Origin of the sequence: Candidatus Methylopumilus planktonicus (genome assembly GCF_006364715.1) — a bacterium.
Taxonomy (GTDB): Bacteria; Pseudomonadota; Gammaproteobacteria; order Burkholderiales; family Methylophilaceae; genus Methylopumilus; species Methylopumilus planktonicus_A.
Map to the genome: position 1 here is coordinate 1 of NZ_CP040984.1, position 230686 is coordinate 230686.

At 37.3% G+C, this 230686-nt stretch carries 252 protein-coding genes, 9 tRNA genes, 1 pseudogene and 2 riboswitches (1 of these 264 cut by a window edge); of the genes and pseudogenes, 168 read left to right on the forward strand and 94 right to left on the reverse strand.

Annotated elements, in window-relative coordinates:
- From dnaA to FIT63_RS00020, 4 genes are all read left to right on the forward strand, one after another.
- A complete protein-coding gene (gene dnaA / locus FIT63_RS00005; RefSeq protein WP_140006044.1) occupies window positions 1-1392 on the forward strand; it encodes a chromosomal replication initiator protein DnaA in 1392 nt (463 codons plus the stop codon).
- Between the two features lie 229 nt (window positions 1393-1621).
- On the forward strand, window positions 1622-2722 hold the full coding sequence (dnaN, locus tag FIT63_RS00010) for a DNA polymerase III subunit beta (RefSeq protein ID WP_140006045.1): 1101 nt from the start codon (window positions 1622-1624) through the stop codon (window positions 2720-2722).
- Between the two features lie 25 nt (window positions 2723-2747).
- Window positions 2748-5165 carry a DNA topoisomerase (ATP-hydrolyzing) subunit B gene (gene gyrB, locus FIT63_RS00015; RefSeq protein ID WP_140006046.1) on the forward strand — a complete coding sequence of 806 codons (2418 nt, stop codon included), beginning with the start codon at window positions 2748-2750 and terminating at the stop codon, window positions 5163-5165.
- A 13-nt stretch (window positions 5166-5178) separates the two neighbouring features.
- Window positions 5179-6078, forward strand: coding sequence for a LysR substrate-binding domain-containing protein (locus FIT63_RS00020; RefSeq protein ID WP_140006047.1), 900 nt, complete (start codon window positions 5179-5181; stop codon window positions 6076-6078).
- A gap of 43 nt (window positions 6079-6121) precedes the next feature.
- Here FIT63_RS00020 and FIT63_RS00025 read toward each other — a convergent pair whose 3' ends face one another.
- The 7 genes from FIT63_RS00025 to dsbD form a co-directional block, all read right to left on the reverse strand.
- On the reverse strand, window positions 6122-6439 hold the full coding sequence (locus FIT63_RS00025) for a YgaP family membrane protein (RefSeq protein WP_140006048.1): 318 nt from the start codon (window positions 6437-6439) through the stop codon (window positions 6122-6124).
- A 51-nt stretch (window positions 6440-6490) separates the two neighbouring features.
- Complete coding sequence (gene prmA / locus FIT63_RS00030; protein ID WP_140006049.1) at window positions 6491-7390, reverse strand: 50S ribosomal protein L11 methyltransferase; 900 nt, start codon at window positions 7388-7390, stop codon at window positions 6491-6493.
- Complete coding sequence (accC, locus tag FIT63_RS00035) at window positions 7391-8740, reverse strand: acetyl-CoA carboxylase biotin carboxylase subunit (RefSeq protein WP_140006050.1); 1350 nt, start codon at window positions 8738-8740, stop codon at window positions 7391-7393. It abuts the gene before it with no gap.
- An 8-nt stretch (window positions 8741-8748) separates the two neighbouring features.
- Complete coding sequence (gene accB, locus FIT63_RS00040) at window positions 8749-9219, reverse strand: acetyl-CoA carboxylase biotin carboxyl carrier protein (protein WP_140006051.1); 471 nt, start codon at window positions 9217-9219, stop codon at window positions 8749-8751.
- 20 nt (window positions 9220-9239) lie between these two features.
- Window positions 9240-9677 carry a type II 3-dehydroquinate dehydratase gene (aroQ, locus tag FIT63_RS00045; protein WP_140006052.1) on the reverse strand — a complete coding sequence of 146 codons (438 nt, stop codon included), beginning with the start codon at window positions 9675-9677 and terminating at the stop codon, window positions 9240-9242.
- A gap of 85 nt (window positions 9678-9762) precedes the next feature.
- A complete protein-coding gene (locus FIT63_RS00050) occupies window positions 9763-10311 on the reverse strand; it encodes a TlpA family protein disulfide reductase (protein ID WP_140006053.1) in 549 nt (182 codons plus the stop codon).
- Window positions 10298-12091 carry a protein-disulfide reductase DsbD gene (dsbD, locus tag FIT63_RS00055; RefSeq protein ID WP_140006054.1) on the reverse strand — a complete coding sequence of 598 codons (1794 nt, stop codon included), beginning with the start codon at window positions 12089-12091 and terminating at the stop codon, window positions 10298-10300. The genes FIT63_RS00050 and dsbD overlap by 14 nt, the downstream gene beginning before the upstream one ends.
- Before the next feature lie 144 nt (window positions 12092-12235).
- On the opposite strand from dsbD, the gene FIT63_RS00060 reads away from it, so the two are divergent.
- The gene (locus FIT63_RS00060; RefSeq protein WP_140006055.1) at window positions 12236-12631 is read left to right on the forward strand and encodes an FxsA family protein; all 396 of its coding nucleotides are present in this window, start codon (window positions 12236-12238) and stop codon (window positions 12629-12631) included.
- Window positions 12631-13653 carry a CDP-6-deoxy-delta-3,4-glucoseen reductase gene (locus FIT63_RS00065; RefSeq protein ID WP_140006056.1) on the forward strand — a complete coding sequence of 341 codons (1023 nt, stop codon included), beginning with the start codon at window positions 12631-12633 and terminating at the stop codon, window positions 13651-13653. The genes FIT63_RS00060 and FIT63_RS00065 overlap by 1 nt, the downstream gene beginning before the upstream one ends.
- A gap of 55 nt (window positions 13654-13708) precedes the next feature.
- Here FIT63_RS00065 and FIT63_RS00070 read toward each other — a convergent pair whose 3' ends face one another.
- The 3 genes from FIT63_RS00070 to hemC all read right to left on the reverse strand — a co-directional run bounded on the left by FIT63_RS00070 (window position 13709) and on the right by hemC (window position 15873).
- Entirely contained in the window at window positions 13709-13903 is a 195-nt protein-coding gene (locus FIT63_RS00070; protein WP_140006057.1) for a hypothetical protein, read from the reverse strand.
- A gap of 270 nt (window positions 13904-14173) precedes the next feature.
- Entirely contained in the window at window positions 14174-14947 is a 774-nt protein-coding gene (locus FIT63_RS00075; protein ID WP_140006058.1) for a uroporphyrinogen-III synthase, read from the reverse strand.
- Window positions 14944-15873: a hydroxymethylbilane synthase gene (gene hemC, locus FIT63_RS00080; protein ID WP_140006059.1), complete on the reverse strand. Its 930-nt coding sequence runs from the start codon at window positions 15871-15873 to the stop codon at window positions 14944-14946. Before hemC ends, FIT63_RS00075 begins: the two co-directional genes overlap by 4 nt.
- Window positions 15874-15961: 88 nt before the next feature.
- Between hemC and argH the strand changes: the two genes are divergently transcribed.
- On the forward strand, window positions 15962-17356 hold the full coding sequence (gene argH, locus FIT63_RS00085; RefSeq protein WP_140006060.1) for an argininosuccinate lyase: 1395 nt from the start codon (window positions 15962-15964) through the stop codon (window positions 17354-17356).
- 5 nt (window positions 17357-17361) lie between these two features.
- On the opposite strand, the gene FIT63_RS00090 is transcribed toward argH, so the two are convergent.
- From FIT63_RS00090 to FIT63_RS00105, 4 genes are all read right to left on the reverse strand, one after another.
- On the reverse strand, window positions 17362-18786 hold the full coding sequence (locus FIT63_RS00090) for an efflux transporter outer membrane subunit (RefSeq protein ID WP_223259914.1): 1425 nt from the start codon (window positions 18784-18786) through the stop codon (window positions 17362-17364).
- The gene (locus FIT63_RS00095; protein WP_140006061.1) at window positions 18770-21880 is read right to left on the reverse strand and encodes an efflux RND transporter permease subunit; all 3111 of its coding nucleotides are present in this window, start codon (window positions 21878-21880) and stop codon (window positions 18770-18772) included. Before FIT63_RS00095 ends, FIT63_RS00090 begins: the two co-directional genes overlap by 17 nt.
- Window positions 21880-23004, reverse strand: a complete 1125-nt coding sequence (locus FIT63_RS00100) for an efflux RND transporter periplasmic adaptor subunit (RefSeq protein ID WP_223259915.1) — start codon at window positions 23002-23004, stop codon at window positions 21880-21882. Before FIT63_RS00100 ends, FIT63_RS00095 begins: the two co-directional genes overlap by 1 nt.
- A gap of 105 nt (window positions 23005-23109) precedes the next feature.
- Complete coding sequence (locus FIT63_RS00105; RefSeq protein WP_140006062.1) at window positions 23110-23814, reverse strand: VIT1/CCC1 transporter family protein; 705 nt, start codon at window positions 23812-23814, stop codon at window positions 23110-23112.
- 96 nt (window positions 23815-23910) lie between these two features.
- Here FIT63_RS00105 and FIT63_RS00110 point away from each other — a divergent pair, with 96 nt between their 5' ends.
- A complete protein-coding gene (locus FIT63_RS00110; protein WP_140006063.1) occupies window positions 23911-24159 on the forward strand; it encodes a hypothetical protein in 249 nt (82 codons plus the stop codon).
- On the opposite strand, the gene FIT63_RS06795 is transcribed toward FIT63_RS00110, so the two are convergent.
- Genes FIT63_RS06795 through rph form a run of 8 tightly spaced genes read right to left on the reverse strand, consistent with a single transcriptional unit; the run spans window position 24160 to window position 28942 of the window.
- The gene (locus FIT63_RS06795) at window positions 24160-24300 is read right to left on the reverse strand and encodes a hypothetical protein (RefSeq protein WP_189340914.1); all 141 of its coding nucleotides are present in this window, start codon (window positions 24298-24300) and stop codon (window positions 24160-24162) included.
- Between the two features lie 6 nt (window positions 24301-24306).
- Complete coding sequence (locus FIT63_RS00115) at window positions 24307-24924, reverse strand: MarC family protein (RefSeq protein WP_223259242.1); 618 nt, start codon at window positions 24922-24924, stop codon at window positions 24307-24309.
- Between the two features lie 23 nt (window positions 24925-24947).
- The gene (locus tag FIT63_RS00120; RefSeq protein ID WP_140006064.1) at window positions 24948-25799 is read right to left on the reverse strand and encodes a radical SAM protein; all 852 of its coding nucleotides are present in this window, start codon (window positions 25797-25799) and stop codon (window positions 24948-24950) included.
- Between the two features lie 2 nt (window positions 25800-25801).
- Window positions 25802-26221 carry a protein tyrosine phosphatase family protein gene (locus tag FIT63_RS00125; protein WP_140006065.1) on the reverse strand — a complete coding sequence of 140 codons (420 nt, stop codon included), beginning with the start codon at window positions 26219-26221 and terminating at the stop codon, window positions 25802-25804.
- 9 nt (window positions 26222-26230) lie between these two features.
- Entirely contained in the window at window positions 26231-27400 is a 1170-nt protein-coding gene (gene hemW, locus FIT63_RS00130) for a radical SAM family heme chaperone HemW (protein WP_140006066.1), read from the reverse strand.
- Window positions 27401-27407: 7 nt separating this feature from the next.
- Window positions 27408-27635 (reverse strand): hypothetical protein, encoded by a 228-nt coding sequence (locus FIT63_RS00135; RefSeq protein WP_140006067.1) that lies wholly within the window; start codon window positions 27633-27635, stop codon window positions 27408-27410.
- Window positions 27628-28224, reverse strand: a complete 597-nt coding sequence (gene rdgB, locus FIT63_RS00140) for an RdgB/HAM1 family non-canonical purine NTP pyrophosphatase (protein ID WP_140006068.1) — start codon at window positions 28222-28224, stop codon at window positions 27628-27630. Before rdgB ends, FIT63_RS00135 begins: the two co-directional genes overlap by 8 nt.
- A gap of 4 nt (window positions 28225-28228) precedes the next feature.
- Window positions 28229-28942, reverse strand: a complete 714-nt coding sequence (rph, locus tag FIT63_RS00145; protein ID WP_140006069.1) for a ribonuclease PH — start codon at window positions 28940-28942, stop codon at window positions 28229-28231.
- Window positions 28943-29075: 133 nt separating this feature from the next.
- Between rph and FIT63_RS00150 the strand changes: the two genes are divergently transcribed.
- The 18 genes from FIT63_RS00150 to erpA all read left to right on the forward strand — a co-directional run bounded on the left by FIT63_RS00150 (window position 29076) and on the right by erpA (window position 52314).
- A complete protein-coding gene (locus FIT63_RS00150) occupies window positions 29076-29942 on the forward strand; it encodes a YicC/YloC family endoribonuclease (protein WP_140006070.1) in 867 nt (288 codons plus the stop codon).
- 19 nt (window positions 29943-29961) lie between these two features.
- Window positions 29962-30573: a guanylate kinase gene (gene gmk, locus FIT63_RS00155; RefSeq protein WP_140006071.1), complete on the forward strand. Its 612-nt coding sequence runs from the start codon at window positions 29962-29964 to the stop codon at window positions 30571-30573.
- A gap of 16 nt (window positions 30574-30589) precedes the next feature.
- A complete protein-coding gene (rpoZ, locus tag FIT63_RS00160) occupies window positions 30590-30805 on the forward strand; it encodes a DNA-directed RNA polymerase subunit omega (RefSeq protein WP_046486627.1) in 216 nt (71 codons plus the stop codon).
- Window positions 30806-30847: 42 nt separating this feature from the next.
- Complete coding sequence (locus FIT63_RS00165) at window positions 30848-33049, forward strand: RelA/SpoT family protein (RefSeq protein WP_140006072.1); 2202 nt, start codon at window positions 30848-30850, stop codon at window positions 33047-33049.
- Between the two features lie 31 nt (window positions 33050-33080).
- Entirely contained in the window at window positions 33081-33458 is a 378-nt protein-coding gene (locus tag FIT63_RS00170) for a RidA family protein (protein WP_140006073.1), read from the forward strand.
- A gap of 19 nt (window positions 33459-33477) precedes the next feature.
- Window positions 33478-35541 (forward strand): ATP-dependent DNA helicase RecG, encoded by a 2064-nt coding sequence (recG, locus tag FIT63_RS00175; RefSeq protein ID WP_140006074.1) that lies wholly within the window; start codon window positions 33478-33480, stop codon window positions 35539-35541.
- Window positions 35542-35543: 2 nt separating this feature from the next.
- Window positions 35544-36005, forward strand: a complete 462-nt coding sequence (locus FIT63_RS00180) for a chorismate--pyruvate lyase family protein (protein ID WP_140006075.1) — start codon at window positions 35544-35546, stop codon at window positions 36003-36005.
- Between the two features lie 88 nt (window positions 36006-36093).
- Window positions 36094-37818 carry a ShlB/FhaC/HecB family hemolysin secretion/activation protein gene (locus FIT63_RS00185; RefSeq protein ID WP_140006076.1) on the forward strand — a complete coding sequence of 575 codons (1725 nt, stop codon included), beginning with the start codon at window positions 36094-36096 and terminating at the stop codon, window positions 37816-37818.
- Between the two features lie 34 nt (window positions 37819-37852).
- Window positions 37853-38482, forward strand: coding sequence for a TetR/AcrR family transcriptional regulator (locus FIT63_RS00190; RefSeq protein ID WP_140006077.1), 630 nt, complete (start codon window positions 37853-37855; stop codon window positions 38480-38482).
- A 161-nt stretch (window positions 38483-38643) separates the two neighbouring features.
- Window positions 38644-47514: an autotransporter-associated beta strand repeat-containing protein gene (locus FIT63_RS06880; protein ID WP_140017556.1), complete on the forward strand. Its 8871-nt coding sequence runs from the start codon at window positions 38644-38646 to the stop codon at window positions 47512-47514.
- Window positions 47515-47529: 15 nt separating this feature from the next.
- Entirely contained in the window at window positions 47530-48180 is a 651-nt protein-coding gene (tolA, locus tag FIT63_RS00200; RefSeq protein ID WP_140006079.1) for a cell envelope integrity protein TolA, read from the forward strand.
- 32 nt (window positions 48181-48212) lie between these two features.
- Entirely contained in the window at window positions 48213-49070 is an 858-nt protein-coding gene (ubiA, locus tag FIT63_RS00205) for a 4-hydroxybenzoate octaprenyltransferase (protein ID WP_140006080.1), read from the forward strand.
- Between the two features lie 86 nt (window positions 49071-49156).
- Window positions 49157-49585, forward strand: a complete 429-nt coding sequence (gene rplM, locus FIT63_RS00210) for a 50S ribosomal protein L13 (protein ID WP_140004809.1) — start codon at window positions 49157-49159, stop codon at window positions 49583-49585.
- A 13-nt stretch (window positions 49586-49598) separates the two neighbouring features.
- Entirely contained in the window at window positions 49599-49991 is a 393-nt protein-coding gene (rpsI, locus tag FIT63_RS00215) for a 30S ribosomal protein S9 (protein ID WP_140006081.1), read from the forward strand.
- Between the two features lie 135 nt (window positions 49992-50126).
- Entirely contained in the window at window positions 50127-51161 is a 1035-nt protein-coding gene (gene argC / locus FIT63_RS00220) for an N-acetyl-gamma-glutamyl-phosphate reductase (RefSeq protein WP_140007130.1), read from the forward strand.
- A 12-nt stretch (window positions 51162-51173) separates the two neighbouring features.
- Window positions 51174-51539 (forward strand): hypothetical protein, encoded by a 366-nt coding sequence (locus FIT63_RS00225; protein ID WP_140006082.1) that lies wholly within the window; start codon window positions 51174-51176, stop codon window positions 51537-51539.
- A 10-nt stretch (window positions 51540-51549) separates the two neighbouring features.
- Entirely contained in the window at window positions 51550-51933 is a 384-nt protein-coding gene (locus FIT63_RS00230; protein WP_140006083.1) for a bactofilin family protein, read from the forward strand.
- A 15-nt stretch (window positions 51934-51948) separates the two neighbouring features.
- On the forward strand, window positions 51949-52314 hold the full coding sequence (gene erpA, locus FIT63_RS00235; protein ID WP_046486655.1) for an iron-sulfur cluster insertion protein ErpA: 366 nt from the start codon (window positions 51949-51951) through the stop codon (window positions 52312-52314).
- Window positions 52315-52316: 2 nt separating this feature from the next.
- On the opposite strand, the gene gltA is transcribed toward erpA, so the two are convergent.
- Entirely contained in the window at window positions 52317-53603 is a 1287-nt protein-coding gene (gltA, locus tag FIT63_RS00240) for a citrate synthase (protein ID WP_140006084.1), read from the reverse strand.
- Between the two features lie 67 nt (window positions 53604-53670).
- Window positions 53671-54807 (reverse strand): anhydro-N-acetylmuramic acid kinase, encoded by a 1137-nt coding sequence (locus tag FIT63_RS00245; RefSeq protein WP_223259917.1) that lies wholly within the window; start codon window positions 54805-54807, stop codon window positions 53671-53673.
- 68 nt (window positions 54808-54875) lie between these two features.
- On the opposite strand from FIT63_RS00245, the gene tyrS reads away from it, so the two are divergent.
- The 8 genes from tyrS (at window position 54876) to pnp (ending at window position 64594) form a co-directional block, all read left to right on the forward strand.
- Complete coding sequence (gene tyrS / locus FIT63_RS00250) at window positions 54876-56075, forward strand: tyrosine--tRNA ligase (RefSeq protein WP_140006085.1); 1200 nt, start codon at window positions 54876-54878, stop codon at window positions 56073-56075.
- Between the two features lie 146 nt (window positions 56076-56221).
- Window positions 56222-56662: a ribosome maturation factor RimP gene (rimP, locus tag FIT63_RS00255; protein ID WP_140006086.1), complete on the forward strand. Its 441-nt coding sequence runs from the start codon at window positions 56222-56224 to the stop codon at window positions 56660-56662.
- A 21-nt stretch (window positions 56663-56683) separates the two neighbouring features.
- Window positions 56684-58150 carry a transcription termination factor NusA gene (nusA, locus tag FIT63_RS00260; RefSeq protein ID WP_140004815.1) on the forward strand — a complete coding sequence of 489 codons (1467 nt, stop codon included), beginning with the start codon at window positions 56684-56686 and terminating at the stop codon, window positions 58148-58150.
- Window positions 58151-58189: 39 nt separating this feature from the next.
- Window positions 58190-60688 (forward strand): translation initiation factor IF-2, encoded by a 2499-nt coding sequence (infB, locus tag FIT63_RS00265; RefSeq protein ID WP_140006087.1) that lies wholly within the window; start codon window positions 58190-58192, stop codon window positions 60686-60688.
- A 2-nt stretch (window positions 60689-60690) separates the two neighbouring features.
- Window positions 60691-61038, forward strand: a complete 348-nt coding sequence (gene rbfA, locus FIT63_RS00270) for a 30S ribosome-binding factor RbfA (protein ID WP_317615392.1) — start codon at window positions 60691-60693, stop codon at window positions 61036-61038.
- A 9-nt stretch (window positions 61039-61047) separates the two neighbouring features.
- A complete protein-coding gene (gene truB, locus FIT63_RS00275) occupies window positions 61048-61950 on the forward strand; it encodes a tRNA pseudouridine(55) synthase TruB (protein ID WP_140006088.1) in 903 nt (300 codons plus the stop codon).
- Between the two features lie 67 nt (window positions 61951-62017).
- Window positions 62018-62287 (forward strand): 30S ribosomal protein S15, encoded by a 270-nt coding sequence (gene rpsO / locus FIT63_RS00280; protein ID WP_046486665.1) that lies wholly within the window; start codon window positions 62018-62020, stop codon window positions 62285-62287.
- Between the two features lie 177 nt (window positions 62288-62464).
- Window positions 62465-64594, forward strand: coding sequence for a polyribonucleotide nucleotidyltransferase (pnp, locus tag FIT63_RS00285; protein ID WP_140006089.1), 2130 nt, complete (start codon window positions 62465-62467; stop codon window positions 64592-64594).
- 69 nt (window positions 64595-64663) lie between these two features.
- On the opposite strand, the gene dksA is transcribed toward pnp, so the two are convergent.
- From dksA to folD, 3 genes and pseudogenes are all read right to left on the reverse strand, one after another.
- A complete protein-coding gene (dksA, locus tag FIT63_RS06900; RefSeq protein WP_046489132.1) occupies window positions 64664-65026 on the reverse strand; it encodes an RNA polymerase-binding protein DksA in 363 nt (120 codons plus the stop codon).
- Between the two features lie 96 nt (window positions 65027-65122).
- Window positions 65123-65410: pseudogene (locus tag FIT63_RS06905) on the reverse strand (hypothetical protein); the annotation flags it as partial.
- A 96-nt stretch (window positions 65411-65506) separates the two neighbouring features.
- Window positions 65507-66361, reverse strand: coding sequence for a bifunctional methylenetetrahydrofolate dehydrogenase/methenyltetrahydrofolate cyclohydrolase FolD (folD, locus tag FIT63_RS00295; protein WP_140006090.1), 855 nt, complete (start codon window positions 66359-66361; stop codon window positions 65507-65509).
- Window positions 66362-66499: 138 nt separating this feature from the next.
- On the opposite strand from folD, the gene FIT63_RS00300 reads away from it, so the two are divergent.
- From FIT63_RS00300 to FIT63_RS00315, 4 genes are all read left to right on the forward strand, one after another.
- Window positions 66500-66799 carry an EF-hand domain-containing protein gene (locus FIT63_RS00300; protein WP_189340915.1) on the forward strand — a complete coding sequence of 100 codons (300 nt, stop codon included), beginning with the start codon at window positions 66500-66502 and terminating at the stop codon, window positions 66797-66799.
- Window positions 66800-66873: 74 nt separating this feature from the next.
- A tRNA-Pro gene (locus FIT63_RS00305) sits at window positions 66874-66950 on the forward strand.
- Window positions 66951-67013: 63 nt separating this feature from the next.
- Window positions 67014-67090, forward strand: a tRNA-Arg gene (locus tag FIT63_RS00310).
- A gap of 15 nt (window positions 67091-67105) precedes the next feature.
- Window positions 67106-67181, forward strand: a tRNA-His gene (locus tag FIT63_RS00315).
- A gap of 12 nt (window positions 67182-67193) precedes the next feature.
- Here FIT63_RS00315 and FIT63_RS00320 read toward each other — a convergent pair.
- Window positions 67194-67808, reverse strand: a complete 615-nt coding sequence (locus FIT63_RS00320; protein ID WP_140006092.1) for a TetR/AcrR family transcriptional regulator — start codon at window positions 67806-67808, stop codon at window positions 67194-67196.
- A 73-nt stretch (window positions 67809-67881) separates the two neighbouring features.
- On the opposite strand from FIT63_RS00320, the gene FIT63_RS00325 reads away from it, so the two are divergent.
- The 3 genes from FIT63_RS00325 (at window position 67882) to FIT63_RS00335 (ending at window position 72314) form a co-directional block, all read left to right on the forward strand.
- Window positions 67882-68355, forward strand: coding sequence for a DUF2269 family protein (locus tag FIT63_RS00325; RefSeq protein ID WP_140006093.1), 474 nt, complete (start codon window positions 67882-67884; stop codon window positions 68353-68355).
- A gap of 320 nt (window positions 68356-68675) precedes the next feature.
- Entirely contained in the window at window positions 68676-69422 is a 747-nt protein-coding gene (locus tag FIT63_RS00330; protein WP_140007132.1) for a HesA/MoeB/ThiF family protein, read from the forward strand.
- A 90-nt stretch (window positions 69423-69512) separates the two neighbouring features.
- Window positions 69513-72314: a valine--tRNA ligase gene (locus FIT63_RS00335; protein WP_140006094.1), complete on the forward strand. Its 2802-nt coding sequence runs from the start codon at window positions 69513-69515 to the stop codon at window positions 72312-72314.
- Here FIT63_RS00335 and FIT63_RS00340 read toward each other — a convergent pair.
- The 6 genes from FIT63_RS00340 to FIT63_RS00365 all read right to left on the reverse strand — a co-directional run bounded on the left by FIT63_RS00340 (window position 72306) and on the right by FIT63_RS00365 (window position 75636).
- Window positions 72306-72542, reverse strand: coding sequence for a sulfurtransferase TusA family protein (locus FIT63_RS00340; RefSeq protein WP_140007133.1), 237 nt, complete (start codon window positions 72540-72542; stop codon window positions 72306-72308). The two genes, FIT63_RS00335 and FIT63_RS00340, sit on opposite strands and share 9 nt — an antisense overlap.
- Before the next feature lies 1 nt (window position 72543).
- Window positions 72544-72867, reverse strand: a complete 324-nt coding sequence (locus FIT63_RS00345) for a rhodanese-like domain-containing protein (protein ID WP_140006095.1) — start codon at window positions 72865-72867, stop codon at window positions 72544-72546.
- A 19-nt stretch (window positions 72868-72886) separates the two neighbouring features.
- Entirely contained in the window at window positions 72887-73285 is a 399-nt protein-coding gene (locus FIT63_RS00350; protein WP_140006096.1) for an MAPEG family protein, read from the reverse strand.
- A 69-nt stretch (window positions 73286-73354) separates the two neighbouring features.
- Window positions 73355-74080: a lysophospholipid acyltransferase family protein gene (locus FIT63_RS00355; RefSeq protein WP_140006097.1), complete on the reverse strand. Its 726-nt coding sequence runs from the start codon at window positions 74078-74080 to the stop codon at window positions 73355-73357.
- 6 nt (window positions 74081-74086) lie between these two features.
- Window positions 74087-74434 (reverse strand): DUF3147 family protein, encoded by a 348-nt coding sequence (locus FIT63_RS00360; RefSeq protein ID WP_140006098.1) that lies wholly within the window; start codon window positions 74432-74434, stop codon window positions 74087-74089.
- Window positions 74434-75636: a GNAT family N-acetyltransferase gene (locus FIT63_RS00365; protein WP_140006099.1), complete on the reverse strand. Its 1203-nt coding sequence runs from the start codon at window positions 75634-75636 to the stop codon at window positions 74434-74436. The genes FIT63_RS00360 and FIT63_RS00365 overlap by 1 nt, the downstream gene beginning before the upstream one ends.
- A gap of 39 nt (window positions 75637-75675) precedes the next feature.
- Between FIT63_RS00365 and FIT63_RS00370 the strand changes: the two genes are divergently transcribed.
- Together FIT63_RS00370 and FIT63_RS06800 are read left to right on the forward strand one after the other, a co-directional pair.
- On the forward strand, window positions 75676-75975 hold the full coding sequence (locus tag FIT63_RS00370) for an HNH endonuclease signature motif containing protein (RefSeq protein WP_223259919.1): 300 nt from the start codon (window positions 75676-75678) through the stop codon (window positions 75973-75975).
- 42 nt (window positions 75976-76017) lie between these two features.
- Window positions 76018-76191 carry a hypothetical protein gene (locus FIT63_RS06800; RefSeq protein WP_156157758.1) on the forward strand — a complete coding sequence of 58 codons (174 nt, stop codon included), beginning with the start codon at window positions 76018-76020 and terminating at the stop codon, window positions 76189-76191.
- On the opposite strand, the gene FIT63_RS00375 is transcribed toward FIT63_RS06800, so the two are convergent.
- Complete coding sequence (locus tag FIT63_RS00375) at window positions 76181-77083, reverse strand: ROK family protein (RefSeq protein ID WP_140006100.1); 903 nt, start codon at window positions 77081-77083, stop codon at window positions 76181-76183. The two genes, FIT63_RS06800 and FIT63_RS00375, sit on opposite strands and share 11 nt — an antisense overlap.
- Window positions 77084-77695, reverse strand: coding sequence for a DedA family protein (locus tag FIT63_RS00380; protein WP_140006101.1), 612 nt, complete (start codon window positions 77693-77695; stop codon window positions 77084-77086).
- An 82-nt stretch (window positions 77696-77777) separates the two neighbouring features.
- Here FIT63_RS00380 and FIT63_RS00385 point away from each other — a divergent pair, with 82 nt between their 5' ends.
- Both FIT63_RS00385 and FIT63_RS00390 read left to right on the forward strand, forming a co-directional pair.
- Complete coding sequence (locus FIT63_RS00385; RefSeq protein ID WP_140006102.1) at window positions 77778-78032, forward strand: hypothetical protein; 255 nt, start codon at window positions 77778-77780, stop codon at window positions 78030-78032.
- A gap of 38 nt (window positions 78033-78070) precedes the next feature.
- Complete coding sequence (locus FIT63_RS00390) at window positions 78071-79534, forward strand: protein adenylyltransferase SelO (RefSeq protein ID WP_140006103.1); 1464 nt, start codon at window positions 78071-78073, stop codon at window positions 79532-79534.
- Between the two features lie 44 nt (window positions 79535-79578).
- On the opposite strand, the gene FIT63_RS00395 is transcribed toward FIT63_RS00390, so the two are convergent.
- The 4 genes from FIT63_RS00395 to FIT63_RS00410 all read right to left on the reverse strand — a co-directional run bounded on the left by FIT63_RS00395 (window position 79579) and on the right by FIT63_RS00410 (window position 81030).
- Window positions 79579-79905: a hypothetical protein gene (locus FIT63_RS00395; RefSeq protein ID WP_140006104.1), complete on the reverse strand. Its 327-nt coding sequence runs from the start codon at window positions 79903-79905 to the stop codon at window positions 79579-79581.
- A 167-nt stretch (window positions 79906-80072) separates the two neighbouring features.
- Complete coding sequence (locus FIT63_RS00400; RefSeq protein ID WP_140006105.1) at window positions 80073-80381, reverse strand: hypothetical protein; 309 nt, start codon at window positions 80379-80381, stop codon at window positions 80073-80075.
- Window positions 80382-80615: 234 nt separating this feature from the next.
- Window positions 80616-80918: a hypothetical protein gene (locus FIT63_RS00405; protein WP_140006106.1), complete on the reverse strand. Its 303-nt coding sequence runs from the start codon at window positions 80916-80918 to the stop codon at window positions 80616-80618.
- A 36-nt stretch (window positions 80919-80954) separates the two neighbouring features.
- Window positions 80955-81030, reverse strand: a tRNA-Phe gene (locus FIT63_RS00410).
- Window positions 81031-81252: 222 nt separating this feature from the next.
- Here FIT63_RS00410 and panB point away from each other — a divergent pair.
- A complete protein-coding gene (gene panB, locus FIT63_RS00415) occupies window positions 81253-82071 on the forward strand; it encodes a 3-methyl-2-oxobutanoate hydroxymethyltransferase (RefSeq protein WP_140006107.1) in 819 nt (272 codons plus the stop codon).
- Between the two features lie 55 nt (window positions 82072-82126).
- Here the strand turns inward: panB and FIT63_RS00420 are convergent, their stop codons facing one another.
- Window positions 82127-82693 (reverse strand): 5-formyltetrahydrofolate cyclo-ligase, encoded by a 567-nt coding sequence (locus FIT63_RS00420; RefSeq protein ID WP_140006108.1) that lies wholly within the window; start codon window positions 82691-82693, stop codon window positions 82127-82129.
- A gap of 191 nt (window positions 82694-82884) precedes the next feature.
- Here FIT63_RS00420 and FIT63_RS00425 point away from each other — a divergent pair, with 191 nt between their 5' ends.
- Together FIT63_RS00425 and FIT63_RS00430 are read left to right on the forward strand one after the other, a co-directional pair.
- A complete protein-coding gene (locus FIT63_RS00425; protein ID WP_140006109.1) occupies window positions 82885-83373 on the forward strand; it encodes an arsenate reductase ArsC in 489 nt (162 codons plus the stop codon).
- Window positions 83363-84001 (forward strand): aquaporin, encoded by a 639-nt coding sequence (locus FIT63_RS00430; RefSeq protein ID WP_140006110.1) that lies wholly within the window; start codon window positions 83363-83365, stop codon window positions 83999-84001. Before FIT63_RS00425 ends, FIT63_RS00430 begins: the two co-directional genes overlap by 11 nt.
- 54 nt (window positions 84002-84055) lie before the next feature.
- Here the strand turns inward: FIT63_RS00430 and FIT63_RS00435 are convergent, their stop codons facing one another.
- The 3 genes from FIT63_RS00435 to FIT63_RS00445 form a co-directional block, all read right to left on the reverse strand.
- Entirely contained in the window at window positions 84056-84349 is a 294-nt protein-coding gene (locus FIT63_RS00435; RefSeq protein WP_140006111.1) for a hypothetical protein, read from the reverse strand.
- A 101-nt stretch (window positions 84350-84450) separates the two neighbouring features.
- Window positions 84451-85014, reverse strand: coding sequence for a hypothetical protein (locus tag FIT63_RS00440; RefSeq protein ID WP_140006112.1), 564 nt, complete (start codon window positions 85012-85014; stop codon window positions 84451-84453).
- 36 nt (window positions 85015-85050) lie between these two features.
- Entirely contained in the window at window positions 85051-86928 is a 1878-nt protein-coding gene (locus FIT63_RS00445; protein ID WP_140006113.1) for a TonB-dependent receptor domain-containing protein, read from the reverse strand.
- Between the two features lie 110 nt (window positions 86929-87038).
- Window positions 87039-87251, reverse strand: a riboswitch (cobalamin riboswitch).
- Window positions 87252-87328: 77 nt separating this feature from the next.
- Here FIT63_RS00445 and FIT63_RS00450 point away from each other — a divergent pair.
- Entirely contained in the window at window positions 87329-87601 is a 273-nt protein-coding gene (locus FIT63_RS00450; protein ID WP_046486708.1) for an oxidative damage protection protein, read from the forward strand.
- 59 nt (window positions 87602-87660) lie between these two features.
- Here FIT63_RS00450 and phoU read toward each other — a convergent pair whose 3' ends face one another.
- Both phoU and rpiA read right to left on the reverse strand, forming a co-directional pair.
- Window positions 87661-88365 carry a phosphate signaling complex protein PhoU gene (gene phoU, locus FIT63_RS00455; RefSeq protein ID WP_140006114.1) on the reverse strand — a complete coding sequence of 235 codons (705 nt, stop codon included), beginning with the start codon at window positions 88363-88365 and terminating at the stop codon, window positions 87661-87663.
- An 81-nt stretch (window positions 88366-88446) separates the two neighbouring features.
- Entirely contained in the window at window positions 88447-89106 is a 660-nt protein-coding gene (rpiA, locus tag FIT63_RS00460) for a ribose-5-phosphate isomerase RpiA (RefSeq protein ID WP_140006115.1), read from the reverse strand.
- An 83-nt stretch (window positions 89107-89189) separates the two neighbouring features.
- On the opposite strand from rpiA, the gene ilvA reads away from it, so the two are divergent.
- Together ilvA and FIT63_RS00470 are read left to right on the forward strand one after the other, a co-directional pair.
- Window positions 89190-90701, forward strand: coding sequence for a threonine ammonia-lyase, biosynthetic (ilvA, locus tag FIT63_RS00465; protein ID WP_140006116.1), 1512 nt, complete (start codon window positions 89190-89192; stop codon window positions 90699-90701).
- A 98-nt stretch (window positions 90702-90799) separates the two neighbouring features.
- A complete protein-coding gene (locus tag FIT63_RS00470; RefSeq protein ID WP_140006117.1) occupies window positions 90800-91843 on the forward strand; it encodes a beta-propeller fold lactonase family protein in 1044 nt (347 codons plus the stop codon).
- A gap of 47 nt (window positions 91844-91890) precedes the next feature.
- Here the strand turns inward: FIT63_RS00470 and FIT63_RS00475 are convergent, their stop codons facing one another.
- From FIT63_RS00475 to FIT63_RS00500, 6 genes are all read right to left on the reverse strand, one after another.
- Complete coding sequence (locus FIT63_RS00475; protein WP_140006118.1) at window positions 91891-92349, reverse strand: EVE domain-containing protein; 459 nt, start codon at window positions 92347-92349, stop codon at window positions 91891-91893.
- Between the two features lie 286 nt (window positions 92350-92635).
- The gene (locus FIT63_RS00480) at window positions 92636-92929 is read right to left on the reverse strand and encodes a cell division protein ZapA (RefSeq protein ID WP_046486720.1); all 294 of its coding nucleotides are present in this window, start codon (window positions 92927-92929) and stop codon (window positions 92636-92638) included.
- Window positions 92926-93126, reverse strand: a complete 201-nt coding sequence (locus tag FIT63_RS00485) for a hypothetical protein (protein WP_140006119.1) — start codon at window positions 93124-93126, stop codon at window positions 92926-92928. The genes FIT63_RS00480 and FIT63_RS00485 overlap by 4 nt, the downstream gene beginning before the upstream one ends.
- A 63-nt stretch (window positions 93127-93189) precedes the next feature.
- Window positions 93190-94080, reverse strand: coding sequence for a tyrosine recombinase XerC (gene xerC, locus FIT63_RS00490; RefSeq protein WP_140006120.1), 891 nt, complete (start codon window positions 94078-94080; stop codon window positions 93190-93192).
- A gap of 5 nt (window positions 94081-94085) precedes the next feature.
- Window positions 94086-94931 (reverse strand): diaminopimelate epimerase, encoded by an 846-nt coding sequence (gene dapF / locus FIT63_RS00495; RefSeq protein ID WP_140006121.1) that lies wholly within the window; start codon window positions 94929-94931, stop codon window positions 94086-94088.
- Between the two features lie 14 nt (window positions 94932-94945).
- Window positions 94946-95785, reverse strand: a complete 840-nt coding sequence (locus tag FIT63_RS00500) for a lysophospholipid acyltransferase family protein (RefSeq protein ID WP_140006122.1) — start codon at window positions 95783-95785, stop codon at window positions 94946-94948.
- A gap of 67 nt (window positions 95786-95852) precedes the next feature.
- On the opposite strand from FIT63_RS00500, the gene metK reads away from it, so the two are divergent.
- The 3 genes from metK to metF all read left to right on the forward strand — a co-directional run bounded on the left by metK (window position 95853) and on the right by metF (window position 99486).
- On the forward strand, window positions 95853-97010 hold the full coding sequence (gene metK, locus FIT63_RS00505; protein WP_140006123.1) for a methionine adenosyltransferase: 1158 nt from the start codon (window positions 95853-95855) through the stop codon (window positions 97008-97010).
- A gap of 54 nt (window positions 97011-97064) precedes the next feature.
- Window positions 97065-97146, forward strand: a riboswitch (S-adenosyl-L-homocysteine riboswitch).
- A gap of 79 nt (window positions 97147-97225) precedes the next feature.
- The gene (gene ahcY, locus FIT63_RS00510) at window positions 97226-98647 is read left to right on the forward strand and encodes an adenosylhomocysteinase (RefSeq protein WP_140006124.1); all 1422 of its coding nucleotides are present in this window, start codon (window positions 97226-97228) and stop codon (window positions 98645-98647) included.
- A 2-nt stretch (window positions 98648-98649) separates the two neighbouring features.
- On the forward strand, window positions 98650-99486 hold the full coding sequence (metF, locus tag FIT63_RS00515; RefSeq protein WP_140006125.1) for a methylenetetrahydrofolate reductase [NAD(P)H]: 837 nt from the start codon (window positions 98650-98652) through the stop codon (window positions 99484-99486).
- Here the strand turns inward: metF and FIT63_RS00520 are convergent.
- Complete coding sequence (locus tag FIT63_RS00520; RefSeq protein WP_046486734.1) at window positions 99483-99944, reverse strand: Smg family protein; 462 nt, start codon at window positions 99942-99944, stop codon at window positions 99483-99485. The genes metF and FIT63_RS00520 overlap by 4 nt on opposite strands.
- A gap of 177 nt (window positions 99945-100121) precedes the next feature.
- Here FIT63_RS00520 and def point away from each other — a divergent pair, with 177 nt between their 5' ends.
- The 6 genes from def to FIT63_RS00550 all read left to right on the forward strand — a co-directional run bounded on the left by def (window position 100122) and on the right by FIT63_RS00550 (window position 106860).
- On the forward strand, window positions 100122-100634 hold the full coding sequence (gene def, locus FIT63_RS00525; protein ID WP_140006126.1) for a peptide deformylase: 513 nt from the start codon (window positions 100122-100124) through the stop codon (window positions 100632-100634).
- A gap of 18 nt (window positions 100635-100652) precedes the next feature.
- Window positions 100653-101597, forward strand: a complete 945-nt coding sequence (fmt, locus tag FIT63_RS00530; RefSeq protein ID WP_140006127.1) for a methionyl-tRNA formyltransferase — start codon at window positions 100653-100655, stop codon at window positions 101595-101597.
- A 5-nt stretch (window positions 101598-101602) separates the two neighbouring features.
- Complete coding sequence (rsmB, locus tag FIT63_RS00535) at window positions 101603-102883, forward strand: 16S rRNA (cytosine(967)-C(5))-methyltransferase RsmB (RefSeq protein WP_140006128.1); 1281 nt, start codon at window positions 101603-101605, stop codon at window positions 102881-102883.
- A gap of 70 nt (window positions 102884-102953) precedes the next feature.
- Entirely contained in the window at window positions 102954-103439 is a 486-nt protein-coding gene (locus FIT63_RS00540; RefSeq protein WP_189340916.1) for a DUF4390 domain-containing protein, read from the forward strand.
- Window positions 103436-105571, forward strand: a complete 2136-nt coding sequence (locus FIT63_RS00545; RefSeq protein ID WP_140006129.1) for a sensor histidine kinase — start codon at window positions 103436-103438, stop codon at window positions 105569-105571. The genes FIT63_RS00540 and FIT63_RS00545 overlap by 4 nt, the downstream gene beginning before the upstream one ends.
- Window positions 105572-105573: 2 nt before the next feature.
- The gene (locus FIT63_RS00550; protein WP_140006130.1) at window positions 105574-106860 is read left to right on the forward strand and encodes a sigma-54-dependent transcriptional regulator; all 1287 of its coding nucleotides are present in this window, start codon (window positions 105574-105576) and stop codon (window positions 106858-106860) included.
- A 1-nt stretch (window position 106861) separates the two neighbouring features.
- Here FIT63_RS00550 and xth read toward each other — a convergent pair whose 3' ends face one another.
- From xth to FIT63_RS00620, 14 genes are read right to left on the reverse strand one after another with little or no spacing between them, the layout of a single operon-like run.
- Window positions 106862-107635: an exodeoxyribonuclease III gene (gene xth / locus FIT63_RS00555; protein WP_140006131.1), complete on the reverse strand. Its 774-nt coding sequence runs from the start codon at window positions 107633-107635 to the stop codon at window positions 106862-106864.
- 5 nt (window positions 107636-107640) lie between these two features.
- The gene (locus FIT63_RS00560) at window positions 107641-109665 is read right to left on the reverse strand and encodes a M3 family metallopeptidase (RefSeq protein WP_189342346.1); all 2025 of its coding nucleotides are present in this window, start codon (window positions 109663-109665) and stop codon (window positions 107641-107643) included.
- A 21-nt stretch (window positions 109666-109686) separates the two neighbouring features.
- Window positions 109687-111420, reverse strand: coding sequence for a phosphoenolpyruvate--protein phosphotransferase (ptsP, locus tag FIT63_RS00565; protein ID WP_140004854.1), 1734 nt, complete (start codon window positions 111418-111420; stop codon window positions 109687-109689).
- A 6-nt stretch (window positions 111421-111426) separates the two neighbouring features.
- Window positions 111427-111696, reverse strand: coding sequence for an HPr family phosphocarrier protein (locus FIT63_RS00570; RefSeq protein ID WP_140006132.1), 270 nt, complete (start codon window positions 111694-111696; stop codon window positions 111427-111429).
- Window positions 111690-112088, reverse strand: coding sequence for a PTS sugar transporter subunit IIA (locus tag FIT63_RS00575; protein ID WP_140006133.1), 399 nt, complete (start codon window positions 112086-112088; stop codon window positions 111690-111692). The genes FIT63_RS00570 and FIT63_RS00575 overlap by 7 nt, the downstream gene beginning before the upstream one ends.
- 8 nt (window positions 112089-112096) lie before the next feature.
- Window positions 112097-112936: an RNase adapter RapZ gene (gene rapZ, locus FIT63_RS00580; protein WP_140006134.1), complete on the reverse strand. Its 840-nt coding sequence runs from the start codon at window positions 112934-112936 to the stop codon at window positions 112097-112099.
- A 2-nt stretch (window positions 112937-112938) separates the two neighbouring features.
- Entirely contained in the window at window positions 112939-113520 is a 582-nt protein-coding gene (locus FIT63_RS00585; RefSeq protein WP_140006135.1) for a hypothetical protein, read from the reverse strand.
- Window positions 113520-113846 (reverse strand): ribosome hibernation-promoting factor, HPF/YfiA family, encoded by a 327-nt coding sequence (gene hpf / locus FIT63_RS00590; protein ID WP_140006136.1) that lies wholly within the window; start codon window positions 113844-113846, stop codon window positions 113520-113522. The genes FIT63_RS00585 and hpf overlap by 1 nt, the downstream gene beginning before the upstream one ends.
- A gap of 21 nt (window positions 113847-113867) precedes the next feature.
- Window positions 113868-115277: an RNA polymerase factor sigma-54 gene (gene rpoN / locus FIT63_RS00595; protein ID WP_140006137.1), complete on the reverse strand. Its 1410-nt coding sequence runs from the start codon at window positions 115275-115277 to the stop codon at window positions 113868-113870.
- Between the two features lie 26 nt (window positions 115278-115303).
- Window positions 115304-116026, reverse strand: a complete 723-nt coding sequence (gene lptB / locus FIT63_RS00600; RefSeq protein WP_140006138.1) for an LPS export ABC transporter ATP-binding protein — start codon at window positions 116024-116026, stop codon at window positions 115304-115306.
- A gap of 9 nt (window positions 116027-116035) precedes the next feature.
- Window positions 116036-116590 (reverse strand): lipopolysaccharide transport periplasmic protein LptA, encoded by a 555-nt coding sequence (gene lptA / locus FIT63_RS00605; RefSeq protein WP_140006139.1) that lies wholly within the window; start codon window positions 116588-116590, stop codon window positions 116036-116038.
- Window positions 116590-117219 carry an LPS export ABC transporter periplasmic protein LptC gene (gene lptC / locus FIT63_RS00610; protein WP_140006140.1) on the reverse strand — a complete coding sequence of 210 codons (630 nt, stop codon included), beginning with the start codon at window positions 117217-117219 and terminating at the stop codon, window positions 116590-116592. Before lptC ends, lptA begins: the two co-directional genes overlap by 1 nt.
- A complete protein-coding gene (locus FIT63_RS00615) occupies window positions 117216-117743 on the reverse strand; it encodes a KdsC family phosphatase (protein WP_046486768.1) in 528 nt (175 codons plus the stop codon). Before FIT63_RS00615 ends, lptC begins: the two co-directional genes overlap by 4 nt.
- Window positions 117743-118723, reverse strand: a complete 981-nt coding sequence (locus FIT63_RS00620; RefSeq protein ID WP_140006141.1) for a KpsF/GutQ family sugar-phosphate isomerase — start codon at window positions 118721-118723, stop codon at window positions 117743-117745. The genes FIT63_RS00615 and FIT63_RS00620 overlap by 1 nt, the downstream gene beginning before the upstream one ends.
- Window positions 118724-118813: 90 nt before the next feature.
- Between FIT63_RS00620 and FIT63_RS00625 the strand changes: the two genes are divergently transcribed.
- Genes FIT63_RS00625 through FIT63_RS00635 form a run of 3 tightly spaced genes read left to right on the forward strand, consistent with a single transcriptional unit; the run spans window position 118814 to window position 122424 of the window.
- Entirely contained in the window at window positions 118814-120787 is a 1974-nt protein-coding gene (locus FIT63_RS00625; RefSeq protein ID WP_140006142.1) for a cation:proton antiporter, read from the forward strand.
- Between the two features lie 3 nt (window positions 120788-120790).
- Window positions 120791-121804, forward strand: a complete 1014-nt coding sequence (locus tag FIT63_RS00630) for an NAD(P)/FAD-dependent oxidoreductase (protein ID WP_140006143.1) — start codon at window positions 120791-120793, stop codon at window positions 121802-121804.
- A 59-nt stretch (window positions 121805-121863) separates the two neighbouring features.
- The gene (locus tag FIT63_RS00635; protein WP_140006144.1) at window positions 121864-122424 is read left to right on the forward strand and encodes an SOUL family heme-binding protein; all 561 of its coding nucleotides are present in this window, start codon (window positions 121864-121866) and stop codon (window positions 122422-122424) included.
- Window positions 122425-122453: 29 nt separating this feature from the next.
- Here the strand turns inward: FIT63_RS00635 and moaC are convergent, their stop codons facing one another.
- Window positions 122454-122969: a cyclic pyranopterin monophosphate synthase MoaC gene (gene moaC / locus FIT63_RS00640; RefSeq protein WP_140006145.1), complete on the reverse strand. Its 516-nt coding sequence runs from the start codon at window positions 122967-122969 to the stop codon at window positions 122454-122456.
- 64 nt (window positions 122970-123033) lie between these two features.
- On the opposite strand from moaC, the gene FIT63_RS00645 reads away from it, so the two are divergent.
- The 3 genes from FIT63_RS00645 (at window position 123034) to ahpF (ending at window position 126803) form a co-directional block, all read left to right on the forward strand.
- Entirely contained in the window at window positions 123034-124470 is a 1437-nt protein-coding gene (locus FIT63_RS00645; protein ID WP_140006146.1) for a beta-barrel assembly-enhancing protease, read from the forward strand.
- A gap of 148 nt (window positions 124471-124618) precedes the next feature.
- Window positions 124619-125185, forward strand: coding sequence for an alkyl hydroperoxide reductase subunit C (gene ahpC, locus FIT63_RS00650; RefSeq protein WP_046486793.1), 567 nt, complete (start codon window positions 124619-124621; stop codon window positions 125183-125185).
- A gap of 64 nt (window positions 125186-125249) precedes the next feature.
- A complete protein-coding gene (gene ahpF, locus FIT63_RS00655; protein WP_140006147.1) occupies window positions 125250-126803 on the forward strand; it encodes an alkyl hydroperoxide reductase subunit F in 1554 nt (517 codons plus the stop codon).
- A 2-nt stretch (window positions 126804-126805) separates the two neighbouring features.
- Here the strand turns inward: ahpF and FIT63_RS00660 are convergent, their stop codons facing one another.
- Complete coding sequence (locus FIT63_RS00660) at window positions 126806-127408, reverse strand: HdaA/DnaA family protein (RefSeq protein WP_140006148.1); 603 nt, start codon at window positions 127406-127408, stop codon at window positions 126806-126808.
- A gap of 122 nt (window positions 127409-127530) precedes the next feature.
- On the opposite strand from FIT63_RS00660, the gene purM reads away from it, so the two are divergent.
- The 4 genes from purM to FIT63_RS00680 are packed head-to-tail and all read left to right on the forward strand — an operon-like array spanning window position 127531 to window position 131584.
- A complete protein-coding gene (purM, locus tag FIT63_RS00665; RefSeq protein ID WP_140006149.1) occupies window positions 127531-128586 on the forward strand; it encodes a phosphoribosylformylglycinamidine cyclo-ligase in 1056 nt (351 codons plus the stop codon).
- 7 nt (window positions 128587-128593) lie between these two features.
- Window positions 128594-129322, forward strand: coding sequence for a DUF3108 domain-containing protein (locus FIT63_RS00670; protein ID WP_140006150.1), 729 nt, complete (start codon window positions 128594-128596; stop codon window positions 129320-129322).
- Window positions 129312-130325, forward strand: a complete 1014-nt coding sequence (locus FIT63_RS00675) for a DUF3108 domain-containing protein (protein ID WP_140006151.1) — start codon at window positions 129312-129314, stop codon at window positions 130323-130325. The genes FIT63_RS00670 and FIT63_RS00675 overlap by 11 nt, the downstream gene beginning before the upstream one ends.
- Window positions 130326-130327: 2 nt before the next feature.
- Complete coding sequence (locus FIT63_RS00680; protein ID WP_140006152.1) at window positions 130328-131584, forward strand: RsmB/NOP family class I SAM-dependent RNA methyltransferase; 1257 nt, start codon at window positions 130328-130330, stop codon at window positions 131582-131584.
- Between the two features lie 4 nt (window positions 131585-131588).
- On the opposite strand, the gene ampD is transcribed toward FIT63_RS00680, so the two are convergent.
- On the reverse strand, window positions 131589-132155 hold the full coding sequence (ampD, locus tag FIT63_RS00685; protein ID WP_140006153.1) for a 1,6-anhydro-N-acetylmuramyl-L-alanine amidase AmpD: 567 nt from the start codon (window positions 132153-132155) through the stop codon (window positions 131589-131591).
- Between the two features lie 37 nt (window positions 132156-132192).
- Here ampD and FIT63_RS00690 point away from each other — a divergent pair, with 37 nt between their 5' ends.
- Complete coding sequence (locus FIT63_RS00690) at window positions 132193-133194, forward strand: sodium:calcium antiporter (RefSeq protein WP_140006154.1); 1002 nt, start codon at window positions 132193-132195, stop codon at window positions 133192-133194.
- A 19-nt stretch (window positions 133195-133213) separates the two neighbouring features.
- Entirely contained in the window at window positions 133214-133660 is a 447-nt protein-coding gene (locus tag FIT63_RS00695) for an RDD family protein (RefSeq protein ID WP_140006155.1), read from the forward strand.
- Here the strand turns inward: FIT63_RS00695 and lptG are convergent.
- Together lptG and lptF are read right to left on the reverse strand one after the other, a co-directional pair.
- Window positions 133608-134621, reverse strand: coding sequence for an LPS export ABC transporter permease LptG (gene lptG, locus FIT63_RS00700; protein WP_262982092.1), 1014 nt, complete (start codon window positions 134619-134621; stop codon window positions 133608-133610). The two genes, FIT63_RS00695 and lptG, sit on opposite strands and share 53 nt — an antisense overlap.
- A 53-nt stretch (window positions 134622-134674) precedes the next feature.
- Window positions 134675-135769, reverse strand: a complete 1095-nt coding sequence (gene lptF, locus FIT63_RS00705; RefSeq protein ID WP_140006157.1) for an LPS export ABC transporter permease LptF — start codon at window positions 135767-135769, stop codon at window positions 134675-134677.
- A gap of 45 nt (window positions 135770-135814) precedes the next feature.
- Here lptF and FIT63_RS00710 point away from each other — a divergent pair, with 45 nt between their 5' ends.
- Together FIT63_RS00710 and FIT63_RS00715 are read left to right on the forward strand one after the other, a co-directional pair.
- Window positions 135815-137296 carry a leucyl aminopeptidase gene (locus FIT63_RS00710; protein WP_140006158.1) on the forward strand — a complete coding sequence of 494 codons (1482 nt, stop codon included), beginning with the start codon at window positions 135815-135817 and terminating at the stop codon, window positions 137294-137296.
- A gap of 6 nt (window positions 137297-137302) precedes the next feature.
- Window positions 137303-137719 carry a DNA polymerase III subunit chi gene (locus tag FIT63_RS00715; protein WP_140006159.1) on the forward strand — a complete coding sequence of 139 codons (417 nt, stop codon included), beginning with the start codon at window positions 137303-137305 and terminating at the stop codon, window positions 137717-137719.
- On the opposite strand, the gene gcvH is transcribed toward FIT63_RS00715, so the two are convergent.
- Window positions 137720-138100, reverse strand: coding sequence for a glycine cleavage system protein GcvH (gene gcvH / locus FIT63_RS00720; RefSeq protein WP_140006160.1), 381 nt, complete (start codon window positions 138098-138100; stop codon window positions 137720-137722).
- A gap of 107 nt (window positions 138101-138207) precedes the next feature.
- Between gcvH and FIT63_RS00725 the strand changes: the two genes are divergently transcribed.
- Complete coding sequence (locus FIT63_RS00725) at window positions 138208-139128, forward strand: serine hydrolase (protein WP_140006161.1); 921 nt, start codon at window positions 138208-138210, stop codon at window positions 139126-139128.
- Here FIT63_RS00725 and topA read toward each other — a convergent pair.
- From topA to FIT63_RS00740, 3 genes are all read right to left on the reverse strand, one after another.
- Entirely contained in the window at window positions 139125-141686 is a 2562-nt protein-coding gene (gene topA, locus FIT63_RS00730; protein WP_140006162.1) for a type I DNA topoisomerase, read from the reverse strand. The two genes, FIT63_RS00725 and topA, sit on opposite strands and share 4 nt — an antisense overlap.
- Window positions 141687-141801: 115 nt before the next feature.
- A complete protein-coding gene (ttcA, locus tag FIT63_RS00735) occupies window positions 141802-142704 on the reverse strand; it encodes a tRNA 2-thiocytidine(32) synthetase TtcA (protein WP_140006163.1) in 903 nt (300 codons plus the stop codon).
- Window positions 142701-143447, reverse strand: coding sequence for a pteridine reductase (locus FIT63_RS00740; RefSeq protein WP_140006164.1), 747 nt, complete (start codon window positions 143445-143447; stop codon window positions 142701-142703). Before FIT63_RS00740 ends, ttcA begins: the two co-directional genes overlap by 4 nt.
- 14 nt (window positions 143448-143461) lie before the next feature.
- On the opposite strand from FIT63_RS00740, the gene FIT63_RS00745 reads away from it, so the two are divergent.
- Together FIT63_RS00745 and trmB are read left to right on the forward strand one after the other, a co-directional pair.
- Window positions 143462-144640 (forward strand): class I SAM-dependent methyltransferase, encoded by a 1179-nt coding sequence (locus FIT63_RS00745; protein ID WP_140006165.1) that lies wholly within the window; start codon window positions 143462-143464, stop codon window positions 144638-144640.
- The gene (gene trmB, locus FIT63_RS00750) at window positions 144637-145332 is read left to right on the forward strand and encodes a tRNA (guanosine(46)-N7)-methyltransferase TrmB (RefSeq protein WP_140006166.1); all 696 of its coding nucleotides are present in this window, start codon (window positions 144637-144639) and stop codon (window positions 145330-145332) included. The genes FIT63_RS00745 and trmB overlap by 4 nt, the downstream gene beginning before the upstream one ends.
- Here the strand turns inward: trmB and yihA are convergent.
- On the reverse strand, window positions 145291-145929 hold the full coding sequence (gene yihA, locus FIT63_RS00755) for a ribosome biogenesis GTP-binding protein YihA/YsxC (RefSeq protein WP_140006167.1): 639 nt from the start codon (window positions 145927-145929) through the stop codon (window positions 145291-145293). The genes trmB and yihA overlap by 42 nt on opposite strands.
- 89 nt (window positions 145930-146018) lie before the next feature.
- Between yihA and FIT63_RS00760 the strand changes: the two genes are divergently transcribed.
- The 78 genes from FIT63_RS00760 (at window position 146019) to rplQ (ending at window position 200353) form a co-directional block, all read left to right on the forward strand.
- On the forward strand, window positions 146019-146648 hold the full coding sequence (locus FIT63_RS00760) for a c-type cytochrome (protein ID WP_223259921.1): 630 nt from the start codon (window positions 146019-146021) through the stop codon (window positions 146646-146648).
- 133 nt (window positions 146649-146781) lie between these two features.
- Window positions 146782-148668, forward strand: coding sequence for a cytochrome c biogenesis protein ResB (locus FIT63_RS00765; protein ID WP_140006168.1), 1887 nt, complete (start codon window positions 146782-146784; stop codon window positions 148666-148668).
- Between the two features lie 10 nt (window positions 148669-148678).
- Window positions 148679-149812, forward strand: coding sequence for a c-type cytochrome biogenesis protein CcsB (ccsB, locus tag FIT63_RS00770; protein WP_140006169.1), 1134 nt, complete (start codon window positions 148679-148681; stop codon window positions 149810-149812).
- A gap of 40 nt (window positions 149813-149852) precedes the next feature.
- Entirely contained in the window at window positions 149853-150662 is an 810-nt protein-coding gene (locus FIT63_RS00775) for an ABC transporter ATP-binding protein (protein WP_140006170.1), read from the forward strand.
- On the forward strand, window positions 150659-151447 hold the full coding sequence (gene mlaE, locus FIT63_RS00780) for a lipid asymmetry maintenance ABC transporter permease subunit MlaE (protein WP_140006171.1): 789 nt from the start codon (window positions 150659-150661) through the stop codon (window positions 151445-151447). The genes FIT63_RS00775 and mlaE overlap by 4 nt, the downstream gene beginning before the upstream one ends.
- A gap of 18 nt (window positions 151448-151465) precedes the next feature.
- Entirely contained in the window at window positions 151466-151933 is a 468-nt protein-coding gene (gene mlaD / locus FIT63_RS00785) for an outer membrane lipid asymmetry maintenance protein MlaD (protein ID WP_140004892.1), read from the forward strand.
- 27 nt (window positions 151934-151960) lie between these two features.
- Window positions 151961-152572, forward strand: a complete 612-nt coding sequence (locus FIT63_RS00790; RefSeq protein WP_140006172.1) for an MlaC/ttg2D family ABC transporter substrate-binding protein — start codon at window positions 151961-151963, stop codon at window positions 152570-152572.
- Window positions 152569-152853, forward strand: coding sequence for an STAS domain-containing protein (locus FIT63_RS00795; RefSeq protein WP_140006173.1), 285 nt, complete (start codon window positions 152569-152571; stop codon window positions 152851-152853). Before FIT63_RS00790 ends, FIT63_RS00795 begins: the two co-directional genes overlap by 4 nt.
- 48 nt (window positions 152854-152901) lie before the next feature.
- Complete coding sequence (locus FIT63_RS00800; protein WP_140006174.1) at window positions 152902-153813, forward strand: ABC transporter ATP-binding protein; 912 nt, start codon at window positions 152902-152904, stop codon at window positions 153811-153813.
- Window positions 153810-154586, forward strand: a complete 777-nt coding sequence (locus FIT63_RS00805) for an ABC transporter permease (RefSeq protein WP_140006175.1) — start codon at window positions 153810-153812, stop codon at window positions 154584-154586. Before FIT63_RS00800 ends, FIT63_RS00805 begins: the two co-directional genes overlap by 4 nt.
- 3 nt (window positions 154587-154589) lie before the next feature.
- Window positions 154590-154832 carry a BolA family protein gene (locus FIT63_RS00810; protein WP_140006176.1) on the forward strand — a complete coding sequence of 81 codons (243 nt, stop codon included), beginning with the start codon at window positions 154590-154592 and terminating at the stop codon, window positions 154830-154832.
- 16 nt (window positions 154833-154848) lie between these two features.
- A complete protein-coding gene (grxD, locus tag FIT63_RS00815) occupies window positions 154849-155160 on the forward strand; it encodes a Grx4 family monothiol glutaredoxin (RefSeq protein ID WP_140006177.1) in 312 nt (103 codons plus the stop codon).
- A 1-nt stretch (window position 155161) separates the two neighbouring features.
- On the forward strand, window positions 155162-156427 hold the full coding sequence (murA, locus tag FIT63_RS00820) for a UDP-N-acetylglucosamine 1-carboxyvinyltransferase (protein WP_140006178.1): 1266 nt from the start codon (window positions 155162-155164) through the stop codon (window positions 156425-156427).
- A gap of 1 nt (window position 156428) precedes the next feature.
- Window positions 156429-157070, forward strand: coding sequence for an ATP phosphoribosyltransferase (gene hisG / locus FIT63_RS00825; protein WP_140006179.1), 642 nt, complete (start codon window positions 156429-156431; stop codon window positions 157068-157070).
- 8 nt (window positions 157071-157078) lie between these two features.
- Complete coding sequence (gene hisD / locus FIT63_RS00830) at window positions 157079-158383, forward strand: histidinol dehydrogenase (protein WP_420886439.1); 1305 nt, start codon at window positions 157079-157081, stop codon at window positions 158381-158383.
- Window positions 158376-159440 carry a histidinol-phosphate transaminase gene (gene hisC / locus FIT63_RS00835; RefSeq protein ID WP_140006180.1) on the forward strand — a complete coding sequence of 355 codons (1065 nt, stop codon included), beginning with the start codon at window positions 158376-158378 and terminating at the stop codon, window positions 159438-159440. Before hisD ends, hisC begins: the two co-directional genes overlap by 8 nt.
- A gap of 64 nt (window positions 159441-159504) precedes the next feature.
- Entirely contained in the window at window positions 159505-160095 is a 591-nt protein-coding gene (gene hisB / locus FIT63_RS00840; protein ID WP_140006181.1) for an imidazoleglycerol-phosphate dehydratase HisB, read from the forward strand.
- A 22-nt stretch (window positions 160096-160117) separates the two neighbouring features.
- Window positions 160118-160750 (forward strand): imidazole glycerol phosphate synthase subunit HisH, encoded by a 633-nt coding sequence (gene hisH / locus FIT63_RS00845; RefSeq protein WP_140006182.1) that lies wholly within the window; start codon window positions 160118-160120, stop codon window positions 160748-160750.
- A gap of 11 nt (window positions 160751-160761) precedes the next feature.
- Window positions 160762-161502, forward strand: a complete 741-nt coding sequence (gene hisA, locus FIT63_RS00850; protein WP_046486895.1) for a 1-(5-phosphoribosyl)-5-[(5-phosphoribosylamino)methylideneamino]imidazole-4-carboxamide isomerase — start codon at window positions 160762-160764, stop codon at window positions 161500-161502.
- Window positions 161503-162273: an imidazole glycerol phosphate synthase subunit HisF gene (hisF, locus tag FIT63_RS00855; RefSeq protein ID WP_140006183.1), complete on the forward strand. Its 771-nt coding sequence runs from the start codon at window positions 161503-161505 to the stop codon at window positions 162271-162273. It abuts the gene before it with no gap.
- Window positions 162270-162656, forward strand: a complete 387-nt coding sequence (hisI, locus tag FIT63_RS00860; protein ID WP_140006184.1) for a phosphoribosyl-AMP cyclohydrolase — start codon at window positions 162270-162272, stop codon at window positions 162654-162656. The genes hisF and hisI overlap by 4 nt, the downstream gene beginning before the upstream one ends.
- Window positions 162657-162660: 4 nt before the next feature.
- Window positions 162661-162987, forward strand: coding sequence for a phosphoribosyl-ATP diphosphatase (locus FIT63_RS00865; RefSeq protein ID WP_140006185.1), 327 nt, complete (start codon window positions 162661-162663; stop codon window positions 162985-162987).
- A 1-nt stretch (window position 162988) separates the two neighbouring features.
- The gene (locus FIT63_RS00870; RefSeq protein WP_140006186.1) at window positions 162989-163321 is read left to right on the forward strand and encodes a histidine triad nucleotide-binding protein; all 333 of its coding nucleotides are present in this window, start codon (window positions 162989-162991) and stop codon (window positions 163319-163321) included.
- Between the two features lie 13 nt (window positions 163322-163334).
- A complete protein-coding gene (gene tatA, locus FIT63_RS00875) occupies window positions 163335-163532 on the forward strand; it encodes a Sec-independent protein translocase subunit TatA (RefSeq protein WP_140006187.1) in 198 nt (65 codons plus the stop codon).
- A gap of 5 nt (window positions 163533-163537) precedes the next feature.
- Window positions 163538-163762: a Sec-independent protein translocase protein TatB gene (tatB, locus tag FIT63_RS00880; RefSeq protein ID WP_140006188.1), complete on the forward strand. Its 225-nt coding sequence runs from the start codon at window positions 163538-163540 to the stop codon at window positions 163760-163762.
- Entirely contained in the window at window positions 163759-164475 is a 717-nt protein-coding gene (gene tatC / locus FIT63_RS00885) for a twin-arginine translocase subunit TatC (protein WP_140006189.1), read from the forward strand. The genes tatB and tatC overlap by 4 nt, the downstream gene beginning before the upstream one ends.
- 126 nt (window positions 164476-164601) lie before the next feature.
- Complete coding sequence (petA, locus tag FIT63_RS00890) at window positions 164602-165201, forward strand: ubiquinol-cytochrome c reductase iron-sulfur subunit (RefSeq protein WP_140006190.1); 600 nt, start codon at window positions 164602-164604, stop codon at window positions 165199-165201.
- A 16-nt stretch (window positions 165202-165217) separates the two neighbouring features.
- Window positions 165218-166519 carry a cytochrome b gene (locus FIT63_RS00895; RefSeq protein ID WP_140006191.1) on the forward strand — a complete coding sequence of 434 codons (1302 nt, stop codon included), beginning with the start codon at window positions 165218-165220 and terminating at the stop codon, window positions 166517-166519.
- Window positions 166519-167220, forward strand: a complete 702-nt coding sequence (locus FIT63_RS00900; protein WP_140006192.1) for a cytochrome c1 — start codon at window positions 166519-166521, stop codon at window positions 167218-167220. Before FIT63_RS00895 ends, FIT63_RS00900 begins: the two co-directional genes overlap by 1 nt.
- Window positions 167221-167222: 2 nt before the next feature.
- Window positions 167223-167822 carry a glutathione S-transferase N-terminal domain-containing protein gene (locus FIT63_RS00905; RefSeq protein ID WP_139866844.1) on the forward strand — a complete coding sequence of 200 codons (600 nt, stop codon included), beginning with the start codon at window positions 167223-167225 and terminating at the stop codon, window positions 167820-167822.
- A 10-nt stretch (window positions 167823-167832) separates the two neighbouring features.
- Window positions 167833-168219, forward strand: a complete 387-nt coding sequence (locus FIT63_RS00910; RefSeq protein WP_140006193.1) for a ClpXP protease specificity-enhancing factor — start codon at window positions 167833-167835, stop codon at window positions 168217-168219.
- Between the two features lie 50 nt (window positions 168220-168269).
- Window positions 168270-168345: transfer RNA gene (locus tag FIT63_RS00915), tRNA-Thr, on the forward strand.
- 86 nt (window positions 168346-168431) lie between these two features.
- Window positions 168432-168516: transfer RNA gene (locus FIT63_RS00920), tRNA-Tyr, on the forward strand.
- Between the two features lie 50 nt (window positions 168517-168566).
- A tRNA-Gly gene (locus FIT63_RS00925) sits at window positions 168567-168642 on the forward strand.
- A 22-nt stretch (window positions 168643-168664) separates the two neighbouring features.
- Window positions 168665-168739 (forward strand) — tRNA-Thr (locus tag FIT63_RS00930).
- Window positions 168740-168782: 43 nt separating this feature from the next.
- On the forward strand, window positions 168783-169973 hold the full coding sequence (gene tuf / locus FIT63_RS00935) for an elongation factor Tu (RefSeq protein ID WP_140006194.1): 1191 nt from the start codon (window positions 168783-168785) through the stop codon (window positions 169971-169973).
- 22 nt (window positions 169974-169995) lie between these two features.
- A tRNA-Trp gene (locus FIT63_RS00940) sits at window positions 169996-170071 on the forward strand.
- A 19-nt stretch (window positions 170072-170090) separates the two neighbouring features.
- Window positions 170091-170435, forward strand: a complete 345-nt coding sequence (secE, locus tag FIT63_RS00945; protein WP_140006195.1) for a preprotein translocase subunit SecE — start codon at window positions 170091-170093, stop codon at window positions 170433-170435.
- A 2-nt stretch (window positions 170436-170437) separates the two neighbouring features.
- Complete coding sequence (gene nusG / locus FIT63_RS00950) at window positions 170438-170974, forward strand: transcription termination/antitermination protein NusG (RefSeq protein WP_140004912.1); 537 nt, start codon at window positions 170438-170440, stop codon at window positions 170972-170974.
- 71 nt (window positions 170975-171045) lie between these two features.
- Window positions 171046-171477 carry a 50S ribosomal protein L11 gene (gene rplK / locus FIT63_RS00955; RefSeq protein ID WP_046486936.1) on the forward strand — a complete coding sequence of 144 codons (432 nt, stop codon included), beginning with the start codon at window positions 171046-171048 and terminating at the stop codon, window positions 171475-171477.
- Window position 171478: 1 nt separating this feature from the next.
- Window positions 171479-172168 carry a 50S ribosomal protein L1 gene (rplA, locus tag FIT63_RS00960; RefSeq protein WP_140004913.1) on the forward strand — a complete coding sequence of 230 codons (690 nt, stop codon included), beginning with the start codon at window positions 171479-171481 and terminating at the stop codon, window positions 172166-172168.
- Window positions 172169-172396: 228 nt separating this feature from the next.
- Complete coding sequence (rplJ, locus tag FIT63_RS00965) at window positions 172397-172918, forward strand: 50S ribosomal protein L10 (protein WP_046486941.1); 522 nt, start codon at window positions 172397-172399, stop codon at window positions 172916-172918.
- 39 nt (window positions 172919-172957) lie between these two features.
- Window positions 172958-173338, forward strand: coding sequence for a 50S ribosomal protein L7/L12 (rplL, locus tag FIT63_RS00970; RefSeq protein WP_046486942.1), 381 nt, complete (start codon window positions 172958-172960; stop codon window positions 173336-173338).
- A 147-nt stretch (window positions 173339-173485) separates the two neighbouring features.
- Entirely contained in the window at window positions 173486-177655 is a 4170-nt protein-coding gene (gene rpoB / locus FIT63_RS00975; RefSeq protein WP_140006196.1) for a DNA-directed RNA polymerase subunit beta, read from the forward strand.
- Window positions 177656-177666: 11 nt separating this feature from the next.
- Window positions 177667-181914 carry a DNA-directed RNA polymerase subunit beta' gene (gene rpoC, locus FIT63_RS00980; protein WP_140006197.1) on the forward strand — a complete coding sequence of 1416 codons (4248 nt, stop codon included), beginning with the start codon at window positions 177667-177669 and terminating at the stop codon, window positions 181912-181914.
- Between the two features lie 118 nt (window positions 181915-182032).
- Window positions 182033-182410, forward strand: a complete 378-nt coding sequence (gene rpsL, locus FIT63_RS00985; RefSeq protein WP_046486949.1) for a 30S ribosomal protein S12 — start codon at window positions 182033-182035, stop codon at window positions 182408-182410.
- Between the two features lie 33 nt (window positions 182411-182443).
- Window positions 182444-182914: a 30S ribosomal protein S7 gene (gene rpsG, locus FIT63_RS00990; protein WP_046486951.1), complete on the forward strand. Its 471-nt coding sequence runs from the start codon at window positions 182444-182446 to the stop codon at window positions 182912-182914.
- A 28-nt stretch (window positions 182915-182942) separates the two neighbouring features.
- Window positions 182943-185033 carry an elongation factor G gene (gene fusA / locus FIT63_RS00995; protein ID WP_140004916.1) on the forward strand — a complete coding sequence of 697 codons (2091 nt, stop codon included), beginning with the start codon at window positions 182943-182945 and terminating at the stop codon, window positions 185031-185033.
- Between the two features lie 23 nt (window positions 185034-185056).
- Window positions 185057-186247 carry an elongation factor Tu gene (gene tuf, locus FIT63_RS01000; RefSeq protein WP_140006194.1) on the forward strand — a complete coding sequence of 397 codons (1191 nt, stop codon included), beginning with the start codon at window positions 185057-185059 and terminating at the stop codon, window positions 186245-186247.
- A 52-nt stretch (window positions 186248-186299) separates the two neighbouring features.
- Complete coding sequence (gene rpsJ, locus FIT63_RS01005; RefSeq protein ID WP_140006198.1) at window positions 186300-186608, forward strand: 30S ribosomal protein S10; 309 nt, start codon at window positions 186300-186302, stop codon at window positions 186606-186608.
- Window positions 186609-186702: 94 nt separating this feature from the next.
- The gene (gene rplC / locus FIT63_RS01010; RefSeq protein WP_140006199.1) at window positions 186703-187347 is read left to right on the forward strand and encodes a 50S ribosomal protein L3; all 645 of its coding nucleotides are present in this window, start codon (window positions 186703-186705) and stop codon (window positions 187345-187347) included.
- On the forward strand, window positions 187347-187973 hold the full coding sequence (gene rplD / locus FIT63_RS01015; protein WP_046486959.1) for a 50S ribosomal protein L4: 627 nt from the start codon (window positions 187347-187349) through the stop codon (window positions 187971-187973). The genes rplC and rplD overlap by 1 nt, the downstream gene beginning before the upstream one ends.
- On the forward strand, window positions 187970-188281 hold the full coding sequence (gene rplW, locus FIT63_RS01020; RefSeq protein ID WP_139866876.1) for a 50S ribosomal protein L23: 312 nt from the start codon (window positions 187970-187972) through the stop codon (window positions 188279-188281). The genes rplD and rplW overlap by 4 nt, the downstream gene beginning before the upstream one ends.
- A 9-nt stretch (window positions 188282-188290) precedes the next feature.
- The gene (rplB, locus tag FIT63_RS01025; RefSeq protein WP_046486966.1) at window positions 188291-189124 is read left to right on the forward strand and encodes a 50S ribosomal protein L2; all 834 of its coding nucleotides are present in this window, start codon (window positions 188291-188293) and stop codon (window positions 189122-189124) included.
- A gap of 5 nt (window positions 189125-189129) precedes the next feature.
- Window positions 189130-189405, forward strand: a complete 276-nt coding sequence (rpsS, locus tag FIT63_RS01030; protein ID WP_140006200.1) for a 30S ribosomal protein S19 — start codon at window positions 189130-189132, stop codon at window positions 189403-189405.
- Window position 189406: 1 nt separating this feature from the next.
- Window positions 189407-189742, forward strand: coding sequence for a 50S ribosomal protein L22 (gene rplV, locus FIT63_RS01035; RefSeq protein ID WP_046486970.1), 336 nt, complete (start codon window positions 189407-189409; stop codon window positions 189740-189742).
- Window positions 189743-189753: 11 nt separating this feature from the next.
- A complete protein-coding gene (gene rpsC / locus FIT63_RS01040; protein WP_140006201.1) occupies window positions 189754-190551 on the forward strand; it encodes a 30S ribosomal protein S3 in 798 nt (265 codons plus the stop codon).
- Window positions 190535-190951 (forward strand): 50S ribosomal protein L16, encoded by a 417-nt coding sequence (gene rplP, locus FIT63_RS01045; protein ID WP_046486979.1) that lies wholly within the window; start codon window positions 190535-190537, stop codon window positions 190949-190951. Before rpsC ends, rplP begins: the two co-directional genes overlap by 17 nt.
- Before the next feature lies 1 nt (window position 190952).
- A complete protein-coding gene (gene rpmC / locus FIT63_RS01050) occupies window positions 190953-191147 on the forward strand; it encodes a 50S ribosomal protein L29 (RefSeq protein WP_046486982.1) in 195 nt (64 codons plus the stop codon).
- A 2-nt stretch (window positions 191148-191149) separates the two neighbouring features.
- The gene (rpsQ, locus tag FIT63_RS01055) at window positions 191150-191416 is read left to right on the forward strand and encodes a 30S ribosomal protein S17 (RefSeq protein WP_046486984.1); all 267 of its coding nucleotides are present in this window, start codon (window positions 191150-191152) and stop codon (window positions 191414-191416) included.
- 163 nt (window positions 191417-191579) lie between these two features.
- Window positions 191580-191948: a 50S ribosomal protein L14 gene (gene rplN / locus FIT63_RS01060; protein ID WP_046486987.1), complete on the forward strand. Its 369-nt coding sequence runs from the start codon at window positions 191580-191582 to the stop codon at window positions 191946-191948.
- Window positions 191949-191958: 10 nt separating this feature from the next.
- A complete protein-coding gene (gene rplX / locus FIT63_RS01065) occupies window positions 191959-192276 on the forward strand; it encodes a 50S ribosomal protein L24 (RefSeq protein ID WP_046486990.1) in 318 nt (105 codons plus the stop codon).
- An 8-nt stretch (window positions 192277-192284) separates the two neighbouring features.
- Window positions 192285-192824, forward strand: a complete 540-nt coding sequence (gene rplE, locus FIT63_RS01070; protein ID WP_046486993.1) for a 50S ribosomal protein L5 — start codon at window positions 192285-192287, stop codon at window positions 192822-192824.
- Window positions 192825-192833: 9 nt separating this feature from the next.
- On the forward strand, window positions 192834-193139 hold the full coding sequence (rpsN, locus tag FIT63_RS01075; RefSeq protein WP_046486995.1) for a 30S ribosomal protein S14: 306 nt from the start codon (window positions 192834-192836) through the stop codon (window positions 193137-193139).
- Window positions 193140-193154: 15 nt separating this feature from the next.
- A complete protein-coding gene (rpsH, locus tag FIT63_RS01080; protein WP_046486996.1) occupies window positions 193155-193550 on the forward strand; it encodes a 30S ribosomal protein S8 in 396 nt (131 codons plus the stop codon).
- A gap of 11 nt (window positions 193551-193561) precedes the next feature.
- Window positions 193562-194095 (forward strand): 50S ribosomal protein L6, encoded by a 534-nt coding sequence (gene rplF / locus FIT63_RS01085; protein WP_140004918.1) that lies wholly within the window; start codon window positions 193562-193564, stop codon window positions 194093-194095.
- Between the two features lie 10 nt (window positions 194096-194105).
- Window positions 194106-194459 carry a 50S ribosomal protein L18 gene (rplR, locus tag FIT63_RS01090; RefSeq protein ID WP_139866898.1) on the forward strand — a complete coding sequence of 118 codons (354 nt, stop codon included), beginning with the start codon at window positions 194106-194108 and terminating at the stop codon, window positions 194457-194459.
- Window positions 194460-194485: 26 nt separating this feature from the next.
- Window positions 194486-194998, forward strand: coding sequence for a 30S ribosomal protein S5 (gene rpsE, locus FIT63_RS01095; protein ID WP_139866900.1), 513 nt, complete (start codon window positions 194486-194488; stop codon window positions 194996-194998).
- A 4-nt stretch (window positions 194999-195002) separates the two neighbouring features.
- Window positions 195003-195206: a 50S ribosomal protein L30 gene (rpmD, locus tag FIT63_RS01100; protein WP_139866902.1), complete on the forward strand. Its 204-nt coding sequence runs from the start codon at window positions 195003-195005 to the stop codon at window positions 195204-195206.
- Between the two features lie 9 nt (window positions 195207-195215).
- Window positions 195216-195653, forward strand: coding sequence for a 50S ribosomal protein L15 (gene rplO / locus FIT63_RS01105; RefSeq protein WP_139866904.1), 438 nt, complete (start codon window positions 195216-195218; stop codon window positions 195651-195653).
- Between the two features lie 10 nt (window positions 195654-195663).
- On the forward strand, window positions 195664-196986 hold the full coding sequence (gene secY, locus FIT63_RS01110) for a preprotein translocase subunit SecY (protein WP_046487007.1): 1323 nt from the start codon (window positions 195664-195666) through the stop codon (window positions 196984-196986).
- A 10-nt stretch (window positions 196987-196996) separates the two neighbouring features.
- Window positions 196997-197215: a translation initiation factor IF-1 gene (gene infA, locus FIT63_RS01115; RefSeq protein WP_139866908.1), complete on the forward strand. Its 219-nt coding sequence runs from the start codon at window positions 196997-196999 to the stop codon at window positions 197213-197215.
- A gap of 33 nt (window positions 197216-197248) precedes the next feature.
- Entirely contained in the window at window positions 197249-197362 is a 114-nt protein-coding gene (gene rpmJ / locus FIT63_RS01120; protein WP_082092808.1) for a 50S ribosomal protein L36, read from the forward strand.
- An 86-nt stretch (window positions 197363-197448) separates the two neighbouring features.
- A complete protein-coding gene (gene rpsM, locus FIT63_RS01125) occupies window positions 197449-197811 on the forward strand; it encodes a 30S ribosomal protein S13 (RefSeq protein WP_046487011.1) in 363 nt (120 codons plus the stop codon).
- Between the two features lie 20 nt (window positions 197812-197831).
- On the forward strand, window positions 197832-198224 hold the full coding sequence (gene rpsK / locus FIT63_RS01130) for a 30S ribosomal protein S11 (RefSeq protein ID WP_046487015.1): 393 nt from the start codon (window positions 197832-197834) through the stop codon (window positions 198222-198224).
- A gap of 42 nt (window positions 198225-198266) precedes the next feature.
- Window positions 198267-198896: a 30S ribosomal protein S4 gene (gene rpsD / locus FIT63_RS01135; RefSeq protein WP_140006202.1), complete on the forward strand. Its 630-nt coding sequence runs from the start codon at window positions 198267-198269 to the stop codon at window positions 198894-198896.
- Between the two features lie 30 nt (window positions 198897-198926).
- A complete protein-coding gene (locus FIT63_RS01140) occupies window positions 198927-199913 on the forward strand; it encodes a DNA-directed RNA polymerase subunit alpha (protein ID WP_140004919.1) in 987 nt (328 codons plus the stop codon).
- Between the two features lie 32 nt (window positions 199914-199945).
- Window positions 199946-200353 carry a 50S ribosomal protein L17 gene (rplQ, locus tag FIT63_RS01145; protein ID WP_046487020.1) on the forward strand — a complete coding sequence of 136 codons (408 nt, stop codon included), beginning with the start codon at window positions 199946-199948 and terminating at the stop codon, window positions 200351-200353.
- Window positions 200354-200424: 71 nt separating this feature from the next.
- Here rplQ and rpmG read toward each other — a convergent pair whose 3' ends face one another.
- The 4 genes from rpmG to coaBC form a co-directional block, all read right to left on the reverse strand.
- Entirely contained in the window at window positions 200425-200580 is a 156-nt protein-coding gene (gene rpmG, locus FIT63_RS01150; protein ID WP_139866914.1) for a 50S ribosomal protein L33, read from the reverse strand.
- A gap of 9 nt (window positions 200581-200589) precedes the next feature.
- A complete protein-coding gene (gene rpmB / locus FIT63_RS01155; protein WP_046487024.1) occupies window positions 200590-200826 on the reverse strand; it encodes a 50S ribosomal protein L28 in 237 nt (78 codons plus the stop codon).
- A gap of 84 nt (window positions 200827-200910) precedes the next feature.
- Entirely contained in the window at window positions 200911-201363 is a 453-nt protein-coding gene (dut, locus tag FIT63_RS01160) for a dUTP diphosphatase (RefSeq protein ID WP_140006203.1), read from the reverse strand.
- Window position 201364: 1 nt separating this feature from the next.
- Window positions 201365-202546: a bifunctional phosphopantothenoylcysteine decarboxylase/phosphopantothenate--cysteine ligase CoaBC gene (gene coaBC, locus FIT63_RS01165; RefSeq protein ID WP_223259923.1), complete on the reverse strand. Its 1182-nt coding sequence runs from the start codon at window positions 202544-202546 to the stop codon at window positions 201365-201367.
- A 142-nt stretch (window positions 202547-202688) separates the two neighbouring features.
- Between coaBC and FIT63_RS01170 the strand changes: the two genes are divergently transcribed.
- Both FIT63_RS01170 and FIT63_RS06910 read left to right on the forward strand, forming a co-directional pair.
- The gene (locus tag FIT63_RS01170; RefSeq protein ID WP_140007138.1) at window positions 202689-204686 is read left to right on the forward strand and encodes a carbon starvation CstA family protein; all 1998 of its coding nucleotides are present in this window, start codon (window positions 202689-202691) and stop codon (window positions 204684-204686) included.
- A gap of 6 nt (window positions 204687-204692) precedes the next feature.
- Window positions 204693-204872, forward strand: coding sequence for a CstA-like transporter-associated (seleno)protein (locus FIT63_RS06910; RefSeq protein ID WP_140006205.1), 180 nt, complete (start codon window positions 204693-204695; stop codon window positions 204870-204872).
- Here FIT63_RS06910 and lgt read toward each other — a convergent pair.
- Window positions 204869-205636 carry a prolipoprotein diacylglyceryl transferase gene (gene lgt / locus FIT63_RS01180; RefSeq protein WP_140006206.1) on the reverse strand — a complete coding sequence of 256 codons (768 nt, stop codon included), beginning with the start codon at window positions 205634-205636 and terminating at the stop codon, window positions 204869-204871. The genes FIT63_RS06910 and lgt overlap by 4 nt on opposite strands.
- A gap of 63 nt (window positions 205637-205699) precedes the next feature.
- Between lgt and ilvD the strand changes: the two genes are divergently transcribed.
- From ilvD to FIT63_RS01195, 3 genes are all read left to right on the forward strand, one after another.
- Window positions 205700-207553, forward strand: coding sequence for a dihydroxy-acid dehydratase (ilvD, locus tag FIT63_RS01185; RefSeq protein ID WP_140006207.1), 1854 nt, complete (start codon window positions 205700-205702; stop codon window positions 207551-207553).
- 8 nt (window positions 207554-207561) lie between these two features.
- Window positions 207562-208461, forward strand: coding sequence for a D-hexose-6-phosphate mutarotase (locus tag FIT63_RS01190; RefSeq protein WP_140006208.1), 900 nt, complete (start codon window positions 207562-207564; stop codon window positions 208459-208461).
- Window positions 208462-208549: 88 nt separating this feature from the next.
- Entirely contained in the window at window positions 208550-208870 is a 321-nt protein-coding gene (locus FIT63_RS01195) for a c-type cytochrome (RefSeq protein ID WP_140006209.1), read from the forward strand.
- A 30-nt stretch (window positions 208871-208900) separates the two neighbouring features.
- Here FIT63_RS01195 and FIT63_RS01200 read toward each other — a convergent pair whose 3' ends face one another.
- From FIT63_RS01200 to polA, 9 genes are all read right to left on the reverse strand, one after another.
- Complete coding sequence (locus FIT63_RS01200) at window positions 208901-210316, reverse strand: amino acid permease (RefSeq protein WP_140006210.1); 1416 nt, start codon at window positions 210314-210316, stop codon at window positions 208901-208903.
- Complete coding sequence (gene hemF, locus FIT63_RS01205; protein ID WP_140006211.1) at window positions 210309-211217, reverse strand: oxygen-dependent coproporphyrinogen oxidase; 909 nt, start codon at window positions 211215-211217, stop codon at window positions 210309-210311. The genes FIT63_RS01200 and hemF overlap by 8 nt, the downstream gene beginning before the upstream one ends.
- A 1-nt stretch (window position 211218) precedes the next feature.
- Entirely contained in the window at window positions 211219-211761 is a 543-nt protein-coding gene (gene tsaC, locus FIT63_RS01210) for an L-threonylcarbamoyladenylate synthase type 1 TsaC (protein ID WP_189342306.1), read from the reverse strand.
- A 1-nt stretch (window position 211762) separates the two neighbouring features.
- Complete coding sequence (purD, locus tag FIT63_RS01215; protein WP_140006213.1) at window positions 211763-213034, reverse strand: phosphoribosylamine--glycine ligase; 1272 nt, start codon at window positions 213032-213034, stop codon at window positions 211763-211765.
- A gap of 3 nt (window positions 213035-213037) precedes the next feature.
- Entirely contained in the window at window positions 213038-214597 is a 1560-nt protein-coding gene (gene purH / locus FIT63_RS01220) for a bifunctional phosphoribosylaminoimidazolecarboxamide formyltransferase/IMP cyclohydrolase (RefSeq protein ID WP_140006214.1), read from the reverse strand.
- 2 nt (window positions 214598-214599) lie between these two features.
- Complete coding sequence (locus FIT63_RS01225; protein ID WP_140006215.1) at window positions 214600-214839, reverse strand: helix-turn-helix domain-containing protein; 240 nt, start codon at window positions 214837-214839, stop codon at window positions 214600-214602.
- Window positions 214839-215849, reverse strand: a complete 1011-nt coding sequence (gene dusB / locus FIT63_RS01230; protein ID WP_140006216.1) for a tRNA dihydrouridine synthase DusB — start codon at window positions 215847-215849, stop codon at window positions 214839-214841. Before dusB ends, FIT63_RS01225 begins: the two co-directional genes overlap by 1 nt.
- 73 nt (window positions 215850-215922) lie before the next feature.
- Entirely contained in the window at window positions 215923-216657 is a 735-nt protein-coding gene (locus FIT63_RS01235; protein WP_140006217.1) for a competence/damage-inducible protein A, read from the reverse strand.
- 1 nt (window position 216658) lies between these two features.
- Complete coding sequence (polA, locus tag FIT63_RS01240) at window positions 216659-219388, reverse strand: DNA polymerase I (protein ID WP_140006218.1); 2730 nt, start codon at window positions 219386-219388, stop codon at window positions 216659-216661.
- 21 nt (window positions 219389-219409) lie between these two features.
- Here polA and FIT63_RS01245 point away from each other — a divergent pair, with 21 nt between their 5' ends.
- Genes FIT63_RS01245 through FIT63_RS01260 form a run of 4 tightly spaced genes read left to right on the forward strand, consistent with a single transcriptional unit; the run spans window position 219410 to window position 222276 of the window.
- Window positions 219410-220138: an LOG family protein gene (locus tag FIT63_RS01245; RefSeq protein ID WP_140006219.1), complete on the forward strand. Its 729-nt coding sequence runs from the start codon at window positions 219410-219412 to the stop codon at window positions 220136-220138.
- Window positions 220139-220188: 50 nt separating this feature from the next.
- Entirely contained in the window at window positions 220189-220533 is a 345-nt protein-coding gene (locus FIT63_RS01250) for a DUF2782 domain-containing protein (RefSeq protein ID WP_420886406.1), read from the forward strand.
- A 33-nt stretch (window positions 220534-220566) separates the two neighbouring features.
- Window positions 220567-221487, forward strand: coding sequence for a homoserine kinase (locus FIT63_RS01255; RefSeq protein WP_140006220.1), 921 nt, complete (start codon window positions 220567-220569; stop codon window positions 221485-221487).
- Between the two features lie 18 nt (window positions 221488-221505).
- On the forward strand, window positions 221506-222276 hold the full coding sequence (locus FIT63_RS01260) for a BPSS1780 family membrane protein (protein ID WP_140006221.1): 771 nt from the start codon (window positions 221506-221508) through the stop codon (window positions 222274-222276).
- Here FIT63_RS01260 and FIT63_RS01265 read toward each other — a convergent pair.
- The 3 genes from FIT63_RS01265 to FIT63_RS01275 all read right to left on the reverse strand — a co-directional run bounded on the left by FIT63_RS01265 (window position 222273) and on the right by FIT63_RS01275 (window position 226503).
- Window positions 222273-224429, reverse strand: a complete 2157-nt coding sequence (locus tag FIT63_RS01265; protein WP_140006222.1) for a UvrD-helicase domain-containing protein — start codon at window positions 224427-224429, stop codon at window positions 222273-222275. The genes FIT63_RS01260 and FIT63_RS01265 overlap by 4 nt on opposite strands.
- Before the next feature lie 91 nt (window positions 224430-224520).
- Window positions 224521-226173: a chaperonin GroEL gene (gene groL / locus FIT63_RS01270; protein WP_139866953.1), complete on the reverse strand. Its 1653-nt coding sequence runs from the start codon at window positions 226171-226173 to the stop codon at window positions 224521-224523.
- A 42-nt stretch (window positions 226174-226215) separates the two neighbouring features.
- Window positions 226216-226503, reverse strand: a complete 288-nt coding sequence (locus FIT63_RS01275) for a co-chaperone GroES (protein WP_046487076.1) — start codon at window positions 226501-226503, stop codon at window positions 226216-226218.
- A gap of 156 nt (window positions 226504-226659) precedes the next feature.
- Here FIT63_RS01275 and FIT63_RS01280 point away from each other — a divergent pair, with 156 nt between their 5' ends.
- The 4 genes in view from FIT63_RS01280 to FIT63_RS01295 are tightly spaced (at most 34 nt apart) and all read left to right on the forward strand, a layout consistent with a single transcriptional unit that may run on beyond the window.
- Window positions 226660-227736, forward strand: a complete 1077-nt coding sequence (locus FIT63_RS01280) for an aldo/keto reductase (protein ID WP_140006223.1) — start codon at window positions 226660-226662, stop codon at window positions 227734-227736.
- 3 nt (window positions 227737-227739) lie between these two features.
- Window positions 227740-229044 (forward strand): adenosylmethionine--8-amino-7-oxononanoate transaminase, encoded by a 1305-nt coding sequence (gene bioA, locus FIT63_RS01285; RefSeq protein ID WP_140006224.1) that lies wholly within the window; start codon window positions 227740-227742, stop codon window positions 229042-229044.
- Window positions 229045-229078: 34 nt separating this feature from the next.
- The gene (gene dacB / locus FIT63_RS01290; RefSeq protein WP_189342307.1) at window positions 229079-230443 is read left to right on the forward strand and encodes a D-alanyl-D-alanine carboxypeptidase/D-alanyl-D-alanine endopeptidase; all 1365 of its coding nucleotides are present in this window, start codon (window positions 229079-229081) and stop codon (window positions 230441-230443) included.
- 26 nt (window positions 230444-230469) lie between these two features.
- Window positions 230470-230686, forward strand: partial view of an FKBP-type peptidyl-prolyl cis-trans isomerase gene (locus FIT63_RS01295; protein ID WP_140007140.1) — the 5' portion only. Its footprint extends 239 nt past the window's final position; the window shows 217 of its 456 coding nt (coding positions 1-217); the start codon lies at window positions 230470-230472; its stop codon lies off the right edge, out of view.

Below are 230686 nucleotides of genomic sequence, written 5' to 3' on the forward strand. Positions count from 1 at the left end.
ATGGAAAATTTTTGGACTCACTGTCTCGAACGCTTTAAAAAAGAGCTCTCCGCTCAGCAATTTAATACCTGGATTAAGCCGCTTAGGTTCGAACACGACCAAAATAAAATTAAGATATTAGCCCCCAATAAGTTTGTGCAGCAGTGGGTAAAAGATCGCTTTGCACAAAAAATTGAATTGCTAGCCAAAGAACTGCTCCCCGATGTCACCAAAGTAGAATTTGCCATACGCGCGATTAAAGAATCCATATTGCCTAAAAAAGAGGCAGTTTTATCAAAGGCTTTAGCCATATCTCCACCAAACAACGTGGCCGAAGCACCTAGTCAAGAAACAATCAAAAAAAGTGCAGGCGGCACACTTAAAGAAGTCAAAGCATCTGGCCTCAACCCTCAATTTACATTTGAAAGCTTTGTGACTGGCAAAGCCAATCAATTAGCTTGCGCTGCAGCTATGCAGGTAGCTGAAAACCCAGGTAAAGCATATAACCCACTTTTTATATACGGCGGCGTGGGCTTAGGTAAGACTCACTTAATTCACGCAATTGGCAATCACCTAAAACAAATTCAGCCTGACGCAAAGATAAAGTATCTTCACGCCGAGCGCTACGTATCGGATGTAGTTAAAGCTTATGAAAATAAAGCTTTTGATGCTTTCAAAAAAAATTATCATTCATTAGATTTGCTCTTGATTGATGACATTCAATTTTTTTCTAAGAAAAATCGCACACAAGAAGAATTCTTTTATGCATTCAATGCGCTCATTGAAAATAAAAAACAAATTATTATTACCTGCGATAGCTATCCAAAAGAAATTGAAGGCGTTGATGAGCGCTTGAGAACTCGATTTAGTTGGGGGCTTACTGTAGCTATTGAACCGCCCGAGCTTGAAATGCGCGTAGCTATTCTTCTAAAAAAAGCCGAAGAAAATAAAATGAAAATCTCTGAAGAAGTTGCATTTTTCATTGCAAAACAAATTCGATCTAATGTACGTGAATTAGAAGGCGCACTAAATAGAATATTAGCAATGTCTAACTTTACAAAATCAGCTATTGATATTCATTTAGCTAAAGATGCACTGAAAGATTTAATTGCTGTGCGCGGACGACAAGTTAGCGTTGAGAATATCCAAAAAACAGTGGCAGAATATTTTAAAATTAAAATATCTGACATGTTAAGCAAGAAACGTTCACGCAATTATTCAAAACCAAGACAGCTTGCTATGGCTTTAACAAGAGAGCTCACTAATTTGAGCTTTCCTGAAATTGGTGAGGCTTATGGTGGCCGACACCATACAACTGTTATGCATGCATGTGAAGAGATTGAACAATTGCGTTTAAGTAATCAATCGGTTGCACAAGACTTAGGAATACTTAAACAAGTACTTAAGGGTTAATTAAACCCTGTGGAATGGCTGTGGATGAATTGTGGGTAAGTAGTGTTTTATTAAAACATGCACTTTTTGTCCACAATTCATCCACAGGAAATTACAATAGAAATGCATAGTTATTCACAAGATAACTATCTGTTTATATAAAGGTTTATAAGGTTATCCATAGAAAACCTCATCATTATTACTATTATTAGATTTATATATTAAAAAACATTAAATAAAGAAGAATGATATGAATATAAAAATTAATCGAGAGGCATTACTTAAACCCCTAGCTAATGTTGCAAGTATTGTAGAGCGTAAGCATGCACTTCCCATTCTTTCAAATATCTTAATTCAAGGAAAAGATGGTCAAGTACAACTCACTGCGACAGACTTAGAAATGCAAGTATCCTTAAGTTTTAAAGCAGACTTAAAAGAAGAGATTGCTACAACCATATCTGCAAGAAAATTTTTTGATATCACAAGATCATTACCTGACGATTGTGTAATTGATATTACAATTAAAGATAGTCGCGTTGCAGTGAAAGCTAATAAGAGTCGTTTCGCCATTCAAACATTACCTGCAAAAGATTATCCAGTTATGACAAAGGCCTCAAGCGAAGCTGTAGTTATTACAATCTCTCAAATTCAACTTAAACGTTTATTAAAGCAAGTTGAGTTTGCAATGGCACAACAAGACATTCGTTATTATTTAAATGGTTTGTTATTTGAAGTTAATGGCAATCAACTTAATATTGTAGGCACTGATGGACACCGCTTAAGTTTTACATCGATTCATTTAGATCAAAATTACAATAAAACAGAAGTGATTCTTCCCAGAAAAACAGTGATTGAATTAATTAAACTTCTTAACGAAACAGAAGAGTTAGTATCGGTTGAGCTTTATAAGGGCCAAGCCAGTTTTAATTTTAATGACATACAACTCATTTCTAAAGTTATTGATGGTAAGTTCCCAGATTACACACGCGTTATTCCTGAGGGACATAATAACCAATTCACAATTGATCGATCACAGTTTTTAACTTCTTTGCAGCGCGCATCGATTTTATCAAACGAAAAATATCGCGGCATCCGCTTGATGATTGCAGATAATAATTTAAAGTTGATTAGCACAAACACAGAGCAAGAAGAAGCAGAAGAGGAATTAGAAATCCAATACCAACAAGATCCTATTGATATTGGTTTTAATGTGACATACTTAATTGATGTACTTACAAACATTCAAGAAGATAAAGTCACACTCGCATTCTTGGATACGAACAGCAGCTGCTTATTTACAATACCGAACAACAACTACTACAAGTATGTAGTCATGCCAATGCGCATTTAGTCCAATTTAAGATAAAGAGAAACTCATGGCTCAAAAGATAGACAATCAAGAATACAACTCAGACAGCATTAAAATCTTAAAGGGATTAGATGCAGTAAGAAAAAGACCAGGCATGTATATTGGTGACACATCTGATGGAAGCGGACTCCACCACATGGTCTTCGAGGTACTTGATAATGCGATTGATGAGTCATTAGCCGGTCATTGCGACGACATTAAAATAATTATACATCCAGACAATTCCGTGAGCGTTTCAGATAATGGGCGCGGCATTCCAACAGACATTAAAGAAGACGACGAGTTTAAAAGGTCGGCAGCTGAAATTGTAATGACAGAATTACACGCTGGTGGAAAGTTTGATCAAAACTCTTATAAAGTATCTGGCGGGCTTCATGGTGTGGGCGTCTCTGTAGTAAACGCACTATCTGAATGGTTGCGCTTAAAAGTTTGTCGTAATGGTAAGGTGTATCAAATGGAATTTAAACGTGGCGAACGTGTGGCTGCGTTAGCTGAAATGGGCACCACGGATCGTCGCGGGACAGAAGTTCATTTCTACCCTTCAGCTGAAACATTTACTAATATAGATTTTCATTATGAAATCTTAGCTAAACGCATTCGCGAACTATCATTTCTTAATAATGGCGTCAAAATGGAATTGATAGATCAAAGAAATAACAAGTCAGAAAACTTCGCATATTCCGGTGGCGTTCAAGGTTTTGTGGAATACATGAATCGATCTAAATCCGTGCTTCATAAAAAACCATTTCATGCGATTGGTGAAAAAGAAGGCATCATCGTTGAAGTGTCGATGCAATGGAATGATTCATATGGGGAAAATGTTCAATGCTTTACAAATAACATTCCTCAAAGAGATGGGGGCACGCACTTAACAGGTCTTCGCACCGCGATGACAAGAACACTCAATAATTTTATTGAACAAAACGACCTCGCTAAAAAAGCAAAAGTAGAAACAACTGGTGACGACATGCGAGAAGGCCTCACTTGTATTCTTTCAGTGAAAGTGCCAGAACCTAAATTTTCTTCACAAACAAAAGATAAATTAGTTTCAAGCGAAGTACAGCCCGTAGTATCTGATGTGGTTGCTTCAAAGCTCGCTGACTTCTTGGCAGAAAACCCTGCGGACGCAAAAGTTATTTGCAATAAAATTATTGATGCAGCGCGCGCCAGAGAGGCAGCCCGTAAAGCACGAGATATGACAAGACGCAAAGGCGTTATGGATTCGATGGGCCTTCCAGGCAAATTGGCAGATTGCCAAGAAAAAGATCCATCGTTGTGCGAAATTTACTTGGTTGAGGGTGATTCTGCGGGAGGCTCAGCAAAGCAAGGCCGTGATCGAAAAAATCAAGCGATCCTACCTTTAAAAGGAAAAATTCTAAATGTGGAGAAAGCGCGTTTTGATAAATTATTATCTTCACAAGAAATTGCAACTTTAATTACTGCCTTAGGGACTGGAATTGGCAAGGATGATTTTAATGTTGAAAAGCTCCGCTACCATCGCATTATTATTATGACTGATGCTGACGTTGACGGCGCCCATATTCGTACTCTGCTATTAACATTCTTTTATCGTCAAATGCCGGAGCTTGTAGAGCGAGGACATATTTATATAGCACAGCCCCCTCTTTTTAAAGTGAAACAAGGTAAGCACGAGCAATATCTCAAAGACGAACAAGAGCTTGATCAATACTTACTTGAATCAGCCATTAAAGATGCAACCTTGCTTACTAAAAAAGGTGGTAGTAGTCTTACTGGCGATTCGTTAGGGGAAATTGCAAGACAAATGGTATTAACTGAAGCGGTCATTCGTCGTATTGCACCTCATTATGACGAAGCGGTATTGCGCGCAATTCTTCATGTAGGCGCTATAGACTTAACAAGCGAGACTAAGGTTGAAAACGTTGCAAAAGCGATAAGAGAGCGTCTCATTAATAAGAGCACAGAAAAATCAGAAGTGATTGTGTCGCTTGATGAAGAAACTAAAACTTATAAGCTAGCCGTTCATAAATTTGTTCATGGCAATTTAGAAAGCTGTGTTATTGACGCATTATTCTTGTCGAGTGGCGATTACCAACAAATATTAAAAACATCACAAATGCTAGACGGTCTTGTAGGCACGGGTGCTGAAATTCAGCGCGGAGAAAAATCAGAATCTGTTTCTAATTTTAAAGAAGCACTTGACTGGTTGTTGGGAGAAGCAAAACACAATTTAAATATACAGCGCTATAAAGGTTTGGGTGAAATGAATCCAGAACAGCTTTGGGAAACAACGATGGATCCTAGCGTGCGCCGATTACTTAAAGTACAAATTGATGATGCTATTTCAGCTGATGAAATATTCTCAACGCTCATGGGAGACCAGGTAGAGCCGAGACGTGCATTTATTGAAAATAATGCATTAGGAGCAAGCAATCTCGATATTTAGTTTTGATTAATTTATGACGCTAAGCGAATTAAGATTTGTGGTGGCCGTGGCTAAAGAGAAAAATTTTCGACGTGCCGCAAATAAATGTTTTGTGAGTCAGCCCGCTTTAAGTTTAGCAATTAAAAAACTAGAAGAAGAACTGAATGTTTCTTTATTCGAGAGAAATCGCACCGAAGTTACTATTACTGAAATTGGCGAAAAAATTGTTGAGCAAGCCAATATTATTCTAGAGCAAGTTGAAAAGATAAAATTATTTGCCAGATCTGGCGGTGACCCCTTAGACGGACTAATTAAAGTTGGCATGATTCATTCAGTCGGCCCTTACTTGTTGCCACAAATTATTCCTATTTTGAGAAAAATCGCTCCAAAAATGCCGCTAGAGGTTGAGGAAAATATTACCGCGAGTCTCGAGCTACAATTGAAAAATGGACAAATTGACGCAGCGATTGTGGCATTGCCATTTAATATTCCAGGTGTGCATGTTCTGCCGCTTTATAAAGAAGAATTTGTTGTGGCTGTTCCGAATAACCATCCTTGGGCAACACGTAAAAATATTCATCCAAAAGAATTAAGCGACGAAAAAGTATTACTTTTAAATAGTGGACATTGCTTTAGTTTGCAAGTGATTGACTCATGCCCAGATTTATCTAAAAAAGGTGAGGTGCTCCAAGGTAATTCACTTGAAACGATTCGTAATATGGTGGCATCGAACTTAGGGATTACTGTGTTGCCAAAAAGTGCAACATCAGATCGCTATCAAAACCATTTAATAAAAGTAATTCCTTTTATTAAGCCTGTTCCTTCGAGAACGATTGCAATTGCTTATCGAAAAAGTTTTGTACGAATGAACGCAGTAGAAAAAATCTCAGAGGCAGTACGATTGATTAAAACAGATACGATTGAAATGATATAAGAAGCGTTATTTATAGGTAACGCTTCTTAATATGGATAAGCGATTAACGAGCCGCGCGTCTTCTTTTTGGAGCCGCTTTACGTTTAGCTGGTTTTTTTGCAGCAACTTTACGAGCTGGTTTACGTCTAGCAGCTGGTTTTTTTGCAGCAGGTGATCTTGCGGGAGCTTTCTTAGAACCAAGACCTAAAACAGATTTGATTGGACATGAAGCTAAAACACCAGTGCCTAATAACACAACACCAACGACTTCATCAACAATACCATATTCAAAAACAGAGTAACCACCAATTGCTTGACCTAATATAGCAGCGCCAAGAGCAATACGAACTACTCTTTCTAAACCTTTAACATTCGTTTTCATTTACTATCCTTTTTATTAAGAGGAGTTTGCATCATAAACGAATTAAAAAATTTAGGAAATACTTTTTTTAGTGCCTGACAGCAAAATCCAGCCTTCGCGCTCAATAGGTTTGTTTAAATTAAACCATGCGCTATATATTTCAGTCAGCATCTCGATTTGTTCTTTCAATATGCCAGATAATGCAATTTTTCCATGAGGCTTACAAGCCTTTGCTATGAGTGGTGCCAGGACGGACAGCGCGCTTGATAAAATATTTGCAACCACTATATCGGCATCAAAAGTGAGTGGTAATTCCGAATTATAAAACTGAACATCGACATGATTTTCTTTTGCATTATGTATGCTTGCAATAATGGCTTGTGGATCAATATCAACACCTATTACTTCTGTTGCACCACATTTTTTTGCTGCAATAGACAAAATACCTGACCCACATCCGTAATCTAAAACGCGATCATTAATATTCACTTCTTTAATAAGCCACTCTAAACATAAATGTGTTGTAGGGTGACTTCCTGTCCCAAATGCTAGTCCAGGGTCTAAAATAATATTGATGGCATCAGGATTGGGTGAAGTATGCCAGCTTGGAACGATCCAAAGCCTGTCAAAAATGTTGATGGGTTCAAATTGTGATTGAGTCAAAGCAACCCAATTTTGTTCTTCGACAGAATCAAGCGTGTAATCAATATGAGATAACCCGGTAATAGTTTTCAGTTCATTGATGATGGTGTCGATAGATACGGTCGACTCAAAAAGAGATTCAACTGTATTGTGTTGCCATATTGTATTGCTTGGAATATTGGGCTCACCAAAAAGCGCTTCTTCATTTTCGCTATTAAGATAAGAGTCTTCGATAGCGCAGGAAAGTGCGCCGAGCTCGATTAAAGCATCACTCATGATATGTGCATAGTCTGCACTTGCTCGGATTTTAAGATTAATCCAAGCGGCCATTTATTTTTTTTGTATGCCGAGTTTTTTTTCTAAATAATGAATGCTGACACCACCATTATTAAATGCAAGATCAGCCATGAGGTCTTTGTGTAATGGAATATTTGTTTTAATGCCTTCGACTACCATTTCAGATAAAGCAACGCGCATTCGCGCAATAGCTTGATCGCGTGTATCGCCATAAGTAATTAACTTACCAATCATGGAGTCATAATTCGAAGGGACGGTGTAACCAGCGTAGGTATGAGTATCTACTCGAACGCCCGGGCCTCCAGGCATATGAAATGTAGTGACTTTTCCAGGCGACGGTAAAAAGGTATAAGGATCTTCCGCATTAATTCGACATTCAATTGCATGCCCTTTAAAGATAATATCTTTTTGTTTAAAAGGTAATTTTTCACCGCAAGCAATCTTGATTTGTTGTTGAACAATATCAATACCAGTTATAAATTCTGTAACCGGATGTTCAACTTGTAATCGTGTGTTCATTTCAATGAAATAAAATTCATTGTTTTCATATAAGAACTCGAAAGTACCAGCACCTCGATAATTAATTTTCCGGCATGCTTCCGCGCAACGCTCACCAATTTTTTCACGAATTTTTTGTGATAAACCAGGTGCCGGCGCTTCCTCAATAATTTTTTGATGACGACGCTGAAGTGAGCAATCGCGCTCACCGAGATATACAGCATTACCATGCTCATCAGAAAGTATCTGAAATTCAACATGGCGAGGTTTTTCTAAATACTTTTCCATATATACAACGGGGTTGCCAAAAGCGGATTGTGCTTCCTGTTTGGTCATATTGACTGAAGTAATTAAAGCAGCCTCAGTGTGGACTACGCGCATGCCTCTCCCACCACCACCTCCAGCAGCCTTAATAATAATGGGGTAACCAATTTTTTTAGCAATGGCAATGATTTCTTTGGGCTCATCAGGAAGCGCACCTTCAGATCCGGGAACACAAGGTACCCCCGCTTCTTTCATGGCGTGTTTTGCGCTAACTTTGTCGCCCATGAGGCGAATCGTTTCTGGACGGGGGCCTATAAATACAAAACCACTCTGTTGAACGCGCTCAGCAAAGTCTGCATTCTCAGACAAAAAGCCATATCCGGGGTGAATGGCCTCTGAATCAGTAACTTCCGCAGCGCTAATGACAGCTGGGATATTTAAATAACTTTGTGTGGAAGGCGCCGGGCCAATACATACTGACTCATCAGACAATTTGACGTATTTTGCATCTCGGTCTGCTTCGGAATGAATAGTAACTGTTTTGATGCCAAGCTCGCGACATGCGCGCAAAATTCTAAGTGCTATTTCGCCACGATTGGCGATCAGTATTTTTTCAAACATAAAATAAGTTAGCCAATAATAAAGAGAGTTTCACCGTATTCAACGGGCTGGCCACTTTCAACCAAGATCTTCTTAATCGTGCCAGTAGCGTCAGCTTCAATTTCATTCAGTAATTTCATGGCTTCAATAATACAAAGAGTGTCACCTTTAGTGACTTTGGAGCCTACATCGACAAAAGGTTTGGCATCAGGCGAAGGTGAACGATAGAAGGTTCCCACCATAGGAGAATTTACTGCATGGCCATCTATTTTTTCTGCAATAGGCTTAGTTTCTGAAGTTACCCCCCCGTCTGACGGAGCAGCCATTTGAGGCTGATGCCCCATTTGCTGAGGTGCTTGTATATAGTGAGTCATAGGCGCAGCTTGATTCATAAGTTGCCGGCTGATTTTTACTTTTTCTTCACCTTCGGTGAGTTCAAGTTCGGCGATACCAGACTCTTCTACTAAATCGATTAATTTTTTAAGTTTGCGTAAATCCATAATGACCTCTTTTTAAAACTTCAAGCGTTAATTGCAAAATTAAGGGCTGCTATGTAACCATCCGCACCTAGGCCGCTAATCACCGCGACTGCGATATCAGAAAAATAGGAGTGATGCCTAAAAGGCTCCCTTGCATATACATTTGATAAATGAACTTCAATAAATGGCACTTTGACGGCCGAGAGCGCGTCACGCATTGCAACAGATGTGTGGGTATAAGCTGCCGGATTAATAATTAGGAAATCAATTTTGTCATTACTAAGCGACTGGATTTTGTTTACCAAGTCTCCTTCACTATTGCTTTGCATGGTTTCAAGCTTAATAGACTTCGCTGATGCTATGGTTTTTAAAGCTTGATCGATGTCTTCTAGGGTCTGTTTACCATAGTGCTGTGGCTCACGCTCACCAAGAAGGTTTAGGTTAGGCCCGTGCAAAACTAAGATTGATTTTGTTGCCATGTGGTACGTTTTTCTTGAATCTATGGAAGTTAATTTTGCCGAAAATAACGTTTTTTGTCTACAAATTAGACGAAATTAAGGAAAATTAAAGGCTTTTAGAGGGTTGCAATAAAGGCTTGAGTATGGCATCCAATTGGTCTTTATGTACGCGACCGAGAATCGTTTTTTGGATGTTACCGTCTGAACTGATGATTACAGTATAAGGCAAAATACCCTCATTGTTCCCTAAATTTTTACTCAAAATCACCCCCTTATCTTCATCTACAAATATAGGGTACGCTACCTTTGTTTTTTTAAGATAAGATTTCACGGCCTTTTCCTCATCAATCGCAATGCCAACTACTACAAGGTTTTTAGATTTATTCTCAGCATAGACTTGGGATAATTCAGGCATTTCTTCACGACAAGGCTCGCACCAAGTTGCCCAAAAATTAAGCACAATAGTTTTATCCTGAAATTGTTTGAGGCTTTGAGGCTTGCCCTCAGGGTCATTAATTATGGATGAATATAGGGGGGCAGTCGAAGGAGCGTTTTTCTCAGACGGCATTAAAAAAATGCGAGAAAAAGAAAAACCTAAAAAAATAATAGCAACCAAATAGATGGCTAAATGAAGCTTGGTTTTATTGATTTTCATGTTGGAGCGTTTTAAGGTGGTCTAGCATTTGAGATGCGTTCTTATAACCTACAATTCTATAAGTACGTATTTCGCTATGCTGCTTATCAAAAAATAAGATGGCTGGCGGCCCGTAAAGATTGAAATGTTTTAAGAGGGCTTTATGGTTAGCATTATTTTTAGTGACGTCAACTTGAAGCAAGCTATATTCTTTGAGACGCTCTTTGACTTTTGAATTACTAAAAGTAAGTTTTTCGTATTCTTTACAAGATACACACCAGTCCGCATAAAAATCGAGCATGATCATTTTGTTATCGTGCTGATTAAGTTCGCGAGATAAATCATCGAGACTTTGAATTTGCTTAAAAGGTAAAACAGAAACGTGATTAGGCTTTGAAATGTTAGAAACATTTTCATTATCAGTGACATTTATTTTTTGAAGAGTTAGGCCAAAAAGTAAAATGGAAGCAATGAGCGTTACAAAAGCTAACACATGAACCCAAGACATCGCTTTATATTTGAAGCGACGAGCTGCAAAAAATAAATATATAGAGAGTGCGAGTAATAAAGCACTGTAAGCAATCTGATCAAAATGTTCAGGGAATAGTGGACTCATAATAAAAAGGCCCATGGCAATTAAGATAAAGCCAATCAGCTCTTTAACAATAATCATCCAATGGCCGCGCTTTGGTAGCCATTGATCAGAAAAAATACCAATGAGAAGAAGCGGTATGCTCATGCCAATAGAAAGTGTAAATAAAGCTAAGCCACCTAAGATAAAATCTTGTGATTGATTGATATAAATGATTGCTCCTGCAAGGGGAGGCGCGATGCAAGGACTTAATACAAGAGATGAAATCATACCGATAATAAAAACATTAAGATATCTACCCCCCTCTACGCGAAGGATAGATGTTGCAATGAAATTTTCAACGAAGTGAGGTAATTTGAGAGCATATAAATCAAACATAGAAAGAGCTAAAAGAATAAAAACAATGCCGAGGATAATCATGAGCAAGGGACTTTGAATGCTTGACGTAATTAAATTACCTGATAATCCTGCAAAAATACCTATCAAGGTGTAAGTAAAAGAAACGCCACCCACATAACTCAAGGACAGAAAAAAATCTTTTAAGCGTGTTTGATGAGAGGGGCGCTTATGTGATGCAAAAATAATACTTGATAAAATAGGAATCATGGGAAGCACACAGGGCGTTAAAGAAAGCAAAAGCCCTGCAAAAAAGAATCCCAATAAGATAAGACCAATGTGTTGTGACTGAAGTAAAAATTGCATCGTATCAACTTCAGAATTAGAGCTGACCGCGTTTAAGTTTTTATTTTGAATGTTATCGAATTTAAATGTTTTTGTAATAGGAGCATAACAAAGACCTTTTTGGCTGCATCCTTGATAAGTCAGATTTATCTCTTTTGGTGGATGAGTTGGGTCATATGGAATAGATATATCCAGAGTGTCATGATAAATTTCTGTTTTTCCGAAATGTGGGTCTGTTTTAATTTCAGCTGTCGGCAAAAGCATTTGTTTTTGAACAATATGATCAAATTCAACTCTCAATTTATAACGATAAAGGTAATAGTCTTTAGCAATAAAGAAGGCCGCCTCGATAGATTGAGGATTTTTCTTAATTGTTAATTGAAAGGCTTCGTCAGGCGGTAAGAATGCATTTTTATCTTTTAAGAATAAAGAGTCATTAGCATTTGCGCTATTGATGAGTAAGCCGATAAAAAATAAACCAAATAAGATTGTTATTTTTTTTGATAAAGAAAAAATACGGCTAAACATGAATAACGGCCTTTGATTAATAAGAAATAAGTAGGTTGGAGTTAATTTGTCACAAAATCGTTCCTTAAGTATTATTCAAAAAAGCTCTTAAGCACAACGATCATTTATTACATATAATTCTAACTAGATTCATAGAATAACCCAATGCGATTACTTTTTACTATTCTTTTATTGTCCTTCCCAGTCATTGAGATATGGGGTATTTTTAAACTAAGCGCCCTTTATGGGTGGTGGTTTTTTCTCTATATGGTTTTAGTCAGTTATCTTGGTTGGCGATTAATTAAAGAAGAAAAACAATTAGTTTTTGCAAAGTTTATGGGAGCAATGAGCCAAGGTGGTAACCCAATTAAAGTCATGATTGGAAGTGCTCGTAATCTATTTGTAGGTCTCTTATTTATTATTCCCGGCGTAATTACAGATCTCTTTGCAGTCATATTGTTGCTTATTCCTATTAAAAATAACGCTTCTCAAGATATTAATCCTTCAGAAGAAGATGTGATCGAAGGTGAGTATCGTCGCGATGATGAGCTTTTAAAATAATGAGTTACACCATAAAACTTTTACCAAGTGGCCATGTCTTTCAAGCTAAAGGAAGTCAAACCATTGTAGAGGCCGCTATAGATGCAGGTGTTCATCTACCTTATGGTTGTCGTAATGGAGCATGCGGCGCATGCAAAGGTAAAGTGGTTGAAGGAAAAGTACATTTAGAAGATTATCAATCATCAGTTATTTCAGAAGATGAAATTAAAAATGGCATGACATTATTTTGTAGAGCCATCGCTTTAGAAAATTTAACCATCGAAATAAAGGAATTAGCGATTACTAATAATATTAGACCTAAAATTTTTCCGGTACGTGTTGAATCATTAGAGGCTCTTACGCATGATGTGATGCTTATGAAGTTAAAGCTACCGAGTACAGATAAGCTTCAATTTGTGGCGGGCCAATATTTAGAATTTTTACTCAAAGATGGAAAAAGACGCGCTTTTTCTATTGCGAGTCCTTCTCACGAGTCTTCCTTGCTTGAAATTCACCTAAGACTGATTCCAGGTGGCGAATTTACAGAATATGTATTTAAAGAAATGAAAGAAAAATCTATTCTTCGTGTAGAAGGACCTTTCGGGAATTTTTACTTACGCGAAGATTCTAAAAAAACTATTATTTTTGTAGCTGGCGGAACGGGCTTTGCACCGATTAAGGGCATGATCGAAGAGTCTATTCAAAAAGGCATGCAGAGACCTATCAAGCTTTATCGTGGTGCTCGCGTACTGGAAGATTTATATATGGATTCATTATGCAAAAAATGGGCAAATGAATTTTCGCATATTGAATACATTCCTGTATTGTCTGAATCGCTTCAAGAAGATGCTTGGCATGGGCGCAATGGATTAGTGCATGAAGCTGTATTAAAGGATTTTGTAAATTTTAATGACTACCAATTGTATTGTTGTGGCGCTCCTCAGATGGTAGAAGTTGCACATAAGGCATTTATTAAAGCAGGGCTACCGGAGGATGAGTTTTATTCGGATGCTTTTACGTTTGCAGCGCCCGTAAAAAAATAAACAGGCATAAAAAAAGGCGCTAAAAGCGCCTTTTTCTTCAGTACTGATAAGCAAATTACTTAGCAGCTTTAGCATCAGCAGCTGGTTTAGCAGCTTTAGCATCAGCAGCTGGAGCAGCTTTAGCATCAGCAGCTGGTTTAGCAGCTGGAGCAGCTTTAGCATCAGCAGCTGGTTTAGCAGCGTCAGCAGCAAATGCATTTAATGAAAGCGCGAATAAACCTGCAACTAATGAAGCGAATAACTTTGACATGTAATTTCCTTAAATATTAAATTAAATAAAATGTGTATCAAACTGTAACAATCGTGACACACATGAATCGTGCATAAATCACGATTTGCGCGAATTATACATGAGCTATAATTTTTATCTACCAAAAGTATAACTCAGTAATAGTGACTTAACTTTTCAGGAAAAGTTCCTTGAAGCCGAAAGGACTTGCGAATTAAGTAATGTTTAATTAAAACGACTTTGTAATAGTGAAAAAACAAAATCTTAAAAGAGCACGCGAGAAATCTAAAATTAGTGATCGATTGTCTCTAAGAGCTTTTTCATCATAGATTGATCAGAAGGCTCGTCCGATGAAAAAGTCATAAAAGACTCCCTCTCAAGAACATTTACCATTCTCGGATGATTGACTATAAAAAGTACGTCCTTTAAAAAACTCATATCTTTTAAGCGATTTAAACGAATAAACTCCTTACATGCCTCAGAGCTTGTAATAAGAATTGCTGAAATATGAATTTTTTCAGAGAAAGTTTTAAGTAAATCTAAATTAGTTTGCGGAAACGTGCGAGTATAACATTCTGCGTAAGTAACTTCAGCGCCACGCGCTCTTAATGTTTCAGCTAAAGTTTCTCGGCCACCCTCGCCTCTGAAGATCACAATTTTTTTATTCTTAATATCATTCATTTCTTCGGTAGCGAGTAAACCTTCGCTATCGAAGTTTTCATCTGGTATGAGTACATGATTTACATCAAATAATTTCAATGCTTTTTGAGTGGAGGGGCCAATAGCTGCAAACTTTGTTGATTCGGGTAATGTATGAAAAGCATGTTTGACTGCTGGCATACCAAACTGCACCGCATTAGAACTAATAAAAATAGCCCAATCATAATCATTCAATTTTAAAACGATATTTTGGAAAGTTTCGTTTTGACTTTTTGATTGAATTTCAAGCAAAGGAAATTCGATAGGATGCCCTTGATGATCATTGACCAAGGCTTTGATCTCTCCAGTTTGATGAGAAGGCCGAGTAATGACAATACCGGTTTGATGGAGTTCTTTTTTACTCATATAACAAGACTCGCTAAAATTTTATCGGCACCCTGATCAAGAAGTTGCTTCGCAAGCTTTTCGCCAAGCTTTTCAGCATCTTCAATAGAACCTTCAATTCTATCTTTAATCATTTCTTTTCCATCTATGGAAGCTACAAAACCTTGAAGCTTGAGTATTTTATTTTCAATAATTGCGTAGGCGCCTAAGGGCACGTTGCAACTGCCACCTAAAGTTCTACTCATAGCTCTCTCTGCTAAAACGCAGTAAGCCGACTCTTGATGATGCAGAGGTTTTAATAGTTCAACAAGATCCGAACGCACTTTTAATATCTCAATAGCAAGTGCGCCTTGCCCAACAGCAGGAATTGAATTCTCAGGGGACATGTACTGTCGAATACGTGTTTTTAATTTAAGTCGAATGAGTCCCGCCGCGGCTAATATAATGCCGTGATATTGTTTTTTATCGAGTTTTCTTAAGCGTGTTTGGAGATTGCCTCGTAATGGCTCAATTACAAGCTCAGGGAACCGCCGTTGTAACTGGCTTTGTCGGCGAAGACTTGAGGTGCCTACAATACTTCCCGGTGGCAACATTTCGAGCGCCCCAAAATCATTAGAAATAAATGCATCTCTTGCATCTTCTCGCTTGCCAATCGCAGCAATCATAAACTCTTCACTCAAATGCATGGGTAAGTCTTTAAGTGAGTGCACCGCAATATCAGCTTCTTTATTTTGTAATGCGACTTCTAGTTCTTTGATGAAAAGACCTTTGCCACCAATTTTAGAGAGAGATTTATTAAGTGTTTTATCACCTTGAGTCGTCATGCCAAGAATAGTGACTTCTAATCTTGGATATAAAGATACAAGTTCCGATTTGATATATTCGGCTTGCCATATTGCAAGCTCACTTTCGCGTGTTGCGATGGTTATGTGTGTAGGATGGGTCATATTTGAATTTAAAACGAATGTGTCATTTTATCATAAGCTAGGCCATTGAAAATTTAGAAAATCATAAGCTTTAGCATATACTTTCATTATGGCTAAAAAAGATATGAAAAAAGCGAATTGGTCAGGCAGATTTAGTGAGCCTGTGACTGAACTCGTCAAAAGATTTACAGCTTCTATTGGGTTTGATCACAAACTAGGTCTGCATGATATTGAAGGCTCGCTGGCTCATGCTGAAATGCTTGCCGCACAAAAAATTATCACACAAAAAGATTTAAAAGCGATTCAAAGCGGATTACAAAGCATTCAAAAAGAAATTTTAGCCGGCACCTTCAAATGGTCTATAGATTTAGAAGACGTACATTTGAATATTGAAAAAAGATTGACTGATAAAATCGGTGAAGCTGGTAAGAAATTACATACAGGAAGATCCAGAAATGACCAGATCGCAACTGATTTGAGATTATGGTTAAGAGCAACCATAGATGAAACGATCCAAAAAATTAAAACACTTCAGTTATCCGTTGTTCAGTTAGCTGATAAGCATCAAAAAACAGTTATGCCTGGATTCACTCATCTCCAAATCGCACAGCCTGTAACCTTTGGCCATCACTTGATGGCTTATTATGAAATGTTACAAAGAGATTTGACAAGATTTGAAGACGCAAGAAAAAGAATGAATCAATTACCCTTAGGATCAGCAGCCCTTGCTGGCACAAGCTATCCTATCGATAGAAATAAGGTTGCTAAAAAACTTAAATTTGACGGTTTGTGCGAGAACTCAATAGATGCAGTTTCAGACAGAGATTTTGCAATTGAATTTACTTTTGTAGCATCTTTACTCATGACCCATTTATCAAGATTTTCAGAAGAGCTCATCATGTGGTCGAGCCCTATGTTTGGATTTGTTGAAATTGCTGATAGATTTTGTACCGGTTCATCCATCATGCCCCAGAAAAAAAATCCAGATGTGCCCGAATTGGTGAGAGGAAAAACAGGAAGAGTCACAGGCCATTTAATGAGCCTTCTTATGCTTATGAAAGCGCAACCACTTGCCTACAATAAAGACAACCAAGAAGATAAAGAGCCTCTTTTTGATACTGCAAATACTATTTTAGATGTACTCACCATTTATGCGGACATGCTTAAAAGCATTTCGGTGAATGAAAAAAATATGAAAGAAGCTGCTTTAAAAGGTTACGCAACTGCAACAGACTTGGCCGATTATCTTGTGATCAAGGGTGTGGCATTTAGAGATGCGCATGAGATTGTGGCAAAAGCCGTAAATGCAGCTATTAAAAAGAAATGTGATTTATCAGAACTTAAGATAGATGAATTGAAAAAATTTAGTAAAATAATTTCAAACGATGTTTATAGCTATTTAACCCTCGAGGGTTCAATTAAATCGAGAAATCATATTGGCGGCACATCTTTTGAGCAAGTCAAAAAATCGATCGAAAAAGCTAAAAAAAGATTGAAACAATAATAGTTTTAACTATTTTCTAACTTTACAGACCAACCCCCACCTAAAGATTTAAATAACTCAACACTCGCAATTAATCTTAACTGCCTTTTTTGAATATAAGCAATCGACGCATCATTGAATACACGCTGAGCATCAAGATATTCCAGATAACTTGAATAACCTGCTTTATATCGGTTCGATGCAATATCCATAGCTTTCTTCGCCGCATCTTGTGTGAGTTTTAAATCATTTTCTTGCTCGGTGTATTCTTTTAAAGATACAAGTGCATTATTTACTTCTTTAAAAGCATTCTGTATAGAAGATTCGTAATAGCTAAGCGCTTGTTTTTGTTTGGCTGTTGCTTGACTCACTCTTGCTTGTGCTCTTCCTGAGTCAAAAATTGGAAGCGTTAAGCCTAAGCCTATTCCCCATATGTCTGAACCAGTTTTATTAACATTTTTTAATTCAGCACTCTCTCTTCCGAAATTTGCTGTAAGAATAATATTTGGAAAAAGTGCAGCTTTAGCCACACCAATATTGGCATTCGCCGCAATCATTATTTGTTCAGCTTCTTTAATGTCTGGTCTTGATTCTAAAAGTGATGAGGGCATATTAGCCGGAGGTATTGGAGGCGTGACCAAAGTGTCCAATCTATTTTCAGGAATATTTAAATTCATATTGCCTGACAAAAGAATAAGTTGATTCGAAATGACTTCACGTTGACGAATAAGATCACTTAGCTGAGCAGATAGATTATTAAAAGCTGCTTCTGCTTGATGAAGATCGAGCGCTGATATAAGACCGCTCTCTAAGCGCTTTTTAGTTAGCTCTAAATTTTCTTTACGATATCCAACATTATCTTTTAAAGCCAATATTTGTGAATCGATGCTTCGCAATAACAAGTAATTGCTTGCAAGAGTACTTTGTAAACTTAATACCACAGTGTCTTTTGAATATTGAGATGAAATATATTCAGCACGAGCTGATTCTTTCGCTCGACGTAATCTTCCCCAAAAATCTAGCTCAAATGATGTGCCGAGTTGAATATTGAAATTTTTACGAAAAGGTTTTACAAAATTTGAGGGCACAATACCAGTTTCAGTGGCTTTAGTCCGATTTCCCTGAGACGTTAAATCTACCGAGGGTATCAAAGCCGCTCCTATTTGTTTTAGGTATGCATCAGCTTCTTCTAGACGTGCAATCGCGGCGTTAACATCTACATTTTTATCTAATGCTTTGTCCATTAGCTCATCAAGCGCTGGGTCCTGATAAAGCTTCCACCAATTATTTAAATCCGCAACTACATTATCTTTACTGATTTCATTGTGATAAGCGTTAGGCAAGTTAATTTCTGGACGTTTGTAGTCAGGCCCAACTAGAGTGCAGCTTATGAGACTAAAAGACAAGCAAAGGAAAATAAAGCGCATCATCATTTTATTTTTTATCCTCATCTATATGACCATGATGACGAATATGATTTCCAGTTAACCAGACAAAAAAGAGTGGAATAAAAATCGTAGCAACAAAGGTTGCTAAAATCATGCCCCCAAAGACACCTGTTCCCATAGATTGACGTGCCGCAGCACCTGCACCTGTTGCGACAACAAGAGGGACAATACCAAAAACGAATGCCATCGATGTCATTACAATAGGCCTAAATCTGAGACGTGCAGCTTCAACCGCAGCTTCCATGACGGGCATGCCCTCTTCCATTTTTTGACTCGCAAATTCCACAATTAAAATTGCATTTTTAGCAGCAAGACCAATTAAGGTGATTAAGCCAATCTGAAAATAAATATCATTTGGCATACCGCGGATCATGACGGCAATGAGAGCGCCAGTCAGGGCAAATGGTACAGCCATAATTACTGCAAGAGGAAGCGCCCACGTTTCAAATTGTGCGGCTAAAATTAGGAATACCATAATAATGGCAAAACCAAATGCAAAGAGCGCTGCAGAGCCTGTTCGCTTTTCTTGATAGGCTTGACCTGTCCAAGCCATTTGATAGCCTTCAGGTAAACTTTCTTTTGCAATTTTTTCAACAAGCTTAATGGTATCGCCCGAACTGACGCCAGGCGAACCCCCTGCTAATACTTTTGCTGAGAGAAGTCCGTTAAAACGTTCGAGTTGTTCAGCACCTAAAATACTATTGACTTTGCTAATTGCTGAGAGAGGAATCATAGCTCCTGTATTTGATCGAACATATACTTTTCCGAGATCATCTGGCTTCATTCGATAGTTTGCATCTGCTTGAAGCTGAACACGGTATGTTCTGCCTGATTTGTTAAAGTCATTAACATATAGTGAGCCCATGGTGCTTTGCAGGGTGTCATAAATACTTGAAATAGGAATACCTAAGCTCATCGCTTTAGCCTCATCTACTTCAATAAAAAGTTGCGGTACGGTAGGTCTAAAAAAAGTATTAACACCTGAAAGGCGAGGTTCTTTCTTAAGCGCTTCGACAAATAAATTGACTGCAGCAAATAAACGTAATGGATCAGTGTCACTTCTACTTTGGATATAAGTTTCCATGCTACCCGAGCTACCTAACCCACGAATTGAAGGAGGGTTAAATGCAATGGCAAGTCCATCGGGTTGCATCATACCAATACCAAAAAGTTTTTTTACAATATCATTCGCGGAGCTTTCTCTTTCGGCCCAGTCTTTTAATCTCACAAATATCGTAGCTGCATTTGATTTGTTGCCACCTCCAATCAGATCATACCCATTTACAGCAAACTGAAAAGCACTTGCAGGATCATTAGCAATTGCGGAACGCACGGCTTCTGTTGTTTTAGAAGTGCGACTAATTGTAGCGCCATCCGCTAACATCACCGCTGTAATGACATAGCCCTGATCTTCCGAGGGAATAAAGCTAGTAGGTGTGAATTTAAAAAGAAAAATAGAGGCGATGACAATGCCACCAAAAACCATGCCACCAATTAAACGATGATGCAAAGTGCCCTTAACAACTTTAATATAAAAATGAGTTAAGTGATTAAACCCATTATTAAAACGATCAAAAATTTTTGAATGGATGGATTTTGGATTTAAGATAATGGCACAGAGCGCCGGAGTGAGTGTCAGAGCTACAACTCCAGATATTACAACAGCAATAGCCACAGTTACAGCGAATTGACGATAGAGCTCCCCTGCAATACCGCCCATAAATGCGACTGGTACAAATACAGCACATAACACTAATACAATGGCAACGACAGCAGCAGAGACTTGTTCCATAGATTTAATAGCAGCTTTAATTGGAGTAAGTTTTTCTTCTGCCATTAAGCGTTCTATATTTTCTAAAACGACAATGGCGTCATCAACCACGATACCTATAGACAAGACCATGGCAAAAAGCGTCAGTGTGTTAATTGAAAAACCAAAAAGATATAGGCCTGCAAAAGTACCTATCAGAGATATAGGCACGGCGATAATAGGAATCAAAGTGGCGCGCCAGTTTTGTAAAAATAGAAATACAACAATCACCACAAGAAGCATTGCTTCACCCAGCGTTTTAAATACTTCTTTCATGGAAGCTTTTACAAAATTACTTGTGTCATAAGGAATTTCGAAATCCATCCCTTTAGGAAAGCGTCCTTTAAGTTCAGCCATTTTTTCCTTAATGCCCTTCGCTGTGTCAAGTGCGTTAGCTCCTGTTTGAAGGAAAATAGGAATCCCTACGCCTGGTTTACCATTTAACGTTGTATTAATATCGTAAGTTTGTGAACCCAATTCGACCCGCGCAATATCTTTAAGATAAAGAATACCGTTAGGCCCACCAGCTCTAATAATAATATTTCCAAATTCATTAGGATCGAGCAAGCGGCCTTTTGCATTCACGGTATATACGAGCTGTTGGTCACTTAAAGAAGGCTCTTGACCAATTTTACCAGCGGCATATTGCGCATTTTGACCTTGAATTGCTGCAGCAATGTCTGAAGTGGTGACATGAAGTTGCGCCATACGATCTGGTTTAAGCCAAATACGCATAGAGTAATCACGCGCACCAAATATATTGGCGTCACCTACTCCCTTAACACGTTTGATTTCATCTAAAACATTAAGAGTTGCGTAGTTACTTAAATAAAGTGGATCAAATTGTTTGTCATTTGATGTCAGCATCACAACTAAAAGAATATCGTTTGATTTTTTTTGCACAACCACACCCGAACGTCTTACTGTTTCTGGTAAGCGAGGAGCTGCAATGTTGACACGGTTGCTTACATTGAAAGTTGCTTGGTTAATATTTGTACCAATTTCAAAAGTCGCGGTGATGTTTAGTGTGCCGCTAGAATCAGTGGTTGAATTAAAATAAAGCAAGCCTTCAACACCGCTTAATTGTTCTTCAATAGGGCCTGCAACTGTTTTCGAAAGTGTTTCAGCACTTGCACCTGGGTAGTTAGCAGTAATAATGACTGTAGGTGGTGCGATTTGTGGATATTGTGCAATGGATAATTTAAGCGCAGCTGCAATACCAGCCAAGACAATAATGATTGAGATTACCGCAGCAAAAATAGGCCGCGTGATAAAAAATTTACTCATTATTTTTTGAAGTTAGGCATGTTGGTGACAGGCATGCCAGGACGAACTTTAATAAGATTATCGATAATGATTTTATCGCCCGCTTGGAGACCGCCTAGAATAACCCAATCCTTACCTTTCCATTCGCCTGTAATAACAGGGCGAGGTGTGGCTTGATTTTTTTCATTGACGACAAATACAAATTTACCTTGATCAGAATTAAGAACAGCTAATTGAGGCAATAAAAATACACCATCTTTTTTGCCTGTAGTCACCCGCACACGAACAAATTGGCCGGGTAAAATTTGACGCTCATTATTTTCAAATGTTGCTCGGAGTTCTTGAGTGCCAAGTGATGGATTGATTTCGCTTGCAGCAAAATTTATTTTGCCCTTCTTCGGGTATTCATTCCCATCGGAAAGAGTGATTGAAACTTCTTGAATATTTTTTTCATTTAATGCGCCACCTAATTGCTTAAGCTCATTATCTGAAAAACTAAATCGCACCCAAATTGGATTCACTTGAGCTAATGTCGTAAGCAGGCTTGTATTTGCAGAAATGAGAGCACCTTCAGAAAATTGAAAGCGACCAGAAATACCATCGACAGGAGCAGTGACATTGGTATAAGAAAGATTAAGCTCCGCCTGTTTTAAATTTGCTCGACTTTGAGCGAGAGCTGCGACACTAATTGATTCATCTGATGATGCATTATCAAATTCACGCTGGCTTATGGACTGAGATTCAATTAAACCTTCTAAACGTTTTTTTTCGCGCTTTGCTTGTTCAGCTCGTGCAAGGCTCTGATTGTATTGCGCGCGCGCTTGATTTAAAGCAATTTTATAGGGCTCGGGATCAATATTGAATAAAATTTGACCCGCTTTAACCGGAGAACCTTCATTGTATTTTCGTTTTAATAAAATACCGCCAACACGAGGTCTAATTTCAACTTCCTTAGCTCCCTCTGTTTGGCCTACAGCTTCGGCTGTAATAGGCATCGATACAGGTATGGATTCAAGCATGGTCACGGGCAAAACAAAATTAGGTGGCATGCCACTTTGCTCTGGAGGTTTTTGACAGCCAACTAAAGAAAATAATAGAAAACCGATAAGTAAAACAGATCTAGATGACAAAAAAAGCTGTTGCAAGTAAAGCCCCAATTCTAAAAATAAAACATGGAAACGAACGTTTCTTCTAAGGCCTTATTTTACAATTAAATCAATGAGTAAGAGAGATTTAAATATACGAAAGTTTTATGACAATAGATGAGCTAAGCCAAAAGCAGCCGAAGAAGCTAAGGCACCAATCACAAGTGTTTGCATCGCCGAACGTCCTTGATTCACGCCAGTAAAGCGACCTTTAATCCAACCAAAAAGTACGAGTGCAATACTTGTGGCAATGACTGACATTTTTAGTGCGGACATGATGTCAGATATAAAGAAATAAGGCATCAAGGGAATTAGCCCACCTATAATATAAGAGGTTGCAATAGTAGTCGCACTGATCATTGCTCTTTTTGGGTCAGGCCTTTCTAAATTTAATTCAAATTTCATCATGAATTTTAGCCAGCGTTCACGATTAGAAGTGATGGACTTAACAACTGTTTTAAGCGCACTCCCTTTGAGTCCATATTCTGAAAGTATTTCCTGGACTTCTAAAATTTCATGCTCACGCAAATGCTTAATTTCATGGGCTTCACGTTTTAATTCAGAATCATAATGTTCAATATCTGTTTTTCCGGCAAGATAACCACCCAGGCCCATTGCAATTGAGCCCGCCGCAACTTCAGCTAGACCTGCTGTTACAATAATCGCTGATGAATCAACAGCTGCAGATAAGCCTGCAGCCAGAGCAAATGGAACAGTCAGTCCGTCCGCCATACCAATAACGATATCGCGAACTACTGCTGTTGAGGTAAAGTGTGTTTCAGAGTGGTCCGAATGATGGTCGTTTGACATGAATATCTCTTTAAATTTTATGTTAATTTAAGTAAAAAATACTATATATTAGATTTTTTATAATTTAAACATTTTTAAATATCTAAGGGCTCAAAAATGAAACAATGTACTTACAATATATTAGCTTTATTAGTCTTTGCTTTGTCTTTTTCTTACGTTCCAACTGCAGCATACGAATATCACTGTGTCTATGACGGTGTGACAACTTTTAATGTGCCTATTTTTATATTCCAACAAGTTTTTTTAGCTACAATTCTTTTTATCATTGCTCGCTATGGTTTTAGAGATGGCAAAATGGTCTGCTGGGCAGCATGTGGAACTAAAAAGAATAAAAAGAAAAAATAGCTAATCAAGTTTAGCTTTATGTTTTGACTGTCTTTTAAACTTTGTTTTATCTTTTTCCACTTTGGGTTTAAAAGGCAAGTCAGCACGGAAAAGAGCGTAATGTGTCTGAGAGCGTAACTTAAGTTTACGAATTTGCTTCATAAAGCATTACGCAATAATATCTAATACGCCCCGCGTAATGAACTCAATCGCCATGGAACCTAAAAGTAAACCCATGACACGGGTCACTATTTTAGTACCTACTGCACCAATCACTCTAGAGATGCTTTCAGCAAAACTTAAGGTAAGCCAAATTGTTAGAGACACGAAAATACATGGCAGCACTAGAAAAGATAGATTTACAAAATTAGGGGCTTGGTGAGCAGCAATAATCATATTACTAATCGCGCCGGGCCCTGCTAAGAGAGGAATACTAAGTGGGACAAAGGCAATTAATTCTTTTTCTGACTTATTATTTTGTGTAGATTCCATAACTTGATTTCGTCCTAACATCATGTATATGGCCATGATCAGAAGAAGTATACCGCCGCAAATCTGAAAACTTGGCATAGAAATGCCAAAGATATTTAAGATTTTATCTCCGAGAAAAAGTGAAACTACAAGAATGATAAAGACAGTTAAAGCTGTCATCTTGGCTACATTTTTTTTATTAATCTTTTTATGTTGGCTCGTTAAACTCAAGTAAATCGGTAAGCAGCCTGGGGGGTCAACAATTGCTATCATAGCGATTGTCGTTTTTATTATAAAAGTCCATTCAATCATCATAAATTTCCAAAGGTTAAAAAGTTTTAATAACTCACTGTTGATTCGATCCCATTATTATGAAGCTGGTCTGCAATATTCTCTAATACATTAATATTTACCCTACCAAGACGGTAAGCTTCTGGCTGCATGGATGGTCTCGCAATTCCATACAAATGAACACCTTTGATACTTTTCTTGGCACTATCAATAAGTTTAATATATGCGTCAATCTCCTTATTATTAGGTTCTTTATTGTCGATGGTAAAAATACATGTTTGAACAAATGTAGGACATATTTCACTACAACGTTTTAATCGATCAATCGCTTGTTGTGGTTTTATATTAACTTGATTAATTACTTTAGAATTTTCTTCTAGCGCAGCATCGACCTTAAACCAGACTTCCCCGTTCATTTTTGCAAGCACTTGAATTCCTTCAAGCACAGATTCTTTGTGCATTAAACTTCCATTAGTAATCAAACGAATTTTAATCTTATGAAGTAAGTTAAATTCTTCCAGTATCTTTTTAACAATTAAAATAACCTGTGGAAATTCTTCCGCACTTGTAGGCTCTCCATTGCCTGAAAAAGCAATGTCTTTTAAATGACGATCCTCAATTGCTACATTTTTCTCCATGTAATCGCCGTGAATAATTTCATGAAGAAAAAAACGTAGTTCATCTTCAAGCACATCAAGCTCAATGGGTGGCGGTGAGCCACGGGTAAGATTTGGAATTTCACAATAAATGCATTGCCAATTACATGCATTATTTACATTTAAGTTAACGCCAATCGATAAGCCGCCAGCACGTCTTGAAATAACAGAATAGATATATTTGAGACCACTTAATTCCCGGCTGTGATCATGAATACTCAGATACTGTTTAGATACACTCATGTCTATTTAAGGGAGTTTAGACGGTCTTTTATCGGAGATAAGTCATAGCCTGCAATCTGGGCTTTGCTTAAAATTTCATCAATAGGCAAGGTTTTTGCATGCGAAAGTGCCCAAAGCATTGAACATCTTGTGCCAGTGCGGCAATAAGCAAAGATAGGCTTTTGAGCCAACTCAAAAGAGCTGCCAAATTGAGCAATATCATCATCTGAAATTTGCCCGCCAATTACAGGCTGATGGATGGCTTTGATACCTAAATTTTGAGCTTCTTTTTCAATAATTGAAAACGTTAGTTGTCCTTCGGATTCCTGGTCAGGGCGATTACAAAAAATAGTTTTGTAGCCTTGCGCTTGAATTTCTTTTAAGTCTTCAATCGTGATTTGATCAGAGACGGTAAGTTCGTTATTTATTTTTGCAAATTTCATAATTTCATTCTACTTTAAAAAAATACTCAATAGGTCATTTAAGAATCGCTGACCTAAAAGCGTTGGTTTAATCATCTCATGATCCATAGTAATCAGTTTTTTATCTATCGCAGCTTTGAGTTCTTTATCGATAGCTGAAATATATAAACCCGTTTTATCTTCGAAGCTTTGAATACTAAATCCATCGATAAGACGTAAGTGGTTCATCATAAATTCAAAAGCCAAATCACTTTCATGAATGATTGTTTCTGATTCAATCATATGTTGTGTGACTACTTTTTCCATATATTGTTTTGGATTTTTATAACGACTCTCGCGACTCATCTTGTCATGAAAGGTTAGTTTGCTATGCGCACCTGCGCCTATACCAAGATAGTCGCCAAACTGCCAATAATTAAGATTATGCTCGCATTGTGATTTAGGTTTTGCAAAAGCAGAGGTTTCATAATGCTCGTAGCCATGCTGGCTTAAAATACCTTCAATAGTTTCTTGCATTTCTGCACTCTCATCATCGAGCGGTAATTTGGGCGGGTGTTTAAAAAAGAATGTATTAGGCTCAATCGTTAAATGATAAAAAGATAGGTGCTGTGTATAAAAAGAGGTCGCAGTCTTAGCATCGTCTATCGCTTCATCCAATGTTTGGTGAGGTAATGCATACATTAAATCTAAATTCACTGCATCAAAATGACGCATGGCAATTTCAATGCCTTTTTTGGCTTCACTGCTATCGTGGATTCGACCTAATGCTTTGAGATGGACATCATTAAATGATTGAATCCCTAAAGATACTCTAGTGACGCCAGCTTCTTTGTATGCTTCAAAATGATTGCTATCAATCGCGCCTGGATTAGCTTCAAGTGTAATTTCGGCATCATACAAAATAGGCGTCAGTGCACGAACCTGACTTAAAATTTTCTGAATAGCTTTTCCACTAAAAAGACTGGGTGTACCACCACCAAAAAAAATGGAATGAATTTTTCTGCCCCAAATTTTAGGTAATGAATATTCAAGATCCTTGATAAGTGCATCCACATACATGGATTCTAAATCAGTAAAGTTTTGAGATTCTTTATGTTCGTGTGAATTAAAATCACAATAGGGACATTTTTTGACACACCAAGGGATGTGAATATAAAGCGAGAGTGGGGGTGGCATGGCGAGTCTTGATGTTTGACTCATAGAAGACTTATTTATTTTTTAAGTATGGATTAATAAGATCATCAACCATTTGATGAAGTGCTTCTTTCATCTGCTTTTCAGATACTTCCATTAAAAGGCCATCTTCAATGGCATCTTGAGAAAGCTGCTTTAATTCATCAAAGTTTTCTTTCATGACCTTAATTTTTTCTGTACACGACACTAATGATTTATCGTCACGAATCCAAGCAGGCCATTTATTTTTTAATTTATCCATATATCTGATTCAATTTCAATTTAAGTTTATGTAACGCTTGTCCGCGATGACTAATTCGGTTTTTAATGTCCGATGGTAATTCTGCCACAGCTTTTTCAGTCATATGATCTAAAAATAACGGGTCATAACCAAACCCCCCAGAGCCTCTGGGTGATTTTAAAATCTCTCCATGCCAGATACCTTCAGTAATAATAGGTTCAGGATCAAATTCATGTTTTACAAATACAATGACACAAGTGTAATGCGCTTTTCGATTTGACTCGTTTTCTAAACTTTTTAAAAGTTTTTCATTGTTTTTTTGATCCGATGAAGGCTCTCCTGCAAATCGAGCAGATAAAACGCCAGGTTTTCCATCGAGCGCATCCACGCATATCCCTGAATCATCTGCGATTGCAGGTAGTTTTGATAAACGACTTGCATGCCTAGCTTTAATCAGCGCGTTCTCAAGGAAGGTATGGAAAGGCTCCTCAGTGGCATCAATTTTAAAATGCGATTGAGGAAGTATCTCAAGATTCATATCATCTAAGATCGATTGAATTTCGGTGAGTTTTTTGGCATTGCTTGTTGCAATGACGATTTGATTCTTCATGAAATTACTTTAAAACGTTTTTTTGTAATTGAATGAGTTCTTTAATACCCTGCGCTGCAAGGTCAGACATTTGGCCCATCATTTCCCGCGAAAAAGGGTTACCTTCTGCAGTACCTTGAATTTCCACAAAACCGCCCGAGCCTGTCATCACGATATTCATGTCTGTGTCACAACTTGAATCTTCACTGTAATCCAAATCTAATAGTGGATTTCCTTGGTGGAGCCCTACAGAAATGGCTGCCACATAATCAATGAGCGGCGATTCTGAAATCAGTTTTTTATCCATTAAATGTTTAATGGCATCGTGCACTGCGACATAAGCTCCCGTAATACTGGCTGTGCGTGTGCCACCATCGGCTTGAATAACGTCACAATCAATTTGAATGGTACGTTCGCCCAGTTTTTTTAAATCAATAATCGCGCGTAAGCTCCGTCCAATAAGACGTTGTATTTCTTGAGTCCGACCGGATTGTTTTCCACGTGCCGCTTCTCTATCCATTCTAGATCCTGTCGATCTTGGCAGCATGCCATATTCAGCTGTTATCCAACCTTGACTTTGACCCTTTAAAAAAGAAGGGACTTTTTCATCAATACTTGCAGTGCAAAGCACATGCGTATCACCGAATTTAATCAAGACGGAGCCTTCAGCATGTTTTGTGTAATGCCTAATAATTTCAACCGGTCTTAATTGGTTGTGAGCGCGTTGATTTAATCTCATAGTCTTCTTCCTCGATAGAAGTCGTCATTATAAGCTAGCTTTAATTGATTGATATCTTGTCATTTAAAGGTTTTAGTCGCAAATGCAACTATAGATTGATAAAATGGCTCTTAAACATTGAATTGGATACCTTATGGCTTTAAGTATGACCGGTTTTTCTTTTAAAGAAGCAGATACTCAGCAAGGTATTTTGCTCCTTGAATTTCGGTCTTTAAATAATCGATATCTAGAACTCCAGGTTAAATTGGATGAATCTTTAAGGTCATTCGAACCCATGATGCGCGACCTGATATCAGCCGAAATTAAAAGAGGTAAAGTAGATTGCAGAATCTATTTCAAATCTAAAACACATGCGCTTGATGTTAAAAATGTAGATCCGGTGAAGTTAAAACAACTCGCTAGTTCAGTCGATGAAATTGCAAAACATTTCCCCCATGTGCAACCGATTAATGCGCTCGATATCTTAAAAACGAGCGAGATCATGCACGATCAATCAGTGGATATGAATTTGCTTGAACAAGATCTTAAAAAAAACCTCAAAGAAGCTTTATTAGAGATTCAATTATCTAAAGCTCGCGAAGGTGAAAAATTACAAAAGATTTTATTGGATAAATTAAAAGATATTGAATTGCTTGTAGGTGAAGCTAAAAAAATATTACCCGTTTTAATCAAAGATTATCAAACTAAAATTGAAAATAAGTTTAAGGAAGCTTTGATTGCGATCGATGATGATCGATTGAAGCAAGAGTTTCTTATTTTTATTCAAAAGATGGATATTGATGAAGAGCTTAATCGTATTACATCCCATATCGATGAAGTCAGGCGTTTACTTAAAACCGATGGCGCTATTGGTAAAAAACTAGACTTTATGATGCAAGAACTAAATCGTGAGGCGAATACTTTAGGCTCGAAATCCATTTCACCTAAAACGTCACAAATATCCGTTGATTTAAAAGTTTTGATTGAGCAAATGCGCGAACAAATTCAGAATATTGAATAATAACGACTAAAGAATATTTATGAGCCAAGCCCATTTATTTATTATTGCAGCAGCTTCCGGTGCCGGCAAGACGACTCTTGTAAAAGCTCTATTAAATAAAGATAAAGATCTTCAAGCTTCTGTATCTCACACAACCCGCAAACCCAGGCCAGGTGAAGTCGATGGCGGGGATTATCATTTTGTTGATGAAGTGACCTTTTTAGATTTGAAGAGTAAAGGTGAGTTTTTAGAATCCGCTGAATGCCATGGCAGTATGTATGGCACAAGTAAAAAATCAGTGCAGTTTATTCTCGATCAAAAGAAAGACGTCATTTTAGAAATCGACTGGCAAGGTGCCCAGGCTCTAAAGGCCCAATTTAAGGAGGCTGTTTCAATCTTTGTACTGCCACCTTCTGTTGAAACACTCGCAGAAAGATTAAACAGCCGCGGACACGACAGTGAAGAGACGATTGCCATGAGACTTGCGGTTGCGCGAGAAGAGATGAGCCATGTAGATGAGTTCGATTATGTTACAATCAATGATGACTTTGAAGTAGCGCTCCACGATCTTATGGCCATTATTCGATCCACTCGATTGATGTGTCATATTCAGCTCACACGACATAGCCACTTAATTAAAAACTTGACTTGAAATTTGGAGAAATAACATGGCACGAATTACAGTAGATGATTGTTTAGAGATGATTCCTAATCGCTTTAAACTTACTTTAGCTGCCGCTTACCGCGCAAGGCAATTAGCCAATGGTGCTGAAGCATTAGTGAGCACTCATGGCTTAAGAGATAAGCCTACGGTATTAGCATTAAGAGAAATCGCAGCAGGTAAAGTCGGTCTTGATATCTTAAATAGAAAAACAACATACTAAATTCTTAAACAGGGCTTAAAGCCCCCTCTAGAGAACAAGACCATGGCTAGTACCGCTCATTTTAATAAAGCGGATGCTCAAAAAACACCGCCACTTCCGTTACTGCCCGTCGATAACGAAGCGTCTGAACTCACAATCCTTCTTAAAGCTTATTTAAAAACGAAAGACATCCAGAAGATATGGGATGCCTATCGATTTAGCGAAGAAGCACATCACGGCCAATCGAGAAGAAGTGGTGAGCCTTATATTGTCCACCCTGTTGCTGTGGCATGTACTTTAGCTAAACTTCATCTTGATGCCCCTACGATTCTTGCGGCTCTTCTTCATGATGTTGTTGAAGATACGACTATTACCAATAAAGAAATTGAAAAGAAATTTGGTAAACAAGTCTCCGTGCTAGTCGACGGTTTATCCAAACTCGATAAAATTGAATTTCAAGATGCGACAGAAGCTCAAGCCGAAAATTTTAGAAAAATGTTATTGGCGATGTCAAATGACGTCCGTGTCATTTTAGTCAAGTTAGCTGATCGTCTTCATAATATGCAAACGTTAGATGTTTTAAGACCTGAAAAACAAAAACGTATCGCGCAAGAAACTCACGATATTTATGCGCCTATTGCAAATCGATTAGGTTTAAATAGCATTTATCAAGAGCTTGAAGATTTAAGTTTTAAATACCTCTATCCCATGCGCTATCGCGCGATTCAAAAAGCCATGAAAGCTTCTCGAGGTAATCGTCGTGAAGTCGTTGAGAAAATTACAGCAGCGATCCATCAAAAATTAACTGAAATAAAAATGGATACTGAGGTTTCGGGGCGAGAGAAGAATACTTATAGCATTTATAAAAAGATGAGCGAAAAAAGCATGTCTTTTGCACAAATCAATGACATTTATGCCTTTAGGATTATTGTAAAAGAAGCGAATGATGCCTATTCTGCACTAGGCGCATTACATAGCTTATATAAACCTCTTCCAGGCAAATTTAAAGATTACATTGCCATTCCAAAAGCGAATGGCTATCAATCGCTACATACAAGTTTATTTGGACCTTTCGGCACACCCATTGAAGTACAAATTCGTAGTGAAAAAATGCACAAACTGGCAGAAGCAGGTGTTGCAGCGCATTGGCTTTATAAAACCAAAGACGCACACTTGACTGAACTTCAACAACAAACACATCAATGGTTAAAACGTCTTTTAGAAATTCAATCAGATAGTGCCGATTCGCTGGAATTCTTAGAGCATTTAAAAGTCGATCTCTTCCCTGACGAGGTTTATGTATTCACTCCTAAAGGAAAAATACTAGCATTACCAAAAGGTTCAACTGCTGTTGACTTTGCATACGCGGTGCATAGTGATGTGGGTAATTGTTGTGTAGCTGCAAAATACAATCAAGAGCTCGTTCCTCTTCGTGCTGAAGTCCATAATGGCGATCACATAGAAATTATTACAGCCCCTTTAGCTAAACCTAATCCTGCATGGCTTAACTTTGTGATTACAGGAAAAGCAAGATCACATATTAGACAATATTTAAAATCGATTGAATCAGAAGAGTCTTCAAGACTTGGCGAAGGCATGCTTAATCAAGCACTCAAGGCACTTCATATCAGCCCTTCATCTGTCAAAGAATCTCATTGGAAAAAATTAATCAGTGATTATGGCGTTAAAACCAAAGAAGAGATTTTGGCTGAAATTGGCTTGGGAAAACGTATGAACGTGATGGTGGCTCATCAATTGATTAGTTTTATGGATGGCGTGAGTCATGTTAAGGGCAAGCATAAGCAATTAGATGTCATCACTATTAAAGGCTCTGAAAGCATGGCGATTCAATTGGCAACATGCTGTCATCCAATTCCAGGCGATCCTATTTTAGGATTTATTAACAAAGATAAAGGACTTGTTGTTCACACTCATGATTGCTTAGCGATTCGTAAATTTAAACTTGATCCTGATAAATGGCTTGATGTTGAGTGGGACCCTAGTCCAGATCGATTATTCAAAGTCAATTTACAAATTATGGTATTAAATGGGCGTGGAATGCTCGCTAAAATTTCATCCGTGATTGCAGAATCAGATTCAAATATTGATAATGTGAATGTTGAAGAACCTGATGGCGGACATTTTGTAAATGTGAACTTTATTGTGCAAGTGCATAACCGTATTCATTTGGCAGATCTCATGCGAAACTTAAGAAAGATTAGTGATATTTCTAGAATTAGCCGCGTCAAGATGAAAACCTTCTAAGCAACTTATTAAAAAAAGAAAGATTTAAGAAATGACAAAAGAAATTATTCAAACTAAACATGCCCCAGAAGCGATTGGTACCTATTCTCAAGCGGTCAAAACAGGTAATACTATTTACTTGTCAGGACAAATTGCACTCGATCCCGAATCTATGAAGTTAGTTGAGGGCATTGAGGCACAAATCCATCAAGTATTTAAGAATTTAAAATCAGTCGTTGAGGCTTCTGGCGCTCAATTAAGTGACATCGTTAAAATTAATATCTATCTAACAGATTTGTCGCATTTTGCTTTGGTCAATACGGTCATGGGTGAATATTTTACAAAGCCCTATCCAGCAAGAGCTGCAGTAGGTGTTGCATCATTACCTAGAAATGCACTTATCGAAGCTGATGGTGTTGTTGTTATTTAAACTATAAGAGTATTTCAATCTGACTTCTCTAGCTGAGCTTAAGCTCTTTACCCCTTCAGTATTAAATAAGCTCAAAAAGTTGGGCCTTGAAGATGTCTTTAGTTTAGTCATGCATCTTCCCATTCGTTATATTGACGAAACGATTGTCACACCTATTTGTGATATTCAAATGGGCGTACTATCTCAAATAGAAGCAGAAGTTGTTAGAGCTGAAATTGTTTATAAACCTAAAAAAATGCTTATCGTACAAGTCAAAGATGTATCTGGTAGTTTACAGCTTCGATTTTTACATTTTTATCCAAGCCAAATGAAGATGTTTGAGACAGGCTCTCGTATTCGTGTTTTAGGAGAAGCACGCCATAATTTATTTGCCTTCGAGATGATTCATCCCCAATGCAAACCGATAAAAGAAGGTGATCTATTACCAGACGTATTAACACCGATTTATTCATTGGTTGCAGGCGTGGGACAAAAAACAGTTAAAGATGCGATTCACAAATTATTTATTCACTTTGACTTAAAAAATTATTTAAAAGATTCATTTTTACCAACGATTTATGAGAAATTGCGCTTACCAAATCTTTATGAAAGTTTAAAAAGCATTCACCACCCAAAAGATTTTAAAGAAGTTACAAGCCATGAGACTTTCACAAGCAAAGCTTATCAAAGAATTATCTTTGATGAATTTTTAGCGCAACAATTATCTTTAAGGTCTAATTATTTAATAAGGCGAGCACTCACAGCTACGCCATTAAAAGCCAAAAATAAACTCACAACTATTTTTATGGATAAGCTTGAATTTGAGTTAACCGGAGCGCAAAAAAAAGTCGTTCAAGAAATTAAAAATGATCTTGAAAAAAATTATCCGATGCAAAGACTTTTACAGGGTGATGTAGGCAGCGGTAAAACAGTAGTAGCAACAATCGCAGCTTTACAAGTGATCGAAAATGGAAGTCAGGTAGCTTTTATGGCGCCTACTGAAATTTTAGCGGAACAACATTATCGAAAACTGACCGGGTGGTTAATCCCTTTAAATATAAAAGTTGCATGGCTAACAGGTAGCCAGTCAAAAAAAGACCGAGAGACTTCTTTAAGTATGACCCAATCCGGAGAAGCAAATATTGTAGTGGGTACACATGCACTTTTTCAAGACCATGTCATTTTTAAAAAGTTAGGCTTAAGTATTATTGATGAACAACATCGATTTGGTGTTGAACAAAGATTAGCGTTACGAAAAAAAGGTGAATTAAATAAAGCAATTGAGCCGCACCAGCTAATGATGAGTGCTACGCCCATTCCCAGAACACTTTCCATGAGTTTTTTTGCAGATCTTGATGTATCCGTTATTGATGAATTACCTAAAGGTCGCGAAGCGATTGTGACAAAACTATTCTCAGAGGATCGACGCAATGAAATTTTAAAGAGAGTTCATGAGGTATGTCATGCCGGAGCCCAAGTTTACTGGGTATGCCCTTTGATTGAAGAGAGTGAAGTGTTGCAACTTCAAACTGCTGAAGAAACGTATTTAAATATGCAGTCTCATTTTAAAGATTTAAAAGTAGGCTTAGTCCATGGGCGAATGAAATCATCAGAAAAACAAAAAGTCATGTCTGATTTTGTGAAGGGAGGCATTCAATTACTAGTAGCAACTACAGTAATTGAAGTGGGTGTTGATGTTCCCAATGCGACATTAATGATCATTGAAAATGCTGAGCGCATGGGGCTTTCACAATTACACCAGCTTCGAGGACGCGTAGGACGCGGCACACTAAAAAGCACATGTATCTTATTGTTCCAGAAAAAATTATCAGATCTTGCAAGACAGAGACTCAAAGTGATTTTTGAAAATACGGATGGCTTCATCATTGCCCAAGAGGATTTAAATATAAGAGGGCCTGGAGAATTTTTAGGCGTGCGACAAAGTGGAGTGCCTATGTTACGTATTGCAAATCTCAATCGCGATTTTAAATTATTAGAAGAAGCTAAAACGATCGCTGATCAATTATTAGAAGATTATCCAGAAGCCTCTCATCTTCATTTAAAGCGCTGGCTAAGTCATGCAAATGAAAGAGTCAAGGTATAACCATGACTTGGCTAATATCACCTAAAGTTGAAGGCAATGAGTTATCGTGGCTGACAGAAGAAGGATCTTTAACGGAGCGACTAAAAAAGGAGTTTGATGAAGTTAAAGTTGAAATTGTGTATGAAGGTGTTTATTTATTAGATAAAACCTTTTACACGCGAGAGGTTATCTTAAAGAGTAACGATAAGCCAAGGGTATTTGCTAGAACCCTAGTTAAGGAAGATGATTTACTTCAGGCTTGGAGTTCTCTCAAAAATTTGGGCGATCAATCATTAGCCACAATTTTATTTGATTCAGCAGAAATAAAAAAAATCTCAGTATTCTATAAGGAGTTATTTTTAGGTAATTCTTTGTTTGATCATGTCAGTTCAATAAGCCCAACTCATAAAAAGTCTTTATGGGCTAGGAAGTCATCATGGGAAAAAGAAGGCGCTCATCTTGACCTGATAGAAATCTTCTTATAAAGTCCAGATTTGTAAATTATAGTTGGCAGAAATTTGTTTTGATTCACTTTATAGTGGAGCTTGCGTAAATTATGTCTTTTAAAAGCCAATGAAAATTAGAGATTTATCTTTATATTATGTGTTTCTCGCTTCCCTATTGGGCAGTCAAATTGCATTTGCTGTGGATGCTGGTGATCAGCTTAATCAAATTGAGCGTAATCAAAAAAAGAAAGAACCTCTTAAGACCCCTCCTCGCATTGAAGAAGATAAAGAAACACCTAAACCGAAATCTCAAGGAGCTACTTTTAAGGTTGTCAGCTTTTCATTTGAAGGTAATAAGCTTCTTTCGTCAAATGAACTTCAAGCTTTTTTAAAAGAGTATTTAAATCGTGAAATTACACTTGAAGAATTAAAGCTAGCAGTTGATTCATTAAGTGTTGTATATAAAGATAAAGGCTATCTAGCTACAGCCTCATTGCCTAAGCAAGATATCACCGAAGGTAATGTAAAAATTATTATCATTGAGGCCAAATTTGGTGGCGCTCAATTACAGCCTGATCCAAATAAAACATATCGAATTCACCCTGAAATTATTCAGAAATTTATTGAGTATAGTAATAAAAAAGGCGAAGTATTAAATTTAAATGCCCTTAATAGGGCCGTATTAATTGCTGATGAATTACCCGGAGCGTCTGTAACTCAATCATTACAATCAGGAACTAGAGATGGTGAAACAGATTCACTTTTAAATATTAACAATGAACCTAATTATGTCGCTATGTTATCAGCTGATAATTATGGTTCACGTGCAACTGGCACACTGAGGTATCAAGCAAATGCATCATTTTTAAGCCCTCTAGGTGTAGGCGACCGAATTGATTTAGGCCTACTTCACTCCAAAGGCACAGATTATGCGAGATTGTCCTTTAATAGACCTATAGGATATTCCGGACTACGCATGGGTATCAATGCGAGCGCGCTTAAATATGATGTTATCGCTGGTGCTGCTTTATCTCTAAATCCAGAAGGCACTGCTGAAACTGCTCAAATTGAAGCAAGTTATCCAGTCTATCGTTCTAGAGCTTTTGATTTAAGCATATCTTCTTTTTTAGAAAGAAAACATTTTAGGAATAAAGCTCAAGAAGCTGTGGAAAGTAATTACTTTATTGACTTATTTAATGTAGGGAGCTCTCTTAATCATAAAAATACTTTATTTGTCGCAGGTGAAACATCTGCATCAATTGATTTAGATCTCGGATATGCAAATTACGAGGACTCGCCTTTAGCGTTTCAGACATCTAAAATTGAAGAGGGTACTAAGGGAAGATTTAATCGTTTGAGATGGAACATCAACAATACCCAGTTCTTTACTGAAACGATTAGCTCTGTCTTAAAATTTAGTGGCCAATTATCGGATAGTAATTTAGATTCATCACAGAAATTTTATCTTGGAGGTGCATCGGGTGTCAGAGCTTATCCTACAAGCGAAGGCTCAGGTAGCGAAGGTTATTTATTAAGTGCAGCTTTGCATAAAGAATTATCAGCAAACCTTACAGCAATAGGATTCTATGATTATGGTTTTGCAAGACAATATATTGATAATACAAATAACTCTACAGGCCTAGAAAATGCAACTGGTAAAAATAGTTTTAATATGAAAGGTTATGGCACATCTATTGAGTGGACTGGTTTTGTAGGCTCTTATCGGTCAACACTTTCAGCAATATGGTCAAGACGTATTGGAAATAATCCAAACCCTCAAGTAGATGGCACGGATTCTGATGGAACTAAGCATAGCAATTTTTATTGGCTTAAAGCTTCAATAGTTTTCTAGTCTTAAAATACTCTAAGACAAAGAATTTTTACAAATGAACGCCGATAAAAAAATATCAAGAACGGCTAAAAAAACACAAACAGCAATTTTACTTGCTGGAGAAAAATTAGTTTTATCCGGCAATATCAATTTAATAACCGCTAAAAATTTATCTAAGCATTCAGGTTATTCTGTTGGAAATATTTATCATCACTTCAAAAATCTCGATCAAGTTTTTATAAATATTTTTTTAAAAAAAAGATTAGAAATTTTTCTTGAGCTTGCAGATGAAATAAATAAATTTCCAAAAAATAAGTCGTGTGAAGATTTGTGTGAAATCTTAGTTAATAAAAATTTTGAAAGAGCAAATAAATTAAAAATTAAGATGCTTCAATATCTTTTTAAAATTGTGCTTACTAAATCAGAAGAGCCTGAAAAAATAAATCTAATTATAGATGTCTTAATTGATCCTCTCATAGAATGTCGCAAGCGTAACAAAACGAATTCTTTCAGAAAAATTGAAGAGGATGAAATGCGACTTTTGCTTAGATCTCTTCAAGCATTTGTTAGAAGTCCTTTTTTAGAAAATCAACCTATAGCGGGTACAGTGGCCCACAGAAATTTAACCCTAGATCTATGCCAGAAGCTTTTTTGCATTACATACCCATCTAAACCTACCGAATAATAAATAAACCATAGAAAATTTAAGGTTTATTTATTTATTAATATCAGTTAGTTACAAATATTTCAAAATGAAAAAAAACCGAATATAAAATATCTCATAGACCTATTTTATAGGTAATTTATAAAGGATAATCTGTACATAATATTTAAAGTTATGCTCCCTTGAAAAAAGTTATTCAGCATCTAAAACAGGCATTTATTCTCGTGCTAAGCCTTCTCTTAAGCTTAGCTGAATTCGCCTATGCAGAACCAGCAGTGAATGCGCTTCCTACAGGCGGTCAAGTGGTTTCAGGCGATGCGTCGATTGCTACTTCTGGTGCAACACTCAATGTGAATCAAACATCACAACGTGCCATCGTCAATTGGGATTCATTCAATGTAGGTAAAGATGCCACAGTAAATTTCAATCAACCGAATAGCAGCGCATCCACACTCAATCGAATTTCAAGCGGCACACCTTCACAAATTTATGGCAAGATTAATGCGATAGGTGAAGTGATCTTACAAAACACAGCAGGTGTTTATTTTAGTAAATCTGCAAGTCTTGATGTAGGTTCAATTGCTGCAACGACACATTCAATTTCGAATGATAATTACAACAATGGTAAATATCATTTTGATCGCAATGGTTCAACAGCTAGTGTGATTAATGAAGGCAATATTAAAGCTGGCTTAAATGGTTATGTAGCAATGCTTGCTCCTGAAGTTAGAAACTCAGGTTTGATTGTGGCTCAAATGGGCACAGTTGTTATGGCAGCTGGTGAGAGTGTGACTTTAAACTTTGATACCACTTCTCATTTAGCTTCAATCACAACAACACCTGCAACCATTAATACCCTCATTGAAAACAAATCAGCGGTCACTGTGAACGGCGGCACGATTATTTTATCTGCTAAAGCTATAAATACTCTAGTGTCCGGTGTGATTAAACAAAGTGGCACATTAGATGCGAGTAATGTCGCTAATAAAGTTGTCAGTGTGGGTGGCCGAATCATGATTGATGGAGACAGTATCAATATTGCTGCTAATTCAGAAACGCTAGCGCATGGCGCAGTGGCTGGTGGATCAGTGGCCATTTCAGCATCACGCATTTTAACTACAGAGGCTCAATCTAAAATTAATGTATCCGCAATCGAGTCAGGCAATGGTGGTGTCATTAAAACATCTGCACCTTCAACGTCATTAGCAGGAGAGATGACAGCACTTGGCGGTTTATCTTCTGGGAAAGGTGGAGCGATTGAAACAAATGCCGACACTTTAACTTTAGCGAACACTTCAACAGTGAATGCAAATAATCAAGATGTGTTAAGTGACAAAGGTACATGGACAATTAATTTACCGAATCTCACTATGACTAGCTCAATTGCTGATGTTATTTCAAACACTTTAAATATTTCGAACGTTAAATTAAATCTCCTCGCTTCTTCATTTGATTTATTAAAAGGTCAAATCATAGAAAAAATAGCTGGCACGAAATCATTTTTTGAAATTAATACAAAAACTCAAATGAATATTGCTGGAAATATTTCAAGCCATGAATCAGCACCGCTCGATTTAATTCTTTCAAGTTACGAATCTATTCTTGTAAGTTCATCATCAACTATCAATGTAAGAAATATTGATGCAGAGGCACCTACAATTTCTGTGGCAGGTAATTTAAATGCGTATGGAAATTCGAGTCAAGATTCATCCCCATTCTTGGCACTGTTAGGAGCGCGACTTGCAATTACCGGTAATTTACGCTCAGGATCAAAACAAAATTCAGGTCGCATACTATTAAAAGGTAGTGATGAAGTGAATATAAGCTCTTCTGGAAATATAATGACCGCAGGTAACAATGGTGGGGTGGTCGAAATTTTATCTAGTCATGGAGCTGTTACCGTTGCAGGTGCGATCATGACTAATGGCGAAAGTGGTCGCGGAGGCACAATTAAGATCAATGCTTCGCAAAACATTTTAATGAACAATTTAAACTTATTGGCGAATGGTACCGCTAATGGTGGATTAGTTGTCGTGGCTTCAAATAATGGCGATGTGAATTTCCAACAAAGCTTTATCCAAACTAACGGAGGGGCAGGTGTTGGGGGAACAATTTTACTATCCGGTGTGAAAAATACCATAATCTCCAGCACCGAGATTTCAGCAAGAGGATACATCCAAGGCGGTACCATCAAAGTTGGAAATGATTTAGCAAATCAACTCATTCCTTTCTCAAGATATACAGAGATAGATTTAAATTCAGTTTTAAATGCATCACAAATAAATTTAAACAATCAAAATAATCAAGGCGGATTCATTGAAACATCCGCAAGCACAGTTAATCTTTTAGGTTCAATCAATGCAGGCCGAGGTGGTATGTGGCTCCTTGATCCTTTCAATATTACAATTGATTCAGTAAAAGCTGGCTATATCCAAACAGTTCTAAACGCAGGCTCTTCAGTCACAATTACCACAACAAGTTCACCTAATACAGTAGGTACAAATAATATTTCAGAAGAATCAGGTGATGGCGACATTATCATCGATGCCTCTATAACATCATCAGGTGTTGGTGCATCACTAACTTTAATTGCTGCAAATGATATTTACGTTAATCAAGAAATCATATTATCAGGTGCTGGCGCTTCATTAACTTTAATTGCCGCAAATGATATTTACGTTAATCAAGAAATCACATTATCAGGTGCTGGAAATTCAGCCACATTTACAGCGACAAATACAAATCTTACGAGCAACATTACAACTTATGGCAATCAAACATTTAATAGCAATATTAGACTTTTTAGTGGCGTTACTCTCACAAGTAACGGTGGGGATGTAAATATCACAGGGAATGTAATTGGTATCTCAGGCCTTATCGAATTTTTAGGTGGTGGGATCTATAAATATAACGGTACAAGTTATACGGTAGGAGTTGGATCAAGTCCAATCAATGTTCTTTACAATTCATCAACCTCAACCTACTCATGGCAGGCTCAATCGACTTCTGCAGAAGCTCTTCTTGTTGCAGGAGGTGGTGGCGGCGGTATGGATATGGGCGGTGGAGGTGGAGGTGGAGGCGTTATTTATGACACTGTTTCAACAACATCTCAGGCTTGGTATGAAATTAAAGTAGGCGCAGGTGGTAACGGCGCCCCTGCTGCAGGTACAAACGGCCAATCTGGCGGACATGCCTATACTGTTAACGCTTTGCAAGGCGGTAACTCCTCACTTACATATGCGGGTGGCACACTCACAGCTATTGGCGGTGGTTATGGAGGAAGTTCATACTATGGATATGGACCACTCAATGGGTATGCTGGAGTTGGTGGATCAGGCGGCGGGGGATCAGGCTTTAGTGATGGTAATACAGGACGCAATGGCGCTGGCACAATTGGTCAAGGCTTTGCTGGTGGCGCTGGACAAGGCCAATATTACTCAGGTGGTGGTGGTGGTGCCGGAGCTGTTGGTGGTTCAGGACGAAACCCTGGAGATGCTTTTGGTGGCATAGGTATTGAAAACAGCATCCTAGGTACAAGTTATTACTGGGGCGGCGGCGGCGGCGGTTCTGGCTACTCGGTGGATGGTGGTAACGGAGGGCTTGGCGGCGGCGGCGGCGGTGCTGTAGGAACTACGACAGGTGGCGCTGGTTATAACAACGGTCAAGCTGGTGGAGGCGGTTGCATAAATTGTCACGCTAACATGCCTGGTGGTAACGCAGGTGCCAACACTGGTGGTGGTGGTGGTGGTGGCTCACATTACTCCGGCAATAATAAAGGCGGTGATGGTGGATCAGGTATTGTTGTTCTTAAATACAATGGCTCGCTGATTATTAATTCTGGAGCAGGTGATGTTCAAATAGCCGGTTCTGTTGCAGATGGGGCATTCACAATTAATTCAAACAGCCTCTTGAATAGTATTGGAGGTGTAATTTCAGGCGCGATGAGTCTTACTAAATTAGGATCAGGCGCTTTAACGTTAAATGGTGCTGGCAGTTTATATACAGGTGCTACAACCATATCAGCAGGTACCGTTAAATTAGGCGCATTAAATGCTATCTCAAATTCATCCGCAGTAAGTCTTTCAGGTACATTAGATCTTAATGGTTTTTCTGAAACGATTGGCTCCCTCTCAGGTGATGGTTTGATCACAAGCTCTTCATCAGGCACACCTACTATAACGATTGGTGCTGATGATACATCAAGTTCATTTAGTGGTTTGATTGAAAACGGTGTAGCCGGATCAGTCATTGCACTTACTAAATCAGGTTCAGGCACTTTAACTTTAAGTGGAAATAATACTTACACTGGCGGCACTAATATTAATGCAGGCTTTTTAAGTGTAGGCTCTGCTGATGCTATTGGTTCATCAGGTTCGATCTCATTTGGTGGCGGTACTCTTCAATATACAAGTTCAAATCAAACAGACTATTCAAGTCGACTTAGTTCAGCTTCAGCTCAAGCATTCAACGTTGATACTAATGGACAAGATATCACTTGGGCAACTGATCTTACAAATACATCAAGTTCAATTGCAAAGTTGGGAATGGGAACATGGACGCTGGATATTATTAATTTAAACAATGCAAATTTTAATGAAGGTACAATTGTTGCAACATCAATTGTCATCAGCGGCACAAGTAACATCGGTGGCGCGATTACAACATCTGGTATTGCAAGTTTTGCTGGTGCATCAACGCTTGTTCGAGATACAACAATTATAAGTGACAATAGTGATGTTACTTTCGGATCAACGATTAACGGAGAGTTTGAGCTAGTAATAAATGCAGGAACTGGAATAGTGTCTTTGGGAGGCGCAATAGGAGATATTAGCCCAGTAGCTCGTCTTGAAGTGAATGCATCAGGAGGCATAAATGTCGGTGGCGATATTTCAACCGTCATGGGTTTAATCGACGGCCTCTACTTCGAGAAGTTCGTAGGTCAAGCGTATGGCAATATGACTTTTTATAATACTGCCACACGACGTAATATTAATGATGGCCATGCTACATCGATGCCAACATCAAGCTCTAATCCGATTACCACTATTAATGCTGCCAATGGAACCGTAGCTGTCACAACTGCAACCAGCACAAGTATTTATGTGTGCCCAACTTATGATTGTGATTCAAATTATTCAGTGCGTGCCACCGGGTATTACATAGCGCCGACTACAGGAACCTATACGTTTGCAACCTATGCCGACGACGATCACTACTTATTCATGGGCAATGCTAATGAAAGTATCAGTGATTTTATTACACGTGTTCAATCCTCAAGTTCACAACCTAATGTAGGTGAAAGAGGTTTAGTCGTTCGAGCACCAGGTTGTTGTCAAACCATATATGGCACAGTTTCTTTAGTCGCGGGTAATCGTTATCCAATCTACGCCACCTTCAACGAAGGCGGCGGCGGCGACTATATGTGGACCAAATTTATGCTGCCTGGAGCGTCAAGTTATGTTGCTGGTGTTAGAAGTGAAGTGTCAGATGGATTAGGTTATTTTTATAGTAACCCCAATGGCGCGATGGGGGGCGGAGGTACAACAGGAGTAACATTAACAGGACCTGTGACACTACTAGGTGATAGCACAATATCAAGTGCTAATGCTGCGGTCACTATTATAGGAAATATATCAACAGATGGAATACCAAGAAATCTTACTGTAAACGCACAAACTTTTAATGCTCAAGCATTAACTTCATTATCTGGACTTACTGTGACTGTTGCAGACGCGAGCGCTATCACAGAAATTATTTCTGGCAATATGAACTTTACAAAAGCAGGTGATGGCTTATTAATGCTGTCAGGGGCTAACACGTTTACAGGAGCAACAACAGTTAGCGGGGGCACTTTGAGATTAAGTGGCTCACTATCATCTTTAGGTGTATCAACCAATGGATTAACTTTATCAGGTGGCAACCTTGATTTGGTTAATAAAGATTTATCGCTGAATGTTTTAACTATGAGCAATAGCTTTAGTTCGATTATCAATTCAAGTGGCACTTCGAGTTTAAATATATTAAACGCAAGTTCACTTATGGGTTCAATTATTACCGCAGGCACTCAAACTTATAATGGCGCAATTACATTATCCGGAAATATGACTTTTGCATCTTCCAATAGCAACATTACATTTAATTCGAGTATATCTGGACCTTATGATTTAAGTATTAATTCAGGAATAGGCATAACAAGGTTTATTGGTGCTTTAAACAATATTAATAATTTTTCTAGCCTAGGTGCATCTATTCTTGATAAAAATATCTCAACAACAGGCACGCAAATTTATGGTGCTACATTATTAAATGCATCTGTTGCCCTTACAACTTCAAACGATGACATCACTTTTAATTCAACATTAAAAGGTGCGTATGGTTTAACAGCGAACGTTGGTTCAGGAAAAATTTCATTTATTGGTACTGTAGGTGGCGGGAGTTTAACTGACGCACTATCTAGCTTAACTATTTCGGGCGGCGCTTATATTGCAAGTGATGTTTATACAGCGAATGATCAAACGTATTCGACGGATATCGTAATTAATGGAGCTGTGGGATTAACAAGTTTAAATGGTAGTATTAATTTAGCTGGTAACGTCAACGCAATAGGCAGTGCTTTGCTCACATTTTTGGGTGATGGCCTTTATAAATTTAATGCAGACACTTATACAGCAACTAATTCAAATAATTTAATTACTGGCATTTCATATAATAGTTCTAATGGAACATATACATGGATTGCAGCATCAGGTTCAACCGAAGTTCTAATTGTAGGCGGCGGCGGCGGCGGCGGTTCAGATATGGGTGGTGGTGGTGGTGGTGGTGGTGTGATTTCATCAAGTGCTGTAGCTTTAACTAGATTAAATTCGTATGCCGTAGTGGTGGGTCAAGGAGGCAGTGGAGCGCCAGCAGGTAATGGCCAGGTTGCGGGAAGTAATGGTTCCAACTCATCATTTGCCGGCTTAGTAGCGGTTGGCGGCGGCGGCGGCGCATCAAATCACGATCAATCAACACATCCAGCCGGCAATGGGGGTAGTGGTGGTGGTGCATCAGGTGGTGCTCAAGGACCTAATGGTGGCTACGGCGGCGGCGGCGGATATGGTGGTGGCGCAGCAGGCACCGGAACTTCAGGTCAAGGCAATAATGGATCTTTCGGCATATGGGCATGGTATCCAGGTGGTGGTGGTGGAGCCGGTGGAGCGGGATCTACCAATCCAGCTAATGGAGGTATTGGCATTGAAAATTCTATTTTAGGCGATAGTTTCTTCTGGGGTGGCGGCGGCGGTGGCTCTGGTTATTCAAATATTGGAGGTAACGGCGGTCTTGGCGGCGGTGGCGGTGGCGCTGTAGGTGTTACTTCAGGCGGTCTTGGCTATAACAATGGTCAAGCGGGCGGCGGCGGTTGCACAAATTGTTGGGCTAATATGCCAGGAGGTAACGGAGGTGATAATACCGGCGGTGGCGGTGGCGGTGGTTCACATTACAACGCCAATAATAATGGCGGTGACGGTGGATCTGGCATTGTTGCTCTTAAGTATTTAACCAGCAATAGCCTAAGGTTAACTGCAAACAATGGCAGAGTTAATCTTCCTTCTGATTTAACTTTGAGTAATCTCGGCTCTATAACTATCGTTGATGGAAATACAAATAGAGATTTAACTTTTAACTCTCTCAACCTTGTTAATACATCACTAGATTTAGTGAATCGTAAATTAACTGCAGAAACACTCAGAATGGACGTGAATAGCTCAATCACCAATAGCAGTGGAAGCGCCATGGTATATGTTAGAGGCGATTCATCTATCGCAGGATCTATAACAACTGGAGATGACTTTTTTGAAGTTACAAATGCACTTACAGTGAAAAATGTTGTTACACAATTAGATGAAACGCTTCAAACATCATGGGGCCAGTATTATGGAGGTGCTGTAACTTTAGTTGGCCATGCAACATTAAACTCAAATGATTATGACATTGGATTTAATTCAACAATTAAAGGAAATTATGATTTAACTGTAAATGCCGGCTTGGGATATGTGATGTTTAAAGAAAAAGTAGGCTTCGATCCACTTTTAGAGACGACAAACACAGAAGTCCTCTTATTAAATAGTTCAAATGGAAATGACTACGTCGCTTACGGCAATAGAAATTACTCAACAAGCACAAATTATGCTGGAAGCGCAATAAGAACAACAGATAATCTTAGGAATTTAGAGGTTACGGGGAATGAAATTTTTATCAAAGCCGATGTGACGACAGAGTATAACCAAACCTATAGAGGCCACGTAAATATTGGTAATAATGGATCGAATGGTGCGATTCGTTCATTAATTTCATTAGATCCAACCATTAGTTTTTATGGAAAGGAACTTCCAAAAACGAATGCTGATGGAAGTCCTGATGTGACAGATTATAAATATACTTTTGATGATGAGTCATCAACACCCACCCACACACTAATTTTAAAAGCAAAAGGTTATTGCTATGTTGGTGTAGGTGTTCCTGGTTCATGCGGAGACTCTGGCAATATTAGAATGGCATTAGATACAAATGGCCTCCCAAGCCCTGATGTTTTATATAACTCATGGAAGCCGCTACTTAATCTTATTACAGATAATGAAACTATGTTATTCCCAGGGCCAACATACAATTATCAAAATATTAACCTTAACAACGTAACTTTACCCATATCAAGTCGAGGTGTTACTGATGGATCAAGAAATACAACGGAGTCTAGCGCTATAACTACCAAAGAATTTGTAAATTATCAATATTCAGTAAGGCGAAACGAAACACCTGTTATAAATCCTGTGCCTGGAACACCGCCTGGTACTAGAGGATTTGTGGCTGGCGCTGTTGGAAGAGTCGCCTCATCAAGTGATGCGAAAAGTATCACAGCTTTCATACCTGTTAAAAATAACTTGAGTGGCGACGTTGTTATTGGTAATGTAAGTGCTAGTTTTATAGATAGCGGCACATCTACCTCGCCTGTTTCAACTTCGACGTCGAATACATCGGAAAAATGTAAGGCTGAAAATAAAGCCGAGTGTAAATAATTTTTAAGATAGTTTATGAATAATGTAAAAAATTTCTTTAATGGATTCGATCTTAATCGTGCGATTTTTTTATCGCTCTTGATTCATCTTATGTTTTTAATTAACTTCACAGGATTTTTTAAAAAACCAATTCAGCCCCCGCCAGAATTACAAATAACATTCCAAAAATTAGAAAATCATGTGAGTGAGACAGTGCCGCAGCCAGCGCAAGTACCTAAGCCTGTTGAAAAAAAGATTATTCCAGTCATTAAAAAAGACGCAGAGAATCCTATCCCGTCTCAGCAAAAACCAACCAAAGAAGCCGAAACTAAACCCGAAGAAAAGAAAGAGGCTACACCGACACAAGCGAACTCAGATGTTAAAAATGCAGGTGAAGCAGCGCTTAATGATTTTAGTAATATCCTTGCAAGACATATTGCTAAATTTAAAATGTATCCCAAAATTGCTCAAATGCGCGGATGGCAGGGTGAACTTGTTTTAGAAGTAAAGCTTAATGGTGACGGCGAGTTAACTTCTTCTAAGATTCTGAAAAGTAGCGGATTTGATGTGCTTGATAATGAAGGTTTAGAGATGGTTAAGCGTGCCTCTCCTTTTCCTGTGCCGCCAGAAATTTTAAAAGGCAAATCATTTAGTATCTTGGTTCCCATTCGATTCAAGTTAGAGTAATCTCAACTTAATTTTTTTCGAGTTAAATTCTCATGTTTGCTATAAAACAATTCATTCGCTTAATGCGTCTTGATAAACCCATTGGTATTTTTTTATTACTGTGGCCAACCTTATGGGCGCTTTTTATAGCAAGCAATGGCTTGCCAACCGTTCAGCATCTCACCATTTTTATTTTAGGCACATTCCTAATGCGCTCAGCAGGGTGTGTAGTAAATGATATTCTTGATCGCAAATTTGATTCTTATGTTGCGCGCACAAAATTAAGACCATTAGCTAATCAATCCATTCCAGTTAAAAACGCATTTTTTTTATTGATCGCATTGTTATTTGGGGCATTGATATGCGTTTTATTTTTAAATAAAGAAGCATTTTACTTTTCATTAATCGCTTTATTTTTAGCACTCACTTATCCGCTCACAAAAAGATTTTTTGTGATGCCACAAGCCTATTTGGGGTTAAGTTTTGGTATGGGCATTCCTATCGCCTTTGTCGCAAATGATATTCCTTTATCCATGACAACATGGCTTCTATTCTCAGCTAATGTATTTTGGGCGATTGCTTACGATACACTTTATGCGGTGACGGATAAAAACGACGATTTAAAAATCGGCATTCGCTCTTCAGCTATTTGGTTTGGGGCTTATGTGAAAGAAGCCATCATGTTCTGTTATACCTGTATGATGGGATCCTTGATTTGGGTGGGGCAGTTAGAAAATTTTGGTTGGCCTTTTTATGTGTTTATAGGGTTAAGCCTCATTTTTATTGGGTTTCTTTACCGTCAAATTCGGACACTTAACCCAAAAGCCTGTTTTGCTGCTTTTTTAAGCAATAATTACTTAGGCGGGTTTGTCTTTTTAGGGGTGTTTTTTCACTATCTTCATGTGAACTAAATCATTAATAAAATTGACAAAACAGGCAGTTTTGGCATAGAATTCACCTCTTTTTTTAAATTTATAGCGCAAAAGTTGGTATTGAAATGAAGACATTTTCAGCAAAATCCCATGAAGTAAAACACGATTGGTTCGTTGTAGACGGAACTGACGCAGTATTGGGTAGATTAGCAAGTGCGATTGCACATCGATTACGTGGCAAACATAAAGCCATTTATACACCGCACGTAGATACGGGTGATTACATTGTTGTGATCAACGCGGAAAAAATTAAAGTAACGGGTAACAAAGGCGACGGAAAGCTTTACCATAGCCACTCAGGTTATCCAGGCGGTATTTCAACAACGAACTTCTCTAAGATGCAAGACCGTTTTCCAGGCCGTGCTTTAGAAAAGGCAGTGAAGGGAATGCTACCAAAAGGACCTTTGGGTTATGCCATGATTAAAAAGATGAAAGTCTATACAGGCCCAACCCATGATCATGTGGCACAACAACCACAACCATTAAGCATATAGTTAAGGAAACACTATGATAGGTAAATACAATTACGGAACAGGTCGCAGAAAGAGCTCAGTAGCTCGTGTGTTCATGAAGCCAGGTAAAGGCTTAATTACTGTGAACGACAAACCTGCGGATGAATATTTTTCACGTTATACCTCCCGTATGATTTTTCGCCAACCACTCGACTTAACCAACACGTTAGGCACATTTGATATCAATGTGAACGTTATCGGTGGCGGTGAATCTGGTCAAGCAGGTGCTGTGCGTCATGGCATTACACGTGCATTGATTGACTATGATACAAATTTAAAAAGCACGCTTTCGCAAGCTGGCTTTGTAACACGCGATGCACGCGAAGTTGAGCGTAAAAAAGTGGGTCTTCGAAAAGCTCGTAGACGTAAACAATTCTCGAAACGTTAATTGTTTCAAGTTCCAAAGAGCAAAAAGGCCGCTTTCAAGCGGCTTTTTTGTTATATAGAGTTAAATAAATTTTGTTAGTATGGTTTTTAAGGATTAAAACTTCTTTCAAATTAAAGGTGCCAAGTGATGAGTAATATGTCCAAGATTAAAGTAGGCGTGGTCGGTGCGACTGGTTATACCGGCGTTGAGCTATTAAGAATTCTAGTCAAACATCCTCATGTGACGATCCAGGCTGTGACGTCTAGAGCAGAGGCTGGTTTATCGATTGCGAGCTTATTTCCAAGCTTAAGAGGTCTCATTGATCTTAAATTTGAAGATCCGAAGACGGCTAATTTAACGAATTGTGACCTCGTGTTTTTTGCGACGCCTAATGGGATTGCCATGCAAGAAGTACCAGCACTTCTTAAAGCCGGGGTCAAAGTGATTGATTTGGCAGCTGATTTTAGGCTAAAAGACGCTAACGTCTGGGAAAAGTGGTACAACATGCCGCATTCATGTAGCGATCTACTAAAAGATGCTATTTATGGCCTGCCGGAGATGAATAGAGAAAAAATTAAAAAGGCATCACTTGTGGCTAATCCCGGCTGTTATCCCACAGCTATTCAATTGGGATTTATGCCATTGATCGAATCAGGTGTGATCGACCTTGATGATTTAATCGCAGATGCTAAATCAGGTGTATCTGGAGCCGGCAGAAAAGCTGAAGTAAATGCATTGATGGCGGAAGCTTCCGATAACTTTAAAGCATACGGAGTCGAAGGGCATAGACATTTACCCGAAATCACTCAAGGGCTTAGTAGTCTTGCGAATCAGGCAGTGCATTTAACTTTTGTGCCTCATTTAACGCCTATGATTAGAGGCATACACGCAACACTTTATGCAACGCTTACTAAAAAAACAGATATACAAGCACTTTTTGAAGCAAGATATAAAGATGAGTCTTTTGTAGACGTCATGCCAAAAGGGTCTCATCCAGAAACAAGATCTGTAAGAGGCTCAAATCAATGTCGCATCAGTATCCATCAGCCGCAAGGAAGCCATAAGGTTGTTATTTTATCTGTCATTGATAATCTCGTGAAAGGCGCGGCAGGACAGGCTGTTCAGAATATGAATCTTATGTTTGATTTTCCAGAGATTTCTGGGCTTGATCTTGTGCCCTTGATGCCATAAAGTGTTGTTTCTATGAGAAAAGTTAAGCGAACCTATGCAAAATATTTTGGCGTCACCCGCCGAAGAATGCGTATTAAAACAGGCGCTTCTTGGCACACCTATTTGATGATTGCAGCCCTCTCATTTATAGGCGGCGTAGGATTGACTTACTGGGAATTAAACGGTGGTTCAATGATTGGCTTTATTTCAAAAATTGAAGCATTAGAAACGGAGAATCAATCAATACAAGGCCAGTTATTACAACAAAAAATTGAGATCCAGCTTAAATCGATTTCAGGTGATAAGGTTTCAGGCGATATTTCTAAGCTTCAAGAAGAAAATAATAAGCTAAAAGAAGACATTCTTTTTTACGAAAAAATTGTAGGCAAGAAACGATAAAGGATATTTCATGTTTTTTAATAAAAAAAATAAAGCGCGTACGATCGATACGCTGATTGATAAAAACATTTCGGTGCGCGGAAATGTGACTTATTCAGGGGGAATTCGTGTGGATGGTTCAATTCAAGGCAACCTCACTGAACTTCCAGGCACAGCAGGCACTCTTATTATGGGTAACAAGAGTCGCATTAAGGGAAATGTTTCTGCACACACGGCTATTATTGGTGGAGATGTGACTGGTAATATCATATGTGCTGAATATTTAGAGCTTCATGCAAATGCCAAAATCATGGGCGATATCGAATATAAGGTGATAGAAATTCATGCAGGTGCTAAAGTGTACGGACGGCTTAAAGAAGTAGCTAAAGATTATCAGACACAAAAAAAGAAATAATGAGGAGTAAATATTATGAATCAAATCGTTGAATCAAAAGAAATGGAAATGCCAACCCCACTTATTTTTACAGATAATGCTGTAAAAAAGGTCAAGGCATTGATTGAAGAAGAAGGTCAGCCAGAGTTAAAACTTCGTGTATTCGTAAGTGGTGGCGGATGTTCAGGATTTCAATATGGATTTACATTTGAAGAAACTACGAATGAAGATGATACGCAAGTCACAAAAGATTCAGTGACTTTGCTCATTGATCCTATGAGTTTGCAGTATTTAATGGGCGCTGAAATTGATTACCAAGACAGTGTTCAAGGCTCGCAATTTGTGATTAAGAATCCAAACGCACAAACAACATGCGGTTGTGGTTCTTCCTTCTCAGCTTAACGCTAATTATTTTTAGGAACGTCGCGTCGAGGTTTACCTGTGTAAACTTGGCGCGGCCTGCCAATTTTATTGCCAGGCTGACCTACCATTTCATTCCATTGAGCGACCCAGCCGGCTGTTCTTGCAAGTGCAAATACGGCAGTAAACATTGAATTAGGAATCCCCATAGCTCGCATCACAATGCCAGAATAGAAATCCACATTGGGATAAAGTTTTTTCTCAATGAAGTATTCATCCTCGAGTGCAATTTGTTCTAACTTCATTGCAAGTTTAAAAATAGGATCATCTTTTAAACCAAGTTCATTGAGAACTTCATGGCAGGTCTTGCGCATAATTTCTGCACGTGGGTCTTTGTTGCGATAAATGCGATGACCAAAGCCCATCATACGGAATGAATCATCTTTATCTTTTGCGCGTTTGATAAATGCACCAATACGACTTTCATCTTCAATTTCTTCGAGCATTTTCAAAGTAGCTTCGTTTGCACCGCCGTGCGCTGGACCCCAAAGAGATGCAATGCCTGCAGCGATACATGCAAAAGGGTTTGCCCCTGAAGAGCCCGCGAGTCTTACTGTAGAAGTTGATGCATTTTGTTCATGGTCTGCATGAAGAATTAAAATGCGCTCAAAAGCTTTAGCGAGTACAGGGTTAATTTTGTATTCTTCACATGGCGTTGCAAACATCATATGCATAAAATTCTCAGCATAATTTAAATGATTTTGTGGGTAGGTAAATGGTTGCCCTGATCGATATTTGAAACTCCAAGCTGCTATCGTAGGAACCTTTGCTAATAATTGGTGTGCTGCAATTAAACGATGTTGGGCGTCTGAGACATCCATACTATCGTTATAGAATGCAGACATAGAGCCTACGACACCTACCATAACAGCCATAGGGTGAGCATCACGTCTAAACCCACGAAAAATATTATTGAGCTGATCGTGGAGCATTGTATGGCGAGTAATGGTAGTCGAAAATGTTTCTTTTTCTTGTGGTTTTGGTAATTCACCATGCATCAAGAGATAGGCCACATCTAAGAAGTCATAATGTTCTGCAAGCTGTTCAATAGGATAGCCACGATAAAGTAAAAGACCTTTTTCGCCATCAATAAAAGTAATTTCAGAGCTACACGAAGCCGTCGACATAAAACCAGGATCATAACTAAAGATTTGATGAGTCCCTAATTGGCGAATATCAATCGCATCATTACCCATGGTACTTTTGACCAAAGGCAATTCTATGGATGTTGATTCTTGATCGAAGTTTAATGTGACTTTAGTTGATTTCATTTTTGAAAAATAAAATTAATTATTAAATGAATTATAACTTCTCATAACACTTTTGCTAGCGCTATCTTTAGGCGGGATAGATTGCACCTAAAATACGCAAGCCTTTAGCGCCAGTGACTTGAGGTAAGTTACCTGCTTTTAAAAATAGTGTTTGTTTTGCAAGCCATGCAAATGCAGCAGCTTCCACATGTTGTGTCGGCATGCCAAGGGCATCGGTGAGTTGGATTTTTATTTGAGGCATTAATGATTTTAATCGCTCAACTAAAAAACTATTTAAAGCGCCACCACCACACAGATAAATTTCTGTGATATTTGTGTTATGAGTACCTATCGCTTTTGAAATACCTAATGCGGTGAGTTCCAATAGCGTTCTTTGGATATCTTGAGTGGGGTAGGATTTTTGTAAGTGTTTGATGAGCCAAGCTTCATTGAAGTGATCGCGACCTGTGCTTTTGGGCGCAGTTTTTTCAAAATAAGGATCTTTAAAAAATGCATCAAGAAGCGTTTGAATAAGCTCGCCTTCCTTGGCCCAAGAACCATCCTCATCGAATGCTTTACGAAGGTGCTTTTGACTCCAGTGATCTAATAAAAGATTGCCAGGCCCACTATCAAAGCCTGATACTGAAGTTTCGGGATTTAATAGGGTGATGTTGGCAATCCCACCAATATTTACAATCGCACGATGCGTTGTTGGGTGTGAAAAAATTTCTTTATGAAATGCAGGTACTAAGGGGGCGCCCTGTCCCCCTGCTGCAACATCGCGACTGCGAAAATCAGCAATCACATTGATATAAGAAAGCTCAGCTAAGAGCGCAGGATTTCCAATTTGCAAGGTGAAGCCTTTTTGTGGCTGATGGCGAATGGTTTGTCCATGAAACCCAATCGCTTTGACGTCTTTGGGTGTAGTACCTGTTTTTTTAAGTAAAGCTTCAATAGCTTGATAGGCTTTTTGGCTCACTATATTGCCTGCGATGAGGCTATCTTCGAGCTCATTGGTATACGGTAAATGAAGTCCTAAAAGACTTTTTTTCAATGTATCTTCGTAGGGGACATAACTATGACCCATAATTTTGATGTCTTGAGGCGAATCACCAAAATTAACAAGCACAGCATCCATCCCATCAAGGCTGGTGCCAGACATAAGACCTATAAATAATTCATTCATGTGTAGGATTGTAAATGGTTTATTTCCGCTATTTTCCATATTGGTAAAATAATTTAGGCTAAAATGATTGCAATTATTAAACTTCAATAAAACCATCGGAAATATTTGTGGCTACTGAAATCAATCAAGCGTTAGCACTCATCAAACGAGGCGCCGAAGAAATTCTTCTAGAAGAAGAGCTTCTCGAAAAACTTAAAAAAGGTAAGCCTTTAAGAGTTAAGGCCGGCTTTGATCCTACAGCCCCTGATCTTCATTTAGGCCATACTGTTTTATTAAATAAACTAAGACAGTTTCAGGACTTAGGCCATCATGTTTTATTTTTAATTGGCGACTTCACGGGCATGATTGGTGACCCCACTGGCAAAAGTGCAACACGCCCCCCTCTATCTCAAGATGAAGTGAAAAAAAATGCTGACAGCTATGCCGATCAAGTTTTTAAAATATTGAAGCGCGATCAAACCGAGGTTGTTTTTAATTCAAAGTGGCTGACTGATTTAGGTGCAGCAGGCATGCTTAAATTAGCTGCAAGCCATACAGTAGCTCGTATGTTAGAGCGCGATGATTTTAGTAAAAGATATAAAGCCAATCAGCCCATCGCTATTCATGAATTTCTATATCCTCTTCTTCAGGGTTATGACTCGGTGGCATTGAAAGCAGACGTGGAATTAGGTGGTACTGATCAAAAATTTAATTTATTAATGGGTCGCGAGTTACAAAAGCAATCAGGTCAATCTCCCCAATGTGTCATTACCATGCCGCTTCTCGAAGGTTTGGATGGGGTACAAAAAATGTCTAAATCCTTGGGCAATTACATAGGGATTAATGAAGCACCTGAAATCATATTTGCAAAAATTATGTCAGTTTCAGATGAATTAATGTGGCGATATATTGAGCTACTTTCTTTTGCACCCATGGATGAGATTGCAGGCTGGAAAGCCCATGTCAAAGCAGGTCAAAATCCTCGCGACATTAAAGTCACGTTTGCTCAAGAAATTGTAGCGCGCTTTCATTCAAAAGAGGCTGCTATTGAGGCGTTAGAAAATTTCGAGACGCGCTCTAAAGGAGGTATTCCAGACAATATTCCTGAAGTAAATATCACGATTCAGGCTGATACGATTGGCATTTTGCAGCTTCTTAAAGAAGCCTCACTTGTGGCGAGCACATCTGAAGCCATGCGCCTCATCGAAGGCGGCGGCATAAAAATTGACGGAGAGCGTCTTGAAGATGGTAAAAAAATGGTTTCTAAAAATAGTGAATTTGTGGCCCAGGTGGGCAAGCGAAAATTCGCAAAGATTAAAGTTCTTTAATGTGATGGATCATATTGATTTTGAATGAACTTTTGATTTCAATTATCTGAATTTATTGATATAATTCGGCATGAAAATATTGATGGGCTTTAAGCCCATTTTTTGTTTCTGCAACTTGGGGAATTTTAGGAAATCAGCCTTGTAAGATGGAAAAGCTTGAAACATTAATTGAAAAAACCTTACAGCAACTCGGCTATGAGTTGGCAGATTTGGAGATTTCAAATCGAGGAAAGCTTTTGCGTGTTTATATTGATAAGCCTGATTCAGTGACGATTGATGATTGCACTTTAGTGAGCAACCATTTAGGCCACGTTCTTACCGTAGAGCAGGATTTAGATTACGACCGACTAGAGGTTTCATCCCCTGGTATGGATCGCGTGTTAAAGAAATTAGCTGATTTTGAACGCTTTAAAGGTGAGCGGGCTTCTGTGAAGCTAAGAATGCCTTTAGATGCGCGTAAAAATTTTTTAGGCACGATTGATGGGACAGAAAAAGATACTGTACTTTTGTTGTGCGAGGGTGAGCTCTATCGCTTCGCTTTATCAAATATTGATAAAGCTCGATTGAGCCCAGAATTTAAACGTTAGAAAATAGTTGCGGAGATTGAGATGAGTCGCGAGATTTTATTGTTAGTAGATGCTTTAGCCCATGAAAAAAATGTGAACAAAGATGTGGTCTTTGAGGCTCTTGAATCAGCCTTGGCTTCAGCTACAAAGAAAAAAAATACAGAAGATATTGATGTGCGCGTTGAAATTGATCGTGACACAGGTGAATATAAATCTTTTAGACGTTGGACTTTTTTAAATGATGAGCTCATTGAGAATGAACACGCTCAAATTTCTCTTCTGGATCCTCGCGCTGAAGGCAAGGTCGAAAACGATACGATTGAAGTGCCTTTGGAGTCGATTGAATTTGGACGTATCGGCGCACAAGCTGCAAAACAAGTCATCTTACAAAAAGTACGCGAAGCTGAAAGAGAACAAATTTTAGAAGATTTCTTGGGCCGCAATGAAAAATTAGTGACCGGTGTAATCAAACGTATGGATCGCGGAAATGGAATCATTGAAGTGGGTCGTATTGAAGCGGTCCTTCCTCGTGATCAAATGATCCCTAAAGAAAATTTACGTATCGGCGATCGTGTAAGAGCCTATCTGACAAACGTTGAAAGAAGTCATCGCGGACCACAGCTTATTTTATCTAGAACAGCACCTGAATTTCTTGTGCGTTTATTTGAACTTGAAGTACCAGAAATTGAAGAAGGCTTACTAGAAATTAAATCGGCATCACGTGACCCAGGGTTGCGTTCAAAAATTGCTGTGAAAGCAAACGATCAAAGAATTGATCCAGTAGGCACATGTGTAGGTATGCGAGGATCAAGGGTTCAAGCAGTGACAGGTGAGCTTGCAGGAGAGCGTGTCGATATTGTTTTATGGTCCATGGAGCCAGCACAGTTTGTTATCAATGCGATGGCACCGGCTGAAGTTTCAAGCATTGTGGTCGATGAAGAAAAACACAGTATGGATGTTGTAGTGAATGAAGAAAATTTAGCGCAAGCAATTGGGCGAAATGGACAAAACGTTCGTCTTGCCTCCGAGCTTACAGGTTGGAATATTAATATACTGACAGAAGAAGAGTCCTCTAAGAAAAATGAAGAGGAATATGCAAGTACGAGCCAATTATTCATGGCGAAACTTGATGTGGACGAAGATGTGGCCGACATTCTTGTGCAAGAAGGATTTAGCACGCTAGAAGAAATTGCTTATGTGCCATTGCAAGAGATGGTAGAGATCGAAGCGTTCGATGAAGATACGGTGAATGAACTTCGTTCGCGCGCACGTGCAGCTCTTCTCACTGAAGCGATTGCAAAAGAAGAAAAAGTTGAAGAAGCGGCAGAAGACCTTCTCACAATGGAAGGCATGGATGACGCTACGGCTAACCTTCTTGCTTCAAAAGGTATTTCGAAAATGGATGATCTTGCAGATCTTGCTGTAGATGAATTGGTTGAAATGACTTCAATGGATGAAGAGCGTGCGAAACAGTTAATCATGACTGCTAGAGCGCCTTGGTTTGTTTAAAGGTACATTCACCCTACGATGAATATTATGAGGTACTAAATGGGACAATCAACCGTCACTAAATTTGCTGAGGAATTAGGATTGCCTGTTGATTTATTAATCGAACAGCTTAAAAGCGCTGGCGTGAATAAATCAGTAGCAGAAGATTCATTAAGCGAAATAGATAAATCAGCTCTTCTCGAATATCTTCGTAAAGAGCATGGCCAAACTCAAGTACCAAAAAACAAAATCACTTTAACGCACAAACAAAATAAAGAGATTAAAAAAACGGATAGCACAGGACGTGCTCGCACCATTCAAGTTGAGGTGCGCAAAAAACGTGTACTCGTAAGACGAGAAGATGGACAACCGGTCGATACCCCTATTGTGGAATCTAAACCTGTTGAAACAGTCGCTCACACTCAAACAAAAACACACGTGCTTGGCGAAGATCAATTATCAATTAGAGAAGACGAAGCTAAGCGACATGCTGCACTTGCAGCAGTTCAAGCCGAAGATGTTAGAAAAAAACAAGAAGTAGTTGCGAAAGCAAATGATGCACCGGCAGCAAAATTAAGCGAAGGCACACTTCATCGTCCCGCTTCTAAAGCAGGTGTTAAAGTTGAAACTAAAGAAAAGCAACTAGATAAGAGTGAAAAAGATTGGTCCGATCGTGAATTTAAAAAACGTACACTCAAAGGACGTGGCGACTCCAGTGCTTCTTCAGGATGGCGCTCACCTAAATCAAGATCAAAATCTCGCGAAGAGAATGAAGAGTCAACTTTTGTAGCACCTACTGAACCGATTATTCGAGACATTCATGTGCCTGAAACAATTTCGGTTGCTGACTTAGCACATAAGATGTCAGTGAAGGCCACTGAGGTCATTAAAGTGCTTATGAATATGGGCATGATGGTCACCATTAATCAAATTTTAGATCAAGACACTGGAATGATTGTGGTAGGTGAAATGGGACATACGCCCGTTGCGGCTTTAGATGATGATCCTGACGCGCTAATCGAGCAAGATTCAAGCATAGAAGCTATATTAGAAACACGACCGCCAGTGGTCACTGTAATGGGTCACGTGGATCACGGTAAAACTTCATTGCTTGATTATATTAGAACCACACGCGTGGCCTCTGGTGAAGCAGGCGGCATTACACAACATATTGGTGCATACCATGTAGAAACACCGCGCGGCATGGTGACTTTTTTAGATACTCCAGGCCATGAGGCTTTCACTGCAATGCGCGCTCGCGGCGCTAAGGCTACTGATATTGTGATTTTAGTAGTGGCAGCAGATGATGGTGTGATGCCACAAACGATTGAAGCAATTCATCATGCAAAAGCAGCCAATGTGCCTCTCGTGGTTGCGATTAATAAAATTGATAAACCTGACGCCTCGCCTGAGCGCGTAAAAATGGAGCTTGTAGCGCAAGAAGTGGTGCCAGAAGATTTTGGTGGTGACACCATGTTTGTGGAAGTTTCAGCAAAATCAGGACAAGGTATCGATAAACTCCTTGAATCTGTGCTGCTTCAAGCCGAAGTGCTTGAATTAAAAGCGTCTAAAAATACGCCTGCCAAGGGTATTGTGATTGAAGGCCGTCTAGATAAAGGCCGAGGCCCTGTAGCCACTGTTCTTATCCAGTCAGGTACTTTAAAACGCGGCGATACATTATTAGCGGGATCAGCTTTTGGTCGCATTCGTGCGATGCTTGATGAAACCGGCAAAGAAATTAAAGAAGCAGGACCTTCTATGCCTGTTGAAGTATTAGGTTTAGCAGATGTGCCGAACGCAGGTGAAGAAGTTGTTGTATTAAATGATGAACGTAAAGCCCGTGAAATTGCTCTATTCCGTCAAGGTAAATTTAGAGATGTGAAATTAGCAAAACAACAAGCTGCAAAACTTGCAAATATATTTGATCAAATGGCTGAGGGTAACGTAAAAGTTTTACCACTCATTATTAAATCTGATGTGCAAGGTTCTTGCGAAGCGTTATCTACATCATTACAAAAATTGTCTACCGACGAAGTTAAAGTGAATGTCATTCATATAGGCGTTGGTGCTGTGACTGAATCTGATGTGAACTTAGCGAGCGCCTCGAAAGCCATTCTCATTGCATTTAATGTAAGAGCGGAAGCAGGTGCGCGTAAATTGATAGATTCACTTGAAGTTGATGTGCACTATTACAGTATTATTTACGAAGCTGTTGATCAAGTGAAAGCAGCCCTTGGTGGATTGTTATCACCTGAGCAAAAAGAGAGCATCATCGGCATGGTAGAAATTCGTGAAGTATTTAAAATTTCTAAAATCGGCTCCATTGCCGGTTGTTATGTTCAAGACGGTGTGATTAGAAGAAGTTCAATGGTACGAATTTTAAGAGACAATGTCGTCATTCATTCAGGCGAACTTGATTCATTAAAACGCTTCAAAGATGATGTGAAAGAAGTTAAAAATAATTTCGAGTGCGGACTCTCTATTAAAAACTTCAATGAAATTGAAGTGGGCGACATGCTCGAAGTGTTTGAAGTCGTTGAGATCGCGCGTAAGCTTTAACCATGGTGAATCGCTCTTATGCAAGAAGTGATCGCATTTCAGAACAAATAAAACGAGAACTCGCAGAGCTTATTCAGTCAGAACTCAAGGATCCTGCTGTGGGAATGTTGACGATCACTGAAGTTCAAGTCACCCCTGACTTACTCCACGCTAAAATATATTTTACTTCTCCTACAAATGACCCCTTAATCATGCAAGGCCTAGATCGCTCGACAGGATATTTACGTGCGCAATTATCAAAACGTATGGCGACACGCGGCATCCCACAACTTCATTTTGTGTACGATACGTCGATTGATGAGGGGATGAAGATTTCACAACTCATTAAAGACGCACTACCTCCTCAGTAATTTATTTTCATGCAAAAGAAGTCTACGAAGCGCGAGATTGATGGCGTTTTTTTACTCAATAAGCCACTTGGATTTTCATCCAATCAAGCCTTAAAAAAAATCCAATGGTTATTTAATGCAAAAAAAGCAGGACACACAGGCACGCTTGATCCTATGGCCTCAGGACTTCTTCCTATTTGCTTAGGTGAGGCTACAAAATTTTCACACCGTCTTCTTAATGCTAACAAAACTTATATCGCAACAATTCAATTCGGCGTGACCACTACGACTGGCGATCAAGAAGGTGAGGTGATTTCAGAAAAAGAGGTTATTTTTAATGAAGTCCAATTGAAAGAAACGCTGCAAAAATTTATAGGCGATATTACACAAATACCCCCGATGTATTCCGCATTGAAATTTGAAGGCAAGCCCCTCTATGAATATGCAAGAAAAGGGATTGAAATTGAACGCAAATCTAGACAAATCACCATCTATGACATCAAGCTTATAAAAGTTAAAGGCAGTGTCACGACTCTTGAAGTTTCCTGCAGCAAGGGGACTTATATTCGTACTTTGGCAGAAGATATTGGGCAAGCACTAGGGTGTGGCGCTCACTTAAAGGGCTTAGAAAGAACCCAAACGGGCAATTTTCAGTTGTCAGATGCCCTCTCGATCGAAGCTCTTGAGGCTATAGCCGTTGCATCTCGAGAAAAAATACTTTTGCCTATCGATGCATTATTAGAAGGGCTATCATCGATTGAGCTGACTTCGACTGAAACAGAAGCGATTAAAAAAGGGCAAAGCATTGATTTTATTAGTAAAAATGAAGAAGAATTACGCTTATATAGCGCTTCAGGTAAGTTTTTAGGGGTGGGCCAGCCCGACCTTCAAGGACACCTGCTTCCTAAGCGCTTAATAGCAAATATATTATAAAAAACATATTGTTAAATCAAAAGAATACAATTAAAATACGCGGTTCTGAATGAGGAGAGAAGATTAAATGGCATCAACAGCAGCTGAAAGAGCCAAAGTTGTAAGTGAATATCAACAGGCAAAGAACGATACAGGATCCCCAGAAGTGCAAGTTGCACTTATCACAAGTCGTATTGGTTATTTAACAGATCATTTCAAAACCAATGCAAAAGACCATCACTCACGTCGTGGACTTTTAGCACTTGTAAGTCAACGCAGAAAATTATTGGATTACCTTAAAGGTAAGAGTTTAGGTCGCTATCAATCATTGATTGAGCGTCTAGGTTTACGTAAATAATTTTTTTAACTATTTAAATTAATTAGTTTAAGAAATTTTTGATTCGTAAGTTTTGAAGCCGATTGCAACCCTTCTTAAAAAGGAAGATGCCTCGGCTTTTTTATTGGATGTTAAATGTTAGTTAATGTATTCGTTATTAAGAAGTGAATAACGGATGAAAAAAGAAAAGGGTAAATTATGTTTAAAGCAATTAAGAAGAGTATTCAATTTGGTGCACACACCTTAACACTGGAAACAGGCGAGATAGCAAGACAAGCAGATGGCGCAGTATTGGTGAGTTATGGTGATACAGCGGTATTAGTGACAGTCGTAGGCAGACATGATGTTAAAGCAGGACAAGATTTTTTCCCCCTCACAGTTGATTATCAGGAAAAAACATATGCTGCAGGTAAAATTCCTGGCGGTTTTTTCAAACGAGAAGCACGTCCAAGCGAAAAAGAAACACTGACTTCACGTTTAATTGATCGTCCATTACGTCCTTTATTTCCAGAAAGTTTTTACAACGAAATTCAAATCGTGGCGATGGTCGTGTCATCTGATAGTGAAATTGATTCTGATATTCCAGCAATCATTGGCGCTTCAGCAGCATTAGCTATCTCAGGCATTCCTTTCTATGGGCCAATTGGTGCTGCGCGCGTGGGATATATCAACGAAGAGTATGTGACTAATCCAACAGCATCACAATTAAAAGAAAGTGAACTTGATCTTGTTGTTGCGGCAACAGACTCGGCTGTATTAATGGTTGAATCAGAAGCAAAGGAATTACCTGAAAGCGTTATGTTAGGCGCTGTACTTCATGGCCATAAAGAAATGCAAGCTGTGATCAAAATGATTAATGAATTAGCTAAAGAAGTTGGCAAAGAGCCATGGGATTGGGTTGCCCCTGAACCTGATAAAGCGCTCATTAAAAAGATTCATGATTTAGCAGCAAAAGATGTTCACGCTGCATTTCAAATTAAATCAAAAGGCGAGCGCTCAGCTAAGCTAGATGAAATTAAAAATAAAGTATTCGCAGAGCTTATTACTGAAGATACAGATACTGGCGAAACTAATAAAATTAAAAATGAATTTTTTAATTTAGAAGCAAAAACAGTGCGTACACAAATTTTAGATGGAGAGCCACGTATCGACGGACGAGATACTCGCACAGTCAGACCGATTGCGATTAGATCAAGTGTACTTCCTAGAACTCACGGTTCAGCACTTTTCACACGTGGTGAAACGCAAGCACTTGTAGTTGCTACATTAGGCACAGGTCGCGATGAGCAAACGATTGATGCACTTCAAGGTGAGTATTCAGACCGCTTCATGCTTCATTACAATATGCCTCCTTATGCAACAGGTGAAACAGGACGTGTGGGCACACCTAAGCGTCGTGAAATTGGTCATGGTCGATTAGCAAAGCGTGCATTGCTTGCTGTCCTCCCTTCTAAAGAAGATTTTAGCTATACGATGCGTTTAGTTTCTGAAATTACAGAATCAAATGGTTCAAGCTCTATGGCATCTGTATGTGGCGGTTGTTTAGCATTGATGGACGCTGGTGTCCCAATCAAAGCTCACGTGGCAGGTATTGCGATGGGTCTTATTAAAGAAGGCAATCGTGTTGCTGTTTTGACAGATATCTTAGGTGATGAAGATCATTTAGGTGATATGGATTTTAAAGTGGCAGGTACTGAAGATGGTATTACAGCGCTTCAAATGGATATTAAAATTACAGGTATCACCACTGAAATTATGCAAGTGGCATTGAGCCAAGCTAAAGAGGGACGTGAACATATTTTAGCAATCATGAAAAAAGAAATGAAAGGTAGCCGTCAAGAGCTATCTACATTTGCACCAAGAATTATTACTGTGAAAATTCATCCAGATAAAATTCGCGAGGTGATCGGTAAAGGCGGATCAGTGATTAAAGCCTTAACTGAAGAAACCGGCGCTACGATTGATATCGAAGATGACGGTACTATTAAGATTGCTTGTGTGGATGGTCTTCAAGGTGAAGAAGCGAAGCGTCGTATTTTAGAAATCACAGCAGAAATTGAAGTAGGTCAAATCTACGAAGGTACTGTGATTAAGATGTTAGATTTTGGTGCAATTGTATCTCTTCTTCCTGGTAAAGATGGCTTACTCCACATTTCACAAATTGCTCATCAACGTGTGAATGCGGTGACTGACTTCTTGTCTGAAGGACAAAAAGTTAAAGTACAAGTAATTGAAGTGGATGACAAGGGCCGTGTTCGTGTAAGTGCAAAAGCACTGATTGAGCCTCCGGCTGCTGAAGAAAAAGCAGAAAGCAAGAAAGCAGACTAAGTGTCTTAGATTAATTTAAGACAACAAAAAACCCGGGAGATCCCGGGTTTTTTTATTTAAATAAATCAATTAACCTGCCATTTGTTTTTCGCGGATCTCATCAAGTGTTTTGCAATCAATACAGAGTGTTGCAGTGGGACGAGCCTCTAAACGTTTTAGACCAATTTCTTCGCCACAGCCTGTGCAGTATCCATAATCTTGGCTTTCGATATTTCTTAAAGTCTCATCTATTTTTTTGATAAGTTTGCGTTCACGGTCACGATTTCTAAGTTCAAGCGCCATATCCGATTCTTGGCTTGCACGATCGTTTGGATCTGCATGTGAGGTCAGCTCATCTTGCATTGTATGCACTGTGCGATCCATATCATGACTTAATTCTGTTTTCCATTCATTAAGAATGCTGCGGAAATGATTAAGCTGGCTTTTACTCATGTAGCCCTCACCTTTTTTAGCTTCATAAGATCTAAATTGTTTTAGACCCTTTTGAGATGAGCTTTTAACTTTAAGAGGGACAATTTTTGCAGGGACAGGTTTCTTAGATGCAACTTTTTTAACTACAACCATTTTAGGTGCTGGTTTTTTCTTTGCCACAACTTTTTTAACTGGAGCTTTTTTCTTTGCAACGATTTTTTTAGCGACAACCTTTTTAGGAGTCGGCTTTTTCTTTGCCACAACTTTTTTAACTGGAGCTTTTTTCTTTGCAACGATTTTTTTAGCGACAACCTTTTTAGGAGTCGGCTTTTTCTTTGCCACAACTTTTTTAACTGGAGCTTTTTTCTTTGCCACGACTTTTTTAGCTACTTTTTTAACTGCCATTTTTTAATCCTAAAGTAAAAACAAATGCAAATAATCGCGAAAGTTTACACTGATCGACTATGAAAGCAAGATGTAATTGACGTAATTTACGACTATTTATTGGGTGGATAGCTTTTGTGCGAGAAGCGTATTTTCCATTAATGTTGCAACCGTCATAGGTCCGACGCCGCCTGGGACAGGAGTAATAAAACCAGCCCTTGTTTTTGCGATATCAAATTCAATATCACCTATTATTTTTCCGCTCTCAAGCCTATTGATACCAATATCAATTGCAATAGCACCAGGTTTAATCCAGCTTCCTTTAATCATGTCTGGTATGCCAGCCGCTGCCACAACAATGTCCGCCAATTCAATTTTTTGTTGGAGTTTTTGGGTATAGCGATTACATATAGTAACGGTGCAGCCTCCTAAAAGAAGCTCTAAGGCCATAGGGCGGCCAACATGATTTGATGAACCAACCACGATTGCATCAAGCCCTTGGATTGCCAGCTGGGTAGCTTTAATAAGCTTCATGACACCATAGGGAGTGCAAGACCTTAATTGGGGCCGCTTTATTGCTAAAAGGCCAATATTTTTAGGATGAAATCCATCGACATCTTTAAGTGGTGAAATATTTTCAAAAATGACGTCATTATTAATGTGTGAAGGTAAAGGTGACTGAACTAAGATGCCATCAATACTAGTATCATTATTTAATGTTTCAATAAGTGTTAAAAGTTCTTTTTCAGAAGTTTCATTAGGTAAGTCATAAGCAATCGACTTGACGCCAATTTTTTCACAGGCCAAACGTTTATTTTTGACATAGATGGACGACGCAGGATTAGAGCCTATAAGAACGACCGCTAAACTGGGATTGCGAATACCTTTTTTTGATCTCACATCAATTTCTTTTTTGAGATCTTGAAGAAGATTTTCAGCAATCGCTTTACCATCAATTATCTTGGCTGACATGAATTGATCCATCAATAAAAAAATTATCTTAACATATTGAATTTTAAATTTGTTCCATACTTGGTGAATCTTTTGTAAGAAGAAGCATCAAAGAGTATGATTACTATAAATTATTTTTTTAAGAGGAGCTTTAAGATCATGAAGAAAAGTGTTTGGGTAATAATTTCACTAGGATTAATTTTCGGTTTAAATCCACCTATTTTTGCAGACCATCATGATAAGGGCGAGCATTGTAAAATGCATACAAAAAAATCATTTGAAGAAGCCGACAAAGATCGTGATGGAACCCTGGATCGTGAAGAAGCAAAGGTTGTTTGCAAAGAGGATTTCGATCTTATGGATAAAGACCGTGATGGTACATTGTCTAAAGAAGAGCTTAATGCATGTAAGGGTAAAAAAGGTAAATCAGGCCATAAAAAAGCCGCTAAACCAGCGTAAATAGAAGAAATGCCGAGGTCTAAGACGGCGGCTTCATTTGACCTCAGCCCTTAATTAGGCTATATTCTCGCCCTCGGGGTGTAGCGTAGTCTGGTAGCGCGCCTGCTTTGGGAGCAGGATGTCGGGAGTTCGAATCTCTCCACCCCGACCAGATTTAGCATCTTACTTATTATAGAAAAAAAGGATTTTCTGTAACACGCTTTGTGTTGTTAAGCTGCCCGTAGCTCAACTGGATAGAGCACCAACCTTCTAAGTTGGGGGTTACAGGTTCAATTCCTGTCGGGCAGGCCAATTTCTAGTTCATTGGTGGCTGTAGCTCAGTTGGTAGAGTCCAGGATTGTGATTCCTGTTGTCGTGGGTTCGAGCCCCATCAGCCACCCCAATTATTAAGCGTCTATCTAAAAGACGCTTCAATAAAAAAATTTACGTTTTTTAATATTAACTGCTCATCATCTTTTCTAGATGGCTTCTTAAGTCCCAACATACATCGGATATGATCAAGCCCTAAAAATAAGGATAAGAACTGAGAAGCAGAGGAATCTGAATTGGTTATTTTTAAAGATTTTTCTTTTGAACATTGATCTAAATAAACCGCTACTTGTTGATGAATTTCAAGCGGACCTCTTTGATAAAACTCAAGACAAAGCTCAGGATGAATTAAGGCTGATGAGAACATTATTCTATGTGTACCTAAGGTTTCTTCTTTCCTTAAAAGCGTAAGAAATTGTTTAGCAATTTTTAACAAGCCATCTTTTGGATTTCTCGGATCAAGCTCTTCAATATTAAAAGAAAATTCTTCATTAACTTTATCCGTGATCGTAGCTCCAAATAATTTTTCTTTAGATTTGAAGTGACTGTAGATAGTCATTTTAGTAACACCTGAAATTTCAGCTATGTCATCTAGAGTTGTTTTTTCAAATCCATTCTTAGCAAAAAGCATTCTTGCTGTTGAAATAACAGACTTTAATTTCGAAGTGTCAATTGGTCTTCCACGAGTCTTTTTAATCATAGATAATTATTATACTTGACAGTATATTTATTGTAATTATTATAATCGTATTAACTTACTAAAGAAGATAGAAATGGAAAATTCGTACTTAATATTAAAATCAATCCATATTTTTGGTGTTATTTTGCTTATGGGAAATATCATCGTGACTGCTTGGTGGAAATTCAATGCTGACAAAACCAAAGATCCAAGAGTGATTAAGTTTGCTCAGCGACAAGTAACCCTTACAGATTTTGTCTTTACAGCACCTGGAGCTTTACTTGCTGTATTAGCTGGAGATTCAATGTCTTATGGTTTTATGTCTAATACTTGGGATATTCAATGGTTAACTTGGGGACGTTCACTTTTTATAGCTTCTGGTGTGATTTGGGTCACCATCTTAATACCAACCCAGATAAAACAGGCTCGCTTAGCCCGTAATTTTTCTGATACCAAATCAATTCCTACTGAATATTGGAAGTTAAGCAAGCGTTGGAACATATTCGGAGCTTTAGCAGTTATTCTTCCCCTTATTAATATTTATTGGATGGTTTTTAAACCTGTTTAATTAGTAAAAAGTTTTATACTTTAAATAATGGGGTTCGATCCCATAAGGGATCGATAAGGAACGACAACAGCTGTTGTCGTTTTTGTTTTTAAGTTCGCTACAGCTGTAGCGAGTCAAATTTAAGTCAAAAATCAACCTTAAAAGTATAATGTATTATACTTTTCATCACTTAAGTCATTGATTATAATACTAGTAAACAGTATTGTGATTCCTGTTGTCGTGGGTTCGAGCCCCATCAGCCACCCCAGTTTTAAATGCATTGAATCAACAGTTAATTGACGATATAGTCATTTCAACTTTAATTAATGTTTAATGCATTCATGGACGATCAGCAACTTCTTCGATATAGCCGTCATATCTTATTGCCTGATATTGAATATCAGGGGCAAGAAAAACTTCTTAATAGCCATATACTCATTGTAGGTGCAGGTGGTTTAGGTTCACCTATTGCAATCTATTGTGCAGCTGCCGGTGTTGGAAAAATGACGATATGTGATTTTGATGATGTAGATTTAAGTAATCTACAAAGACAAATCATTCATGACACACAATCAGTTGGCATTAATAAAGCCTCTTCTGCAAAACAGTTTATTCAATTACTTAATCCAGATGTAGAAGTGATTGCTGTAACAGAAAAACAAACTGAAGCAAGCATGAAAGTCATTGTAAAAGATGTAGATGTCATTATTGATGGCTCAGATAATTTTACTACACGCTATGCGCTTAATCGAATCGCAGTGTCATTAAAGAAGCCACTAGTTTCAGGTGCTGCAGTGGGTTATGAAGGTCAGATTAGCGTCTTTGATATGAGACATGATAAGAGTCCTTGTTATCACTGTCTATTTCCAGATACAGGCGACCGCAGTGAAACGCGCTGTGCTGATAATGGTGTTTTTTCACCCACAGTGGGCATGATAGGCACTGCTCAAGCTGCCGAAGTCATGAAGATTATTTTAGGCATAGGCGAGTCTTTAGAGGGGCGCTTATTATTGCTTGATGTGAAATCGATGCAATGGAAAAATATTCAACTTAAAAAAGATCCATCTTGCGCTGTTTGTTCTAAGTGATTTTTTATGGCAGACATCTGCCCTGAGGCCTGATATCACTTATCCCTATGTTAAAATGAATCTTTAACGAATCCTCTATGTGCTTTATTCATGGAAAATAATCTCTCTAAACCTTTTAGCCCAAAAGATATTGAAAGTCATTGGTATGATTTTTGGGAATCAAAAGGCTTTTATCAAGCAGGCTTAGATACTAAGCAAAAAAATTCATTTTGTATTTTATTGCCGCCACCCAACGTCACAGGAACGTTGCATATGGGGCATGGATTCAATCAAACACTTATGGATGCATTAACACGCTATCACCGTATGAAGGGCGACAACACGTTATGGCAGCCCGGTACCGATCATGCAGGCATTGCAACACAAATCGTTGTTGAAAGACAGCTGGATAAAGAAGGTATTTCAAGACATAGCCTTGGACGAGAAAAGTTTTTAGAAAAAGTATGGGAGTGGAAAGCCTTCTCAGGCGGCACGATCACAGAGCAGATGCGTAGACTTGGTACTTCACCTGATTGGTCTCGCGAACGTTTCACGATGGATGAAGGTTTATCAAAAACGGTGACAGAAACATTTGTCAGCTTATTTAAAGAAGGACTGATTTATCGCGGTAAACGTCTAGTAAATTGGGACATTCAATTACAGACAGCCGTTTCTGATTTAGAAGTAGTGCAAGAAGAAGAGGATGGATTCTTGTGGCATATTCAATATCCACTCGCATCTGGTGATAACCATTTAACTGTTGCTACCACTCGACCTGAAACAATGCTGGGTGACGTTGCGATTATGGTTCATCCTGAAGATGCACGATATCAAAAACTTGTTGGCCAAATGGTAAAACTTCCTTTATGTGATCGTGAAATTCCAATCATCGCAGATGATTATGTTGATCAAACATTTGGGACGGGCGTTGTTAAAGTAACGCCCGCGCATGACTTCAATGACTATGCTGTAGGGTTGCGACATAAGCTACCTATGATAAGTGTGTTGACGCTCGATGGATATATTAACGAGGCAGCACCTAAGGCCTATCAAGGGCTAGATCGATTTGTTGCACGTAAAAAAATTGTAGAAGATTTAGAGGCTCAAGGATTTCTTGTAAAAACTGAAAAACATAAACTTAAAGTTCCACGAGGTGATCGAACAGATGTGGTGATCGAACCAATGCTGACTGATCAGTGGTTTGTTGCCATGACTAAAAAAAGCCATGATGGAAAAAGTATTACAGAAAAAGCCCTTGATGTTGTGAAGACGGGTGAAATTAAATTCTTTCCAGATAACTGGGTGAATACTTATAACCAGTGGCTGAACAACATTCAAGATTGGTGTATTTCAAGGCAGCTTTGGTGGGGCCATCAAATCCCAGCTTGGTATGGTGATGAAGGTCAGGTGTGGGTTGCGCATAATGAGGAAGAAGTAAAAGCCTTAGCTTTAAAAGATGGCTATCAGGGAAGTTTAAAGCGTGATCCAGATGTTCTAGATACTTGGTACTCATCAGCGCTATGGCCTTTCTCAACTCTTGATTGGACGCCTGATTATCCAAAGGTGTCAAACCCAGCTCTCGATCTCTATTTACCCTCGACGGTATTAGTGACAGGTTTTGATATTATCTTTTTCTGGGTCGCTCGAATGGTCATGATGACTAAACACATTACTGGAAAGATTCCATTTAAGCATGTTTATGTGCATGGACTCATCCGTGATGCAGAAGGCCAGAAGATGAGTAAGTCAAAAGGAAATGTATTGGATCCTATCGATTTGATCGATGGCATTTCACTTGAAGCACTTATTGAAAAAAGAACAACCGGGCTTATGAATCCAAAACAAGCCGAATCAATTACTAAAAAAACACGCAAAGAATTTCCAGAAGGTATCGCCGCTTTTGGCACAGACGCCTTACGTTTTACTTATTCAAGCTTAGCGAGTCCCGGACGTGACATCAAATTTGATCTTCAACGTTGCGAAGGCTATCGAAATTTCTGCAATAAATTATGGAATGCGACACGTTTTGTTCTTATGAACTGCGAAGGTAAAGAAAATGGTTTTGGAGAATGCGTAGAGGGTTATCTTGAATTTTCAAAAGCTGATCGTTGGATTGTGAGCGAATTGCAAGAGAGAGAAGTGGCTATTGAAAAAGCATTTTTAGATTACCGATTTGATTTATTGTCACAAGAGCTTTACCAATTTGTTTGGGATGAATTTTGTGATTGGTATCTTGAGGTTGCTAAAGTTCAATTGCAAATGGGTAGTGAAGGAGAGCAAAGGGCGACACGGCGAACACTTTTACGCGTTCTTGAGATTATTTTGCGATTAATACATCCAGTAATGCCTTTTATTACCGAAGAAATTTGGCAAACGATCGGCCCTATGAATGGAAAAAAAGGCCCTTCGATTATGCTAGAGCCTTATCCTCAAAGTGACAGCAAAAAAATTGACCGAGAAAGTATTCAATGGATGTCTACTTTGAAAGAGATGGTAGATGTGTGCCGAAAACTTCGCGGCGAAATGAATATTTCCCCAGCACAAAAAATTCCACTTGTGATCGCAGGAAATAAAAAGTCACTTCAGCTCTATGCACCCTATCTTAAAGCACTTGCTAAATTAACTGATGTTGAAATTGTGGAAGAGCTTCCAGCAATCGATGCGCCAGTGATGTTAGTGAGAGACTTTAAATTGATGCTTAAGGTTGAAGTAGATGCTGCAGAAGAAAAAGAAAGAATTACAAAAGAGCTTAATCGCATTCAAATTGAAATCCAAAAAGCCAAAGGTAAGCTAGAAAATGCCAGCTTTATAGATAGAGCCCCTGAGGCAGTGGTAGCACTAGAAAAAAAACGCTTAGAAGAGTTCTTAGAGAGCTTTGAAAAGCTTAATGTACAACTAAAAAAGTTAGCTTAAACGACGTTTCTTGATAAAGAAAGTAATGACGCCATCTTCGTCTTGAAGAGATAAAAGTTCATGTCCTGTCTGGAGACAAAATGCATCAAAATCTTTTTTGCTTCCAGGGTCTGTGGCAATAATTTTTAAGACCTCATCAGATTTAATTTCATTTAAACCTTTTTTACATCGCAAGATCGGAAGTGGACATTTAAGTCCTGTTGCGTCAACTTCATAATCATAATGCATATTATTTAAGTGCTGAGAAAGTGAAGCCGGCATTTGCCCAAGCAATAATACCGCCCGCTAAGTTATACACGTCATGATAATCATGTTCAGCTAAATAAGATGCTGCGTGAGCTGAGCGAATGCCGCTATGGCAATAAAAAACAATACTAGATTTTTTGGAAAGTTTACCGAAAGCTTGAGGAAGGCTTGAAAGCGGAATATGTTGCGCACCTTGAATAACGCCTCTTGCAACCTCATCATCATTCCTTACATCAATTAAAACTAAATCATCTTGCTTGAGCATGCTGTGTAAGGTTGCGGCATCAATGGTCATAAAAGCACTCATGAGGATAACAGCTTAAATATTAAAGAATTTTTTGAATGATCAGCGCAATTACATTTGTTGCAGCTAGCGCTTGAAGTCCCCAGAGCGTGAATTTCATCCCCTTCACTCTAAGTTCCATATTAGGTGTTACTTCCAGAAAAGCTTTTGCATAATAAAGTCGGCCCGCAGTAAATACACCACCTAAAAGTAAAACAATCGTCCAATGAATATGGTTGGCTTCAAGGCATCCTAAGAGAATAAGACCTAAAGGAACATATTCCGCAAAGTTTCCGTGCGAACGAATCGCTTGTTGCAAGTCTTCTCGACCGCCATCACCCAAAGACACTTCATTTTGACGTCTTAGGTTAATGACGTTTAATGCTAATTTAACGTATACAAAGGTAAGAATAGCGGCGTAAATAGCAGTAAGTTTTAACATGATGTTTAAATTGAATAATCTAAGATGCACTCATTATAACATCGAGATGAGAGCGATATAAAAGGGCGCTTAGTTAATTTTGAGTGCAATAGCTTCTTGAAGTTTGAGCGACAGGTCTTTTCTTGATTGCGAAGGCTTGACCGGATGCCCAATATGTAAAATGACCTCAATTTGATTGGATTTAGCCACTCGCTTAAAGGATTGAAGTAAAGTCGTTGAACCATGAAAGCTCGTGCGGTTTGTAAGAACTTTATTTTCCTTATATTTGATTGAGAGAGGTAAAAGTAATTTGTCAGACTCAAAGGCTGATTGAAATAAGCTGCTCTTAAAAGGAAGCACTTGGTATCCGTTTGACGTAATGCCTTCAGGGAAAATACATATTGACTGTTTTTCATTTAAAAAGTGATGGTTCATCGCTTGGATGACATCAGGTAAATTTGATTTACGATTACGGTCAACAAAAATGGCACCTGAAATTTTAGCCAGCATCCCAATAATAGGCCATGTTTTGACATCCGATGCTGACACGAATGTGACAGGCTTTAATGAAAAGATCACAGGAATATCTAGCCATGAAATATGATTTGAAACGATAAGATAACTATCTTTACTTAGAAGCATTAAAGCTTCGCCATTGAGTGTAATTTTAATCTTTAAAATACGTAGGAGACGTTTCGCCCAGTATTGAATAAGAAGATGATGGATATTTTTTGGAAGAACAATCATCGCGATACAAAGAATTAGTGCGAGAAGTAAATGAAACGCCATGAAAACAGATTTAAAAATAAAGTTCATAGTGGATTATAAGAGTTCGATGCCATAAGGCTTTAGAATTTTTGCAAAAATATAAAATGTAACTAAAGTAATGACAACAGATATGCCAAGTGTTGACCAAAAACCAAATCGTTTAAGTAAAAAAGGAAATGCTAGGAACATGGGTAACGTAGGTATGACATACCAAAAAGTATACCAAGCATGATTTGCAATTTTAGATTCCGGCTGTTTTTCTAAATATAGCCAAATTAAAGTTAGCACTGTCACAAGAGGAAGCGCTGCGATGAGCCCACCTAAACGATCACTTTTTTTAGCTATCTCAGAAATAAAAACAACCATACCTGAGGTGATTAGAAGCTTAAATAAAATCCACATTACATTTCTTCTTTCATTAATTGAATGTCAGGCTTTTCTTCAGGAAAGGCCTTTAAATAAACTGCCAAGTCTGGATCAAGCGTATTCCAATTGACCAAGCTTGCTACTTTTTTATATATTTCATGCATAAAGCGATTTCTGTGCTTACAGAAATTTGTAAGATGAATGAGTTCATGACCCGTTTCGATTTTAGCAGGATAAGCTGTTTGGCCACTTTGAATTGTTTTGGCACCAATTTTATACGACCAATTAACAGCTTCAATCCATAAGCGAAAGTAGATAAACCAATCTCTAGGGGCGTCATAATCAATGCCAATAAATTTGTTAATCACGTGCCCTTTAAGATCAAAACAAAGCATAAAAGCCACAATCTCTTGAGAAGACTGGTGTCTTAAGACAATAAAGTGCGCTTCTTTTTCGCGAGAAATAAATTCAAAGAATTCGGGTGTTAGCTCTTCAAATTTAGTTTTACCTTTTGAATAAGTTCTTGAGAATAGTCGGTAAAGCTGATGAAGGGTTTGATTGTCAGGCAAATGAACTATGCTGACATCCAAAGGAGCTGGAAGTGCTTTTTTTAGCTTTTTTAGAAATTGGTCTCTTCTAGACGATTTGAGAGAGTTTATATAATCGTCGGTATTTCCGCCTTCAAGTGTTACAAGTGCCGACGGAAAACTTATAAGCGGGAATAATTTTTTAGATTTGGAAATGGTGGCAAGTGTTTGATGGTATATATTTGGAAAGTCTTTCCAAACTAACATAGCTGCTTTGTATTTTTGCGCTTGTTTTTCAGCAGCCTCCTGGACACAGAGAAAAATATCATCCTGTGTTACTGTCTGAGCTTTTAAAATTTTTGGATCAATCCCGATATGCCCCTCATCAGAGCCGGCACTGCCAATAAAAAAAGTACGTTGATATAAGAAAGACGGGATGATTTTGCTGATTAGCTTTACGATTGGCAAAATCATCGGAGGCATCACAAGCTCAATGGGCACATCCTTGACGAAAGCAGGGGCGATGGCAATTGGCTCTCCATTCAAAGAAATCAGACCATAGGTAAAAGTGAATTGCTCTTCTAGGTGAGCACACTCGAGTGATCTGTACCACCACTGACCTTCGTACGGTGCTGGAAAACAACTATCCCAGAGCGCCTGTGGTATTTGCGATTCAGAATTAAGCCATTCAAGAGAGAGCTGTTGTATCATCTATCAGAATTATACTTAAAACGTCGTGATTCTAGACTTATGCAGAAATTTTTATTTTTTTTAATTACACTTTTCTTTAGCGGGTTACTTTTTGCAGTTCATTCAGATTACTGTGTGAACTGTGAACGGGATGAACATGGGCGCATTAAAAGAAGTCTTGAAGCCAAGAAAGCTTTTAAAAAAATACAACCATGTCCATCAACAAGTAAACCTTTTGGAGCTTGTCCCGGTTATATTATTGATCACGTCATTCCTTTAAAGCGAGGTGGCATAGACGCTCCATCAAATATGCAATGGCAGACTGTCGAAGAATCAAAAGAAAAAGACAAATGGGAATAACTTATTATATGAAACGCAATTTCAAGTAATATAATCTATATTATGGGACGACAAATATTTTATATTGATTATCCGCAAGAGCATCAAGGCGATGCATTACATGCTTATCAATGTAAGTTTTGCAAAATAGATACGGTAAAAATTAATGGATTACTTGAAAATCATTTGCCAAATTGTAACTATAGAGTTGAAAAAGAAAAAACGATTACTGAGTAAGTCCTCGACCAATTAAAGCAGCACCAATGACACCAGCTGAATCACCCAGCATGTTTTTAACAATCGGCGTTGAAGGCGTGTCATTAAAAATACGTGCATAAACTTCAACAATACCTTCCTTGTATAAACTTTTTTCATTAGAAAGACCGCCACCTAATACAACAATATCAGGGTCTAAGATATTAATAAGATTAGCTAAGGCTTGACCAAAGCGCGCATAAAAATCTTGTTTAATATTTTTTAGGGCTTCGTCTTTCGATGGGGCATTAAAAAAATCAATCGCTGAGAGTGTCTTTCCTGTTTTATCTTGAATTCTTTTTTCTAAACCACACCCAGATATAAAACTTTCTACACAGCCATTTGCCCCACAATAACAGGGGTAGCCTTGAGGATCAATCACCATATGACCCCATTCACCCGCGATATTTTGTGGCCCCTGTCTAATTTTTCCATCAAATACAATGCCACCGCCACAGCCTGTTCCCATGATGACGCCAAACACAGAGGGATATCCTTTACCTGCTCCCATTAATGCTTCTGCAAGAGCAAAACAATTAGCATCATTTTCAATCACGATGTCATGGACTAGCTTGTCTTCAAGAAGAGATTGAAGTGGCAAGCTGTTTAAGCAAAGTGTATTAGAGTTTTTAAGTAGATGTGTTTTCTTTGAGATCGAGCCAGGCGTTCCTAAGCCTAGTGAATGTGTTTTATTCTGTATAGATATGAGCGCTGTTTTATAGAGCGAATGAATTTGCTTAAAGATATGCTCGCTACCTAAATGGGCTTCTGTGAGTAATCGCTCCCGAAAAATAATCTTGTCCTGACTGTCTAAAACAGCCACTTCAATTTTAGTGCCACCTAAGTCAATACCGATATGATAATTAGATGTCATTTAATTATTTTGAAAATGACGTTTGATATACCAAGCGATGAAAATGATTGCACCACCAGCAATCACATAATGAAATTCGTGAAAGTAAACTTTTAATGAGTCCCAGTGCTCACCAAATACCATGCCTGTGTATGCAAGTGCCCAGCACCAAATAAATGAGCCGACAAATGTGTAGATAATAAACTTAGTCATATTCATACGCGCAATTCCTGCAGGAAGTGCAATAAAAGTTCTTACCGCTGGAAGAAGGCGACCTAAAAAGATAATGATCTCACCATAATTTTTAAACCAATCATCTGCCATCCTTAAATCTTTTTTAGAGATGAGTACGAAACGGCCATATTTTTCAGCAAGCTGTCTGCCACCTGTTTTTCCTACATAGTAAGCAGGTATAGAGCCCAATACACAGCCTAGCGCACCCATTAAGGCGACTACCCAGAGCACCATCTCACCTTTAAAAACAAGATATCCTGCGAAAGGCATAATAATTTCGGAGGGTAATGGAATACAGGCTGACTCAATCGCCATCAGTAATACGATACCCCCATATCCCATAGTGGATATAACACTCATAATCCAAACAGCTAATAATCCAATTAATTTTTCTAGCATCACGCATAACCTAATATAAGCTGATATCGAATTCTATCTTATGTTTCATAAACCTTTAGTGAATCTGCAAATTTTTAATATAATGAATTACACAATTTTTAAAAAAACATATATGAAACATATCACGCTATTATTTTTATTTTTCTTGCTTTCAAGCTGCAGCATGATGACCTATACGAATCAGAGTAAGCTATCAAATACGAGCAAAACTTATATTATTAACTGTGCTTTTTGGGATGCTTGTTATGCAAAAGCAGAAAAGCTATGTTCAAATGGGTATAGCCTTGTAGATAAATCAGCAAGCTTGCCTTACAGTTTAGAAATTTCATGCAAGTAACTGTAAGCTAATAACCTGTTAAATCTATCGTGCATGCAATGAATATCCAAAAGATAAATAAGGTAGCTTGGCACTTTAATCATAGCTATACAAAATTACCCAAAGACTTTTTTGTCGAACAACTCCCAGTAAAAGTATCAAATCCAAAACTTATTTTATTAAACGAGCCTTTATTAAAGGCTTTAGGTTTAGATAAAGAAGCCTTAAGTCCTGAGGCTTGGGGCAATATTTTTTCTGGGAATGAACTTCCTGAAAAAGCACACCCTATTGCAGAAGCATATGCGGGACATCAGTTTGGACACTTTGCGTTATTAGGCGATGGGCGGGCTGTCCTCTTCGGCGAACACATTAACCCGGAGGGAGATCATTTTGATATTCAATTTAAAGGATCAGGGCAAACGCCTTACTCTAGACGTGGTGATGGTCGCGCCGCATTAGGACCTATGTTAAGGGAGTTCATTATAAGTGAGGCGATGAATGCACTGAATATTCCCACCACAAGAAGTTTGGCAGTAGTGACAACAGGGGAAAGTGTTATGCGGGATGAAGTGTTGCCTGGTGCGATACTTACGCGTGTAGCAAAAAGTCATATTCGTGTAGGTACTTTTCAATTCGCATCCACATTAAATGATATCAATAAATTAAAAGCACTCGCTGATTACACGATTGATCGCCACTATCCTGAGTGTAAAGCAAAGGACAATCCCTACCTTGCTTTTTTAAATGCGGTGATTGAAAGACAAGCGTCGCTTATTAGTCAATGGATGCATGTAGGTTTTATTCATGGCGTTATGAATACGGACAATATGTCCATCAGTGGCGAAACGATTGATTATGGGCCTTGCGCGTTTATGGATCGTTATCACCCTGAAACCGTCTTCAGCTCCATTGATCGTCAAGGTCGTTATGCATATTCGAATCAACCACCTATAGCGCAGTGGAATCTAGCAAGATTTGCTGAGACTTTAATTCCGCTTATAGATCATAATGCTGATAAGTCAATTGAATTAGCTTCTCAGTCTGTTAATAATTTTTCAGACCAATTTCAAATAGCATGGTTAAAAGGTATGCGACAAAAGCTAGGTTTATTTAATGAAGAGGCAAGCGACATTGAATTAATCAACGAATTATTAGTGCTTATGCAAAAAAATAAAGCTGACTATACGCTTACATTTAGACATCTTTCATCCGATGCGATTTTAAAGGATGCTATTTTTAAAGATACATCATTTAAAGTTTGGTATAAAAATTGGCTCCATTGCATTCAAAAACAAAAAGAAGGTGAAGAGACATCAAGACTCAAGATGTTAAAATATAATCCAGCAGTCATTCCGCGTAATTATTTAGTAGAGAAAGCTTTGTCCCTGGCAGTGGCTGATCAGGACTACAAGTTTTTAAATGATTTGATTGCAGCGCTTTTGAAACCCTATGAGGACTCGCACGTATTTAGCGAGCCACCTATAGAGGAAGATAAGTCTTATAAAACATTTTGTGGCACTTAAAAAATCACATATGAGGCACTAAGCCTTATGTGTGACGATCGAAACTATTTCTTTTTCGTAGCTTTAGGTGCTTCTTTTACTTTTGAAGGTTTAGCAGACTTTATAAGGAGCGCTTTAAGATCTTCAAGGTCTTTACTTTGAGCCGCTACTTTTTCTTCCAATTCAGACATAACAGCTTTCTTTTGTGCGTCAGCTTTTTCATAGTCAGTTACTTTTTGGTTAAGCGTTGCAATTTGACCATTTAAATTTTTAATTTCTGCAGTTTGTGAGCTCAATTGATCTTCCGCGTTATAAGCGCTATATGAAAAGTAACCCGCTACCGCGATTAAAATTGCAATGATGATGTTTTTAAAAGTGCCAGAGTTTTCCATCTATGATTCCTTCTTGATTATGTTAAATTTAAAAAGTATTCGTTTACATACATACTCTCTTAGGTAGGCATAATATAAGAAAGTTCAGCAATCTCAAAGCGACTGAAAGCTTTTGGGAAAATAGAAAACCCGCTTAAAAGCGGGTTTTCTTTAAAACAAGTAATCAATTATTTTAAAACGATCACTTTTGTAGCTTTTGAACAGAGCTCAACTCTTGATTTATCCACCATACCTACAACATCTTCTGAGCGAAGATTAGCTTGCAAAAGAGCTTTCTCAGCTTCTGTTTGAGCTTTGCAAGCAAGCGCAAAATCCTTATTTCTAACAGCGATGTCGCTTAAATTTTGTAAGCGCACTGCGCGTTCTAATTCATGAAATTTTTCATTGCTTTGAACGAATGTGGACGCAGCCACCGTAGTTGATATTGCTGCAACAGCAGCGACAATAATAAGACTTAAACGTACTGACTTTTTCATTTTTTTATCCTTTTGGGTTGTATTAATTTTGTACACTTTTGATGTACTTGATCATATTAGTCGATAATTGTTAACAAATTATGACATTGGCATAGCTCTAGCACTGCAAGCGAAGTGGAGACTCTTAAATCTATAATGGACCCTTAAGGCCTCACTCAAGATTATTTTTTAAAAAAATTACTATGCTATAAATAAAAAAAGCCAGCGAGCGCTGGCTTTTAAATTTGATCTAAATTATTTAGATTGTGTATTTAGTGCCTTGCTGCAAAGCTCTTGATTGCTCTTATGAATCATGCCAAGCAAGTCTTCAGACTTGGAGTGAACTTTACCTAGATATTCCTCTGCCTCAGTTTGTGATTTACAAGCAAGGACATAATCTTTGTTACCAATAGCGATTAAAGTTAAATTTTGTAGGCGTGAAACAGCCTCTAATTCTTTAATTTTTGTTCTGGCGTTAACATATTTAAATGCGATAGCTGCTGTAGCAACTAATCCAATAAGTGCCACTGCTATTGTTACTTTTGTATTTTTTTTCATTACTTCCCTTAGTTAATGCTTTTTTTAAAATTTGAATGGTGGCCAGGGGCAGAATCGAACTGCCGACACGCGGATTTTCAATCCGCTGCTCTACCGACTGAGCTACCTGGCCATATAGAACCTCACGATAAAACCGTGAAGAAGCGGAATTATAGCAAAAATGCTGACTTTTACCGAGTTTTAGGGGTCAATTTATCCAATTAACGAGACCAATAGAGCGAGCCACTTTGCTGGATGGGAAGGGCAATAAAGAAAATTTATTTTTTTGCAGATTATCTAAATTTAGGGCTAAAATTTACTTTGAAAAATCTTTTTACTTACCAGGATTAATATCATGAGCGTATTAGAAAATTTCAAAAAGTTAAAAGCAGAGGGAAAGAAAATTGTAGTTGTTACTTCTTACGACTACTGGAGCGCAAAGATTCTTAACGAAACCGATGTAAGTGGTATTTTAATTGGCGACTGTTCGTCTATGGTCATGCATGGCCATGGCGACACATTGAGTTCTGATGCAGAAACCATTGCGATGCACACCCGAGCGGTGAGAAAGGGAGCAAAAGACAAATTCCTTATTGCTGCTATGCCTTTCATGAGCAATAGAAAGGGGATGAAGGAGACAATGGATAACGTTGAAATCTTAATCAAGGCTGGAGCCAATGCACTCAAGATAGAGGGTGTTGCTGGAAACGAAGAGCTCTATGCGCATCTATCTCAATCAGGTATTCCTACAATCGGACACATTGGGCTTACACCATCTCACCACAATGCAATCGGTGGATTTAAAGCTCAAGGTAAAACTATTGAAAGTGAGCTTAGTCTCATTGAAGAAGCCAAAAAACTTGATAAGCTTGGATGCATAGCCATCGTTTTAGAGGCTGTCCCACAACACGTAGGTGCCTCGGTTAGAGACGCAGTTTCTATCCCAGTTGTCGGTGTTGGAGCAGGATTAGACGTAGATGGACAAGCACTGGTTTTTCAAGATGTCCTAGGATTCTCTACAGACTTTAAGCCTAAATTCGTAAGAACATACCTGAATGGAGCCGATCTTATCAAAAATGCTATAAATCAGTTTGCAGCTGATGTCCATGCAGGGGCATTCCCATCAGCAATAGAAACCTACGCACCGTCTAAGGAACAGCTACTTAAGAAATAAACAGTTTATTTAAATTAAAACTTACAACAATAGATACTTAACACTTTTTAACATTCTAAAAAGTGTAGGTTTTATTGGGAGTAACGCAATGTGTCAAAGGTATATCTAGTTCAGTTATATTTTCTATGTCACTACACGGCCCAAAAAGGCTGATTCCAATTCTTTTTGCATCATTGTGTAAAGAAGCAAAAAAACGATCGTAAAATCCTTTACCGTAACCTACCCGATAACCTTTAAGATCAAAAGCCAGAAGAGGAGTGATTACAACATCAATGGCATCGTTTTTTTTCCAAATAGGATCAATTGGTTCGGTAATGTTATTTTTTGTTTGTTTTGTTTTGGTATCAGGTCCAAATTCTGCATTTTTTAATGTGCCCTCTTCAAAGTTACTAACAGGCACGACAACATTGATATTATTTTCCCAACAATACTGAATGATTAACATAGTATTTATCTCACCCTTTGAGTAGATGGGTAAAAAACAATGAATACACTCAGGCTTAAATTTTTTAATAAGCTCAATAGTATTTTGGATAAGATGAGATTCTTCTTCTTCAAATACGGCAGCAGGAAGTTCTTGGCGCTTTTTTAAATATGTTTTTCTAACTATATCTTTTTTCATAATAAAAGTTGTCAGGGTAATAAGGAAGTGGTGGTCAGATGGAACCTCACAACAAAATCGTGAAGAAGCGCAAGTATAGCAAAAATAGCTCTTTTTATCTTACTCCAAGCAGGTATTGGTTAATCCAGAGCTCTATAGCGTCTAGTTAAGTGACGCAAAGTGTTGAAGGCTTTATTCGTTATAATTATGATATGAAATCCTATAATATTCTCTTTCTTTGCACCGGCAATTCTGCCCGAAGCATTTTGGCTGAAGCGTTAGTAACAACTTTAAGTGGCGGTAAATTTATTGGTTATTCAGCAGGTTCTAACCCAGCAGGACGAGTGAATCCTTTTGCTTCCGAGTTAGCGATAGAAATGGGTTATCCAAAAGAGAAGTTACGATCCAAGACTTGGGATGAATATAGTTTGCCTGATTCACCACAGATGGATTTGATTATTACGGTATGTGATAACGCAGCTAATGAAGCATGTCCTATTTGGTTAGGTCATCCATCAACAGCGCATTGGGGATTTCCTGATCCTGCGAGCGTTGAAGGAACAGATGCAATTAAACGAGAAGCATTTCAAAAAACATTATTAGGATTAACAAAAAATATTGAAGCACTTATTCATTTACCTATCGACCAACTAGATTTATTATCCTTAAAGAAAGCTATTCAAGACATCCATGATGAATAAAAAATATCTAACAGAATTCTTTGGCACCGCAGCATTATTGTCTGTCATCACAGGCTCAGGTCTTATGGGGCAAGCACTTTCCTCTGGCAATGATGCTGTGACACTGCTTGGTAATAGTATCGCTACCGGGGCTGGCCTTTATGTATTGATTATGATTTTAGGTCCCATTTCAGGAGCGCACTTTAATCCACTAGTCAGTGTGATGGCTTACACCCACAAACAATTAAAACGCAAAGACTTAGTACCTTATATTGCCGCGCAAATCTCAGGCGCAATTTCAGGTGTTTGGATAACACATTTGATGTTTAACTTACCTATCATTCAAACATCAACAAAAATCAGAACTGGATTGGGTATTTGGGTAAGTGAAGTGATAGCAACACTGATATTGCTTACAGTGATTTATCTAGGATTAAAATATGCCAAGAAACAAATTGCAATGATTGTGGCTTTAACAGTGACTGCAGGCTATTGGTTTACTTCATCGACTTTCTTTTGTAATCCAGCTGTGACATTCGCCCGAAGTTTAACAGACACATTTGTAGGTATTGCTCCACAAAATATTTTAGGATTTGTCATTCCGCAAGTTATTGCGCTCATTCTCATACTTCAAATCATTAAAAAATAGTTTTATAAGCTACTTCCGCATATAAATTAGATCTAAAGAGAGGTGAGATGAGCATTATTTTTTGAAAGAGCATTCTAGAACACCTACAACTTCTTCCCCAAGATATACCATCATCGCCCCATTTTCTCTATTAAAAGTATAAGCGTATTTATCATTCCAAAAGCGCATACTTTTCTCGTCAATAGATACTTTAGTTTGGGGGATTTTATTGACTATAACAATTTGCTTTGCTTCATCAAATTGCACTGACAAAGTTCCACCATCAATTGCATTACAAAAACTAGTTTGCATTTCAGCATTTAGCTTAGGCGTAAAGAGAAGTGACAGAAGTAAAGTTAAAAGTTTCATTTTTTATCTTTCATTAAGACTAATAGGCGTTTAGGTAATGGCGGAAAAAAAGCTAGCGGATTGAAGAAATAAAAAAACCGTAAATCCTACCGCTTAAATATTTATAAGGCAGAAGCTTTGTGCGAAACAAACCGTCTTTTAAATAAAGATTGAATGCCCCAGTAAGCCAAAAGATAGCTCATCGTATAAATAAAGCTTTGCGGTAGATATTCCCATCCTGTTTGAATGCTTTGTTTAATAGTCATACCAGGGAATGTACCAGAGAGTAAATTATAAGTTTGCGTTGAAATTACAAATGTTATAAGCGTTGAAATAACACCGAAAGCCACAAACCTTACGAAACTTTTAGTGTTTGCAATACGCGAGCCAAAAAACCACATTATTCCGTAAGAAGGCAATAATCCCCAGTAACCAAAGTTAATATGTATTTGATATGCGCTATTAGTAGATAAAGTTGTAAGATCAATTACAACACTCAATATAAAAAGAGAAATAAACCACCTAGGTTTTTGTAAAAGCATGCCACCAATTAAAAAAAGTGCAAAGCTTGCGTCAGGAAGAGAAAGCGGAGTTAAAAGATGATCTCCCCTAGTAAGGCACATTAGTAAAAATAAGGCAGTAAGGGTGATAGGTTTTCTAGAGTCGAAATTTTTAATTGAAATCATATTTAATCCTAATAGATATTTTATTGTACTTTGATTTCATTGAGGTTCATAGCGTAAATTAATAAAGAAGCTGGCCCCCGCTGTCTGGTAAGCGAAACCTCGAGCGCCATAATCTCCGGTAGCACCTGGCTGCCCATCATAAGCTAAGGCATAATCTTTATTTAATAAATTGTTGATTCTTAGATTAAGTTTCATATCATTATTAATTTTATAGTCTGCAACCAAATTTACAACAGCATACCCAGGAATTTTAATTGGACAGCTAAACTCAAAGGGATCGCAAGCATCATTTTTAGATCCCGATGCATTAATTTCTGTACCCATATTCCATGGACCAGAATAATAATTTAAACCTAGATTGCCATATTGCTGAGATCTTCTTAGCAGTTTTTGATTGGTTACATCATTTTTTGCAGATTGCAAAGTTACATTACCATAAAGTTGAAAATGATCTACAAAAGTTGAGCCATTAAAAGTAATGCCTTCAAATTTTGCTTTTTCAGTGTTTTGAGGAATATAACCTGAATCGAGCTGAATAAAATTATCAATTTTATTTTTGAATATGGTCGCGGAAAACTTATCTTCATCTTTTTGATATCTTAAGCTCGCTTCAATATTTTTTGATTCTTCAGGCTTCAAATTTGGATTGTTAGAACAGCCATAAGAAGAACAAAAATAGAGATCCATAAAATTTGGCGCCCTAAAAGCAGTTCCATAGATCGATGAAATATTCCATTGCTTATTTAGATTATAACCATAACCAATATTACCCGTATTAAATTTGCCATAAGCACTGTTATCATCAACTCTATAATTCAATTGAAGATTATGATTATCTCGATTTAATAAGTAACCGACCAAGTATCCAGAATTATTTCTTTCACTTTTGTCATACTCTAGAGATTTATTTATTGTTTCCCGATTGAAGTCATATCCAAGGAGTAGCGAGCCTAATGACAGAGTTATATTATTAAGCCAAGATAGTTGATTTTGCTTTGAAATATTTGGAGTCCAGCTTACCCCATCATGTCCATTATATTTGTAAATAGATTGGCCAATCTTTAAGTCCGATTGCCAATCATTAGTGACTTTATTACTAAAATTAATACCAGTTGCTTGTGTATCCATTTTATTTTTGTAGTCAATAAATGATGTAGCAAATCGATTATCATATTTATTGTTACCACTACTTTTTATAAAATTTATGCCAATAGAATTATCCTGATTAAATTTATGATTTATGGATCCAGACAAACTTAAATTATTGTATCCATCCTTATCATTGAATATGGGGTCATTGGTTTTAAGTGCAGAAAAACCGTCGGTCGATAAGCTCGAGATATTAATTGCATAATTTGTAGAATCATTGCCAGCTCTTATGCCTGCTTGGGCTGTTTTTGTATCGTATCTGCCATAACCTATAGCGGCATAAGGTTTAAATCCAGACACACCTTTTTTTGTAAAAATTTGAATGACACCCCCTATTGCTCCCGCACCATATAGGCTTGATGATGCACCCCTTACAATTTCAATTTTTTCAATCTGAGAAAGTGGTATGTTCTCAAATGCAGTTAGACCTGAAGTGACTTGATTAACTCTTAAGCCATCAATGAGGACCACAACATGATCTGATTCGCTACCTCGAATATGAAGACTCGAAACTTTGCCTTGTCCGCCAGAATTGTAAATTTCGATACCCGGTTGTCTTTGAAGAAGATCTGTGAGCGATGAAGATCCTGCCCGCTCAATCTCTTCCTCGGTAATTGTAGTTACATCTGCAATGACATTATTTTTTGAAATAGGCGTGCGTGTAGCCGTAACAAAGACATCAGAGGTTTTAAGTGTGGTGTCTGCAAAAACGTTTGCTGTTAAGAGTTGAGTCATTAATAGACTCAATAGAATAATTTTTTTCATAGTATTTCTAAATAATCATGCAACCCCGCATGAGATTAATGAATAGAAATACTTTAGGAGAAAATAAATGTGAAGAGTGCTCACAAATCAAATACCACTCCCCGTAGTATTTCTGTGTGAGTTACTAGGCCGGTCTCCGGACTCGTAAGATTTGATTCATGGCCTTCCCGAAATAAATTCAGTGGCATGTATATATGAATCCACGCTTACTTACCGTTGCGGGGGCAGTATAGGAATTGTTGTTACACTCACCTATTTCCCAGTTTCAATGTTTTCTTAAATGAAGATAAACCTTAAGAAGACATCACCTAACAACTTGAAAACATTGTAGCACATCTTTGGTATACTCAAACTTAACGATTTATAAATTTATTGATTGCAATGCAAAGGATATTTAGTTATGGCAAGAACAGTGAAATGTGTCAAATTAGACAAGGAATTAGATGGTTTAGATTTTCCCCCATACCCAGGCCCTTTGGGCAAACGTATTTTTGAGAGCGTATCTAAAGAGGCATGGGCAGGTTGGCTTAAACACCAAACGATGTTAGTGAACGAGAACCGATTGAGTTTTGTGGATCCGGCAGCGCGTAAATATTTAACCGAACAAACCGAAGCTTATTTTTTTGGTGACGGTGCGGATAATGCGTCGGGATATGTACCACCTAAAAGCTAATTAAAAATGAAGACGTAAAAAAACACTCCCGAGGAAGTGTTTTTTATTTTTTAAATGAATTATTCAGCAATCGTCTTTTTAATCTCTTTGATTGTTGAGTGTCTAATGTCAGCACCCTTCACAGCATACACAATGTGTTCTGAGATATTTTTGCAATGATCACCAATGCGTTCGAGCGCTTTGACTACCACGAGCAACTCTAAAGACACTGAAATAGCTTTTGAATCTTCAAGCATGTATGTGAGAAGCTCTCTAATAGTTGCGCGATACTGATCATCTACCGCCTCATCTTTTTTTGCGATCTCAATTGTTTTGCTAATATCAAGTCGCGCGAATGAGTCTAATACGGTTTTAAGCATCGAATGAACAGCTTCTACCATCAGTTTAATTTCACCGATTTTGATTTTTTTAATATTTGGATTTTCGTTAACGCGAATAGCTGTGCGTGCAATCTTTGTTGCTTCATCACCAATGCGCTCTAAGTCTGTGATGGATTTAAGGATCGAAATGATCATACGAAGGTCTCCTGCTGCAGGCTGCCTTTTCGCAATAATGCGAGATGCATCTTCGTCAATTTCCATTTCAAGACCGTTGACTTTTTCGTCAATTTTAATCACTTTATTCGCTAAGTCGATATCGTCTTTTTTAAGAGACTCAATAGCAGAAAGAATATTCTCTTCGACTAAGCCGCCCATTTTTAAGACCTTCGCTCTTACCGCTTCTAATTCTAGGTCGTACTCTTTATAACTATGTTCTGAAGCCATTTTTAGTAATCCTTATAAACACTTACAATTTCACATCATATATATTATTACTTATATATGACATTTTTAAGACTTATAAGCTTATTTTGTAATAGTTTTAACCCCGTCTTTTGTAGCCAATAATAATATATTAGCTGGGCGAGCTGCAAATAAACCGTTAGTGACGACCCCCACCATTTGATTGATGGTAGCCTCCATCGCGATCGGGTCTTTAATTACAAGACCATGAACATCCAAGATGACGTTTCCATTATCGGTCGTAAAATTTCGTAACTGAGGCTGCCCACCTAATTTGGTGAGTTCTCGAGCCACATAACTTTTAGCCATCGGGAGCACCTCCACAGGCAAAGGAAACTTGCCTAAGACGGGCACATATTTTGTTTCATCACATATACAAATGAAGGTTTTAGCAACTGCCGCAACAATTTTCTCTCGCGTTAAAGCACCACCACCACCTTTGAGCATATGCATATGCTCTGTGATTTCATCCGCACCATCAACATAAATATCCATGCTATTCACACTATTTAAGTCAAAAACCTCAATGCCATGTTTGCGTAAACGATCTGCTGATGCCTCACTACTTGCAACCGCACCATCAATTTTATGTTTTACTTTTGCTAATTCATCGATAAAGAAATTTGCAGTAGAACCAGTCCCTACACCAATGATGCCAGACTTTACATATTCAATCGCGGCCTTTGCAACCTGTTGTTTTAATTCGTCTTGCGTGAATGCCATTTTTACTTAAACCCTTATATTTTATTTATAATGATGCTTTAACATCTACTATACACGCCAGGGCGACTCTTGAAAATTAGCATATGAAGAATGACTACGTAAAACGTATTAATGAGGCGCGTGTATATGACGTGGCAAAGAAAACACCACTTGAATTTCAGACACATCTCTCAAGTCGTTTTCATAATCAGATTTTCTTAAAGCGGGAAGATTTGCAACCTGTCTTTTCATTTAAACTACGCGGCGCCTATAACAAGATGGCGGGCTTATCTAAACCGCAGCTAGACAAGGGCGTTATCACAGCTTCTGCGGGCAATCATGCACAAGGCGTTGCGTTAAGCGCACAAAAACTAGGATGTCGCGCTGTGATCGTCATGCCGACTACAACCCCCCTCATTAAAATTGATGCTGTAAAACATGGTGGCGCTGAAGTGGTGCTATGGGGCGATTCTTATTCAGATGCTTACCATCATGCGCTTGAGATTGAGAAAAAAGAGGGCCTCACTTTTGTGCATCCTTACGATGACCCAGACGTAATTGCAGGGCAGGGAACGATCGCTAAAGAAATTTTAGATGACTTTAAAAAACCGATTCATGCAATTTTTTGCTGTGTTGGCGGCGGCGGCCTTCTTGCAGGCATGGCAGCTTATATCAAAGCGATGCGACCTGAAATTAAAGTGATCGGTGTTGAGGCCAAAGATGCCGAAGCTATGAGCTTATCTTTAAAAGCAGGCAAGCGTGTGGTGCTGGATCAAGTAGGGCTTTTTGCTGATGGCGCAGCTGTGAAAGAAGTAGGCCAAGTGACCTTCCCACTTTGTCAGGCTTACGTCGATGAAATGATTGTGGTGGATAACGATGCCATTTGCGCTGCCATTAAAGATGTTTTTGAGGATACGCGGTCTATTTTAGAACCAGCAGGCGCTTTATCGGTTGCAGGTATGAAAGTTTATATCAAGAAACATAATTTAAAAGATGAGACTTTGGTAGGCATTGCATCGGGCGCTAATATGAATTTTGATCGTTTACGTTTTGTAGCCGAGCGAGCTGAGATTGGTGAAAAAAGAGAAGCTGTGCTTGCAGTCACCATACCTGAAACTCCAGGAGCCTTTAAAAACTTTTGTAGGTTATTAGGCCAGCGCAATATTACTGAATTTAATTATCGTTTTTCAGATCCTAAGCAAGCACATATTTATGTCGGTCTTGCAACCAATGACAAAGACGAGCCATCACAGATTAAAGCTATGCTCGATAAGGAAGGCTTGCCCACTATTGATCTCACAAATAATGAAGTTGCAAAACTTCACCTAAGACACCTGGTAGGCGGACACTCACCCCAAGCTAAGAATGAAATGGTTTTTAGATTTGAATTTCCAGAAAAGCCAGGCGCCCTCATGAAATTTTTAGAAACGATGGGACACAATTGGAATATCAGTTTATTTCATTACCGCAATCATGGTGCTGACTTCGGACGTGTTTTAGTTGGCATGCAAGTGCCGCCCGAAGATGAGATTAATTTTGAAGTCTTTTTGAATCAATTGGGCTATCCCTTCTGGGATGAAACAGATAATCCAGCCTATAAACTTTTCTTAGGCTAATGCTTCGTTATTTTCATGAGGCGTTAAAGGGAGAAATCCCCTGGCAGATTGTGAATAAGTATTTAATAATAAAAAGTAAAATATTTTAGGAGAAACGAATGCAGGTTATAAAATCAGTTGTCGTATTGGGATTACTTATTTCATCTTTGATAGCAAATGCTGAAGATCGAGGTAAGGCTTATGTATCCAATCAAGAAGGCGGTGTCAGTGTTATTAATTTAAACACTATGGAAACAGAAGACTCAATCGATATTCAGGCTAAAAATCCACGTGGTATTGGTATCACGGAAGACGGCCATTATTTAATTACTGCAAATAAAGATGATGAAAATTTGTCTGTGTTCGATTTAAAAACGAATCAATTTGTGAAACATATTTCAGTTGGTAAAAATCCAGAATTTGTTCGTGTATTTAAAGGACAAGTTTTTGTGTCAACCGAGCCAGCGTCGACCGGTAAACCACCTGTGGCCGGCAAAGAAGATGATGATAAAGATGAACCAAAAATCCCTGCGCGTATTGCAGTGGTTGATTTAGTAAAAGGTAAAAAAGTAAGAGATATTATCGGTGGCCCTGAAACAGAAGGTATTGAATTTAGTAAAAGTGGAAAAGAAATTATTGTGACCAACGAGGCTGACAATACAATCACAGTGCATAACTTCAGTAATGGTAAATTATTAAAAACGATTTCAACTAAAAAATACGGAGATCGTCCACGAGGTATTAAAGTGTCGCCGAATGGAAAGTATTATGTGGCTACTCTGGAGTATGGAAATAACTTCATTGTCTTAGACAGTCAATTTAAACATCTTAAAACTGTGGCGACAGGAGAATCGCCATATGGCGTTAGTTTTGATCGAGAAGGTAAGCGTTTATTTGTCGCAACCTCAAAAGCAAAAACATTAGAAGTGTATGACACCGCTAACTTTGAGAAAATTAAGGATATTCCAACGGGGCGACGCTGTTGGCATTTTAGTTTTTCACCAGATGACAAAGATATTTTACTTGCTTGCGGAAAATCTGATGAAGTGCTTGTCATTGACGCAGATAAATTAGAAGTGACTAAGCGGATTCCAAATAAAGAAATTCCGTGGGGTATTGTTGTTTATCCAAAAGCTATGGGTAGTTTAGATACCGTTAAATAAAAAATAGTTTTGTCATTTTTAAAAGCCCAATATGTATTGGGCTTTTTTTATTTCAAATATTTCTCAATAAATGTCCACTCATCTTCTGAAACTGGTGTAATTGAGAGACGATTTCCTTTTTGCAATATGCGCATATTTTCTAGCGCTTTAAACTCCCTTAGTTCTTTTAGACTTAATAAATTTGTTTTTTTAACAAGGGTTACATCTACATTGAGCCAGCGTGGATTTTCAGGTGTGGATTTGGGGTCAAAATACTTATGACCTTTTTGAAATTGAAAACGATCCGGATAAGCTAACTGACTTACCTTAACAACACCGGCAATCCCAGGGACATCACAATTTGAGTGATAAAAAAATGCAAGATCACCCACTTTCATTAAATCTCGCATAAAGTTTCTTGCTTGATAATTTCTAACGCCGTACCAATCAATGGTTTGTTTAGGAAGCTTTGCCAAATCATCTATAGACACATCAGATGGTTCAGATTTCATGAGCCAATAACGCATAGTTTTTTTAAGTCAAATATAAAATTGATAAAAGAGCTGTGTTGATTTTCTTAAGTGTTGCCTAGACCAGCATCCTGAACCAAAGGTTCAAGGGGTAAAAGCCTAAGGTGCATTAGGTGCAATCGCCAAGGGTGTCTTAAAAGAGCACCCAATTTAGATCGCTCACACCGCAACCTGATGAGCTAAAACCGATGCTATAGACTAGTTCAAGGAATTATTAGCCTAAGCAACACTTAAAAAAACAAACATGCTCATCGCAATATTTAGTAGAAGAATAGGCAGATCTTTAGTTTTGTGCAAGCACTTCGTCGATTTGATGTTCAATCGATGAAATTTTATGGCGGAATTGAGATAAGCTTAAATCATCAGAAGGGCTCTGATTAATAAGTTCATTGGTGATATTAAGTGCTGCCATGATGATAATGCGATCGATCCCTACAATAGAGCCTTGAGATTCGATGAGATCAATTTTCTGATTTAAATATTGCACGGAATCTAATAAACTCTTTTCTTGGCCTTCTGGACAAGCAACGATAAATTCACGCGCCATGATAGTGACAGTAATATTTTTTGAGCTCATCGATTATTCTCAGGAAGTTGCTTCATCATTTTTTCGAGACGAAGACTTGCCTCTTTCATATTGGATTGAAGTTTTGTAAGTGTTGCTTCGGTCGTTGCGAGCCGAGTTTCAAGCCCCTTATTTTTTCCCTGAGCAGATTCAATTAAGCTAATGAGTTGCTTAATTTTTTTTTCTAATGCGATGAGTTGTGCTTCCATACCTTCACTATAGTTTAAAGAATTGAAGTGCGTCAATAGCGGACAAATAAATTAAATGCATCACTATTTCTTTTTGGCTCTTGGATGTGCTTTATCGTAAATACTTGCAAGATGCTGAAAGTCTAGATGGGTATAAGCTTGTGTGGTACTGATATTGGCATGACCTAACATTTCTTGAACAGCCCTTAAATCTTGACTGGATTGCAACACGTGTGAGGCAAAACTATGCCTTAATAAATGAGGGTGAACGGTGCTATCAATTCCTTGCTTGATAGCCCACATTTGAATGCGATACTGAATAGCTCGGGCTGACATACGTTTTCCTCGTTCGGTAATAAATAAAGCATCCGCCGATTTATCTTCTGTTTTGATAGCCGCACGTTTTTCAATCCAGCATTGAATGGCATGGATAGCTTTTTGGCCTATGGGGACCATACGCGTTTTATTGCCTTTACCTATGACAGTGATGATGCCTTCTTGAAGATCGAGATCGTTGATATTGACATTCACTACCTCACTTAAACGTAATCCGGATGAATAAAATAATTCTAAAAAGGCTTTATCTCTGAGCCCCAATAATGAGGTGTCATCAATCGAAACGAGTTTAACTATCTGCTCAATCGATAAAGTTTGCGGCAATGTCTTAGCGCTCTTAGGTGCATGAACATCTTTGACGGGATTTTCTTTAAACTGGTGGCGCTCAATTAGGTAATTAAAAAATCCTCGCCATGCGGATAACATACGTGCAATTGATTTGCCATGGAGCCCTTGGCTATTCAGTTTAGCACTTGCACGTCTGATGTCTTGGATAGTGAAGGATTCAAAACGATCATGCTCAATAAGGACTACAAGTTGGGCAAGATCATGCACGTAACTTTTAATTGAGTTGCTGCTAAGACCTTTTTCAAAGGTAAGGTAATCGATATAGCTTTTTTGGAAGTGATTATGTTCCATAAGTTTTAAGTGATCTCAATGTCTCCCTCATAAAGACTGACGGCCGGGCCTTTCATCATTACAGCAGATGAAGATCCTTTCCAATCGATGGATAACGACCCGCCAGGCATATCAACCTTCACTGGTGATATAAGTAAATGACGTTTGATCCCTGATACTGCTGCAGCGCATGCCCCTGTTCCGCAGGCAAGTGTTTCTCCTACACCCCTTTCAAAAACACGCAAACGAATATGATGGGGCGATACAATTTCCATAAATCCAACGTTAACGCGTTTTGGAAAAAGTGCATGTGATTCCAAATAAGCACCTAATGTTTCAACATGAGCTTGAAGGGTGTTTTTTACAGTGATCACTGCGTGAGGATTGCCCATGGATAATACCGCCATATTTATGGTTTCTTTTTGATGAGGTAAATCTATTGAAATGGGATACTCATCCTTTTCGACATCTGAAATAAATGGAATAAGTTTAGTATTAAAAATAGGTTCACCCATATTTACTTCAATCATATGCTCATTATCTTCAGTGAGTTCAATGACCCCCGATTTTGTTTCTACGCGAATGGATTGCTTATGCGTTAAGTGCTTATCTTTTACAAATCGATAAAAACAACGCGCACCATTGCCACATTGCTCAACTTCGCCGCCATCTTGATTAAAAATACGATATTTGAAATCAACGTTTTCGAGTAATGTATTTTCAACAACGAGAAGCTGATCAAACCCAATGCCAAGTTGTCGATGAGATAAGGATCGAATCACATCTTTAGATAGCTTGAATGGTGACTTTGTATGATCGAGCACTATAAAGTCATTACCAATTCCATGCATTTTTGTAAAATGAAGTTTCATACAATGATTGTCTCTTATTTGTTTGGTTTTTTAAATCGCTGATAATTCCAAAGATACTGTGTTGGATATTTTCGAATGAGCATCTCGAGCCGATCATTAATGCCTTGGGGGGAGTGGTCTTGACCTAAGGGCTCAATATAGACGTCATATCCCCGGCCACGCGTAAGTCTATGGCCAAAACCAATGAGAACAGTTGCGTTAGAAGATTCTGCAAGTTTAGAAACAAGCGTCATGGTATAGGCGGGCGTATTAAAAAATTGAGCCCATACGCCCTGGCCTTCATTAGGAACTTGATCAGGCAATACGCCAATTGCTTCGCCCTTTTTTAACGCTTGCATTAATTGCTTAACGCCATGGAGGTTAGCTTCAGCGAGATGAACTTGGGAATGACGTCTTCCAGATAAAACAATATTTGCAAGCCAGTTTAGTTTTGGACGCTTAAATAGAACAGTGATGGGGTGAAAGTGCGCGTAGTACTGAGCAGTAATTTCAAAACAGCCTAAATGAGGCGTTAAAAAAATAATACCCTTTTTCTTTTTGAGAGCAGTTTCAACATGCTGCCATCCGTAACATTGTTTGACCCAGCGAAAATTCTTTTGAGGTGAGTTAAACCAAATTGCAGGGGCTTCCGTAAGACATTTGCCAATTTCTCGGACCGATAATTGTGTAAGTTTTTTTAAATTATTTTCATCGGATGAAATAAAAGCATGTTTTAAATTAGCATCTATTCGCTCTTTAAACCGACGATCAAATTGATAAGCAACAAGACCTAATAACTCCCCTAATCCATGCAAGATAAAGAGAGGTAACTGAAAGAATACAGCAATGAAAAATAAGGATAGTCTTGAAAGCATAATTGTCTTTAAACGCGATATTTTGCTATTCTAAACGCTTTACGTAATTTAGAACTTGGAAAAAACTATGAGCGAGCATCTATTTACTTCGGAATCTGTTTCCGAAGGTCATCCAGATAAAGTAGCTGATCAGATATCCGATGCGATTCTTGATGCTATTTTAGAGCAAGACCCTACTGCTCGTGTTGCAGCTGAAACACTAACAAATACAGGGCTTGTTGTATTAGCAGGTGAGATCACCACGACAGCTAATGTGGATTACATCAAGGTTGCCCGCGATACGATTCGTTACATTGGATATGACAATACGGATTACGGCATTGATTATAAAGGCTGTGCTGTTCTTGTCGCCTATGACAAGCAGTCACCTGATATTGCTCATGGTGTGGATGTCGCTTTAGATGACCCATTAGACCAGGGGGCAGGTGATCAAGGTTTAATGTTTGGTTATGCCTGTGATGAAACAGCGCAGCTGATGCCTATGCCTATTTGGCTATCTCACCGTTTAATGGAAAGACAGTCTTATTTAAGAAAAGATGGCAGACTTCCTTGGCTGCGTCCGGATGCTAAGGCACAAGTCACTTTAAAGTATAAAGACCATAAGCCTCAATCGATTGATACAGTTGTGCTATCAACGCAGCATGACCCAGAGGTGTCACTCGAGACCATTCGCGAATCAGTGATTGAAGAAATTATTAAGCCTATTTTGCCTAAAGAGCTTATGAAAGGCGACATCAAGTATCTTGTAAATCCTACTGGCAGATTTGTCATTGGAGGCCCCCAAGGCGATTGTGGACTTACTGGGCGTAAAATTATTGTAGATACCTACGGCGGTTCTGCACCTCATGGTGGCGGGGCTTTTTCAGGAAAAGATCCGAGCAAAGTTGATCGTTCAGCAGCATACGCTGCACGCTATGTGGCTAAAAATATTGTGGCAGCAGGCTTAGCCTCTCGCTGCTTAGTTCAAATTTCATATGCGATTGGCGTTGCAAGACCGACCTCAGTTATGGTGGAAACTTACGGCACAGGCAAGATTGCAGACGAAAAATTGACCACATTAGTTCTTGAGCATTTTGATTTAAGACCTAAAGGCATTGTGCAAATGCTTGATTTATTACGTCCCATTTATAAGAAAACAGCGGCTTATGGGCATTTTGGCCGTGACGAGCCAGAATTTTCATGGGAAGCAGCAGATAAAGCTCAAATCCTTAAATCAGCAAGTTAATTTCTAGATTTTTTAAGTATTTGAACCATTCGTACTTTTAATTTATAATGCATTCCTTCTGAGGAACGCTGCGAGATTTTTTCATAAAATCCCAGGCTCAGATTACAAGTTTACTTGTAAACGGCGTTCACCAATTTATAACCGTGCCAGTCACGGGATGTTGGTGGATACCGAAACATCCCAGCTGGTCACTTAGCATTCAAAAGGAATTTAAAATGAATACAGTGACTAACCAAAATTTAAATACACAAGACTATCTTATTGCCGATATTAATCAGGCTGACTTTGGCCGAAAAGAAATCGCCATTGCAGAGACTGAAATGCCAGGCCTCATGGCTATTCGTGAAGAATATTCAAAAGTTAAACCATTAAAAGGTGCGCGCATTAGCGGCTCACTCCATATGACGATTCAAACAGCAGTGCTTATTGAAACCCTCAAGGATTTGGGGGCTGAGGTGAGATGGGCATCTTGCAACATCTATTCAACGCAAGACCATGCAGCAGCAGCGATAGCTAAAAGTGGGACGCCTGTTTTTGCTTTTAAAGGTGAAACGCTTGATCAATATTGGGAATATACGCATCGTATTTTTGAATGGAGCGATGGCGGCTATACCAATATGATTCTAGATGATGGTGGCGATGCAACTTTACTTCTTCACTTAGGTACGCGCGCTGAAAAAGATGCTGCATTGATTTCTAAGCCATCAAGCGAAGAGGAAGTTTCACTTTTTAATTCAATCAAGCAACAGTTAGCAATTGACCCTCATTGGTATTCTGAAAGGCTTAAACACATTAAAGGGGTGACTGAAGAGACGACAACAGGCGTTCATCGTTTATATCAAATGCACAAAGAAGGTAAATTGGCTTTCCCTGCAATTAATGTCAATGATTCAGTGACTAAATCTAAATTTGATAATCTTTATGGCTGCCGCGAATCTCTAGTAGACGCTATTAAACGTGCAACGGACGTGATGATTGCAGGTAAGGTAGCTGTTGTGGCTGGATACGGTGATGTAGGCAAAGGTTCAGCACAAGCACTTCGCGCTTTGTCTGCACAAGTATGGGTCACTGAAATTGATCCTATTTGCGCACTTCAAGCTGCAATGGAAGGGTACCGAGTCGTGACCATGGATTATGCTGCTGAACATGCTGACATTTTTGTAACAGCCACAGGTAATTATCATGTAATTACTCGCGACCATATGTCGCGTATGAAACATCAAGCGATCGTTTGTAATATCGGCCACTTTGACAATGAAATTGATGTTGTATCTTTAAACGATTGCACATGGGAAGAAATTAAACCGCAAGTTGACCACGTGATTTTTAAAGACGGTAAAAGAATCATCTTGCTTGCAAAAGGTAGGCTCGTGAATTTAGGATGTGGCACAGGGCATCCAAGTTATGTGATGAGCTCATCTTTCGCGAATCAAACGATTGCTCAGATTGAATTATTTGCGCACTCTGAGAAATATCCAGTCGGTGTATATACCTTACCAAAACATTTGGATGAGAAAGTTGCTCGCTTGCAATTGAAAAAATTAAATGCTCAACTTACAAACTTATCAGAAGAACAGGCTAAGTATATTGGCGTTAAAGAAGAAGGACCTTACAAGCCTGAGCAGTATCGTTATTAATCATGCCTAGGAAAATTTCTTACAGTTTTGAGTTTTTTCCTCCCAGTTCACCGGAAGGTATAAAAAACTCAAAAGATACGCGTCAGCAACTTTCTGCATTTAAGCCCGAATTTTACTCGGTGACATTCGGTGCAGGGGGTTCTACGCGAGATCTGACGCTTGAAACAGTATTAGAAATAAAACAAGAAGGCTTTAATGCGGTACCTCATATTTCAGGTATTTCATCGACAAAAGCAGAAATTAAAACTTTACTCGATCTCTATCAGCAACATGATATTAAGCACCTTGTAGTCTTGAGAGGTGATGTGCCACATGGCGCAGTGTCGAGAGGAGAGTTTAAACATGCTAATGAATTGGTAAGTTTTATTCGACAAGAAACCAATGATTATTTTCATATTGAAGTAGGGGCCTACCCTGAATATCATCCTGAAGCAGTCTCATCACAAACGGACATTCAAAACTTTAAAAATAAAGTGGATGCAGGAGCTAACTCGGCTATCACACAATTCTTTTTCAATGCTGACGCATATTTTAGATTTATGGATGAATGCTTGATTGCAGATATCAACATCCCAATTGTGCCAGGCGTTATGCCAATATATAACATTAAGCAATTGGCTCGCTTCGCGTCTAATTGTGGTGCAGAAATTCCTCGTTGGCTAAGAATTAAATTAGAGAGCTACGGGGACGACTTACCTTCATTAAGATCATACGGCGTAGATGTGGTATCTGAACTTTGTGAAACGTTGATTGAATGGGACGTGCCGAGCTTACATTTTTACACGTTAAATCAAGCAGGCATTATTACCCGCATCATTAAAAATATAGAAGGTACTTAGTGTAAAACTAAGTTGTGATCTTGGTAGATTGCATCTTCTATAAATAAAAAGTCTTTTTCTCGACCTTCATTCCAAAGCGCCATCATTACAATCCAGCGCATTTCCTCGATATTAATATGCTCTTGTTTGAGAGCCATAGCGCGATCAAGGATAATTTCTCGTTCATTTGGGTCAAGCACCTTGGCTTGCTCTAGAAATAATACAAAACCTAAGCTTTCAGCACTGATCTTTTTTTGTTCATTTTCTGAGTACATGCGATAACCTAATGAAGAACAAGCATTATTTTTTACAGGGATAGCATTAGTCATCGCTTTTAGCTGATTAAACCAAGTAAAGGCATTTTCAATATCTTGATTATCAAATCCGGCAGCTTCGAGCTCTGCAGTTATGCTTTTGAAGTCAGGCAAATTTTGGGTGCTCAGATAATTTTCAAACATATAGATAAGCAGTTCTAGCATAAAGATTCCTTTACGATAGTGAATGAAAAATTACTTAGAAGTAAGTGAAGGCTAAATGAACTTGAGTCAGGTAATTGAGCTATTAGCAAAGTATAATATTCTTAATATGTCTAATAAATTTAAGGCGTTTAGACCTTGTAGATAAGTTATCAGCAATAAATAAAATAATCAACATTTATGGCAATTTTAAATATATTAAATTATCCTGACCCAAAACTGCATACTATTGCAAAACCAATCGAGGTTGTGGATAACTCCATTAGGAGGCTTATCGATGATATGGCGGAAACCATGTATTCTGCCCCCGGCATAGGATTAGCCGCAACTCAAGTTGATCGTCATCTTCAATTAATTTTGGTGGATATTTCTGAAACAAAAGATAATTTAAAGATTTTTATTAATCCTAAAATTATTGAATCATCAGGACAGCAAGTATATGAAGAAGGCTGTTTATCAGTGCCTGATGTATTTGAATCAGTGAAGCGTGCCGAACATATTAAAGTTCAAGCGCTTGATCGAGAGGGAAAATCTTTTGAGCTTGAAGCAGACGGTTTGCTGGCTGTCTGTATACAGCATGAAATGGACCATCTTCTAGGTAAGGTATTTGTAGAGTACTTGTCACCATTAAAACGCAATCGCATTAAAATAAAAATGAAAAAACGTGCCAAAGAGCATTTGGTTAATGTTTAATTTAGCGACATCTGTATCGTGAATCACTTGAAAATTATTTTTGCTGGTACACCTGACTTTGCTGTTCCAGCATTGCAGGCTCTTTATGATAAAGATTATAAGGTGGTTGGTGTTTTAACTCAGCCTGACAGGCCATCAGGCCGAGGCTTGAAGCTTCAGCCGAGCCCTGTCAAGCTTAAAGCAAATGAATTAAGCATCCCTGTTTATCAGCCTTCAGAATTAAAAAGCAAACAATCATATGAGGCTTTAGCAGCAATTGATTTCAATATAATGATTGTGGCAGCTTATGGACTTATTATTCCCCAAGCCATTCTAGACCTGCCTTCTTTGGGTTGTTTTAATATACATGCGTCACTATTACCAAGATGGCGAGGTGCCGCTCCAATTCATCGTGCTATTTTGATAGGCGATAAGACAACCGGAGTCACAATTATGCGCGTAGTTCAAAAATTGGACGCGGGCGACATGGTAAAAAAAGCTGAAATTCAAATCAGCGAAAAAGATACAACTGAGCAATTAACAAAAACACTTTCAATATTAGGCGCTAATCTAATGACAGAAGTCATGGATGAATTAATTAAGCAAGGCGAGCTTCAATCTTCACCTCAAAATGAAGTCAATGTAACTTATGCTGAAAAAGTAACTAAAGAAGAGTCAAAAATTAATTGGCATGACTCCGCTTTAGTAATTGCTAGAAAAGTCAGAGCATTTAATTCGTTTCCAGTCGCACAAACAGAATATCGTGAAGCTGTTTGTAAAATTTGGGAGGCTCAAGTTGCTATAGATACTAATGAAGATGCCAATATAGGCCAAATTATAAAGCTTGATGAATTTATTCATGTGAAATGTGGTGAAGGTGTTTTATCAATTAAAGAGCTTCAAATGCCTGGAGGCAAAAGACTTAAAGCCAAAGAGTTCATTTTAGGTCACCGGCCTATACTGGGAGACGTCTTTAAGTCGTAACTATTTTGTATCACTCCCAACTTATTGCAGCGGATTGTGTGTCTGAAGTTATAAAAGGACATAATTTAAATCAAGTTTTTGAAAGACGCTTCGATCATCATCAGAATATTACACCCCAACAAAAATCAGTTGCGATTTTTTTGGCATATGGCGCTATTCGGTTCTTAGGTGAAAATCAATTTTTTATTCAGCAACTTATTAATAAAAAAATAACAAATAAAAAAATTGAAGCTTTACTTTGTGTTGCTTTGTTTCAATTGAATCATGACCAATCCACAGATTTTACAGTGGTTAATGAAGCTGTAGAAGCAGCTAAATTCATTAATAAATCCTGGGCAGGTTCTTTTGTAAATGGAGTGCTAAGAAACTTTATTCGTCAGAAAGAAAAATTACAAACAGAATTAAAAAATGATGAAGCGGCTTTTTATTCATACCCCTCATGGTGGATTAATCTTATTAAAGAAAATTACACCAAGGACTGGGAAAGTATATTGTTGAATGGAAACAAGCATCCACCATTAATATTGAGAATTAACGAACGAAAAACTAACCTTAAGCAATATGAAGAAAAACTTAAGTCCGAAGCGATTTCGTATCGAGTGCTGGGAAATATTGCATTAGAGCTGACTCAGCCTACTGCCGTAGAAAAAATACCCGGATTTATGGATGGCGAAGTTTCTATCCAAGACTTTGGTGCGCAACTTGCCGCAAAACTTTTAGATTTGCAGGATGGCCAGATTTGTCTTGACGCATGCAGTGCGCCTGGAGGAAAAACTGGCCATATGCTAGAAATAGCAGATATTGAATTAGTGTCTATTGACCACCAAAAAGATCGCCTATATAAAGTAAAGGAAAATTTGGAGAGATTGCATCTTCACGCGCATTTAAAATGTTCAGATTTAACAGCAGTAAATACATGGTGGAATGAAAAATTATTTGATCGTATCTTACTAGACGCCCCATGTTCTGCATCCGGCGTAGTAAGGCGTCACGTAGACATTAAATGGTTAAGAAGGCCTCGCGATATTGAAATGTTTGCTAAACAACAAGAGGCTATGCTTGAAGCTATGTGGCAGCTATTAAAAAAGGGTGGTAAATTACTTTACGCGACATGCTCTATCTTTAATGGCGAGAATCAGAAGGTTATTGATCGTTTTATTAAAGAACATATAGACGCAAAAGAAGTAAAATGGTCTGTTGATTCAGAATATAGCAAATATGAGAATCAATTAATACCAAGCGAAAACCATGACGGATTCTTTTATGCATTGCTTGAAAAAAATTAAATTAAGCATTTTCTTTAGCTTTTGGATGATTCTGTTTTTTTCTTCATCTACTATTGCGTCCGATAATAGCTTGATTATCAAAACTGCTGAAATCAATAGCCAATTCGAAGCATATTTTTTAAATGCTGATTTTGATTTATCTTTTAATGATGATTTAGATGAAGCCATAAAAAAAGGTATTCCTATTAATTTTATTATTGAATTTGAGCTAAAAAAGCCCAGAAAATATTGGTTTGATGAGGAAGTCACTAAAAAAACAAAAGAAATTCTATTAACATACCATGCGCTATCCAAACAATTCACTCTCACTGAGTCTGAAAATCGCCTTATTGCTTTTGATAATTTAACTCAGGCAAAAAATGAGCTAAAAAAGATAAAAAATTGGCGTATTTTTGATAAATCACAGATTGATGACACTGAAAAGTACTCGGCTTATCTTCAAGTTAAATTAGATCAGACTAAATTACCAAAACAGCTTCAAGCAGATATAACCAGCAATCAAGAGTGGCAATTAGCTTCTAAACAATTTCAATGGACGTTCGTAAATAAAAAATGAGATATCTGATTGCCATTGCTACTTTAGTTGGTGCGTCACTCTTATTTCTTTTGTCAAAAGCAAGTTCAAGTTCTGAATTTATTTCAGGCAGCTCCTATACAGTTGTTCTTATATTAAGTGGCATTTTTATTTTGACTTTGATTGCAATTATTGCAAATCAGATTAAGAAATTATTTAGAAATGTTAAAAAAGACGTAATGGGAAGTCGTTTATCCATGCGTCTTGTTATTTCCTTTACCCTTATGGCAGTTATACCAGGTTTAATTGTCTATTTAGTTTCAGTTAATTTTCTAACGCGTTCAATTGAGTCATGGTTTAACGTCAAAGTTGAATCAGCCTTAGATGGTGGTTTGAAGCTCGGGCAGAAAGCATTAGACATTATGTTAACTGATCTAGAATTAAAGGCAGGGCGCATGGCATTGACGCTCTCGTCAATGCCTACGACATCTCAATATGCCGCACTTAGTGACCTTCGAGAAAAAACAGGTGTTCAAGACGCCACAATCATTTCTGACCAAGGAAAAATTATTGCTGTGTCAAGCAATGATGCAGAATCATTTTTACCTGCTTTGCCGACATTAATACAATTGAAGCAGGCAGAAAATAATATCTACGGAAAAATCGAGCCGATAAAAAATAAAGGTCTTTATTTGAGAGTTTTGGCACCAATTAATGGAGCTGCAATCTCAAACGAAAGATTAATTTTACAAATTTTACAACCAGTCCCAGACTCTTTGACGACCCTAGCTGAGTCAGTACAGGATGTATTCCAAGACTATCAGAAGCTTTCATATAGTCGAGATTCATTGAAAGTCATTTTTTCGATTACCTTAACGCTTGTACTTATGCTTGCTATTTTGACTGCTGTCGCTATCGGTTTTCTGCTTAGTAGAAAACTATCAGAACCACTTGCACTCCTCGCTGAAGGCACTAAAAAGATTGCAAAAGGAAATTTTAAGACCATGCTTCCTGAAAAGGGTAAAGATGAGTTAGGCGTTCTTGTAAGATCTTTTAATAGCATGACAAGACAGTTAGACCAGGCTACCCAAACATCAGAAAATAACCAAATAAGACTCGAGTCTGCTAGGTCATATCTTGAAACTGTATTAGCTCATTTATCTTCGGGCGTAATCGTTATTAATGATGATATGGAAATCAAATCATTTAATATTGCCGCCTCTAAAATTTTGCAGGTAGATTTATCTAAGAATACAAATCAATTAATAACTTCAATTTCAAATAAAAATAAATTATTAAACAATTTTGTTATGAGCATTCAAGAAGAAATTAAAGCTGCGAGTAGTAAGAAGCAATTTGAAATCATAAAGCAGTTTGAAATTAAATATGAAAAAAATAATCAAGTACTTTCGCTACAAATTAATCCCCTACCTCAAAATAAGGTTAAGAACTATGTCTTAATGATAGATGATATAACTATGATGATTCAGGCCCAACGAGATGCAGCATGGTCAGAAGTTGCAAGGAGGCTTGCGCACGAAATTAAAAATCCACTTACACCTATTCAACTTTCAGCAGAAAGAATTAAGCATAAATTAGGCTCTAAATTAAACAAAGAGGACACAGATATTCTAGATAAGGCTGTTTCAACTATTGTTAATCAAGTTGATGCAATGAAAACTATGGTAAATGAGTTTAGCGAATATGCACGGGCCCCTCAGTTGAATCTTGAATTAATAGATATTAACGAAACTATTAAGGAAATTTCTCATTTATTTGAAAATTCAGGGATTAAAATAACAACGACATTATTAAAAGGATTGCCTAAAATAAAAGTAGACGTAAATATGATGAGGCAGGTCCTTATAAATCTGATTCAGAATGCACAAGACGCTATGATAAATAATACAAAAAAGCCGAGTATTAAAATTAACACAAATAAATATAAAAACTATCTTATCTTATCCATTGAGGATAATGGCCCAGGGTTTTCAGCAGATATACTTAAAAAAGCATTTGAGCCATACGTCACGTCCAAGTCGCATGGCACTGGCCTTGGTTTGGCCATAGTGAAAAAAATCATTGAAGAGCATGCAGGCACTATTGTTGTAGAAAATATAAAAAGTGGCGGTGCTAATATCAATATTCAACTGCCGATATCTAAAAGTAAATAATTATGAGTATAAAAAAAATATTAGTAGTTGATGATGAGCTGGGCATAAGAGAATTACTCAGGGATATTCTTATCGATGAGGGCTTTGAAATTTTTGTAGCTGAAAATGCTACAGAAGCTCGCGAGCTTAAAAAAAGTAAAATGCCTGATTTGATCTTACTAGATATATGGATGCCTGATTGTGATGGCATCACACTCCTTAAGGAGTGGGTAAATGAAAAGTTTCTTACCAGTCAAGTTGTTATGATGTCAGGTCATGGAACAATTGATACCGCCTTGGAAGCAACTAAAATCGGTGCTTTTGATTTCCTCGAAAAGCCTATTACACTTCAGAAGCTTTTAAAGACAGTCAATGAAGCTTTAAAGTATGCAAATAATCTTCCAAAAATAGAAATTAACTTACTAAACATTGGCAAGAGTAATGTGATACAAGACCTTAAAAAGAGACTTGATAAACTCGTTTCCTTAAAAACACCACTTCTTCTTGTAGGTCCTCAAGGAGGTTGCGCCAAAATTTGTGCGCAATACTTACATCCAAAAAATCAACCCTGGATTGATGTAAAAGACTTTGAAGTTGTTTCCAATGCGCCGGCTGATCTTCTTGATCAACATAGAGGTGGATCAATCTTTTTAAATGAAATTTCCCATTTGACTAAATCTCAACAAAAAGGCTTAAATTTACTGATTAGCAAAGCGGTTAATTATGATGTAAGAATTGTCTGTGCAACCTCAAAATCACTTACCCAGTCCGAGGATGTTGATTTTGATGAGCGTATTTTAAATGAACTATTACCTGGCTCATTATTACTTCCTTCAATTAATGAGCATAAAGAAGATATTCCAGAATTGGCTTCATCTATTTTGACAATGCATCTCACAAAATCTGATAAATCTGATTATAAAGTTTTTGATGTTGCTGCTTTAAATATGATGCGAGCTATGAATTGGTTAGGCGATATAGAGGAGTTAGAAAGCTTTGTGTTTAATTTAATGCAAACTAGCTTGCTTGAAAAAATTACCGCAGAAGATGTTAAGCGCGTTGCAAATCAATTTAATTTATTACATGATAAAAACAAATCATCAAAAAAAAGTAAAGGTAGTCATGATCAAGGGTTAGATGAAATTTTTAATAAATCACTAAGAGACGCTCGCGATGAGTTTGAAAGAATGTATTTTAAACACCACCTAAATAATGATGATCAGAGCATGGTAAAACTTTCAGAAGTGTCTGGTGTAGAAAGAACCCATCTTTATAGAAAGTTAAAACAGCTAGGAATCAAAGTAAAGTAAATTAAAGTTCTACAATAACGGGTGTATGGTCCGATGGACGTTCTGACTTTCTTGGTTCCTTATCAATTAACGATTGTTTCGTTTTATTTGTTAGATTCTTATTTGTGAGTATGTGATCAATGCGCATACCAAGATTTCTTCTGAATCCAGCCATTCGATAATCCCACCAGCTATATTGAATTTCATTAGGATTCATTGCCCTAAAATTATCTGACAATCCTAAGTCAATAATTTTTTGAAAAGCATCCCTTTCTTTTGGGCTTACAAGAATATTATTCTTCCAGGCCTCTGGATCGTGACAATCGATATCTTGAGGCGCAATGTTAAAATCGCCCGCAATAATAATGTCTGGAAAAGATACCATTTCATTTTTAAGCCATACAGTAAAATGTTTTAACCAGTCGAGCTTATATTGGTATTTGTCTGAATCTACAGATTGCCCATTAGGAACATAAACACAAACTATTCTTATTTTTCCATAGTCCGTATTTACAGTTGCAGCAATCAATCTCTTTTGTTCATCTTCGAAATCGGGCATATTATTTTGAATATCAAAAAGCTCATATTTACTTATAATCGCAACCCCATTATATGTTTTCTGCCCGTTGTGAATAGCGTGATAGCCAAGGGCACTTATTGCATCATGAGGGAATTTAATATTTTCTTGTTTTGTTTCTTGAAGTAGTAGAAGATCAGGCTGCGCTTTTTTAACCCAGTCTTCGACTTGGCCTAGCCTTACAGTTAGAGAATTGACATTCCACGTTGCGAGCTTCATAACATTTAAGCCATACCGCTATGTCTCAGCAAGGCGTCAACAGAGGGCGCACGACCACGAAAAGCAACAAAAGATTCCATAGCGGGCCTAGAGCCACCTTTCGATAAAACCTCTTCTTGAAATTTTTGGCCAGCATTGCTCGACAAAATACCTTCTTCTTCGAATAAACTGAAAGCATCAGAAGCCAAGACTTCAGCCCATTTATAACTGTAGTAACCTGCTGCATACCCGCCAGCAAAAATATGAGAAAAGCTATTAGGAAAACGGTTCCAGGCTGGAGGTCTTACAACGGCAATTTCGTCACGAATAGTTTCGAGTAGTTTTAAGGAGTTAATTTTATTCTGATCGTTATATTGAGTGTGCAATCTTATATCGAATAAAGAAAACTCAATTTGTCTTAAAGTTTGCATGCCTGATTGGAAATTTTTAGCTTCAATCATTTTTTTAAATAAAGCTTCAGGTAGGGGGCTCTTGTTGTCCACATGCTCAGTCATATGTTTTACTACATCCCATTCCCAGCAAAAGTTTTCCATAAATTGACTGGGCAATTCAACAGCATCCCATTCAACACCCTTAATGCCTGAAATACTGTATTCATCTACTTTAGTCAGCATGTGATGAAGTCCATGACCGAATTCATGGAACAGAGTAATGACATCATCATGGGAAAATAAAGCTGGTTTATTTTCAGAAGGGGATGAAAAATTACATGTCAGAAAGGCTACTGGATGTGATGATTCGAAAGAGTTTTTATATCGAGATATAGCTTCATCCATCCATGCCCCGCCTCGTTTATGATTTCGTGCATATAAATCAAAATAAAATTGACCAACTAACTCATCACCATCATTTTTTATAGAATAAAAACTTACATCTTTATGCCAAGTAGGAGCATCTGTTTTAATAATTTTTAATTTAAAGATAGTTTCAACTACTTTAAATAAACCCTTCAGAACGCGATGTTCAGGAAAGTATTGTTTTACTTCGTTCTCCGAAAAACTATATTTGGCCTGGCGAAGTTTTTCAGAAACATAAGCGATATCCCAGGCTTCTAATTTTTCTATACCTAATGTTTTAGAAAAAGCACTAAGCTCCTCCATATCTTTCAAGGCAAAAGGCTTTGCTTTGTTAGCCAAATCCATAAGAAAACTTACAACTTCTTCATTTGATTTCGCCATTTTAGTCACAAGTGACATTTCAGTAAAATGATTGAAGCCAAGTAATTTTGCTGATTCATAACGTAGAGCGAGTATTTCATCTATAAGTTTTGTATTGTCAAACTTAGGGGATGCAAGTTCAGATGCGCGGGTAGCATAACCCCGGTAGAGTTTTTCTCTTAAATTTCTATCCTCAGCATATTGCATCACTGGCAAGTAGGATGGAAAGTGTAGAGTGAGTTTGTAACCTTCTTTTTTATCTTCAATAGCATCACTCTGAGCTTTTTTAATGTTTTCTTCAGGAATGCCCTTAAGATTATCGGCGTCGCCCACAAAAATAGAAAATTCATTGGTAGCATCTAAAATATTTTCTTCGAACTGCGTTGAAAGTTTTGCAAGTTTTTCTTGAATAACCTTAAATCGTGCTTTTTCTAATTCATTAAGCTCTGCACCACCTAATTTAAATTCACGAAGAACATTATCAATAATGCGCTTTTGTGATGGCGTAAGTGATTTGAATATTTCGCCATCTTTAAGAGACTGGTATTTTTTATAAAGCGCTTCGTCTTGAGAAAGATTTGTATAAAACTCAGTCAGCTTTATCAGATTATCGTTGTAGGCTTTTCTTAAATCATCAGAATTGACGACTGCATTAAGATGCTCAATTTGTCCCCATGCTCTTGAAATTTTTTCACTAACCATTTCAATAGGTTCTACAAAATTTTCCCATGAAATAGAGCCGCCCATCACCTTAAGAGAATGAATCAAACTATTCGCTTCTTTGAGAATGCCTTCAATAGCTGGCGAAATATGGCTAGGTTTAATTTGATCGAAAAGGGGAAGGCTATCGCGGAATAATATAGGGTTAGTCATCATCATAAAAAAATTAGTTATCTAGTAAGATTGATTAATCTTCTTTAGTAAAGTTTCAATTTTATCGACTTCGTTTAACTTAAGTAACCTAAGAACAGAAGTTTTCATATTTTTGATCGAGCTATTTAAAACTTGTTGTTTTACACTGAGAATATGTGAGGGGTGCATTGAGAGTTGTTCAACACCCATACCGATCAATAGTTTGGTAAGTTTCGGTTCACCAGCCATTTCACCGCAAATAGCGATAGATTTTTTATATTTATGAGCGGACTTTATTGTAAGAGCAATCAATTTTAAAACAGCAGGATGAAGAGGGTTGTAAAGATGTGACACTGCTTCATCGGTGCGGTCAATCGCAAGCGCATATTGAATTAAATCATTTGTACCGATAGATAAAAAATCGAGTTCTTGAGCAAAAATATCTGCACTGATTGCAGCAGCTGGTATTTCAATCATACCTCCAATAAGAATCTTTTCATTAAACCTTACTTTATCTTTTCTTAAGCTTGCTTTCGCCCTTTCTAGAAGAAGTTTGGTTTGCCGAAGCTCACTGATACTGCTAAGCATAGGAAAAAGAATTTTAATATTTCCAAATTGAGAAGCCCTTAGAATGGCACGAAGTTGCGTTATAAATATTTTGGGTTCGGACAAGCACAATCGAATCGCTCTTAATCCTAACGCTGGATTAGGGCTTATTTTTTTGTTAACTAGTGCTGTTTGTTTATCAGCACCTGAATCTAAAGTACGAATAGTGACAGGCCTTTTACCCATCGCTTCAGCTACTCTCTTATAGGCTTGAAATTGCTCTTCCTCATCTGGCATATCTTGTCTATTCATAAATAAGAACTCTGTTCTAAATAGACCCACCCCGGCAGCACCTGAGGCATTTACAGAGAGAATGTCATTCGGAACTTCAATATTTGCCAAGAGGTTAATTAAAGCTCCATCTTTAGTGATTGATTTTTTTGTCTTAATACGCTGAAGCTTTTCTTGCTCCTCACCCCATGAATCTTGGAGTGTTTTATAGTAGTTTTGAATTTCTTGAGTTGGATTAACAATCACAACACCTTGAGCGCCATCAACAATAATTAAATCGTTATCACGTATTAAAGTCCTAGCATTCTGCAATGCCACAATTGAGGGGATATTTAAACTTCTTGATAAAATTGCAGTATGGGAAGTTATACCACCACCCTCTGTGATAAAGGCTGCGTATTTATGATTCTTAAAGTGAAGCGCATCCGCTGGCGAAATATCATGAGCGACTAAAATTGTTAATTTTTCTTTATTTTTTACAGCAGCTTGATTCGAATGGCCTAAAAGTATTTTAATGACTCTTTCAACAACCTGAATAACATCCTGCCTTCTTTCCCTTAGATATAGATCTTCGATTTGATCAAATTGATTTACTACGCTATCCATTTGCTTTTTGATCGCCCATTCTGCATTACATTTTTCATTCTCAATAATAGTTTTTGGCAATGAAGACAAAGACTTATCTTTTAATATCATTAAGTGTGTATCAATAAATGCACTTAACTCTCCTGGCGAATCAGAGGGTAGTTGGGATTTTATTTTATTGAGATCAATTTTGACGGCAGTAATAGCATCCTCAAATCTTTTGATTTCATGAGGAATATTTTTTATCTCAATATCGTATTGAACAACTTCAAGAAGAGCATTGGAAATCAAATGAGCTTTACCTATAGCGATTCCATTTGAAACACCAGTACCGTGAATGCTAAATGGAGTCATCTTGCTTTATTCTCCCTCACCGAAAAAATCATTGATAAGAGTTACGATAGAATTCAAAGCTTCTTTTTCATCAGGACCTTCTGTCGTGATTATGACATGTGAACCTTGGCTAGCCGCAAGCATCATTACCCCCATAATACTTTTTGCGTTCACTTTTTTATCATTTTTTTCAATCCATATATCTGAGTCAAATTGATTGGCTATCTGCGTAAGTTTTGCAGAGGCTCTTGCATGCAAACCTAGCTTATTAATGATTTTAATAGAAAGTGTTAGCAAGATTGATTGGATTGAATATGAATGATGCCATCTTGAGCGCCTTGGATTGCTTTGGCAATGAGAGCATCGAATGACTCATGGCGATAACTAATGCTGCGGATAAGCATAGATAAATTAACACCCGCAATTGCACTCACTTTTCCTGGCTTAATTATTTTAGTAATAATGTTACAAGGTGTTGCTCCAAATATATCTGTCAAGATTAAAACACCATCACCTTGATCTAAGAGACTAATTCTTTCCGATATTTGCTTAAACATATTTTCATGTTCACAATCATTTTCGATTGAGAGAAATTCTAGAAATAATGGCTGGTCCCCAAGAACATGTGTCGCGCATTCAATGAGAGATTTTCCGAGTTCGCCGTGCGTGATAAGAAGAATGCCAATCATAAGTTCTTTTAATGGTTAATATCTCTGTGACGAATAGTCACTTGAGATTTTGGGTTAGAAAAGTTAGTAAATAATTTATTCGCAATATAAACGGAGCGATGTTTGCCACCAGTACATCCAATAGCTATATTTAGAGAATGTCTTTGTTCTATTTTGAAAGCACTTAGCCATTCCTTTACAAAGTGATTAATGTCTTGAAACATCTTATCAACCTCTTTGAAGTTTTCAAAAAAAACTATAACAGGCTTGTCTATCCCGGTTAAATTTTTTAGATTTGATTCGTAGTGCGGATTAGGAAGACAGCGCACATCAAAGATAAAATCTGCATCAAGTGGGATGCCAAACTTATATCCGAATGAACTAAATTGTAAGGCAAGGCGATCCTCTTTTAGCTGAATTAATTCACTCAATGCTGTCTTCAATGCATTGACCGACATATTGCTAGTATCAATTTTGTAACCAATTTCAGCTAAAGGTGCGAGCATGGAACGCTCTTTTTCTATAGCTTCATCAAGGGATAGCTTTTCATTTGCTAATGGATGTCTCCGCCTAGTTTCGCCAAATCGTCTAACTATAGATTCTGTAGAGGATTCTAAATAAATAAGCTTCGTTTTGATAGATAAAGACTCGATTTCTTTAATAACATGAGGTAATTTTTCAATATCGATACTCCTAATATCAACACTTATAGCAACTTTATCCTGATGCTCATGATTAAGATGTTGAGAAATGCTAGATAAAAGCGTGACTGGTAAATTATCAATACAGTAAAAATTATTGTCTTCTAGAGCGTTTAGGGCAATGCTTTTACCCGAGCCTGACAATCCTGAAATAATAATGACTTCCATAATTAATGATCTAAACTTAATTGAAGATTAAGCTTCTGTGAAAGATTCTTTGTTGCATTAGATCCCTTATTAAGCAATATATAGTTTTTAACTACAGTTTCAATTAAAAGGCTTACATGTCTTGTTTTATCGATAGGGAGGTCTATCTTAGGAACAGTAATATCAAAAAGCTTAAAAGAACCCATATCCATATCTAGTCTCGGGTAGGGCAATTTTTTTTGGAATGATTTCAATTCAACCACTAAAAAAAGCTTTTCTTTTTTGATTATGCTTTTATCACCGAATAATTTTTTAATATCAAGTATGCCTAAGCTACGAACCTCCATTAAATTGGCAAGGAGTGATGGCGCTTGGCCTATGAGTGTATTTTCATCTTGTTTGAAAAATTCTACACTATCGTCAGCAATAAGCTGATTGCCTCTGTAAATTAAATCAAGTGCAACCTCACTTTTACCAATGCCTGATTTGCCAACGATTAAAATACCTTTACCTTTAATTACAACAAAAACACCATGTGCATGTTTTGTAGCTTGAGGGGCTTTAGATTTTAATGGGTTTAAATTAAAATTTTTTGATAAATACATTATTCTATCGACTGGTGTTTTAAGCCGCCTTCAATTCGGTGGTGATCCTTATGCAATTCTTTATATTTAATGACTTGGCGATCTAATTTACTCGATAGTAAATCAATGGCGGTGTACATACTTTCACCTCTGCATTCAGCATGAATATCGCTCTTTGGAAGATGAATAGTAGCCTCTGCAATATGTTCTAGTTTATTCACTGTGAGTGTGACCTTTGCATCAATTACATGATCAAAATGGTGGAAAATTTTAGCTAATTTAGTTTGAATATATTCCTTTAATGACGGAGTGATTTCTAAATGATGGCCAGTTAAATGAATATTCATATTATTTCCTTAAGGTTAGAGTTATAAAATTTTTCTAAGGTTGGTTGGAGCAATATTTAGTATTTCTCTATATTTCGCCACAGTTCTTCGTGCAATATTAATATCCTGATTCTTTAATAATAAAACAATCTCGCTATCTGAAAGTGGTTTTTTTGGATCTTCTTGTTTAATAACTTCTTTAATTTTAGCCCTAATTGCAGTAGATGCAAGTTCATTACCTGAGCTATTGTCAATTGAACTTCCAAAGAAAAATTTGAGCTCATAAATGCCCCGAGGCGTATTAATATATTTGTTTGATGTAACTCTAGAGATGGTGGATTCATGAAGACCAACTTCTTCAGCAATCTCTCTTAAAATAAGAGGCTTCATCATAGATTCACCATAATCTAAAAAATCTTTTTGATGTTTCATGATGGCTTCTGAAACTTTAAGAATTGTGACAAACCGCTGTTGTATGTTTTTCACAATCCATTTTGCTTCTTGTATTTGACTAGATAAATGATGAGCTGAGTCAGCTTGCGAATTTTTGATTAGGTCTCGATAAATATGATTTAAGCGAAGCTTTGGAATTGCTTGTTCGTTTAATGAAACTTGCCAATTAGCCTTTACTTTTTTTACATTAACTTCATGTTGAATGAAGTGATGACTTTCAATGGTAGAAAATATATTTCCAGGTTTTGGGTTAAGACTTTTAATTACCTTCTGAATTTCTCTTAGCACTTCATCTTCACAGCCTAATATTTTTTTTAGCTTAACAAAGTCACGAGAGGCCAGAAGGTTTAGATGAGATTTAATAACTTTAATGGAAAGTATGTGAATCGGACTTTCTTCCTTACTTTCAAGTTGAAGCGTCAAGCATTCAATAAGATCTCTTGCGCCAATTCCAGGTGGCGCTTGTTTTTGAAGTAATTTTAGTAAGGATTCTATTTCTTCAATACTTACTTCATACTCCTTTGGAATACTTGATAAGAAGTAATCTAGAGGCTCTTCCAAATAGCCATCTTCATTGATTGAATCTATTAGAAGAGAAATAATTGCTTGATCCTTCTCGCCAATTGGAATTAAATGAAAAATATCTTCAAGGTATTGTTTTAGAGTTTGTGTCGCAGACTCTCGATACTCATTTGAATCGATATAATTATTATCTTTTGCGTATTCTTCATCCCAATTAATTTCGTGCTCATAAATAGGCTCTTGGATTTCCTGATCGTTTAAAATTTCAAATGAAGTTTCTTCCTGAGGAGTTGTCGCAATATCTTTGCCGTCTTCCTCATCTTCCTCTAGCATTTCAATTAAGGGGTTCTGTTGAATGAGAATTTCAAGTTCTTGATTAAGCTCCACAGATGACATCTGGAGAAGCTTAATAGACTGTTGAAGTTGAGGAGTAAGCGATAAGTGTTGAGACGCTTTAATTTGAAGATTTTGTTTCATCGCTTAAATAGCGCTAATCTAAATAGTTATAGATAAAAATCCTTACCTAAATAAACATCTTTAACATTTTGATCGTTAGCAAGAGTTTTAGGTAGTCCAGATGCAAGAATTTTCCCTTGATTTACAATATACGCGCGATCACAAATGCCTAAAGTTTCACGAACATTATGATCTGTAATGAGAATGCCAATTTTTTGTTCAGCGAGATATTTAATGATTTTTTGAATATCAATGACCGCAATTGGATCAATGCCTGCAAAAGGTTCATCTAATAGAATAAATGCGGGATCAGAGGCAAGGCATCTGGCAATTTCAACACGACGTCTTTCTCCCCCGGAAAGGCTGATTGCAGGATTGTTTCTAATATGACTAATACCTAATTCCTGAAGAAGCACTTCAAGTCTTGCATTCATTTTTTCGCGAGTTAAGTCTTGCAATTCTAAAATAGCTAAAATATTTTCAGCCACCGTCATTTTTCTAAAGATCGAAGGTTCTTGAGGAAGGTAAGAGAGACCTAATTTTGCGCGACTATGAATAGGCATTTTTGATATATTTGCACCATCGAGTGAGATACGTCCTCGATCGCTTGGAATAAGCCCTACGATCATATAAAAACTTGTTGTTTTACCAGCGCCATTGGGCCCTAGCAATCCTACGATTTCACCACTCTTGATAGTTAAAGATACATCTTGAACGACAGTTCTTTTTTTAAAAGTTTTTTTAAGATTTTCAATGACTAATTCACTCATAGCGACTTGTTATTCCTGTGGTTTTTTCTTGGGCTGAATAATTGCACGCGTTCTGCCGCCCGGTACAGTCTCGCCTGCTTTATTTTTAGTGTTACCTGACATTGCTTTTGCAAATTCAGCATTTGCGTCGTACATGATGTAATCACCCTGAACAATATCCCCACCTTTTTTTACCCACGCCTTGCTATATAAATGAACTTTGTCCATACGGCCATCATATTCAATTCTCTGAGCGCTGCCTTCAATATATTCATTTTTACCTTCTTGTTTTTGTTTGAAGGTTGTGGGATTACCAATACTTGTACTATGTTGAAAGCCTTGATTGTCCTCTCGGATGGTAAGTTCATCGGCTTTAATAAGCAGTGTGCCTTGTGTCAAAATGACATTACCAGAATAAACACTTGTGTTCTTCGAGTCATCAGATGTCATTGTGTCAGATTCAAGCTCGATAGGCTTATCTCGGTCTGCCTTTTCTGCAAAGACGTAAGATGAACTGATGCTAAAAATGCATAAGCAAGTAAAGAAAATTTTCAGTGACGATATTGTGAAAAAAGATAAGCGCATTATTTTTTTAATTTTTTATTTTGAGTAATAGGATGCACGTTTAAATTATTTTTTTTAACGGGCTTTTCATAATGCACACGAACTCTCGCTAATAACTTCATTATTCCATTCTTTTTGTCATAATTCATGCCAATTGCATTAACGACTGTTTTGGGGTCTTGAGTGATGCGAACAGGCCTTTTTGTAAATGCTTGGTCTTTGTTTGGCAATATAGTCAATTGATCTGTAAAAAGCTCCATTTTTGGCTTTGTTTCAGTTTCGAGGCGAGCCACTTTTACATTGTCAATTATTTGCACTTCTTCGCCGTCAGTCGAAACAAGACCAATGCCACCTTCAATTTTTGAGCTAGGCACATTATTTTTATATCTAATAAAAAGAGGTTTTTTAAGTCGCGTCGTGTCATCTTGCGGGTAATGGGTCATTTCATTTGCAGATAAAATGAAATGAATAGACCCATTTGATTCAGTTTGCGTTGTTTTGAAATTTGTTAAAAAATAATCGGGGCTGTTGCTTAGTTTATTTCCTCTTTTTTCACTTTCATTTTCAACAGAAACTTGAACCCAGTAAGAAATAAAAGCTAAGATTGCAGCAAAAAAAATAGGAAATAAAACAGAGAAACGATTGATCATTTAAAGTAAGGTGCAACGATTTCATCATAAGTGCCTTGAGCCTTCATAATAAAATCACAGGCCTCTCGAACGGCACCATAGCCGGCAATCTTTTCTGTAACAAAATGCGCAATTTTTTTTACTTCATCGTGACCTGCAGGAACAGAAATAGCGAGACCCGATTGCAACATAGGAGGCAAATCTACAATGTCATCTCCCATAAATGCACATTCTTCAGACCTGAATCCTGTTTTCTTAATGAGATCAGCAAACGCTTCTTTTTTGTCTGAAATGCCTTGGTAAAAGTAATCTACCTCTAAATTTTCAGCGCGAATAAGAACACTATTTGAATTGCGGCCGGTAATAATTGCAAGTTTAACCCCACTTTTTTTAAGTAATCGCATACCTAAACCATCTTGTGTATTAAACATTTTATACTCTTGACCATCATCTCCAATGAATAGCGAACCATCTGTCATTACACCATCAACATCAAAAATCATAAGCTTGATTTTTTGTGCACGTTCTTTAAGGGTTGAATCCATCAAATGACTTTCGCTTTAAAGAGATCATGCATATTAAAAGCACCTACTAATTTATTCTCTCTATTAACTACAAGAATGCCATTAATTTTATTGGAATCCATTAAGTTGATTGCATCAATAATGATTTGATCATCAAATATTGTCTTAGGATTTTTGTTCATAATTTCTCTAATGGACTGTTTTTCGTAATCTATTTTTTTAGAAAGCTGTCTTCTTAAATCGCCATCAGTAAATATGCCAATGGGCTCGGAATGAGCGTTAACTATTGCTGTAAAGCCTAAGCCCTTAAGAGATATCTCAAGCACTGCATCAGAAAGTAATGCATCTTCTTTGATGGAAGGCACTTTATCAACGTCTCTCATAATGTCTCGTACCCGCACAACTTGTCTTTTGCCTAAACTGCCGCCTGGATGTGATCGAGCAAAATCTTCAGCGGTAAATGCTCTTTGATCAAGAACACAAATGGCTAATGCATCTCCTAGAGCAAGAGATGCTGTTGAGCTAGCGGTAGGGGAAAGCCCTAAAGGGCAGGCCTCTTGAGATACATGAGCGCTTAAATGAATTTTGGATTCCCTTGCAAGCTCAGAATCACTATTGCCTGTAATTGAAATAATTTTTGCGCCGATTCTTTTTATGACTGGCAGGATAGATAAAAGCTCATCGCTCTTACCAGAATTTGATAGAAAAATGACTACATCATTAGATGTAATCATGCCTAAATCACCATGACTTGCCTCTGCAGGATGCATAAAGAAGCTTGGGGTGCCAGTGCTTGCGAAAGTAGAGGCTAATTTTCTTCCGATATGCCCCGATTTGCCCATCCCACTCACCACAACTCTGCCATCACAATGTAAAATGAGTTGAACGGCGTTGACGAAATGATCATCAAGCCTATTCGCTAAAGATAAGATTTCTTGTGCTTCAATTTCAAGGACTTGGCGAGCGCGTTCAAGAGTATTTTTTGATGATGTCTTAGTCATAATGACATTGTAGAGGGTAATGGATACTCGTGTAAAAGGGTTTATAAATGCTTTAAGCCTAAAAATTATTGGTTAATCTTGGATAAATGAATGTTTGATTCCCTACCCTTAGTTCTTATTTTACTAATAAGCTCAGTTTTATTAGTTGGCCTATTCCGATACTTGAAATTGCCCGCGATGATTGCCTATTTTGTCGTGGGTATAATTTTAGGACCTCATTTGATTGGGGTGCTTCCTGATTCAGAGTCTAGTCGGCATTTTGCTGAATTCGGTATTGTATTTCTAATGTTCAGTATTGGACTTGAGTTTAGCCTGCCTAAGCTTTACTCGATGAGAAATATCCTTTTTGGTTTAGGTGGTGCACAGGTACTTATTACTTTATTTGCTTCAATTAGTCTTGCGTGGTGGTTTGGACTTCATTTAACTTCAGCTTTTGTCATTGGCAGCGCATTTACTATGTCATCAACAGCTATAGTTTCTAAGATTCTAATGGAGCGTGTTGATTTAAATTCAAGACATGGCCGATTAGCCATTGGTATTCTACTCTTTCAAGATATAGCCGTTATTCCCATTTTAATATTGATTCCAGCACTTGGCGCTTCATCAGGCGATATTGGCAGTATATTTTTGATGTCACTTTTAAAGGCTATTTTTTTATTTTCTATCCTTTTTAAATTTGGTAGGCCTTTAATGAATTCTTGGTTTGCTGTCGTAGCGAACCAAAGGTCGCGTGAATTATTCATCATGAATGTGTTGATGATTACACTTCTATTTTCTTTCGCCACAAAAATGGCTGGATTGTCTTATGGTATTGGAGCATTTTTAGCCGGCATGCTCATTTCTGAAACCCGCTATCGCTATCAAGTTGAATCAGATATTGCGGCTTTTAGAGATATTTTATTAGGCCTTTTCTTTATTAGTATCGGGATGTTACTTAACCTTCACCAAATTGCTTCCAATATCGGCTTTATCGTTTTAATTACCTTAGGGTTTATTTTATTTAAAGCTGTTGTGATTACACTTCTTACGCGATTATTTAATTATGAGATTGGGGTGGGTATTAGAACAGGCCTTATTTTGGCTCAAGCAGGGGAGTTTAGTTTTGTGATTTTAGCCCTTGCTAGAGAAGAGAATGTTATAGGAGCTCATGCATTTCAAATTATTTTGGCTGCATCATTATTTTCAATGATATTAGCCCCCTTTATTATTCAGTATAACGGGCGCATAGCGCGTTATTTATCAAAAAGCTATAACCGTAATAGTTTTGATACAGTTCAAGCGATCCAATCAGTAGGCCGCTCTCTAAAAGACCATGTAATTTTGTGCGGTTATGGAAGAAGCGGACAATATTTAGGCCGCTTTCTAAAAGAAGAAAATATTCCTTTTATTGCGATTGATATCGATCCAACTCGAGTGAATGACGCATCAGCTGGTGGTGAACATGTGATGTATGGCGATGCAAGTAGAAGAGTTGTTCTAGAGGCAGCAGGGATTAAAACAGCTAAAGCACTTGTTATTAGTTATGCTGACTTTAGGGCTTCTATGAAAGTGCTTCATGTGATTCAGGATACATATAAAAATATACCAGTCATTGTAAGGACGCTCGATGACACACATATGGATGAGATCAGAAATGCAGGCGCTAGCGAAGTTGTTCCAGAAATTTTAGAGGGTAGTTTGATGCTGGCCTCGCATGCGCTTGTTGTTTTAGGTGTTCCTTTAAATCGAGTCGTAAAGCGTATCCGATCTTTTAGAGAGGAGCGTTATAAAATGTTTAGAGGTTATTTTGGCGGCATGTCAGATGCAGAAGCTGAAGTAACAGAGCCACAACTAAGGCTTCATGCGATTGAAATTACAAAGAAATCGCATGTCCATTCTTGGAAACTTAATCAAATTCCATTTGCTATGTTAAATGTTGAGCTTAAGTACTTGAGACGTCCGAATATGTTAGAAGATATAGAGCCTAGAGACGACATTGTTTTATCTTCAGGGGATATTCTTATTGTGCTGGGCGTTGCAAATAAACTTAACACTTTAGAAAAATACCTACTGACTGGCAAATAGAGTATGACAAAAAAAGTTGCTGTCATTGGCGGCGGTATCGTCGGCTGTATAACTTCATTTTTTCTTATTAAAAAAGGATATGAAGTCACTTTGATCGATCAGAGCGCTATAGGCCAAGAAGCTTCATGGGCGGGAGCTGGCATTCTTTCGCCTTTACTTCCTTGGAACTATCAAGATAATGTAAATAATCTTTGTTTTGGAAGTGCTGATTTTTATCATTCTCTTTCTGAAACTCTAAAACAAGATACAGGCATTGACCCTGAATGGATTGAGTCAGGTATGTTGGTATACGATGAATATGATAAAGATCTTGGGATGAACTGGTGTCAAAAAAATAATATTGAAATTAAACAAATTCAAATAGAAAAAAAATCATGCTTGCTTTTGCCACATGTTGCTCAAATAAGAAATCCTCGCTTATTAAAAGCCTTAAAAATATATTTAATTAAAAATAATGTTGTAATGATAGAGCATAAAAAAGTTAACCCCATTTCTGATTCAAATAATTTCATTCATCATCTTCAAGTCGAAAATAACATTAATCTAGAAGCAGATTTTTATGTTGTGGCTTCAGGGGCATGGAGCTCGAACGTTCTAAATGAAATTGAGACGCCAAAAATTAGACCTATTAGAGGGCAGCTTATTCAATATCCTGCCATTAAAGAAAAGTTGCCATATATTCTTTATAAGGATGATTTTTACTTGGTGCAAAGACAAGATGGCGTTGTTCTTGGGGGAAGCACAAAAGAAGACGTTGGCTTTGATAAAAGCATTACAGAAGAAGCTAGAAATTCTCTTCAACAGAAAGCTGAATCTTTACTGCCTATTTTAAAAAATTACAAAATTGAAAATCAATGGAGTGGTCTGAGGCCAGGCTCGGATGGCAATGTGCCTATGATAGAAAAGCATCATAAATACAATAATGTGTACTTAAATGTAGGTCACTATCGATATGGATTGACGATGGCTCCAAAAGCAGCAAGAATAATTACTGATTTAATAACTTTAAATGGATAAGCATAATGCGGTTAAATATTTTTACATTTTTACTTCTATTAATCACAAGCTTTAATACTATGGCGATTGAAGAACCAGAATTTATTAGCATTGAAAAAAAAGATGCATTTGAGGTTAGAGAGTACCAGCCAAAATTAATTGCTCAAGTTCTAGTTACAGGGACATTCAATACAGCATCAAGTAAAGGATTTCGTTTGCTGGCTGATTTTATTTTTGGAAATAATAAAACAAATGAAGGATCAAAAAAAATTGACATGACAGCTCCGGTAATTACTCGAGATGCCTCAGAAAAGATTGAAATGACAGCGCCAGTTATTTCTGAAGAAACTGAGAGGGGTTGGTATGTTAGTTTTAATATGCCAAAGCAATTTACGAAAGAGACTCTTCCTATCCCAAATAATCCAGAAGTTAAAATTACCGAAGTGCCTGCAGAAAAATTTGCAGTTATTACATTCTCTGGTTTGGTGCGAGAAAAAAAATATGCTGAGATGTTAAGTTTGCTTAATGAGGAAATGAAAAAAAGAAACTTAGAGCCAAAGGGCTCTCCTATACTAGCTCGCTATAACCCACCTTGGACTCTGCCATTTCTTAGAAGAAATGAATTGATGTTTAGATTTTAAAAAATAATTACTTATTTGGAGTAGAACCTCTATTTCTTCGTTTTAACTGCTTTCTTGGGTTTAACTTTAACCTCTCGCTTATAAAGTCCAGAGCGTCCCCCAGACTTTTCCACTAAGTGGATATTTGAAATGATCATCGTACGGTCTACTGCTTTCACCATGTCATAAATGGTGAGGAGGGTGATGCTAACTGCTGTAAGGGCTTCCATTTCAAGTCCTGTTTGTGCAAAACATTCACAGGAAGATTGACACACAATCGTATTATTTTTTTTATCAATATTAAATTCAATATCAATTTTAGTAAGGTTGATTGAATGACAAAGTGGAATAAGCTCCCAAGTTTTTTTTGCAGCTTGGATGCCTGCAATTTTTGCAGTGTTTAAGACATCACCTTTTTTAATTAAATTAGCTTGAATTAGCTTTAAGGTATCTTTGTTTAGTTGAATTGTGCCTTCGGCTATTGCTTTTCGATGGGTAATTGCTTTATCAGTAATATCTACAAGTTGCGCATCACCTTTTTGATTAATATGAGTTAGTTTTTTCATAAATTTAATTAGTTTATCTTCTCAAACATAGATGTAAGTGATTATTAATCTAGGTATCATACCAATGATGAAATTTAAAATTACATTATTAGCAAGTTTTTTTTGTTGCCTGTCCGTTTTTGCCAATGAACTGCCTGATCTAGGTGACGCATCTCAGCTCATTATATCTGCTAAAGAAGAGCAGGCTATTGCCAAAGCAATTTTAAAGGAAGTGGCAGTTAGCCCTGAAATTGTTCAAGATATTGAGGTGATTGATTATTTGAAAAATTTGGGGGATCGATTAGTCGCATATAGCCCTAACAAAAGACAACAGTTTAATTTCTTTGTAGTTAATGAATCTTCAATTAATGCTTTTGCAATGCTTGGAGGAGTAATTGGCGTTCATACAGGCTTAATTTTGGCTTCAAATAGCGAATCAGAAGTGGCTAGTGTATTGGGCCATGAGATTGCTCACGTGACACAAAGGCATTTGCCAAGAATGATTGCTCAGCAGAAGAATGATTCAATTAAAACTGTATTAGGTATTGCCTTAGCACTTCTTGTCGCAAGAGCCAATCCTCAGCTATCAGCTGGAACTATGACTGCTGCCTCAGCCATGGGAGTGCAAAAACAATTGGACTATACAAGAGAGCATGAAAAAGAAGCAGACCGGGTAGGTTTTCAAATTTTGACTGACGCAGGTTTTGATGGTCGATCAATGGTTTCATTCTTTAATACTCTCCAAAGAGGCTCGCGTTTTTCAGAAGGTGCGGCACCTAGCTTCTTAAGAACCCATCCTATTACAACTGATCGTATAAGCGACATTTCAAACAGAGTCAAAGAAAGTCGTTATAGGCAAATACCTGATAACCCTGATTTTATATTTATCAAATCAAAATTGAGAGCCACAAATGGTACCCCTCAATCAGCGGTAGATACCTTTGAAGGAAGCATTAAAGATAAGCGTTATATGAATGAAGCTGCTGAGCGATATGGACTGGCAATTGCTTATATGAGAAAAAGTGACTTTGTAAGGGCTCGGCAAGAAGTTGAATGGCTAAAAATGAACTCTAAAAAAAATGCGCTGATTGAGACGCTTGCATGTAAATTAGAAGTTTCCACAAATCAACCAACCCAAGCATTAAATCATTATTTAAAAGCGCTAAATATATACCCTAACTATCGAGCTTTAATTTATGGACTAGCAGAACATTACCTAATGGCAAATGAACCTGAAAAATCTGTCAGACTTATTAATGAAAAGCTAAATACTTATCCTGAAGATAGCTATTTCTATGAATTACTTTCGAAGGCTTATGCAAAAGAAGGAAAAGAATTGCTTCAATATCAAGCTCAATCCGAGGCTTACTATCGTAAATTTAATTTACCAAGAGCAATAGAGCAAATGGACTTCGCCGCTAAATCTAAAGACGGTAATTTTTATCAAAAATCGATTGTGGAGTCGCGCTTAAAACAACTTAAATTTGAGAGTAGCTTCGAAGATATTAAAGATAAAAAATAAAAAACATATTTTCTATCTTCTTTAAATCTGAAATATTATTTACTTTGATAAGTAAAATAAATCATATTTATAATAAGAATTGATTTTACATATGTAATTGACCTACCTATAATCATCATTTTTAAACCAACCAAAGAAGGAGAAGGCGATGTCTTCGTTAGTTAATACTGAAGTAAAACCGTTTAAAGCAACAGCATTTCACAATGGTAAGTTCGTTGATGTTACAGAAGCAAATCTTAAAGGTAAATGGTCAGTTGTAATTTTTATGCCAGCTGCATTTACATTCAATTGCCCAACAGAAGTTGAAGATGCTGCTGATCATTATGCAGAATTTCAAAAAGTTGGTGCAGAAGTCTATATCGTGACGACTGACACTCATTTTTCGCATAAAGTTTGGCACGAAACTTCACCAGCAGTTGGTAAGTCAAAATTTCCATTAGTTGGAGATCCTACACATCAATTAACACGTGCATTCGAAGTACATATTGATGAAGAAGGCCTTGCCTTACGTGGTACTTTTATTATCAATCCAAAGGGCGAAATTAAAACCATGGAAGTGCATGACAATGCGATAGCTCGTGATGTCAAAGAAACATTACGTAAACTTAAAGCCGCACAATATGTAGCTAATAATCCAGGCCAAGTATGTCCGGCTAAATGGCAAGAGGGCGCTAAAACAATAGCTCCATCACTAGATCTCGTAGGCAAGATCTAATCACAAAAAAATGAAACCCAGGCCATAAGGGCCTGGGAATTTCATAAACATCTTAGGTAAATAAATGGCTCTCGATATAACAATTAAAAATCAATTACAAGATTACATGACTAGGCTTGTCAATCCGATCAAGCTTTTGGCAAATCTTGACGAGACCGCTTCATCTCAAGAAATGCTCGAGATGTTAGAAGAAGTTGCTTCTTTGTCAGAAAAAATAACTTTAAATAAAGAAACAGATGTTTCTAAAAGAATTCCCTCTTTTGAAGTCAATCGAGAGATTGATGTTACGGGTATAACTTTCGCAGGCATTCCCTCGGGACATGAATTTACGTCATTTGTGTTGGCTTTGCTCCAGGCAGGGGGCCATCCATTAAAGATAGATGCTGAAAAAATAGAGCAAATTAAGAATATTCAAGGCAATTTTCATTTTGAAACATATATTTCATTGAGTTGCCATAATTGTCCTGATGTTGTTCAAGCGCTGAATGCAATGTCTATTATTAATTCAAACATTTCGCACGTCATGATAGATGGCGCATTATTTCAGAAGGAAGTAGAAGATAAACAAATTATGGCTGTACCTACTATCTTTCTTAACGACAAGCCTTTTGGTCAAGGAAGAATGGAGCTTGATGAAATTGTAAATAAGATCGATTCAAGTGCTAGCTTAAAAGAAGCTGAGAAAATTTCCAAAAAAGAGACATACGATATTTTAATTGTTGGCGGTGGTCCAGCTGGAGCTTCAGCTGCTGTATATAGTGCACGAAAAGGCCTTCGAACAGGAATCGTGTCCGAGCGTTTTGGTGGGCAAGTGATGGATACTTTAGGCATAGAAAATTTTATTTCAGTCAAAGCTACAGAAGGGCCAAAATTAGTAACAGCTCTTGAAGAACACGTGAAGGAATACGATGTTGATATTATGAATTTACAGCGTGCAAAGAGTATTCAAAAAAATGATGAAAATGCTTTATTTGAAGTAGAGCTAGAAAATGGTGGAAAGCTTAAAAGCAAATCAGTGATTATTGCAACAGGTGCAAGATGGAGGGAATTAAATGTTCCTGGCGAAAAAGAATTTAAAGGTAAAGGTGTAGCTTATTGCCCACATTGCGATGGACCTTTATTTAAAGGTAAACACGTTGCAGTCATAGGCGGAGGAAACTCTGGCGTTGAGGCTACTATTGATCTTGCAAATATCGTAGGGCATGTCACGCTTTTTGAATTTGCCCCAGAACTCAAAGCTGACGATATCTTACAAAAGAGACTCTATAGCTTGCCAAATGTAGATGTCATATTAAATGCACAAACATTGGAAGTCCTTGGCACTGATAAAGTGAATAGCATGATTTATCTTGATCGAAAAACAAACGAAAAGAAAACGATCTCACTTGAAGGCATTTTTATTCAAATTGGACTTTTGCCAAATACTGACTTTGTAAAAAATACTGTAGATCTCTCTAAGTTTGGAGAAATTATTATTGATAGCCATGGGCAATCTTCATTGAAAGGACTATTCGCAGCCGGGGATGCAACTACCGTGCCTTATAAACAGATTATTATTGCAATGAGCGAGGGCGCTAAAGCTTCTTTAGGAGCTTTTGATTACTTGATTCGCCAATAAGTTTATATCTTATTGGCTGCAATAATTTCTTTAAGCAGCGGAAGAGTAATAGGCCTTTTGTAACTTAAAGACCATTTATCTAAATCCTCTAAAATAGAAAATAAATTTGGCATATCTCTTTTTAGATACCTTAAGCAATAGTCAATAATATCCGTGTTAAGTTTTATACCTCTTTCATCAGCGTGTCTTAGCAGTGCTAACTTTTTTTCTTCGTCTGAAAGAGCTATCACTTCATAAGTTACTCCCCAAGCAAGCCTAGTTGCTAAATCATCTCTTAATTTCATCTGGAGCGGTGAATAAAGGCCTGACACCAACATGTTCTGATGAGATTCTTTGCATCGATTATATGTGTTGAATAATTCAATTTGACCTGAGTCATCAAGCAAATGAACATCATCATGAATCACAAATCCGTGATCAGAAGCAATATGAGCCAAATGAGATTTGCCCGAACCTTCGTTACCCCAAAGATAAATGAATTGAATAGGCAGTTTATGAGAGATGATTTGCTTTAAGGTGTGAATCACTTCGATATTTTGACCAACCACAAAATTTTCAAAAGATTGTTTTGGGGCAGGAGATAGAGCTAATAGCATCTGTTTCATGTCTATGAGAAAGCTTATTTAGGTAAAGATAGCCTTAATTATGCACATCTTTAAAATATATTTCGGTTAAAATTTCAATTATAACGACTAACCCAAAAGTTTAATGAAAGAGAGCTAATCTTTTGAATAAAGATGATACAAGAAAAGATAATCAATCCATCACTTATAGAGATGCAGGGGTAGATATTGAGGCGGGGGATGCGCTTGTTGAAAGAATCAAGCCATTTGCAAAAAAAACTATGCGAGCCGAGGTTTTGGGGGGTATTGGAGGTTTTGGGTCTTTGTTTGAAGTACCTAAAAAATATAAAGAGCCTGTCCTAGTTTCCGGTACAGATGGGGTAGGCACAAAACTTAAATTGGCATTCGAACTAAATAAACATGACACAGTTGGGATTGATTTAGTTGCCATGAGTGTTAACGATATATTAGTGCAAGGCGCTGAACCTTTATTTTTTCTTGATTATTTTGCATGTGGCAAACTTGACGTGGAAACAGCATCGCAGGTTATTAAAGGTATTGCAGATGGCTGTGCTCAGTCTGGATGTGCGCTTGTGGGTGGAGAAACAGCAGAAATGCCAGGCATGTATCCTGAAGGCGAGTATGATTTAGCTGGTTTTGCAGTAGGCGTTGTAGAAAAAAGTGAAATCATTGATGGCAAAACAATTAGATCTGGCGATGCAGTTATTGGCCTTGCATCTAGCGGAGCTCATTCAAACGGATATTCGCTGATTAGGAAAATTATTAGTAATGAAAAGGTTGATTTTTCATCGCCTTTTGATGGAAAAACATTAAGAGATATTGTAATGGAACCCACTAAACTCTATGTCAAATCTATTCTTAAGCTTAAAGAGACAATCAAGATTAAAGGTATGGCCCATATCACGGGCGGAGGCATTACAGAAAATATCCCACGGATTTTAGGGGAAGATTTAATAGCGGAAATTCAATCATCAAGCTGGCCACTGCCAAAACTTTTTCAATGGCTACAAGATAAAGGAAATATTTCTAGTGCAGAACTTTATCGCACATTTAATTGTGGAATAGGTATGGCTATTATTCTTGACCAAAAAGATGTAGCTCGTGCAAAGGAAATCTTAGAAGAATCACATGAGACTGTTTACGAGATAGGTATCATTAGAAAACGTGAAGCTAATGAACATCCTACTATGGTGATTTAATTTAAACATGAAAAGATTATCGCCATTCAAAAAGTGGCTAGCAGTTTTTCTGTACTTATTTGGTACGATAGCTTTCTCAAAAGAACTCCCCAATATTTTAGAGTTGAAATACGAACTCACCCAAAACGGGGAGCCACTCGGTACAGTCATTGAAAAATTTATAATTGATGAGGCAGGTAACTATCATATAGAGAGCATTACAAAAGGGATTGGTCTTTACGCTCTTTTTGGAGATCGCGTATTAATAAGTGAAGGTAAGATTTCATTTGAAGGTTTAAAGCCGAAACGCTTTGAAGTCCATCAAGGAAGTAATGCGAGTAAAAATGCAACCGTAGATTTTGATTGGGATAATCAAATATTAATAACTCGCTATAAAGGTAGTGAAACGAAAGAAAATATAGAAAATAAAACTCAAGATTTGATTAGTTACTTATATCAATTTAATTATGAAAATTTTGACGAATCTATGATTGAGTTTGTAGCAGCTACTGGTAAAAAATATAAAAAATACCAATTCAGGGTTGTGGACAAAAAAGTCGAACTTTCATTAGGTAACGTAAATTTTGAGACCACCTCAATTCAAAGTATCGCCGAAAAAGATGGCAAGCCAGAAACTCAAATATGGTTGAACAATAAGCTTTATAGGCTGCCTATTCGTATTCGCTACCAGGAAAAAAATGGCTCAACATTAGAGCAAAATTTGGTGCAGGCAAATATAGATCTCAATGGACTTTAATCGTATTAAAAAATTACTGAAAAGTAATCATGTAAAATTTTTGTCAGCTATTTTTGTTTCAATTTTAATTCATCTTTTTTTATTAGGCGGTATCGATATATATAACCCATTCTTTTTAAAAGAGTCAGATAGTCTAAATATCGTTATTGTAAGTCATCTTGAAAGCCCTTTAAAAAATGATCAATCAGAAGTAGCTCAAAAGAAATCATCTCCCCCTAAAAAGAGCATTAAGAAAAATAAGGAACTAGATAATAGTTCGATAAAAAAAGAGGAAGGCAAAGAAAATGATTTAGATCATAACCTTCAAGGCAATGATGTAACTCAAATTTCAAATGGAGAGGAAAAAAAAGAAATTCAATATAAAAAAGTGATTATTGATTATCATGTAAGAAGAAGCCTAGATGGCTCAGCTATCGGCGCTGCAAAAACAATTTATTTACTAGATCAGGATAATCGCTACAGCATTAGGAATGAAGTTGAGGCAAAGGGGTTTGTATCTCTTTTTTATTGGAATAAATTAGTACAAACGAGCGATGGGTTTGTCACTTCAGAGGGCTTGAAGCCCCTCAATTATCATTATCAATTTGGCAGCAAAATAGATAATGCTGCAGTATTTGATTGGGAATCTAAAAAAATAATTACAACAACGAATGGAAAAACAAATGAGTTTGAAATGCTAGAAGCTTCGCAAGATATGTTGAGTTTCATGTATCAATTCATGTTTGAACCCCCTTTAACAAAAATGAAACTGTTCATTACAAATGGTAAATCTTATAAGCCATATGATTATGCTTATATTGGAGATGAAATTATCGAAACTGACATTGATAAGATAGAAACTATGCATATAGCAAAATTTAATTACACTAACGAAGAAAGAATTGATCTATGGCTTGCAAAAGATTATAGATTTATTCCGATAAAGATAAGAAAAACAGAAAAAGATGGAAGTATCTTAGATCAATCCGCTAAAAAAATAGAAATTGAAAGTTTAGGCTTATAAATATGTTAAATCTAAATTTGATACAGCACTGTGCAAATATCTTGGGTGAAATATTAGATTTTCATGGCCCTGCAGATATGAAATTGAGTAATTATTATAGGGAACATGGTGAACTTGGCCAAAAAGATAGGGGAGAAATCGCTGAATGTATCTACGGCATCATTAGGCGGCTCAGATTTTTAAAGAAAATAAATGAAGACGATAGTAATTATAAAAAGCTAGTGATTGCTTGGCTAATCAAAACTGAAGGTAGAAGTATTCGTGAACTTGAGCATGGGCTCAGTAAAGATGAAATTGAGTGGGCTAAATCACTAAAATCAAGAGAAACTGAAAACTATACCTGGCCTGAGAAATTAAGCTTGCCAGATTGGCTTTGGGATTTATTGGTTGAACAGTATGGCTTAGAAGAAGCAATAGATCTAGGAAGAAGTTTCCTTGAGCCAGCTAAATTAGATATGAGAGTTAATACAATAAAAATAAGTCGAGATGATCTAGTTGATCAGCTTGCAAAAGAAATAGCCGATATTGAGGTTATGACTTATTCACCATCGGGGATCAGAATTGCGCGGGGAACGTCATTAAGTCGCAATAAATTATTTTTAGAAGGAAAGATTGAAGTTCAAGATGAAAGTAGTCAAATACTAAGTTTCCTGGCAGATGCAAAAAGAGGAATGATGGTTGCAGATTTTTGTGCTGGCGCAGGAGGCAAGAGTTTGGCAATAGGTGCCATTATGAAAAATACGGGACGTATATATGCTTATGATATTTCTGAAAAAAGAATTATTAATTTAGGTAAGCGACTGAAAAAATCTGGATTATCTAACTTATTTGCACAAAAAATTAAAAATGAAAAAGACGCAAAGTTAAAAAAATTACATGGAAAATTTGATCGAGTGCTTGCTGACGTTCCTTGCAGTGGCACTGGAACATTTAGAAGAAATCCAGATTTAAAATGGAAAAATTCTATTCAAGACTTAGACGAGCTTAACATGAAACAGCTAGCCATTCTAGATGAAGCTAAAAAACTAGTAAAAAAAGAAGGCCGATTAATTTATTCCACATGCAGCCTTTTAAAAAGAGAAAATGCGCTTATTATTGAAAGTTTTTTAGAGAAGAATAGAAATTTTAAAATAATTTCAGTTAATGATATTTTGATAAAAAATCAAATACCTCTTTCTACAGGCATTTTTTTGGAGCTGACTCCGAATAATCAGAAAACAGATGGATTTTTTGCGGCAGTATTAGAGCGTATTGATTAAAAAATTAACGTTTATACTTTAATTTTTCAGTGTAAAGTTCTATTTTTTTCCAGTCAAAGTAAGGCCCTGGATCTGTTTTTCGTGATGGCGAGATATCAGAGTGTCCCACAATAGATTCAATCGGGTATTGTTTGACTATGCTTTGAATGAGTTTTTCTAGGCATTTGTACTGCTTAGATTCAAAGCTATCATAGTCGCTCCCTTCCAGTTCAATCCCAATCGAAAAATCATTGCAATTATTAACTTGATTCCAAGTCGACTCACCTGCATGCCACGCGCGATCTAAACATGACACAAATTGAATGAGCACACCATCTCTCCTAATTAGGAAATGAGATGATACTTTTAGGCCTGAGATAGATTTAAAGTATTCGTGACTGTCAGGGTTAAGTTTATTTGTAAATAAATCAATGATATTATTGCCCCCATAAATTCCGGGTGGAAGACTAATGTTATGAATTACAATTAAATTAATATTAGACTTATTCGGTCTATTATCAAAGTTAGGCGATAATATAACCTCTGCTTGTTTTGCAAATCCTGCATCGTTTATCAATAGAGATGAAAGCATTGTTAATTTAAGTAGTATTTAAAATTAAAGGAATGAAATGATTTTCTTACAATTATTTTTAATGTTAATAGTTATTCTAGTCGCAGCTGAGATATTTACCAATGCACTTGAGCATTTAGGGGAAAAATTAAAAATTTCGGAGGGCGTCACAGGATCAATTTTTGCAGCTATAGGAACCGCGCTTCCAGAAACGTTAGTCCCTCTATTAGCACTTTTGTCTTCTCATGGAGACGCCAAGACTAATCACGATGTTGGGGTGGGAGCAATTTTAGGTGCCCCTCTGATGCTCTCTACTTTAACAATGTTTATTATGGCTATTTCTGTAATTGGCCATAGAGGACTTGGAGGACATCTAAAACCTGAAAAAACAGGGTTGATTAGGGATTTAGATTTTTTTATATTCTCATTTATTTTCGCTGGAATAGCCTTATTTATTCCTCATACGTCCGAACTCGCTAGAGGGTTAATAGCATTTTTAATGGTTTTTTCATATTTTATATATATTTTAATGACTATTCGAGCATCAAAAAAACTTGTGAGTGAAGGCCACTCGACTGAAGCATCGAATCCAATGTTTATGGAAAGAATTGGTTTGCCAAATAATTATCTGATTATTTCTATTCAATTACTTATTGGCTTAGCTCTTCTGATATTTGGTGCAAAAGGATTTATTTCTGGCATTGAAGAGACATCATCTATATTGGGAATTTCTGCACTTATTTTGTCGATGTTAATTATTCCAATAGCGACAGAGCTTCCTGAAAAAGTGAATAGTATTTTTTGGATTCGTAAAGGTAAAGATACACTTGCATTTGGTAATATCACTGGCGCGATGGTATTTCAAGGAACACTCCTTCCTGCAATTGGCATAATTTTAACGCCGTGGGAGCCAAGAAAAGAAGTTTATTTATGTATCTTTATAACGCTTCTTTCTTCTTTGTGGATCAGAACTCTGATTCACAAATCTAATATAAAAGTTTGGCATTTAGGCATAAATGGCATCTTTTATTTTATCTACCTATATTTTGCACTGCATTGATTGATTTAGTTTTTTATTTGTGAAAAAAGATAATCCGCCGCTCATTCGAGTTTATGGTTCTTTAATATATGAATTATTCGCTCTAGTACCCATATGGATGGTGGCAGGATTTATTTTTATATATTTCTTTGATGATTTTTTCGGTGCATATCGCAGGTTAATATTTCAGATTTATTTATGGCTTATCTCAGGATTTTATTTAACTTATTGCTGGACCAAATCAGGCCAGACTCTGGCAATGAGAGCATGGAAATTAAAAATAATTTCTAGGCACGGAGCCCTAAGTAATAAATTAGCATGGAAGCGTTATGTTTATGCAACCTTGGGAGTGCTTATGGGAGGCATAGCCTTCATATGGGCACTTACAAATAAGAAACATTTATATCTTCATGATCAAATTTTGAATAATCACTTTATTGATGTTCGGTTTTATAAATCATCATCACACCGATTGAAAAAAAGATAAGCGTAGGAATTACAGCACAAGATAGAGGATGCCAGTCGTTAAGAAGTCCAATATGCCTAAATCCTGAGTTCATGATCTGGTAGAAAATACCAAAAAGAATGCCTAGAAATATCTTTACATTTTTACCGCCAGAGCGTTCTTGAAAAAATCCGAATGGAATTGCAAACAATACCATTGCAATAGATGCTAGTGGATAAATTAATTTTTCCCATAAAGCTATTTCATATCTAGTAACTTTTTGCCTATTATTTTTCAGATATTTAATAAAATGTATAAGGCCCATTGATGACATTTTTTCTGGAGAGATAAGCAGAACATTCATCATTTCAGGTTTTATAAGTGATTTCCAATTTGCACTTTTGAGCGAATTTGTAGAAATCTTATCTTGATTAAAAATTGTTTGATCAACATCCTCAAGCTTCCATTCAGATTCTTTAAAAATACCTTTTTTAGCGTTTGTAATTGTTCTTAGGTGAAAATTATTATCGAATTCGTATATATGTATATTTGATAAGCTTGTATCTGGCAAAACATGCTCAACATTAATAAAGCTATTGCTATCTTTAATCCATAAACCAGATCTAAATTCCTGAGTCACAATAGACTCTTTGGCTGTAATTTTTATTTCTTGCGCTTTTTTTTCTGTAAAAGGAGTCACGAGATCTCCCACCGCAAATGTAAATAAAGTAAAAAATAATCCGGTAAATGAGAGTGTAAGTGCTATGTGCTTTATCGAGTATCCGCTTGAACGTATAACAGTTAATTCAGAATTTTCAGAAAGCTGCCCGATAGCATACATAGATCCAATAAGGACTGCGATAGGGACTATTTCATAAACATGCCCTGGGATACTAAAAACAACATAACTAAAAATACTAAGTAAGCTATACGTTCCCTTTCCTAAATCATTCATTTCTTGAATGAAATCAAAAAAAGATAATATACCTATAAGCCCAATCATGATCCCGAAAATTGGCAAAACAAACTCTAAATTAAGATATCGATACAAAATTCTCATTTTGTATTTAAGATACGTTTTAAGTTAAATAACGGCTGATTGATTGACCGTCTATAAGTAAAATAAATGGCTACAAATAAAAAAATAAGATGAATTGGCCAAAAACCAATTGTTACACTTACTTTTTTAAGAGTGATGAATGTATTCATGATAGCTAAAAGATTATTGTAGATAATAAAAATTAACACAGCAAAAATAATATTAAGAGATCTTCCTGCCCGAGGATTGGTAAAGCTTAAGGGAATAGCTAAGAAAACTAATAGAATGCATGAAATGGGAGCTGCAATCCTCCACTGAAGTTCTAATCGGTCTCCTAGAGTATTAGATTTAATTACATCAGAAAGTTTTTTACTATCAATACTTTCTATATAAGGCTCAACAGGTTGTTGGGCAGTCAAAATGCCATATTGATCAAATTCAGTAGTAGAAAACTCTTTTGTATTTGGAATACCCTCGTACCTTCGACCTTTTTGCAAAATAATATAGTTATCACCTTTGCTTGAAATTTCTCGATGACCATTACTAGCAATCACCACGCCTAATTTATTATTGTGCTTTGTTTGTGCAAAAATATTTTTTACAGAACTTCCTAATTCATCAAAGCTTTCAATATAAAATACTCGATCTAAACTTTTTGATTCTTTAAACGTCCCTGGATTAAGCCTTGACAATTCATCGCGACTTTTTAATTGGCTCTTAAATTGATCGGCAGTTCTGACTGCCCAAGGGTTTAAAAAAAGTGAAAGAAATGCCACCATGAATATTGCCGGCAAAGCAAAAGAAGCAATTGGTTTAATAATCTTTGCGAGACTCAAGCCAGAGCTAAGCCAGATAATCATTTCTTGGTCACGATACCATCGAGAAAGCGTAAGAAGTACTGCTAAGAAAATAGACAGAGACAAAAGAAGGGGGGAATATTTGATAAGATTAAGCCCCAGAATTGTCATGATTGAATCATTCGGGATAGCGCCCTTAGCTGCAAATCTAAGATAAAATGTAATTCTTTGGGCCATTACTATACTCATAAGTACCAAAAGTGCCGTAACTGAATTAACAAGCAGTTCTTTTTTTAACGAGCTTTTAAATAGCATTGATTTTTCCCGTTTTTAAAATTCGAGAATATTTAAGGAATATATATGAAATTTAGCATAAAAACAGATCACCCGGAGAAACAACGATCAGATGTATTAGTCCTCGGAGTTTACGACTCACTTAAGGTTGCATATGACAAACCAATTTTAAGCACATCTACGATTAACTATATTGCTTCTATTTTGAAACATGGTGATATGAGTGGTAAAGCTGGCTCTTCTCTTATTTTATATAATGTGCCTGGAATAAAGATCCCAAAAATACTTTTAATAGGCCTAGGTAAAGAAAAAGAGCTAGATGGGAAAAAATACTGTGCCGCAGTAAGAGCTATGATTTATGCACTTAAGAAAATGGACGTTAAAACAATTTCATCTTATATACAAATTGCTCCAGTTATAGAAAGTGATATTGCTTGGAATATTGAGCACTTTATAAACGAAGTTATGGACGCGAGTTATGAATTCGCTGAGCTCAAAACAATCAATAAAAAAACTAAAAAAACTTTTGATTTTCTTGTGAATGCAGATAAGAAAAATCAAAAAATCGCTGAGGCAGCGCTAAAGAAATCCTTTGCATTAGCAAAAGGGATTGAGCTTACAAAAACGCTTGGCAATCTCCCACCTAACATATGTACACCCACTTATTTGGGCAAAAAAGCTCAAGAAATTGGAAAAGAACATGGCATGAAGATTGATGTTTTAGATCAAAAACAAATTGAAAAATTAAAAATGGGCTCTTTCCTTGGGGTAGCTAAAGGCAGCAGACAGGCCCCAAAATTTATTATACTTCAGCACAATAAAGGTAAAAAAACACAAAAACCCATTATTTTGGTAGGCAAGGGCATTACGTTCGATGCAGGTGGCATATCAATTAAACCTGCGGGTGATATGGATGAAATGAAATACGATATGTGTGGAGCGGCTAGCGTCCTCGGTACCTTTGAGACGATTGGCCTTTTGAATCTCCCCATGAATGTCATTGGAATAATTCCAACATGTGAGAATTTACCTGATGGGTTAGCTTTGAAACCTGGAGATATTTTAACCAGTATGTCAGGCCAAACAATTGAAGTATTAAATACTGACGCTGAAGGAAGATTAATTTTATGCGATGCATTAACTTACGCAGAGAGATTTAATCCAGAGGTCGTAATTGATATTGCAACTCTCACAGGGGCATGTGTGATTGCTCTTGGGCATCACGCTTCAGCCTTGTATAGCAATGACGATAAGTTAGCTAAAGATCTTGAGTCAGCAGGTCAAATATCTATGGATCGTGTATGGCGTATGCCGTTGTGGGAAGACTATCAATCACAACTCGATAGCAACTTTGCAGATATGGCTAATATTGGCGGAAGAGCAGGAGGCAGTATTACTGCGGCTTGCTTCTTGTCTAGATTTGCAAAAAAATATAAATGGGCTCATTTGGATATTGCAGGAACTGCATGGAAATCCGGAAAAGCTAAAGGAGCCACGGGAAGGCCGGTTGGATTATTAACACAATATATTTTAAATAAAATATATTAAACTTTCATGACCTATATAGATTTTTATTTTAATGTAGAAAATAAATTTAATAAAATTCACGAAATCTTAGAAAAAGAAATTTTTCGAAAAAGAAAAATATATATATCAGTAAGTGATTTAAATGGCGCTGAGCTATTAAGCGACTTTCTGTATTCAGCTGCAGTCACTTCATTCCTTCCGCATATGATAGGAAGTTATGAAGAGAGAGCGCCTGTTCATATTGATTGGGAACATAAATCTTTAACTGATGACTTTATGGTTAATTTAAAGTCAGATATTCCACCTTCTTTTTCAAGGTACTTGAGGCTTATTGAGATTGTGTCCAACGACGACGAAGACAAGAAAAAAGCAAGAGATCGTCTAAAGTTTTATCGTGATCGCGGTTACGAGATTAAGCTGATTGATGTTACAAAAGAAATTTAATTAGCGAGTGAGTTCGGAGTATTGAGAAGCGTCTAAAAAAAGCTCTTTGTTATTTATGTCATCTTGAGATGACATTTTACAAATCCAAGTTTCATAGGGCTTGTCGTTAATTGACTCTGGAGATTTTTGTATATTAGGGTTAATTTCCATCATCACACCATTGAGCGGCCCTATTAAATCAGAAGCTGTTTTGACTGACTCAATCGTACCAAAGGCAATATCTCTTGAGATCTGACTTTGTAATTTGGGGAGCTCTACAAAAACGACATCACCTAAAAGATTTTGGGCGAAATCGGTAATACCAATTTCATACGTAGCATCCCCAATGGATTTAATCCAGAGGTGCTCACGTGTATAGATAAGTGTATTTGGAATATTCATAATAAATTAGTTAAAGGCAATTTTATCTTTAAATACATTAAGTTAATGACAAATATGTTTTTTTTGTTTATTATCGCGTAAATTTAGTATGAATAGGAGATTACAGAATGAGAGAACGTATCAGACTTTTTTTCATCCTAAGCATTACTTTTTTTCTTGCATTACCTGCAATCACAGTCCAAGCAAAACCATCAAAAGCAGAGATAGCTCGCATATCTCGAGCAGATACCAAAACCAATAAAGACGGCCTTTTAAGGGTAGCCTCTTCAAACGCTCTTATTGTAAATCAAAATACTGGCGAAGTATTATTTGCTAAAGATACTGACGCTTTAACTTCTATTGCTTCAGTTACTAAGCTTATGACTGCTATGGTAACTTTAGATGCAAATCTTTCTATGGATGAAGAGATTGCCATCACGAATGAAGATGTAGATACGGTAAAAAATTCAAGTTCAAAATTGCCAGTGGGAACAGTCTTGCCCCGCTCAGAATTGCTTAAAATTGCTTTGATTGCTTCTGATAATCGTGCAGCATCCGCTTTGGGTAGAAATTATCCAACAGGAAAAGCTGGTTTCGTAAATGCCATGAATATTAAAGCTTTACAACTTGACATGACGCGCAGTGAATTTGCAGACCCTACAGGGCTTAATAATCATAATATGTCGACAGCTGAAGATCTTGTAAAGATGGTAAAAGCCGCATACCAATACCCTGAAATTCGAGAAATTACAACGACAGCTTCATACGAAGCTTACGTTAAAGGACATCGTGCGCCAGTAAATTTTAATAATACTAATGGACTGATAAGAAAGAGTGACTGGATTATTGGCTTATCAAAAACTGGCTTTATCCAAGAAGCTGGAAGATGCCTAGTCATGCAAGCCATAATAAGTGGACAGCCTATGATTATAGTATTACTTAAATCTTATGGAAGTGCTACTCGAACTGCAGATGCAAATAGAATTCGTAAGTGGATCGAAAAAACCTCTTCAATTTCTCATTTAAATCTATCTAAACAAGACAGCTAAACTTTTTTAGCTTTTACAGCTTTCTTCTTTGCTGCAGGTTTTTTAATAGCTTCTTTTTTCTCAGATGTTTTCTTAACAGTTGTTTTTTTAGCTGCTGTTTTCTTTTTGCCCTTGCTCGAAGCTTCTTTATGAGTAATTAGTATTAGAGCCTCTTCCAAAGTAATTTTTTCGATATCCTGATCTTTTGACAAGGTAACTTTAGTAGATCCTTTTTGAAGGTATATGCCATATCGACCATTAAAAATTTCAACCGAAAGGTTTGCTTCGGGATCGTTACCCAAAATTCTTAAAGGAGCATTTTTAGCAATAGCTTCTGCTATTAACTCAAGGGCTCGATCCAGTGTGATATCAAAAATAGATTCGGATCTTGGAATAGATTTAAATTTGCCATCATAATTTACATAAGGCCCAAAACGTCCAATATTTACAATCACTTTTTTGGCAGTTTCAGGGTGGAGACCTAACTCCTTAGGAAGGGATAGAAGATTTAATGCTATGTCTTCATTTAAATCACTCAATGAAATTTCTTTAGGAACACTAACGCGCTTAGGTTTCTTTTTGCTGTCTTCTTCTTGAACGCCTACTTGAAGATAAGGCCCATAGGGGCCTACCAAAAGAAGAACATCTTTGCCGGTTTCAGGATCTTTGCAAACAAGAACAGGCTCATTCGGAGCGCTTGAGTCACCATTTACATTTCTTGTGTAATCACAATCTGGGTAGCCTGAGCATCCAATGAACTTACCTCTCCTACCAAGTCTAGAGAATAAAGGTTTGCCGCATTTAGGACAGTCTTCATTAATAGCTTCTTGTGTAATTTCAGCTCGATCGATATTTGATTTTTCAATAATTGTTTTATTGAAGTCATCCCAAAAGCTTTTAAGAAGCGGAATCCATTCTTTATTATTCTCTGCAATTTCGTCTAAAGAGCTTTCAAGACCAGCAGTAAAATCATAATCTACATAGCGAGTAAAATGCTCAGTTAAAAATTTATTAACTACACGACCTACATCAGTAGGCATAAATCTTTTTTTATCGAGAATGACATATTCACGATCTTGAAGTGTTGAAATAATACTTGCATAGGTAGAAGGTCTTCCAATGCCATATTCTTCCAACGATTTGACTAGGCTGGCTTCAGAGTATCTGGGCGGTGGCTCAGTGAAATGTTGATCCCCATAAATTTTATCAATAGTTAGAATTTCGCCAGTTTCCAGTGGAGGTAATTTAAGAGAGTCTTCATCTTCATTTGAAGCGTCATCTAAGCTTTCAGTATAGATAGCAATAAATCCTGGGAATATAAGCGTTTGCCCCGTCGCCCTGAATAAATTTGCTTCAGAGCCAATTGCAAGATCAACACTCACTGCATCAAACTTTGCTGGCGTCATTTGGCTAGCTAAAGATCGCTTCCATATCATTTCGTATAACTTAAATTGTTCAGGAGACAATTTACCGATAAGGCTCTGGGGTGTTCGGCTAATATCTGTTGGTCTAATAGCTTCATGTGCCTCTTGCGCATTTTTTGATTTTGTTTTGTAAAAAATAGGCGCTTTAGGTAAATAATCTGCTTCAAAATTTGACTGAATGTATCCTCTAATTTGATTCATCGCTTCATTTGAGAGCGAGAGTGAATCAGTCCTCATGTAAGTAATTAATCCTACGGCACCGCTGCCAGTATCAAGACCTTCATATAGCTGCTGGGCAATTCTCATGGCTCGGCTCGTTGTAAAACCCAGTTTGCGAACTGACTCTTGTTGAAGTGTTGATGTTGAGAATGGGGGCGCAGGGTTGCGCGTTCTTTGTTTTTTTTCAACGCGCGTAACTTTTGTTTTTCCAGCACTTTCTAGAAGTAATTTACCAACAATATTTTCGTGATCTTCTTTTGAAGTAATAGTAAATTGCTCTACTTTTTTATTGTCGAGCTGAACGAGTTTTGCTTGAAATTTATTTTTAGACTTAATAGAATCTAAATGAATCGTCCAATATTCTTGGCTGATAAATTTTTCGATTTCAATTTCTCTTTCAATAATAAGCCTTAATGCTGGGCTCTGAACTCTTCCCGCCGATAATCCTCTTCTGATTTTCTTCCAAAGTAGAGGTGATAAATTGAAACCTACAAGATAGTCGAGCGCTCTTCTAGCTTGCTGAGCGTTGACAAGAGGCATTGATATATCTCGAGGATGTTCAATGGCATACTCAATAGCTGATTTCGTAATTTCCTGAAAAATGACTCTTTTAATTAACTTATCTTTAGTTAATTTTTTTTCATTGAGTATCTCCAGGATATGCCATGAAATAGCTTCTCCTTCTCGGTCAGGATCCGTAGCTAGATAGACTTCATCAGATTTTTTTACGGCCCTTGCGATTTCATCAACATGCCTGGAGTTTCTTTCAATAATTGCATAATTCATTTTGAAATTATTATCTGTTTCAACGGCACCTGTTTTTGGAATAAGGTCACGCACATGGCCATAAGATGCTAAAACTTCGAATTTATTGCCAAGATACTTTTGAAGAGTTTTGGCTTTAGATGGTGATTCAACAATTAAAAGTTTAGACATTAGGGTTTTCTAGATCAAAAATTTGGGTGAATAATAAATTTAAATCTTGATATATACAAGGTGTCTATACTAACTTAGTTAAATAAATTACGTTAATTAAATTTAAATAATGATTTTAAGAAGCAATATTTTCTTTAAAAAAAGCAATATTATTTAAGTCGGTATTAAGATTTCTGATTAAGTCTTCCGTAAAAAGAAGGTCATCCTTTTCTTCTTTGTTGGATTGATTAAGATTTTCGAAGTCATATAGTCGCCGGTCTCCTAAGTGTGAGGGTTCAACATTAGAGATGGCTTTATATATATTGTTAACTCGCCCCGGTTGCTCTTTCTCCCATTCCATCAACATTCCTTTTATTTTTTTCCTTTGAAGATTTTCTTGTGAACCACATAAATTACAAGGAATAATAGGAAAATTCATTCGAGACGCATAGCTTGAGATCTCTTTTTCGGAGCAGTAAGCTAAAGGCCTAATAATAATATTTTTACTATCATTCGAGATTAGCTTAGGTGGCATAGCTTTTAATTTAGAACCAAAAAACATATTAAGAAAAAGTGTCTCAACAATATCATCACGATGATGGCCCAAAGCAATTTTATTAATATTAAGTTCTTTTGCTGTCCTATAAATAATTCCGCGTCTTAAACGAGAACATAAAGAGCAGGTAGTTTTACCACTTGGTATTTTTTCTTTAACGATTGAATAGGTGTCTTCAGTAATAATAAGATGTTCAACGCCTAAATTTTTTAAAAAATTAGGCAATACGTCTGCTGGAAATCCTGGTTGTTTTTGATCTAAATTCATCGCAATAATATCAAAATGAATAGGCGCTCTCTCTTTTAGAGCTAATAAAAACATCAGCAATGAATATGAATCTTTTCCACCGCTCATACATACGAGGACTCGATCATTATTTTCAATCATATTAAAATCAGTTATTGCTTTGCCAGTTAAGCCAATAAGTTTATTGCGCAATTTGAGAAAGTTATTGGTTGCATCAATTGGCACTTGCGTAATCATAGTGAAATAGATCTTCCGCCATCGACAGCTAAAATATGACCTGTAATAAATGGAGCGTCCAGTACTAAAAATTTAACTGCCATTGCAACATCTTCTGGCGTACCCATTTTTTTTAATAGTGTTTGAGAAATAACTCTTTGTTTGTAAATATCGTTAAATTCTTCATTATTTTCAGGCCACAAAACCGGACCAGGAGCAACAGCATTAACCCTTACATCTGGACTTAATTCTTGGGCCAAGGATTTTGTTAATGTAGCAAGGCCTGATTTGGCAATACTATAAATAATATAATTTTTCTTTGGTTTATCTATATGGGTATCTGTAATATTTATAATGCAGCCCTTAGTTTTAATAAGCTGATCTGCTGCAAGTTGAGATAAAAATAAAGGCGCCTTCAAATTGCTACCAATAAGATCATTCCAATTTTTTTCATTCATCTGACCAATTTCGGTGGGGTAATAACTTGAGGCATTATTTATGAGGATATCTAATCTGCCATATGTATTGATTGTTTGCTCGATTAGACTGGGTAATACATTCATATTCACAAGATCAGCTTGAACAATACTTGCGGAATCTTTACGAATTTTATTAAGGTCCTCTTGCAGCTTTTTTGCTTCATCTGCTGAATGACGATAGTGAATCATTAAATCGATATCCGATTCATGAAGTATTTTACAAATTGCCTGCCCAATTCTTTTGGCGCCGCCAGTAACTAGAGCAATTTTTCTATTAGATTTCATAGGTTTATGTATAAATGATTTCACTCTATTATAATCTAATACCTATGCCATCCATGCCTATAGCCTCGGAAATTGAGATTCAATTAAGCGAGCAATTAAAAACAAAAATCATTCAATCTATTCATTCTAATCATGGATGGATAAGCTTTGATCGCTTTATGGAGCTTGCACTTTATGACCCTGAATTCGGTTATTACACTGGAAGTTTAAGAAAGTTTGGTGAAAAAGGTGACTTCGTTACAGCCTCTGAAATATCAAGTTTTTTTGCGAAAACAATTGCTATTCAGTTTAAAGAAATTTTTCGTTCATTAGATAAAAATATAATTGAAATTGGAGCTGGATCAGGCAAGTTTGCTCTTGAAGTGATCCAATCCATGGATAGCGAAAATATCGACCATTATTTTATTTTGGAAATAAGTGATTCATTGAGAAAGCACCAATACGAGCTTTTAATAAAACATTTGCCCCCACATTTGTTCAGCAAGGTGCTTTGGATTGATGAAATTCCCAAAGAATATAAAGGGATTGTTTTCTGTAATGAACTTTTAGATGCATTGCCAGTAGATTTGATAAAAAAAGTGGCAGGTATTTATTATCAAAAAGGGGTTGGTCTAGAAAATGATCTATTTATCTGGAAAGATAAGATCATCAAAGACCTCTCTATTTATGACCACATCAATCTAGAAAGTCTTCCAGACGATTATCTTATAGATGATGCAATTCATATTAAAAGTTGGGTTAATAAAATCAGTGAATCTATTGCCAAAGGCGTTGTAATAATTATTGACTATGGCTTCAATCACAGTGAATATTTTCACGAACAAAGATCTCAAGGAACACTCATGTGCCATTTTAAGCATCATGCTCACGATAATCCTCTTATTCAGGTTGGAATCCAGGATATTACAAGTCATGTTAATTTTAGTTATGTTGCAAGAGAGGCTTCTAACTTCGGGCTTCATATTAATGGCTTTATTTCTCAAGCAAATTTTCTTATTAATTGCGGCATATTAGAGTTGCTTGAAAAAGTAAATATAGAAGATAGCGCTTTATATATGAAATCAGTATCTGAAATTCAAAAACTACTATCCCCTTCAGAAATGGGTGATTTATTCAAAGTCATGACAATGGAAAAGAATATGGATATAAATCTTATAGGGCTTAAAAATAATAATAAAGTCACAAAGTTATGATTAATCAAGATAAAGAGGATATTAAAAGACGGCCTATTAGAAGTTATATTCTAAGGCAAGGAAGAATTACTAAGGCTCAGACAAATGCCATTCATGAAAGCTTTCAAAAATATGCTGTGATTTTTGAAAATAAACTAATCGATTTCAATGCTGTATTTGAAAATAAAAGTAGAGATCTTATATTGGAAATTGGATTCGGTATGGGGGCTTCTACTGCTGAGATTGCAAGGTCTAATTTGAATAAAAATTATATTGCGATTGAAGTCCACTCGCCGGGCGTAGGCAATTTACTTAAGCTAATTCAAGAAAATAATATTTCTAATGTGAAAATTATTCAACATGACGCTGTAGAAGTTCTTAATTCAATGATAAAGAATGACTCCCTAGATGGCATTCATATTTTCTTTCCTGATCCATGGCCTAAAAAAAGACACCAGAAAAGAAGGCTTATACAATTAAATTTACTAAAACTTATCGCACAAAAGATTAAGAAGGGCGGTTATTTGCATATCGCAACAGACTGGGAAGATTATGCTTTTTGGATTATTGATCTTTTGGATAAAGAAGAATTATTGCAAAAGACGTCTGATGATTTTTTCAAAAAACCTGATTACCGTCCTTTAACGAAATATGAAAATCGAGGCATTAAACTAGGCTACAAAGTTTGGGACATGATTTACAGGCGTATTTAACCATTTACCAACGACCGTTTCAACCTCATCAACGCCTTGTTTTTTTAAGCTGGAAAAAAGCTGAACCGTACATTCAATACCAACGGACGCCCCCCACTTTTCATCAATTTCTTTTTGAACGCTACGAAGTATTTTAAGTGAGGCTTCACGAGAAAGTTTGTCTGCTTTAGTTAATAAAATATGAATAGGTTTTTTATTTAACGAAAACCACTCTAACATCTGTTGGTCAAGAGGCGTAAGAGGATGCCTTATGTCCATAACTAAAACAAGGCCAAAAAGACAAGATCGTTCAGACAGATAAGTTGCTAGAATTTTTTGCCAATGATCTTTGATAGCGTGAGGTACTTTGGCATAACCATAACCCGGCAAGTCGACTAGAAAACGATTTTCACCCAGAGAAAAGAAATTAATAAGTTGTGTTCGCCCTGGTTGCTTACTTACAAAAGCAAGACGATTATGATTGGCAAGCGTATTAATAGCGCTAGATTTTCCTGCATTTGATCTTCCAGCAAAAGCAACCTCAATGCCAGTAGGGGGAGGCAAATCACTTAAATGGTGAGCAGATATATAATATGATGCGTTTTGAAAAATAGCCATGCGCTTTACCTAACCTGTTCAATCCAATCAAAATGCTATCACGAGAATGGGATTTTAGATAAAATGAAGGTCTTGAATCTACTTTAAATATGGAGCTTTACGCAATGAGTGGTCGAAATGCTTTTTTTATTATCATCTTGTCTTTTTTAATTTCAAGTACTGCGATTTCAGAAACAATTGCACAGAAAACTCCACCAAAATCGGTTGCAAATGTATGTGCAGCTTGTCATGGGGTCGACGGTAATAGTGCAATTTCAGCTAACCCAAAATTATCTGGGCAGCATCCAGAATATCTTTATAAACAGCTAACTAATTTTAAATCAGGCGCGCGCGCAAATGCTGTCATGTCTGGTATGGCAGGGATGCTATCAGATGCTGATATGCATTTAGTGGCAGAATATTATTCAAAACAAACCTTAAGTTTGGGCCAAGCTAAAACAAATGGTTCAGGATCTCTAGGAGAAAAAATCTACCGAGCTGGTATTCAAGCTAATGCTGTCCCAGCATGTGCCTCATGTCATGGACCAACTGGCGATGGGCTCCCTGTAAAATATCCACGTTTAGGTGGGCAACATACAGAATATGTTTTAAATCAATTAAGACAGTTTAGGTTAGGTGCTCGGGCAAACGATGAAGCAAAAGTTATGCGAACTATTGCAGCAAAGTTAACTGATCAAGAAATGGAAGCAGTAGCTGATTATATTCAGGGCTTAAGATAAGCCCTTCTTATCCTTATTTAATTACTGCAACTTCTCACCAGTTTTCGCAGTCAAAATTCTTCATTCTTAAAAATAAGTTATTTTGAAATCTACAGCATTTAATTCCAGAAAAATAAACCAATTGCTAAGCTCAATGAGCTTTGCAGTCTCGATGCTTGTATTTTTGGGCATCGCATCAATCATAGGCACGATTCTTAAACAGAATGAGCCTTATGAAAATTATATTATTAAATTCGGCCAATTTTGGTTTGTTTTTTTTGAAAAAATTGGTCTCTATGATGTTTACCAAAGCATTTGGTTTTTAACGATCCTTCTTTTTTTGGTCATATCCACAACCCTTTGTGTCACTAAAAATACCCCTATTATTTTTAAAGATTTTTTATTATTTAAAGATTCTTTAGAGGAAAAATCACTTTTATCGTTTACACATCACCTTGTTTTAAAAAATACAAAGAAGGTCAATCTTTCTCGGGTCATTAATTACTTAAAACTAGAGAAATTTAAAGTTAGAGAAAAATCAAAAGACAACGGCGATATTTTGATTGTTGCTAAAAAAGGAGACTTTCAGCGTCTAGGCTATATCTTTACTCATGTTGGCGTAGTTGTAATCTGTTTGGGTGGCTTATTGGATGGTAATTTATTCTTTAAAGCCCAAGAGCTACTAGGTTATAAAAAGATTGAAACGCTTGATATTCCAGCTTCAAAAGTCCCGAAAGTAAGTAGGCTAGATATTACCAATCCCTCTTTTAGAGCAAATATGACTCTAGCCGAAGGATCTTCAGATAACGTAGCTTTTGTAAGAAAGAAGGATGGTTATCTAGTCCAAGACTTGCCTTTTAAGATAACTCTAAAAGATTTTAGAATTGAACATTATTCGACAGGTATGCCAAAGTCATTTGAAAGTGATTTGATTATTTCTGATCCCGAACTTTCTCAAGATATAACAAAGACAATCACTGTTAATCATCCTTTTACCTATAAGGGGATTTCTATATATCAATCAGATTTCCAAGATGGAGGGACAAATCTTGATATTAAATTATGGAATTTATTAAATTCGAATGCCCCGCAAAAAATAAATGCAAAGATTTTTGAGAAAATTAAATTAGATAAAGATCAACTTACCTATGAATTTAATGATTTTAGGAAATTTAATATCTTAAATTTAAAGGAGGGCGTAAAAGAAAAGCCAAGAAACGTTGGGCCGAGCGTTACCTATAAAATCAGAAATAATTCAGGTCAGGCCCGTGAGTATATTTCTTATCAGTTTCCTATGCTCATCGATGACAGATCATTTTTTATTAGTGGGATGAGAGAGACGCCTCAAGAAGAATTTAAATATTTAAAGATACCCGCAGATAAAAAAGGTTCTATTGCAGAATTCATCTCATTCAAAGAAGCCCTTCAAAATAAAATTTTGATTGAAATGGTTGCAAAAAAGATGGCAAATCGATCTGTAAAACCAGATAACAATTCGTCTGTTAAGCAATCTTTCGAAGATAGTGTTAATAAAATTATGACCCTATTTGTTGAGGGAGGTTTTTCGAATATTGCTCAAAATATCGATAACAATATTCCTGCCAATGAAAAAGAAAAAGCAGTGCAGGCTTATTTAAAGATTATAGATATTGCATCAATAGAACTTTATAAAAGTCATTTTAATCTTTCAGATAAAGAGATAGACCAGTCTGCAATTAGGTTTATTCAAGAGGCTTTAAATGCTTATAGTGATATGTTTCTATTTGGTTCACCCTATTATTTTGAGCTCACAAATTATGAGCAAAAAGAGGCAAGTGGACTCCAGCTTACAAAATCTCCTGGGCAGTTTTGGGTTTATCTTGGCTCCCTAAGTTTAGTGCTTGGTATTTTCTCAATGATCTATTTGCATGAAAGAAAATTATGGCTCCTAATCAAAGCTAAAGGAGGGGCTATAATTGCAGTCAGCTCCAACAGAAAAAATATAGATTTTGAACTTGATTACAAAAAAGTTAGTCAAGCAATTAATAAAATTATTCAATAAAAGGTTAGCCATGTTCACTAAATTATTTAAATCATCAAAAATATCATTTGTAATATTAAATGTTTTATATCTTTCCTTGTTATTGGGCGGCGCTTTATATGCATTAAAGACATTTAGTAGCTATATGGATATTTACGAAAAGGCAATTTTACTGAGTAGTGTTGGATTTTTTAGCTGGCTTGGCTGGAATTGGAATCATTTTAAGAAAATTATCATACTAGTATTTGCACTGAGCCTTTTTGCAATCCAACTCTATTTAGGAGTGCTAACAAATAATGAGCATGTCTTTTTATTAAAATATCTGTTGTCGAGTCAATCAGCCATTATGTGGATGAATGTTTTTTTTGTTTTGGCACTGGTGCTTTATTGGCTAGGATTACTTGCAAAAAATAATTTACTCGATGATATTGCATCCTCCTTTACATCTACAGCAGTTTTATTTGGATTCGCAGGACTTTTGGTTAGATGGTACGAGTCTTATTTAATAGGATTAGATATTGGCCATATCCCAATTAGTAACTTATATGAGGTATTTATTTTATTTTGCTTAATCACATCACTTCTTTATCTATTTTATGAAGAAAAATTTAATACTAAAAAATTAGGTGCATTCGTATTGATTGTAATAAACGCTGCTGTAGGATTTATCTTATGGTACACGTTTGATAGGCATGCTGATGGTGTCCAGCCCTTAGTCCCAGCCCTTCAATCTTACTGGATGAAAATACACGTCCCTGCTAATTTTATAGGCTATGGCGCTTTCTCCATAGCAGCAATGGTATCTATAGCCTACTTACTTTCAGCTAAAAAAATATTAGCCTCTTATCTACCAAAGCTAGCTGTTCTTGATGATCTTATTTATAAATCGATCGCAATTGGCTTTATATTTTTTACCGTCGCAACTATATTAGGTGCTATATGGGCAGCAGAAGCTTGGGGCGGTTATTGGTCATGGGATCCTAAAGAAACTTGGGCTTTAATCGTATGGTTAAATTATGCAGCTTGGCTTCATTATAGAATCGTCAAAGGGTTGAGAGGTAATGTCTTAGCTTGGTGGGCACTGATCGGTCTCATTATTACGACCTTCGCTTTTTTAGGTGTCAATATGTTTTTGTCAGGACTGCATTCATACGGAGAGCTCTAATCCCATGTAAAATGGTGATTTTTAGAATTCATATCTAAATATGACCCAAAAAAATATCGTTGAAATTGAAAAATTATCTTTTGGCTACGATAATCGTATGCTTCATAAAGATATCAATATGGTTTTTCCTCGTGGCAAAGTCACAGCTATTATGGGTGGAAGCGGTTGTGGCAAAACGACTATTCTTCGTTTGATAGGTGGTCAAATCAAACCTAAATCTGGCCATGTCAAAGTGGACGACAAGATTGTTCATAAGCAAGATAGGCAAGGCATTTATGAATTGCGAAGAAAAATGGGTATGCTTTTCCAGCACGGCGCACTTTTTACTGACTTGTCTGTATTTGACAATGTGGCATTTCCAATTCGTGAACATACAAAATTACCTGAAAGCATGATTCGCGATTTAGTGCTTATGAAACTTAACGCTGTAGGTCTTCGAGGCGCTCATAAGCTCATGTCCACTGAACTCTCAGGAGGCATGGCAAGACGAGTTGCACTTGCAAGAGCCATTGCATTAGACCCGGATATTATTATGTATGACGAGCCTTTTGCAGGATTAGACCCCATATCTATGGCAGTGATTTGTGACCTTATCAGAACGCTCAATGATGCCCTGGGAGCAACTTCAATTATTGTGACGCATGATGTGGAAGAAGCTTTTTCTTTTGCGGACTATATTTATTTTATTGCAGATGGAGTCGTCGCCGCAGAGGGCACACCGAAAGAACTATCAAAATCTAAACTCCCTTTTGTGCATCAATTTGTTCATGGTGAAAAAGATGGCCCCGTACCATTCCATTACAATGCACCTAGTTACAAAAAAGATATTTACGAGCCTGTTGAATTATGAACCCAATTTTTAAAACTTTAAGCAGTTTAGGCAACCAAGTGACTTCAAGAATTTGGCGTCTTGGTTCTGCCACCCGTTTATTTTTATTAATCTTAATTTATTCAGGCGAAAGTTTTAGACGTATTCATTTAACAATCCGCGAAATTTATTTCACTGGTGTGATGTCTTTAATTATTATTATAGTGTCTGCTTTCTTCGTAGGCATGGTCTTGGGTTTGCAAGGGTATTACACACTTCAAAAATATGGCTCGTCAGAATCTATTGGTGTTTTGGTGGCATTATCGCTTTTAAGGGAGCTAGGCCCCGTTGTAACCGCCCTTTTATTTGCTGGGAGAGCTGGGACTGCAATCACTGCTGAAATTGGATTAATGAAGGCTACCGAGCAATTATCTGCTATGGAAATGATGGCTGTGAGCCCTATTGCTAGAATTATTGGACCAAGATTTTGGGCGGGCGTTATTTCAATGCCTATATTAGCTTCCATTTTTTCAATGGTGGGTGTGATGGGGGGTTATTTAGTTGCAGTGCCAATTATCGGCGTGGATCATGGCGCATTTTGGTCACAAATGAATGTGAATGTTGATTTTAGATTTGATGTGATTAATGGACTGATTAAGAGCTTTGTATTTGGAGTTGCTTGTACGATCATTGCCCTCTATGAAGGCTTCGACGCTCCCCCAACCGCCGAAGGTGTTAGTCGAGCCACTACAAGAACTGTCGTAACTTCTTCGCTAACTGTTTTGGGATTAGATTTTATTTTAACTTCGTTTATGATTGCGCATTAATATAGGACTGGAGCAAATATGGATAAAACAACATTAGATATTTGGGTAGGTTTATTTGTGGCGATTGGCATTGCGGCACTTATGGGTCTCGCTACGAAAGTAGGTAATCTTACAAGCAATACGCTTGGTGAAACCTATGCGGTCACAGCAAATTATGAGAATATTGGAGGCCTTAAACCAAGAGCGCCTGTTAAGAGTTCAGGTGTCGTCGTTGGTAGTATTGATAACATCAAATTTGATACGAAAACTTATCAAGCGGTTGTGACTTTAAAAATAGACAAAAGATATCCGTTTCCTAAAGATACTTTTGCAAATATTTATACATCAGGATTATTAGGTGAGCAATATATTAGTTTGGAAGCTGGAGGTGACGATCAATTTCTGAAAGAGGGAGATCGCATTTCTAAGACTCAAGATGCGGTTGTATTAGAAAAACTCATCAGTCAGTTCTTGTATAATAAAGCCACTGAAGAACCTAAAAAATAACTAAAATTTAAAAGGAATTTTAAACACATGAAAAAGTTTTTATTAGTGATTTTAAGTTTGATGATGTCAATGAGCATATTTGCTGCAGAGGCGCCTGATGTTTTTGTTAAAAAAATAGCCAATGAAGTTTTTGAAATTTTAAAAACGGATAAAGATTTAAGATCTGGCAATAAAGAAAAAGCTTATAAAATTACTGAAGAGAAGATATTACCTTATTTTAATTTTGATCGTATTTCTAAGCTTGTATTAGGTAAAGCCTATCCATCAGCAACAAAAGAAGAGCAAGAAGCCTTTAAAAAAGAATTCAGAACGATGCTTGTAAAAACTTATGGCAGCGCACTATTAAGATTTAAAGATCAGACGCTTAACTATAAGCCAGCGAGATTCGAACCGACAGACGAAGAGGTGTTAATTAAGACAGAGGTGCTGCAGCCAGGCGCCCCTCCTTTGCCTATTGATTATATGCTTGAAAAAGATGGTAATTCATGGAAAGTTTTTGACATTGTTATTGAAGGTGTGAGCTTAGTAACAAATTATCGCGGTCAATTTGGTAATGAAATTAGACAAAATGGCATAGCTTCTCTTATTACAAAACTTGCCGAGAAGAATGCTAATTATGATAAGACCTCTAACAAATGATCGACTTTGATAAAAGCCAATGGAATTTAAGTGGCGATCTTACGATTGAAAAAATACCTACTATTATTGATTTAATTAAAAAACAAAAAACAGATAAAAAAACGACAATTGATTTTTCAAAAGTGACTTCAATTGACACTTCAACCTTAAGTTTAATTTTTGAATTACAACGAGAGGCTAAAAAAAATCAATCACATTTTACTTTCAAGAATTTACCAAAGAATTTAAACAGTCTTGCTAAATTATACGGAGTGGAAGATCTCGTATCTTCCCTCCATTAAACACTTCTTCTTAAATTTCATTTTAAGAAACCTCCAGTATTTATTTCAATGAAAAAAGCCATTATATTTAATAAGGTTAAAAAGAACTTCGGTAAGCTAGAGGCTCTCAAAGGTATCGATTTAGTTATTGAAGAAGGCGAATTTTTTGCGTTGCTGGGGCCAAATGGTGCCGGCAAATCAACGCTCATTAATATTCTGGCAGGTCTCGCAAAACCATCTTCAGGTTCAATCAAAGTTATGGGGCATGACGTCATTCAAGACTATCAAAATGCGAGAAGATCGCTTGGTGTCGTGCCTCAAGAATTAGTATTTGACCCCTTTTTTAATGTACGCGAAATGCTCAGATTTCAAGCTGGCTATTTTGGTAAGGGTCGAGAAAATGATGACTGGATCGATGAAGTAATTGAAGGTCTTGATCTTCAGGAAAAGGCTAATACAAATATGAGAATGCTTTCTGGTGGCATGAAAAGGAGGGCTTTAATTGCGCAAGCACTTGTGCATAAGCCCCCCGTCATTGTCTTAGATGAGCCCACAGCAGGAGTAGACGTAGAGCTTAGAAAAAGGTTATGGCAGTTTATTAAAAAACTGAATCAAAAAGGTCACACTATTGTTCTGACTACACATTATTTAGAAGAGGCTGAGACGTTATGCAGCCGAGTAGCCATGATGGACCAAGGCAAAGTAGTTGCGTTGGATAAAACGAGAAATTTATTAAAGCGCTTTTCAGCAAAAAATTTAAATTTACGTTTAGATCTAAAGAATAAAAAAATCCCAGTAAGCGTTCAAAAGTTCATACAGTCGTCAGATCACAGTTTAATAACTTTCTTACTTGAAGAAATAGCAGAAGTAGAATTTATTATGAGTGAATTAAAAAAATCAAAGATTAAAATATTAGATATGGAGCTTACTAATTCAGATTTAGAAAAAGTCTTCTTGAAACTTACCGGAAGTAAAAGATGATCAATTTTAAAAATGAATTTTTGGGTACGTGGACACTTCTCAAAAAAGAACTATTAAGATTTTGGCGGGTAGTTTTTCAGACAGTGGCAGCCCCAGTTATTACTGCAGTTCTTTACCTACTTATTTTCTCTCACGTCTTAGCAGATCATGTAAAAGTTTACGATAATGTTGAGTACACTGCGTTTCTTATTCCAGGATTGATTATGATGTCCTTATTGCAAAATTCCTTTGCAAATAGCTCATCAAGTCTTATTCAGTCGAAAGTCATGGGAAATATTGTATTTATTTTATTAACACCTATCACCTATCTCCAATTTTTCTTAGCCTTCTTAATAGCATCAATTGTGAGGGGTATTTTCGTAGGCGTTTGTATTTACGCATTTGCTCTTTTATATGTAGATTTACCTATGTTGCACCCATGGATTATTTTTGGATTCGCAATGCTTGGGGGTGCGCTACTAGGAACATTTGGCATCATTACAGGTATATGGGCTCATCGTTTTGACCAGATGGCAGTTTTCCAAAATTTTGTGATCATGCCATTATCTTTTTTATCGGGGGTCTTTTATTCAATTCATTCTTTGCCACCTTTTTGGCAAAAGTTATCCCAACTTAATCCTTTCTTTTATATGATTGATGGTTTCCGATACGGATTTTTTGGGCAGTCCGACGTAGCTCCTTTGTTAAGTTTTTCAATCGTGACCTTCTTTTTCATTGTGTTAGCTTCCGTTACCTTAGGAATGTTAAAATTCGGCTATAAATTAAGAAGCTAAAAGATGACCGCTGACGATATTAAGCAATCGATTATTGAAAAACTTGAATGTGAGTTTATTGAAATTTTAGGTGAGGATGGTGCTCATTTTGAAGGCACGATTGTGAGTCGGTTATTTGAAGGATTAAATCGCGTCAAACAACACCAAATGGTATTTAATGCTTTAGGAGATAAGATGAAAAGTGATATTCATGCTTTATCTATTAAGACCTATACGCTAAATGAGTGGAATCAACTAAAAACATAATTTTGAGGAGTAAGGCATGAGCGCGCAAGATAAGATACAAAAAACGATTAATGAACATGATGTAGTTTTATATATGAAAGGAAGCCCCAAATTTCCTCAGTGCGGATTTTCGAGCCTAGCAACTCAAATTTTAGATGCTTGTGATGCTGATTTTCATGCTATTGACGTACTGCAAGATCCAGAAATAAGAGAAGGTATCAAAGTATTTGCTAATTGGCCAACTATTCCTCAACTTTATATTCATGGAGAATTTATTGGTGGCGCTGACATTATCAAAGAGATGTATGAAACTGGAGAATTAGTAAAGTTATTAAAGGCTAATTCATAACTTGGATAAGTTAGTTATTCAAGGACAGACCCCCCTTCACGGCGAGCTTGAAATATCAGGTGCTAAAAACGCAGCCTTACCTATACTTATTGCATCCCTTCTTACTGAAGACACATTATCGTTAACACATGTACCTCATCTGCAAGATGTTAATACAACTAAGTCTTTACTTAAATATATGGGTGTTGATATCCAGGTTGAAAACGACAAAACTGAATTAACTGCAAAAGAAATTACTAGTAAAAATGCACCTTATGAGCGAGTTAAAACAATGCGCGCTTCTATTCTTGTTTTAGGCCCTTTGCTTGCAAGATTCGGTGAAGCTCGAGTTTCATTACCGGGAGGTTGTGCCATTGGATCTAGGCCTGTTGATATCCATATCAAAGGGCTTCAGGCAATGGGCGCAAAAATAGATATTCATAATGGCTATATTGAGGCTTCGACAAAACATTTACCAAAATCGAAGTTACAAGGCTGTAAATTTTATATGGATATTGTTACTGTTACAGGTACCGAGAATTTAATGATGGCTGCCTCATTAGCTGCAGGGGTCACAATTTTAGAGAATGCTGCTAAGGAACCTGAAGTTGTAGATCTTGGGCAATGCTTAAATAAAATGGGTGCGAAGATTAAAGGTCTAGGGACTGACGTGATTACAATTGAAGGGGTCGACTCGCTTCATAAAGCAAATCATGACGTGATATTTGATAGAATTGAAGCAGGCACATATTTAGCAGCCGTTGCAATGACGGGCGGTGACGTACTTTTAAAAAATGTACAGCATAAATACTTAGATGCAATTACGCTAAAATTAATAGAAACCGGCGTTAAAATTGAATCACATGAAAATTCAATACGCATTAAAAGTGATGGGAAATTAAAAGCGGTAAGCCTAAGAACCGCGCCTTACCCTGCCTTTCCTACGGATATGCAAGCACAAATGATGGCATTAAATACTATTGCAGAAGGTGTATCAGAAGTCACCGAAACTATATTTGAAAATCGTTTTATGCATGTACAAGAGCTTATTCGCATGGGGGCACAAATCGACATTAGAGGAAACACGGCAATCATCCGAGGTAAGGAATATTTAGAGGGAGCTTCCGTGATGGCAACAGATCTAAGGGCCTCAGCAAGCCTGGTTATTGCAAGTTTGGCAGCAAGAGGACAAACTACGATTGAGCGTATTTATCATCTGGATCGTGGGTACGAAAAATTAGAGGATAAATTCAATCAACTAGGCGCCAATATTAAACGGATTCATTAAGATGAAAATTACAATTGCTTTATCTAAAGGAAGAATATTTGAACAAACTATCCCTCTTCTAGAGAGGATAGGGATTACTTGTAATGAGAATCCTGAAACGTCAAGAAAACTTATTTTAGATACCAATCAAAAAAATATAAAACTTATTATTGTAAGAGCTACAGATGTGCCAACTTATGTTGAATATGGTGCAGCTGATATTGGCATTACTGGCAAAGACATTCTTGATGAGTATATGGGCGAAGGACTTTACCAGCCCATTGATCTTAATATTGGACGTTGCAAAATGATGGTTGCAGCTAAACAAGATTTTGATTATGCAGGCGCTATTAAAAAAGGTGTGCGTTTAAAGGTGGCAACAAAATATGTAAAAACGGCCAAAGAGCACTTCGCAAAAAAAGGTATGCATATCGATTTGATTAAACTATATGGCTCAATGGAGCTAGCCCCCCTTGTAGGGCTTGCAGATGTCATTGTTGATTTGGTGAGTACAGGAAAGACATTAAAAGCTAATAATCTTGTTGCTGTTGAAGACATTTGTGATATCAGTTCTCGACTCATCATTAACCAAGCATCTTTAAAATTAAAAAGAGAGCTCTTACAGCCCATTCTTCGACAGTTTGAAAGTGCTCTCAAAGCATAATCGTACCTATGATTCAAATTAAAAAATTAAATACAAAAGATCCAAACTTTAAGGATCAGTTAAATAAGCTCATTTTCTTTGAAGCTGAAGATAACATTCAAATCGAAAAAACTGTCGCAGAAATTTTGAGTGATGTGAAAAAAAGAGGCGACCAAGCTGTGATTGAATATACTAAAAAATTTGATCATGTAGATTTTTCGCGCATGGAAGAGTTTGAAATTTCTAAAGAAGAATTAAATTTCGCTTTGGAAAATTTACCCGTATTGTCCAGAGAAGCTCTTGAGGAGGCTGCTAAGAGAGTTTTTGATTATCACAAAAAACAGTTAATCAGCTCTTGGAGCTTCACTGAAGATGATGAGACGTTACTTGGTCAAAAAGTTACATCATTAGATCGGGTAGGTTTATATGTTCCTGGAGGAAAAGCTGCATACCCTTCATCAGTATTAATGAATGCAATTCCAGCAAAAGTTGCAGGGGTTCAGGAAATTATTATGGTAGTTCCGTCACCTCGCGGAGAAAGAAACCAACTGGTATTAGCAGCTGCAGCACTTGTTAAAGTTGATCGTGTATTTGCAATTGGTGGCGCTCAAGCAATAGGGGCTCTTGCCTATGGTACCCAAACAATTCCCCAAGTCGACAAAATTGTAGGGCCAGGCAATGCTTATGTTGCAGAGGCTAAAAGAAGAGTATTTGGTGTGGTTGGTATTGATATGATTGCAGGGCCTTCTGAAATACTAATTATTGCAGATGAAAAATCTAATCCAGATTGGATTGCTATGGATTTATTTTCTCAAGCAGAACATGATGAGCTTGCACAATCGATTTTAATTAGCCCAAGCGCAGAATTTTTAGCCCAGGTTCAGGAAAGTATTAATAAACTGATTGGAAGTATGCCAAGAAAAAATATTATTGAAACTTCTTTAACAAATAGAGGTGCAATGATCAAAGTAAAAACATTAGAAGAAGCGGCAGAGATTTCAAATTTTATTTCACCCGAACATTTAGAGCTTTCAGTAGAGGATCCAGATACCCTCGTTAATAGTATTAAACATGCCGGTGCTATTTTTATGGGAAGAAATACCTGTGAAGCTGTAGGCGACTATTGTGCTGGACCAAATCATGTTCTACCTACATCAAGAACAGCAAGATTTTCTTCGCCACTTGGTGTTTATGATTTTCAAAAACGTTCAAGCCTAATTAAATTATCTAATCAAGGTGCTCGTAAGCTTGGAAAAATTGCTTCAGTCTTGGCGAATGGTGAAGGACTTCAGGCACACGCAAAATCTGCAGAATATCGTATAGATAATGAGTAAATTTTGGAGCAAGATTGTCCACGGCTTAACACCATATATTCCTGGCGAGCAACCCAAAATTCATAGTCTTGTTAAGTTAAATACGAACGAGAATCCTTATGGGCCGAGTCCAAAAGTTATTGCTGCAATTAAACAGTTTGCAGATGATACTTTAAAGCTTTACCCAGACCCAAATTCAGAAGCACTTAAAAAATCAATTGCTGATTATTTTAAAGTAAAGACTAACAATGTTTTTGTGGGTAATGGTTCGGATGAAGTTTTAGCCATGGCTTTTCAGGCGCTTTTAAAACATAACGCACCTATTTTATTTCCTGACATTACTTATAGTTTTTACCCCGTATACTGCAAGCTTTATGAAATTGACTTCAAGCTCATACCTGTTAATAGTTCGTTTGAGATTGCATTGAATGATTATTTAATACCTAATGGAGGTATTGTTTTTCCAAATCCAAATGCACCTACTGGCATTCCTCTTACTTCAAACCAAATTGAAACGTTTCTTAAAAAAAATAATGACTCTGTAGTTATTGTAGATGAGGCTTATGTCGATTTTGGGACAGAGTCTGTTATTCACCTTACAGAAAAATATAATAATTTATTGGTGACACATTCTTTTTCTAAATCGAGATCATTGGCAGGATTAAGACTTGGTTATGCCATAGGGCATAGAGATCTTATTGAAGCATTGATGAGAGTGAAAGATAGTTTTAACTCTTACCCAATTGACCGATTAGGATTAATTGCAGGCGTTGAATCCTTCAAAGATGATTCATATTTTAAAAATATCTGCCAAAAGGTTATTCATACGAAACTAAATTTTGTAGAGAAATTGACTGGCCTTAATTTTTCAGTACTTCCTTCAGGCGCCAATTTTGTTTTTGCTAAGCATGCTGCTGTAGAAGGAAAAATAATCGTAAGTAAACTAAGAGATCAAGGAATTGTGGTAAGGCGTTTTGATAATCCGATACGAATTTCCTCTTACATTCGATTCACAATTGGTTCTGATGAGGAAATGGATTCATTACTCAAAGCTTTAAAACTTATCCTAAGCGCATGAAATAATTGATGTTAATTACATTTTTAATGAGTTAAAATATCTTATCTACTTTAAGTAAAAAAATATGACAAGATCAGCATCCGTTTCAAGAAATACAAACGAAACTAAAATTGAGGTAAGTATTAATCTTGATGGTCAGGGGAGTGCAAAACTCAATACTGGCATTGGTTTCTTGGATCATATGTTAGACCAAGTGGCGCGTCACGGTATGTTCGACTTAGAAGTCACAGCAAAGGGCGATCTTCATATCGATGCACATCATACTGTTGAAGATGTTGGTATAGTCCTCGGACAGGCTTTCAGTAAAGCAATCGGAGATAAAAAAGGCATTACCAGATATGGGACAGCCATTATTCCGCTAGATGAGGCATTATCTAGAGTTGTGCTTGATATCTCAGGCAGGCCTGGACTTATATTTGATGTCGAATTCAAAAGGGCAGTTATAGGTGAATTTGATGTTGATTTAATACACGAATTTTTTCAAGGATTCGTAAATCATGCAAATATCACGATGCATATCGATAATCTCAAAGGTGATAATTCACATCACCAGGCAGAAACAATATATAAAGCATTTGGAAGGGCCCTTAAAATGGCCGTTTGTATTGACCCAAAAATTTCTGGCATAACCCCCTCAACCAAAGGTAGTCTATAAACCTTTTTTCACCAAAATAATAATGATCGCAATCATTGATTATGGAATGGGAAATTTAAAGTCAGTATTTAATGCCTTTAAACAAGTCTCACCCGAAACTGATATTAAAGTCACAAGCAATCCTGCTGACATTAAAAAAGCACATCATGTTGTTTTTCCTGGTCAAGGTGCTATGCCTGACTGCATAAGAGAGCTTGATGAAAGAAATTTAAGGTCCTCTGTTATAGATGCAGCAAAAACAAAACCTTTTTTAGGAATATGCATTGGTTTGCAGATGCTATTTGATAAAAGTGAAGAAGGTAATACAGATGGCTTAGGATTGTTGAGCGGCACCATTAAGCGATTTAATAATGAAGGTACAGCGGACGAAAGTGGCCATAAGTTAAAAATTCCTCATATGGGGTGGAATGAAGTGTCACAAACAAATGATCATCCTTTATGGCAAAACATTAGTAATAACGATCGATTTTATTTTATTCATAGTTATTATTTAGAATCTAAAGATAAAAATATTGTGTCAGCTGAAACTTTATATGCGCAAAAATTTTGTTGTGCTATTGCTAAAGAAAATATTTTTGCAGTGCAATTTCATCCAGAAAAAAGTTCTACTGCTGGCTTGCAACTTATAAAAAACTTCGTTCAATGGGCGGTATAGGTTTTTAGTTTATGTTAATCATTCCAGCAATTGATCTAAAAGATGGTAAGTGCGTTAGGCTTAAGCAAGGCTTAATGGAAGAATCAACAATCTTTTCAGAAAACCCTGGTGAAGTAGCAAAACAATGGACAGACCTAGGCGCTAGAAGACTGCATCTGGTTGATCTAAATGGTGCTTTTGCAGGCAAGCCAGTGAATGAATCTGCGATTAAAGCAATTGTAAAAGAAGTTGATGGCGCGATTCCAATTCAGTTAGGTGGTGGTATTCGTAATCTCGATACAGTAGAAAAATATCTTAATAGCGGCGTTGATTACATCATCATTGGTACGGCTGCAGTCAAAAATCCTGGCTTCCTGCACGAGGCCTGTTATGCATTTCCTGGACAAATTATTGTCGGGCTTGATGCAAAGGAGGGAGAAGTGGCTATTGATGGGTGGGCTAAATTAACTGGACACAATGTAATTGAACTTGCAAAAAAATTTGAAGGATATGGTGTTGAAGGTATCATTTATACCGATATTGGACGTGATGGTATGTTAAATGGATTAAATATTGAGGCGACCGAAAAATTAGCTGAGGCGCTAACCATTCCTGTCATTGCCAGTGGCGGCGTAACTAATCTAGAAGACATTAGAAACTTATCTTCAATTGCTTATTCGGGGGTCATTGGAGCAATTACAGGCAGAGCCATATACGAGGGCACGCTTGATTTTAAGGCAGCACAAGCACTCGCAGATGAGCTTATTAAATAAATGTCGCTCGCCAAAAGAATTATTCCTTGTCTGGATGTGACTGATGGCAGAGTAGTTAAAGGCATTAATTTCCTTGAGTTACAGGATGCAGGCGACCCCGTAGAGGTTGCAAAAAAATATAACGAACAGGGCGCTGATGAATTAACTTTTTTAGACATCACAGCAAGTTCAGATAATCGAGGTTTAATACTTCATATTATTGAAAACGTTGCAAAAGAAGTTTTTATTCCCCTCACCGTAGGCGGCGGCGTTCGAACTCTAGAAGATGTAAGAAATTTACTCAATGCAGGTGCTGACAAAGTCAGTATAAATACATCAGCAATTATTAATCCAGATATTGTTTATCAAACTTCATCCCGTTTTGGTTCACAGTGTATTGTCGTTGCAATAGACGCAAAGTTAACAGATCAAGGGGGTAAATCTTTTTGGCAAGTATTTACGCATGGAGGCAGAAATGCTACCGGGCTAGATGCAATTGAATGGGCAGTAAAAATGGTCTCATTAGGTGCAGGTGAACTATTAATTACGAGCATGGATCGAGACGGGACAAAAAAAGGTTTTGATCTCGAATTGATTAAGTCAATATCTGATAAAGTGGATGTGCCTATTATTGCTTCCGGAGGCGTTGGTGATTTTCAGCATCTTGTAGATGGTATAAAAATAGGTGGGGCTGATGCAGTCTTAGCAGCAAGTATATTCCACTTCGGTGAATATACAATCGATGAAGCAAAAGCGTTTATGAAGTCTAATCATATAGAGATTCGTCAATGAGCTGGATACATTCAATAAAATGGGACTCCGATGGTCTTGTGCCTGTGATTGCTCAAGACTATAAAACAAATAAAGTGCTTATGTTTGCATGGATGAACCAAGAGGCCTTAGAGCTCACACAAAAAAATAAGAAAGCTTTTTATTGGTCAAGGTCTAGGAAAAAAATTTGGGAAAAAGGCGAAGAATCCGGACATACACAAAATGTTCGCGAAATTAGACTTGATTGCGATGGCGATGTCGTCTTGCTTAAAATTGAGCAAGTTGAAAATATTGCTTGTCATACCGGACGTGAAACTTGTTTCTACCAAAAATTAGATGATAAAGGCATTTGGATAAACGATCATGCCGTGATTAAAGACCCTAAAGATATTTATAAAAAATAAAGATATGAATACTATTTTAAAAAAACTTACCGAAACACTCGAAGCTAGAAAAAAAGATGATCCGACTAAATCATATACAGCTTCTTTATATCGTGACGGGTTAGAAGCTATTTTAAAAAAAGTAAATGAAGAAGCTTTTGAAACAATCATTGCTGCGCGCCAAGGAGACGACAAGGAGCTTATTCATGAAGTCGCTGATCTTTGGTTTCATACTTTAGTATTAATGGCACATAAAAATTTAAGTGCAGAAGATATTTTGAATGAGCTTTCAAGAAGAGAAGGGACTTCAGGTATTGAAGAAAAAGAAAGCCGCTCTTCAAAAGTAAAATAATATGACATGTATTTTTTGTAAAATTATTGACGGCTCAATACCAAGCAAAAAAATATTTGAGAATGATGAATTGATTGCTTTTCATGATGTTCACCCTATCGATAAAGTGCACTTTCTCATTACGCCTAAAAAACATATTGAAAATTTGATAGCCTGCAGTGAAATTGATAAAGACATCATATCGAATATGCTTTTATTAGCGCCTAAGCTAGCAAAAGAGTTAGGATTAAAAGGCTTTCGCACAATGATTAATTCAGGGGCTGAGGGCGGTCAAGAAGTTTTTCATATGCACTTTCATGTTTACGGTGGAAGTTCAAAACTAGTAAAAATTTAATAAGGGGATTGTTATGGGATTTTCAAGCATTACACATTGGCTAATAGTTTTGTTAATTGTCTTCTTAATATTTGGTACAAGTAAATTAAGAAATATTGGAAGCGATTTAGGTGCCGCAATTAAGAACTTTAAAGATGCAGTTAAAAATGAAAATACACCAAAAAATAGAGCATCAACTCGAAAGACTGCAAAAACTCGAGCTAGAAAATAAGCTTTATGTTTGATGTTTCATTTTCAGAGTTAGTCGTTATTTTTTTTGTAGCACTGATAGCTATTGGCCCAGAAAAGCTTCCTAAAGTTGCTAAGGTCCTAGGCAAGCTTACTGGAAGAGCTCAAAATTATATTGGGAAACTTAAAGAAGAGATTGAGCGAGAAGAAAAGTTTAAAGAGCTTCAAAAAATTCAGCGTGAAATTAAAAAAAAGTCGATTAAATCTCGGTGACTCACTTTAAACCTTTTATTCAGCAACTCATTGAATTAAGAAATACTCTGTTTAGAGCTTCAGTTAGCTTTATTATCATTTTTATATGTCTAAGTTTTTACGCAAATGATATCTATAGTTTTTTCTCAGCGCCACTTATTGCTAAATTAACAGACGGTAATAAGTTGGTAAGCACAGGTCTTACCTCAACATTTTTAGTCCCAATCAAAATTACAGCCTTCGTTTCATTTTTGCTCTCACTCCCTTTTATTTTTTATCAGTTTTGGCGTTTTATTTCCCCTGGGCTTTATAAAAAAGAAAAAAAATTAATTTTATTTTCATTCGTGAGTGGTTTCATATTGTTCTTTATTGGAATGACTTTTGCTTATTACCTCATTTTCCCAATTATATTTAATTTCTTTATTCTGATGACGCCCACAAATGTAAGTCTAATGATAGATATTTCAAATTATCTGGATTTAATTTTGTCCTTGCTTATCTCATTTGGATTGGCATTCGAAGTGCCGGTAATTATTATTATATTAGTGACATTAGGATGGGTAAAAGTTAAAACATTGGAAGAAGCAAGACCATATATGATTGTGATTGCCTTTATCGTTAGTGCTATTCTGACGCCACCCGATGTTATCTCACAATTATGCTTAGCAATTCCATTATGGTTTTTATACGAAATAGGCTTATTAGTATCAAAACGAATCAACTTAAAGGCTTGATAAGCTGAAATTTAGTTTTGCCTGCTATTTAGATTTCGAATGAAATTTTGTATAATGCAGCAACTTTTGCAGAGTTCACGTCTCTCAACCATAATAATTTCATAAAAACATACTTACATTAAGATCATGGCAAACCATCAAGACGACAAAATAGACAAAAAGAAAAGAAGTTTTTTAATTGCAGCCACTACTGTAACTGGCGCAATTGGTGCAGGAGCGATTGCCGTTCCATTCTTATCAAGTATGACACCAAGCGAACGCGCTAAAGCTGCCGGAGCACCTGTTGAAGTTGATCTAAGTAAGATTGAAGCAGGGTCTATGATTACGACTGAATGGAGAGGTCAGCCAGTTTGGATTATTAATCGCTCTAAGGCAATGTTAGATGATTTGAAAAAAAACGACCCCAATCTTTCCGACCCTAATCTTGATGTAATATCTCAGCAGCCAAGTTATTGCAAGAATGCGACAAGATCCCTTAAACCTAATTTGCTTGTCCTAGTTGGCATTTGCACTCATTTGGGTTGTTCACCAACTGCAAAATTAGAAACGCAAGGTGATATGGGCGAAAATTGGAGTGGGGGATTTTTCTGCCCATGTCATGGCTCTAGATTTGATTTAGCTGGTCGAGTATATAAGGGGTCTCCAGCGCCAATTAATCTTGTAGTTCCTCCTCATAAATATATCAATGACAGCACCCTATTAATTGGTGAAGACAATAAAGGATAAGGGTTACCTATAAAGTATGAAAAAAGAAATTAAAACAAAAAAATCTGCAGCTGGATTAATGGCTTGGGTAGACGAAAGATTTCCGTTGTCGTCTTTAATCACAAATCATCTTACTGAATATTACGCACCTAAAAACTTTAACTTTTGGTATTTTTTTGGGGCACTTGCTCTTCTTACCCTCATCCTTCAGCTTGTCACTGGACTTTTGTTGACTATGCATTACAAACCTGACGCAGAGCTAGCATTTGCATCAGTCGAATATATCATGCGAGATGTTTCATTTGGATGGTTAATAAGATATATGCACTCTACAGGAGCATCTTTATTTTTTGTCGTTGTGTACATGCACATGTTTAGAGCTTTAATTTATGGTTCTTATAAGAATCCAAGAGAACTTTTGTGGCTCTTTGGGGTAGCTATTTTTCTTTGTTTAATGGGGGAAGCTTTTTTTGGATATCTTCTACCTTGGGGCCAAATGTCATACTGGGGCGCGCAAGTCATTGTAAATCTATTTTCTACTATTCCATTTATAGGTCCAGACTTATCCGAGTGGCTCAGAGGTGATTACTTGGTATCAGATGCAACACTAAATCGTTTTTTTGCTTTTCATGTGATTGCTCTTCCTATAGTGCTATTAGGCCTAGTTTTTTTTCATCTTGTAGCATTGCATGAAGTTGGGTCCAACAATCCCGATGGTATTGACATTAAAAAAAATCTGGATAAAAAAACAGGTATTCCTTTAGATGGAATTCCATTTCATCCTTATTACACAGTCAAAGATCTTATAGGTGTTTCTACTTATTTAATTATCTTTGCCTTAATTGTTTTTTACTTGCCTGAAATGGGAGGATACTTCCTTGAAGCTAATAATTTTATTCCCGCGAATCCCTTAGTTACGCCTGCGCACATTGCTCCAGTTTGGTACTTCACACCTTATTATTCAATTCTTCGTGCGGTTCCACCTATATTGAATTCCCAATTTCCAGGTGTTGCTGCCATGGGGCTGTCTGTAATTATATTTGCATTTTTGCCATGGCTCGATAGAAGCGAGGTCAGATCAATTCGATACAAAGGAATTTTATTTAAACGTTGGATCGCATTATTTGTAACAAGCTTCATTGTTTTGGGTTACCTAGGCACTGAGCCATCAAACGTTTGGGGGCAATTCTCCAGTGCAATACCTTTTATTGGTGGAGTTGATAAAGCTACAATAGCTGCTCGAATCTTTACAGTTACATACTTTGCCTTTTTTATCCTAATGCCTTATTACAGCAAGAGAGATAAAACAAAGCCCGTTCCTTCTAGAGTTAAGTATTGATGAAATCTCTAACTAAATTTTTTTTGATAGGATTATTTTTTTGTGACGTTGGACTCGCAAATGATGGCCCAATTTTAGAAAAAGCACCTATTGATTTAACAGACCAACAATCTCTTCAAAGAGGGGCAAAAACATTTATTAATTATTGTTTGAATTGTCACAGCGCTAATTACATGAGATATAACCGTCTCAATGATATTGGTTTGACTGATAGTTTGATTAAAGAAAATTTACTTTTTACAGCTGAAAAAGTAGGAGAGCCAATGAAAGTCGCAATGAATAGAGACGATGCTAAGGTTTGGTTTGGAGCAAATCCACCGGATCTCTCTGTTGAGGTAAGGGCGAGAGGTTCGGATTGGGTCTACGGCTATCTTCGAGGGTATTATCGAGACCCCACCAGACCAACTGGTTGGAATAACACTGTCTACGAAAAAACAGCTATGCCGCACATTTTGTGGAAGCTGCAGGGGGATCAAAAGCTAGATGAAAAGCATAAAACTTTAGAGATCGTTAAACCAGGCACGCTTTCGGTGAAAGAATATGATGCGTTAATAGGAGACCTTGTAAATTATCTTACGTTCATGTCAGAGCCCTCAAAATTAAAAAGACTCGATATGGGGTATTATGTTTTGATATTCCTCGGCTTGTTATTACTTTTAACAGTCAAACTTAAGAAAGAATTTTGGAAAGACATTAAATAATTATGATGAAATTATATTCAGGATCGATCGATCCTTTTAGCCATCGCTGCAGAATTGTTTTGTTTGAAAAAGGCATGGACTTTGAGGTTGTAGATGTGGATTTGGCTAATAAACCTGAAGATTTAGCTATATTAAGCCCGCATAATTCTGTTCCCGTTTTGGTAGAAAGAGATCTTGTATTAACAGACGCTAATATTATTAATGAATATATTGATGAGCGTTTTCCTCATCCTCAGCTTATGCCAGCAGACCCAGTAATGAGAGCAAGAGCACGTTTATTTTTAAGTGATTTTGAAAAACAATTATTTGTTCATATTCCCGCATTAGAATCTTCTGATGAGACTGCTAAGGAGATTGCAAAAAAACATGTGCGTGATAATTTACTTTTAATCGTCCCCATTTTTTCTAAACAGCAACATTTGTTGAGTGATGAATTTTCGATGTTAGATGTTGCTATTGCTCCCTTATTATGGCGATTGGGCCATTATGGTATTGAGCTTCCAAATCAAGCAGCACCATTGCTCAAGTATGCGGAGAAATTATTCTCAAGACCACTTTATGCTGATGCAATGACACCTTCAGAAAAAGCGATGAGAAAATAATTTAGCATCAATGGCAAAGTCAGCCTCAACTAAACCTTATCTTGTAAGAGCAATTTATGAATGGTGTGTTGCTGAACAATACACACCTTTTTTGCTTGTAAAGATAGATCAAAATACTTTAGCGCCCAGGGCTTTCATTAAAGATGGAAAAATTCTTCTTAATTTAAGCCCTGGTTCTATTAAAGATTTGCTTATGGGGGATGAAGCAATAACCTTTACAGCGAGATTTAATGGCACCCCTGAAAATTTATACCTGCCTATTTCCGCTGTTGAGGGGGTTTACGCTAAAGAAAATGGCGAAGGACTCTTCTTTGAAGCTAAAGAAGATCAAGAATTAGGTTCAACCGAAACAAAAAAATCCCCCAATAAACCTAAATTAACCCTAGTTAAGAACTAAAAAACTAGTTCAAATTTAAATAAATTGGTATAGTAGCGCCTCCTGATAACGCCGGATTAGCTCAGTTGGTAGAGCAGCGCACTTGTAATGCGAAGGTCGTCAGTTCGATTCCGACATCCGGCACCATCTTAGTTTGTATTTATTTCTTATCTATAAGTCCCTCATTAGTTTGACAAAAATCAAAAAAACCAACATAATTTAGGGTTCGGTTTGGAGGGGTGGCCGAGTGGTTAAAGGCGACGGACTGTAAATCCGTTCTCTCTGAGTACGAAGGTTCGAATCCTTCCCCCTCCACCATGAGTAATAGCCTCTTTATGAGGTGACGTGGAGATCAGATCCATGGGTGTGCGGGTGTAGCTCAGCTGGTAGAGCATTAGTTTTCCAAACTAAATGTCGCGAGTTCGAACCTCGTCGCCCGCTCCAGATATATTGAGAATTTGGACACGCCCATGTGGCTCAGTGGTAGAGCACTCCCTTGGTAAGGGAGAGGTCGCGGGTCCGATTCCCGCCATGGGCACCAGTAGGTATTTTTGAAGAATGTAATTAATTAAGGATATAACATTATGGCAAAAGGCAAATTTGAACGTACCAAACCCCATGTGAACGTTGGCACAATTGGTCACGTTGACCATGGTAAGACAACACTTACAGCGGCAATCACAACGATTCTTGCTAAGAAATTTGGCGGAGAAGCTAAGGCTTACGATCAAATTGATGCGGCGCCAGAAGAAAAAGCGCGTGGTATTACAATCAATACAGCACACGTAGAATACGAAACAGCGAATCGCCATTATGCGCACGTTGACTGCCCAGGCCATGCTGACTATGTTAAAAATATGATTACAGGTGCAGCGCAGATGGACGGCGCAATCCTTGTATGTTCAGCAGCTGACGGCCCAATGCCTCAAACACGTGAACATATCCTTTTAGCTCGCCAAGTAGGCGTACCTTACATTGTGGTCTTCTTAAATAAAGCAGACATGGTGGATGACAAAGAATTATTAGAGCTCGTTGAAATGGAAGTACGTGATCTTTTAACGAAGTATGACTTCCCAGGCGACAAAACACCGATCGTCATAGGCTCTGCAAAATTAGCACTCGAAGGTGACCAATCTGAAATTGGTGAGCCATCAATTTTTAAATTAGCTGAAGCACTTGATTCTTATATACCAATGCCAGAACGTGCAATCGACGGTGCATTCTTAATGCCAGTTGAAGATGTGTTCTCAATCTCAGGTCGCGGTACTGTAGTGACTGGTCGTATTGAGCGCGGTATTGTTAAAGTAGGTGATGAAATTGAAATCGTAGGTATTAAACCTACACTCAAAACAACATGTACAGGCGTTGAAATGTTCCGTAAGTTACTTGACCAAGGTCAAGCAGGCGACAACGTAGGTGTGTTGTTACGTGGTACAAAACGTGAAGAAGTTGAACGTGGCCAAGTATTATCTAAAGCAGGTTCAATCACACCACATACAAAATTCGCTGCAGAGATCTATGTGCTTGGTAAAGATGAAGGTGGTCGTCATACACCATTCTTTAATGGCTACCGTCCGCAGTTCTACTTCAGAACAACAGATGTTACAGGCGCTGTTGATTTACCAGCAGGCACAGAAATGGTAATGCCAGGTGACAACGTATCAATCACAGTAACACTCATTGCACCAATCGCGATGGAAGAAGGTTTACGTTTTGCGATTCGTGAAGGTGGCCGCACAGTAGGTGCCGGTGTTGTTGCTAAGGTGATTGAATAGTTTTAAAGATAAATTTTATTTTAGGCCAGTAGCTCAATTGGTAGAGTATCGGTCTCCAAAACCGAGGGTTGGGGGTTCGAGACCCTCCTGGCCTGCCATTAAAAGAAAGAAGTATTAATGACTGATAAGTTAAAAATTGTTTTTTCATTCTTACTTTTTGTAGCGGGAATAGTTGGCTTCTATCTATTAAGTGGTCAAGCTTTAGTGCTAAGAATATTAGCAATTCTTGCTGGACTTGGATTTGCAGGGATAGTTTTTTGGAAAACAGCCCTTGGTCAAAAGACATTTGGATTTATAAATGAATCCATTGTTGAAGCTAAAAGAGTTGTTTGGCCAACAAGAAAAGAAACGATACAAATGACAATTACTGTATTTATTCTAGTTGCTGTGATGGCAGTTTTTTTGGCATTAGTAGATATAAGTTTTTCATTCATGATTAATTGGTTATTGGGACGGGGTTAGTAATGACAATGCGCTGGTATGCTGTCCAAGCTTTTTCTGGATATGAAAAGTTAGTTCAAAAAGGATTATTTGAAAGAATTGAGCGATCAAATCTTCAAAATCTTTTTGGCGAGATTTTAGTGCCTATAGAAGAGGTTATTGAAATGAAAGCTGGCCAAAAAAAATTAAGCGAAAGAAAACTATACCCAGGTTATGTTCTCGTGCAAATGGAAATGAATGATGAGAGCTGGCATTTAGTTAAAAGTACACCAAAGGTAACTGCTTTCATTGGTGGGAGTGCACTAAAACCAACACCGATTAAAGATAAAGAAGTAGAAATTATTTTACAACGTATGGATGAGAGTAAAACTAATCCAACGCAAAAACTTACCTTTGAAAAAGGTGAGTCAATTCGTGTTATTGATGGGCCATTCAAAGAGTTCTCAGGAACAATTGAAGATATTAATTACGAAAAAAGCAAACTTAAAGTATCTGTGGTTATTTTTGGTAGAGCAACACCAGTGGAGCTTGAGTTTGGCCAAGTAGAAAAAGAAGTTTAGTAGTAAAGCAGTAAAAATTAACTAGGGAGCTTTTTTAAAAAAAGCGTTTGCACCTAATTTAGGAGAATGAAATGGCAAAAAAAATCGTTGGCTATATAAAGCTTCAAATTCCAGCCGGCAAAGCGAATCCAAGTCCACCAGTAGGACCTGCGCTGGGCCAAAGAGGCTTAAATATTATGGAGTTTTGTAAAGCATTTAATGCTGCTACACAAACTGTTGAACCCGGACTACCTATTCCTGTGGTAATTACCGCTTTCGCTGACAAGAGTTTTACTTTTGTTATGAAAACGCCACCCGCATCAATTCTAATTAAAAAAGCTGCGAAATTAGAAAAGGGCTCACCAAGACCGCACACAGACAAAGTTGGAAAAATTACTAGAGCGCAAGCTGAAGAAATTGCTAAAACAAAAATGGCAGATCTTACAGCTTCTGATATGGATGCTGCAGTGCGAACAATCGCTGGCAGTGCCCGAAGTATGGGTATAGAAGTGGAGGGTGTATAAAATGCCATTAAATAAAAGAATTACAACATTAAGATCTAAAGTTGATCGTGATAAATCATATCCCGCTCAAGAAGGTCTTCAACTCGTTAAAGAAACAGCAACAGCAAAATTTGATGAATCAGTAGATGCAGTGATTAACTTAGGCATTGATGCTAAAAAATCTGATCAACTCATTCGCGGTGCATTAGTTCTTCCTAACGGCACAGGTAAAACAATACGTGTTGCCGTATTTGCTCAAGGCGCTGCAGCTGAAGCTGCAAAGGCAGCAGGTGCAGATATTGTGGGATTTGATGATCTCGCTGAAAAAATTAAAGGCGGCATGATGGATTTTGACGTTGTCATTGCAACACCGGATGCTATGAAAGTTGTTGGCGCACTAGGACAAGTTTTAGGTCCAAGAGGCTTAATGCCGAATCCAAAAGTAGGAACGGTAACGCCCGATACAGCAGCAGCAGTTAAAAATGCAAAAGGTGGACAAGTTCAATATAGAACTGATAAAGGCGGCATCGTCCATTGCACTATTGGCCGAGCATCTTTCTCTGTTGATCAATTAAAAGGTAATTTAGCGGCATTGATTGATGCAATTAATAAAGCTAAACCACCATCAACAAAAGGTATTTTTGTAAAAAAATTATCAGTGTCTAGCACTATGGGTGCTGGTGTAAGAATCGATTCAACAAGTTTAGTGTAAAGAATTAAAAAAAAGCGAAAGCTTTTTTAAAAAGAACTTTGGGTTCACTGATATGAAAGTATCGGTGAAGCTTTCAAAGACCGTAGGTGCTAACAAGTCTAATTCTAGTGATCATTTGCTAGAGCCTACGCAGATGGCGGTACCCCTAAAGGATAGCATCCTGATAAAGGTCGCCGTAATGTTGGTATTAAGTTTACTTAATACTTAATTTAACGGAAGGAGAAGACCTTGAGTCTTAATCTTGAACAAAAAAAGGCAGTGGTTGCTGAAGTTAATAAGCAAATCGCGGGCGCTCAAGCAGTTGTTTTAGCTGAAAACCGAGGTATTGGTGTTTCTGAGATGACAGCGCTAAGAGTTCAAGCCAGAAAATCAGGAGTATATCTTCGCGTCTTAAAGAACACCTTAGTTCGAAGAGCCGTAGATGGAACTGCATTCTCTGACTTAGCTAATGAAATGGTGGGTCCAATAGTGTATGGCATCTCAACTGATCCAGTTGCAGTTGCTAAAGTACTAAATGATTTTGCCAAGTCAAACGATAAGTTTGTTATCAAATCAGGAGCAATGCCAAATAAGGTAATGAGCGCTTCAAATATTGCAGCATTAGCTTCATTGCCAAGTCGTGAAGAATTACTCGCAAAATTATTGGGAACAATGCAAGCACCGATTGCGAAGTTTGTTCGTACGCTTAATGAGGTACCAACAAAATTTGTTCGTGGTTTAGCAGCAGTTCGTGATCAAAAACCTGCGTAATTTTAACGATTAATTTAAATTTTTTATTAGGAGTATTAAATGGCTATCTCTAAAGCTGAAATTTTAGATGCAGTAAGTGCAATGACAGTTCTTGATTTGTCAGAGCTTATTAAAGATATGGAAGAAAAGTTTGGCGTTTCAGCTACTGCTGCTGCTGTTGCAGCTGCACCTGCTGCAGCTTCTGCTGGCGGCGCTGCTGCTGCAGAACAAACTGAATTTACTGTGATGTTAACTGCTGCAGGCGAGCAAAAAGTAAACGTAATTAAAGCTGTTCGTGAAATCACAGGTCTTGGCTTAAAAGAAGCTAAAGACTTAGTGGATGGCGCACCTAAGCCAATTAAAGAAGGTATTGCAAAAGCTGCAGCTGAAGAAGCACTAGCTAAATTAAAAGAAGCTGGCGCTACAGCAGAACTTAAGTAATGCTAATTAGCATGGCTGACAGCTCGCTGTCAGCCATTGTTTTTTTGTTTTAAATAATTTTTAGGTTAAAACTTATAAAAATTTATAAAACAATATTCTTCGATCTGAAAAGTTTATTGTTTTATAAAAATTACACCAGGAGACGCAATGAGCTATTCCTTTACTGAAAAAAAACGTATTAGAAAAAGTTTTGCTAAAAGAGAGCGTGTGCAAGATATACCATACTTGCTCACCATGCAGCTTGAGTCTTATGCAGCTTTTTTACAGAAGAATACGCATGCCGAACAGAGACTTAGCGAAGGCCTTCAGTCAACATTCAATTCAGTATTTCCTATCACAAGTCATTCCGGTAATGCCCGACTTGATTTTGTAACTTACAATTTAGGCGAGGAAGCGTTTGACGTTAAAGAATGTCAACAGCGCGGCTTAACATATGGTGTTCCATTGAGAGTCAAAGTTCGTTTAACGCTCATGGATAAAGAAGCATCAAAACCAACAGTGAAAGAAATTAAAGAGCAAGAAGTGTACATGGGTGAAATTCCACTTATGACAGACAATGGTTCATTTGTTATTAATGGCACCGAGAGAGTTATCGTATCTCAACTTCATAGAAGCCCTGGTGTATTTTTTGAACATGATCGAGGCAAAACGCACAGTTCTGGAAAGTTATTATTTTCAGCAAGAATCATTCCTTATCGTGGCTCTTGGTTAGATTTCGAATTTGATCCTAAGGATTATTTATATTTCCGTGTGGATCGTCGCAGAAAAATGCCAGTCACAATTTTATTAAAAGCTTTAGGTTATTCACCAGAACAAATTCTAGAAACATACTACGATTTTGATTCATTCCATGTGACTGCTAAATCAATTGATTTTGAATTGGTCCCTGATCGTCTAAGAGGCGAGATTGCTAAGTTTGATATCGCTGATAAAAGAGGAAATGTGATTGTACAAAAAGACAAGCGCATTACTGTCAAGCATATTCGTGAGATGGAAAAAGCAGGCGTAAATAAAATTACAGTAGATAAAGATTTTATTTTGGGCCGCAAGCTTTCAAAAGCAATTGTAGATAAAAATACAGGCGAAGTCATTGCTAGTGCAAATGATGAAATCACAGAGTCAGTATTGGATAAATTTATTGAAGTAGGTGTAGGGCAAATTCATACACTTTATTCAAATGATTTAGATCATGGCGACTATATTTCTCAAACACTTACTTCAGATGAGGTCCCTGATCAATACAGCGCAAAAGTTGCTATTTATCGAATGATGAGACCTGGCGAGCCACCTACTGAAGATGCAGTTGAGGCTTTATTCAAAGGATTATTTTTTAATGAAGACCGATATGATTTATCTAATGTAGGTCGCATGAAATTTAATCGAAGAGCGCATCCAAAAGCATACGAACAACATGCAAACTGGTTGCAAAGATTTTATAAGCGCGTTGGCCCTCAAGGCGAAACTGGTGCAAATATTTTATCGAACGATGATATCTTGGCTGTGATTGGTGTTCTTATTGAATTACGAAATGGTCGAGGTGAAATAGATGATATTGACCATCTTGGTAATCGAAGAATTCGCTCTGTTGGTGAGCTTGTAGAGAATCAATTTAGAACTGGACTTGTTCGAGTGGAGCGAGCAGTTAAAGAAAGATTAAGCCAAGCTGAGGCAGACAATTTGATGCCACATGACTTAATTAATTCAAAACCTATCTCAAGTGCGATTAGAGAATTTTTTGGTTCATCACAATTATCTCAATTCATGGATCAAACTAATCCATTGTCTGAAATTACGCATAAGCGAAGAGTATCAGCCTTAGGCCCTGGAGGTTTAACAAGAGAGCGTGCTGGCTTCGAGGTCCGTGACGTTCATTCGACACATTATGGCCGTGTATGCCCAATTGAAACCCCAGAAGGACCAAACATTGGATTGATTAATTCACTCGCACTTTATGCAAGAACGAATCAATACGGCTTCTTAGAGACACCTTATAGACGTGTTGAAAATGGAAAAGTTACTGCAAAGATAGACTATCTTTCTGCGATTGAAGAAAGTGAATTTGTTATAGCCCAGGCAAATACTGAGCTTGATAATAAAGGACACTTTCAAGACGATTTAATTTCATGCCGTCATCGCAACGAATTTACGATGTCATCTGTAGATCCTATTCAATACATGGACGTAGCGCCTGGTCAGATTGTTTCTGTGGCAGCTGCATTAATTCCATTTTTAGAACACGATGATGCAAACCGTGCGCTTATGGGCGCAAACATGCAACGTCAAGCAGTGCCATGCTTGAGAGCAGAGAAAGCAGTTGTAGGTACAGGCATTGAAAGAACAGTAGCAACTGATTCTGGCACAACAGTTCAAGCTAAGCGTGGTGGAATTGTTGATTATGTAGATTCAAGACGTGTTGTGATTCGCGTGAACGACGATGAAGCTGCTGATGGAGAAGTTGGCGTTGATATTTATAATCTAACTAAATATACAAGATCAAATCAAAATACCAATATTAATCAAAGGCCACTTGTAAGAATTGGCAACAAAATTGCAAGAGGTGATGTGATTGCTGACGGCGCATCAACAGATGTTGGTGAATTAGCGCTTGGTCAAAATATGCTTGTTGGATTTATGCCTTGGAATGGTTATAACTTCGAGGATTCGATTTTAATTTCAGAGCGCGTAGTGGCTGAAGATCGATATACATCAATTCATATCGAAGAATTATCTGTTGTATCTAGAGATACAAAATTAGGCCCAGAAGAAATTACGCGCGACATTTCAAATCTTTCAGAAAGAATGCTTGGAAGGCTTGATGAGTCAGGCATTATTTATATTGGTGCCGAAGTTGAATCAGGCGATGTGCTTGTAGGAAAAGTTACACCAAAAGGCGAGACACAGCTTACACCTGAAGAAAAACTCTTAAGAGCAATTTTTGGTGAAAAAGCTTCTGATGTAAAAGACACAAGTTTGAGAGTGCCATCAGGCATGTCCGGAACAATTATTGATGTTCAAGTGTTTACGAGAGAGGGCATTGATAGAGATTCAAGAGCCGAACAAATTATTGATGATCAATTAAAGCACTTCAAACAAGATCTAGCTGATCAATTAAGAATTGTTGAAGATGATACTTTTGGAAGAATCGAAAGATTACTTACAAGTAAAGTCGCAACTGGCGGCCCAAAAGGCTTGAAAAAAGGCGAAAAAATATCTAAAGATTTTCTAGCCTCAATTAATAGATACGATTGGTTTGATATTCGCTTAGGTAATGATGATGCTTCAAAACAATTAGAAAGTTTGAAAGATAATTTAGCAACTGCTAAAGAACAATTCGACAAACGTTTTGAAGAGAAAAAAAGAAAATTAACACAAGGCGATGAGCTCCCTCCGGGCGTTCAAAAAATGGTTAAGGTTTACTTGGCAGTGAAACGTAGAATTCAGCCTGGCGATAAAATGGCTGGACGTCACGGTAACAAAGGCGTTGTTTCTAAAATTGCTCCTGTAGAAGATATGCCGCATATGGCTGATGGTACACCTTTAGATATTGTGTTAAATCCATTAGGCGTTCCTTCTCGAATGAATATCGGCCAAATTTTAGAAACCCATCTTGGATGGGCAGCTAAAGGCCTAGGTCTTCGTATCGGAGAAATGCTAAGAGAAGAAGTAAAAATTACTGAAGTTCGTAAATTTTTAGATCAAATTTATAACGACGCTTCAGGTAAAAAAGAAGACATTAAGTCATTAAACGATGATGAAGTTGTAGAGCTTGCTGAGCACTTGAAAAATGGCGTTCCATTTGCCACATCAGTTTTCGATGGCGCATCTGAGTCAGACATTCAATATATGTTAGATCTGGCTTACCCAGATAGCGATCCAAAAACCAAACTGTTGCAATTCTCAGCTAACAAAACGCAAGTTAAATTGTTTGATGGCCGCACAGGCGAGGCGTTTGAAAGACCTGTCACAGTAGGTTATATGCATGTACTTAAATTACATCATTTGGTTGATGACAAGATGCACGCACGTTCAACTGGACCTTACTCTCTTGTAACGCAGCAGCCACTTGGCGGTAAAGCGCAATTTGGTGGACAACGTTTTGGTGAGATGGAAGTTTGGGCGCTGGAAGCATACGGTGCTGCTTATACCCTACAAGAAATGTTGACTGTTAAATCAGACGATGTTGCTGGTAGAACTAAAGTATACGAAAACATAGTCAAGGGTGAGCATAAGATTGATGCAGGTATGCCTGAGTCATTCAACGTGTTGGTTAAAGAAATTCGTTCACTCGCTATTGATATTGACCTCGATAGAAACTAAGGAGATCACAGATGAAAGCTTTATTAGACCTATTTAAACAGGTTACACAAGAAGAAGAGTTTGATGCAATTAAGATTGCATTAGCATCTCCAGAAAAAATTCGTTCATGGTCTTATGGTGAAGTTAAAAAGCCAGAAACGATTAATTACAGAACATTTAAGCCTGAAAGAGATGGTTTGTTTTGCGCAAAAATATTTGGACCTATTAAAGATTACGAATGTCTTTGTGGTAAATACAAGCGCCTTAAACATCGCGGTGTCATTTGTGAAAAATGCGGTGTTGAAGTTACTTTATCTAAAGTGCGTCGTGAGCGCATGGGCCATATTGATTTAGCAAGCCCAGTTGCACACATTTGGTTTTTAAAGAGCTTACCAAGTCGTTTAGGTATGGTTCTTGATATTGCTTTAAGAGATATTGAGCGTGTTCTTTATTTCGAAGCATTCATTGTTGTTGATCCTGGCATGACACCTTTAACAAGAGGGCAACTTCTTACTGAAGATGACTATCTTGCAAAAATAGAAGAGTTTGGCGATGAATTCACCGCAGTGATGGGTGCGGAAGCAATTAAAGAATTACTCAAATCACTCGATATCAATAGTGAAATTGAAAAATTAAGAACTGAATTAGCTGAGACAGGCTCGGAAGCAAAAATTAAAAAAATTGCGAAGCGCTTAAAAGTACTTGAAGCATTTCAGAAGTCAGGTATTAAACCTGAATGGATGATTTTAGAAATTCTTCCTGTGTTACCGCCTGAGTTAAGACCATTGGTACCACTTGATGGTGGAAGATTCGCTACATCAGATCTGAATGATTTATATCGCCGAGTGATTAATAGAAATAATCGTTTAAGAAGATTGTTAGATCTTAAGGCGCCAGAAATTATTGTTAGAAATGAAAAGCGTATGTTGCAAGAAGCAGTTGATTCACTTCTTGATAATGGCAGACGTGGCAAGGTTATGACAGGCGCTAACAAGAGACCATTAAAATCTCTCGCCGATATGATTAAAGGTAAGGGTGGCCGATTTAGACAAAATCTTTTAGGTAAGCGTGTTGATTATTCAGGACGTTCAGTGATTGTTGTTGGACCACAATTAAAACTTCACCAGTGTGGTTTGCCGAAGAAAATGGCCCTTGAATTATTTAAACCATTTATTTTCCATAAGCTAGAAGTACTTGGCCTTTCTACAACTATTAAAGCTGCAAAGAAAAAAGTAGAAGAAGAGGGACCAGAAGTATGGGATATTTTAGAGGACGTAATTAGAGAGCATCCTGTTTTATTAAACAGAGCGCCAACATTACATCGTTTAGGTATTCAAGCATTTGAACCTATTTTAATTGAAGGCAAAGCAATTCAATTGCATCCCTTAGTGTGTGCTGCATTTAACGCCGACTTTGACGGTGACCAAATGGCAGTACATGTGCCTTTATCTCTTGAAGCCCAAATGGAAGCAAGAACTTTAATGCTTGCATCTAATAATGTTTTATCTCCAGCTAATGGCGAACCAATTATTGTTCCATCACAAGATATCGTGCTTGGTCTTTATTACATGACGAGAGACAAAATTGCTGCACGCGGTGAAGGTATGAAATTTAGTGATGTAGCAGAAGTTCACCGTGCTTTTGATAGCGGCTTAGTTGATCTTCATGCGCGCGTGACAGTTCGTATTAAAGAAACTGAATTAGGCCTAGATGGCACAACAACAGACAAAATAAATCGATATGAAACTACAGTTGGAAGAGCAATACTTTCTGAAATTCTTCCAGCAGGACTTTCTTTTGATTTAATTAATAAAGCATTAAAGAAAAAAGAAATTTCAAAATTAATTAATGCAGGATTTAGACGTGTCGGTATTAGAGAGACAGTAATTCTTGCAGATAAGCTAATGTATATGGGTTATACCTATGCTACAAAAGCAGGTATCTCAATCAGTATTCATGACATGCTTGTGCCTCCAGAAAAAGAACAACTCATCGAAGCTGCTGAAGCCGAAGTCAAGGAAATTGAAAATCAATACATTTCAGGCCTGGTGACGCAAGGCGAAAGATATAACAAGGTTGTTGATATTTGGGGTCGTGCCGGTGACAAAGTTGCTGATGCAATGATGAAACGTCTTAAAGAAGAGCCTGTTAAAAATGATGCCGGTGAAAATGTAAAAGGCAAAGATGGTAAAGATCTTTACCAAGAATCATTTAATGCAATTTATATGATGGCTGATTCTGGTGCTCGAGGATCTGCGGCTCAAGTAAGGCAGCTTGCCGGTATGCGAGGTTTGATGGCAAGACCTGATGGCTCAATTATTGAGACACCAATTACTGCTAATTTCCGAGACGGCTTAAATGTTCTTCAATATTTTATTTCGACGCACGGCGCACGAAAAGGTCTTGCAGATACAGCATTGAAAACAGCTAACTCAGGATATTTAACTAGACGTTTAGTTGATGTAACTCAAGATCTTGTTGTAACACAACACGATTGTGGTACAGAAGATGGTTTAGTCACGAAAGCGCTTATTAAAGGCGGTGAAGTTGTTGAACCATTAAGTGATCGTATTTTAGGTCGCGTAAATGCTCTCGATATTTACCATCCAGAAACTCAAGAAGTGGTTTATTCGAAAGGAACGCTGCTTGAAGAGGATCATGTTGAGAAAATTGATGCACTTGGTATTGATGAGGTTAAAGTAAGAACCGCACTCACTTGCGAAACACGACATGGTATTTGTTCTCAATGTTATGGTCGCGATTTAGGTCGCGGTAAATTAATTAGTCTCGGGGAGGCTATTGGTGTGATTGCAGCGCAATCTATCGGTGAGCCTGGTACTCAATTAACAATGAGAACATTCCATATTGGTGGCGCAGTTTCTCGAGCCGCATCAGTAAGTCAAGTTGAAAGTAAATCAAACGGAGTTATTCAATTTACATCTACCATGCGTTACGTTACTAATGCTCGAAATGAGCAAGTTGTAATTTCTCGTAATGGTGAATTAATTATTCAAGATGAAAGTGGCCGCGAAAGAGAGCGTCATAAAGTTCCTTATGGTGCAAATCTAGTTGTTCAAGATGGCAAGTCCATTAAAGCAGGCGGTGTTCTTGCAACCTGGGATCCGCATACACGTCCAATTATTTCTGAGTACGCTGGACAAGTTAAATTTGAAAACGTTGAAGAAGGTATTACAGTTGCAAAACAAATTGATGATGTCACAGGCTTATCATCATTGGTTGTAGTTGATCCTAAGCAGCGCGCGGGCCAGTCAAAAGGTTTAAGACCTCAAATTAAAATCTTAGACACTTCTGGAAATGAAGTTAAATTAGCGGGTAGTGATATATCTGTTAACGTAACTTTCCAGCTTGGTTACATTATTACAGTTAAAGATTCTCAAGAGGTAAAAGTGGGTGATGTGATTGCTCGCATTCCGCAAGAGTCCTCTAAAACGAGAGATATAACCGGCGGTCTTCCAAGAGTTGCTGAGTTATTTGAAGCAGGATCTCCAAAAGACGCAGGCATGTTAGCGGAAAGCACAGGTACAGTTTCATTTGGTAAAGATACTAAAGGCAAACAAAGACTTGTGATTACAGATCTTGAAGGCGTTTCAAAAGAGTTCTTAATTCCTAAAGATAAACATGTGACAGCGCACGATGGTCAAGTTGTTACTAAAGGCGAAACTATTGTGGATGGACCTGCAGATCCTCAAGACATTCTTCGCTTGCAAGGTAGGGAATCTTTAGCAAGATATATTATTGATGAAGTTCAAGACGTATATAGATTGCAAGGCGTTAAAATTAATGACAAGCACATCGAAGTAATTGTTAGGCAAATGTTAAGACGTGTTCGTATCACCGATGCAGGCGAAACTTCATTTATTCTGGGTGAGCAAGTCGAAAGAGCAGAATTGTTAACTGAAAATGAATCGGTATTGTCGCAAGACAAAAAACCGGCTGAGTATGAATATGTGCTTTTAGGTATTACTAAAGCATCATTATCTACAGATTCATTTATTTCAGCAGCTTCATTCCAAGAAACAACTCGCGTTCTCACTGAGGCTGCAATTCTTGGTAAGCGTGATGAATTAAGAGGACTTAAAGAGAATGTAATCGTAGGTCGTTTAATTCCTGCAGGCACAGGTTTGGCTTATCATGAAACAAGAAAAGCTGCTGCCGCTGGGGAAAATATGGACCCTGTTGAGGCTCCTCTAGATCAGATCGATGTTCCAATGGAAGAGGCTCAGGTAACTAGCCCTGAAATTGAAGCACCGACTGAATGATAGGTTGACTTTATGCAGGAACCAAAATACAATTTGCGGCTTTTTGGGATCTTCGCGTTTAGCGAAGCGCTCAAATAGTCATTATTAATAGTAAGTTAGAAATTTAAGGATTTAGGCGATGCCAACAATTAATCAGTTAATTCGTAAACCACGAAAAAAAGTAGAAACTAAGAGCAAGGTCCCAGCTCTAGAATCTTCGCCTCAAAAAAGAGGTGTATGTACTCGTGTTTACACAACTACTCCAAAAAAACCAAACTCTGCTTTGCGGAAAGTAGCTAAAGTTCGTTTGACGAATGGTTACGAAGTGATTAGTTACATTGGAGGAGAAGGCCATAATTTACAAGAGCACAGTGTTGTTCTATTAAGAGGCGGACGTGTAAAGGATTTACCAGGCGTTCGTTACCATATGGTTCGGGGTAGCTTGGATACTGCTGGTGTTAAAGATCGTAAACAATCTCGATCTAAATATGGTGCTAAACGACCTAAAGAAGCTTAAATTTTTAGAATACTAAATTAAGGTAAACATAATATGCCAAGACGTAGAGAAGTTCCCAAACGAATTATTCTTCAAGATCCGAAATTCGGAAGCCAGGAGGTTTCTAAATTCGTGAATGTATTAATGACAAGCGGAAAAAAATCCGTTGCTGAAAGATTAATTTATGGCGCATTCGATCAAATTAAAACGAAAACCGGAAAAGATCCTATTGAAGTCTTTTCTCTCGCATTAACAAATTTAAGACCAGTAGTTGAAGTAAAAAGTCGACGTGTAGGTGGGGCTAATTATCAAGTGCCTGTCGAAGTTAGACCATCAAGACGAGTGGCTTTAGCTATGAGATGGTTAAGAGATGCAGCGCGTAAAAGAGGTGAAAAATCAATGGATTTACGTTTAGCGGCTGAAATTGCAGAAGCTTCAGAAAATAAAGGCGCTGCAATGAAAAAACGTGAAGAAGTCCACAGAATGGCAGAAGCTAATAAAGCTTTCTCACATTTCCGTTTCTAAACTTATTTAATTAAAAGGTAATTCTAAAGTGGCTCGTATAACCCCCATTAATCGATATAGAAATATAGGAATTAGTGCTCATATTGATGCAGGTAAAACTACAACAACTGAGCGTATTCTTTTTTACACAGGGGTAAACCATAAGATTGGTGAAGTGCACGATGGTGCCGCAACTATGGATTGGATGGAGCAAGAGCAAGAACGAGGAATTACTATTACTTCAGCCGCAACAACCTGCTTTTGGAAGGGTATGGCAGGTCAATTTGACCAGCATCGAATCAATATTATTGATACCCCAGGACACGTTGACTTCACTATTGAAGTTGAACGATCAATGCGAGTTCTTGATGGCGCTTGTATGGTTTACTGTGCGGTAGGTGGCGTTCAGCCCCAGTCAGAAACGGTATGGCGTCAAGCAAATAAATATAAAGTTCCGCGTCTTGCTTTCGTAAATAAAATGGATAGAGCCGGCGCAAACTTTTTTAAAGTTTACGATCAAATGCGTTTACGTTTAAAAGCTAATCCAATTGCACTTCAAGTTCCTATAGGTGCTGAAGAAAAATTTGAAGGTGTTATTGATCTTATTAAAATGAAAGCTGTTTATTGGGATGAATCATCTCAAGGTATGAAATTTGATTATCGCGATATTCCTGCAGATTTAGTTGACACATGTAAAGAATGGCGCGAAAAAATGCTGGAAGCAGCCGCTGAAGCCAATGAAGAGTTAATGAATAGATATTTGGAAACTGGTGATTTAAGCGAAGAAGATATCAAAAAAGGTTTGCGCATTAGAACGATTAATTTTGAAATCGTACCTATGTTATGCGGATCAGCCTTTAAAAATAAAGGCGTGCAAGCTATGTTGGATGCAGTGATTGAGTATTTACCTGCTCCTACTGATGTTGCAGCGCTGGTATGTGAAGACGCCAAAGGCCAGCCTACAACTCGTAAAGCCTCTGATGATGAGCCTTTCTCAGCGTTAGCATTTAAAATCATGACAGACCCTTTTGTAGGTCAGCTTATTTTCTTCCGCGTATATTCAGGCGTTATCAAATCAGGCGATACAATCTATAACCCAATTAAAGGCCGTAAAGAACGTATTGGCCGTATTCTTCAAATGCACGCAAATCAGCGTGAAGAATTGAAAGAAGTTCGTGCTGGCGATATTGCAGCAGCTGTGGGACTTAAAGAAGCAACAACAGGTGACACTTTATGTGATATCAATAATGAAGTTGTTCTTGAAAGAATGATTTTCCCTGAGCCTGTTATTCACGTTGCAGTTGAACCCAAAACAAAAGCCGATCAAGAGAAAATGGGTATAGCTTTAAATAGACTTGCTCAAGAAGATCCTTCATTTAGAGTTAAGACAGATGAAGAAACAAATCAAACAATTATTTCAGGTATGGGTGAGCTTCACTTAGAAATTCTTGTAGATCGAATGAGAAGAGAATTTGGTGTTGAAGCTAACGTAGGTGCGCCACAAGTGGCTTACAGGGAAGCTATCAAGAAACCGGTTGAAATTGAAGGTAAATTTGTAAAGCAATCTGGAGGTAAGGGTCAATATGGTCATGTATGGCTCAAAATGGAGCCAAATGAACCGGGCAAAGGTTTTGAATTTATTGATGCAATTAAAGGTGGATCAGTGCCTCGTGAGTTCATTCCTGCGGTTGAAAAAGGATTGCGAGAAACACTTCCTGCTGGCGTAGTTGCCGGTTATCCAGTTGTAGACGTTAAAGTAACTCTATTTGATGGTTCATACCATGATGTTGACTCAAATGAAAATGCATTTAAAATGGCAGCCTCGATGGCATTTAAAGACGGAATGCGTAAAGCAGATCCAATCCTTCTTGAACCTATGATGGCAGTTGAGGTAGAAACACCTGAGGATTATTTTGGTGACTTGATGGGCGACCTTTCATCTAGACGTGGCATGATTCAGGGTATGGAAGATAATGCATCTGGCAAAGTTGTTCGAGCTGAAGTTCCATTAGCAGAGATGTTTGGATATTCAACAACCATGCGTTCGCTATCTCAAGGTAGAGCAACATATTCGATGGAATTTAAGCATTACACAGAAGCACCAAGAAACGTAGCAGAAGCAGTCGTTAATAAAAAATAAGTTAAAAATCTGAGGATAACATTATGGCAAAAGGCAAATTTGAACGTACCAAACCCCATGTGAACGTTGGCACAATTGGTCACGTTGACCATGGTAAGACAACACTTACAGCGGCAATCACAACGATTCTTGCTAAGAAATTTGGCGGAGAAGCTAAGGCTTACGATCAAATTGATGCGGCGCCAGAAGAAAAAGCGCGTGGTATTACAATCAATACAGCACACGTAGAATACGAAACAGCGAATCGCCATTATGCGCACGTTGACTGCCCAGGCCATGCTGACTATGTTAAAAATATGATTACAGGTGCAGCGCAGATGGACGGCGCAATCCTTGTATGTTCAGCAGCTGACGGCCCAATGCCTCAAACACGTGAACATATCCTTTTAGCTCGCCAAGTAGGCGTACCTTACATTGTGGTCTTCTTAAATAAAGCAGACATGGTGGATGACAAAGAATTATTAGAGCTCGTTGAAATGGAAGTACGTGATCTTTTAACGAAGTATGACTTCCCAGGCGACAAAACACCGATCGTCATAGGCTCTGCAAAATTAGCACTCGAAGGTGACCAATCTGAAATTGGTGAGCCATCAATTTTTAAATTAGCTGAAGCACTTGATTCTTATATACCAATGCCAGAACGTGCAATCGACGGTGCATTCTTAATGCCAGTTGAAGATGTGTTCTCAATCTCAGGTCGCGGTACTGTAGTGACTGGTCGTATTGAGCGCGGTATTGTTAAAGTAGGTGATGAAATTGAAATCGTAGGTATTAAACCTACACTCAAAACAACATGTACAGGCGTTGAAATGTTCCGTAAGTTACTTGACCAAGGTCAAGCAGGCGACAACGTAGGTGTGTTGTTACGTGGTACAAAACGTGAAGAAGTTGAACGTGGCCAAGTATTATCTAAAGCAGGTTCAATCACACCACATACAAAATTCGCTGCAGAGATCTATGTGCTTGGTAAAGATGAAGGTGGTCGTCATACACCATTCTTTAATGGCTACCGTCCGCAGTTCTACTTCAGAACAACAGATGTTACAGGCGCTGTTGATTTACCAGCAGGCACAGAAATGGTAATGCCAGGTGACAACGTATCAATCACAGTAACACTCATTGCACCAATCGCGATGGAAGAAGGTTTACGTTTTGCGATTCGTGAAGGTGGCCGCACAGTAGGTGCCGGTGTTGTTGCTAAGGTGATTGAATAGTTTTTTAAAATTAATACCGTAAGGTATTCGCTCTTTGGAAAGGTAGTAAAAAATGCAAAGTCAGAAAATTCGTATACGTTTGAAGGCGTTTGATTATCGTTTAATCGATCAATCAGCCAAAGAAATTGTTGAAACAGCAAAAAGAACGGGAGCTGTTGTTAAGGGACCTGTTCCGCTTCCCACTCGAATCGAAAGATTTGATATTTTAAGATCACCGCACGTCAATAAAACGTCGCGCGATCAATTTGAAATAAGAACTCATCAAAGATTGATGGACATTATAGATCCTACAGATAAAACAGTAGATGCTTTAATGAAACTGGATTTGGCTGCTGGAGTTGATGTAGAAATTAAGTTGTAAAATTTTAAAGCGTTAGGTATAATTCTGCGCTCTTTGTAGAAATCGGTCAATTGTAATCGGTTTCGTTTAATAATAATAATTTAAGGATACGATCATGAGCTTAGCGCTTATTGGTCGCAAAGTTGGTATGACAAGGGTATTTACAGAGGATGGCACTAGCATTCCTGTAACAGTTCTTGAAGTCTTACCTAACCGCGTGACACAGATCAAAACAATCGCTTCGGACGGCTACACTAGCCTCCAGTTAGCCTATGGTGCGACAAAAGCTACTAAGCTTGATAAGGCACTTACAGGACATTACGCTAAAGCAGGTGTAACAGCTGGTACTGGCTTACACGAAACTGCAATCAAAGAAGAAGATGTAGCGAATTTCCCTTTAGGGACAAATATCACCGTAGAAAACTTCAAAGAAGGCCAGCTTGTTGATGTAACAGGTACATCAATTGGTAAAGGTTATGCTGGTGTTATTAAAAGACATCATTTCAGATCAAATCGAGCATCACACGGTAACTCAAGATCACATAATGTTCCAGGTTCAATCGGTATGGCTCAAGATCCAGGCCGAGTTTTCCCAGGTAAGCGCATGTCTGGTCATTTGGGCGCTGTGAGAGTTACTACACAGAACTTAGTCATTGTTCGTGTTGACACTACAAAAAATCTAATCCTAATTAGAGGGGCAGTTCCGGGCTCCAAAGGCGGCGATGTTTTAGTTCGCGCAGCTGTGAAAGTGAGCAAATAATGGAATTAAAATTACTCGATAAAAACGGAAAATCCGCTAAGAAAAGCGTCACAGTTTCTGATGCAACATTTGGTCGTGAATTTAATGAGGCTCTTGTTCATCAGTTAGTTGTGGCATACATGGCTAATGCTCGTGTTGCAACTCGCTCACAAAAAACAAGAGGCACTGTAAAACACAGTACTCGCAAACCTTATGCACAAAAAGGTACAGGTAATGCACGTTCTGGCATGACTTCAAGCCCTATATGGCGTGGAGGTGGTAGAACATTTCCAAATTCACCTGATGAAAATTTCTCTCACAAAATGAATCGAAAAGCATATCGCGTTGGTATGAGATCTATTTTGTCTGAATTAGTAAGACAAGAAAGATTAAGTATTGTTGAGGAGTTTAAATTAGAGACCCCAAAGACAAAACAACTTGTCGATAAAATTAAAGATATGGGATATACGCAAGGCGTTTTAGTTTTAACAGATGCATTTGATGAAAATTTATATTTATCATCAAGAAATTTAACTAACGTTATGGTTGTAGAAGCGCAATATGCTGACCCAGTAAGTTTAGTTCAGTTTCCAAATGTTGTGGCCACAGCTGGCGCACTAAAAAAACTTGAGGAGATGCTAGCGTGAGTCAAATAGTTCATACACAAGATCGTATTATTCAGGTTATTTTAGCGCCACAAATTACTGAGAAAGCAACATTCATTGCTGACAAACATAATCAAGTGGCATTTAAAGTAAGAACTGATGCGACTAAATCAGAAATTAAAGCTGCTGTTGAATTAATGTTTAAAGTTGAAGTGAAGGCTGTGACATTACTCAATGTAGGCGGTAAGGTAAAAAGAGCAGGCCGTTCATTTGGTAAAAGAAATGATTGGAAAAAGGCTTATGTAAGTCTTAAGCCAGGCCAAGAGATTAATTTTGCGAGCGGTGAATAAGGATAAAAAATGGCTTTAGTTAAAGTAAAACCAACCTCCCCAGGAAGGCGCGCAGTTGTTAAGGTTGTTAATCCAGACCTACACAAAGGCAAACCCTTCGCACCTTTAGTTGAAAAAAAGAATAAGCATGCCGGAAGAAATAGCCGCGGTGTTATTACAATTCGTCATCATGGTGGCGGTCATAAACAAAATTATCGCATGATTGATTTCAAACGAAATAAAGATGGCATTCCAGCAAAAGTAGAGCATCTTGAATACGATCCAAATAGAACAGCAAATATTGCACTTCTTTTATACGCAGACGGTGAAAGAAGATACATTATTGCTCCCAAAGGTGTGGCTGTTGGTGCCGAGTTAATAAGTGGCTCCGAAGCGCCTGTTAAAAATGGTAATGCTATGCCATTAAGAAATATTCCTGTAGGTAGTACTATCCACTGTATCGAATTACAACCTGGTAAAGGTGCGCAAATAGCGCGCTCTGCTGGAACTTCTGTACAGCTTTTAGCAAGAGAAGGTACATATGCTCAATTAAGACTTCGTTCAGGCGAAGTAAGAAAAGTGCATGTAGATTGCAAAGCAACTTTAGGTGAAGTCGGTAACGAAGAACATTCTCTCAGATCTATTGGTAAAGCAGGTGCTATGAGATGGAGAGGCGTTAGACCAACAGTGCGCGGTGTAGTTATGAATCCTGTTGATCACCCACATGGTGGTGGTGAAGGAAAAACTGCGGCTGGTATGCATCCAGTAAGCCCTTGGGGGACTCCAACTAAAGGCTATCGAACAAGAACAAATAAACGTACTGACAATATGCGCGTCAGTCGTCGTCCAGCGAATAAGAGGTAATAGATATGGCACGTTCAGTTAAAAAAGGACCATTCATTGATGCACATTTGGCTAAGAAAGTTGAGGTTGCCTCTGGTAATCGCGATCGTAAGCCAATTAAAACCTGGTCAAGAAGATCAACGATCTTACCTAACTTTATCGGTCTTACCATTGCAATCCATAATGGAAAACAACATATACCTGTAATGATTACAGAAAATATGATTGGACATAAATTAGGTGAATTCGCATTAACAAGAACCTTTAAAGGTCACGCTGCTGACAGAAAGGTTAAGGTATAAAATGGCTACCGAAGTTTCAGCGATTCTAAAAGGCGTTCGTTTATCTCCTCAGAAAGCAAGATTAGTTGCTGATTTGGTCAGGGGAAAAAAAGTAGATTACGCGCTTAACATTCTTAATTTCAGCCCAAAAAAAGGTGCAGAAATTATTAAGCGAGTCGTAGAGTCTGCAATTGCAAATGCTGAACATAATAATGGGGCTGATATAGATGAATTGTTTATTAAAACAATTTATGTGGATAAAGGCATTATTTTAAAACGTATCCGTGCTCGCGCTAAAGGCCGTGCAGGGAAAATAACAAAACCAACTTGTCACATTAAAGTGACGGTCGGCAACTAAAGAGAAAAAATATGGGTCAAAAAATTCATCCAATTGGTTTCCGCTTAAGTGTTCAAAAAAATTGGACATCACGTTGGTATGCTAATAGTAAAAATTTTCCTGCAATGTTGAACAATGACATTAAGGTACGAGAATTTTTAAACAAAAAATTAGCAAACGCTGCGGTAAGTAAAATTGTTATTGAGCGACCAGCTAAAAATGCAAAGATTACAATTTACTCAGCAAGGCCTGGTATTGTAATTGGGAAAAAAGGTGAAGATATTGAAACATTAAGATCAAGTTTACAGGCGCTTATGGGTGTTCCAGTTCATTTGAATATTGAAGAAGTGCGTAAACCAGAGATCGATGCAACATTAATTGCACAAAGTATTGCCCAGCAATTAGAAAAACGTGTGATGTTTAGACGCGCTATGAAAAGAGCAATGCAGAATGCAATGAGGTTAGGTGCTCAAGGTATCAAAATTATGAGCGCTGGCAGATTAAATGGTATCGAGATTGCAAGAACAGAATGGTATAGAGAAGGCAGAGTGCCTCTTCATACATTAAGAGCTGATATAGATTACGGCGTGGCTGAAGCGAAAACAACCTATGGAATTATTGGCATAAAAGTTTGGGTCTTTAAAGGTGAATTATTCGTAGACAACACAAAAGCAACTTCACAGATATTAGATGCTGTAAATCCAGCAGTTGAAAAAACTGAAGAAGAAAAGAAACTTAGAAAACCAAGAATCAAAAAAGATGAAACAGTAGCAAAAGAACCAGAAAAAAAAGTGAGAAAGTCGAGGGCTAAAGATGTTACAACCGGCTAGACAAAAATTTCGTAAGATGCAAAAAGGCCGAAACAAAGGCATTGCAACAACAGGAAACAAAGTAAGTTTCGGTGATTTCGGTTTGAAAGCTATTGGACGAGGACGTCTAACAGCTCGTCAGATAGAAGCTGCGCGTCGAGTGATGACACGTCACATTAAGCGTGGTGGCCGAGTATGGATTCGTATATTCCCCGATCAACCAATTTCAAAAAAACCTGCTGAAGTTCGTATGGGTAACGGTAAAGGCAGTACCGAATACTACGTAGCTCAAATTCAGCCTGGAAAAATGTTGTATGAGATGGATGGAGTAACTGAAGCACTAGCGAGAGAAGCATTTAAATTAGCAGCAGCTAAGCTTCCAATTGAAACAACCTTTATTACTCGTCATATCGGAGGCTAATATGAAAACAGCTGATTTAAGAAAAAAAACAACCGAAGAATTAGGTACCGAGTTATTAGAGTTAAGAAGAGCTCAGTTCTCATTAAGAATGCAATTGGCAACCCAACAATTAAACAAGGTTGATCAAATTGCGAAAATTAAACGTGATATCGCAAGAGTTAAAACAGTTCTTGGCGAGAAAGTTAAACAGGCTTAAATATGACTGATACAAAAAAAGTTATTAGAACCTTTACGGGCAGAGTTGTTAGCGACAAGATGGATAAGACAGTCACTGTATTGGTTGAAAGAAAAGTAAAGCATCCTTTGATTGGCAAGGTAATTGTTAAGTCAAATAAATTTCATGCACATGATGAAAAAAATGAAAGTAAAGAGGGTGATTTGGTCGTTATTACAGAAAACCGCCCTATTTCAAAAACTAAATCATGGGTCGTTAGTAAAATAGTTACAAAGGCAGTTCAGGTTTAGATATAAGAAGTTGAGAATAAGAAACAAATAGCTTATAATGCGAGACTTTTTTGGGGTTCATAAACTATTAAGTTTATAAGCTAACCCCCCAATACTGACCGTAGTATATCGGCTAATTAAAAAGCTGGCCTTAGTAATAACGGATTAAGTTGGAGATAAACTCATGATTCAAATGCAGTCAAGATTAGAAATTGCTGACAATACTGGCGCACGCTCAGTAATGTGCATTAAGGTATTGGGCGGCTCAAAACGACGTTACGCAAGTATTGGTGACATTATCAAAGTAAGTATTAAAGACGCAGCTCCTAGAGGCAAAGTCAAAAAAGGAGAGGTTTATACCGCAGTTGTTGTGAGAACAGCAAAAGGCGTTAGAAGACCAGATGGTTCTTTAATTAAATTTGATGCAAATGCCGCCGTTCTTTTAAACGCTAAATTAGAACCTATTGGAACACGTATTTTTGGACCTGTAACTCGCGAATTGAGAACAGAACGGTTCATGAAGATTGTTTCATTAGCACCAGAAGTTTTATAGGAGTATACGGATGAATAAAATTCGTAAAGGTGACAAAGTCATTTTAAATACAGGTAAAGACAAAGGCAAACAAGGCGTTGTTTTAAGCGTTCTTAAAACAGGGCATGTTGTGGTTGAAGGTTTAAACATGGTAAAGAAGCACACAAAACCCAATCCTGCTAAAAATATTCAAGGTGGAATCGTCGGCAAAGAAATGCCACTTAATATTTCTAACGTTGCTTTACTTAATAACTTGACTCAAAAGGCTGACAAAGTCGGAATTAAAAAATTAGATGACGGCAAGAAAATCCGTGTTTTTAAATCAAACAACGAAGCAGTTGACGCATAGGAAAAGAAATGGCTCGATTAAAAGAATTTTATAAAACAGAAGTCATTAAAAAAATGACTGACCAATTTGGTTATTCATCACCAATGCAAGTCCCCAGAATTGAAAAAATTACTTTAAATATGGGTGTAGGTGAAGCAGTAGCTGACAAAAAGATCATGGAACACGCTGTAGGTGACATGGAAAAAATTGCTGGGCAAAAAGCTATTGTCACTAAAGCTAAAAAATCAGTGGCAGCATTTAAGATTCGTGACGATTATCCGGTAGGTTGCAAAGTGACTCTTCGAAGAGATCGTATGTATGAATTTTTAGATCGACTTGTCACAGTTGCTATTCCGCGAATTAGAGACTTTAGAGGGATTTCTGCTAGATCATTTGATGGTCGTGGAAATTACAATATGGGTGTTAAAGAGCAGATCATTTTTCCTGAAATTGAATACGATAAAATCGACGCATTAAGAGGGATGAATATCACAATTACAACGACAGCTAAAACTGACGAAGAAGCAAAAGCATTGTTATCTGCGTTTAGTTTTCCATTTAGAAACTAGGTTTAGACTATGGCTAAAATGTGCATGATAGAACGTGAATTAAAACGACGTAATATGGTTGAAAAATTTAAGACCAAACGTGCTGCTTTAAATCAAATTATCTTAGATATAAACGCATCTTCAGAGCAAAAACAAGAAGCGAGACAGAAGTTACAAAGTTTACCCCGTAATTCAAGTCCAGTTAGATTAAGAAATCGTTGTTCTCTAACAGGTCGTCCAAGAGGCGTCTACAGCAAGTTCGGGATTGGTCGAAGTAAATTAAGAGATTTAATGATGCGAGGCGAAGTGCCTGGCGTGATTAAAGCAAGTTGGTAATAGGAGAAAAATAATATGAGTATGAGCGATCCAGTTGCCGATATGTTAACCAGAATTAGGAATGGTCAAGGTACTAATAAAGTATCTATCACCATGCCTGCATCTAAATTAAAAAAAGCTATCGCAAACGTTTTAAAAGATGAAGGCTATATTGAGAATTTTGCTGAACACGAAGTGCAAGGCAAGCCAGTATTAAATATTGAATTGAAATACTACGCCGGCAGACCTGTTATTGAAAAAATTGAAAGAGTAAGTAAGCCAGGTTTACGAGTTTATAAAGCAAGCCAAAGTATTCCAGAAGTAATGAATGGTCTTGGTGTGGCAATCGTGTCAACATCTAAGGGAGTTATGACAGATAGAAAAGCAAAGGCTGCAGGTATTGGCGGCGAAGTGCTTTGCTATGTGGCTTAAGGAGAGAATATATGTCACGTATAGCTAACGCACCCGTAACGATTCCTCCTAAAGTAGAGGTTTCAATTAATGATTTGAATATTTCAATTAGTGGACCGATGGGCAAATTAAATCAGTTCATTACACCTAACGTTAAATTAAATAATGACGGTCAAGTAATTACATTTGCAGCGGCTGACGAATCTCAGCAAGCAAATGCAATGGCTGGCACAATGCGTGCACTTGTTGCAAACATGATGAAAGGTGTTTCTGAAGGATTCGTAAGAAAACTAACTTTAATTGGTGTTGGATATAAAGCTCAGGCGCAAGGTGCAAATCTTAATCTCGATTTAGGTTTTTCACATCCCGTTAATTACAAAATGCCTGAAGGCATTAAAGTTGAAACACCAAGTCAAACTGAAATTATTTTAAAAGGTTCTGATAAGCAATTAATAGGTCAAGTTGCTGCTCAAATTAGAGCGTATCGACCACCAGAGCCATATAAAGGTAAAGGCGTTCGTTATTCAGATGAGAACGTAATTATCAAAGAAACTAAGAAAAAATAAAGGTTGAGATATGTATAATACAAATCCCCGTTTACGTCGCGCCAAGAAGACACGAGCAAAAATCGCCGAGCTTCAAGTGACAAGACTCAGTGTTCACAGAACAAACACAAACATTTACGCCCAAATCATAAGTGCTGGCGAAAATAAAGTTTTAGCAAGTGCCTCTTCACTTGAAGCAGATATTAAAAAAACTTTAAAAAATGGCGGCAATATTGAGGCAGCAGCTCAAATAGGCAAACGTATAGCTGAAAAAGCAAAAAAAATCGGAATTACAAATGTGGCATTTGATAGATCAGGTTATCGCTATCATGGCAGAGTTAAAGCTTTAGCAGATGCTGCTAGAGAAAACGGCTTGTCTTTCTAACCCCAATAATTTAAATAGGTCAAAACATGGCAAAAGATTTAGAAAATCAACAAACGCAAACAGACGGTTTAAGAGAAAAAATGATTGCTGTTAACCGGGTTACTAAAGTAGTTAAGGGCGGCCGAATCATGAGCTTCGCTGCGTTAACTGTTGTAGGTGATGGAGACGGTTCAGTTGGTATGGGAAAAGGAAAAGCAAGAGAAGTGCCTGTGGCCGTTCAAAAAGCAATGGACGAAGCTAGAAGAGGCATGCTCAAAGTAAAACTAAATAATGGCACCTTGCAACATGCAGTCATGGGAGAGCATGGCGCTGCAAAAGTATTCATTCAGCCCGCTTCAGAAGGTACTGGCATTATTGCTGGCGGCGCTATGAGAGCGATTTTCGAAGTAATGGGCATTACTAATGTTTTAGCAAAATGTATTGGATCAACGAATCCATATAATGTTGTCAGAGCAACATTGAATGGACTTGAATCAATGAATACACCGGCTGAAATTGCTGCTAAACGCGGTAAATCAGTAGAAGAAATTAGAGGCTAATCAAATGGCAAAAACAAAAAAAGAAATTACAGCTGGTTTAAAAGTTACATTAATTAAAAGTTTAATTGGTAGAACTGAACCTCATCGGGCAACGGTGAAAGGATTAGGTCTTAGAAGAATACATCATACAGTTGAGTTGCAAGACACTCCTGCGATTCGAGGCATGATTAATGCAGTGAATTACTTACTTAAAGTCGAAAAGATATAAAGAGAAATTATGAAACTAAATACATTAAAACCAGCAGTTGGTTCTAAAAAAGTAGCAAGACGTGTTGGCCGAGGTATTGGTTCCGGTCTTGGAAAAACAGCTGGACGTGGCCATAAGGGACAAAAATCCAGAGCTGGTGGATTCCATAAAGTCGGTTTTGAAGGCGGTCAAATGCCGATTCAAAGACGTCTTCCAAAACGTGGATTTAAATCATTAACGCATAAATTAACTGCACGCGTTAGAACAAATGAACTCAATTTAGTTGAGTCAGACAATATTGATTTGCTCGTATTAAAAGCGGCAAAATTAATTTCTGATAATGCAAAGACAGCAAAAGTATATTTGTCTGGCGAAGTGAAAAGAAAATTAACAATCCAAGGTTTATTGCTAACTAAGGGCGCTCGAGCTGCGATTGAAGCGGCTGGCGGAAAAGTAGTAGAAGTTTGAGAATTTAATTTTGGCTCAAGATAATTTATTAGGTGCTTTAGGTAAGACAAGCGAATTAAAAAATCGCATATTGTTTGTTTTAGGTGCCATTATTGTTTATAGACTTGGCGCTCATATTCCAGTACCTGGGATTGATCCGCTTGAGCTTAAAAAATTATTTGATTCACAAAGCGGTGGCATCTTGGGAATGTTTAATATGTTCTCTGGAGGTGCACTAAGTAGATTCACCTTATTTGCATTAGGGATCATGCCTTACATTTCTGCATCGATCATTATGCAATTATTAACTGTAGTCTCGCCTCAGCTTGAACAGTTAAAAAAAGAAGGCGAAGCAGGTAGAAGATCAATAACAAAATATACGAGATACGGCACAGTGATGTTAGCCGCATTTCAGGCGCTTGGAATCTCTATTGCGCTGGAGTCTCAACCAGGGTTAGTACTTGATCCAGGATTAGCTTTTAGACTCACATCAGTTGTAACTTTAGTCAGTGGAACAATGTTCCTTATGTGGTTAGGCGAGCAAATCACTGAAAGAGGTATTGGTAACGGTATCTCAATTATTATTTTCACAGGTATTGTGGCTGGATTGCCAAGTGCATTGGGAAGCACACTTGAGCTAGCTAGAACGGGTGCATTTTCAATACCATTAGTTTTCTTCTTGTTTGCGGCAACTATTTTAGTAACAGCGCTGGTGGTTTTTGTTGAAAGAGGCCAGAGAAAAATCACTGTTAACTATGCGAAAAGACAAGTTGGCAACAAGTTATATGGGGGCCAAACCTCTCATTTGCCTTTAAAACTAAATATGGCGGGTGTCATCCCACCTATTTTTGCATCAAGCATTATTTTATTTCCAGCGACTTTAGCTGGTTGGTTTGGATCTAGTGAAAAAATGTTGTGGCTTAAGGATGTTGGAGCTGCGATTTCACCAGGACAGCCTATTTATATTTTTCTATTCGCAGTAGCGATAGTGTTTTTCTGCTTTTTTTACACCGCTTTGGTTTTTAATCCAAAGGAGACAGCAGATAATTTGAAAAAAGGCGGTGCGTTTGTTCCTGGTATTAGACCGGGAGAGCAAACAGCAAAATATATCGACCAAATTATGGGTAGATTAACTTTAGTAGGTGCTGTGTATATAACGCTTGTATGTTTATTGCCGGAGTTTCTAATACTTAAGTTTAATGTTCCTTTTTATTTTGGAGGTACATCGTTATTAATTATTGTAGTAGTGACGATGGATTTTATGACCCAGGTTCAATCTCATCTGATGTCATATCAGTATGAGGGATTGCTTAAGAAAGCTAACTTTAAAGGCGGCGCTAATGCGCTTAGATAGCCTTTAATCAATGGCAAAAGAAGATACGATTGAGATGCAGGGGGAGATTATAGAAAATCTTCCAAATGCAACTTTTAGAGTTAAGTTGGAAAATGACCATGTTGTATTGGGTTATATTTCAGGAAAAATGCGTATGAATTATATTCGTATTCTTCCAGGAGATAAGGTGACGGTAGAAATGACACCTTATGATTTAACCAGGGCAAGAATTACGTTCAGGGTTAAATAAGTAATATTTAATTAAAATTTAAGAGGTATAAAAATGAGAGTTCGCGCATCCGTAAAAACATTATGCCGAAACTGTAAAGTTGTTAGAAGAAGAGGTGTTGTGAGAGTAATTTGCTCAGATCCTCGACATAAGCAACGACAAGGATAAGGGTGGGTTGTTAATTGTTAAAAATTCAACAACCTGTTAAAATATAAGGCTTTTTATTTAATTTGCCATTTTTTTTGGAGTAAGTTATGGCTCGTATTGCTGGGGTGAATGTACCCGATCATCAACATGCAGAAATTGCTTTAACAGCAATTTATGGCGTTGGAAGAAACACCGCAAAAAAGATCTGTATTGCGGCAGGAATCATTGCGACTGCTAAATTAAAAGATTTGAACGATGCTGACGTGGAAAAGCTTCGTGATCAAGTTGCGAAAATTAAGGTTGAAGGTGACTTACGAAGAGAAGTCACAATGAACATTAAACGATTGATGGATCTTAGCTGTTACCGAGGCGTAAGACACAGAAGAGGTCTTCCAGTAAGAGGCCAAAGAACTAAAACGAATGCAAGAACAAGAAAAGGCCCTGTTAAAGCAATTAAACAGGCTAAATAAAAAAGGTTTAAGGATTATTTATGGCAACAAAAGCTAATGTTCGTGTAAAAAAGAAAGTTAAGAAAAATGTGGCAGAAGGTATTGCTCACATTCACGCATCTTTCAATAACACAATCATCACAATTACAGACAGACAAGGTAATGCATTATCTTGGGCAACATCTGGCGGTGCTGGATTTAAAGGCTCAAGAAAAAGTACACCTTTTGCAGCGCAGGTTGCAGCTGAGGCAGCAGGTAAAGCGGCTCAAGAGTGCGGTGTAAAAAATCTTGAAGTAAAGATTAAAGGACCAGGTCCTGGAAGAGAATCTGCAGTGCGTGCACTTAATGCCGCAGGATTTAAAATCACGAGCATTCAAGATGTGACACCAGTGCCACACAATGGTTGCCGTCCACCTAAGAAAAGAAGAATTTAATAAGTTGAGCATTGAATTGCTCATTGAAACAGGAGAGTTATTTTGGCAAGAAATCTAGATCCTAAATGTCGTCAATGTAGAAGAGAAGGCGAAAAACTTTTTCTCAAAGGCGAGAAATGTTTTACTGACAAATGCGCTATTGAAAAGCGTAATTTTCCTCCTGGCCAACACGGACAAAGAAGATCGAGCCGCTTATCAGATTACGGCGTTCAATTAAGAGAAAAACAAAAGCTCAGAAGAATCTACGGAATCTTAGAAGCACAGTTTAGAAGTTATTACGCTGAAGCGGATAGAAAAAAAGGCATTACCGGTGAAAATCTTCTACAGCTTTTAGAGTGTAGATTAGATAACGTTGCTTATAGAATGGGTATCGGCGCTTCACGAACAGAAGCAAGACAAATTGTAAGACACAACAGTCTTCTAGTAAATGGCCGAAGAGTGAACATCCCTTCATATCAAGTTAAGCCGGGTGATGTTCTCTCAGTCGCAGAAGCATCTAAGCAACAATTAAGAATTAAAGGTTCAATTGAAGCTGCAGAGCAAAGAGGTTTTCCTGAGTGGATTGAAGTTGACGTAAAAGGTCTTAAGGGCACGTTTAAAAACAAACCGCTACGCGATGATTTACCAGCAACAATTAATGAATCGCTCGTTGTTGAGCTTTATTCGAAATAATTAAATAAGAATTATTGATAAGGATACATAATGCAAAATAGTCCTACAGAATATTTAAAACCAAGAATCGTAAATGTTGAAGTTATAAACCCGGTAAGAGCTCGCGTAACTCTAGAGCCTATGGAAAGAGGTTTTGGCTTTACTTTAGGTAATGCATTAAGACGCGTTTTATTGTCTTCAATTCCTGGCTTCGCAATTACCGAAGTAAAGATTGATGGCGTAGTTCATGAGTATTCAACTTTAGATGGCGTGCAAGAAGACGTGGTTGATATTCTTTTGAATTTAAAAGGTGTTGCATTAAAGCTTCATAATAAATCTGAGACAACTCTCACATTAAACAAAACTACCGAAGGTCCAGTGACAGCTGCTGATTTTGAAACAAATCACGATGCTGAAATTATTAATCCAAATCATTTAATTGCACACCTTACAAAAGGCGGAAAATTAAATTTAGAAGTTAAAGTTGAAATGGGTAGAGGTTATCAACCAGTTCCAGCAAGAAGAAAATCAAATCAGGAAGATAAAACTCTAGGTTTTATTATGGTAGATGCTTCTTTTAGCCCGATCAACAAAGTAAGTTATTTTGTTGAGAGTGCTCGCGTAGAACAAAGAACAGACTTAGACAAATTAATCATGGATGTTGAAACGAACGGCGTTATTGATGCTGAACAAGCAATTAGAGACGCTGCTAGAATTTTAATGGGACAACTTTCTGTATTTGCAAACTTGGAAAGTGCTTTAACTGAAGTTGAAGTGAAGCAAGCACCTCAAGTCGATCCAGTCTTATTAAGACCTGTTGATGATTTAGAGCTCACTGTTAGATCAGCAAACTGTTTAAAAGCAGAAAATATTTATTACATTGGCGATTTAATTCAACGAGGTGAAAATGAGCTTTTAAAGGCTCCAAATCTTGGAAGAAAATCACTTAATGAGATTAAAGATGTTCTCGCTTCTAAAGGCTTAACTTTAGGTATGAAATTAGAGAACTGGCCTCCAGCAGGTTTAGAAAAAGCGTAATCATTAAATAAGAAAAATTTGAGGGTAAGAGTATGCGTCACGCAAATGGTCATAGAAAACTAAATAGAACGAGCAGTCATCGACAAGCAATGTTGAGAAATATGGCTACCTCTTTATTAAAAAATGAGATTATTAAAACTACATTACCAAAAGCTAAAGAGCTTAGAAAAGTAGCCGAACCTCTTATTACATTAGCAAAAAATGCAACTTTATCTAATAGACGTTTAGCCTTTAGCCGTTTAAGAGATAGAGACATTGTGACTAAGTTATTTGCTGAGTTAGGTCCGCGATATAACACAAGAAAAGGTGGCTATTTAAGAATATTGAAGTGCGGCTTCCGAGATGGAGATAATGCGCCTATGGCCTTTGTTGAGCTTGTAGATAGACCTATTGTTGAAGTTGCAGCACCTGCCCCTAAAGAAGAGGTAGTAGCAGAATAAAGTACGATCAGATAAATAAAAAAAAGCCAGCTACTGCTGGCTTTTTTTATTGTCTTTGTTAAAGCTTAAAATTATTTAATTTTTGCTTCTTTATAAACTACATGCTTTCTAACGACAGGATCAAATTTTTTGATTTCCATCTTGTCAGGCATGGTTCGTTTGTTTTTTGTTGTGGTATAGAAATGTCCAGTACCAGCACTAGACTCTAATTTGATTTTTTCACGCATATATATTCCTTAAATTTTCTGGCCAGCTGCACGCATTTTTTTAACAATAACATCAATGCCTAGCTTATCGATTGTTCTAAGCGCTGCATTAGTAATTCTCATTGAAACCCAACGATTCTCAGTTTCAACCCAAAATTTACGGTTTTGTAAATTAGGTAAAAAGCGTCTTTTGGTCTTGTTATTGGCGTGAGATACGTTGTTTCCAGACATTGGTTTTTTGCCGGTTAATTGACATACGCGAGCCATAATTTAAATCCTTTATTTGTTACAATAATTTCGAAAAAGAGTGCTATTAAACCACATAACCCACTGTCTTTTCAAGTGAATTCGTTAGTTTTTACCTGTACTTCCAAAGCCACCTTCACCTCGCTCTGTCTCAGGAAATTCTGCTACAAGGTTAAATTTAGCCTGGATAACCGGTACGATGACCAGTTGCGCGATTCGCTCCATAGGATTAAGCAGGAAAGCGTTCTCGCAACGATTCCAGCAAGAAACTAACAATTGACCTTGGTAATCTGAATCTATCAGACCTACCAAATTACCTAAAACAATGCCATGTTTATGCCCTAAGCCCGATCTAGGAAGAATGAGGGCTGCATAAGCAGGGTCCTTAATAAATATAGAAATACCAGTGGGTATAAGAAAAGTTTCGCCGGGATTAATCGTTTGTACGTGCTCAGTACATGCTCTTAAATCGAGACCTGCTGAACCTGGTGATGCATAATTAGGCAGCATTTCCTCGATACGTTTATCCAAAATTTTAAAGTCAATTATTAGGCTCATGTTATTTGTCCGAATTTATACGATGAGCTATTTCTTTTAAAATAGCTTTTGCTGCAACCATTTTATTTGATTTTGGTAAATCAATAACATCATTTTTGTCAATTATTGAAACTTTAGTATCTTGTAAACCCATAGACTCATGAATTAAATTTGCCACAATTAAATCTAAATTTTTGGTCTTTAGTTTTTTTTGTGCATTTTCAATGAGATTTTCACTTTCTGCAGCAAAACCTACTTTAAAGATTTTATTTTTAGATAATCCTACTTCTTTAAGAATATCGATTGTAGGTTTGAGTTGAAGCGTTATATCTAAATTGTCTTTTTTTAATTTCCCATTGAATTTCTCTTTAGGAGTGTAATCAGAAACAGCCGCAACACTTATAAAAATATCTTGACCATCGATATGCTTAAGGACAGCTTCATGCATCGAATGTGCATTACTTGCATCAATAACATTTATATTTTTTGAAAATTTTTGATTGCCTGACTTAATTACAGTGACTGATGCGCCCATAGATTCTGCAGCATTGGCGACTGCAGAGCCCATGTTGCCCGAGCTAATATTTGTAATTGCTCTCACGTCATCGATCATTTCAATTGTGCCGCCAGAAGTAATTAATATCTTTTTATTTTTGAGGATTTTAGGTGTGAGATGATTTTGAATTGATCTGAATAATTCTTCGGTATCCATCATTCTTCCAAGCCCTATATCACCACAAGCCTGCTCCCCTGAATCGGGACCAAAAAATAACACACCATCTTTTTTCAATTGTGAAGCATTTCGTTGAGTAGCTTCATTGGTCCACATATGAACATTCATGGCAGGAGCAACGGCAATCGGGCAAGTTCTTGCTAAGCATAAGGACGATAAAAGATCGTCAGCAAAACCATGTGCTAATTTTGCTAGGAAGTTAGCGCTGGCAGGCGCAATAACAATGAGATCGTAATCTCTTGATAATTCTATATGCGACATCCCATTATTAGCATTGCTTCTCCATAAACTCGTTAAAACTTCTTTGCCTGATAGAGCCTGAAACGTAAGAGGCGTTATGAAATGACTCGCAGATTCTGTCATAACAATTTGAACGTCAAAATCGTTTTTAACGAGAAGGCGAGTTAATTCAGCTGCTTTGTATGCAGCTATGCCTCCTGTAACGCCGATGATTATTTTATGAGATGCCAAGATAAGATTTACGCAGTCGCGATGAATTTAGTTATTTTAATTTTTATTAATTGCATATAATTAATAGATTGAGTGGGAAGTCAGTATATCAAAGATATATAAGGCAATAAATTAATTTAGATATCAGATCGGACACATTGTGATTAAAAAATACTTTAAAAATATAATTTGGATTCTACTAGCTCTATTAGGGGCTCTCGCATTTTCAACAATTGCACTGAGTCGCAATGAGAGTATCAACGCCGTTTGGTTTATTACGGCTGCTGTATGTATATACATGATTGCTTATAGATTCTATGCAAGCTGGATTGCAGCAAAAGTTCTAGTCATTGACGAGCATAGAAAAACACCAGCTCTAAGACTGCAAAATGACAAAGACTTTATTCCTACAGATAAATGGATTGTATTTGGCCACCATTTTGCCGCGATTGCAGGGCCAGGCCCTTTGGTTGGCCCTACGTTAGCAGCCCAGTTTGGTTATCTTCCTGGCATGTTATGGATATTAATAGGCGCTGTATTAGGAGGTGCTGTTCAAGATATGACCACATTATTTTTTTCGACGAGACGCAACGGAAAAAGTTTAGGACAAATGGCAAGGGATGAAATTGGTGTAATTGGCGGAACTGCTTCATTGATTGGTACATTTTTAATTATGGTTATTTTGATTGCTGTTTTAGGGTTGGTGGTTGTGAATGCCATGAAGCATAGCCCTTGGGCAACATCAACAGTTGCCGCAACAATACCTATCGCAATTTTTATTGGGATTTATTTAAGGTCCATTAGGACAGGCAGAGTCCTTGAGGCCTCATTAATTGGATTCGGATTATTGCTTTTGGCCGTTTTTGCTGGAGGGTTAATTGACCATTCCCAGACGCTACGAACTTATTTTGATCATGATAGTTTGACGTTGGCGTGGGCTATTATTTTTTACGGCTTTGCAGCAGCAGTTCTTCCGGTTTGGCTTTTGTTAGCCCCAAGAGATTATCTATCGACATTTGTAAAATTAGGTACGGTGATTGTTCTAGCGGTTGCAATTATAACCTTACAACCAGAAATCAAAATGCCAGCTCTGACGCAGTTTACAGATGGTACAGGCCCTATTTTTGGCGGCAGTCTATTTCCTTTTGTTTTTATTACCATCGCGTGTGGATCAATTTCTGGATTCCACTCTTTAATCGCTTCAGGCACAACACCTAAACTATTGGACAACGAAAAATATATTCCAATGATTGGATACGGTGCGATGCTTTTAGAATCTTTCGTAGCTATTATGGCCTTAATAGCCGCAACAGTATTGGAACCAGGTATCTTTTTTGCAATTAATAGCCCCGTGGGAGTTGTTGGATCAGAAGCTGTCGATGCCATTCAAAAAATAAACTCATGGGGATTTAAAGTGACAGTTGAGGAAATGGAATTGCTTGCAAAAAATATGGGTGAAACATCACTTTTTGCTAGAACAGGCGGAGCTCCTTCATTAGCGGTGGGTATGGCGAATATATTTGGTAAAGCATTTGGTACAAACTTATTGGCGATGTGGTATCACTTTGCCATCATGTTTGAGGCAATATTTATTCTCACAACTTTAGATGCAGGCACTCGTGTTGGAAGATTTATGTTGCAGGATATGATTGGTAACATTTACCCGAAGTTTGGTCAAACTTCATGGATGCCATCAATTATTTTAAGTAGCGCAATCGTTGTAAGCTGTTGGGGATATTTTTTATACATCGGCGTGATAGACCCTAATGGCGGTGTAAATATTCTGTGGCCTTTATTTGGTATTGCGAATCAAATGTTGGCGGCGATTGCATTATCTGTAGGCACTGGCATTCTTATTAAATCGAACAAATTAAAATACGCTTGGGTCACCGGACTACCTTTAATTTGGTTAATTATTGTGACCACTACTGCTGCTTATCAGAAAATATTTAGTCAAGATATTAGAGTTGGATTTCTGGCAGCAGCTAGAGATCTGACAGATAAAATAAATATAGGGCTCATCGAGGATAGTAAAATTTCCATTACTCATCAGTTAATTTTTAATCAAAAATTAGATGCTTTTATTACTCTATTCTTACTTATTATTTTGTGGACAGTAGTTATTGATATGTTAAGAATTTCATTTTTCAAAAAGAATTAATAAGCCATGCTAAAAGTTATTAAATCAATATATGCATTTCTACGCCGACTATCTGGAGATGACCTCTACGATCTTTATGTGATGAATCATAAGCAGTGTTCAAAGAAACATAAGCTCATGAGTAAACAACAATTTTATAAAGCAACACTTGATAAAAAATGGAGCGGTATAAAACGCTGTTGTTAGCTTTTTTTAAAGAGATAAATACCAGCGATGAGCATAGGAATTGATAGCCATTGACCCATTGAAAGATTAAGGAATAGTAAGCCTAAGAAATGATCAGGCTCTCTTGAAAATTCAACTAAAAATCTAAAAGTTCCGTATAGCATCAAAAAAACAGCAGATATCTGGCCTGTTCTCCTTTTTTGTTTTGAATAAAACCAAAGCGCTATAAACAGAATAAAGCCTTCAAGAAAGCATTCGTATAGTTGAGAAGGGTGTCTTGCCAAGTTGTCTACATTAGGGAAGATCATCCCTAAGAAAAAATGTGTGGGTCTTCCCCATAACTCTGCATTAATAAAATTTCCAATACGACCAAATGCAAGACCTAGAGGAACCAAGGGCGCGATGAAATCTAAAATCGACAGTAAAGATACTTTATATTTTTTGGCTAAAAGTATCATGGCGATAACTACACCTAAAAATCCGCCATGGAATGACATGCCACCTTTCCACAATGCAATGATCTCAATTGGCTGGTTTATATAGTATTGCAATTGATAAAATAAAATATAACCTAATCGCCCACCTACAATAACGCCAATAGCACCATAAAAAAAAGCATCATCTAACATCTTTTGATTCCAAGATAGCCATGGACGCGTCCTGATTTGAACCTTACCTAACTGAAGAAATCCCACAAAAGCCAAAAGATACATAATTCCGTACCAATGAATTTGAAACGGTCCAAGATTAAGTGCTACAGGGTCTATTTGGGGATGAATAAGCATAAGTTTGTTGTAATTATAAGTTAAAATAATTGTTTAAATTGATTGTAATTTTAAGAGGTCATTATGCCCGTATATCGCTCTAAAACGACTACTCATGGCAGAAATCAAGCTGGTGCCCGCGCACTTTGGCGCGCCACAGGCATGAAGGATGGTGATTTTACAAAGCCAATTATTGCAGTTTGTAATTCATTTACACAGTTTGTTCCAGGGCATGTTCATTTAAAAGATATAGGGCAGCTTGTAGCAAGAGAAATTGAAAAACATGGCGGTGTTGCAAAAGAGTTTAATACCATCGCAGTAGATGATGGGATAGCTATGGGGCATGACGGCATGCTATACAGCCTCCCAAGCCGAGATCTAATTGCAGATAGCGTCGAATATATGGTTAATGCTCACTGTGCAGATGCCATTGTTTGTATATCTAATTGCGATAAGATAACGCCCGGCATGCTTATGGCGGCACTAAGAATTAATATTCCCGTGGTCTTTGTTTCAGGCGGCCCTATGGAAGCGGGTAAGGTCAATTGGAACAGTGGAATCAAGAAATTAGATTTAGTAGATGCAATGGTAGCAGGCGCTGATACAAGAGTCTCTGATAAAGAATCCGATGAAATTGAACGATCAGCATGTCCAACATGCGGTTCTTGTTCAGGAATGTTTACAGCAAATTCAATGAACTGTTTAACCGAAGCCTTAGGATTAAGTCTGCCCGGTAATGGAAGTACTTTAGCAACTCATGCAGCTAGAAAAAAATTATTTCAAGAGGCTGGAAGAGTTATTGTTGATTTAGCGAAGCGATATTACGAAGGTGAAGATGAAAGTGCACTGCCCAGAAATATTGCAAGTTTTAAAGCTTTTGAAAATGCTATGACTTTAGATGTGTCTATGGGAGGCTCAACAAATACAGTTCTTCATTTGCTTGCGGCAGCTCATGAGGCTAAAGTAAATTTCACGATGAAAGATATAGATCGTATTTCAAGAAAAGTGCCTTGCTTAGCAAAAGTAGCGCCTGCCACAGATAAGTTCCATATGGAAGATGTTCATAGAGCAGGAGGTGTGATGGGAATTTTAGGAGAGCTTGACCGTGCAACTCTAATTCATAGGGATATTCCTACTATTCACTCTAAAACTTTAGGTGAAGCAATAGATCATTGGGATATTGTGACGACCAAAAATGAGGAAGTAAAAAACTTTTATCGTGCAGCGCCAGGAGGTATACCGACTACGATTGCGTTCAGCCAGAGTATGCTTTATCCAACTTTAGACGACGACAGAACCTCTGGATGTATTCGAAATAAAGAAAACGCCTATAGCCAAGATGGGGGACTTGCAGTACTTTTTGGAAATATTGCACGTAATGGCTGCATTGTTAAAACAGCAGGTGTTGATGAGAGCATTTTGAAATTTAAAGGACGTGCGCGTATTTTTGAATCACAAGACGAGGCAGTTACTGCTATTTTAGGGGACAAGATTATTGCAGGTGATGTAGTTGTTATTACATATGAAGGGCCAAGAGGCGGACCTGGCATGCAAGAAATGCTTTATCCAACCACTTATTTAAAATCAAAAGACCTTGGTAAAGTTTGTGCACTTTTAACTGACGGAAGATTTTCTGGAGGAACTTCTGGATTAAGTATTGGCCATGTCTCTCCTGAAGCTGCTGAGCAAGGGGAAATTGCATTAATTGAAGAAAACGATCAAATTGAAATTGATATTCCAAATAGAACAATTAATTTAATGATTGACGATGTAATCCTTCTTCAAAGAAAAGATAAGATGAATGCTGATGTTAAGAATGCCTGGAAACCTAAACCAAGAATAAGAAAAGTTTCTCAAGCATTAAGAGCTTATGCATTAATGACTACAAGCGCTGATAGAGGAGCTATTCGGGATATTTCAAAGTTAGAGGAAATTTAATTTTTAAAATGATAAGTGAAAAATATATATCAGCTGCTGAAAGCTACAAGATTACACAAAATGAAATTGGGTTAAAATTTATTACGATTGATAATAGGCTTGCCTCAGCCAAGATTGCGCTTCAAGGCGCTCATATTATGCAATGGAAGCCACATGATATAAAAAATGAAGTGCTCTGGCTTTCAAGTAATACGAGATATATGCATGGAAGATCTATTCGAGGTGGCGTACCTATCTGCTGGCCTTGGTTTGGCGCTCACCCTACAGATGGAAGCTTTTGTCCGCATGGATTTGCTAGAGTTATTCCATGGCGTATTAATGAGATTATTGATTTGGAAAACGGAGCTACTAAAGTGACATTTGTAATGCTTCCTACGCCCGAAGTGAATAGACAACTTTCATATCAATTTAATTTAGAATTTTCTATAACGATTGGTAGTTCAATCCATCTTGATCTTAAAACAACAAATTTATCTGAACAACCTTTCTTGATTGGTGAGGGATATCACACTTATTTTCAGATAAGTGATATTGAAAATATTGAAGTGACTGGATTAGAAAATAAAATCTATTCAGACAAAGCGAGGGGATATAAAAAATTCACTCAAGAAGATCAAATTAAATTTGATGCTGAATTTGATAGAGTTTATTTAAATACAAAAGATACATGTGTGATTCATGATAAGGGATTTGATCGAAAAATTATTGTACAAAAAGAAAACAGTGAATCAACAGTCATTTGGACGCCGTGGGATAAAAAAGTTAAAACTATGGTTGATATGGGGACTGAAGATGAATGGAAAAAAATGATCTGTGTGGAAAGTGTTAATGCGCTAGAAAATAGTGTTATGGTCTACCCGAATGAGTCTCATAACCTAATAGCCGAGTATTTAGTTCAAGAATATTAATAGTATAATTTTATTTAAATTGCTTTTAATTCAAATAAAATTAGGAGTATTATAATAATTGTAAAATCAATTTAAGGACGGAAATAATATGAAATCAGTGATTCTAAGTATGGCAGTGGTTAGTATGTTTATAGCAAATCAAGCTCAGGCTGCAGATGCTAAAGCTGCTGAAGCATTAGCTCAAAAAAGCGGATGTTTAGCTTGTCATGCCGTTGAAAAAAAAGTGCTTGGACCATCTTATAAAGATGTTGCAAATAAGTATAAAGGCGACAAAGGTGCTGAAGCAAAATTAGCAGCCAAGGTAAAAGCAGGTGGTAGTGGTGTTTGGGGCCCAGTTCCAATGCCGCCTCACCCACAAGTTAAAGATGAGGATATCAAAACAATCATTTCATGGGTTTTATCACTTTAATTAAGTTTTGAACCTAAATAAAAAACCGGCTTAGGCCGGTTTTTTATTTAGGTGACTATGTTTTATTGAATAAGTAAAATAAAAAACAACTCCAATTAACACCCATATTAAAAATCTTTTCCAAGTTTCAACCGGCAAGAAAAACATTAAAGCACCACATGAAAAAATTCCCAAGAGAGGGATAAGAGGATGCCATTTATTTTTAAAAGTTGCCTTATTATTTTTATGAAGTTTTCGTATAAAAATGACACCCAGTGAAACAATCACAAAGGCAGCTAATGTTCCAATATTCACTATCTCAGCTAAAGTGCCAAGTGGTATAAATCCAGCAATTAATGAGATTAGTAGCCCACAATAAACAATAACTTTTATAGGGGTGTTGGTATTTTTGTTCACTTCACATAAAGAATGAGGAAGTAACCCATCTCTGCTCATTGCAAAAATAATTCTTGTTAAAGCGTAATAAAGAACAAGCATTACGGTTGTGAGTCCAGCAATAACACCAGTAGAAACAACAGCAGAAGCCCATTGAAATCCAATTTTTTGCAGCGCATAAGCAACAGGAGAAGATACATTTAGTTCTTGATATGGAACAACACCTGTAAGCAATAATGAAACGATAATGTATATCACAGTGCAAAAAGCAAGTGAGCCAATAATACCTTTAGGCAGATCTCTTTGTGGATTGATTGCCTCTTCAGCGGCGGTTGAAACTGCATCAAAACCAACGTATGCAAAAAAAACTAAAGAAGCACCTGCAAGAACACCAACAGTTTTTCCATCAGGTAATGTCGAAAACCAACCATAAGGCATAAAGGGATGCCAGTTAGCCGGATTCACATTGAACATAGCAACTGAGATAAATAGCGTGATGGTTAAAAGTTTTATAAAAACCATCACAGCATTAAATTTAGCACTTTGCTTTGCTCCAATAATAAGCAAGGACATAATTATTAGTATAATGACCATTGCTGGAAGATTAACTATACCGCCTAATGAAGGAGCTTTAGATAATGCTTCTGGAAGGCCTAGACCTATAGCGGTAAGAGCGTTATTGAAATATCCAGACCAGCCATTTGCAACTGCAGCAATAGACATTCCATATTCCATGAGTAGAATCCAACCAATAATCCATGCAAAGAATTCACCAAAAGCAACATAACTATAACCATAGGCGCTTCCACAGCCACCAATCGATGATGAAAGTTCTGCATAAGCCAATGCTGCAAAAGCGCAAGCAAAGCCTGATACTATAAAAGATAAAATAACTGCAGGACCAGCTTGATTAGCAGCCGCAATACCAGTTAAAACAAATATACCTGTTCCAATGATGCACCCTATGCCTAGCAATGTAAGATCTAATGCACTCAGACATTTTTTTAAATGCGCTGGATGTTTATGGTTAATATTTTTTTTTCGAAGAATTTTTTTAAATAGATTATTCATGACTCAGCCAATCTTTATTCGTTAAAAAATATGTATATAATTTTTCTTCTTTGCTACCTGTTTCTGGTTTCCAATCATATTTCCATTGAACCATTGGCGGCATCGACATTAAAATTGACTCAGTTCTACCATTAGATTGCAAACCAAATAAAGTGCCACGATCAAATATTAAATTAAATTCTACATAACGACCACGTCGATACAACTGAAAGTCTCTTTCTTTCTCTGTAAAATGAATATCTTTTCTTCTTTGAAGAATTGGTAGATAAGCATTTAAAAAAACATCACCTACGGATTTGTTTAAATTGAAAGATTTATCAAAACCTAAACTATTAAAATCATCATAAAAAATACCGCCAATCCCTCTAGGCTCTTTGCGATGCTTTAGATAGAAGTATTCATCACAATTCTTTTTAAATTCTGCATAAAGTTTTTTATCGTATGGATCAAGTATAGTTTTCAGTGTTTGGTGAAAATGAACTGCATCTTCGTCGAAGCCATAATAAGGGGTTAAATCCATACCCCCGCCAAACCACCATATATCGTCAAGACCCTCTTTTTTTGCAATAAAAAATCTTACATTCATATGCACCGTCGGGGCATATGGATTTTTAGGGTGCAAGACTAGTGATAACCCCATAGCTTCCCATTTTCTATTCGCTGCTTCTGGATGAGCAGCGCTTGCCGAGCCTGGTAACTTGTCACCTACGACATGCGAGAATCCAACACCAGCTCTTTCAAATATATTTCCATTTTCTAAAAGGCAAGAAGTCCCACCGCCACCTTCTTTTCGTTGCCATGAGTCATTAATAAAATTTTTCCCATCAACAATTTGAAGTGTTTCGACAATATTTGTTTGGAGATTATTAAAGTACTCAAAAACTACATTTGAATTAATCATATTATTTTCTAATTATTTTTTTACTAACAAAATCTTGAATCGTTGTAGGTTTTTTTTCACTACCAATATTCCCATCAATAATCTTCACTTTAGTCCTAAACAAATTTTTACATGCCCTAAGAGTTTTGATGGATTGTTTATGGCTTAAGTTAGCACTTGTCGAGGTGATTGGAAAGTTGATTGAATTTAATAAATTTAAAGTGCTTTTAACTTTAGGGAGTCTTATAGCAATATTATGACTGCCCCCTCTTAACCATGAGGGACAATAATTAGACGAAGGTACTAACCAAGTATGAGGGCCGGGCCATTTATCCATCATTTCTTTTTTTTGTGTCTCTGACAGATCTTTCATATATGCTCGCAAATGATTTATCTTGGAGCTAATTAAAATAAAACCTTTTGATCGAGACCTTTTTTTTAACCATAGAATTTTTTCTACCGCATATTTATTTTTTGGATCACAACCCAATCCATAACAGGACTCAGTGGGATAGGCTATAACACCACCTTGTTTTAGATAACGGATTAAGCGTTGGTTAGTCAATTTAATTATTATTTAATGCTCTGTAACCTATATCTTGTCGATATTGGGCGCCAGTAAATTTAACAGTACTGATAGCCTCATAAGCTTGAATTTGCGCCTCTTTTAAAGAATTACCAAGCGCAGTGACGGCTAAAACTCTTCCGCCTGAAGTTAGAAGTTTATTATCTTTGTATATAGTACCTGCATGAAATATATAGCTATCAGGAATAATGCGATCTTCAATATGAATTTCATCATTTAGCTTTGGAGACTCAGGGTAGCCAGCCGACGCTAAAACAACAGCTAGCGCTGTTCTTGTGTCCCATTCGATTTCTAATGAATCAATTTGTCCGAGAGCTGCCGTGTATAGAATTTCAAACAAATCACTTTTAAGCCTCATGAGAATGGGTTGTGTTTCAGGGTCTCCCATTCGACAATTATATTCTAATGTTTTTACATCACCCTTTTTAGTAATCATGAGACCTGCGTAAAGGAATCCAGTAAATGGAATGCCATCTTTGCCCATGCCATTGATAGTGGGGTAGATAATTTCATCCATGACTTTAGAATAAATTTCTTTAGTAACTATAGGTGCAGGAGAGTATGCTCCCATACCGCCTGTGTTAGGCCCCATATCATGATCTAAAAGTCTTTTATGGTCTTGACTTGTAGCAAGCGGGAGAATTGTTTTGCCATCACATATAACCATAAAGCTAGCTTCTTCACCTTCAAGAAATTCTTCAATTACAATTTTCGCTCCTGCATCTCCAAATTTATTGTCTACAAGCATAAAGTCAATTGCATCATGAGCTTCATCGACTGTCAGCGCAACAATGACACCTTTTCCAGAAGCTAACCCATCCGCTTTAATAACAATGGGCGCACCATGCTCATTAACATAGTGATGCGCTTCATCTGGCATTTTAAATGTTCTATATTTTGCAGTAGGAATGTTGTGCCTATACATGAAATCTTTGGCAAAATCCTTAGAGCTTTCAAGTTGAGCAGCTTTTTGAGTGGGTCCAAAAATATTCAAATTTTTAGATCTGAATAAATCAACAATGCCTTTGGAAAGTGGCAGCTCTGGACCAACAATAGTGAGGTCAATTTTTTCTTTAATTGCAAAATCTGAAAGAAGATTAATATCGGTCAGATCAATATTGTTGAATTTTGGATTGAGGTGCGTTCCGCCATTACCTGGCGCAATAAAAATAGCATTTATTTTTTTGCTATGAGAAAGTTTCCATGCCATTGCATGTTCTCTGCCGCCACTTCCAATGACTAGAACTTTCATAAACTAATGCCTAAAGTGACGATATCCAGTAAATAACATTACAAGACCTAAATCATCAGCTGCAGAGATGACCTCCTCATCTCTTAAGCTTCCGCCTGGCTGAATAACGCAATTTGCACCAGCTGCGGCAATCACATCAATCCCATCTCTAAAGGGAAAGAAAGCGTCTGAAGCGACCACAGAATTTGTTAAATCAAGATTTGCATTCTGTGCTTTTATAGAAGCAATCTTGGTACTATCAACTCTACTCATCTGACCTGCGCCGATACCTATAGTTTGATTGTTTTTACAAAATACAATGGCATTTGATTTAACATACTTAGCAACTCGCCATGCAAAAAGCATGTCAGCTATTTGTTCTTCATTAGGTTTAAGTTTAGAAACTACTTTGCAATGTTTAATATCTATATTGAAATTGTCTGGTGATTGGACAAGTAAGCCACCACCAATTTTTTTCAATTCAAAAGCATTAAAGCTATTATCGAGCGAAACTTTTAATAATCTAATATTTGGTTTTGATTCAAATATTTTAAGTGATTCAGTATCGTAAGATGGGGCGATTACAACTTCGACAAATTGAGAAATAATTTGAGATGCAGTATTTTTGTCTAACGAAACGTTTGAAGCAATAATGCCGCCGAATGCGGATGTTGGATCAGTTAAAAATGCTTTTTTATAAGCATCGAATAAGTCTTTTGAAGATCCGACGCCGCATGGATTAGCATGTTTTACAATCACGCAAGATGGTAGCTCAAAGCTTTTAACACATTCCCAGGCTGTATCCGCATCATTTAGGTTATTGTATGACAGCTCTTTACCCTGTAACTGTTGAAAGCTTGCTAGTGAGCCTTTATTGGATATTTCATCTACATAAAAAGATGCACTTTGATGTGGGTTCTCACCATAACGTAAATCCATTTTTTTGTTAAACGCGAGGTTAAGTTTGTTAGGGTAAGTTATATTTTTATTTATATCCAGTCCGTTAAGATAATTCGAAATAGCTGAATCATATTTTGCAGTATGCTCAAAAGCTTTCTTGGCCAAACTCAATCTCAAATCTAGATCAAGTGACCCATTATTTTGCCTTAAAGCATCTTCAATAAGTTTGTAGTCCGCTGCATCAGTAACAATTGCCACACCATTATAATTTTTTGCTGACGATCGAATCATTGCAGGACCACCGATATCAATATTTTCAATAGCTTCAGAAAGCGGGCAATTTTCTTTAGATATGGTTGTTTCGAATGGATACAAGTTCACTACTACTAAATCGATTAAAGGTATATTCGATTTAGCCATTGTTTGTAGATGGTTTTCGTCATCTCTCTTTCCAAGTATGCCGCCATGTATCTTTGGATGAAGTGTTTTAACTCTACCATCTAACATTTCTGGGAAGCCAGTGTAATCACTTACTTCAATGACAGGAATATTATTATCAGCAAACAATTTTGCTGTACCACCAGTAGATAAAATTTCAACTTTGTATTTAATTAGCGTCTTAGCGAATTCGATAATACCTTTTTTGTCTGAAACGCTTATGAGAGCTCGTTTGATTTCAATCATGACTAAATATCAATCTTATGTTGTTTTAATTTTTTTCTAAGCGTATTTCTATTAAGGCCAAGGATTTCTGCAGCCTTACTTTGATTGCCTTTTGAAATGCCCATGATGTAACTAATGAGTGGCTTCTCTACCATACCAATGACCATATCGTAAACATTCGTTGGGTGTTCGCCGTCTAGATCTTTAAAGTATTGATCTAGAGATTCGTTTACACAATCAGGAATATCTGTCTTCTTTTCCATTAAGCTACCAACATTTCTTCTTCATACTTTATATAAGGAGATTCGATCGAAAGAAAATTAAAATAATCTTCGATAGTTTTAATTTGTGCATCGACTGTTTCAATTGTATTCATATAGTGTCTAAAATTTGCAGAATTTTTTAATCCTTTTGTGTACCAAGAAATATGTTTTCTAGCAATTTTTAATCCTGCATTTTCACCATAAAAGCTATAAAGTTCATTCACATGAGCAATGGTAGTATTTTTGATTTCATCAATAGACGGATTATCTAAATGCATTCCTGTTTTAAGATAGTGATCAATTTCTCTAAAAATCCAAGGCTTGCCCTGAGCTGCTCTACCGATCATTACCCCATCTACACCCGTATAATCTAAAACATATCTAGCTTTTTCCGGTGAAGTGATATCGCCATTGGCGATGACGGGAATCTTTACTGACTGTTTCACTTTGGCAATGGTGTCATATTCAGCTTCACCCATATATAAACAAGCCCTCGTTCTGCCATGAATAGCTAATGCTTTAATGCCAATATCTTCAGCAATTTTTGCAATCTCTATAGCATTACGATTTTGAGTGTCCCAGCCAGTTCTTATTTTTAGTGTGACTGGCACATTTACAGACTTTACAACGGAAGATAATATTTTTTGCACAAGTGGCTCATCTTTAAGAAGCGCTGACCCAGCCATCACGTTACATATTTTTTTTGCAGGACATCCCATGTTGATATCGATAATTTGAGCGCCATGATCCACATTAAATTGAGCAGCCTCCGCCATCATTTTAGGATCAGCACCAGCAATTTGAACTGATATTGGATCTACTTCGCCTTCGTGATTGGCGCGACGAAGTGTTTTTTGGCTGCCATATAGAAGTGAATTTGATGTCACCATTTCACTTACTGCCATGCCAGCACCAAACTTTTTACAAAGTTGGCGGAAAGGGCGATCTGTGACGCCTGCCATGGGGGCGACTACGAGATTATTTTTAATGGAAATGGAGCCTATTTGCACTGTCGTATATTTACTTAGGGAAAGTTGCCTATTTTATAGGCAAATGGCTTTTTATAAAAGTGAAGACTTCAAATTACTTATGCCATTCATAGCCTAAATTAACAATTTTGACTTGTATTTCTAGCATGGCTTCAGCGACTAATTTTGATGGGCCTTTAACACCAAGCTCAATAGTCTTCATAGGTTCTAATTTTGGGAGGCTAAAAAGTTTAATTTCTGGATATTTTTTTACAATCTCATTCATCAAATCAATCAATTTACTTTCACTTACATCATTTATCCAAACCGAAGCTTCAGCAAAGTCATTTTGATTTAATAGTTCTTTATAGTGAGTATTGAGAATCCATTCAACCATTGGCCAGGCCATTTCTGGGAAGCCTGGTAGGAAATGATGACCATTAATTTTAAATCCTGGGATTTTATTAATCTCATTCGGAATCAATAATGCTCCCTTTGGAATATCTGCCATCAAGACTCTTTTAGGATATGCTCCCTCACCAAACTGTTCTTCAATCAGTTTCACAGCTTCATCATTTCTGGTTAAGTGAAGTTCAAAAGCGTCTGCAGCAGCCTGCCTTGTAAAGTCATCTGGTGTTGCACCAATACCACCAAAAGAGAAAACAATAGTATTGGATTTTATTGATTGTCTGATTGATTGAATAATATCTTTCGAATCATCTTGAATGTATTTCACCCAAGACAATGAAAGGCCATATTTTTTTAATGTTTTTTTTAAGTATTCAAAATGTTTATCTTGTCTTTTGCCAGATAAAATCTCATCGCCAATAATTAAAGTACCAAATTCCATTCTAGTGTGCCGTATCCCAATTCAATCCAACGCCGATATCTACGATAAGAGGAATATCAAGATTTGCAACGCCCTCCATTAAGAGAGGTAATTCTTTTCGTAAAATATTGATTTCGTCTTGAGGCACTTCAAACACAAGCTCATCGTGTACCTGCATAATCATTTTTGTTTTTAAGTGTGTGTTTTGAGAAAGCCATTGATCGACTGAAATCATGGCTAACTTAATGAGGTCAGCAGCAGTGCCCTGCATCGGGGCATTAATTGCTGCTCTTTCTGCTGCAGCTCTTCTAATACCATTCGAGCTATTAATTTCTGGAATCCATAATCGTCTGCCAAAAAATGTTTCTACATAACCTTTATCTTTAGCAAATAATTTCGCTTCCTCCATGTAGCGTTTAACGCCAGGGTATCTGGCAAAATAAGTCTCAATATAATTTGAGGCCGCACTGCGCTCAATACCAAGTGATTTTGATAAACCGAATACACTCATGCCATAAATCAAGCCAAAATTAATCACTTTTGCATAGCGCCTTTGTTCTTGGGAAACACTACCTAGGTCGCAACCAAAGATTTCAGCTGCTGTTGATTTATGAATATCTTCATTATTCTTGAAAGCTTCAAGCAATCGTTTATCTTGAGATAAGTGAGCCATGATTCTTAACTCTATTTGAGAATAGTCTGCAGATAGAATGGACGAGCCTTCATTCGCAATAAATGCTTCTCTTATTTTTCTTCCTTCCAGGGTTCGGATTGGGATATTTTGTAAATTAGGATCTGAACTTGCAAGACGCCCTGTAATTGCTACGGCCTGGTTGTAGCTTGTATGAATCCGCCCAGTGTTGGCATTAATCATTTTTGGTAGTTTATCTGTGTAGGTTGATTTAAGCTTAGATAGACTCCGATGTTCGAGTAATAATTTGGGTAAAGGATAATCTAAGGCTAAATCTTGCAATACTTCTTCATCCGTAGAAGGAGCGCCTGAAGGTGTTTTTTTCAAAGATTTAATACCTAGCTTATTAAATAAAATATCTTGTAATTGTTTAGGCGAGGCGAGATTGAAAGGCTGTCCTGCTAATTGATAAGCCTCTTCTTCTAGCAGTAGAATTTTTTTACCAATTTCATGACTTTGTGCATTTAATTTTTTGTCATCTACAAGCACACCGTTTCTTTCGATCTTTAAAAGGACTCCAGCGGCAGGCATTTCAATATTTTCATAAATAAATTTAAGTGACACATCACTTTCAATTGTAGGATTAAAGAATTGATTTAATTGTAAAGTGACGTCCGCATCTTCAGATGAATAATGAGATGCTACATAAATATCAACCTGATTAAATTTAAGTTGATTCACGCCCTTGCCAGCAACATCTTCATAACTGACACAGGTGTGACCTAGATGCCTTAAGCTTAAATTATCCATGCCATGGCTTTGATGACTTTCCGTCACATAGCTTTGTAACATTGTATCGTGCTTAATGCCTTTAAGATGTATGCCGTGATTTAAAAATACATGCGCATCATATTTAATGTTTTGACCAATTTTTTTAATTTTTTCATCTTCTAACATGGGCTTCAGTAAATTTAATATAGTATCAATTGATAACTGTTCGGGAGCTCCAGGATAATCATGCGCTAAAGGAATATAAGCTGCTTCCCCGGCATTTACTGCTATCGATATACCTACAATTTTTGCCTGCATAGTGTCGAGCGAGTTAGTTTCTGTGTCGACACAGACATATTTTTTTTCTTTAATTTTTTCTAGCCATACATGTAATAGATCTTTGTCGAATATTGTGTCGTATTTTATTTTAGAAATAAAATGACTAGGCGATTTGATAGATATTTTTTCTTCACTACTTTTACCTGATAAATTATTCTCAGAGCTACCTTCTTTAATTTCGTTAAGCCAATTCTTAAATTCAAATCTCTGATATAAATTTTCTAAAGTGGATGGGTCTTGCGCTTTAGGTTTGAAATTATCCCAATTTTTGTCGATATCAAGATCACATCGAATCGTAATAAGATCTTTAGCTTTAGGAATCCAATCGAGCGCTTTCCTTAAATTTTCACCGACGACACCTGAGAATTGAGCAGCATTATTTACGATATTGTCGAGTGTTTGATATTCATTAAGCCACTTCAATGCAGTTTTAGGACCCACTTTTTCAACGCCAGGGACGTTATCTGAGGTGTCTCCAATAAGCGTTAAGTAATCTATAATTTGATTAGGCATCAGCCCAAATTTGTTTTTGACACCCTCTATATCAAGTTTTTCATTCGTCATCGTATTAATTAAAGTGACATGTTTATTAACAAGCTGAGCTAAATCCTTATCGCCTGTTGAGACCACGACATTAAATTGATGTTGGGTGGCTTCCTTACATAAGGTACCAATCACATCATCAGCCTCAACACCCTCTTGAATAAGAATCGGCCAGCCCATCGCTGTAATGGCTTCATGAAGCGGCTGAATTTGAGCTCTTAAATCATCAGGCATCGCTGATCGATTAGCCTTATACTCGGGATAAAGATCATTCCTGAAAGTTTTTCCTTTTGCATCAAAAACGCAAACGCTATAATCAGAAGGGAACTCTTTGTGGAGTTTTCGGAGCATATTTAAGACGCCATAAATAGCTCCAGTAGGTTCTTGGCGACTGTTTCTAAGGTCAGGCAATCCATGAAACGCCCGATAAAGATAAGAAGAGCCATCGACCAATAATAGTGTTTTCATTGTTTAACTTTGAAAGTTTTTATGTCAGCAGATAAAAAGATACCTAAATTTAACGGCCCAGAATTGTTTGATGAAACTCATAACGAGAGTGAATCCTGGTATGCATTTGAAATTATGTCAGAATTTGTTGGCGCTACCGAAAAACTTAAAAAAATAACCCCTGCCGTATCCGTGTTTGGAAGTGCTAGGGTTAGCGAAGATCATCCTTATTACAAACTCACCGTTGATATAGCAGAGGCGCTATCCAACTCCGGGTTTAGCGTTATTTCTGGCGGTGGCCCCGGCCTTATGGAAGCTGTTAATAAAGGAGCTTCTTTAGGCAAGGGCCCTAGCATCGGGCTTAATATTAATTTGCCCCACGAACAAAAATCGAACGACTACCAGGATATTTCGATAAATTTTAAATATTTCTTTATGCGTAAAGTGATGTTTATTAAGTACGCTTCAGCTTACGTCGTCTTGCCAGGGGGATTTGGAACGCTTGATGAATTAATGGAAGTGATCACACTTATTCAAACGGGTAAATCAAGAAAAATTCCTATCATTTTAGTAGGAAAGGAGTTCTGGTCTGGCTTACTAGACTGGTTAAAAGACAAAATCGTAAATGAGGGCATGGCTGAATTAAAAGACTTGAATTTGATCCAAATTCTTGAGGGGCCTAAAGAGATTGTGGATGCAATATTTAGCCATTATGAATCGATTGGTTTTACGCTAACGCCCGCAGAGAGAAAAGCTCAGCTTTACTTGTAAATTATCAAATAAACCATACCATCTAAAGGTTTTTTGCTAGAATCTTGTGTATGAAAATACAAAACACAATTAAAGCTTTTTTATTGGCGACTGTCTTCATGAGCTTAAATGTAATGGCTGAAAAAAAACTTGAGCTTTTGGAAGAAGTGAAGCCACCACCAAAGAATTTTGAAAGCGATATTGTGGATGAGCCTCAAATTACCATCACCAAAAAAGGGGCTGATACGGTCGAAGAATACCGTATTAATGGTGAACTTTATATGATGAAAGTAACACCCCCCGCTGGTGGGCCTTCATATTATTTATTGAAGGAAGATCAAGATGGTGGTTGGGCAAAATTTGATGGCCCTAGCCAGCCTCTCAGTGTGCCTAAATGGGTAATATTTAGATTCTAAATTTTTTTGAAAGGGCTTTAAGCCCTTTTTTTTATGTCAGTTTACACATCAGTTAATATAAAAGAATTAAAAATCTGGCTTCAAGATTATGCTTTTGATAATCTCACTGATTATCAAGGTATTAAGTCTGGGATAACGAATACCAACTATTTTTTGATGACGGCGCACGATCGTTTTGTTTTAACGCTCTTCGAAAAAAATACTATAGAAGATCTCCCTTATTTTGTAGATCTGATGTCCCATCTAGCGACACATTCATTTTTATGTCCCAAGCCTATACTTAAAAAAAATGGCATAGCTTTAAGTATTTTAAAAAATAAACCCGCTTTAATCGTGACATGTTTAAAGGGTAAAGAGGTCACTAACCCTGAAGTCAATCATTGTAAAGCTGTCGGTAAAAGTCTCGCAGAGCTTCACGTGAAGTCAGCCAATTTTGTAGCTCAACATCAAAATACAAGAGACCTTAGCTGGATAAAAAAAACGGCTGAAACCTTATTTAATGAGTTACCTCAAGATGAGAGTAAATTATTAAAAGAAGAGATTCTTTACCAAGAAAAGCAAAATTATAAGCTTCCTAAATCTACTATTCATGGAGATCTATTTAAGGACAACGTTCTCTTTTTAAATGATGAGGTATCAGGCTTTATTGACTTTTATTATGCTTGCACAGACTATCTTATTTTAGATGTGGCTATAGCAGTAAATGATTGGTGCGTGAATAGCGATGGTTCTTTTGATGAGTCAAGACTGAATGCTTTCTTAGATGCTTATAAGAAGATAAGATCTTTTAATGATAATGAAGATCGAGCTTGGAATGATGTATTAAGATTAGCGTCTCTTAGATTCTGGGTTTCAAGGCTTAACGATTTCTATCATGCGGAAGAAGGCGAACTCACCTTCATAAAAGACCCTAACCATTTTAAGAAAATTTTAAAGAAACGCATTAGCGGATAAATTTTAAGGTAAATTGATATGAAAAAAATTACATTCCGAGATTCCATTCGCTGGAATAAAGAAAGCTTCAAACTCTTCAAAAAGACACCCAATCAATCATTGATGCTTAGCTTAGCTTACCTTTTTATTTTTATGCTATTGCCTTCAATGCTTATGATTCAAATCTTTTCAATTGCATCTATATTGATTTGGCCAATATTTTTGGTATTCGCAGTTAACTTCTACAAGACTCACGACAAAAATAAGGAAGAAAATTTTTTAGCCGTATTTGAAAAAATTAAACCTAGGCTTGCAACATTGCTAATGCTTGGCCTCATTTGCTTAATTTATGCGGCTATGGTGACGATGGTTTTAAATTCTGAAATGCAGGGCTTTATTAAACTATCAGAGAATAATAATGAGCTTGTGACAGTAATTAATAATTTTGTGCCCATGATTGGAAAATTAATCCTACTCCTTCTGCCGTTACTTATGGCGACTTGGTTCTCGCCAATGTTGATCGTTTATAACAACTATTCACTCTTCAAATCAATTAAATCTAGTATCGCAGGATGCTTAATGTATATTTTTCCTTTAGGTCTTTCATGGCTTATTTTTTCGACAATAGCGATATTATTTATGTTGTCATGTGGGCTATTAATTGGCGCACTCGCTTCACTCTTTCCCGCTATAGGACCTTCATTAATGAGGGCAATTATTTTCTTTGCATTGCTTGTGATCACATCAGTGATGTTTGCATTTCAATATATTAGTTACCGAGATATTTTTAAGTCTGCTAAAAGCTACTAGTGCTTAAAGAGTTTTGCGTATTCCATCGCAAGCCATTTGGTACCTGCTTTAGTAAATTTAATTTGGATTCTTAAATCATCAGCATTACCTTCATAACCTAAAACGGTTCCCTGGCCAAATTTTTCATGCATGACAGATTCACCAATACGCCAAGTATGTTTCTGCTGGGTAGGTTGTGAATAATTTTCTTCAATCTGATCTATATTATTTTTAAAATTGATTGTGTTAATGTTTTTAACAAGACTCTCAGGGATCTCTTCCAGGAATCTTGATGGCATACCATATCTTGTCTGGCCATGAAGCATTCTTGATAATGCATAACTTAGGTATAGTTTTGATCGAGCTCTTGTCACAGCTACATACATAAGCCTTCTCTCCTCCTCAAGCCCTTTGGATTCAAAAAGACTTTGTTCGTGTGGACATAAACCTTCTTCAAGGCCTGAAATAAACACTACGTCAAATTCCAGCCCTTTGGATGAGTGAATCGTCATGAGTTGGATGGCATCTGAACCCTCACTCGCTTGCATATCACCACTTTCTAAAGAGGAATAATTTAAAAAATCCCCAAGCGGATTTGTAGATTCATTATTATCATTATTAAGAAATGTTGCGGCTGCAGAAACCAATTCATTTAAGTTAGAGACTCTATCTAAACCATCTTTTTCATTGGTATAGTGGTCCTTAAGCCCTGACTCATTAATAATGAGATCAATCATTTGTGGAAGCGTTAATCCTTCAAAGCCGCTTTCAATATGTTTGATCAGATGGATAAAATAAGGTAAGCCTTTTTTGATTGTGGGTGTTTGATCTGATGATTTCACCGCAGCATCCCAAAAGCTGCAACTATCCTGTCTAGAAATATCTTGAAGAATTTCTAATGATCTACTTCCAATACCGCGCGTTGGAAAATTTACAATTCTTAAAAATGCACTGTCATCATTTTTATTTGCAATGAGTCTTAAGTAAGCAATCGCATGTTTAATTTCAGCGCGCTCAAAGAAACGTAATCCACCATATACACGATAAGGTAAGTTGGATGAAAAAATATTATGTTCGAGAACACGCGACTGCGCGTTGCTTCTATAAAGAATAGCAATATGATTGAGCGATACACCTTCCCTATGAAGCATTTTGATTTCATCTACAATAAACTTGGCTTCATCAATATCGGTATGGCCTGTATAAATACGAATGGGATCACCCTCTCCGGCGGAAGTCCATAAGTTCTTGCCTAATCTATTTTTGTTATGATCAATGATGGCATTTGCGGTGTTAAGAATGTTACTTTTAGATCTGTAGTTTTGTTCTAGCTTAATAATTTGTTTGACATGGAAATCTCTTTCAAGATCTTTCATATTGCCAACTCTAGCTCCTCTAAAGCTATAGATAGATTGATCATCGTCCCCTACAGCAAATACAAAACTGCTGTTACCTGCAAGAAGTTTTAACCATTTATATTGAAGTTCGCTTGTATCTTGAAACTCATCAATGAGGATATGTTTAAATCGATCTTGATAGTGCTGGCGAATGGCTATATTTTTTTCGAAAAGTTCATAGCACCTTAAAAGCAATTCACCAAAATCAACCAAGCCTTCCTTTTGACATTGTTTTTCATATTCAAGATAGACTTCATTTAATTTTTTTGAATGTGCGTCGTAACTATCTACATGAGCGGCTCTTAAGCCTTCATCTTTGCAACCATTTATATAGTGTTGCACTTGTTTAGGTGCATAAGTTTCAGTATCTACATTCATTACTTTCATCGTTCTTTTAATTAAAGATAACTGATCTTGGCTATCTAATATTTGGAATGTCTCAGGCAAGCCAGCATCTCTTGCATGCGTTTTAAGAAATCGATTACATAAACCATGGAATGTACCTACCCACATACCTCTTGTATTGATGGGAAGCTGCATGGTAATTCTGTGCAGCATTTCTTTTGCAGCTTTATTGGTAAATGTCACAGCGATAAGACCAAAAGGACTCACTACGTTTGTTTGAATAAGCCATGCAATTCTGGAAGTGAGTACTTTAGTTTTGCCGCTGCCTGCACCAGCAAGAATGAGTGCAGATTCATTTTGAAGTGTTACAGCTTCAACTTGTTTCTCATTCAAATCTTTGAATTGATTCTGGTTGGGAAGGGATGCGTTCATGAGGTGTAATGCTATCCTAATTTATTACCAGATAAAAAAAAGATTAAAAAAAAGACCTCCTAAGAGGTCTTTTTTTATTAATACTTTTGAGTTACATCATGCCACCCATGCCACCCATACCACCCATACCACCCATATCACCACCACCCATTGCTGGAGAATCATCTTTAGGAAGATCAGCGATCATACAGTCAGTTGTTAACATAAGACCCGCAACAGATGCTGCATGTTGTAATGCAGAGCGAGTGACTTTAGTAGGATCTAGCACCCCCATCTCAACCATGTCACCATAAGTTTCATTTGCCGCGTTAAATCCGTAGTTGCCTTTACCAGCTACCACATTATTAACTACTACAGACGGTTCTACACCAGCATTAGCAACAATTTGTCTTAAGGGCTCTTCAACAGCACGAAGCACGATACGAACACCAGCTTCTTGATCTGCATTTTCACCTTTAACCTTTGCAATCGCATCACGCGCTCTAATTAAAGCAACGCCACCGCCAGCAACAATACCCTCTTCAACAGCAGCTCTTGTCGCGTGGAGCGCATCTTCAACACGTGCTTTTTTTTCTTTCATTTCAATTTCAGTCGTTGCGCCCACTTTAATTACAGCAACGCCACCTGCAAGTTTTGCAACACGTTCTTGAAGCTTTTCTTTGTCGTAGTCGCTTGTAGCTTCTTCAATTTGTGTTTTGATTTGAGCAATACGTGACTTAATATTTTTCTCATCAGCAGCACCATCAATAATGATAGTGTTTTCTTTACCCACTTCAATTCTTTTCGCTTGACCTAAATCTTCAATCTTAATCGTTTCTAATTTCAAACCTACTTCGTCTGAAATTACTGTAGCACCTGTAAGAATTGCAATATCTTCAAGCATTGCTTTTCTTCTATCACCAAAACCTGGCGCTTTAACAGCGACAGTTTTTAAGATACCGCGAATATTATTTACAACTAAAGTAGCCAGCGCTTCACCTTCAATATCTTCAGCGATAATCAGGAGAGGGCGGCTTGATTTAGCTACTTGTTCAAGCGCAGGAAGAAGATCTCTGATATTAGATATCTTTTTATCATGTAAAAGAATAAAAGGATTATCTAATAATGCAATTTGTCGGTCCGAATTATTAATGAAATAAGGTGATAGATATCCACGATCAAATTGCATACCTTCTACAACATCTAATTCATTTGTTAAGCCTGAACCATCTTCAACTGTGATCACACCTTCTTTGCCTACTTTATCCATCGCGTCTGCAATGATTTGTCCGATAGAGTGATCAGAGTTAGCAGAGATTGAACCCACTTGAGCAATTTCTTTACTTGTTGTGCATGGCTTACTTAATTTTTTAAGCTCAGCAACGCCAGCCTCAACAGCTTTATCGATACCTCTTTTAAGATCCATTGGATTCATACCTGCAGCTACTGATTTCATACCTTCGCGAATAATCGCTTGAGCCAATACTGTTGCCGTAGTTGTGCCATCGCCTGCGATATCAGAAGTTTTAGATGCAACTTCTTTAACCATTTGCGCGCCCATGTTTTCAAATTTATCTTTAAGTTCGATTTCCTTTGCAACTGATACACCATCTTTAGTGATCGTTGGTGCTCCGAATGAACGCTCTAGCACAACATTTCTACCTTTAGGGCCGAGTGTGACTTTAACTGCATTTGCTAAAATATTTACACCGGTAATCATTTTTTGGCGAACGTCGTCACCAAATCTTACGTCTTTTGCTGCCATTTTTTATTTCTCCAAAATATTTACGAATGAATGTTTAAGGCTTTATTCAACAATGCCCATGATGTCTTCTTCACGCATCACAAGTAATTCTTCACCATCAACCTTAACTGCTTGGCCAGCGTATTTTCCAAATAGAACTTTATCGCCCACTTTGACGTCTAGCTTTTTAACACTGCCATCTTCGAGAATTTTTCCATTTCCCACAGCTTGCACTGTGCCTTGGTCTGGTTTTTCTGTTGCGCCGTCAGGTATAACAATGCCTGATGCTGTTGTACGTTCTTCTTCAAGACGCTTTACAATTACGCGATCATGTAAAGGGCGAATTTTCATTTCATATTCTCCTAATAGTGTATTCTTTGAAAGTTAATCAAAATCGAAAACATGAGTGATTAGCACTCAATGTCATAGAGTGCTAATAATAGGGACGAAAGTCTAAAATTTCAAGTGTTATTTCGTTAAATATCTGAATCTAAACATTATTTTTATATGAGCTATTACATAGAAAAGCAAGATTATCGAAGGTTGGGGCAGTCGGATTTGCTTATTTCGCCCATTACTCTGGGCACCATGACTTTTGGCGAGCAAAACACAGAGTCCGAAGCATTTTTACAGCTCGACTGGGCAATATCACATGGCATTAATTTTATTGATACCGCCGAAATGTATCCAGTGCCACCTAAGCCAAATACTTTTACTGTAACAGAGACGATTCTGGGCCATTGGCTCAAAAAACAAAAGAGAGAAGAGATCGTTTTAGCCACCAAAGCTGCGGGACCAAGAAGATCATTAAATTGGATTCGCAATGGACCTAAAGCCTTAGATGAAAAAAATTTACGTGAGGCACTTGAAGGTTCATTAAAAAGACTTCAAACAGATTACATTGACTTATATCAACTTCATTGGCCCGAAAGAAATGTGCCTATGTTTGGCCAATATAAATTTGATCCCAGCGCTGAAATAGAAGAGTCAAAATTAAAAGAATGGGTATCTATTCATGAACAATTAGAAGCCCTTGAAAAGCTTGTGCAAGAAGGCAAGATTAAATACATTGGCATCTCAAATGAGCAATCCTGGGGTGTGATGGAATTTATTCGTATTGCGAGAGAAAAGAAATTACCTCTTATAGTATCAATTCAGAATTGTTATAACCTCATCAACAGAGGAATAGAGTTTGGTATGACGGAAATTTTATACCGAGAAAAGATTGGATTTTTAGCCTATTCCCCCTTGGCATTTGGACATCTCACTGGAAAATATTTAAAAGATATCGACTCTAAAGGGCGCGTGACACTTTTTAAAGGTTTCGCACAAAGATACGACAAGCCCAATGTCTTCCCTGCTGTGAAAGCTTACGAAATATTAGCATCGAAACATGGAATGACGTTGACCGACATGGCCTTAGCATTTGTATACCATCACTGGTTTGTGACATCAACCATTATAGGTGCAACATCGCTTAATCAATTAAGAGAAAATGTTGAAGCGTATAAGAGAAAGCTATCTAAAGAACTTTTAGATGAAATTGAAATCATTCATCTTACTCATATGAACCCAGCACCTTAATCTATGAAAAACCAGTACTACATCGATAGAAGTTTAAAGAGCTTGTGGAATCCATGTACACAAATGAAAATTCAACAGGCGCAATCTATTATCCCGATTAGGCGAGGTGAAGGTGTTTGGCTATACGACTATGATGATAAAAAATATTTAGACGCGATCAGTTCTTGGTGGGTTAATTTATTTGGCCACAACCAAAGTGAGATTAAAAAATTTATCACAGATCAACTCGATCTCGTTGAACACATCATGCTCGCAGGTTTAACTCATGAGCCCGCTATAAATCTCTCTGAAAAATTAAGCACACTTACAAACCTGGGCCATGCTTTTTACGGTAGCGATGGATCTAATGCGATTGAAATTGCTATTAAGATGAGCGTGCATTATTGGAAGAACAAGAGTCAGCCAAGAAAAAATAAAATTATTTATTTGGAGAATAGTTATCACGGTGAAACGCTCGGAGCTCTCTCTGTGACGGACATTAAACTTTTTCGTAAAAATTACGCTTCACTAATTAAAAAAAATAATCTTATCAAGACACCTGACTGGCGATATGCAGATAAAGGTGAGACAGCTGAATCTTATGCATTAAGATGTATTCAAGATTTAGAAATATATCTTCAAGAAAATCACCAATACATAGCTGCTTTTATTCTAGAGCCTCTTGTGCAATGTGCAACAGGAATGGGAATGTATCATTCAGTCTATTTAAGAAAAGCAAGAGAGCTTTGTACGCAATACGAAATTCATCTCATTGACGATGAGATTGCGGTAGGTTTTGGAAGAACAGGGAAAATGTTTGCATTCGAACATGCAAATATAAAACCTGATTTTATTTGCCTCTCAAAAGGATTAACCGGAGGATATCTTCCCTTATCAGCTGTGCTCACAAGGGATGAAATTTATATGGCTTTCTATGAGAATAAGATAGAAAAAGGCTTTCTTCATTCTCATAGTTACACCGGCAATCCTCTTGCTTGCAGTGCTGCATTAGGAACATTAAGTTATTTTGAAGGCCATGATGTAATTAATCAAAATAATAAAACCTCAGCATATATTTCAGAGCGCATGAAGATACTTGCAACATTACCTATTTCTAACGCTAGAAATATAGGCATGATATGGGCGTTTGATCTAGAGGAAGTCACAAAAAAAACACTGAAAAAAATAAGCATGAAAGCGATTAATCGCGGCCTTTTAATAAGACCAATAGGCCAAACTATCTATTTTATGCCCCCCTATGTCATTAATCATGATGAGATTGATTTCATGATTGATACCACTCTTGAAGTTATTGAGTCATCCTTATAAATTGCGAATACTATTTTTTATTTATATCATATGGGTGACTAACGCATTCGCAGATACGGATATTGATGCAATAAATAAGATACTTAATCGTTCCGAGTTATCAAAAACGAATTACACGCTTTACATTAAAAATATTTCGAAACGCAATAAAGTGTTTAGTTATAACGAACAAAAAGCGTTCAACCCGGCTTCCTTAATGAAGCTTGTCACAACCTATACTGGATTGCAGATTTTAGGCCCACAGTTCCAATGGAAGACAGAGGTACTTTACAAAGGTGCCTTAAAAAATAAACATCTTTATGGCAACCTTATTATTAAAGGTTATGGTGACGCTACGCTTACATATTCAGATCTTTCTGAAGTTATCGAAAAAGTTCAGCAAAAAGGTATTCAGCATATTCACGGCAATATTATTATTGAGGAAAGTTTTTTTGGAGAATTACAGAATCAGGATTTTATTGATGATAAGAAGTATCGTGCCTATAACGTAAATCCAAAATCTTTTGTCGTGAATCAAAATACTATCAACTTTAATTTTTCAATTGAAAATGAAAAAATTAATATACAAACTTTCCCTGAGCTTCAAATGCTTAAGGTTATTAACCATTTAAAATTTACCGACCAGGGCTGTAATGCTTGGAAAGATAATCTTGGTTACGAGGTAGAGACAAAATCTAATGTTACGGAGATTATATTTAATGGTCACTACGATAAAGCTTGTGAGAGTAAGGATATTGATTTATCTGTCTTGAGTGCCAATCGCTTATTTAATGGTCTCTTTGAAAAGCTTTGGAAGATCCATGGGGGGAGTATTGAGGGCGAGTTTAAAAATACATATCAAAATACCACAGATGCACTTAAGTTCTATGAGCATCTATCCAGACCCCTAAGTCTTGTCGTAAGAGATATTAATAAATATAGCCAAAATTTATTAGCTAGAAATCTATTGCTTACCATGCTGGCAGAAAATAATGGTAATCCTATAACCGAAAATGAAGCGGGAAGATTCGCCAAAGAATCTTTGATGAAAGAGAAAATGAAACTTGATTCACTCGAAATCGATAACGGCGCGGGACTATCAAGAAAAGCAAAAGTGAGCGCAGAAGATCTGGGCTTCTTGTTAGAAAGAGCATATGACAGTCTTTATATGCCTGAATTTGTAGCATCGCTACCAAATCTAGGCACAGATGGTACCTTGAAGAGTAGAGGAAAAAAATTATCTGTCGCTAAGCATGCTTATTTAAAAACCGGTAGTATTCAAAATGTCAGCGCTATTGCAGGATATATTTTTGATAAAAATAATGATGTGAAAGTTTTTGTATTTATAGCGAATGATCCTAAGGCAAACGAATCATCTAAAATACAAGATGATCTAATTGAATGGACTTATCTTAATTAAACTTGAGGAATGTTAATATGCGATATATGAATGCAGTTAAATTTATCTTAGCTTTTGGAATTATTTTATTTAATATTGATTTAGTTTTTGCTGAATCAAAAATCCCACAAAAGGAACTGAAATTGGAAAAAAATATCACTACATTAGTCATTAAAGATACCACTCTAGGAAATGGACGACAAGCTGAAAAAGGCCTTGCAGTGACTGTTCATTACACCGGCTGGTTATACGACCCTAATCAAA

Excerpts from the sequence above, each read along its gene's own strand:
- FIT63_RS00675 (WP_140006151.1), top strand. The coding sequence starts at position 129,312 with ATGGACTTTAATCGTATTAAAAAATTACTGAAAAGTAATCATGTAAAA.
- FIT63_RS00245 (WP_223259917.1), bottom strand. The coding sequence starts at position 54,807 with ATGGAAAATAGCGGAAATAAACCATTTACAATCCTACACATGAATGAA.
- ahpC (WP_046486793.1), top strand. The coding sequence starts at position 124,619 with ATGTCTTCGTTAGTTAATACTGAAGTAAAACCGTTTAAAGCAACAGCA.
- FIT63_RS00445 (WP_140006113.1), bottom strand. The coding sequence starts at position 86,928 with ATGAAAAAAATTATTCTATTGAGTCTATTAATGACTCAACTCTTAACA.
- rplP (WP_046486979.1), top strand. The coding sequence starts at position 190,535 with ATGTTACAACCGGCTAGACAAAAATTTCGTAAGATGCAAAAAGGCCGA.
- panB (WP_140006107.1), top strand. The coding sequence starts at position 81,253 with ATGAGCGTATTAGAAAATTTCAAAAAGTTAAAAGCAGAGGGAAAGAAA.
- FIT63_RS00870 (WP_140006186.1), top strand. The coding sequence starts at position 162,989 with ATGACATGTATTTTTTGTAAAATTATTGACGGCTCAATACCAAGCAAA.
- gcvH (WP_140006160.1), bottom strand. The coding sequence starts at position 138,100 with ATGAATATTCCAAATACACTTATCTATACACGTGAGCACCTCTGGATT.
- FIT63_RS00405 (WP_140006106.1), bottom strand. The coding sequence starts at position 80,918 with ATGAAAAAAAATACAAAAGTAACAATAGCAGTGGCACTTATTGGATTA.
- FIT63_RS00325 (WP_140006093.1), top strand. The coding sequence starts at position 67,882 with ATGGAAAATTCGTACTTAATATTAAAATCAATCCATATTTTTGGTGTT.
- FIT63_RS00575 (WP_140006133.1), bottom strand. The coding sequence starts at position 112,088 with ATGATTGGCATTCTTCTTATCACGCACGGCGAACTCGGAAAATCTCTC.
- rpsI (WP_140006081.1), top strand. The coding sequence starts at position 49,599 with ATGATAGGTAAATACAATTACGGAACAGGTCGCAGAAAGAGCTCAGTA.
- rpsC (WP_140006201.1), top strand. The coding sequence starts at position 189,754 with ATGGGTCAAAAAATTCATCCAATTGGTTTCCGCTTAAGTGTTCAAAAA.
- purH (WP_140006214.1), bottom strand. The coding sequence starts at position 214,597 with ATGATTGAAATCAAACGAGCTCTCATAAGCGTTTCAGACAAAAAAGGT.
- rpsL (WP_046486949.1), top strand. The coding sequence starts at position 182,033 with ATGCCAACAATTAATCAGTTAATTCGTAAACCACGAAAAAAAGTAGAA.
- rplQ (WP_046487020.1), top strand. The coding sequence starts at position 199,946 with ATGCGTCACGCAAATGGTCATAGAAAACTAAATAGAACGAGCAGTCAT.
- lptB (WP_140006138.1), bottom strand. The coding sequence starts at position 116,026 with ATGAGTGAATTAGTCATTGAAAATCTTAAAAAAACTTTTAAAAAAAGA.
- rpmG (WP_139866914.1), bottom strand. The coding sequence starts at position 200,580 with ATGCGTGAAAAAATCAAATTAGAGTCTAGTGCTGGTACTGGACATTTC.
- ahcY (WP_140006124.1), top strand. The coding sequence starts at position 97,226 with ATGAATACAGTGACTAACCAAAATTTAAATACACAAGACTATCTTATT.
- hisA (WP_046486895.1), top strand. The coding sequence starts at position 160,762 with ATGTTAATCATTCCAGCAATTGATCTAAAAGATGGTAAGTGCGTTAGG.
- FIT63_RS00440 (WP_140006112.1), bottom strand. The coding sequence starts at position 85,014 with ATGATTTCAATTAAAAATTTCGACTCTAGAAAACCTATCACCCTTACT.
- FIT63_RS00795 (WP_140006173.1), top strand. The coding sequence starts at position 152,569 with ATGATCGACTTTGATAAAAGCCAATGGAATTTAAGTGGCGATCTTACG.
- FIT63_RS00020 (WP_140006047.1), top strand. The coding sequence starts at position 5,179 with ATGACGCTAAGCGAATTAAGATTTGTGGTGGCCGTGGCTAAAGAGAAA.
- rpmB (WP_046487024.1), bottom strand. The coding sequence starts at position 200,826 with ATGGCTCGCGTATGTCAATTAACCGGCAAAAAACCAATGTCTGGAAAC.
- rplR (WP_139866898.1), top strand. The coding sequence starts at position 194,106 with ATGTATAATACAAATCCCCGTTTACGTCGCGCCAAGAAGACACGAGCA.
- FIT63_RS00185 (WP_140006076.1), top strand. The coding sequence starts at position 36,094 with ATGAAAATTAGAGATTTATCTTTATATTATGTGTTTCTCGCTTCCCTA.
- FIT63_RS00615 (WP_046486768.1), bottom strand. The coding sequence starts at position 117,743 with ATGGATTCAACCCTTAAAGAACGTGCACAAAAAATCAAGCTTATGATT.
- rpsJ (WP_140006198.1), top strand. The coding sequence starts at position 186,300 with ATGCAAAGTCAGAAAATTCGTATACGTTTGAAGGCGTTTGATTATCGT.
- rplD (WP_046486959.1), top strand. The coding sequence starts at position 187,347 with ATGGAATTAAAATTACTCGATAAAAACGGAAAATCCGCTAAGAAAAGC.
- tolA (WP_140006079.1), top strand. The coding sequence starts at position 47,530 with ATGAATAATGTAAAAAATTTCTTTAATGGATTCGATCTTAATCGTGCG.
- FIT63_RS00470 (WP_140006117.1), top strand. The coding sequence starts at position 90,800 with ATGCAGGTTATAAAATCAGTTGTCGTATTGGGATTACTTATTTCATCT.
- FIT63_RS00375 (WP_140006100.1), bottom strand. The coding sequence starts at position 77,083 with ATGACATCTAATTATCATATCGGTATTGACTTAGGTGGCACTAAAATT.
- rplK (WP_046486936.1), top strand. The coding sequence starts at position 171,046 with ATGGCAAAAAAAATCGTTGGCTATATAAAGCTTCAAATTCCAGCCGGC.
- FIT63_RS00805 (WP_140006175.1), top strand. The coding sequence starts at position 153,810 with ATGATCAATTTTAAAAATGAATTTTTGGGTACGTGGACACTTCTCAAA.
- tatA (WP_140006187.1), top strand. The coding sequence starts at position 163,335 with ATGGGATTTTCAAGCATTACACATTGGCTAATAGTTTTGTTAATTGTC.
- FIT63_RS00635 (WP_140006144.1), top strand. The coding sequence starts at position 121,864 with ATGGCGATTGAAGAACCAGAATTTATTAGCATTGAAAAAAAAGATGCA.
- rplC (WP_140006199.1), top strand. The coding sequence starts at position 186,703 with ATGAGCTTAGCGCTTATTGGTCGCAAAGTTGGTATGACAAGGGTATTT.
- FIT63_RS00170 (WP_140006073.1), top strand. The coding sequence starts at position 33,081 with ATGACAAAAGAAATTATTCAAACTAAACATGCCCCAGAAGCGATTGGT.
- rplV (WP_046486970.1), top strand. The coding sequence starts at position 189,407 with ATGGCTACCGAAGTTTCAGCGATTCTAAAAGGCGTTCGTTTATCTCCT.
- FIT63_RS01255 (WP_140006220.1), top strand. The coding sequence starts at position 220,567 with ATGTCAGTTTACACATCAGTTAATATAAAAGAATTAAAAATCTGGCTT.
- hisH (WP_140006182.1), top strand. The coding sequence starts at position 160,118 with ATGATCGCAATCATTGATTATGGAATGGGAAATTTAAAGTCAGTATTT.
- topA (WP_140006162.1), bottom strand. The coding sequence starts at position 141,686 with ATGTCTAAACTTTTAATTGTTGAATCACCATCTAAAGCCAAAACTCTT.
- def (WP_140006126.1), top strand. The coding sequence starts at position 100,122 with ATGGCAATTTTAAATATATTAAATTATCCTGACCCAAAACTGCATACT.
- ilvD (WP_140006207.1), top strand. The coding sequence starts at position 205,700 with ATGCCCGTATATCGCTCTAAAACGACTACTCATGGCAGAAATCAAGCT.
- FIT63_RS00360 (WP_140006098.1), bottom strand. The coding sequence starts at position 74,434 with ATGTGGATTTTATTTAAGCTTCTAATCACCTCAGGTATGGTTGTTTTT.
- hisD (WP_420886439.1), top strand. The coding sequence starts at position 157,079 with ATGATTCAAATTAAAAAATTAAATACAAAAGATCCAAACTTTAAGGAT.
- rplA (WP_140004913.1), top strand. The coding sequence starts at position 171,479 with ATGCCATTAAATAAAAGAATTACAACATTAAGATCTAAAGTTGATCGT.
- rpmC (WP_046486982.1), top strand. The coding sequence starts at position 190,953 with ATGAAAACAGCTGATTTAAGAAAAAAAACAACCGAAGAATTAGGTACC.
- dnaA (WP_140006044.1), top strand. The coding sequence starts at position 1 with ATGGAAAATTTTTGGACTCACTGTCTCGAACGCTTTAAAAAAGAGCTC.
- FIT63_RS00715 (WP_140006159.1), top strand. The coding sequence starts at position 137,303 with ATGACCTATATAGATTTTTATTTTAATGTAGAAAATAAATTTAATAAA.
- rplL (WP_046486942.1), top strand. The coding sequence starts at position 172,958 with ATGGCTATCTCTAAAGCTGAAATTTTAGATGCAGTAAGTGCAATGACA.
- FIT63_RS01280 (WP_140006223.1), top strand. The coding sequence starts at position 226,660 with ATGAGCTATTACATAGAAAAGCAAGATTATCGAAGGTTGGGGCAGTCG.
- FIT63_RS00625 (WP_140006142.1), top strand. The coding sequence starts at position 118,814 with ATGTTTGATTCCCTACCCTTAGTTCTTATTTTACTAATAAGCTCAGTT.
- tuf (WP_140006194.1), top strand. The coding sequence starts at position 168,783 with ATGGCAAAAGGCAAATTTGAACGTACCAAACCCCATGTGAACGTTGGC.
- hisI (WP_140006184.1), top strand. The coding sequence starts at position 162,270 with ATGAGCTGGATACATTCAATAAAATGGGACTCCGATGGTCTTGTGCCT.
- FIT63_RS01260 (WP_140006221.1), top strand. The coding sequence starts at position 221,506 with ATGAAAAAAATTACATTCCGAGATTCCATTCGCTGGAATAAAGAAAGC.
- FIT63_RS00065 (WP_140006056.1), top strand. The coding sequence starts at position 12,631 with ATGAGTTACACCATAAAACTTTTACCAAGTGGCCATGTCTTTCAAGCT.
- FIT63_RS01235 (WP_140006217.1), bottom strand. The coding sequence starts at position 216,657 with ATGGAATTTGGTACTTTAATTATTGGCGATGAGATTTTATCTGGCAAA.
- rdgB (WP_140006068.1), bottom strand. The coding sequence starts at position 28,224 with ATGAAGAATCAAATCGTCATTGCAACAAGCAATGCCAAAAAACTCACC.
- dsbD (WP_140006054.1), bottom strand. The coding sequence starts at position 12,091 with ATGTTTAGCCGTATTTTTTCTTTATCAAAAAAAATAACAATCTTATTT.
- FIT63_RS01245 (WP_140006219.1), top strand. The coding sequence starts at position 219,410 with ATGTCAGCAGATAAAAAGATACCTAAATTTAACGGCCCAGAATTGTTT.
- ampD (WP_140006153.1), bottom strand. The coding sequence starts at position 132,155 with ATGCTTTCATCTCTATTGATAAACGATGCAGGATTTGCAAAACAAGCA.
- FIT63_RS00060 (WP_140006055.1), top strand. The coding sequence starts at position 12,236 with ATGCGATTACTTTTTACTATTCTTTTATTGTCCTTCCCAGTCATTGAG.
- FIT63_RS00135 (WP_140006067.1), bottom strand. The coding sequence starts at position 27,635 with ATGGATAAATTAAAAAATAAATGGCCTGCTTGGATTCGTGACGATAAA.
- rpoB (WP_140006196.1), top strand. The coding sequence starts at position 173,486 with ATGAGCTATTCCTTTACTGAAAAAAAACGTATTAGAAAAAGTTTTGCT.
- tuf (WP_140006194.1), top strand. The coding sequence starts at position 185,057 with ATGGCAAAAGGCAAATTTGAACGTACCAAACCCCATGTGAACGTTGGC.
- accC (WP_140006050.1), bottom strand. The coding sequence starts at position 8,740 with ATGTTTGAAAAAATACTGATCGCCAATCGTGGCGAAATAGCACTTAGA.
- tatB (WP_140006188.1), top strand. The coding sequence starts at position 163,538 with ATGTTTGATGTTTCATTTTCAGAGTTAGTCGTTATTTTTTTTGTAGCA.
- rpsH (WP_046486996.1), top strand. The coding sequence starts at position 193,155 with ATGAGTATGAGCGATCCAGTTGCCGATATGTTAACCAGAATTAGGAAT.
- FIT63_RS00230 (WP_140006083.1), top strand. The coding sequence starts at position 51,550 with ATGTTTTTTAATAAAAAAAATAAAGCGCGTACGATCGATACGCTGATT.
- FIT63_RS00115 (WP_223259242.1), bottom strand. The coding sequence starts at position 24,924 with ATGATGATTGAATGGACTTTTATAATAAAAACGACAATCGCTATGATA.
- FIT63_RS00765 (WP_140006168.1), top strand. The coding sequence starts at position 146,782 with ATGAGCTTTGCAGTCTCGATGCTTGTATTTTTGGGCATCGCATCAATC.
- FIT63_RS00630 (WP_140006143.1), top strand. The coding sequence starts at position 120,791 with ATGACAAAAAAAGTTGCTGTCATTGGCGGCGGTATCGTCGGCTGTATA.
- FIT63_RS01225 (WP_140006215.1), bottom strand. The coding sequence starts at position 214,839 with ATGGAAAAGAAGACAGATATTCCTGATTGTGTAAACGAATCTCTAGAT.
- FIT63_RS00335 (WP_140006094.1), top strand. The coding sequence starts at position 69,513 with ATGGAAAATAATCTCTCTAAACCTTTTAGCCCAAAAGATATTGAAAGT.
- FIT63_RS00345 (WP_140006095.1), bottom strand. The coding sequence starts at position 72,867 with ATGAGTGCTTTTATGACCATTGATGCCGCAACCTTACACAGCATGCTC.
- FIT63_RS00660 (WP_140006148.1), bottom strand. The coding sequence starts at position 127,408 with ATGAAACAGATGCTATTAGCTCTATCTCCTGCCCCAAAACAATCTTTT.
- polA (WP_140006218.1), bottom strand. The coding sequence starts at position 219,388 with ATGAAAACACTATTATTGGTCGATGGCTCTTCTTATCTTTATCGGGCG.
- moaC (WP_140006145.1), bottom strand. The coding sequence starts at position 122,969 with ATGAAAAAACTAACTCATATTAATCAAAAAGGTGATGCGCAACTTGTA.
- nusA (WP_140004815.1), top strand. The coding sequence starts at position 56,684 with ATGAGTCGCGAGATTTTATTGTTAGTAGATGCTTTAGCCCATGAAAAA.
- rplX (WP_046486990.1), top strand. The coding sequence starts at position 191,959 with ATGAATAAAATTCGTAAAGGTGACAAAGTCATTTTAAATACAGGTAAA.
- grxD (WP_140006177.1), top strand. The coding sequence starts at position 154,849 with ATGAGCGCGCAAGATAAGATACAAAAAACGATTAATGAACATGATGTA.
- xth (WP_140006131.1), bottom strand. The coding sequence starts at position 107,635 with ATGAAGCTCGCAACGTGGAATGTCAATTCTCTAACTGTAAGGCTAGGC.
- gyrB (WP_140006046.1), top strand. The coding sequence starts at position 2,748 with ATGGCTCAAAAGATAGACAATCAAGAATACAACTCAGACAGCATTAAA.
- FIT63_RS00395 (WP_140006104.1), bottom strand. The coding sequence starts at position 79,905 with ATGGAAAACTCTGGCACTTTTAAAAACATCATCATTGCAATTTTAATC.
- ccsB (WP_140006169.1), top strand. The coding sequence starts at position 148,679 with ATGTTCACTAAATTATTTAAATCATCAAAAATATCATTTGTAATATTA.
- rpsK (WP_046487015.1), top strand. The coding sequence starts at position 197,832 with ATGGCAACAAAAGCTAATGTTCGTGTAAAAAAGAAAGTTAAGAAAAAT.
- aroQ (WP_140006052.1), bottom strand. The coding sequence starts at position 9,677 with ATGGCAACAAAATCAATCTTAGTTTTGCACGGGCCTAACCTAAACCTT.
- lgt (WP_140006206.1), bottom strand. The coding sequence starts at position 205,636 with ATGCTTATTCATCCCCAAATAGACCCTGTAGCACTTAATCTTGGACCG.
- rpsM (WP_046487011.1), top strand. The coding sequence starts at position 197,449 with ATGGCTCGTATTGCTGGGGTGAATGTACCCGATCATCAACATGCAGAA.
- accB (WP_140006051.1), bottom strand. The coding sequence starts at position 9,219 with ATGGATTTACGCAAACTTAAAAAATTAATCGATTTAGTAGAAGAGTCT.
- FIT63_RS00350 (WP_140006096.1), bottom strand. The coding sequence starts at position 73,285 with ATGTTAAAACTTACTGCTATTTACGCCGCTATTCTTACCTTTGTATAC.
- gmk (WP_140006071.1), top strand. The coding sequence starts at position 29,962 with ATGAGCCAAGCCCATTTATTTATTATTGCAGCAGCTTCCGGTGCCGGC.
- ahpF (WP_140006147.1), top strand. The coding sequence starts at position 125,250 with ATGGCTCTCGATATAACAATTAAAAATCAATTACAAGATTACATGACT.
- groL (WP_139866953.1), bottom strand. The coding sequence starts at position 226,173 with ATGGCAGCAAAAGACGTAAGATTTGGTGACGACGTTCGCCAAAAAATG.
- petA (WP_140006190.1), top strand. The coding sequence starts at position 164,602 with ATGGCAAACCATCAAGACGACAAAATAGACAAAAAGAAAAGAAGTTTT.
- rplE (WP_046486993.1), top strand. The coding sequence starts at position 192,285 with ATGGCTCGATTAAAAGAATTTTATAAAACAGAAGTCATTAAAAAAATG.
- hisB (WP_140006181.1), top strand. The coding sequence starts at position 159,505 with ATGACAAGATCAGCATCCGTTTCAAGAAATACAAACGAAACTAAAATT.
- FIT63_RS00340 (WP_140007133.1), bottom strand. The coding sequence starts at position 72,542 with ATGCATTATGATTATGAAGTTGACGCAACAGGACTTAAATGTCCACTT.
- rpoZ (WP_046486627.1), top strand. The coding sequence starts at position 30,590 with ATGGCACGAATTACAGTAGATGATTGTTTAGAGATGATTCCTAATCGC.
- lptA (WP_140006139.1), bottom strand. The coding sequence starts at position 116,590 with ATGCGCTTATCTTTTTTCACAATATCGTCACTGAAAATTTTCTTTACT.
- FIT63_RS00690 (WP_140006154.1), top strand. The coding sequence starts at position 132,193 with ATGATTTTCTTACAATTATTTTTAATGTTAATAGTTATTCTAGTCGCA.
- dnaN (WP_140006045.1), top strand. The coding sequence starts at position 1,622 with ATGAATATAAAAATTAATCGAGAGGCATTACTTAAACCCCTAGCTAAT.
- FIT63_RS00025 (WP_140006048.1), bottom strand. The coding sequence starts at position 6,439 with ATGAAAACGAATGTTAAAGGTTTAGAAAGAGTAGTTCGTATTGCTCTT.
- FIT63_RS01200 (WP_140006210.1), bottom strand. The coding sequence starts at position 210,316 with ATGAATAATCTATTTAAAAAAATTCTTCGAAAAAAAAATATTAACCAT.
- FIT63_RS00520 (WP_046486734.1), bottom strand. The coding sequence starts at position 99,944 with ATGCTAGAACTGCTTATCTATATGTTTGAAAATTATCTGAGCACCCAA.
- mlaE (WP_140006171.1), top strand. The coding sequence starts at position 150,659 with ATGAACCCAATTTTTAAAACTTTAAGCAGTTTAGGCAACCAAGTGACT.
- FIT63_RS00120 (WP_140006064.1), bottom strand. The coding sequence starts at position 25,799 with ATGAGTGTATCTAAACAGTATCTGAGTATTCATGATCACAGCCGGGAA.
- FIT63_RS00485 (WP_140006119.1), bottom strand. The coding sequence starts at position 93,126 with ATGGAAGCACAACTCATCGCATTAGAAAAAAAAATTAAGCAACTCATT.
- FIT63_RS00390 (WP_140006103.1), top strand. The coding sequence starts at position 78,071 with ATGAATATCCAAAAGATAAATAAGGTAGCTTGGCACTTTAATCATAGC.
- FIT63_RS00225 (WP_140006082.1), top strand. The coding sequence starts at position 51,174 with ATGAGAAAAGTTAAGCGAACCTATGCAAAATATTTTGGCGTCACCCGC.
- argC (WP_140007130.1), top strand. The coding sequence starts at position 50,127 with ATGTCCAAGATTAAAGTAGGCGTGGTCGGTGCGACTGGTTATACCGGC.
- FIT63_RS00150 (WP_140006070.1), top strand. The coding sequence starts at position 29,076 with ATGGCTTTAAGTATGACCGGTTTTTCTTTTAAAGAAGCAGATACTCAG.
- FIT63_RS00050 (WP_140006053.1), bottom strand. The coding sequence starts at position 10,311 with ATGAAAATCAATAAAACCAAGCTTCATTTAGCCATCTATTTGGTTGCT.
- FIT63_RS00180 (WP_140006075.1), top strand. The coding sequence starts at position 35,544 with ATGACTTGGCTAATATCACCTAAAGTTGAAGGCAATGAGTTATCGTGG.
- FIT63_RS01195 (WP_140006209.1), top strand. The coding sequence starts at position 208,550 with ATGAAATCAGTGATTCTAAGTATGGCAGTGGTTAGTATGTTTATAGCA.
- FIT63_RS00740 (WP_140006164.1), bottom strand. The coding sequence starts at position 143,447 with ATGAAATCTAATAGAAAAATTGCTCTAGTTACTGGCGGCGCCAAAAGA.
- FIT63_RS00895 (WP_140006191.1), top strand. The coding sequence starts at position 165,218 with ATGAAAAAAGAAATTAAAACAAAAAAATCTGCAGCTGGATTAATGGCT.
- FIT63_RS00620 (WP_140006141.1), bottom strand. The coding sequence starts at position 118,723 with ATGACTAAGACATCATCAAAAAATACTCTTGAACGCGCTCGCCAAGTC.
- rpmD (WP_139866902.1), top strand. The coding sequence starts at position 195,003 with ATGGCAAAAACAAAAAAAGAAATTACAGCTGGTTTAAAAGTTACATTA.
- FIT63_RS01265 (WP_140006222.1), bottom strand. The coding sequence starts at position 224,429 with ATGAACGCATCCCTTCCCAACCAGAATCAATTCAAAGATTTGAATGAG.
- rpsE (WP_139866900.1), top strand. The coding sequence starts at position 194,486 with ATGGCAAAAGATTTAGAAAATCAACAAACGCAAACAGACGGTTTAAGA.
- FIT63_RS00800 (WP_140006174.1), top strand. The coding sequence starts at position 152,902 with ATGAAAAAAGCCATTATATTTAATAAGGTTAAAAAGAACTTCGGTAAG.
- FIT63_RS06795 (WP_189340914.1), bottom strand. The coding sequence starts at position 24,300 with ATGAAGCAAATTCGTAAACTTAAGTTACGCTCTCAGACACATTACGCT.
- FIT63_RS00790 (WP_140006172.1), top strand. The coding sequence starts at position 151,961 with ATGAAAAAGTTTTTATTAGTGATTTTAAGTTTGATGATGTCAATGAGC.
- FIT63_RS00075 (WP_140006058.1), bottom strand. The coding sequence starts at position 14,947 with ATGAGTAAAAAAGAACTCCATCAAACCGGTATTGTCATTACTCGGCCT.
- rimP (WP_140006086.1), top strand. The coding sequence starts at position 56,222 with ATGGAAAAGCTTGAAACATTAATTGAAAAAACCTTACAGCAACTCGGC.
- rplN (WP_046486987.1), top strand. The coding sequence starts at position 191,580 with ATGATTCAAATGCAGTCAAGATTAGAAATTGCTGACAATACTGGCGCA.
- purD (WP_140006213.1), bottom strand. The coding sequence starts at position 213,034 with ATGAAAGTTCTAGTCATTGGAAGTGGCGGCAGAGAACATGCAATGGCA.
- FIT63_RS00810 (WP_140006176.1), top strand. The coding sequence starts at position 154,590 with ATGACCGCTGACGATATTAAGCAATCGATTATTGAAAAACTTGAATGT.
- ttcA (WP_140006163.1), bottom strand. The coding sequence starts at position 142,704 with ATGATTACGCAAGTGCCAATTGATGCAACCAATAACTTTCTCAAATTG.
- ptsP (WP_140004854.1), bottom strand. The coding sequence starts at position 111,420 with ATGACTCCATTTAGCATTCACGGTACTGGTGTTTCAAATGGAATCGCT.
- FIT63_RS00745 (WP_140006165.1), top strand. The coding sequence starts at position 143,462 with ATGATTTCACTCTATTATAATCTAATACCTATGCCATCCATGCCTATA.
- FIT63_RS00710 (WP_140006158.1), top strand. The coding sequence starts at position 135,815 with ATGAAATTTAGCATAAAAACAGATCACCCGGAGAAACAACGATCAGAT.
- erpA (WP_046486655.1), top strand. The coding sequence starts at position 51,949 with ATGAATCAAATCGTTGAATCAAAAGAAATGGAAATGCCAACCCCACTT.
- FIT63_RS06910 (WP_140006205.1), top strand. The coding sequence starts at position 204,693 with ATGCTAAAAGTTATTAAATCAATATATGCATTTCTACGCCGACTATCT.
- FIT63_RS00425 (WP_140006109.1), top strand. The coding sequence starts at position 82,885 with ATGAAATCCTATAATATTCTCTTTCTTTGCACCGGCAATTCTGCCCGA.
- rpmJ (WP_082092808.1), top strand. The coding sequence starts at position 197,249 with ATGAGAGTTCGCGCATCCGTAAAAACATTATGCCGAAACTGTAAAGTT.
- rpsO (WP_046486665.1), top strand. The coding sequence starts at position 62,018 with ATGGCATCAACAGCAGCTGAAAGAGCCAAAGTTGTAAGTGAATATCAA.
- FIT63_RS01275 (WP_046487076.1), bottom strand. The coding sequence starts at position 226,503 with ATGAAAATTCGCCCTTTACATGATCGCGTAATTGTAAAGCGTCTTGAA.
- FIT63_RS01190 (WP_140006208.1), top strand. The coding sequence starts at position 207,562 with ATGATAAGTGAAAAATATATATCAGCTGCTGAAAGCTACAAGATTACA.
- truB (WP_140006088.1), top strand. The coding sequence starts at position 61,048 with ATGCAAAAGAAGTCTACGAAGCGCGAGATTGATGGCGTTTTTTTACTC.
- rph (WP_140006069.1), bottom strand. The coding sequence starts at position 28,942 with ATGAGATTAAATCAACGCGCTCACAACCAATTAAGACCGGTTGAAATT.
- FIT63_RS00910 (WP_140006193.1), top strand. The coding sequence starts at position 167,833 with ATGGCAAAGTCAGCCTCAACTAAACCTTATCTTGTAAGAGCAATTTAT.
- FIT63_RS00480 (WP_046486720.1), bottom strand. The coding sequence starts at position 92,929 with ATGAGCTCAAAAAATATTACTGTCACTATCATGGCGCGTGAATTTATC.
- FIT63_RS00475 (WP_140006118.1), bottom strand. The coding sequence starts at position 92,349 with ATGCGTTATTGGCTCATGAAATCTGAACCATCTGATGTGTCTATAGAT.
- hpf (WP_140006136.1), bottom strand. The coding sequence starts at position 113,846 with ATGAATATTCATTTAACTGGCCATCATTTAGAAATCACTCCGTCATTA.
- rplF (WP_140004918.1), top strand. The coding sequence starts at position 193,562 with ATGTCACGTATAGCTAACGCACCCGTAACGATTCCTCCTAAAGTAGAG.
- FIT63_RS00400 (WP_140006105.1), bottom strand. The coding sequence starts at position 80,381 with ATGAAAAAGTCAGTACGTTTAAGTCTTATTATTGTCGCTGCTGTTGCA.
- FIT63_RS00330 (WP_140007132.1), top strand. The coding sequence starts at position 68,676 with ATGGACGATCAGCAACTTCTTCGATATAGCCGTCATATCTTATTGCCT.
- infB (WP_140006087.1), top strand. The coding sequence starts at position 58,190 with ATGGGACAATCAACCGTCACTAAATTTGCTGAGGAATTAGGATTGCCT.
- lptF (WP_140006157.1), bottom strand. The coding sequence starts at position 135,769 with ATGCTATTTAAAAGCTCGTTAAAAAAAGAACTGCTTGTTAATTCAGTT.
- FIT63_RS00560 (WP_189342346.1), bottom strand. The coding sequence starts at position 109,665 with ATGACTAACCCTATATTATTCCGCGATAGCCTTCCCCTTTTCGATCAA.
- rbfA (WP_317615392.1), top strand. The coding sequence starts at position 60,691 with ATGGTGAATCGCTCTTATGCAAGAAGTGATCGCATTTCAGAACAAATA.
- FIT63_RS00300 (WP_189340915.1), top strand. The coding sequence starts at position 66,500 with ATGAAGAAAAGTGTTTGGGTAATAATTTCACTAGGATTAATTTTCGGT.
- FIT63_RS00905 (WP_139866844.1), top strand. The coding sequence starts at position 167,223 with ATGATGAAATTATATTCAGGATCGATCGATCCTTTTAGCCATCGCTGC.
- FIT63_RS00090 (WP_223259914.1), bottom strand. The coding sequence starts at position 18,786 with ATGAGGATAAAAAATAAAATGATGATGCGCTTTATTTTCCTTTGCTTG.
- FIT63_RS00420 (WP_140006108.1), bottom strand. The coding sequence starts at position 82,693 with ATGAAAAAAGATATAGTTAGAAAAACATATTTAAAAAAGCGCCAAGAA.
- rpoN (WP_140006137.1), bottom strand. The coding sequence starts at position 115,277 with ATGAAACAAAATCTTCAAATTAAAGCGTCTCAACACTTATCGCTTACT.
- FIT63_RS00070 (WP_140006057.1), bottom strand. The coding sequence starts at position 13,903 with ATGTCAAAGTTATTCGCTTCATTAGTTGCAGGTTTATTCGCGCTTTCA.
- rpiA (WP_140006115.1), bottom strand. The coding sequence starts at position 89,106 with ATGGCATTCACGCAAGACGAATTAAAACAACAGGTTGCAAAGGCCGCG.
- FIT63_RS00900 (WP_140006192.1), top strand. The coding sequence starts at position 166,519 with ATGAAATCTCTAACTAAATTTTTTTTGATAGGATTATTTTTTTGTGAC.
- rpsS (WP_140006200.1), top strand. The coding sequence starts at position 189,130 with ATGGCACGTTCAGTTAAAAAAGGACCATTCATTGATGCACATTTGGCT.
- FIT63_RS00585 (WP_140006135.1), bottom strand. The coding sequence starts at position 113,520 with ATGTATTTATCAAAAAATTTTAATTTAAACCCATTAAAATCTAAAGCC.
- metF (WP_140006125.1), top strand. The coding sequence starts at position 98,650 with ATGCCTAGGAAAATTTCTTACAGTTTTGAGTTTTTTCCTCCCAGTTCA.
- FIT63_RS00110 (WP_140006063.1), top strand. The coding sequence starts at position 23,911 with ATGAAACAATGTACTTACAATATATTAGCTTTATTAGTCTTTGCTTTG.
- argH (WP_140006060.1), top strand. The coding sequence starts at position 15,962 with ATGGCTAAAAAAGATATGAAAAAAGCGAATTGGTCAGGCAGATTTAGT.
- rpsG (WP_046486951.1), top strand. The coding sequence starts at position 182,444 with ATGCCAAGACGTAGAGAAGTTCCCAAACGAATTATTCTTCAAGATCCG.
- prmA (WP_140006049.1), bottom strand. The coding sequence starts at position 7,390 with ATGGCCGCTTGGATTAATCTTAAAATCCGAGCAAGTGCAGACTATGCA.
- FIT63_RS00725 (WP_140006161.1), top strand. The coding sequence starts at position 138,208 with ATGAGAGAACGTATCAGACTTTTTTTCATCCTAAGCATTACTTTTTTT.
- metK (WP_140006123.1), top strand. The coding sequence starts at position 95,853 with ATGAGCGAGCATCTATTTACTTCGGAATCTGTTTCCGAAGGTCATCCA.
- nusG (WP_140004912.1), top strand. The coding sequence starts at position 170,438 with ATGACAATGCGCTGGTATGCTGTCCAAGCTTTTTCTGGATATGAAAAG.
- dksA (WP_046489132.1), bottom strand. The coding sequence starts at position 65,026 with ATGAGTAAAAGCCAGCTTAATCATTTCCGCAGCATTCTTAATGAATGG.
- FIT63_RS00545 (WP_140006129.1), top strand. The coding sequence starts at position 103,436 with ATGAGATATCTGATTGCCATTGCTACTTTAGTTGGTGCGTCACTCTTA.
- FIT63_RS00775 (WP_140006170.1), top strand. The coding sequence starts at position 149,853 with ATGACCCAAAAAAATATCGTTGAAATTGAAAAATTATCTTTTGGCTAC.
- yihA (WP_140006167.1), bottom strand. The coding sequence starts at position 145,929 with ATGGCTATTTTTCAAAACGCATCATATTATATATCTGCTCACCATTTA.
- ilvA (WP_140006116.1), top strand. The coding sequence starts at position 89,190 with ATGAAGAATGACTACGTAAAACGTATTAATGAGGCGCGTGTATATGAC.
- dapF (WP_140006121.1), bottom strand. The coding sequence starts at position 94,931 with ATGAAACTTCATTTTACAAAAATGCATGGAATTGGTAATGACTTTATA.
- FIT63_RS00095 (WP_140006061.1), bottom strand. The coding sequence starts at position 21,880 with ATGAGTAAATTTTTTATCACGCGGCCTATTTTTGCTGCGGTAATCTCA.
- FIT63_RS00865 (WP_140006185.1), top strand. The coding sequence starts at position 162,661 with ATGAATACTATTTTAAAAAAACTTACCGAAACACTCGAAGCTAGAAAA.
- mlaD (WP_140004892.1), top strand. The coding sequence starts at position 151,466 with ATGGATAAAACAACATTAGATATTTGGGTAGGTTTATTTGTGGCGATT.
- FIT63_RS00105 (WP_140006062.1), bottom strand. The coding sequence starts at position 23,814 with ATGTCAAACGACCATCATTCGGACCACTCTGAAACACACTTTACCTCA.
- gltA (WP_140006084.1), bottom strand. The coding sequence starts at position 53,603 with ATGAAATCAACTAAAGTCACATTAAACTTCGATCAAGAATCAACATCC.
- rpsN (WP_046486995.1), top strand. The coding sequence starts at position 192,834 with ATGGCTAAAATGTGCATGATAGAACGTGAATTAAAACGACGTAATATG.
- FIT63_RS00370 (WP_223259919.1), top strand. The coding sequence starts at position 75,676 with ATGCAGAAATTTTTATTTTTTTTAATTACACTTTTCTTTAGCGGGTTA.
- FIT63_RS00500 (WP_140006122.1), bottom strand. The coding sequence starts at position 95,785 with ATGCTTTCAAGACTATCCTTATTTTTCATTGCTGTATTCTTTCAGTTA.
- FIT63_RS00190 (WP_140006077.1), top strand. The coding sequence starts at position 37,853 with ATGAACGCCGATAAAAAAATATCAAGAACGGCTAAAAAAACACAAACA.
- ubiA (WP_140006080.1), top strand. The coding sequence starts at position 48,213 with ATGTTTGCTATAAAACAATTCATTCGCTTAATGCGTCTTGATAAACCC.
- lptG (WP_262982092.1), bottom strand. The coding sequence starts at position 134,621 with ATGATTGGGCTTATAGGTATATTATCTTTTTTTGATTTCATTCAAGAA.
- lptC (WP_140006140.1), bottom strand. The coding sequence starts at position 117,219 with ATGATCAATCGTTTCTCTGTTTTATTTCCTATTTTTTTTGCTGCAATC.
- trmB (WP_140006166.1), top strand. The coding sequence starts at position 144,637 with ATGATTAATCAAGATAAAGAGGATATTAAAAGACGGCCTATTAGAAGT.
- FIT63_RS00125 (WP_140006065.1), bottom strand. The coding sequence starts at position 26,221 with ATGAAATTTGCAAAAATAAATAACGAACTTACCGTCTCTGATCAAATC.
- pnp (WP_140006089.1), top strand. The coding sequence starts at position 62,465 with ATGTTTAAAGCAATTAAGAAGAGTATTCAATTTGGTGCACACACCTTA.
- rapZ (WP_140006134.1), bottom strand. The coding sequence starts at position 112,936 with ATGGAAGTCATTATTATTTCAGGATTGTCAGGCTCGGGTAAAAGCATT.
- FIT63_RS00165 (WP_140006072.1), top strand. The coding sequence starts at position 30,848 with ATGGCTAGTACCGCTCATTTTAATAAAGCGGATGCTCAAAAAACACCG.
- rpsQ (WP_046486984.1), top strand. The coding sequence starts at position 191,150 with ATGACTGATACAAAAAAAGTTATTAGAACCTTTACGGGCAGAGTTGTT.
- hisC (WP_140006180.1), top strand. The coding sequence starts at position 158,376 with ATGAGTAAATTTTGGAGCAAGATTGTCCACGGCTTAACACCATATATT.
- phoU (WP_140006114.1), bottom strand. The coding sequence starts at position 88,365 with ATGGCTTCAGAACATAGTTATAAAGAGTACGACCTAGAATTAGAAGCG.
- FIT63_RS00645 (WP_140006146.1), top strand. The coding sequence starts at position 123,034 with ATGATGAAATTTAAAATTACATTATTAGCAAGTTTTTTTTGTTGCCTG.
- folD (WP_140006090.1), bottom strand. The coding sequence starts at position 66,361 with ATGTCAGCCAAGATAATTGATGGTAAAGCGATTGCTGAAAATCTTCTT.
- secE (WP_140006195.1), top strand. The coding sequence starts at position 170,091 with ATGACTGATAAGTTAAAAATTGTTTTTTCATTCTTACTTTTTGTAGCG.
- hisF (WP_140006183.1), top strand. The coding sequence starts at position 161,503 with ATGTCGCTCGCCAAAAGAATTATTCCTTGTCTGGATGTGACTGATGGC.
- FIT63_RS00430 (WP_140006110.1), top strand. The coding sequence starts at position 83,363 with ATGATGAATAAAAAATATCTAACAGAATTCTTTGGCACCGCAGCATTA.
- infA (WP_139866908.1), top strand. The coding sequence starts at position 196,997 with ATGGCAAAAGAAGATACGATTGAGATGCAGGGGGAGATTATAGAAAAT.
- rpoC (WP_140006197.1), top strand. The coding sequence starts at position 177,667 with ATGAAAGCTTTATTAGACCTATTTAAACAGGTTACACAAGAAGAAGAG.
- FIT63_RS00435 (WP_140006111.1), bottom strand. The coding sequence starts at position 84,349 with ATGAAACTTTTAACTTTACTTCTGTCACTTCTCTTTACGCCTAAGCTA.
- FIT63_RS00380 (WP_140006101.1), bottom strand. The coding sequence starts at position 77,695 with ATGCTAGAAAAATTAATTGGATTATTAGCTGTTTGGATTATGAGTGTT.
- FIT63_RS06800 (WP_156157758.1), top strand. The coding sequence starts at position 76,018 with ATGGGACGACAAATATTTTATATTGATTATCCGCAAGAGCATCAAGGC.
- FIT63_RS00385 (WP_140006102.1), top strand. The coding sequence starts at position 77,778 with ATGAATTACACAATTTTTAAAAAAACATATATGAAACATATCACGCTA.
- rplO (WP_139866904.1), top strand. The coding sequence starts at position 195,216 with ATGAAACTAAATACATTAAAACCAGCAGTTGGTTCTAAAAAAGTAGCA.
- dut (WP_140006203.1), bottom strand. The coding sequence starts at position 201,363 with ATGAGCCTAATAATTGACTTTAAAATTTTGGATAAACGTATCGAGGAA.
- FIT63_RS00550 (WP_140006130.1), top strand. The coding sequence starts at position 105,574 with ATGAGTATAAAAAAAATATTAGTAGTTGATGATGAGCTGGGCATAAGA.
- FIT63_RS00670 (WP_140006150.1), top strand. The coding sequence starts at position 128,594 with ATGAAAAGATTATCGCCATTCAAAAAGTGGCTAGCAGTTTTTCTGTAC.
- hemF (WP_140006211.1), bottom strand. The coding sequence starts at position 211,217 with ATGATTAATTCAAATGTAGTTTTTGAGTACTTTAATAATCTCCAAACA.
- hisG (WP_140006179.1), top strand. The coding sequence starts at position 156,429 with ATGAAAATTACAATTGCTTTATCTAAAGGAAGAATATTTGAACAAACT.
- bioA (WP_140006224.1), top strand. The coding sequence starts at position 227,740 with ATGAAAAACCAGTACTACATCGATAGAAGTTTAAAGAGCTTGTGGAAT.
- FIT63_RS00365 (WP_140006099.1), bottom strand. The coding sequence starts at position 75,636 with ATGATACAACAGCTCTCTCTTGAATGGCTTAATTCTGAATCGCAAATA.
- FIT63_RS00355 (WP_140006097.1), bottom strand. The coding sequence starts at position 74,080 with ATGAACTTTATTTTTAAATCTGTTTTCATGGCGTTTCATTTACTTCTC.
- FIT63_RS01250 (WP_420886406.1), top strand. The coding sequence starts at position 220,189 with ATGAAAATACAAAACACAATTAAAGCTTTTTTATTGGCGACTGTCTTC.
- FIT63_RS00320 (WP_140006092.1), bottom strand. The coding sequence starts at position 67,808 with ATGATTAAAAAGACTCGTGGAAGACCAATTGACACTTCGAAATTAAAG.
- FIT63_RS00760 (WP_223259921.1), top strand. The coding sequence starts at position 146,019 with ATGGAGCTTTACGCAATGAGTGGTCGAAATGCTTTTTTTATTATCATC.
- rplB (WP_046486966.1), top strand. The coding sequence starts at position 188,291 with ATGGCTTTAGTTAAAGTAAAACCAACCTCCCCAGGAAGGCGCGCAGTT.
- FIT63_RS01140 (WP_140004919.1), top strand. The coding sequence starts at position 198,927 with ATGCAAAATAGTCCTACAGAATATTTAAAACCAAGAATCGTAAATGTT.
- xerC (WP_140006120.1), bottom strand. The coding sequence starts at position 94,080 with ATGGAACATAATCACTTCCAAAAAAGCTATATCGATTACCTTACCTTT.
- FIT63_RS00680 (WP_140006152.1), top strand. The coding sequence starts at position 130,328 with ATGTTAAATCTAAATTTGATACAGCACTGTGCAAATATCTTGGGTGAA.
- rplM (WP_140004809.1), top strand. The coding sequence starts at position 49,157 with ATGAAGACATTTTCAGCAAAATCCCATGAAGTAAAACACGATTGGTTC.
- FIT63_RS00450 (WP_046486708.1), top strand. The coding sequence starts at position 87,329 with ATGGCAAGAACAGTGAAATGTGTCAAATTAGACAAGGAATTAGATGGT.
- hemC (WP_140006059.1), bottom strand. The coding sequence starts at position 15,873 with ATGACCCATCCTACACACATAACCATCGCAACACGCGAAAGTGAGCTT.
- hemW (WP_140006066.1), bottom strand. The coding sequence starts at position 27,400 with ATGAGTCAAACATCAAGACTCGCCATGCCACCCCCACTCTCGCTTTAT.